The organism is Pseudomonas sp. AC239, assembly GCF_979258545.1.
Window position 1 is genome coordinate 2,510,785 of the sequence record NZ_OZ409864.1, and the last position, 206,716, is coordinate 2,717,500.

General features: G+C 61.2%; 166 protein-coding genes and 2 tRNA genes (2 of these 168 running past the window's edge). 79 read left to right on the top strand and 89 right to left on the bottom strand.

The window, feature by feature from the left end; genetic code table 11:
* Positions 1 to 183, top strand: partial view of an RHS repeat domain-containing protein gene (locus tag ACZ0AZ_RS11490; protein WP_463570876.1) — the end only. 4,593 nt of this gene lie to the left of the window's left edge; only the last 183 of its 4,776 coding nucleotides appear in the window; its start codon lies off the left edge, out of view; it ends in the stop codon at positions 181 to 183.
* Positions 184 to 208: 25 nt separating this feature from the next.
* Here ACZ0AZ_RS11490 and queG read toward each other — a convergent pair whose 3' ends face one another.
* Complete coding sequence (gene queG, locus ACZ0AZ_RS11495) at positions 209 to 1,282, bottom strand: tRNA epoxyqueuosine(34) reductase QueG (RefSeq protein WP_129998188.1); 1,074 nt, start codon at positions 1,280 to 1,282, stop codon at positions 209 to 211.
* A 63-nt stretch (positions 1,283 to 1,345) separates the two neighbouring features.
* On the opposite strand from queG, the gene ACZ0AZ_RS11500 reads away from it, so the two are divergent.
* The 12 genes from ACZ0AZ_RS11500 to ACZ0AZ_RS11555 all read left to right on the top strand — a co-directional run bounded on the left by ACZ0AZ_RS11500 (position 1,346) and on the right by ACZ0AZ_RS11555 (position 16,336).
* A complete protein-coding gene (locus tag ACZ0AZ_RS11500) occupies positions 1,346 to 2,845 on the top strand; it encodes an NAD(P)H-hydrate dehydratase (RefSeq protein WP_463537401.1) in 1,500 nt (499 codons plus the stop codon).
* Positions 2,833 to 3,303: a tRNA (adenosine(37)-N6)-threonylcarbamoyltransferase complex ATPase subunit type 1 TsaE gene (gene tsaE, locus ACZ0AZ_RS11505; protein ID WP_039756844.1), complete on the top strand. Its 471-nt coding sequence runs from the start codon at positions 2,833 to 2,835 to the stop codon at positions 3,301 to 3,303. Before ACZ0AZ_RS11500 ends, tsaE begins: the two co-directional genes overlap by 13 nt.
* 51 nt (positions 3,304 to 3,354) lie before the next feature.
* A complete protein-coding gene (locus ACZ0AZ_RS11510; RefSeq protein ID WP_394505899.1) occupies positions 3,355 to 4,734 on the top strand; it encodes an N-acetylmuramoyl-L-alanine amidase in 1,380 nt (459 codons plus the stop codon).
* Positions 4,731 to 6,638 (top strand): DNA mismatch repair endonuclease MutL, encoded by a 1,908-nt coding sequence (gene mutL, locus ACZ0AZ_RS11515; protein ID WP_090280761.1) that lies wholly within the window; start codon positions 4,731 to 4,733, stop codon positions 6,636 to 6,638. Before ACZ0AZ_RS11510 ends, mutL begins: the two co-directional genes overlap by 4 nt.
* Positions 6,638 to 7,609, top strand: a complete 972-nt coding sequence (miaA, locus tag ACZ0AZ_RS11520; RefSeq protein WP_463537402.1) for a tRNA (adenosine(37)-N6)-dimethylallyltransferase MiaA — start codon at positions 6,638 to 6,640, stop codon at positions 7,607 to 7,609. The genes mutL and miaA overlap by 1 nt, the downstream gene beginning before the upstream one ends.
* A 95-nt stretch (positions 7,610 to 7,704) precedes the next feature.
* Entirely contained in the window at positions 7,705 to 7,971 is a 267-nt protein-coding gene (gene hfq / locus ACZ0AZ_RS11525; RefSeq protein WP_016771947.1) for an RNA chaperone Hfq, read from the top strand.
* 12 nt (positions 7,972 to 7,983) lie between these two features.
* Complete coding sequence (gene hflX, locus ACZ0AZ_RS11530; RefSeq protein WP_129998184.1) at positions 7,984 to 9,285, top strand: ribosome rescue GTPase HflX; 1,302 nt, start codon at positions 7,984 to 7,986, stop codon at positions 9,283 to 9,285.
* A gap of 96 nt (positions 9,286 to 9,381) precedes the next feature.
* Positions 9,382 to 10,548, top strand: coding sequence for an FtsH protease activity modulator HflK (hflK, locus tag ACZ0AZ_RS11535; RefSeq protein WP_150741663.1), 1,167 nt, complete (start codon positions 9,382 to 9,384; stop codon positions 10,546 to 10,548).
* Complete coding sequence (hflC, locus tag ACZ0AZ_RS11540) at positions 10,548 to 11,417, top strand: protease modulator HflC (RefSeq protein WP_039756857.1); 870 nt, start codon at positions 10,548 to 10,550, stop codon at positions 11,415 to 11,417. The genes hflK and hflC overlap by 1 nt, the downstream gene beginning before the upstream one ends.
* A 313-nt stretch (positions 11,418 to 11,730) precedes the next feature.
* Positions 11,731 to 12,918 (top strand): ATP phosphoribosyltransferase regulatory subunit, encoded by a 1,188-nt coding sequence (locus tag ACZ0AZ_RS11545; protein WP_129998183.1) that lies wholly within the window; start codon positions 11,731 to 11,733, stop codon positions 12,916 to 12,918.
* Positions 12,919 to 12,972: 54 nt separating this feature from the next.
* Positions 12,973 to 14,262 carry an adenylosuccinate synthase gene (locus tag ACZ0AZ_RS11550; RefSeq protein WP_039756860.1) on the top strand — a complete coding sequence of 430 codons (1,290 nt, stop codon included), beginning with the start codon at positions 12,973 to 12,975 and terminating at the stop codon, positions 14,260 to 14,262.
* Between the two features lie 139 nt (positions 14,263 to 14,401).
* Positions 14,402 to 16,336, top strand: coding sequence for a methyl-accepting chemotaxis protein (locus ACZ0AZ_RS11555; RefSeq protein WP_129998182.1), 1,935 nt, complete (start codon positions 14,402 to 14,404; stop codon positions 16,334 to 16,336).
* 88 nt (positions 16,337 to 16,424) lie between these two features.
* On the opposite strand, the gene ACZ0AZ_RS11560 is transcribed toward ACZ0AZ_RS11555, so the two are convergent.
* The 4 genes from ACZ0AZ_RS11560 to ACZ0AZ_RS11575 all read right to left on the bottom strand — a co-directional run bounded on the left by ACZ0AZ_RS11560 (position 16,425) and on the right by ACZ0AZ_RS11575 (position 19,665).
* On the bottom strand, positions 16,425 to 17,990 hold the full coding sequence (locus ACZ0AZ_RS11560; protein WP_129998181.1) for an ABC transporter permease: 1,566 nt from the start codon (positions 17,988 to 17,990) through the stop codon (positions 16,425 to 16,427).
* Positions 17,990 to 19,000, bottom strand: a complete 1,011-nt coding sequence (locus ACZ0AZ_RS11565) for an extracellular solute-binding protein (RefSeq protein WP_016771941.1) — start codon at positions 18,998 to 19,000, stop codon at positions 17,990 to 17,992. Before ACZ0AZ_RS11565 ends, ACZ0AZ_RS11560 begins: the two co-directional genes overlap by 1 nt.
* Positions 19,001 to 19,311: 311 nt before the next feature.
* Positions 19,312 to 19,398: transfer RNA gene (locus ACZ0AZ_RS11570), tRNA-Leu, on the bottom strand.
* Positions 19,399 to 19,578: 180 nt separating this feature from the next.
* Positions 19,579 to 19,665: transfer RNA gene (locus ACZ0AZ_RS11575), tRNA-Leu, on the bottom strand.
* A gap of 225 nt (positions 19,666 to 19,890) precedes the next feature.
* Here ACZ0AZ_RS11575 and rnr point away from each other — a divergent pair.
* The 7 genes from rnr (at position 19,891) to dnaB (ending at position 27,121) form a co-directional block, all read left to right on the top strand.
* Positions 19,891 to 22,521, top strand: coding sequence for a ribonuclease R (rnr, locus tag ACZ0AZ_RS11580; RefSeq protein WP_463537403.1), 2,631 nt, complete (start codon positions 19,891 to 19,893; stop codon positions 22,519 to 22,521).
* The gene (gene rlmB, locus ACZ0AZ_RS11585) at positions 22,518 to 23,288 is read left to right on the top strand and encodes a 23S rRNA (guanosine(2251)-2'-O)-methyltransferase RlmB (protein WP_039756866.1); all 771 of its coding nucleotides are present in this window, start codon (positions 22,518 to 22,520) and stop codon (positions 23,286 to 23,288) included. Before rnr ends, rlmB begins: the two co-directional genes overlap by 4 nt.
* 238 nt (positions 23,289 to 23,526) lie before the next feature.
* The gene (rpsF, locus tag ACZ0AZ_RS11590; protein WP_016771938.1) at positions 23,527 to 23,949 is read left to right on the top strand and encodes a 30S ribosomal protein S6; all 423 of its coding nucleotides are present in this window, start codon (positions 23,527 to 23,529) and stop codon (positions 23,947 to 23,949) included.
* Between the two features lie 29 nt (positions 23,950 to 23,978).
* Positions 23,979 to 24,209 (top strand): 30S ribosomal protein S18, encoded by a 231-nt coding sequence (gene rpsR / locus ACZ0AZ_RS11595; protein ID WP_002551829.1) that lies wholly within the window; start codon positions 23,979 to 23,981, stop codon positions 24,207 to 24,209.
* A gap of 36 nt (positions 24,210 to 24,245) precedes the next feature.
* Positions 24,246 to 25,139 (top strand): hypothetical protein, encoded by an 894-nt coding sequence (locus tag ACZ0AZ_RS11600; protein WP_016771937.1) that lies wholly within the window; start codon positions 24,246 to 24,248, stop codon positions 25,137 to 25,139.
* A gap of 18 nt (positions 25,140 to 25,157) precedes the next feature.
* A complete protein-coding gene (rplI, locus tag ACZ0AZ_RS11605) occupies positions 25,158 to 25,604 on the top strand; it encodes a 50S ribosomal protein L9 (RefSeq protein WP_003221136.1) in 447 nt (148 codons plus the stop codon).
* A 119-nt stretch (positions 25,605 to 25,723) separates the two neighbouring features.
* Entirely contained in the window at positions 25,724 to 27,121 is a 1,398-nt protein-coding gene (gene dnaB, locus ACZ0AZ_RS11610) for a replicative DNA helicase (protein WP_039756905.1), read from the top strand.
* A gap of 38 nt (positions 27,122 to 27,159) precedes the next feature.
* On the opposite strand, the gene ACZ0AZ_RS11615 is transcribed toward dnaB, so the two are convergent.
* From ACZ0AZ_RS11615 to ACZ0AZ_RS11625, 3 genes are all read right to left on the bottom strand, one after another.
* The gene (locus ACZ0AZ_RS11615; protein ID WP_463570873.1) at positions 27,160 to 31,791 is read right to left on the bottom strand and encodes an NEL-type E3 ubiquitin ligase domain-containing protein; all 4,632 of its coding nucleotides are present in this window, start codon (positions 31,789 to 31,791) and stop codon (positions 27,160 to 27,162) included.
* Between the two features lie 83 nt (positions 31,792 to 31,874).
* Positions 31,875 to 34,484 (bottom strand): hypothetical protein, encoded by a 2,610-nt coding sequence (locus ACZ0AZ_RS11620; RefSeq protein ID WP_463537406.1) that lies wholly within the window; start codon positions 34,482 to 34,484, stop codon positions 31,875 to 31,877.
* A 166-nt stretch (positions 34,485 to 34,650) separates the two neighbouring features.
* Positions 34,651 to 37,290 carry a hypothetical protein gene (locus tag ACZ0AZ_RS11625; RefSeq protein ID WP_463537407.1) on the bottom strand — a complete coding sequence of 880 codons (2,640 nt, stop codon included), beginning with the start codon at positions 37,288 to 37,290 and terminating at the stop codon, positions 34,651 to 34,653.
* Between the two features lie 225 nt (positions 37,291 to 37,515).
* Between ACZ0AZ_RS11625 and ACZ0AZ_RS11630 the strand changes: the two genes are divergently transcribed.
* The 4 genes from ACZ0AZ_RS11630 (at position 37,516) to ACZ0AZ_RS11645 (ending at position 47,024) form a co-directional block, all read left to right on the top strand.
* On the top strand, positions 37,516 to 39,819 hold the full coding sequence (locus tag ACZ0AZ_RS11630; protein ID WP_463537408.1) for a YgiQ family radical SAM protein: 2,304 nt from the start codon (positions 37,516 to 37,518) through the stop codon (positions 39,817 to 39,819).
* A gap of 464 nt (positions 39,820 to 40,283) precedes the next feature.
* Complete coding sequence (locus tag ACZ0AZ_RS11635; RefSeq protein ID WP_463537409.1) at positions 40,284 to 43,559, top strand: transglutaminase family protein; 3,276 nt, start codon at positions 40,284 to 40,286, stop codon at positions 43,557 to 43,559.
* Positions 43,560 to 43,647: 88 nt separating this feature from the next.
* Positions 43,648 to 46,134: a circularly permuted type 2 ATP-grasp protein gene (locus ACZ0AZ_RS11640; RefSeq protein WP_463537410.1), complete on the top strand. Its 2,487-nt coding sequence runs from the start codon at positions 43,648 to 43,650 to the stop codon at positions 46,132 to 46,134.
* Positions 46,134 to 47,024: a transglutaminase family protein gene (locus ACZ0AZ_RS11645; protein ID WP_463537411.1), complete on the top strand. Its 891-nt coding sequence runs from the start codon at positions 46,134 to 46,136 to the stop codon at positions 47,022 to 47,024. The genes ACZ0AZ_RS11640 and ACZ0AZ_RS11645 overlap by 1 nt, the downstream gene beginning before the upstream one ends.
* 208 nt (positions 47,025 to 47,232) lie before the next feature.
* Here the strand turns inward: ACZ0AZ_RS11645 and ACZ0AZ_RS11650 are convergent, their stop codons facing one another.
* Together ACZ0AZ_RS11650 and ACZ0AZ_RS11655 are read right to left on the bottom strand one after the other, a co-directional pair.
* Positions 47,233 to 47,421 (bottom strand): hypothetical protein, encoded by a 189-nt coding sequence (locus tag ACZ0AZ_RS11650; protein WP_463537412.1) that lies wholly within the window; start codon positions 47,419 to 47,421, stop codon positions 47,233 to 47,235.
* A gap of 68 nt (positions 47,422 to 47,489) precedes the next feature.
* Positions 47,490 to 48,077: an LOG family protein gene (locus tag ACZ0AZ_RS11655; RefSeq protein ID WP_024011379.1), complete on the bottom strand. Its 588-nt coding sequence runs from the start codon at positions 48,075 to 48,077 to the stop codon at positions 47,490 to 47,492.
* Between the two features lie 342 nt (positions 48,078 to 48,419).
* On the opposite strand from ACZ0AZ_RS11655, the gene azu reads away from it, so the two are divergent.
* Positions 48,420 to 48,863, top strand: a complete 444-nt coding sequence (gene azu, locus ACZ0AZ_RS11660; protein WP_463537413.1) for an azurin — start codon at positions 48,420 to 48,422, stop codon at positions 48,861 to 48,863.
* Between the two features lie 123 nt (positions 48,864 to 48,986).
* On the opposite strand, the gene nadE is transcribed toward azu, so the two are convergent.
* The 3 genes from nadE to ACZ0AZ_RS11675 form a co-directional block, all read right to left on the bottom strand.
* Complete coding sequence (nadE, locus tag ACZ0AZ_RS11665) at positions 48,987 to 49,814, bottom strand: ammonia-dependent NAD(+) synthetase (RefSeq protein WP_039756923.1); 828 nt, start codon at positions 49,812 to 49,814, stop codon at positions 48,987 to 48,989.
* A gap of 4 nt (positions 49,815 to 49,818) precedes the next feature.
* A complete protein-coding gene (pncB, locus tag ACZ0AZ_RS11670; RefSeq protein ID WP_463537414.1) occupies positions 49,819 to 51,042 on the bottom strand; it encodes a nicotinate phosphoribosyltransferase in 1,224 nt (407 codons plus the stop codon).
* 214 nt (positions 51,043 to 51,256) lie between these two features.
* Complete coding sequence (locus ACZ0AZ_RS11675; protein ID WP_129998172.1) at positions 51,257 to 52,156, bottom strand: LysR family transcriptional regulator; 900 nt, start codon at positions 52,154 to 52,156, stop codon at positions 51,257 to 51,259.
* Between the two features lie 164 nt (positions 52,157 to 52,320).
* Between ACZ0AZ_RS11675 and amaB the strand changes: the two genes are divergently transcribed.
* The 9 genes from amaB to ACZ0AZ_RS11720 all read left to right on the top strand — a co-directional run bounded on the left by amaB (position 52,321) and on the right by ACZ0AZ_RS11720 (position 63,463).
* A complete protein-coding gene (amaB, locus tag ACZ0AZ_RS11680; RefSeq protein ID WP_039756941.1) occupies positions 52,321 to 53,811 on the top strand; it encodes an L-piperidine-6-carboxylate dehydrogenase in 1,491 nt (496 codons plus the stop codon).
* Positions 53,812 to 53,964: 153 nt separating this feature from the next.
* Positions 53,965 to 55,248 carry an L-pipecolate oxidase gene (gene amaA / locus ACZ0AZ_RS11685; RefSeq protein WP_039756943.1) on the top strand — a complete coding sequence of 428 codons (1,284 nt, stop codon included), beginning with the start codon at positions 53,965 to 53,967 and terminating at the stop codon, positions 55,246 to 55,248.
* 368 nt (positions 55,249 to 55,616) lie between these two features.
* Positions 55,617 to 56,750 (top strand): ABC transporter substrate-binding protein, encoded by a 1,134-nt coding sequence (locus ACZ0AZ_RS11690; protein ID WP_041480713.1) that lies wholly within the window; start codon positions 55,617 to 55,619, stop codon positions 56,748 to 56,750.
* 244 nt (positions 56,751 to 56,994) lie between these two features.
* A complete protein-coding gene (locus ACZ0AZ_RS11695; RefSeq protein ID WP_039756948.1) occupies positions 56,995 to 57,909 on the top strand; it encodes an ABC transporter permease subunit in 915 nt (304 codons plus the stop codon).
* A gap of 3 nt (positions 57,910 to 57,912) precedes the next feature.
* The gene (livM, locus tag ACZ0AZ_RS11700) at positions 57,913 to 59,214 is read left to right on the top strand and encodes a high-affinity branched-chain amino acid ABC transporter permease LivM (protein WP_024011385.1); all 1,302 of its coding nucleotides are present in this window, start codon (positions 57,913 to 57,915) and stop codon (positions 59,212 to 59,214) included.
* Positions 59,211 to 60,083: an ABC transporter ATP-binding protein gene (locus ACZ0AZ_RS11705; RefSeq protein WP_101157697.1), complete on the top strand. Its 873-nt coding sequence runs from the start codon at positions 59,211 to 59,213 to the stop codon at positions 60,081 to 60,083. The genes livM and ACZ0AZ_RS11705 overlap by 4 nt, the downstream gene beginning before the upstream one ends.
* Positions 60,080 to 60,796: an ABC transporter ATP-binding protein gene (locus ACZ0AZ_RS11710; protein ID WP_016771915.1), complete on the top strand. Its 717-nt coding sequence runs from the start codon at positions 60,080 to 60,082 to the stop codon at positions 60,794 to 60,796. The genes ACZ0AZ_RS11705 and ACZ0AZ_RS11710 overlap by 4 nt, the downstream gene beginning before the upstream one ends.
* 821 nt (positions 60,797 to 61,617) lie before the next feature.
* Entirely contained in the window at positions 61,618 to 62,382 is a 765-nt protein-coding gene (locus tag ACZ0AZ_RS11715; protein WP_129998170.1) for an SDR family oxidoreductase, read from the top strand.
* Between the two features lie 175 nt (positions 62,383 to 62,557).
* On the top strand, positions 62,558 to 63,463 hold the full coding sequence (locus ACZ0AZ_RS11720) for a cation diffusion facilitator family transporter (RefSeq protein WP_039756953.1): 906 nt from the start codon (positions 62,558 to 62,560) through the stop codon (positions 63,461 to 63,463).
* A 179-nt stretch (positions 63,464 to 63,642) separates the two neighbouring features.
* Here ACZ0AZ_RS11720 and ACZ0AZ_RS11725 read toward each other — a convergent pair whose 3' ends face one another.
* The 7 genes from ACZ0AZ_RS11725 to ACZ0AZ_RS11755 form a co-directional block, all read right to left on the bottom strand.
* Positions 63,643 to 64,776, bottom strand: coding sequence for an AGE family epimerase/isomerase (locus tag ACZ0AZ_RS11725; protein WP_463537415.1), 1,134 nt, complete (start codon positions 64,774 to 64,776; stop codon positions 63,643 to 63,645).
* Between the two features lie 197 nt (positions 64,777 to 64,973).
* On the bottom strand, positions 64,974 to 65,546 hold the full coding sequence (locus ACZ0AZ_RS11730; protein ID WP_463537416.1) for a HupE/UreJ family protein: 573 nt from the start codon (positions 65,544 to 65,546) through the stop codon (positions 64,974 to 64,976).
* A 27-nt stretch (positions 65,547 to 65,573) separates the two neighbouring features.
* On the bottom strand, positions 65,574 to 66,188 hold the full coding sequence (gene ureG / locus ACZ0AZ_RS11735) for an urease accessory protein UreG (protein WP_016771910.1): 615 nt from the start codon (positions 66,186 to 66,188) through the stop codon (positions 65,574 to 65,576).
* Positions 66,189 to 66,212: 24 nt separating this feature from the next.
* Positions 66,213 to 66,887, bottom strand: coding sequence for an urease accessory protein UreF (locus tag ACZ0AZ_RS11740; RefSeq protein ID WP_310403864.1), 675 nt, complete (start codon positions 66,885 to 66,887; stop codon positions 66,213 to 66,215).
* Positions 66,884 to 67,384 (bottom strand): urease accessory protein UreE, encoded by a 501-nt coding sequence (gene ureE / locus ACZ0AZ_RS11745; protein WP_129998165.1) that lies wholly within the window; start codon positions 67,382 to 67,384, stop codon positions 66,884 to 66,886. Before ureE ends, ACZ0AZ_RS11740 begins: the two co-directional genes overlap by 4 nt.
* Positions 67,385 to 67,685: 301 nt before the next feature.
* A complete protein-coding gene (locus ACZ0AZ_RS11750; protein WP_039756961.1) occupies positions 67,686 to 68,318 on the bottom strand; it encodes a TetR family transcriptional regulator in 633 nt (210 codons plus the stop codon).
* A gap of 154 nt (positions 68,319 to 68,472) precedes the next feature.
* Complete coding sequence (locus tag ACZ0AZ_RS11755; protein WP_039756963.1) at positions 68,473 to 68,979, bottom strand: hypothetical protein; 507 nt, start codon at positions 68,977 to 68,979, stop codon at positions 68,473 to 68,475.
* Positions 68,980 to 69,362: 383 nt separating this feature from the next.
* On the opposite strand from ACZ0AZ_RS11755, the gene ACZ0AZ_RS11760 reads away from it, so the two are divergent.
* Positions 69,363 to 71,438 (top strand): AsmA family protein, encoded by a 2,076-nt coding sequence (locus ACZ0AZ_RS11760; protein ID WP_129998164.1) that lies wholly within the window; start codon positions 69,363 to 69,365, stop codon positions 71,436 to 71,438.
* Between the two features lie 119 nt (positions 71,439 to 71,557).
* Here the strand turns inward: ACZ0AZ_RS11760 and ACZ0AZ_RS11765 are convergent, their stop codons facing one another.
* Entirely contained in the window at positions 71,558 to 72,088 is a 531-nt protein-coding gene (locus ACZ0AZ_RS11765; protein ID WP_039756965.1) for a ferritin-like domain-containing protein, read from the bottom strand.
* 254 nt (positions 72,089 to 72,342) lie between these two features.
* On the opposite strand from ACZ0AZ_RS11765, the gene ACZ0AZ_RS11770 reads away from it, so the two are divergent.
* Positions 72,343 to 73,221, top strand: coding sequence for an esterase/lipase family protein (locus ACZ0AZ_RS11770; RefSeq protein ID WP_463537417.1), 879 nt, complete (start codon positions 72,343 to 72,345; stop codon positions 73,219 to 73,221).
* A gap of 96 nt (positions 73,222 to 73,317) precedes the next feature.
* On the opposite strand, the gene ACZ0AZ_RS11775 is transcribed toward ACZ0AZ_RS11770, so the two are convergent.
* Positions 73,318 to 74,205, bottom strand: a complete 888-nt coding sequence (locus ACZ0AZ_RS11775; protein WP_463537418.1) for a DMT family transporter — start codon at positions 74,203 to 74,205, stop codon at positions 73,318 to 73,320.
* A gap of 96 nt (positions 74,206 to 74,301) precedes the next feature.
* Here ACZ0AZ_RS11775 and ACZ0AZ_RS11780 point away from each other — a divergent pair, with 96 nt between their 5' ends.
* The 3 genes from ACZ0AZ_RS11780 to ACZ0AZ_RS11790 all read left to right on the top strand — a co-directional run bounded on the left by ACZ0AZ_RS11780 (position 74,302) and on the right by ACZ0AZ_RS11790 (position 76,683).
* Positions 74,302 to 75,096 carry an AraC family transcriptional regulator gene (locus ACZ0AZ_RS11780; protein ID WP_463537419.1) on the top strand — a complete coding sequence of 265 codons (795 nt, stop codon included), beginning with the start codon at positions 74,302 to 74,304 and terminating at the stop codon, positions 75,094 to 75,096.
* A gap of 63 nt (positions 75,097 to 75,159) precedes the next feature.
* The gene (locus ACZ0AZ_RS11785) at positions 75,160 to 75,465 is read left to right on the top strand and encodes a PsiF family protein (RefSeq protein ID WP_039756973.1); all 306 of its coding nucleotides are present in this window, start codon (positions 75,160 to 75,162) and stop codon (positions 75,463 to 75,465) included.
* A gap of 204 nt (positions 75,466 to 75,669) precedes the next feature.
* Complete coding sequence (locus ACZ0AZ_RS11790) at positions 75,670 to 76,683, top strand: AI-2E family transporter (RefSeq protein ID WP_039756974.1); 1,014 nt, start codon at positions 75,670 to 75,672, stop codon at positions 76,681 to 76,683.
* A 109-nt stretch (positions 76,684 to 76,792) separates the two neighbouring features.
* Here the strand turns inward: ACZ0AZ_RS11790 and ACZ0AZ_RS11795 are convergent, their stop codons facing one another.
* A complete protein-coding gene (locus tag ACZ0AZ_RS11795; RefSeq protein WP_463537420.1) occupies positions 76,793 to 78,061 on the bottom strand; it encodes an Hsp70 family protein in 1,269 nt (422 codons plus the stop codon).
* A 291-nt stretch (positions 78,062 to 78,352) separates the two neighbouring features.
* On the opposite strand from ACZ0AZ_RS11795, the gene ACZ0AZ_RS11800 reads away from it, so the two are divergent.
* Both ACZ0AZ_RS11800 and ACZ0AZ_RS11805 read left to right on the top strand, forming a co-directional pair.
* On the top strand, positions 78,353 to 79,297 hold the full coding sequence (locus tag ACZ0AZ_RS11800; RefSeq protein WP_039756977.1) for a DnaJ C-terminal domain-containing protein: 945 nt from the start codon (positions 78,353 to 78,355) through the stop codon (positions 79,295 to 79,297).
* Positions 79,298 to 79,320: 23 nt separating this feature from the next.
* Complete coding sequence (locus ACZ0AZ_RS11805) at positions 79,321 to 79,626, top strand: chaperone modulator CbpM (protein ID WP_039756978.1); 306 nt, start codon at positions 79,321 to 79,323, stop codon at positions 79,624 to 79,626.
* Between the two features lie 189 nt (positions 79,627 to 79,815).
* On the opposite strand, the gene ureC is transcribed toward ACZ0AZ_RS11805, so the two are convergent.
* From ureC to urtA, 11 genes are all read right to left on the bottom strand, one after another.
* Positions 79,816 to 81,516: an urease subunit alpha gene (gene ureC, locus ACZ0AZ_RS11810; protein ID WP_463537421.1), complete on the bottom strand. Its 1,701-nt coding sequence runs from the start codon at positions 81,514 to 81,516 to the stop codon at positions 79,816 to 79,818.
* Positions 81,517 to 81,655: 139 nt separating this feature from the next.
* Positions 81,656 to 81,961 (bottom strand): urease subunit beta, encoded by a 306-nt coding sequence (locus ACZ0AZ_RS11815; protein ID WP_024011400.1) that lies wholly within the window; start codon positions 81,959 to 81,961, stop codon positions 81,656 to 81,658.
* Entirely contained in the window at positions 81,958 to 82,494 is a 537-nt protein-coding gene (locus ACZ0AZ_RS11820) for a GNAT family N-acetyltransferase (RefSeq protein WP_073471741.1), read from the bottom strand. Before ACZ0AZ_RS11820 ends, ACZ0AZ_RS11815 begins: the two co-directional genes overlap by 4 nt.
* 5 nt (positions 82,495 to 82,499) lie before the next feature.
* Positions 82,500 to 83,033, bottom strand: coding sequence for a GNAT family N-acetyltransferase (locus tag ACZ0AZ_RS11825; RefSeq protein WP_400556074.1), 534 nt, complete (start codon positions 83,031 to 83,033; stop codon positions 82,500 to 82,502).
* 9 nt (positions 83,034 to 83,042) lie between these two features.
* On the bottom strand, positions 83,043 to 83,345 hold the full coding sequence (gene ureA, locus ACZ0AZ_RS11830; protein ID WP_003221215.1) for an urease subunit gamma: 303 nt from the start codon (positions 83,343 to 83,345) through the stop codon (positions 83,043 to 83,045).
* Positions 83,346 to 83,501: 156 nt separating this feature from the next.
* A complete protein-coding gene (locus tag ACZ0AZ_RS11835; protein WP_039756987.1) occupies positions 83,502 to 84,341 on the bottom strand; it encodes an urease accessory protein UreD in 840 nt (279 codons plus the stop codon).
* A 44-nt stretch (positions 84,342 to 84,385) separates the two neighbouring features.
* On the bottom strand, positions 84,386 to 85,084 hold the full coding sequence (gene urtE / locus ACZ0AZ_RS11840) for an urea ABC transporter ATP-binding subunit UrtE (RefSeq protein WP_039756988.1): 699 nt from the start codon (positions 85,082 to 85,084) through the stop codon (positions 84,386 to 84,388).
* A gap of 109 nt (positions 85,085 to 85,193) precedes the next feature.
* Positions 85,194 to 86,063, bottom strand: a complete 870-nt coding sequence (gene urtD / locus ACZ0AZ_RS11845) for an urea ABC transporter ATP-binding protein UrtD (RefSeq protein WP_016771888.1) — start codon at positions 86,061 to 86,063, stop codon at positions 85,194 to 85,196.
* Positions 86,060 to 87,139: an urea ABC transporter permease subunit UrtC gene (urtC, locus tag ACZ0AZ_RS11850; protein WP_129998152.1), complete on the bottom strand. Its 1,080-nt coding sequence runs from the start codon at positions 87,137 to 87,139 to the stop codon at positions 86,060 to 86,062. Before urtC ends, urtD begins: the two co-directional genes overlap by 4 nt.
* Positions 87,139 to 88,641 carry an urea ABC transporter permease subunit UrtB gene (gene urtB / locus ACZ0AZ_RS11855; RefSeq protein ID WP_463570870.1) on the bottom strand — a complete coding sequence of 501 codons (1,503 nt, stop codon included), beginning with the start codon at positions 88,639 to 88,641 and terminating at the stop codon, positions 87,139 to 87,141. Before urtB ends, urtC begins: the two co-directional genes overlap by 1 nt.
* A 237-nt stretch (positions 88,642 to 88,878) precedes the next feature.
* The gene (gene urtA, locus ACZ0AZ_RS11860) at positions 88,879 to 90,144 is read right to left on the bottom strand and encodes an urea ABC transporter substrate-binding protein (RefSeq protein ID WP_039756993.1); all 1,266 of its coding nucleotides are present in this window, start codon (positions 90,142 to 90,144) and stop codon (positions 88,879 to 88,881) included.
* A 301-nt stretch (positions 90,145 to 90,445) separates the two neighbouring features.
* On the opposite strand from urtA, the gene ACZ0AZ_RS11865 reads away from it, so the two are divergent.
* On the top strand, positions 90,446 to 95,254 hold the full coding sequence (locus ACZ0AZ_RS11865; RefSeq protein ID WP_463570868.1) for a DUF4329 domain-containing protein: 4,809 nt from the start codon (positions 90,446 to 90,448) through the stop codon (positions 95,252 to 95,254).
* 46 nt (positions 95,255 to 95,300) lie between these two features.
* Here ACZ0AZ_RS11865 and ACZ0AZ_RS11870 read toward each other — a convergent pair whose 3' ends face one another.
* From ACZ0AZ_RS11870 to ACZ0AZ_RS11905, 8 genes are all read right to left on the bottom strand, one after another.
* Entirely contained in the window at positions 95,301 to 96,674 is a 1,374-nt protein-coding gene (locus tag ACZ0AZ_RS11870; protein WP_463537424.1) for a PepSY-associated TM helix domain-containing protein, read from the bottom strand.
* A gap of 145 nt (positions 96,675 to 96,819) precedes the next feature.
* The gene (locus ACZ0AZ_RS11875) at positions 96,820 to 98,940 is read right to left on the bottom strand and encodes a TonB-dependent copper receptor (protein ID WP_463537425.1); all 2,121 of its coding nucleotides are present in this window, start codon (positions 98,938 to 98,940) and stop codon (positions 96,820 to 96,822) included.
* Positions 98,941 to 99,024: 84 nt separating this feature from the next.
* A complete protein-coding gene (locus tag ACZ0AZ_RS11880) occupies positions 99,025 to 99,471 on the bottom strand; it encodes a DUF2946 domain-containing protein (protein ID WP_071174270.1) in 447 nt (148 codons plus the stop codon).
* Between the two features lie 21 nt (positions 99,472 to 99,492).
* Positions 99,493 to 99,972 carry a copper chaperone PCu(A)C gene (locus tag ACZ0AZ_RS11885; RefSeq protein ID WP_073471757.1) on the bottom strand — a complete coding sequence of 160 codons (480 nt, stop codon included), beginning with the start codon at positions 99,970 to 99,972 and terminating at the stop codon, positions 99,493 to 99,495.
* 48 nt (positions 99,973 to 100,020) lie between these two features.
* Entirely contained in the window at positions 100,021 to 100,419 is a 399-nt protein-coding gene (locus ACZ0AZ_RS11890) for a DUF2946 domain-containing protein (RefSeq protein ID WP_129998147.1), read from the bottom strand.
* 318 nt (positions 100,420 to 100,737) lie between these two features.
* Positions 100,738 to 101,454 carry a cobalt-precorrin-6A reductase gene (locus tag ACZ0AZ_RS11895; protein ID WP_463537426.1) on the bottom strand — a complete coding sequence of 239 codons (717 nt, stop codon included), beginning with the start codon at positions 101,452 to 101,454 and terminating at the stop codon, positions 100,738 to 100,740.
* On the bottom strand, positions 101,451 to 102,548 hold the full coding sequence (locus ACZ0AZ_RS11900) for a cobalt-precorrin-5B (C(1))-methyltransferase (RefSeq protein WP_463537427.1): 1,098 nt from the start codon (positions 102,546 to 102,548) through the stop codon (positions 101,451 to 101,453). The genes ACZ0AZ_RS11895 and ACZ0AZ_RS11900 overlap by 4 nt, the downstream gene beginning before the upstream one ends.
* A complete protein-coding gene (locus tag ACZ0AZ_RS11905) occupies positions 102,541 to 103,752 on the bottom strand; it encodes a bifunctional cobalt-precorrin-7 (C(5))-methyltransferase/cobalt-precorrin-6B (C(15))-methyltransferase (RefSeq protein WP_039757001.1) in 1,212 nt (403 codons plus the stop codon). Before ACZ0AZ_RS11905 ends, ACZ0AZ_RS11900 begins: the two co-directional genes overlap by 8 nt.
* Positions 103,753 to 103,976: 224 nt before the next feature.
* On the opposite strand from ACZ0AZ_RS11905, the gene ACZ0AZ_RS11910 reads away from it, so the two are divergent.
* The 8 genes from ACZ0AZ_RS11910 to ACZ0AZ_RS11945 all read left to right on the top strand — a co-directional run bounded on the left by ACZ0AZ_RS11910 (position 103,977) and on the right by ACZ0AZ_RS11945 (position 118,288).
* Entirely contained in the window at positions 103,977 to 104,648 is a 672-nt protein-coding gene (locus ACZ0AZ_RS11910) for a hypothetical protein (RefSeq protein ID WP_463537428.1), read from the top strand.
* Positions 104,572 to 105,609 (top strand): hypothetical protein, encoded by a 1,038-nt coding sequence (locus tag ACZ0AZ_RS11915; protein WP_463537429.1) that lies wholly within the window; start codon positions 104,572 to 104,574, stop codon positions 105,607 to 105,609. The genes ACZ0AZ_RS11910 and ACZ0AZ_RS11915 overlap by 77 nt, the downstream gene beginning before the upstream one ends.
* 9 nt (positions 105,610 to 105,618) lie before the next feature.
* Entirely contained in the window at positions 105,619 to 106,311 is a 693-nt protein-coding gene (locus ACZ0AZ_RS11920; RefSeq protein ID WP_039757003.1) for a hypothetical protein, read from the top strand.
* Positions 106,312 to 106,467: 156 nt separating this feature from the next.
* On the top strand, positions 106,468 to 107,766 hold the full coding sequence (cobG, locus tag ACZ0AZ_RS11925; RefSeq protein ID WP_463570866.1) for a precorrin-3B synthase: 1,299 nt from the start codon (positions 106,468 to 106,470) through the stop codon (positions 107,764 to 107,766).
* Complete coding sequence (locus ACZ0AZ_RS11930; protein ID WP_400502371.1) at positions 107,759 to 108,385, top strand: precorrin-8X methylmutase; 627 nt, start codon at positions 107,759 to 107,761, stop codon at positions 108,383 to 108,385. The genes cobG and ACZ0AZ_RS11930 overlap by 8 nt, the downstream gene beginning before the upstream one ends.
* Complete coding sequence (locus ACZ0AZ_RS11935) at positions 108,382 to 109,116, top strand: precorrin-2 C(20)-methyltransferase (protein ID WP_370695113.1); 735 nt, start codon at positions 108,382 to 108,384, stop codon at positions 109,114 to 109,116. Before ACZ0AZ_RS11930 ends, ACZ0AZ_RS11935 begins: the two co-directional genes overlap by 4 nt.
* Positions 109,116 to 110,816, top strand: coding sequence for a precorrin-3B C(17)-methyltransferase (gene cobJ / locus ACZ0AZ_RS11940; protein ID WP_463537430.1), 1,701 nt, complete (start codon positions 109,116 to 109,118; stop codon positions 110,814 to 110,816). The genes ACZ0AZ_RS11935 and cobJ overlap by 1 nt, the downstream gene beginning before the upstream one ends.
* 368 nt (positions 110,817 to 111,184) lie before the next feature.
* The gene (locus tag ACZ0AZ_RS11945; RefSeq protein WP_463537431.1) at positions 111,185 to 118,288 is read left to right on the top strand and encodes a TcdA/TcdB pore-forming domain-containing protein; all 7,104 of its coding nucleotides are present in this window, start codon (positions 111,185 to 111,187) and stop codon (positions 118,286 to 118,288) included.
* Between the two features lie 77 nt (positions 118,289 to 118,365).
* Here the strand turns inward: ACZ0AZ_RS11945 and ACZ0AZ_RS11950 are convergent, their stop codons facing one another.
* The 8 genes from ACZ0AZ_RS11950 to prmA all read right to left on the bottom strand — a co-directional run bounded on the left by ACZ0AZ_RS11950 (position 118,366) and on the right by prmA (position 128,752).
* The gene (locus ACZ0AZ_RS11950; protein ID WP_016771870.1) at positions 118,366 to 118,962 is read right to left on the bottom strand and encodes a MarC family protein; all 597 of its coding nucleotides are present in this window, start codon (positions 118,960 to 118,962) and stop codon (positions 118,366 to 118,368) included.
* A 62-nt stretch (positions 118,963 to 119,024) separates the two neighbouring features.
* Complete coding sequence (locus tag ACZ0AZ_RS11955) at positions 119,025 to 121,802, bottom strand: hybrid sensor histidine kinase/response regulator (RefSeq protein WP_463537432.1); 2,778 nt, start codon at positions 121,800 to 121,802, stop codon at positions 119,025 to 119,027.
* A 98-nt stretch (positions 121,803 to 121,900) separates the two neighbouring features.
* Positions 121,901 to 123,196, bottom strand: a complete 1,296-nt coding sequence (gene purD, locus ACZ0AZ_RS11960; RefSeq protein ID WP_463537433.1) for a phosphoribosylamine--glycine ligase — start codon at positions 123,194 to 123,196, stop codon at positions 121,901 to 121,903.
* Positions 123,197 to 123,367: 171 nt separating this feature from the next.
* Positions 123,368 to 124,975 carry a bifunctional phosphoribosylaminoimidazolecarboxamide formyltransferase/IMP cyclohydrolase gene (purH, locus tag ACZ0AZ_RS11965; protein WP_463537434.1) on the bottom strand — a complete coding sequence of 536 codons (1,608 nt, stop codon included), beginning with the start codon at positions 124,973 to 124,975 and terminating at the stop codon, positions 123,368 to 123,370.
* Between the two features lie 83 nt (positions 124,976 to 125,058).
* Positions 125,059 to 125,379 (bottom strand): DNA-binding transcriptional regulator Fis, encoded by a 321-nt coding sequence (gene fis, locus ACZ0AZ_RS11970; RefSeq protein ID WP_002555375.1) that lies wholly within the window; start codon positions 125,377 to 125,379, stop codon positions 125,059 to 125,061.
* Positions 125,376 to 126,386 (bottom strand): tRNA dihydrouridine synthase DusB, encoded by a 1,011-nt coding sequence (dusB, locus tag ACZ0AZ_RS11975; RefSeq protein ID WP_310403781.1) that lies wholly within the window; start codon positions 126,384 to 126,386, stop codon positions 125,376 to 125,378. The genes fis and dusB overlap by 4 nt, the downstream gene beginning before the upstream one ends.
* A 185-nt stretch (positions 126,387 to 126,571) precedes the next feature.
* The gene (locus tag ACZ0AZ_RS11980; protein WP_463537435.1) at positions 126,572 to 127,843 is read right to left on the bottom strand and encodes a DUF3426 domain-containing protein; all 1,272 of its coding nucleotides are present in this window, start codon (positions 127,841 to 127,843) and stop codon (positions 126,572 to 126,574) included.
* Positions 127,844 to 127,873: 30 nt separating this feature from the next.
* Entirely contained in the window at positions 127,874 to 128,752 is an 879-nt protein-coding gene (gene prmA / locus ACZ0AZ_RS11985) for a 50S ribosomal protein L11 methyltransferase (RefSeq protein ID WP_039757012.1), read from the bottom strand.
* A gap of 194 nt (positions 128,753 to 128,946) precedes the next feature.
* On the opposite strand from prmA, the gene ACZ0AZ_RS11990 reads away from it, so the two are divergent.
* A complete protein-coding gene (locus ACZ0AZ_RS11990) occupies positions 128,947 to 132,906 on the top strand; it encodes a type III effector 1 (RefSeq protein WP_463537436.1) in 3,960 nt (1,319 codons plus the stop codon).
* Positions 132,907 to 132,971: 65 nt separating this feature from the next.
* Here ACZ0AZ_RS11990 and accC read toward each other — a convergent pair whose 3' ends face one another.
* From accC to gcbA, 5 genes are all read right to left on the bottom strand, one after another.
* Positions 132,972 to 134,327, bottom strand: a complete 1,356-nt coding sequence (gene accC, locus ACZ0AZ_RS11995) for an acetyl-CoA carboxylase biotin carboxylase subunit (RefSeq protein ID WP_024011424.1) — start codon at positions 134,325 to 134,327, stop codon at positions 132,972 to 132,974.
* Positions 134,328 to 134,344: 17 nt separating this feature from the next.
* Positions 134,345 to 134,803 carry an acetyl-CoA carboxylase biotin carboxyl carrier protein gene (gene accB, locus ACZ0AZ_RS12000; RefSeq protein WP_016771862.1) on the bottom strand — a complete coding sequence of 153 codons (459 nt, stop codon included), beginning with the start codon at positions 134,801 to 134,803 and terminating at the stop codon, positions 134,345 to 134,347.
* A 24-nt stretch (positions 134,804 to 134,827) separates the two neighbouring features.
* A complete protein-coding gene (gene aroQ / locus ACZ0AZ_RS12005; RefSeq protein WP_016771861.1) occupies positions 134,828 to 135,283 on the bottom strand; it encodes a type II 3-dehydroquinate dehydratase in 456 nt (151 codons plus the stop codon).
* 241 nt (positions 135,284 to 135,524) lie between these two features.
* Positions 135,525 to 137,471, bottom strand: coding sequence for a methyl-accepting chemotaxis protein (locus tag ACZ0AZ_RS12010; protein WP_463537437.1), 1,947 nt, complete (start codon positions 137,469 to 137,471; stop codon positions 135,525 to 135,527).
* A gap of 51 nt (positions 137,472 to 137,522) precedes the next feature.
* Positions 137,523 to 139,193, bottom strand: a complete 1,671-nt coding sequence (gcbA, locus tag ACZ0AZ_RS12015; RefSeq protein WP_463537438.1) for a diguanylate cyclase GcbA — start codon at positions 139,191 to 139,193, stop codon at positions 137,523 to 137,525.
* A 414-nt stretch (positions 139,194 to 139,607) separates the two neighbouring features.
* On the opposite strand from gcbA, the gene ACZ0AZ_RS12020 reads away from it, so the two are divergent.
* The 6 genes from ACZ0AZ_RS12020 to ACZ0AZ_RS12045 all read left to right on the top strand — a co-directional run bounded on the left by ACZ0AZ_RS12020 (position 139,608) and on the right by ACZ0AZ_RS12045 (position 146,289).
* Positions 139,608 to 140,675 carry a DUF2333 family protein gene (locus ACZ0AZ_RS12020; protein ID WP_016771859.1) on the top strand — a complete coding sequence of 356 codons (1,068 nt, stop codon included), beginning with the start codon at positions 139,608 to 139,610 and terminating at the stop codon, positions 140,673 to 140,675.
* Positions 140,676 to 140,678: 3 nt separating this feature from the next.
* Positions 140,679 to 141,236, top strand: coding sequence for an NUDIX hydrolase (locus ACZ0AZ_RS12025; RefSeq protein ID WP_310403768.1), 558 nt, complete (start codon positions 140,679 to 140,681; stop codon positions 141,234 to 141,236).
* Positions 141,237 to 141,421: 185 nt separating this feature from the next.
* On the top strand, positions 141,422 to 141,793 hold the full coding sequence (locus tag ACZ0AZ_RS12030) for a translation initiation factor Sui1 (protein ID WP_007914613.1): 372 nt from the start codon (positions 141,422 to 141,424) through the stop codon (positions 141,791 to 141,793).
* A 220-nt stretch (positions 141,794 to 142,013) separates the two neighbouring features.
* Positions 142,014 to 143,927: an arginine decarboxylase gene (speA, locus tag ACZ0AZ_RS12035; RefSeq protein WP_016771856.1), complete on the top strand. Its 1,914-nt coding sequence runs from the start codon at positions 142,014 to 142,016 to the stop codon at positions 143,925 to 143,927.
* Positions 143,928 to 144,160: 233 nt separating this feature from the next.
* A complete protein-coding gene (locus ACZ0AZ_RS12040; protein WP_463537439.1) occupies positions 144,161 to 145,501 on the top strand; it encodes a type VI secretion system Vgr family protein in 1,341 nt (446 codons plus the stop codon).
* On the top strand, positions 145,498 to 146,289 hold the full coding sequence (locus ACZ0AZ_RS12045; protein WP_039757016.1) for a DUF4123 domain-containing protein: 792 nt from the start codon (positions 145,498 to 145,500) through the stop codon (positions 146,287 to 146,289). Before ACZ0AZ_RS12040 ends, ACZ0AZ_RS12045 begins: the two co-directional genes overlap by 4 nt.
* A gap of 9 nt (positions 146,290 to 146,298) precedes the next feature.
* Here ACZ0AZ_RS12045 and ACZ0AZ_RS12050 read toward each other — a convergent pair whose 3' ends face one another.
* Positions 146,299 to 147,648: an MATE family efflux transporter gene (locus ACZ0AZ_RS12050; protein WP_463537440.1), complete on the bottom strand. Its 1,350-nt coding sequence runs from the start codon at positions 147,646 to 147,648 to the stop codon at positions 146,299 to 146,301.
* Positions 147,649 to 147,796: 148 nt separating this feature from the next.
* Positions 147,797 to 148,090, bottom strand: coding sequence for a hypothetical protein (locus ACZ0AZ_RS12055; RefSeq protein WP_039757018.1), 294 nt, complete (start codon positions 148,088 to 148,090; stop codon positions 147,797 to 147,799).
* Positions 148,091 to 148,273: 183 nt separating this feature from the next.
* Here ACZ0AZ_RS12055 and ACZ0AZ_RS12060 point away from each other — a divergent pair, with 183 nt between their 5' ends.
* From ACZ0AZ_RS12060 to ACZ0AZ_RS12080, 5 genes are all read left to right on the top strand, one after another.
* On the top strand, positions 148,274 to 148,576 hold the full coding sequence (locus ACZ0AZ_RS12060; protein WP_240783183.1) for a MazG-like family protein: 303 nt from the start codon (positions 148,274 to 148,276) through the stop codon (positions 148,574 to 148,576).
* Positions 148,576 to 149,325 (top strand): methyltransferase, encoded by a 750-nt coding sequence (locus ACZ0AZ_RS12065; protein WP_463537441.1) that lies wholly within the window; start codon positions 148,576 to 148,578, stop codon positions 149,323 to 149,325. The genes ACZ0AZ_RS12060 and ACZ0AZ_RS12065 overlap by 1 nt, the downstream gene beginning before the upstream one ends.
* A gap of 12 nt (positions 149,326 to 149,337) precedes the next feature.
* Positions 149,338 to 149,949, top strand: a complete 612-nt coding sequence (locus ACZ0AZ_RS12070) for a DUF4136 domain-containing protein (protein ID WP_463537442.1) — start codon at positions 149,338 to 149,340, stop codon at positions 149,947 to 149,949.
* A gap of 41 nt (positions 149,950 to 149,990) precedes the next feature.
* The gene (locus ACZ0AZ_RS12075; protein WP_310403750.1) at positions 149,991 to 150,548 is read left to right on the top strand and encodes a DUF4136 domain-containing protein; all 558 of its coding nucleotides are present in this window, start codon (positions 149,991 to 149,993) and stop codon (positions 150,546 to 150,548) included.
* A 752-nt stretch (positions 150,549 to 151,300) separates the two neighbouring features.
* On the top strand, positions 151,301 to 153,298 hold the full coding sequence (locus tag ACZ0AZ_RS12080; RefSeq protein ID WP_463537443.1) for a pilus assembly protein TadG-related protein: 1,998 nt from the start codon (positions 151,301 to 151,303) through the stop codon (positions 153,296 to 153,298).
* Here the strand turns inward: ACZ0AZ_RS12080 and ACZ0AZ_RS12085 are convergent.
* A complete protein-coding gene (locus ACZ0AZ_RS12085) occupies positions 153,283 to 156,045 on the bottom strand; it encodes a PAS domain-containing sensor histidine kinase (protein WP_463537444.1) in 2,763 nt (920 codons plus the stop codon). The two genes, ACZ0AZ_RS12080 and ACZ0AZ_RS12085, sit on opposite strands and share 16 nt — an antisense overlap.
* The gene (locus ACZ0AZ_RS12090; RefSeq protein WP_129998122.1) at positions 156,042 to 156,488 is read right to left on the bottom strand and encodes a TadE/TadG family type IV pilus assembly protein; all 447 of its coding nucleotides are present in this window, start codon (positions 156,486 to 156,488) and stop codon (positions 156,042 to 156,044) included. The genes ACZ0AZ_RS12085 and ACZ0AZ_RS12090 overlap by 4 nt, the downstream gene beginning before the upstream one ends.
* A gap of 75 nt (positions 156,489 to 156,563) precedes the next feature.
* Here ACZ0AZ_RS12090 and ACZ0AZ_RS12095 point away from each other — a divergent pair, with 75 nt between their 5' ends.
* The 3 genes from ACZ0AZ_RS12095 to ACZ0AZ_RS12105 all read left to right on the top strand — a co-directional run bounded on the left by ACZ0AZ_RS12095 (position 156,564) and on the right by ACZ0AZ_RS12105 (position 159,072).
* Positions 156,564 to 157,034, top strand: a complete 471-nt coding sequence (locus tag ACZ0AZ_RS12095; RefSeq protein WP_310403741.1) for an A24 family peptidase — start codon at positions 156,564 to 156,566, stop codon at positions 157,032 to 157,034.
* Between the two features lie 119 nt (positions 157,035 to 157,153).
* On the top strand, positions 157,154 to 157,921 hold the full coding sequence (locus tag ACZ0AZ_RS12100) for a response regulator transcription factor (protein WP_129998120.1): 768 nt from the start codon (positions 157,154 to 157,156) through the stop codon (positions 157,919 to 157,921).
* A 788-nt stretch (positions 157,922 to 158,709) separates the two neighbouring features.
* Entirely contained in the window at positions 158,710 to 159,072 is a 363-nt protein-coding gene (locus tag ACZ0AZ_RS12105; RefSeq protein ID WP_129998119.1) for a DUF6124 family protein, read from the top strand.
* Between the two features lie 107 nt (positions 159,073 to 159,179).
* On the opposite strand, the gene ACZ0AZ_RS12110 is transcribed toward ACZ0AZ_RS12105, so the two are convergent.
* The 8 genes from ACZ0AZ_RS12110 to cpaB are packed head-to-tail and all read right to left on the bottom strand — an operon-like array spanning position 159,180 to position 166,627.
* Positions 159,180 to 159,452 (bottom strand): DUF3613 domain-containing protein, encoded by a 273-nt coding sequence (locus ACZ0AZ_RS12110; RefSeq protein WP_130927037.1) that lies wholly within the window; start codon positions 159,450 to 159,452, stop codon positions 159,180 to 159,182.
* A 9-nt stretch (positions 159,453 to 159,461) separates the two neighbouring features.
* Positions 159,462 to 160,184: a tetratricopeptide repeat protein gene (locus ACZ0AZ_RS12115; protein WP_186567268.1), complete on the bottom strand. Its 723-nt coding sequence runs from the start codon at positions 160,182 to 160,184 to the stop codon at positions 159,462 to 159,464.
* Positions 160,185 to 160,207: 23 nt separating this feature from the next.
* Positions 160,208 to 161,092 carry a type II secretion system F family protein gene (locus ACZ0AZ_RS12120; RefSeq protein ID WP_463537445.1) on the bottom strand — a complete coding sequence of 295 codons (885 nt, stop codon included), beginning with the start codon at positions 161,090 to 161,092 and terminating at the stop codon, positions 160,208 to 160,210.
* Between the two features lies 1 nt (position 161,093).
* On the bottom strand, positions 161,094 to 161,978 hold the full coding sequence (locus tag ACZ0AZ_RS12125) for a type II secretion system F family protein (protein WP_463537446.1): 885 nt from the start codon (positions 161,976 to 161,978) through the stop codon (positions 161,094 to 161,096).
* Between the two features lie 17 nt (positions 161,979 to 161,995).
* The gene (locus tag ACZ0AZ_RS12130) at positions 161,996 to 163,264 is read right to left on the bottom strand and encodes a CpaF family protein (RefSeq protein ID WP_463537447.1); all 1,269 of its coding nucleotides are present in this window, start codon (positions 163,262 to 163,264) and stop codon (positions 161,996 to 161,998) included.
* Complete coding sequence (locus tag ACZ0AZ_RS12135) at positions 163,261 to 164,451, bottom strand: pilus assembly protein (RefSeq protein ID WP_129998115.1); 1,191 nt, start codon at positions 164,449 to 164,451, stop codon at positions 163,261 to 163,263. Before ACZ0AZ_RS12135 ends, ACZ0AZ_RS12130 begins: the two co-directional genes overlap by 4 nt.
* Positions 164,448 to 165,665 carry a type II and III secretion system protein family protein gene (locus tag ACZ0AZ_RS12140; RefSeq protein WP_024011445.1) on the bottom strand — a complete coding sequence of 406 codons (1,218 nt, stop codon included), beginning with the start codon at positions 165,663 to 165,665 and terminating at the stop codon, positions 164,448 to 164,450. The genes ACZ0AZ_RS12135 and ACZ0AZ_RS12140 overlap by 4 nt, the downstream gene beginning before the upstream one ends.
* A gap of 20 nt (positions 165,666 to 165,685) precedes the next feature.
* Complete coding sequence (gene cpaB, locus ACZ0AZ_RS12145) at positions 165,686 to 166,627, bottom strand: Flp pilus assembly protein CpaB (protein WP_463537448.1); 942 nt, start codon at positions 166,625 to 166,627, stop codon at positions 165,686 to 165,688.
* 328 nt (positions 166,628 to 166,955) lie between these two features.
* Here cpaB and ACZ0AZ_RS12150 point away from each other — a divergent pair, with 328 nt between their 5' ends.
* From ACZ0AZ_RS12150 to ACZ0AZ_RS12160, 3 genes are all read left to right on the top strand, one after another.
* A complete protein-coding gene (locus ACZ0AZ_RS12150) occupies positions 166,956 to 167,171 on the top strand; it encodes a Flp family type IVb pilin (protein ID WP_372339872.1) in 216 nt (71 codons plus the stop codon).
* 71 nt (positions 167,172 to 167,242) lie between these two features.
* The gene (locus ACZ0AZ_RS12155; protein ID WP_310403722.1) at positions 167,243 to 167,650 is read left to right on the top strand and encodes a response regulator; all 408 of its coding nucleotides are present in this window, start codon (positions 167,243 to 167,245) and stop codon (positions 167,648 to 167,650) included.
* A gap of 492 nt (positions 167,651 to 168,142) precedes the next feature.
* On the top strand, positions 168,143 to 168,577 hold the full coding sequence (locus ACZ0AZ_RS12160; RefSeq protein WP_165368393.1) for a hypothetical protein: 435 nt from the start codon (positions 168,143 to 168,145) through the stop codon (positions 168,575 to 168,577).
* Between the two features lie 343 nt (positions 168,578 to 168,920).
* Here the strand turns inward: ACZ0AZ_RS12160 and ACZ0AZ_RS12165 are convergent, their stop codons facing one another.
* The 5 genes from ACZ0AZ_RS12165 to ACZ0AZ_RS12185 all read right to left on the bottom strand — a co-directional run bounded on the left by ACZ0AZ_RS12165 (position 168,921) and on the right by ACZ0AZ_RS12185 (position 175,705).
* A complete protein-coding gene (locus ACZ0AZ_RS12165) occupies positions 168,921 to 169,283 on the bottom strand; it encodes a DUF6124 family protein (protein WP_463537449.1) in 363 nt (120 codons plus the stop codon).
* Between the two features lie 520 nt (positions 169,284 to 169,803).
* Positions 169,804 to 171,474, bottom strand: a complete 1,671-nt coding sequence (locus ACZ0AZ_RS12170; RefSeq protein WP_056787743.1) for a ShlB/FhaC/HecB family hemolysin secretion/activation protein — start codon at positions 171,472 to 171,474, stop codon at positions 169,804 to 169,806.
* A 134-nt stretch (positions 171,475 to 171,608) separates the two neighbouring features.
* Positions 171,609 to 173,192 (bottom strand): collagen-like triple helix repeat-containing protein, encoded by a 1,584-nt coding sequence (locus ACZ0AZ_RS12175; protein WP_463537450.1) that lies wholly within the window; start codon positions 173,190 to 173,192, stop codon positions 171,609 to 171,611.
* A 303-nt stretch (positions 173,193 to 173,495) separates the two neighbouring features.
* Positions 173,496 to 174,350 (bottom strand): MaoC family dehydratase, encoded by an 855-nt coding sequence (locus tag ACZ0AZ_RS12180; RefSeq protein ID WP_463537451.1) that lies wholly within the window; start codon positions 174,348 to 174,350, stop codon positions 173,496 to 173,498.
* 2 nt (positions 174,351 to 174,352) lie between these two features.
* Positions 174,353 to 175,705: a 3-oxoacyl-ACP reductase gene (locus ACZ0AZ_RS12185; protein ID WP_463537452.1), complete on the bottom strand. Its 1,353-nt coding sequence runs from the start codon at positions 175,703 to 175,705 to the stop codon at positions 174,353 to 174,355.
* 257 nt (positions 175,706 to 175,962) lie between these two features.
* Between ACZ0AZ_RS12185 and ACZ0AZ_RS12190 the strand changes: the two genes are divergently transcribed.
* From ACZ0AZ_RS12190 to ACZ0AZ_RS12200, 3 genes are all read left to right on the top strand, one after another.
* Positions 175,963 to 177,240 (top strand): acetyl-CoA C-acetyltransferase, encoded by a 1,278-nt coding sequence (locus tag ACZ0AZ_RS12190; protein ID WP_463537453.1) that lies wholly within the window; start codon positions 175,963 to 175,965, stop codon positions 177,238 to 177,240.
* A 332-nt stretch (positions 177,241 to 177,572) separates the two neighbouring features.
* Positions 177,573 to 178,469: a PA4780 family RIO1-like protein kinase gene (locus ACZ0AZ_RS12195; protein WP_039764064.1), complete on the top strand. Its 897-nt coding sequence runs from the start codon at positions 177,573 to 177,575 to the stop codon at positions 178,467 to 178,469.
* Positions 178,470 to 178,693: 224 nt separating this feature from the next.
* Positions 178,694 to 179,902 carry an MFS transporter gene (locus ACZ0AZ_RS12200; protein WP_463570863.1) on the top strand — a complete coding sequence of 403 codons (1,209 nt, stop codon included), beginning with the start codon at positions 178,694 to 178,696 and terminating at the stop codon, positions 179,900 to 179,902.
* On the opposite strand, the gene cueR is transcribed toward ACZ0AZ_RS12200, so the two are convergent.
* From cueR to ACZ0AZ_RS12215, 3 genes are all read right to left on the bottom strand, one after another.
* Positions 179,856 to 180,269 (bottom strand): Cu(I)-responsive transcriptional regulator, encoded by a 414-nt coding sequence (cueR, locus tag ACZ0AZ_RS12205; RefSeq protein ID WP_016771827.1) that lies wholly within the window; start codon positions 180,267 to 180,269, stop codon positions 179,856 to 179,858. The genes ACZ0AZ_RS12200 and cueR overlap by 47 nt on opposite strands.
* Complete coding sequence (gene cueA, locus ACZ0AZ_RS12210) at positions 180,266 to 182,659, bottom strand: copper resistance metal-translocating P1-type ATPase CueA (RefSeq protein ID WP_463537454.1); 2,394 nt, start codon at positions 182,657 to 182,659, stop codon at positions 180,266 to 180,268. The genes cueR and cueA overlap by 4 nt, the downstream gene beginning before the upstream one ends.
* 90 nt (positions 182,660 to 182,749) lie before the next feature.
* A complete protein-coding gene (locus tag ACZ0AZ_RS12215) occupies positions 182,750 to 183,133 on the bottom strand; it encodes a hypothetical protein (protein ID WP_039764068.1) in 384 nt (127 codons plus the stop codon).
* Positions 183,134 to 183,281: 148 nt separating this feature from the next.
* On the opposite strand from ACZ0AZ_RS12215, the gene ACZ0AZ_RS12220 reads away from it, so the two are divergent.
* Both ACZ0AZ_RS12220 and ACZ0AZ_RS12225 read left to right on the top strand, forming a co-directional pair.
* Positions 183,282 to 183,479 carry a cation transporter gene (locus ACZ0AZ_RS12220; RefSeq protein ID WP_039764069.1) on the top strand — a complete coding sequence of 66 codons (198 nt, stop codon included), beginning with the start codon at positions 183,282 to 183,284 and terminating at the stop codon, positions 183,477 to 183,479.
* Positions 183,480 to 183,566: 87 nt separating this feature from the next.
* On the top strand, positions 183,567 to 184,763 hold the full coding sequence (locus ACZ0AZ_RS12225; RefSeq protein WP_039764071.1) for a multidrug effflux MFS transporter: 1,197 nt from the start codon (positions 183,567 to 183,569) through the stop codon (positions 184,761 to 184,763).
* Between the two features lie 17 nt (positions 184,764 to 184,780).
* On the opposite strand, the gene ACZ0AZ_RS12230 is transcribed toward ACZ0AZ_RS12225, so the two are convergent.
* Both ACZ0AZ_RS12230 and ACZ0AZ_RS12235 read right to left on the bottom strand, forming a co-directional pair.
* On the bottom strand, positions 184,781 to 184,954 hold the full coding sequence (locus ACZ0AZ_RS12230) for a hypothetical protein (protein WP_016771823.1): 174 nt from the start codon (positions 184,952 to 184,954) through the stop codon (positions 184,781 to 184,783).
* 151 nt (positions 184,955 to 185,105) lie between these two features.
* A complete protein-coding gene (locus ACZ0AZ_RS12235; protein WP_039764073.1) occupies positions 185,106 to 186,119 on the bottom strand; it encodes a zinc-binding alcohol dehydrogenase family protein in 1,014 nt (337 codons plus the stop codon).
* A gap of 136 nt (positions 186,120 to 186,255) precedes the next feature.
* On the opposite strand from ACZ0AZ_RS12235, the gene ACZ0AZ_RS12240 reads away from it, so the two are divergent.
* The 3 genes from ACZ0AZ_RS12240 (at position 186,256) to ACZ0AZ_RS12250 (ending at position 189,746) form a co-directional block, all read left to right on the top strand.
* Positions 186,256 to 187,185 (top strand): LysR family transcriptional regulator, encoded by a 930-nt coding sequence (locus tag ACZ0AZ_RS12240; RefSeq protein ID WP_039764074.1) that lies wholly within the window; start codon positions 186,256 to 186,258, stop codon positions 187,183 to 187,185.
* Between the two features lie 316 nt (positions 187,186 to 187,501).
* On the top strand, positions 187,502 to 188,236 hold the full coding sequence (locus ACZ0AZ_RS12245) for an ArsR/SmtB family transcription factor (RefSeq protein WP_039764076.1): 735 nt from the start codon (positions 187,502 to 187,504) through the stop codon (positions 188,234 to 188,236).
* 127 nt (positions 188,237 to 188,363) lie between these two features.
* Positions 188,364 to 189,746 (top strand): MFS transporter, encoded by a 1,383-nt coding sequence (locus ACZ0AZ_RS12250; RefSeq protein WP_463537455.1) that lies wholly within the window; start codon positions 188,364 to 188,366, stop codon positions 189,744 to 189,746.
* 126 nt (positions 189,747 to 189,872) lie between these two features.
* Here ACZ0AZ_RS12250 and ACZ0AZ_RS12255 read toward each other — a convergent pair whose 3' ends face one another.
* The 3 genes from ACZ0AZ_RS12255 to ACZ0AZ_RS12265 all read right to left on the bottom strand — a co-directional run bounded on the left by ACZ0AZ_RS12255 (position 189,873) and on the right by ACZ0AZ_RS12265 (position 193,091).
* A complete protein-coding gene (locus ACZ0AZ_RS12255) occupies positions 189,873 to 190,826 on the bottom strand; it encodes an adenosine deaminase (protein ID WP_024011466.1) in 954 nt (317 codons plus the stop codon).
* A gap of 80 nt (positions 190,827 to 190,906) precedes the next feature.
* Complete coding sequence (locus ACZ0AZ_RS12260; RefSeq protein ID WP_463537456.1) at positions 190,907 to 191,872, bottom strand: 2-oxoglutarate and iron-dependent oxygenase domain-containing protein; 966 nt, start codon at positions 191,870 to 191,872, stop codon at positions 190,907 to 190,909.
* Between the two features lie 145 nt (positions 191,873 to 192,017).
* A complete protein-coding gene (locus tag ACZ0AZ_RS12265) occupies positions 192,018 to 193,091 on the bottom strand; it encodes a BMP family ABC transporter substrate-binding protein (RefSeq protein ID WP_129998098.1) in 1,074 nt (357 codons plus the stop codon).
* A 288-nt stretch (positions 193,092 to 193,379) separates the two neighbouring features.
* Here ACZ0AZ_RS12265 and ACZ0AZ_RS12270 point away from each other — a divergent pair, with 288 nt between their 5' ends.
* On the top strand, positions 193,380 to 194,471 hold the full coding sequence (locus ACZ0AZ_RS12270; RefSeq protein ID WP_056787779.1) for a calcium:cation antiporter: 1,092 nt from the start codon (positions 193,380 to 193,382) through the stop codon (positions 194,469 to 194,471).
* Positions 194,472 to 194,579: 108 nt separating this feature from the next.
* On the opposite strand, the gene ACZ0AZ_RS12275 is transcribed toward ACZ0AZ_RS12270, so the two are convergent.
* The 9 genes from ACZ0AZ_RS12275 to ACZ0AZ_RS12315 form a co-directional block, all read right to left on the bottom strand.
* Complete coding sequence (locus tag ACZ0AZ_RS12275; protein WP_463570860.1) at positions 194,580 to 195,950, bottom strand: 8-oxoguanine deaminase; 1,371 nt, start codon at positions 195,948 to 195,950, stop codon at positions 194,580 to 194,582.
* 256 nt (positions 195,951 to 196,206) lie between these two features.
* The gene (locus ACZ0AZ_RS12280; protein WP_039764086.1) at positions 196,207 to 196,893 is read right to left on the bottom strand and encodes an SDR family oxidoreductase; all 687 of its coding nucleotides are present in this window, start codon (positions 196,891 to 196,893) and stop codon (positions 196,207 to 196,209) included.
* 276 nt (positions 196,894 to 197,169) lie between these two features.
* The gene (locus ACZ0AZ_RS12285; protein ID WP_039764088.1) at positions 197,170 to 198,096 is read right to left on the bottom strand and encodes an ABC transporter permease; all 927 of its coding nucleotides are present in this window, start codon (positions 198,094 to 198,096) and stop codon (positions 197,170 to 197,172) included.
* On the bottom strand, positions 198,096 to 199,202 hold the full coding sequence (locus ACZ0AZ_RS12290) for an ABC transporter permease (protein WP_463537457.1): 1,107 nt from the start codon (positions 199,200 to 199,202) through the stop codon (positions 198,096 to 198,098). The genes ACZ0AZ_RS12285 and ACZ0AZ_RS12290 overlap by 1 nt, the downstream gene beginning before the upstream one ends.
* Before the next feature lie 12 nt (positions 199,203 to 199,214).
* Complete coding sequence (locus ACZ0AZ_RS12295; protein ID WP_463537458.1) at positions 199,215 to 200,762, bottom strand: ABC transporter ATP-binding protein; 1,548 nt, start codon at positions 200,760 to 200,762, stop codon at positions 199,215 to 199,217.
* Between the two features lie 598 nt (positions 200,763 to 201,360).
* Positions 201,361 to 201,942 (bottom strand): IMPACT family protein, encoded by a 582-nt coding sequence (locus ACZ0AZ_RS12300; protein ID WP_463537459.1) that lies wholly within the window; start codon positions 201,940 to 201,942, stop codon positions 201,361 to 201,363.
* Between the two features lie 7 nt (positions 201,943 to 201,949).
* On the bottom strand, positions 201,950 to 202,600 hold the full coding sequence (locus ACZ0AZ_RS12305) for a TetR/AcrR family transcriptional regulator (protein ID WP_463537460.1): 651 nt from the start codon (positions 202,598 to 202,600) through the stop codon (positions 201,950 to 201,952).
* 88 nt (positions 202,601 to 202,688) lie between these two features.
* Positions 202,689 to 204,077 carry a uracil-xanthine permease family protein gene (locus tag ACZ0AZ_RS12310; RefSeq protein WP_463537461.1) on the bottom strand — a complete coding sequence of 463 codons (1,389 nt, stop codon included), beginning with the start codon at positions 204,075 to 204,077 and terminating at the stop codon, positions 202,689 to 202,691.
* A 115-nt stretch (positions 204,078 to 204,192) separates the two neighbouring features.
* Entirely contained in the window at positions 204,193 to 205,113 is a 921-nt protein-coding gene (locus ACZ0AZ_RS12315; protein WP_039764096.1) for a LysR family transcriptional regulator, read from the bottom strand.
* Positions 205,114 to 205,250: 137 nt separating this feature from the next.
* Here ACZ0AZ_RS12315 and aptA point away from each other — a divergent pair, with 137 nt between their 5' ends.
* Complete coding sequence (gene aptA, locus ACZ0AZ_RS12320; protein ID WP_042609779.1) at positions 205,251 to 206,600, top strand: omega-aminotransferase AptA; 1,350 nt, start codon at positions 205,251 to 205,253, stop codon at positions 206,598 to 206,600.
* A gap of 75 nt (positions 206,601 to 206,675) precedes the next feature.
* Positions 206,676 to 206,716 carry the beginning of a CoA-acylating methylmalonate-semialdehyde dehydrogenase gene (locus tag ACZ0AZ_RS12325; protein WP_039764099.1) on the top strand. It continues 1,453 nt past the right edge of the window, so 41 of the gene's 1,494 nt are visible here — the first part of the coding sequence; its start codon is at positions 206,676 to 206,678; the stop codon falls past the right edge of the window.

Sequence of the window (206,716 nt, forward strand, 5' to 3'; positions counted from 1 at the left end):
GATGGAAGAAAAGTAACGCATGTTTTTTTCGTAGCCACGAAAGGACGTGGGGAGCGTATTTATCTTCTAGAGGACAGTAAACAGAGAGTTTGCAAAGTCCTGCAGGCGGGCGGCCATTGGGACAACGGGCAGACCAACGCAATAATGAGATCGGCGAAAAATATGGTTACAACGCGCACATGAGCACTGTGAATACTTCGCCTGCCCGTTATGGGTGTGAAGGTCTGGAGTGCTGTTCAAGCGCCCACTCCACGTGTTCTTTAACCAACTCTGACGGATAGTCCCGTCGCGCCTTCAACGCTTCCAGCACGGGGATCGTTGAAGGCGCATTGCCCAGCCCCACCGCGAGATTGCGCAACCAGCGCTCATAGCCGGCGCGCCGCAACGGCGAGCCTTCAGTGCTGCTTAGAAACTTCTCTTCATCCCACATGAACAGTTCGGCCAGTTCGGCATTATCGAGATTGTGCCGAGGCTTGAAGTCACCTTCCCCGGAGGCTTTGGCGAAGCGGTTCCACGGGCAGACGATCTGGCAGTCATCGCAGCCGAACACCCGATTGCCGATCAGCGGGCGCAGTTCTTCGGGGATGGCGGTCTTCAGTTCGATGGTCAGGTAGGAAATGCAACGGCGCGCGTCCAGCACATAGGGGCCGACGAAGGCGTTGGTCGGGCAGATATCCAGACACGCAGTGCAACGGCCGCAATGTTCGCTGCTATGCGGTTCATCCACCGGCAACGGCAGGTCGACGAACAACTCACTGAGGAAGAAATAACTGCCGGCCTTGCGATTCAGTACAAGGGTGTTTTTGCCGATCCAGCCCAGCCCGGCTTGCTCGGCGATGGCTTTTTCCAGCACTGGCGCACTGTCGACAAAGGCACGAAAACCGAACGGGCCGATCTCTGCCTGGATCCTGTCGGCCAATTGTTGAACACGTTTACGGATCAATTTGTGGTAATCGCGGCCCAAGGCATAACGCGACACGTAAGCCTTTTCCGGTTCAGCCAGGCGTTTGGCCATTTCGGTATCGCCCGGCAAGTAGTCCATGCGCAGGGAAACCACGCGCAACGTGCCCGGCACCAGCTCGTCGGGGTGCGAGCGTTTGCTGCCATGGGCGCCCATGTAGTCCATATCGCCGTGATAGCCGGCGTCGAGCCAGCGTTGCAGATGCTGCTCGTGTTCGGCCAGGTTCAGACCGCTGATGCCGACTTGCTGGAAGCCCAGCTCGCGGCCCCAATCCTTGATCGATTGGGCGAGGGCGGGCAGGTCTGTGGTGATGGCGGACATGAGGCGAGAGAAACCGGAGCTGAGGTGCGTATAATTCTGCCAGACATCGGAGCCCGAAGACGCATGCCGCAGACGAAAGATGAATTACCCGACGCGCTGTACCGTGCCGCGCAGGTGCGCGAACTCGACGCGCGGCTGATCGCCGCCGGCACGCCGGGCTTCGAATTGATGCAGCGCGCCGCCCGCGCGACGTGGCGCGCACTGGTGCGCAAGTGGCCGGCAGCGAACGAACTGACGGTGCTCGCCGGGCACGGCAACAACGCTGGCGACGGTTATCTGGTGGCCGGGCTGGCGCTGCGGGCCGGTTGGACGGTGCGCGTTCTCGCCGTCGGCGATCCGCAGCGTTTGCAGGGTGATGCCGCACTGGCCCATGCCGAATCCGTAGCTGACGGTGTTGTGGTGCAAGGCTGGCAGGCGCAGAGCGAGCTGCGCGGTGTCGTCCTCGATGCCTTGCTCGGCACAGGTCTGAGCGGCGAAGTGCGCGAGCCGTATGCATCGGCGATCAAGGCGATCAACGCCTGCGGTTTGCCGGTAGCGGCGGTCGATATTCCGTCAGGGCTATGTGCCGATACCGGACGTGAACTGGGCGTCGCGGTCCACGCCGATCTAACGGTGACATTCATTGCTATGAAGATCGGGCTGTTGACTGGCGACGCGGCGGATCAAATCGGCGAACTGGTCTTCAACGACTTACAAGCCACCGACGAAATTTTCAGTGACATTCCCGTCTGCGCTCAACGCCTGAGCGCCGCTAATCTCCCAGCACTTGCGCCGCGTGCGCCGACCTCGCACAAGGGGCGCTTTGGTCATGTGTTGCTGATCGGCAGCGATCACGGGTTCGGCGGAGCGATTCTGCTCAGCACGGAAATGGCCTTGCGCGGCGGCGCGGGCATGGTTTCGCTGGCGACTCGCCCAGAGCATGTGCCGGCGGCGCTGACTCGGGTGCCGGAGGCGATGGCGCTCGGCACCTCGTCAGCCAATCAACTGATGGGGCTGCTGGAAAAGGTTTCGGTATTGGTGGTCGGGCCGGGCCTCGGTCAGGCCAGTTGGGGCCGTGCCCTGCTGTCGGCTGCCGCCAATGCACCATTGCCGCAGGTGTGGGACGCTGACGCGTTGAACCTGCTGGCCAGCGATTTTGTCCAGTTGCCCAAGGATTGCGTGATCACTCCGCATCCGGGTGAAGCGGCGCGCTTGCTTGGCGTCAGCACCACTGAGGTGCAGGCCGATCGCCCGGCCGCTGCTCTGGCGTTGAGCAAAAAGTATTCAGCTGTAGTGGTTCTGAAAGGTGCCGGCAGTCTGATCGCCCATCCAGACGGGCGTCTGGCCCTCTGTCATCAGGGCCATCCGGCGATGGCCACGGGCGGGTTGGGTGATGTGCTGGCCGGTCTCACCGGCGCATTGCTGGCCCAAGGCATGGGCGCGTTCGATGCGGCATGCCTGGCCGTCTGGCTGCACGCCAACGCGGGTATGCAGCAAGGCAAATTCGGCCGTGGGCTGGCGGCCAGTGATCTGATTCCAGCCATTCGTCAGTTGTTGGAGGAGCATGCACCGTGTCTGAAGTAACCCTGTACCTGGCCGATGAACAGGCGATGAGCGACTTTGGCGCACGAATCGCCCGCATTACCCAGGGCCGCGGCCTGATATTTCTCGAAGGCAATCTGGGCATGGGCAAAACCACCCTGTCGCGGGGCATCATTCGCGGTCTGGGGCATGTCGGTGCGGTAAAAAGTCCGACCTTCACTTTGGTCGAGCCCTACGAGATCGGTGACATCCGCGCCTTCCACTTCGATTTGTATCGCCTGGTCGATCCGGAGGAGCTGGAGTTTCTCGGCATCCGCGACTACTTCGAAGACGATGCCCTGTGCCTGATCGAATGGCCCGATAAAGGTGCAGGCTTTTTGCCAAAGCCTGACCTGACCATTACCATTAGCCCGCAAGACAGCGGGCGTTCGCTGAAAATTTTGTCCCAGGGCTCGCGTGGCGAGGCCTGGTGTGCCGCTTTGGCATTGGAATCCAATTAAATGATGGGGTTTGGTATGCGCTTTCGCGCGTTGGTGGCTGCCGCTGGACTGATGTTGATGGCAGTAACCGTCAACGCTGTGGCCGATTCAAAGGTCAACAGCGTGCGCCTGTGGCGGGCGCCGGACAACACGCGACTGGTCTTCGACTTGAGCGGCCCGGTACAGCACAGCGTATTCACGCTGACTGCGCCGGATCGGCTGGTCATCGACATCAACGGCGCCACCCTCGGTGCGCCCTTGAATGTGCAAACCGCAAATACGCCGATCACCGCGATGCGTTCGGCCCAGCGTACGCCGACCGATCTGCGGGTGGTCATCGACCTGAAGAAAGCCGTCACCCCGAAAAGCTTCTCGCTGGCGCCGAACGCGCAGTACGGCAACCGGCTGGTGGTCGACCTGTTCGACAACCCGGCCGATGCCGCGCCGCCGCCGGCCCCGACACCATCGGTGGCGACCGTGCCGGCAGTGCCGGTGACCCCGACTGAACCGGCGATCAAACTGCCGCCAGCCCCGGCCGGCAAGCGCGACATCATTGTGGTGATCGACGCCGGCCATGGTGGTGAAGACCCGGGTGCGTCCGGCTCGCGCGGCCAGCGTGAGAAAGACGTGGTGCTACAGATCGCCCGCGAGTTGCAGCGTCAGGTCAACGGCATGAAAGGCTTCCGCGCCGAACTGACCCGTACCGGCGACTACTTCATTCCATTGCGCGGGCGTACCGAAATCGCCCGCAAGAAGGGCGCCGACCTGTTCGTTTCGATCCACGCCGACGCCGCGCCCTCCGCAGCCGCTTTCGGTGCTTCGGTGTTCGCCCTATCCGATCGTGGCGCTACTTCCGAGACCGCCCGTTGGCTGGCCGACAGTGAAAACCGTTCCGACCTGATCGGCGGCGCCGGCAACGTCAGCCTCGACGACAAGGACCGCATGCTCGCCGGCGTGTTGCTCGACCTGTCGATGACCGCCTCGCTGACCTCTAGTCTCAATGTCGGCCAGAAGGTTCTGACCAACATCGGCCGCGTCACGCCGCTGCACAAACAGCGCGTGGAACAGGCCGGGTTCATGGTGTTGAAGTCGCCGGACATCCCGTCGATTCTGGTCGAAACAGGCTTTATCTCGAACGCCAACGAAGCCAACAAACTCTCTGCGTCGAGCCATCAGCAAGCGCTGGCCCGCTCAATCAGCAGCGGCGTGCGCCAGTTTTTCCAGCAGAACCCGCCCCCGGGCACTTATATCGCCTGGCTGCGTGATTCCGGCAAGATTGCCCAAGGCCCGCGCGACCACCGTGTCGGTCCGGGCGAGACGCTGGCGATGATTGGTGTGCGTTATCAAGTGTCGCCGGCCACGTTGCGCGCGGCGAACAACCTGAAGACCGATGAGCTCAAAGTCGGTCAGCACCTGACCATTCCCGGCACTGAACTGGCGTCGAAAGAATGAATCAGGTGTTGAACAGCGCCCGCATCGAACTGCTCAGTCCACGGCTGGCGAACCAGATTGCCGCCGGTGAGGTGGTTGAGCGCCCGGCCTCGGTCATCAAGGAGTTGCTGGAAAACAGCCTCGATTCCGGCGCCAAGCGTATCGACGTCGATGTCGAGCAGGGCGGCGTCAAGTTGCTGCGGGTGCGTGACGACGGTAACGGCATTTCCGCCGACGACCTGCCGCTGGCGCTGGCTCGTCACGCCACCAGCAAGATTCGCAACCTCGAAGACCTCGAGCAGGTCATGAGCCTGGGTTTTCGCGGCGAGGCGCTGGCGTCGATCAGCTCGGTGGCCCGTCTGACGCTGACCTCGCGCACCCGCGACGCCGATCAGGCCTGGCAGGTCGAAACCGAGGGTCGCGACATGGCACCTCGCGTGCAACCGGCTGCGCACCCGGTCGGTACATCGGTGGAAGTCCGTGACCTGTTTTTCAACACCCCGGCGCGGCGCAAATTCCTCAAGACCGAAAAAACCGAATTCGATCACCTGCAAGAGGTGATCAAGCGTCTGGCGCTGGCGCGTTTCGACGTGGCCTTCCATCTGCGTCATAACGGCAAAACCATCCTCAGCCTGCACGAGGCCCATGATGATGCGGCCCGCGCCCGGCGTGTGGCGGCGATCTGCGGCTCGGGGTTCCTTGAGCAGGCACTGCCGATCGAGATCGAACGCAACGGTCTGCACCTGTGGGGCTGGGTCGGTTTGCCGACGTTCAACCGCAGTCAGGCGGATTTGCAGTATTTCTTCGTCAACGGCCGCGCGGTACGCGACAAGCTGGTTGCCCACGCCGTGCGTCAGGCTTATCGCGACGTGCTGTTCAACGGTCGGCACCCGACCTTCGCACTTTTTTTCGAGGTCGACCCGGCGGCGGTCGACGTCAACGTGCACCCGACCAAACACGAAGTGCGTTTCCGTGACGGGCGCATGGTCCACGATTTCCTGTATGGCACGCTGCACCGTGCGCTGGGCGATGTGCGTCCGGAAGATCAACTGGCCGGCTCGGTCACCACGGCGATCGTTCGGCCGAGCGGCATCGAGGCGGGCGAATTCGGCCCACAGGGCGAGATGCGTCTGGCCGCCAATGCGCTGCTGGAGCAGCCGCAGGCGCAACCGGCGTTCAACACGTCATCCGGGGCCAGCGCTGGCGGCGCTTATCAGTATCAATACACGCCGCGTCCGCAATCGGCGCTGCCCGCTGCCGAGGCTCAAGCCGCTTACAAAGAGTTTTTCGCGCCGCTGCCTGAAGCCAATGCCAGCGCGCTGCCAACCGGTCAGGAAGATATCCCGCCGCTCGGCTATGCACTGGCGCAGCTCAAGGGCATCTATATTTTGTCCGAGAACGCCCATGGTCTGGTGCTGGTGGACATGCATGCCGCCCACGAGCGGATCATGTACGAGCGCCTGAAAATCGCCATGGCCAGCGAAGGTCTAAGTGGCCAGCCGTTGCTGGTGCCGGAGTCGCTGGCCGTGAGTCAGCGCGAGGCCGATTGTGCTGAAGAACACGCCGCTTGGTTTCAGCGCCTTGGTTTTGAATTGCAGCGCCTGGGGCCGGAAACCCTGGCGATCCGGCAGATTCCCGCATTGCTCAAGCAGGCCGAAGCCAATCGACTGGTCGGCGACGTGCTTTCGGATTTGATGGAGTACGGCACTAGCGACCGTATCCAGGCGCACCTCAACGAACTGCTCGGCACCATGGCCTGCCACGGCGCGATCCGCGCCAACCGGCGTCTGGCCCTGCCGGAAATGAACGGCCTGCTGCGTGATATGGAAAACACCGAACGCAGCGGTCAATGCAACCATGGCCGACCGACCTGGACCCAATTGGGTCTGGACGATCTGGACAAACTGTTCCTGCGCGGTCGTTGATGAGCCAGCTTCCTCCAGCGATTTTCCTGATGGGCCCGACCGCTGCGGGCAAGACCGATCTGGCCATCGAGCTGACCAAAGTGCTGCCGTGCGAATTGATCAGTGTCGATTCGGCGCTGGTCTACCGCGGCATGGACATCGGCACGGCCAAGCCTTCGAAAGAGTTGCTGGCGCAATACCCGCACCGGCTGATCGACATCCTCGACCCCGCTGAAGCGTATTCCGCTGCCGATTTCCGTCGCGACGCGTTGCAGTCCATGGCCGAAATCACTGCGCGGGGAAAGATCCCGCTGCTGGTCGGCGGCACCATGCTCTATTACAAGGCTTTGGTTGAAGGGCTGGCGGACATGCCGGCAGCCGATCCCGAGGTGCGCGCGCAGATCGAGGACGAAGCTGCACGTCTCGGCTGGCAAGCCCTGCACGATCAACTGGCGCAAATCGATCCGGTGTCGGCGGCGCGCATTCATCCCAATGATCCGCAACGCTTGAGTCGGGCACTGGAAGTCTATCGAGTCAGCGGGCAGAGCATGACCGCCCTGCGCGAGCAACAATCTGCGCAAAGTACTGAAGCAGCCGCTTCGGGACGTCAACAATTGCCCTATACTGTCGCGAACCTGGCCATTGCTCCGGCGAATCGTCAGGTTCTGCACCAGCGAATTGAACAAAGATTCACAAATATGTTGGAACAGGGGTTCATCGACGAGGTCGTAGCCCTGCGTAAAAGAAGTGACCTGCATTCGGGGTTGCCGTCTATACGTGCGGTAGGCTACCGCCAAGTCTGGGATTACCTGGACGGCAAGCTGACATTGGCCCAGATGCAGGAGCGGGGCATCATCGCCACGCGCCAATTGGCCAAGCGCCAGTTTACCTGGCTGCGCAGCTGGGACGATTTGCACTGGCTGGACAGTCTTGATTGCGACAATCTGCCACGCGCCTTGAAATACCTCGGGACCATCTCCATATTGAGCTGAGTCCTTGCAATTGCCGTCTATCCTTGGGGGTGTGACGGCCGAAGCCATCTGAATTTACCTGTTTTTATTATTGAATCCTTAAAGGAGTGCGGCACATGTCAAAAGGGCATTCGCTACAAGACCCTTACCTGAACACTTTACGTAAAGAGAAAGTCGGGGTTTCCATCTACCTGGTCAACGGTATCAAGCTGCAAGGGACGATCGAGTCGTTCGACCAGTTCGTGATCCTGCTGAAAAACACCGTCAGCCAGATGGTCTACAAACACGCTATCTCGACCGTCGTGCCGGTTCGTCCAATTCGTCTGCCTAGCGCAACCGAAAACGAACAGGGCGATGCCGATGCAGCGCCGGGTAACGCCTGATAGGAGTCTCCTTTGTTCTTTGAGCGCCACGGTGGTGGTGAACGAGTCATCCTCGTTCACTTGGATGGACAGGACCCTGAGGCGCGCGAAGATCCGCAGGAGTTTCAGGAGTTGGCAAATTCGGCTGGCGCCGAGACCGTCGCGTTTTTTAACGTGCCGCGTCATCGGCCAACCGCCAAATATCTGATCGGCAGCGGCAAGGTCGAGGAGCTGCGCGACCTGGTCAAGGCTGAAGAAGCCGATCTGGTGATTTTCAATCACATCCTCACGCCCAGTCAGGAACGCAACCTCGAACGTGTTTTCGAGTGTCGCGTGATCGATCGCACAGGGCTGATTCTCGATATCTTCGCTCAACGCGCACGTACCCATGAGGGCAAGCTGCAGGTCGAACTGGCCCAGCTTGACCACATGAGCACGCGGCTGGTTCGCGGTTGGACTCACCTTGAGCGTCAGGGTGGCGGTATCGGTATGCGCGGCCCGGGTGAAACCCAGCTGGAAACCGACCGCCGCCTGCTGCGGGTTCGCCTGCGCCAGATCAAGGGGCGGCTGGAGAAGGTACGCAGTCAGCGTGAGCAGTCGCGCCGTGGCCGATCCCGTGCGGACATTCCTACCGTTTCGCTGGTGGGTTACACCAACGCCGGCAAATCGACACTCTTCAACAACGTGACGAAATCCGACGTGTATGCGGCCGACCAACTGTTCGCCACACTCGACCCGACCCTGCGCCGCCTGGAGCTTGACGACCTCGGTCCGATTGTCCTGGCCGACACCGTGGGCTTCATTCGTCACCTGCCGCACAAGCTGGTCGAGGCATTTCGGTCTACGCTCGAAGAGTCGAGCAATTCCGACCTGCTGTTGCACGTGATCGATGCAGCCGAACCGGATCGCATGTTGCAGATCGAGCAGGTGATGGTGGTGCTGGGCGAGATTGGTGCCCAGGACTTGCCGATCCTCGAGGTCTATAACAAACTCGATTTGCTCGAAGGTGTCGAGCCGCAGATCCAGCGCGATGCCGATGGCAAGCCGCAACGGGTCTGGCTCTCGGCGCGTGATGGCAGCGGTCTGGAACTGCTTGAGCAGGCCATCGCCGAGTTGCTCGGCAGTGATCTGTTCGTCGGCACCTTGCGCTTGCCGCAACGATTCGCTCGACTGCGTGCGCAGTTCTTCGAGCTCGGGGCGGTGCAGAAAGAAGAATACGATGAAGAAGGTGTCAGCCTGCTGACCGTTCGTTTGCCCCGGATCGAGCTGAATCGATTGGTAAGCCGCGAAGGATTGCAGCCGATGGAATTCATCGAGCAACACACTTTGCAATAAAAGCCTGACAAAGCGGTTGTGCCGCAACGGCAGGCATTCTGTAGCATTGGTCGGCGCGCCGTGGGTGCGTCTTTGCTTTATCAGATGGAGAGCGCTATGGCTTGGAATGAGCCGGGTGGCAACTCGAATAATCAGGATCCCTGGGGTGGCAAGCGCCGCAATAACGGCGACCGCAAGGGGCCACCGGATCTCGACGAGGCCTTCCGAAAGCTGCAGGAAAGCCTGAACGGGTTGTTCGGTGGTGGTAAGAAACGCGGTGATGACGGCGGCGGGTCGGGGCGCAGCAGTGGCGGCTTCGGCGGTCTGCTCGGCATCGGCCTGGTCGTGCTGGCGGCTGTCTGGCTGTACAGCGCCGTCTACGTGGTGGACGAGCAGGAGCAAGCCGTGGTGCTGCGCTTCGGCAAGTACTACGAGACTGTCGGCCCGGGCCTGAACATCTATTTCCCGCCGATCGACAAGAAGTACATGGAGAACGTGACGCGTGAGCGTGCGTACACCAAGCAGGGCCAGATGCTGACTGAAGACGAGAACATCGTCGAAGTGCCGCTGACCGTGCAGTACAAGATCAGCAACCTGCAGGACTTCGTGCTGAACGTCGATCAGCCCGAAATCAGTCTGCAGCACGCGACCGAAAGTGCACTGCGTCACGTGGTCGGTTCCACCGCCATGGACCAGGTGCTGACCGAAGGTCGTGAATTGATGGCCAGCGAAATCAAGGAGCGTCTGCAACGTTTCCTCGATACCTATCGCACCGGTATCACCGTCACCCAGGTCAACGTACAGAGCGCAGCGGCACCGCGTGAAGTACAGGAAGCCTTCGATGACGTGATCCGCGCCCGTGAAGACGAGCAGCGTTCGCGCAACCAGGCCGAGACCTATGCCAACGGCGTGGTGCCGGAAGCCCGTGGTCAGGCCCAGCGCATCATCGAAGATGCCAATGGTTACCGCGACGAGACCATCTCGCGCGCCAAGGGTGAGGCCGATCGCTTCACCAAGCTGGTCGCCGAGTATCGCAAGGCACCTGAAGTCACCCGCGAGCGTCTGTACCTGGACACCATGCAGGAAGTCTTCAGCAATACCAGCAAGGTACTCGTGACCGGCAACAAGAACGGCCAGAGCAATCTGCTCTACCTGCCGTTGGACAAAATGATCCAGAACAGTTCGGGTAATGCACCGGTGACCGGTTCGGCCGCCAGCAACAACACGGACGTCATGCCGCATGTCACCGACGTGCCGCAGACGCGTACAAGGGAGACCCGCTGATGAGCAATAAATCGCTGATCGCCCTGATCGTTGGCGTCGTCGTGGTACTGGTGGGCTGGAATTGCTTCTACATCGTCGCTCAGACCGAGCGCGCGGTGCTGCTGCAATTCGGTCGTGTGGTTCAGGCCGATGTCCAGCCGGGCCTGCATGTGAAAGTGCCGTACGTCAACCAGGTGCGCAAATTCGACGCGCGTCTGTTGACGCTGGATGCACCGACGCAGCGCTTCCTGACCCTGGAAAAGAAAGCCGTGATGGTCGATGCCTACGCCAAGTGGCGGGTGAAAGATGCCGAGCGCTTCTACACCGCGACTTCGGGTCTGAAGCAGATCGCTGATGAACGTCTGTCCCGTCGTCTGGAATCCGGTCTGCGTGACCAGTTCGGCAAGCGCACCCTGCACGAAGTGGTGTCGGGTGAGCGTGATGCGTTGATGGCTGACATCACTGCATCGCTGAACAAGATGGCGGAAAAAGAGCTGGGTATCGAAGTGGTCGATGTCCGGGTCAAGGCGATCGATCTGCCGAAAGAAGTGAACCGCAGTGTGTTCGAGCGTATGAGCACCGAACGTGAGCGTGAAGCTCGCGAGCACCGCGCCAAGGGTAACGAGTTGGCCGAAGGCATCCGTGCCGACGCCGATCGTCAACGCCGCGTGTTGCTGGCTGAAGCCTATCGTGAATCCGAAGAGGTTCGCGGTGACGGTGACGCCCAGGCTGCTGCGATCTACTCCAAGGCCTACGGTCAGGATCAGGAGTTCTACGGTTTCTACCGTAGCCTGCGTGCCTACCGCGAAAGCTTCGCGAACAAGTCCGACGTCATGGTCCTCGACCCAAGCAGCGACTTCTTCCGTTATCTGGAAAAAGCCAAGCCTTGATACGGCGTTGACCTGAATCATTCCGCCCGGCGGCTAAAACCTCGGGCGGGGTGATCCTTTCGGAAAACGTGTGTATGATGCGGCAGCCGGGAAATTCCCGGCTTTTTTGCGTCTGCACGTTTGATTGCTGTTTTAGTTGCAGGCATCGGGTTTGAACAGCCCGAGCGTTTTTCGAGGAAAGTGATGGGCGAAGCCGGTAACAGGCCTTTCGCTGCGTCGTTCATGCGCGTGCGTTTTGAACGCCCCGGTCATTTTCTGCTTCACTCAAGGCTCGCCCTCGTGCTGGCCGCCCGGATCAAAGGGGAATGGCGTAATGGCAACGGTAGACCGCTGGCTGCTGCCAGATGGCATCGAAGAAGTACTGCCACCGGAGGCGGCGCGCATTGAAGTCGCGCGTCGTCAGGTGTTGGATCTGTTCCAGAGCTGGGGTTACGAGTTTGTCGTGACTCCCCATATCGAGTACCTGGAATCCCTGCTGACCGGCGCGGGCCAGGACCTGGATCTGCGTACCTTCAAGGTCATCGACCCGCAATCGGGCCGGCAGATGGGTTTCCGTGCCGACATCACGCCGCAGGTCGCGCGAATCGATGCGCACACCCTGCGTCGCGAAGGTCCGAGCCGTCTGTGCTATGCCGGCAGCGTCCTGCACGCCCAACCGCGTGCATTGTCATCTTCGCGCAGCCCGATCCAGCTTGGCGCCGAACTGTACGGCGACGCCAGCCCGAGCAGCGACGTCGAAGTCATCAGCCTGATGCTGGCCATGCTGCAACTGGCCGATGTGCCGGACGTGCACATGGACCTCGGCCATGTCGGCATCTACCGTGGTCTGGCGCGCGCCGCCGGTCTGTCCGGTGAAGTCGAGCAACAGTTGTTCGATGCCCTGCAGCGCAAGGCCATCGATGAAGTGATTACCCTGACCGAAGGCCTGCCGGCCGATCTGTCCGGCATGCTGCGCGCACTGGTTGATCTGTGCGGCGGCCGTGAAGTGTTGAGCGCTGCCCGCGAGCGTCTGGCCCATGCGCCGGCGCCGGTGCTGGCGGCGCTGGAAGATCTGCTGGCGATTGCCGAGCGTCTTTCCGTGCGCTTCCCGCAGCTGCCGCTGTATTTCGACCTCGGCGAGTTGCGCGGCTACCACTACCACACCGGTGTGGTGTTCGCGGTGTTCGTGCCGGGCGTTGGCCAGTCCATCGCTCAGGGCGGTCGTTACGATGACATCGGTGCCGACTTCGGTCGCGCCCGTCCGGCGACTGGTTTCTCTACCGATTTGAAAACCCTGGTGACCCTGGGGCGTGCTGAGATCGAGCTACCGTCTGGCGGTATCTGGATGCCTGACAGTACGGATGCGGCACTCTGGCAGCAGGTTTGCCAGTTGCGCAGTGAGGGTCAGCGTGTCGTTCAGGCCTTGCCTGGACAACCTTTGGCCGCCGCCCGTGATGCGGACTGCGACCGGCAATTGATTCAGCAGAACGGGCTTTGGCAAGTATCGCCACTGGCTTCTTGAGTTTTCCTGCCGGCCTTCGCCGGCACCAAGTTTGCGCGAATGAGGACAAGTGTTATGGGTAAGAATGTCGTAGTCCTGGGCACCCAGTGGGGTGATGAGGGCAAAGGCAAGATCGTTGATCTGCTGACCGAACATGCTGCCGCCGTAGTGCGCTACCAGGGTGGCCACAACGCGGGTCACACGCTGGTGATCGACGGTGAAAAAACCGTCTTGCACCTGATTCCGTCGGGCGTGCTGCGCGAAGGCGTACAGTGCCTGATCGGCAACGGCGTGGTGGTTGCACCTGACGCCCTGCTGCGCGAGATCACCAAACTAGAAGAGAAAGGCGTACCGGTGCGCGAGCGCCTGCGTATCAGCCCGTCCTGCCCGCTGATCCTGTCCTTCCACGTCGCGCTGGACCAGGCCCGTGAAAAGGCCCGTGGCGAGTTGAAGATCGGTACCACCGGTCGCGGCATCGGCCCGGCGTACGAAGACAAGGTTGCCCGTCGTGGCCTGCGTGTCGGCGACCTGCTGAACATGCCGCGCTTCGAAGACAAGCTGCGTGAACTGGTGGATTACCACAACTTCATGCTGGTCGGTTACTACAAAGAGCCAGCCATCGAGTTCGAAAAGACCCTGGCCGAGTGCAAGGAATACGCTGAGCTGCTCAAGCCGCTGATGCTCGACGTGACCGCCGAGCTGCACGACCTGCGTCGTGCCGGCAAGGACATCATGTTCGAAGGTGCGCAAGGTTCGTTGCTCGACATCGACCACGGCACCTACCCGTACGTGACCAGCTCCAACACCACCGCAGGTGGCGTGGCGACCGGTTCGGGCGTGGGTCCGATGTTCCTCGACTACATCCTGGGCATCACCAAGGCCTACACCACTCGCGTGGGTTCCGGCCCGTTCCCGACCGAGCTGTTCGATGACGTTGGTGCGCACCTGGCCAAGCAGGGTCACGAGTTCGGCGCTACCACTGGCCGCGCCCGTCGTTGCGGCTGGTTCGATGCCGTCATCCTGCGTCGCGCTATCGACGTGAACAGCATCTCGGGCATCTGCCTGACCAAGCTGGACGTACTCGATGGTCTGGAAACCATCAACATCTGCGTCGGCTACAAGGACGCGCAGGGCAATGCCGTTGCGCCGACTGATGCTGATAGCTACGTCGGTCTGCAGCCGGTGTACGAAGAAGTTCCGGGCTGGAGCGAATCGACCGTGGGTGCCAAGACCCTGGAAGAGCTGCCGGCCAATGCTCGTGCCTACATCAAACGCGTTGAAGAGTTGATCGGCGCGCCGATCGACATTATTTCGACGGGCCCGGATCGCAACGAAACCATCGTTCTGCGTCATCCGTTCGCTTGATAAGTCGTTGATGTAAAAAACAAAGGCCCCTTAATCGGGGCCTTTGTCGTTTATGCCTGTTGGACGGCATGACCTTTGCTGTGAATCTGTCTACAAGAGTGCCATCAAATTAATGGCGTCAGAAGTAGAGGGATTTAAAGTGTCAGCCGTTCTCTCACTGTTACAAAGCCGTTTGTTGCGGCCGGTGTTCGTTACCCTTGGTATCGCCCTTTTGGTGCAAGTGTTGGTGGCGGTTGCCCTGACGCGGAGCACGGTCACGGCGCTGGAGGCCGATCTGGCTGTGCGCCTGGGTGCTGACAGTCAAAAGCTTTCCGGCGAGCTGGAGCAGGCCGGGCGTGAAGTCACTTCAAGTCTCGATGCACTGTCAGCCAGTACTCGTCAGCGCCTCACGGCTGGCTTGTCCGCACGCCTCAAAGAAGAGCAGGCGCAACTGCGCGCAACGCTGGAAAAGGATCTCAAGGATTCGGCCAACGACATGGCGCAGTTGCTCGCCTCGGTAGCGCCGCGTGCCATGTGGGACAGCGACGTGCCGACGCTCTCGGAGTTCGCTCGTCGCGCTCAGCGCAATCCCAACGTGCTGTTCGTGGTGTACGACGACGCCACTGGCCAGCATCTGACCCGTTATCTCAACCGTGAAAACCCGATCAACAAGGCCTTGCTGGAAAAAGGTCAGGGCGAGCGTGCGCTGGATAAAGTACTGGATGCGGCAAAGAACGATCCTTCGGTCTACTACCTCGAAGCCTCGATCAATCCCAACGGCGTGGAAATCGGCAAAGTGCTGATGGGCGTTTCCACGGCCTCAGTGGAAACCGATCTGGCCGAGCTCGACAAGCGCTTCCTCGCGCTGATTGCCAGCAGCGATCAATTGGTCGGCGACAGCCTCAAAGGCGCAGCGGCGGACAGCGCCAAGGCAATGCAGGCGCGCCTGCAATCGGCGCAGGGCACCGCTGGCGAAATGAAAGCCAACACCGCACAAACCGTTCAAGACGCTGCCGCGACACTGCGCTGGCGTATCGGCCTCGGCCTGGCACTGGTCGGTTGCGGCGTGCTGCTGTTGCTGGCCGTGGTGCTTGGTCATCGGGTGGTCAATCGCCTGAAAATGCTCAACGCGGCAATGGATGATCTGGCGGCAGGCGAGGGCGATTTGACCAAGCGTGTGCAGATCAACAGCAAGGATGAGATCGGCGATATGGCCTCAGCGGTCAATCGCTTCGTCGACAAGTTGCAGCCGATCGTACGCGAGGCGGGCGATGTCGCTCAGCGCACTGGCGTGGAAATTGGCGCGATGACTTTGCGCAATGCCGGCGCCGATGCGGCCGCCGGGATGCAGCGTGATGAGGTCGCAGAAAGCCTGCGTGCGCTCTCGCAGATGGCTGACGAAGCGCAATCGGAAAGTCATGCCATGCAAGCGGCACTCAAACAAGTCGTGGAAATCCGCCAGGCCACCGATGAAAACACCCGAACCTCGGCGAAGGTCGGCGGCCTGATCGAAGCGCTGGCGGGGCAAGTCGATACCGGGGCGAAAGTCATCGAGCGCCTGGCGCAGCAGAGCGAACAGATTGAGGTGGTGCTGACGGTGATTCACGGTATCGCCGAGCAGACCAATCTGCTGGCGTTGAACGCAGCGATCGAGGCGGCGCGCGCTGGTGAGACCGGTCGGGGATTCGCCGTGGTCGCGGACGAAGTGCGTGCGCTGGCGAGCAAGACGCAAAGCTCCACCGGTGATATTCAGGCGCACATTGTTGCGCTGCAGCAGGGCGCGCGTGAGGCGGTCGAGGCGATCGGCCAGGCCGGACGGCAGGCCAGCGAAGGTTTGCTGGTGTTGCGCGACAGTGCGCGTTTGCAGCAGTCGGTGCAGGCTTCGGTTGAGCAGGTGCATGCGGCGATCGGTCTGGCGACGCAAGCAGCAGCGCATCAGGCGCAGGGCGCACAGGCAGTGCGTGGTCGGGTCGAGACGATTCATGCGCAGGCCGAGAAAGCAGCGCAGGCGGTGGTCGAGACCACGGCCAGTGGCAAGGTACTGGATGGTCTGGCGGCGCAATTGAAGGCTAGCCTGGGACAGTTCCGCGCTTAGTGTTATCAGGGCTGGCCTCTTCGCGAGCAGGCTCGCTCCCACAGGGAAACTCAATCCATTTGGGAGCGAGCCTGCTCGCGAAAGCGTATCAGCGGCTCAGATACATCCGCGTCGTCAGCAGATAAACCGGCAACCCGGAGACCACAATCAACAACGCCGCATAAGGCGCCGCTGCGGCAAACTCGACATTCGCCGTGTGCGCCCAGACCTCGGTCGCCAGCGTGTTCAGTCCGGTTGGGCTGAGCAGCAACGTCGCCGTCAATTCCTTCATTGCATCAAGAAACACCAGCGCAAAAGCCGCGCCCAATGCCGGGAAAATGATCGGCAAGGTCACCCGGCAAAACGCCGTGAACGACGATGCGCCCAAGGTCCGCGCCGCTTCTTCCAGCTGCGGCGCAGCCTTGTTCAGCGCGGTACGGATCGGCGCTTGCGCCAGTGGCAGAAACAGCAGCGCATAAGCGATCAGCAGCAAGCCCGACGTCTGATACAGCACCGGCACGTAATGCAGGGCGAAATAGACCAGCGTCAACGCGATCACCAGCCCCGGCAGTGCGTGCAGCAGATACGGCAAGCGTTCGGCCCAGATTGCCAACTGGCCCTTGTGGCGCACCACCAGTAGCCCGACCGGCACCGCCAAAACCAGACACAACGCCGCGCCGCCCAACGACAATGCCAGCGATGACAGCAGTGCCTCGCTGATTGCCGCTACCGGGAACGCCGCCGATGAGCCGACCGCCAGCCAGTAGGCCAACATCCCCAACGGAATGCCGCTGCCGATAATCGCCAGCAACAGGCAATACAACTGACCTGCCGCCGCCCATGGCCCAAGCTGCACTTGTTCAGCTTGCCGCGCCGCGCCCTGGCCGGTGCGCACATGCCGGCCCTTGCCACGCACGCGCAGCTCCAGCCACAACAGCAGCAGACACAGCGCCAGCAACACCGCCGAAAGCATCGCGGCGTTGGCATTGCTGAATTCCAGTTCGAATTGCTGGTAGATCGCCGTGGTGAAGGTCTGCAGGCCAATGATCGACAGCGCGCCGAATTCCACCAGCATGTGCAGGGCAATCAGCAGCGAACCGGCCAGCAGCGATGGCCACAGCAGCGGCAGGGTGACGCGGAAAAACACGCCCCAGCGATTCTGTCCCAACGTGCGGGCGGATTCTTCGAGGGAGGGATCGAGATTGCGCAGGGTGGCGGCAACCGGCAGAAAGATCAGCGGATATTTCGACAGGCTCATCACCAGAATCGCCCCGCCGAGTCCTTCGAATTGCGCGCTGAGCGAGACCCAGGTGAAGCTGCTGACAAACGCCGGCACCGCAAACGGCAGGCACAGGATCACGCCCCACAGGCGCCGCCCCGGCAGATTGCTGCGTTCCAGCAACCACGCCAGTGACAGGCCGATCACGCCACAGGTGACCGTCACGCCGACCATCAGTGCCAAAGTGTTGCGCAACAGGCCAAACACATACGGGCGCCACAACAGGTGCAGCGCCTCGGCCCAGCCGGCCTGCCAGGCTTTCGCCCCGACGTAGGCCAGTGGCAACAGGCTGAGTACCACCAGTAGCAATACCGGCAGCACCAGCCAGATCGACGGGCGTCTGCGTCTTGGTACGTAACCCCCGCGCGCGGCGGGGGCCGATAACGATGCTGTCATCAGTTCAGGCCAACTTCGCGTTCCAGCTCCAGCGCTTCTTCAGCATTGCCCAGATCCGCCGGAGTGACATTCGGCGCTTCCAGTTCGCTGAACGGCTTGAGGCCGCGATCCGATTCCATGCCTTTGTGCAGCGGGTACTCGGCGGTGGTCTGGGTGATCACGCGCTGACCTTCTTCGCTGGCCATGAAGGCGAGGAATTGCTGGGCTTCTTTTGGATGTTTGCTGGATTTCAGCACGGCAGCGCTGGACACGGTGATCAGGCCGCCAGCGTCGCCCCCGGTGAAATAATGCAGCTTGGAGTCGAGCTTGCCTTTTTCGCGTTGCAGGGCGAACCAGTAGTAATTGTTCACCAGCACGGTAGCGACTTCGCCGTTCTCCACGGCTTTGAGCGCGACCATGTTGTTGCTGTAGGTTTTGCCGAACGCGCGCAAACCGGTCAGCCACTCTTCGGCAGCGTCACGACCGTGCAGTTTGATGATCGCTACGGCCTGTTCCTGGAAGGCGCCACTGGTCGGCACGAAACCGACCTTGCCTTGCCATTGCGGCTCGGAGAATTCCATCACCGATTTCGGCAAGTCTTTTTCGTCGATCAGTTTCGGGTTGAACGCGACCACGCGTACGCGGGCGGTAACGCCGATCCAGGTGCCGTTGGCGGCGACATACTTTTCTGGCAGAACCGCCAGTGTCGCGTCATCGGCCTTGGCCAGCAGCCCCTGTTCGCCGAGGTTGTTCAGCGGCGGCGACTCTTCGGTGTAGATCACATCGGCGGGGGAGCGATCGCCTTCTTCGATAATCTGGCTGGCGAGCTGGTTGCTGCTGCCTTTGCGCACGTTGACGTGAATGCCGGTCTTGGCTTCAAAAGCCTTGGCAATCGCGTCGCCGACTTCCTTGTGCTGGCCGTTGTAGAGAGTCAGGGAAACCGCATCGGCAGCCTGGGTGAGGGGAGTGGCGAGCGCCAGGCCGAGGAGGGTGAAGGTCAGGCCTCGGCGCAGGGTATTTCGAAACGTCATTCGCAGGGTTCCTCACTGTCGCATTGCAAAAACTTGCAACAATGATAAACGATATTGTTTCTCAAGTGCGCCTTGTGGGGCGACTGGCGATTGTGTTGGAGCTGCCGAAGGCTCGGGCCGCGTTCGGACGATCTTTTGATCTTGCGTTTAGTCGAGAGGGGCAAAAGCAAGATCAAGAGATCGCAGCCTCGTTGCACTCGTCAGCTCCTACAAGCTCCTGCAAGACCTGCGGGAATTCAGGAAGCCAGAAACGCAAAAACCCGCTTTCGCGGGTTTTTGTGAAATCCAAGGCCTGAACCTTGAATTTGAATTGGTGCCCAGAAGAAGACTCGAACTTCCACGACCGTAAGGTCACCAGCACCTGAAGCTGGCGTGTCTACCAATTTCACCATCTGGGCAATCATCGCAAGCGTTGCCGCTGTTGATGTGGCGCACTATACGGAGGCCTTTTTGATCTGTAAACCCCTGATTTGGTTTTAATAAATCAGTGCGAACAAAAGCTTTCCCGCAAATGCAAAAAACCCGCTTTCGCGGGTTTTGTGTGAGTCTTGAAACTGATCTAGTCTCAAACTCGAAATTGGTGCCCAGGAGAAGACTCGAACTTCCACGACCGTAAGGTCACCAGCACCTGAAGCTGGCGTGTCTACCAATTTCACCACCTGGGCATCATCGAAAGCGCTTGTGCGTCGTCGATGGCGCGCACTATACGGAGCGCTTTTTTAACTGTAAACCCCTGCTGTAGAAAAAACTGAATTTTTTTACCAGCGGCGTTCAAAACGGTATCGGAGCGTCGATACGAGGCCTTGCAAAGCCTTATAGAAGCGGAAATTTCCCGTTTCCCGGCGCCTATGCCAAACTAACCCGCATATAGACAAGGTGAAAACTCTCTAATGGCCGATTGGCAGTCCCTCGATCCCGAGGCCGCTCGTGAAGCGGAAAAATACGAAAACCCTATTCCCAGCCGCGAACTGATCCTGGCGCACCTCGCCGATCGGGGTTCGCCTGCTGCCCGCGAGCAACTGGTCGAAGAGTTTGGTCTGACCACAGAAGACCAGATCGAAGCCCTGCGCCGCCGCTTGCGCGCCATGGAGCGCGACGCTCAATTGATCTATACCCGCCGTGGTACTTACGCGCCGGTAGACAAGCTCGACCTGATCCTCGGCCGCATCAGCGGTCACCGCGACGGCTTCGGCTTCCTGGTGCCGGACGACGGCAGCGACGACCTGTTCATGAGCCCGGCGCAAATGCGTCTGGTGTTCGATGGTGACCGTGCGCTGGCCCGGGTTTCCGGTCTCGACCGTCGTGGTCGCCGTGAAGGCGTGATCGTCGAAGTGGTGTCCCGCGCTCACGAAACCATCGTCGGCCGCTACTTCGAAGAAGGCGGCATCGGTTTCGTCGTTGCCGACAATCCGAAGATCCAGCAGGAAGTGCTGGTCACTCCGGGCCGTAACGCCAATGCGCAGATCGGTCAGTTCGTCGAGGTGAAAATCACTCACTGGCCAACGCCGCGCTTCCAGCCGCAAGGCGATGTGGTCGAAGTGGTCGGCAACTACATGGCGCCGGGCATGGAAATCGATGTTGCCCTGCGCACTTATGACATTCCGCACGTCTGGCCTGAAGCGGTTGTGAAAGAAGCTGCCAAGCTCAAGCCGGAAGTTGAAGAAAAAGACAAAGAGAAGCGCATCGACCTGCGCCATCTGCCGTTCGTCACCATCGACGGCGAAGATGCCCGCGACTTCGACGACGCGGTCTACTGCGAAGCCAAACCGGGCAAGCTGCGCCTGTTCTCCGGTGGCTGGAAGTTGTACGTGGCGATTGCCGACGTTTCCAGCTACGTGAAAATCGGCTCGGCGCTGGACAACGAAGCTCAGGTTCGCGGCAACTCGGTGTACTTCCCCGAGCGCGTGATTCCGATGCTGCCAGAGCAACTGTCCAACGGTCTGTGCTCGCTGAACCCGCAAGTCGACCGTCTGGCCATGGTTTGCGAGATGACCATCTCCAAGTCCGGCGAAATGACCGACTACTGCTTCTATGAGGCGGTGATCCATTCCCACGCCCGTCTGACCTACAACAAGGTCAGCGCGATGCTGGAAACGCCGAAGGCTACCGAAGCGCGCAAACTGCGCGGTGAGTACACCGACGTCGTGCCGCATCTCAAGCAGCTGTACGCGTTGTACAAAGTATTGCTGGCCGCACGCCACGTACGTGGCGCGATCGATTTCGAAACTCAGGAGACCCGGATCATCTTCGGCTCTGAGCGCAAGATTGCCGAAATTCGTCCGACCGTGCGCAACGATGCGCACAAGCTGATCGAGGAGTGCATGCTGGCCGCCAACGTGGCCACTGCCGAATTCCTCAAGAAGCACGAAATTCCTGCGTTGTACCGCGTTCACGCCGGTCCGCCGCCGGAACGTCTGGAAAAACTGCGCGCGTTCCTGGGTGAGCTCGGCCTGTCCCTGCACAAAGGCAAGGACGGTCCGTCGCCGAAGGATTATCAGGCTTTGCTCGCGAGCATCAAGGATCGTCCGGATTTCCACCTGATCCAGACCGTAATGCTGCGTTCGTTGAGCCAAGCGGTGTACAGCGCTGAGAACGACGGTCACTTCGGCCTGAATTACGAAGCCTATACCCACTTCACCTCGCCGATCCGTCGGTACCCGGACCTGCTCACGCACCGCGCGATCCGCAGCGTGATCCATTCCAAGCAGGACACCCCGCACGTTCGTCGTGCCGGTGCGATGACCATTCCGAAGGCACGCATCTATCCGTACGACGAAGCAGCGCTGGAGCAGCTCGGCGAGCAATGCTCGATGAGCGAACGCCGCGCCGACGAAGCGACCCGCGACGTAGTGAACTGGCTCAAGTGCGAGTTCATGAAGGATCGCGTCGGCGAGTCGTTCCCGGGCGTGATCACCGCGGTGACCGGCTTCGGTCTGTTCGTCGAGCTGACCGATATCTACGTCGAAGGCCTGGTGCACGTCACTGCGCTGCCGGGCGATTACTACCACTTCGACCCTGTGCATCACCGCCTCGCGGGCGAGCGCACCGGCCGCAGTTTCCGTCTTGGCGACACCGTTGAAGTACGCGTCATGCGCGTCGACCTCGACGAGCGCAAGATCGACTTCGAGATGGCAGAAAAAACCATCAGCGCGCCGATCGGCCGCAAGAAGCGGGGCGCCGGAACCGCTGCGCCTGCTGCCAAGGTTGCGGAAGAAAAGGCTCCGGCAAAAACCGCCAGCCGTCGTCCGGCCAAGGAAAAGGTTGCCGAAGCCTATCGCCCGAGCGATGCCGTGGCGAAAAACGCCGAGCTGCGCAAAAGCCGTGAATTGAAGAAGGCCTTGCTGGCCGATGCGAAAAACGGTGGTAAAGCGGCGTCCGGGGGAAAGACCGGGCGGTCGGCGCCTGACAGGGCGACCGACGGCAAACCAGCCAAGGCGAGCAAACACCGTAAGGGCCCGTCGAAAGCGGGTTCCGCTCCAGCCAAAAGTGGCGGGGCGCGTAAACCGAAGGCGAAGTCATGAGTCAGTTGGAAAAAATCTACGGCGTTCACGCGGTAGAAGCGTTGCTGCGTCACCATCCCAAGCGCGTCAAACAAATCTGGCTGGCGGAAAGCCGCAATGATCCGCGCGTGCAGACGCTGGTCGAACTGGCCAACGAAAACCGGGTTCAGGTCGGCCAGGCCGAGCGTCGCGAAATGGACGCCTGGGTTGAGGGCGTGCATCAGGGCGTGGTCGCGGAAGTCAGTCCGAGCCAGGTCTGGGGCGAAGCAATGCTCGACGAGTTGCTCGATCGCACCGAAGGCGCGCCGCTGCTGCTGGTGCTCGACGGCGTGACCGACCCGCACAACCTCGGCGCCTGCCTGCGCTCGGCCGATGCGGCCGGAGCGCTGGCGGTGATCGTGCCGAAAGACAAGTCGGCGACCCTGACTCCTGTGGTGCGTAAGGTTGCTTGCGGCGCGGCGGAAGTCATCCCGCTGGTGGCGGTGACCAACCTCGCCCGTACGCTGGAGAAGCTTCAGCAGCGCGGTCTTTGGGTGGTTGGCACAGCGGGGGAGGCTGAGGTCAGCATTTATGACCAGGACCTGACCGGCCCGACCATTCTGATCATGGGCGCCGAAGGTAAAGGCATGCGTCGCCTGACCCGCGAGCACTGCGACTATCTGGTAAACCTGCCAATGGCCGGTAGCGTCAGCAGCCTCAACGTCTCGGTCGCCACCGGCGTGTGCCTGTTCGAAGCCCAGCGCCAGCGCGGCGCGAAGGCCAAGGCCAGCGCTTCGCGCAAGCTATAAGCTGCAAGCTGCAAGCCTCAAGTCAGAAGCGGTCCGCTTGCAGCTTGAGGCTTGTAGCTCATAGCTGCTGTTCATTTATTCACCAATTACCTTGCACCCCCGCAGTCCCTTCTCTACAATTGCGCCCCTTGCTGTGGCGGCAGGCACGCATGTGCCCCGCGCCAGCAAGTCCATAAGTGTCATTCACTCCTTGTCTGACCGTTTTTGAGCGGCAGGCTACAACCCGTAAGGAGCATTCATGCGTCATTACGAAATCATCTTTCTGGTCCACCCGGATCAGAGCGAGCAAGTCGGCGGCATGGTTGAGCGTTACACCAAGCTGATCGAAGAAGACGGCGGCAAAATCCACCGTCTGGAAGACTGGGGCCGTCGTCAACTGGCCTACGCAATCAACAATGTTCACAAGGCTCACTACGTGATGCTGAACGTTGAGTGCACTGGCAAGGCCCTGGCCGAGCTGGAAGACAACTTCCGCTACAACGATGCAGTGATCCGTAACCTGGTCATCCGTCGCGACGAAGCCGTTACCGGCCAGTCCGAGATGCTCAAGGCTGAAGAAAACCGCAGTGAGCGCCGTGAGCGTCGCGACCGTCCTGAGCACGAAGGCGCCGAAGGCACCGACAGTGATGACAGCGACAACAGCGATAACGCTGACGAGTAATCCACGGACCTTATTAAGGAGCCTATCAAATGGCACGTTTCTTCCGTCGTCGTAAATTCTGCCGCTTCACCGCTGAAGACGTGAAAGAGATCGACTACAAAGATCTCAACACTCTGAAAGCCTACGTATCCGAGACCGGCAAAATCGTTCCAAGCCGCATCACCGGTACCAAAGCTCGTTATCAGCGTCAGCTGGCCACCGCTATCAAGCGCGCCCGCTTCCTGGCCCTGCTGGCCTACACCGACAGCCACGGCCGCTGAGACCGGGTAGTCGACAAGTAGCAAAGGATTGAATGCATGCGCGCCTTAGCTGAGTTCATCATGCGAGGCCGAATGCAGGCCACTCTCGTGGTGGCCGGATGTGCAACATTGCCGTTGTTGTATTGGTTGGGTGCTGCCGCCGGGAGCCTTGTGCTGCTGCGGCGCGGATTGACGGACGCTCTTGGCGTTCTGTCGCTGGGACTGCTGCCGGCCTTGATCTGGTGGCTGTATGCCGACGACCCACGGGCACTTCTGGTGCTGCTGGGGTCTTCGGGGCTTGCGTTGGTTTTGCGCGCAAGCGAATCCTGGGTCCGCACGCTGCTGGTCAGCGTAGTGATCGGCGTGGTGTTTTCAGTGGTGCTCGGGGTCGCGTTTGCGGCCCAGATCGAGATGCTTGCACAGGCCCTCATAAAGGTCATGCCGGCGCTCCTCGGTGAGACTTACAAGCAATTGTCGGTCGATGAGCAAGCGCGTTTCGCGTCCCTGATTGCACCGGTCCTGACCGGACTGATTGCGGCCTTGTTGCAGATCGTCAGCGTGCTGAGCCTGATTGTCGGGCGGCATTGGCAGGCGTTGTTGTACAACCCGGGTGGTTTCGGTCGCGAGTTTCGCGCCATCCGCATCCCGCTGGGGCCGGCGATGTTACTGCTGGCGTTGATGCTTCTGGGCCCGAATCTCGGTGCACAGATGGCCATGTTGACGCCGTTGTGCAGTGTACCGCTGGTGTTCGCCGGGCTGGCCTTGATTCACGGGCTGGTCGGGCAGAAGCGACTGGCCGGTTTCTGGCTGGTGGGGTTGTACGTCACGCTGCTGTTGTTCATGCAGCTGATCTATCCGTTGCTCGTGGTTCTGGCCATTGTCGACAGCCTGATTGATTTTCGCGGTCGTCACGTGTCGAAAGACACCGACAGCGCGAACGGTGAAGGTTAAAAGTTAGAGGATTTTCACATGCAACTGATCCTTCTGGAAAAAATCGCCAACCTGGGCAACCTGGGCGACAAAGTAAACGTTAAGGCCGGTTACGGCCGTAACTACCTGCTGCCTTTCGGCAAGGCTACCGCTGCGACCGCTGCCAACCTGGCTGCGTTCGAAGAGCGTCGCGCCGAGCTGGAAAAAGCCGCCGCAGACCGTAAAGCATCGGCTGAAAGCCGTGCTGCCCAACTGGCCGAGCTGGAAGTGACCATCACTGCCACCGCTGGCGACGAAGGCAAGCTGTTCGGTTCGATCGGTACTCACGACATCGCTGACGCACTGACCGCCTCCGGCGTTGAAGTGCAGAAGAGCGAAGTTCGTCTGCCGAACGGCACCATCCGCAACGTGGGTGAATTCGACGTGGCCGTGCACCTGCACGCCGAAGTTGAAGCCACCGTACGCGTTGTCGTGGTAGCAGCTTAAGCAACACGGATCGGCTGGCGGCTTGTCCGTCAGGCGGTTAACATCGGGCACGATCCTGTTTACAGGTCGTGCCCTTTGTCTTTCTGAATTCCCTGCTTTTCACTAATACTCAAGTGGCCATGAACGATATCTCCGCTCCCGAGCAATACGATCTGCAAACCGCTGCCCTGAAGGTGCCGCCGCATTCCATCGAGGCTGAACAGGCTGTACTCGGTGGTCTGATGCTGGACAACAACGCCTGGGAACGCGTGCTCGATCAAGTCTCCGACGGCGATTTCTATCGACATGACCACCGCCTGATCTTCCGCGCGATCGCCAAGCTGGCCGATCAGAACTCGCCGATCGACGTCGTGACCCTTGCCGAACAACTCGACAAGGAAGGCCAGACGTCGCAAGTCGGCGGCCTCGGCTATCTTGGCGAACTGGCAAAAAACACCCCGTCCGTCGCCAACATCAAGGCCTATGCGCAGATCGTCCGCCAGCGCGCGACGTTGCGCCAACTGATCGGTATCAGCACCGAGATCGCCGACAGCGCCTTCAACCCCGAAGGCCGTACCGCTGAAGAGATTCTCGATGAAGCCGAACGCCAGATCTTCCAGATCGCCGAGGCGCGGCCGAAGACCGGCGGCCCGGTGGGCGTCAATGAGTTGCTGACCAAGGCCATCGACCGCATCGATACGTTGTTCAACACCGCCGACGCGATCACCGGCCTGTCCACCGGCTACACCGACCTCGACGAGAAGACCAGCGGCTTGCAACCGTCCGACCTGATCATCGTCGCGGGCCGTCCGTCGATGGGTAAAACCACTTTCGCGATGAACCTGGTGGAAAACGCCGTGTTGCGCAGCGAGAAAGCCGTACTGGTGTACTCCCTCGAGATGCCAGGCGAATCGCTGATCATGCGTATGCTTTCTTCGCTCGGTCGTATTGACCAGACCAAAGTGCGTTCCGGCCAACTGGAAGACGATGACTGGCCGCGCCTGACCTCGGCGGTCAACCTGCTCAATGATCGCAAGCTGTTCATCGATGACACCGCCGGCATCAGCCCCTCGGAAATGCGCGCGCGGACCCGGCGTCTGGTGCGTGAGCACGGCGAGGTCGGCCTGATCATGATCGACTACTTGCAGTTGATGCAGATCCCCGGTTCCAGCGGTGACAACCGCACCAACGAGATTTCAGAGATATCGCGATCCCTGAAAGCCCTGGCCAAGGAGTTCAATTGCCCGGTAGTTGCCCTGTCGCAGCTCAACCGCTCTCTCGAACAACGTCCCAACAAACGCCCGGTCAACTCCGACTTGCGGGAATCCGGAGCGATCGAGCAGGACGCCGACGTGATCATGTTCGTTTACCGTGACGAGGTGTATCACCCGGAAACCGAGCACAAGGGCATCGCCGAAATCATCATCGGCAAGCAGCGTAACGGCCCGATCGGTTTCATTCGTCTGGCGTTCATCGGCAAGTACACGCGCTTCGAAAACCTCGCTCCGGGCAGTTACAACTTCGACGACGACGAGTAAAAGGCTGGTCGAAATCTGTCGACCAGCACTCGCCTCATTCAGCTTGCACTTGTGCCGGCGGCTTCCTCCTCAATGCCGCTGGCCTTGTATTGCGCCAGTTCCTGGCGGCTCAGCGTTTCGATCAGGGCCGCTTCCTCGATCATCCACGCTGCCTGCATGGCTTTCGATTGTGTGTCGTAGTCGGCGAAGGGCAATTCGTTTGCCCTGAATAACTCGTCAAGGGCCGCCTGCCGTTCCTGAAACGGCTGGCGTTGGATTTCGAAAGATTCCTGATATTTATTGGTCAGGTATTTCTGCCAGAACTCCCTCGACAGCAATGCCTGAAACTCCTCGGCGGAGTTGTCTCGCGCAATGACGGTTTGATAAGCGCTTTCCAATTGTGCTTTGGAAACACCGGCCAGATGGGCGAACCCCATTTTTTCCGGTTGCCCGGGCAATTGCAGGCGGTCCTTCAGGCGGTGACGATAGAACAGCCTGATTTCGACCTCTTCCGGCACATGCGGCGATGGCAGTCTCGCAGCCTCTTGCGGGGTTCGGTCAGCAGCCATTTTCGCCTCGCGTTGGGCGATGTCCGCCGAGGCGATTTTGTCCACCTCATGCAAGCGGAACAATGCTCTGGACAGCTTGAACAGTTCCGGCCCCTGCGTCTTGTCACCGGCACGGCCCACAGCGTTGTGCATCATTGACAGGACTTCCAGGTTGGCAAAGGTAAACGCTGCCCGGTCACAGCAGGCCGCTTCGCCTGCGCGATCGAAGATTTCCTTGCGCAAGCGTTCGGACTGCGGTGTGTTTTCGGTGATGCTGTCGATCAGCCGCCAGACTCGCCCCTGAAGGGCTTGATGGCCGGTGGTGGTATCCAGCAGGCGTTCCAGTGTATTGAACAAACCGTGCGAGCGCGGCTGGTCGCGCAGGGTTTGCCATTGCAGCGTTCGGGTAACCACCTGATTGTCGGTGAGGCCTGCTGTCCAGCGGACTATTGGGTCAGCCGTAGTCAGGCGAAAGGGCTGCGGGCGCCTGTTGCTCGCTGTGTCGATAAGGTTTCTCGCGCCGGTCAACGGTGTTCCGGCGGCGGTGAGGCGGTTGTTGTAGCGGACCAAACGGGTGATCGTTGCCTCGGACAATGGGTTGTTCGAAATATCGGTGATGTTGTTGATGCGCACTGTGTTCGCCAATTGATCATTCGGCGGCGCGATGACGGCGTCGGGAATTTCCGTGATGCGGTTGCTGCTCAGCTCGATGGTGTCCAGCAGCGGCTGATGGACGAGGCCAGAGGGGAAAGTGTCGATACCTGTATCGGCCAGACTGATAGAGCGCAAGTCGACGATCTGGCTCAGATCCGGGACGATACCCAATTGCCGGTTTCCCTGCAGCTCCAACGCTCGCAAGGTGGTTCGGCTTGCCAGAACGCTGGCAGTGTCGGCGGTCAGGACAATCTGATTACTCTCTAGAGACAGTCGCGTCAGGCCATGCATTTCGCCAATAGCCGGGGGGAGTTCGCGCAGTTGATTTCGCCCCAGATCCAGCCAGCGTATGTGGCGAAAACGCGTCAGGAAACCTTCCGGCGAAGTGCTCAGGTTCATGTTTTTCAGTTTGAGCGAACCGACGTGACTGAAGTCGACATCAAGGTCCGGCAGGCTTGGCAGGCGCAGATCGCTGAGGTCCAGTTCCAGACCGATCGGGGTACCATCATTGGCGTGTCTTTGCGCTGTCTCCTGGCGCCAGCAACTGATGATCCGGCTGCTGGCGGTCACCCGGTCGGGGCGGGTCTGTGCGTTGAGCGCCAGTTGGTCGGCGCGAATGTACCCGCCCAGATTGCCCCCGCCGGAAAAAACCCAATCGTCGAGCTGACGTTTCAGTACCTTGAGTTCCCGTTCAAGGCTGCGCACTTTGATCGGCGCGGCGTCCGCGTCAAGGCTCCACAAGTATTCTCTGCACTGCTTCATGTTCTTGTGCGGAAACAGCCGGTGATAACGCTGCGCAAGGGAGTTGTCGCTATCGAAGTGGCGGTTGTGCAGCAGCTCGGGGGCGACGTGGCTGACGCGTTTCCAGAAGTCATCGAACTTCTTGCCGTAATTGGCGGGGAAGCGGTTGCCAGTGAGTTGCGTCGCGGCGTTGACCCGCGCGATCGTCGATAACCGTTCCGCAGGCGGATCGAGGAAGGTCGGCGGCACCTCCTGCAAGCGGTTGTTGCTCAGATCCAGATCGATCAGATCGGTCTTGTTCTGCAATCCACTCGGCCACTGCTCGATGCCCGTGTTGCTGAGCAGTACTTGCCTCAGCCTGGACAGCCCGCTGAAGTCAGGCGTCGAACCGAGGGCCGGATTGTTGCTCAGGTCGATCACCTCAAGCTCGCTTCTGGCACTGAGTATTGCTGCGCTGTCCTCAGTCAATTGCAGACGATTGCTGGCCAGATCCAGGTGCACCAGGTCATGCATGGCGGCGATGGGTGCGGGCAGAGTTTCCAGCCCGCAGTGGTTGATGGCCAGACGCTCGAGGCCAGGGAACGCGGACAGGAAGGCATCGGCATCGCCCGTCCACGTGGCAGCGTTGATAAGCAGCGTTTTGACATGACTGAAGTCGGCGCTGAGCGGCGGCAGTGACGCTTTGGTCAAGGGCAGCCTCAGCGTGTCCCTCGAGTCCAGCCAACAGGCTTTGATGAGGTCGGCGACACGGCGCGGCTGGATTATGTCCGGTGTGTCTGCCGCAAAAGAACCGGGCTGGCCGCCGTCGACATAGGTCTCAAGCTGGGATTCCAGCGAGTTCAGCGCTGCGACTCGCCGTGCCAGTTGCGCTTTGCCTTCGTCATTCAAAGTGAGGAGAAAGGCCCGCAACTGCTGAGCATTCTTGTCCGGGTAAACCCGCTTCACGTCCGGGGCTTCCGGCATGTCACTGGGGAGTCTGAATGCATCGGTCAGAGCGCTGTTGCCCAGCTCCGGCTGTTCGATCGCCACCCGTTGCCAAAAGGCTTCGAGTTTCGTCCAGTAGCCAGGCGGGAACGGATTGCCTTCAAGCAGGGTGACGCTGTTGATACGGGCGAGCGCTTCAAACTGATCGGCTGGCGGATTGAGGTTCGCCTCCGGGACCGCGCTCAAACGGTTGTTGCGCAAATCCAGATGCATCAGCCGGGTCTGGCTGTGCAGGCCCGCTGGCCACTGAACCAGCTGCGCGTCGCTCAGGTTCAGCGTCTTTAGCTGAGTCATAGCGGAAAAGTCCGGCGAGTCGCCCAACGGGTTGCCGGACAGGTCCAGGTCCTTGAGTGCGCCCAATGCGCTCAGTTGCGCAGTTGACGCTTCGTTGAGAACGATACGGTTCGCACTCAGATTGAGGCTTTTCAGGTTAACCATCTGCGCAAGCGCAGCAGGCAGCTTTTCCAGTGTCGAGCCGCTCAGATGCAGACTTTCCAGGCCAGAAAAGTTGCCGAGCAAAGTACTCGCGGCGTCTGACCAGTCGACCGATTGCAGCGTCAGGTGCCGAACATGGCTGAAGTCCGCCTGCAGCGCCGGCAGTGTGCCGTTGCCGGCATCGAGCCACAGAATGGCGCCGCTCTGGTGGCGCCAGCAGCGTTTGAGGCTTTGCGCGATCTGCTGCGCATGCACCGGTGAAGTGCCCGGCGGCGCTGCGTTGGCGGATTGTCGCAGCCAGGCATCAAGCTCGGTTTTGAGGGATTTGTAAGCGTTCTCGCGCTGGGTCAGACCGCCAGAAACGTCATTGCCCAAGGACTCGATGTAACGGCCGATTTCCTCATCGGTGTGGTCCGGAAACAATTTTCGCGCCCGCGATTGCGGGTTGCGCAAGCGGTTCAGGGTCTGCGACAGCCGCTCGCGCATGCTCGAACGTGCCGGCACGTTGGCGCCGTCGCCGCGCATCATTCCACCGGCGCCAGCCACGCTGATGCCAACCCAGCCGTGGATGGCGTCGAACACAATCGGTTCCGAACGGCCGGGACGCGTCGCGACATAAAGGTTGGCGCTGTCGCTGGCGACGGGGTCACCGCTGCGTACGATGCGCATTACGCTGGCCACTGGCGTCGAGGCGTCCGGGTCGTGCAGCACTTGATAGGCATGGTTTTCGATCAGCGCATACAGTTTGCCGTCAAAGCGGTGGAGCCCATCGCTGCCGGGTTCGGCGTGATGGAACGCAAGCGTTGTGCGAAACGCTGCCAGCCGGGTATCGCTGAGCGGGAAGGTGATTGGTTCGAAATTTTCCAGCGGATGCCACAGTCCGCTGTCTGGATCGCGCAGCAGAAACGGGCCGGAGAGTCTCTGTTCACTGGCCAATCTGGCCCGGAACAGGCCAGTCTCAGCGTCCTTGCCGACCTGCACAATCCCGACATCGACCACGTCTGCGTATTGGCGTCCTTTGAATATGCGCAAGCCATCGACGTTGACTGCCGGCAAACCGGCAGCGGCCGTGACTCGGTAATGCTCCAGCGGCATACCGACAGCGCGCGGTGCTTCGTTCGGCGCTGTCGATGGATGCACGGTAATGGTGGGCGCCGGAGTGATTACATCGAGGTCTGCGTCGCCTGCGGGTTGATGGGCGCGTGACGGCAGGCCGATGCTGTCAAAGCCCGGTCGCAGTGTCGTATCAGGGCGCAGCGTAGTCACATCCGGCGTCGGTGTCGGGCGAATGTGGGTATTGTTGCCTTTAGGCGGCGGTTTTATTGGCATGGATAACTTCCCTGTGTATTTGCCGGCAACGGCCGAAGCTGGCAGTTGCTGGTCGGTTCGGCGTCATTGCCGGTTTGGTTGTATCAAAGGGGCGCCACGGCGGCGTCGCTGGCGAGCGCGAAAATCCTGTTCGCGGTCTTGCCATCGAAGGTCTGGCGCCAGATGGCAGTATGGGGCAGGCCGGCCTGCTCGTCGCGACGTTGAGACTCGATGCCGCGTCTGCTCTGTTCCAGCGTTTTCAGGTGGCTGCCTTTGATGGTGAAACTCAGCGGCTCGCTGTCCTGCCGGTCGTAATGGAAATGCGCTTCCCACAGCGGCGCATTGTCCGTCCGGTCACGGATCGAGTAGACGTCGAGAAACGACTTGCTCTTGCCTTTGCCCAGCTGTTTGCGCACCACCGTTCTGCGCACGCTGAGCTCAGCGTGATCGATCAGCCAGTTCAGGCGCAGGATGTCCAGCACCTGCTTGTTCTTGTACATGCGCACCAGCACACCTTTCCCTTGCGCGGACAACGTCTCGGCGGCGCCTTGCAGGCGCTCGATCAAGCCTTTGACCTCAGCATCCTCTTCAGCTTTTTCGAGGTTCTGCAGCTGTCTTGCCTGTTCCTTGAGCTTGTCGCTGGGTTTGCCCAGATCCTCGACAATATTCGTCGGATTGTCTTCTCGTGCTTCCCGGGCTCTGGCCTCGGCGCTGTGTGTTTCGACGTCCGCCAACAGGCGCTTGGCCTCGGCAATCAGTTGCGGTTTCGGTGTCCTGGCAAGCGGTGGACGAACCGGCAGCCACTCCCCGTGGCGCTGCTCATAGCGCTCGGCCGGGCCATCGGGCTGCAACGGGTTGGCGACCTTGATGACGATGCTGCCGTCCGCCGCGGTTTCGGTGTCGCCTATCAAAATTCTCGAGGTGCCGTGGCGACGGGTGCGAAATACTTTTCGGGTAGTGGGCGGCGGGGTTGTCTCGCTGTCGCTTGGCTGGGGCGGCAGGAAACTGAAATCGATGTTCTGGTCCAGACCTGGCAGCTCGGTATTGCGATCGAAGGTCGCATAGAGCTCGTTCAGTCGAGTCTCTATACGGGTGTCAATCGGTTCGATCAGCGCGATGATTTCCCGCGCGTATTCGGCTTTGCTGCCGTCTGTTGACAGCTGTGATGCGAAACGGCTTTTGTCGCTTCGCAGTTGGTCAAGGGTAAGCATCAACACCAAGGGCTGCGCGCGTTCCGGGACGTTCTGCAGCTCGCCTGTGATCAGGCCGATGGAAGCCAGCGAGGGCATCGTCGTGTGGGGTGGATACGTTGGCGTGTCTGCAAACAGGTGGACGTAAAGCAGCAGTTTGTTGAAGTTGATGCGCTCGGCCGAAGGCACTTCCTGGCCGAGTTCGACAAGTATCGGTGCCGCTCCGGGCGAGGCTTTCCTGACCTGTTCCATGACGCCCTGACGGTCTTCCAGCAGCTTCAGTTTCTTGTTCAAGTGCGTGATCATCTTTGTACAGTTGTCCGCACTCGGCGTCGTGAACAGCGGAGCGACGCGAAAGTCCATCACGGCCATGAGCCGGTTCAGATAACGCACGCGATCCAGGCGGAACGTGTGCAGCTCTTCCTTGTAGGCCCCGCCGGCTTTCAGATGGATCATCCAGTCCTTGTTGTCGACGATGGACTGGACGAAATCCGTCTGCTTCTTTATGTGCTTGAGCAGATGGACTTCCACGGCGACCAAGGCAGCGGTTCTCCCTGCGCTACCTTCCGCTTGCGCACGCGCTTCACTCCAGAGATCGTCGTAGCGGGTAGCGGAATCGACCAGTTCCTGGTGCGCCGCGGCGATGGGCGCATAGCGTTGCAACAAGAGCGCCCGGTTGGCTTGTGCCGTCTCACGGCGGCGCATGCCGCCGACCAGGCCTGGAGAAACCAGCACCCAGGCGTTTTGTGCATTGCGCGTGATGGCCCGGGATTCGCCGCTGCGGCTGGCGTGGTAAACGTTTTCACTGTCGCTGGCCACCGGATCCCTGGCCCTGACGATGCGCCAGACCTTTTGTGCGGGCGTCGACGCCTGCGCATCGAACAGCGCTTGATAGGCGTGGTTGTGGATGACCATGTAGCGTTTGCCATCGTGGCGAAACAAACCGTCAATGTCGGGTTCGCTGGTGCTGAAGTCCAGGTCCATACGAAACGCTCGCAGGCTGGCATCGGTAAGAGGGGCGGTAATGATTTCGTCGGCATCGTTTGGCCGCCAGAATCCGCTATCGACCTCGCGAACCAGGACCGGGCCGGAAGGTTTCGATTCGCTTGCCAGGTGAGCCCGGTACAGTCCGGTGTCAGCGTCTTTGGCGACCTGCACAATTCCGACGTCCACCACGTCGACATATTGGCGGCCTTTGTGAACTCTGAAGCCTTCGATATTGGCTGCCGGCAAGCTGGCAGCGGCCATCACCCGATAATGCTCCAGCGGTAGAACGGCTGCGGGTGGTGTTTCGTTCGGCGATGTCGAAGGGTGCACGGTAACGGTGGGAGCCTGGATGATTGCGTCGTGGTCGTTGCTGCCTGTTGTCCTGGCCGGTCGGAATTGCGGATCGATCGAGGCTGCAGTTTCGAAGCCTGGCCGTACTGATATGCCGGGTCGGAGATCAGCTGAGTCCACTGCGATATCCGGCCGCTGATGCACCTGTGCGGTAATCGTTCTTTTTGGCGGTGTTCTGATTGGCATGTCTTACGTTCCTTGTAAAGTTTGCCAGCAGCTGTCCGATGCTGCTGGTGCTCATGGCGCCATGGCCTGAGGGGGATTGCGAAGTGGTGGGTCGGATTCGTTACTGGCGAACGGCGCATCGATTATTTCTCGGTCGGGCGGTACTACGCCGGCCGAGGAACAGCCATTACATAACGCGATCGGTGGTGGTCGCTGCCAGGTCGAAAATTCTTTGTGCGGTGCGTCCGTCCAGGTAATGGCGCCAGACGGCCACGTGCTGTCGCCCCGCAAGTTCTTCCCTGCGCTGCGACATACTGCCCCTGGCGCTTTGTTCGAGGGTTTTCAGGTGGGCGCCGCGTACGTTGAAGTTCAGCGCCGGGGTGTCTGGCGCACGATAGTGAAAATGTGCCTCCCAGAGAGGCTCGCGGGTTTGCGCATCCGTTAGCGAGTAAATGTCGAGATATTCCCTGTCCTTGCCTTTGCCTCGTTTCAGTCGGGACTTGCTTTTCAGCGCACTGACATGACCTCTGTCGATCAGATAAATCAACCGGTCGGCGCTGAGAAAATCTTTGTTCTTGTAAATTCGGATGCGAATGTCTTCGCCTACGGCCTGCAGACCCTGGCTCTTCTCTCTCAGGCGTTGGATCAACGCCACGGCATCGGCATTGCTGTCTGCAAACCGCTCAATTTGCCGCGCAGTTTCATCCAGCACTTTGGCTTTCTGTTCAAGCGTCTCGACAATGTTGTCCGGGTTGATTTTTTCCCGCTCTTCCCGGAGGGCGTTTGCAACGTGCGAGTCGGCCCCCAGCAGCAGTTGATCGGCTTCTGCGCACAGGGCCGGCAAGGCTTTTTCCTGCGTCGTCAGCGTCTGCGCCGGATGCCATTCGCCGTCTCTGCGCTCATAGGTTTGTACGGGATGCGTTGGATCAAGGAGGTTGCCGACATCAATCACTTCTTCTCCGTCCGGGGTCCGGCGTGACTCGCCGACATTGACCTGGTAGAGGCCATGTCTCTTCGCCCGAAACAGTCGCCAGGTTTTGGCTGCGTTACCGCTTCGGTCTTGCGGTGGAATAAAGTCGAAGTCGATCGATTGGTCGTGCGCTGGCTGCGCTGAGCCGTCTGCATGTTCGTGGTAGATACGATTCAGGCGAGTTTCCAGAGTGTGTTCAAACGCGTTGATTTCTGCGTTGATGTCATTGCGTGAGGTGACGTGTTCGGGGCCGGCAGGCAGGTCAAGCCGGTCGTACCAGTCGCGCAGCGCTGCGCATTGTTGAGAAAGATCACTCAGTACAGCCGGGTGCAGGGTGTCCGGAATTTTGCCGAGTGCCCCGTAGACGAAGGTTACCTGGCCAAACCGGATCGCCAGCTCGGAGGCTTGAGGGGCGCTGCCGGTCGATTGGGGGTTGTCCAGCAATATGCTCTTGGTGAAGACCCACGAGGCAACGACGTCATGGGGGCCCGTCGCTGAAAGAGTGCCGGCGTTTAATTCTTCTGGCGAGACCTTCCACTTTTTCACCAGATCGTCGGCAATGAGCTGGCGCTTTTTCAGGTGTTTCAGCATGTTGGTGAGGAAATGGACGGTTCGCGGCAGTTTGTCCGGGGCGAGGTCAAGTAACGGGCCCTCCAGCGCGCGGCGGGTCAGGCCGCATTCGACGAGATACTGATAGGCGAGCATTTGTCCTTTTTGCAGCGCAATCACTGTGTTTCTGTAGTCATCTTTCTTGATGAACTCCCTTATGACGGTTTTGTTGTCCTTGTAGTACTTCAACGCGTTGCCAAGACTCTGCAGCTCTCGAAGACTGTGGAGTTCGAGCTGACCAAGTGCGATTCGTTCGTCTTTAACCATTTGAGCGTGTTCACCCTCCGCTTCCTTCGCCGTCATCCATGCGGTGATCAGGTCTTGACGAGTTTCTTCATTTTTCTTCATTCGCTGGTTTATACGCTCGACTCCGGCCGCCACCGTTATGCGCTCGATTACCACACTTGCAGGTTCTGCCACGGGTTTCGGCATGCCTGCGGCACCGTACACAACGGTACCTTGCCAACCGTGACCGGGATCGAAAACGATGGGCTGCGAAGTGCCAGGGCGCGAAGCCACGTAGCGGTTGCCCGCGTGAGTAGCGACCGGGTCCCCAGGGCGAACGATGCGCATCACCGCTCTGTTCGGCGACGAGGCATCGAGGTCATGCAGGACCTGATAGGCGTGTTGCTCTATCGAAGCGTAGACCTTGCCATTGAAGCGATGGAGTCCATCGTTGCCTGGATCGACCGTGCTGAAATCCAGATCGGTGTGATACGGCTTCAGGCGCGCGGTTGATAGCGGGTAGGTCAACGGCACCGAGCGTTCAACGGGGTGCCAGAGCAAACTCTCGGCGTCGCGCTGTAAAAATGGTCCCGAGGGATCCAGTTCGCTGTGCAATTTCGCACGATGGAGGCCGCTGGCGGGGTCCAGTCCGATCAGGACGCTACCGCCCGGTACTTCAGCGTACTGACGCCCATTGAAGTGCGTAATACCTTGGATGTCGGGCTCCGGGAGCACGACCAGCGAAGTGATGAAATAATCGCTCAATGGACGTTCGGGCAGGACACGGGGGCGCGCTGGAGTAGCCGTTGAACTGACCGATGTTCGCGCTGGCATCGAAGTAATTACGGTATGAACTGCATTGAGGTTTTTTCGCGTCGTTACCGAAGGCGTGTGATTGAGGTGGGGGTGCGTCAGCCCGCCTTCGAATGCAGGTCGGGGAAAGGGACGGAACACCGGGTCGCTGAGTCGCGGAACATGGACTGTTGCTGTTGTTGTGACTCTGATAGGCGGTTTGACGGGCATTGCATGGCATCCTTTTACGTTTCACGCCTCGCTTTCCTTGATGGAGGGCGACGGTGCTCGGCTTCCTTGCCGTTTTTTGCGTGGTGCGCTCATTTGAACGCGTAAGTCTTGCGGAGTTGGCTGTCGGGCGACGTCATGGAGAAACCGACCACCGTCGTCGGAATTGGTCAAAATTTGTGCTATATTCCGCGCCCGCGATTTTTCACTTCAACACCGGTCGTCGACATGCAAGCAGCCAAGCCGTTATTTGACTATCCAAAATATTGGGCCGAATGTTTCGGGCCAGCGCCATTCCTGCCGATGAGCAGGGAGGAGATGGATCAGCTTGGCTGGGATTCGTGCGACATCATCATTGTTACCGGTGATGCCTACGTCGATCATCCGTCGTTCGGCATGGCGATCATCGGCCGGCTGCTGGAGTCGCAAGGCTTCCGCGTCGGGATCATCGCGCAGCCGAACTGGCAGTCCAAAGACGACTTCATGAAGCTTGGCGAGCCGAACCTGTTCTTCGGCGTCGCAGCGGGCAACATGGACTCGATGATCAACCGCTACACCGCGGACAAGAAAATCCGTTCCGACGACGCCTACACGCCCGGCGGCATGGCCGGCAAGCGTCCGGACCGCGCGAGTCTCGTCTACAGCCAGCGCTGCAAGGAAGCCTACAAGCACGTGCCGATCGTACTCGGCGGCATCGAAGCTTCGCTGCGCCGCATCGCCCATTACGACTACTGGCAGGACCGGGTGCGCAACTCGATCCTGATCGACGCCAGCGCCGACATCCTCCTGTACGGCAACGCCGAGCGGGCCATCGTTGAGGTCGCCCAGCGTCTGTCCTACGGGCACAAGATCGAAGACATCACCGATGTGCGCGGCACTGCGTTCATTCGTCGTGACACCCCGCAGGGCTGGTACGAAGTCGATTCCACGCGCATCGACCGTCCGGGCAAGGTCGACAAGATCATCAACCCGTACGTCAACACCCAGGACACTCAGGCCTGCGCCATCGAGCAAGAGAAAGGCCCGGTTGAGGACCCGCAGGAAGCCAAGGTCGTGCAGATCCTGGCCAGCCCGCGCATGACTCGCGACAAGACGGTGATCCGTCTGCCGTCGATGGAAAAAGTCCGCAACGACCCGGTTCTCTATGCCCATGCCAACCGCGTGCTGCACCTGGAAACCAACCCGGGCAACGCCCGCGCGCTGGTGCAGAAGCACGGCGAGATCGACGTCTGGTTCAACCCGCCGCCGATTCCGATGACCACTGAAGAAATGGACTACGTGTTCGGCATGCCTTACGCCCGTGTGCCGCACCCGGCGTACGGCAAGGAGAAGATCCCGGCGTACGACATGATCCGTTTCTCGGTGAACATCATGCGTGGCTGCTTTGGTGGCTGCACCTTCTGCTCGATCACCGAGCACGAAGGCCGGATCATCCAGAACCGTTCCGAAGAGTCGATCATTCGCGAAATCGAAGAGATCCGTGACAAGGTCCCAGGCTTCACCGGGGTCATTTCCGACCTCGGCGGCCCGACTGCGAACATGTACCGCATCGCCTGCAAGAGCCCGGAAATCGAATCCGCGTGCCGCAAGCCGTCCTGCGTGTTCCCCGGCATCTGCCCGAACCTGAACACCGACCACTCGTCGCTGATCCAGCTGTATCGCAGCGCCCGTGCATTGCCGGGTGTGAAGAAGATTCTGATCGCCTCCGGGCTGCGTTACGACCTCGCCGTCGAGTCGCCGGAGTACGTCAAGGAGCTGGTGACCCACCACGTCGGCGGTTACCTGAAGATCGCCCCGGAGCACACCGAGGAAGGTCCGCTCAATCAGATGATGAAACCGGGCATCGGCAGCTATGACAAGTTCAAGCGCATGTTCGAGAAGTACACCAAGGAAGCGGGCAAGGAGCAGTACCTGATTCCGTACTTCATTGCCGCCCACCCGGGCACCACCGACGAAGACATGATGAACCTCGCTCTGTGGCTCAAGGGCAATGGCTTCCGCGCCGACCAGGTGCAGGCGTTCTACCCGTCGCCGATGGCCACCGCCACGGCGATGTACCACTCGGGCAAGAACCCGCTGCGCAAGGTGACGTACAAGAGCGACGGCGTGACCATCGTCAAGAGCGAAGATCAGCGTCGTCTGCACAAGGCGTTCTTGCGTTATCACGACCCGAAAGGCTGGCCGATGCTGCGTGAGGCGCTGATCCGCATGGGCCGTGGCGACTTGATCGGCCCGGGCAAGGATCAACTGATCCCGGCCCATCAGCCGGCCACCGACAGCTATCAGAGCGCCCGTCGCAAGAACTCGACGCCGGCCGGCAGCCACAAGGTCGCCAAAGAGAAGACCACCAAGATTCTCACCCAGCACACCGGTTTGCCGCCGCGTGCCAGTGATGGCGGTAATCCGTGGGACAAGCGTGAACAGGCCAAGGCTGCGGCATTCGCTCGCAACCAGCAGGCGGCCAAGGAGCGCAAGGATGCGGCCAAAGGCAAAGGCCCGAAGCCGACGCGCAAGCCGGTCGTGCCGCGCTAAACACGGCTTGAGCTGAACAGAACGCCAACCTTCGGGTTGGCGTTTTGCTGATCATTCCCACGCTCTGCGTGGGAATGCCTCTCGGGACGCTCCGCGTTCCAGCCGTTACTCGCAGTATTGTCCAACATGGTTATGATGCGGAGCGTCACGGGCTGCATTCCCACGCAGAGCGTGGGAGCCATCAATAAGGTGTGTTGAGGCAACTGGCCTCTTCGCGAGCAGGCTCGCTCCCACAGGGGAACGCATTCCACTTGTGGGAGCGAGCCTGCTCGCGAAAGCGTCCGATCAAACACCGCATGAATCAGCGTCCGCAACATTTGCGTGCAACTGAGTCCAAGCATTTCCTCGCATCGCCCGGTTTTGGTGCTGTACTGCCTTGAGCATTTCGCGAAAGCGCGCAAGCCTGTGCATGGCATAAGTCTTGCGCGCTTTCCCATACGCCCAAGGCTCGCAGGAGGCACGCCGTGTCGATTCATGTCGCATTGCATCACGTCACGCATTATCGCTACGACCGCGCTGTCGAACTCGGCCCGCAGATCGTCCGCCTGCGCCCGGCACCCCATAGCCGCACGCGAATTCTTTCCTATGCGCTGAAAGTCTCGCCCGAGCAGCATTTCATCAACTGGCAGCAGGACCCCCAGGGTAATTACCTGGCACGTCTGGTGTTCCCCGAAAAGACCGCAGAGCTGCGCATCGAAGTCGATCTGGTAGCGGAAATGGCGGTGTTCAATCCGTTCGATTTCTTTCTCGAACCGTACGCCGAGCGAATCCCGTTCAGCTACGCCGCCGATGAGCGCAAGGAGCTGGCGCCGTACCTCGAAACCCTGCCGCTGACCCCAACGTTCAAGGCTTACCTGGGCAGCATCGACCGCACGCCGCTGCCGGCGGTGGATTTTCTGGTGGCGCTCAATCAGCGCCTCAGCGAAGACATCGGCTACCTGATCCGCATGGAGCCCGGCGTGCAGACTCCGGAGCACACACTGCAACACGCCTCCGGTTCCTGCCGTGATTCGGCATGGTTGCTGGTGCAGCTGTTGCGTAATCTCGGTCTGGCGGCGCGGTTTGTTTCCGGCTACCTGATTCAACTGACCGCCGACGTGAAAAGCCTCGACGGCCCGTCGGGCACCGAAGTCGACTTCACCGATCTGCACGCCTGGTGCGAGGTGTATTTGCCGGGTGCCGGCTGGATTGGCCTTGATGCGACGTCCGGGTTGTTCGCCGGGGAAGGGCATATTCCGTTGGCGTGCAGTCCCGATCCGTCCTCGGCGGCGCCGATCAGTGGTCTGGTCGAACCTTGCGAGACACAGTTCAGCCACGAAATGTCGGTCGAGCGAATCTGGGAAGCGCCACGTGTCACCAAGCCCTACACCGATGAACAGTGGCGGGCGATCCAGGCGCTGGGGCGGCAGATCGATGCCGATCTGCTCGCAGGCGATGTGCGCCTGACCATGGGCGGCGAGCCGACCTTCGTTTCCATCGACGACCCGGACGGCGCCGAATGGAACACCGCCGCGCTGGGGCCGGACAAGCGTCGGCTGTCCGCCGAACTGTTCCAACGCATGCGCAAGCAATACGCGCCGCAGGGGCTGGTGCATTTCGGTCAGGGCAAGTGGTATCCCGGCGAGCAGTTGCCGCGCTGGTCGCTCAATTGTTACTGGCGCCGCGACGGTCAGCCGATCTGGCACAACGACGCGTTGATCGCCGACGAGCAGCAGGACTATGGCGCCGACGGCGAACTGGCCGGACGCTTTCTCGCCAGCGTCGCCGAGCGCCTGAAGTTGCCGGCACGCTTCGTCTTCCCGGCTTACGAGGATCATCTCTATTACCTCTGGCGCGAGGGCGCGTTGCCCGGCAACGTCTGCGCCGAAGATTCGCGTCTGGAAGAGCCATTGGAGCGCGCGCGATTGCGCAAGGTCTTCAGTCAGGGCCTGAACAAGGTGATCGGCCAGGTGCTGCCGCTGGCGCGCACGGCCAAGGGCGATCAATGGCAGAGCGGGCGTTGGTATCTACGCGATGAGCACTGTCGCTTGGTGCCCGGGGATTCGCCGCTGGGTTATCGCTTGCCGCTGGCGTCGCAGCCGTGGGTGAAAGCGGCGGAATATCCGTTCATCCATCCCAACGATCCGAATCAGGACTTCGCTGAACTGCCGGATCCTGCGCAGCTTGGTGTTCACGGCGAACCTGCTGCGCTGGATGAGCGCGTGCCGAAAATCGATGAGTCCGCCGACTGGCTGACCCGCACCGCATTCTGCGCCGAAGCCCGCGAAGGGCGGCTGTATCTGTTCATGCCGCCGCTGGAGCGGGTCGAGGATTATCTGGAACTGGTCGCGGCCATTGAGGCCACCGCCGAAGAACTGCACTGCCCGGTACTGCTGGAAGGCTATGAACCGCCGAGTGATCCGCGCCTGAGCAATTTCCGTGTCACTCCGGACCCGGGTGTGATCGAGGTCAACGTGCAGCCATCGGCGAGCTGGGACGAGTTGGTCGAGCGCACCGAGTTTCTCTACGAGCAGGCGCGGCAAACCCGCCTGACCACCGAGAAGTTCATGATCGACGGGCGCCACACCGGCACCGGCGGCGGCAACCATTTCGTCCTTGGCGGCGCGACACCGGCGGACTCACCGTTTCTGCGGCGGCCGGATCTGTTGCGCAGCCTGATCAGCTACTGGCATAACCATCCTTCGCTGTCGTACCTGTTTTCCGGCCTCTTCATTGGCCCGACGTCCCAGGCGCCACGGGTCGACGAGGCGCGTAACGATGCCTTGTATGAACTGGAAATCGCTTTCGCGCAGATGCCGGAACCGGGCGAGGAATGTGCACCGTGGCTGGTCGATCGCCTGCTGCGCAATCTGCTGATCGACGTCACCGGCAATACCCATCGCGCCGAATTCTGCATCGACAAACTGTATTCACCGGACGGCGCCACCGGGCGTCTCGGCTTGCTGGAACTGCGCGCTTTTGAAATGCCGCCGCATGCGCGCATGAGTCTGGCTCAGCAGTTGCTGCTGCGGGCGCTGGTCGCGCGCTTTTGGCGCGAGCCTTATGCGCCGGCGAAACTGGCACGTTGGGGCACCGAGCTGCACGATCGCTTTTTGCTGCCGCACTTTATCGAAGAGGATTTCGCCGACGTCATCGTCGAACTCAACAACGCCGGCTATCCGTTGCGTGCGGAGTGGTTCGCGGCGCATCTGGAGTTTCGTTTTCCCAAGGTCGGCGACTACGCCGTCAATGGCATCGAGCTGGAGCTGCGTCAGGCGCTCGAACCCTGGCACGTGCTGGGCGAGGAGGGCTCGGCGGGCGGCACGGTGCGCTACGTCGATTCATCGCTGGAGCGCTTGCAGGTCAAGCTCAACGGCTTGCCGCCACAGCGCTATCTGCTGACTTGCAATGGCGTCGCGGTGCCGTTGCACCCGACCGGGCGCGTGGGCGAGTTTGTCGCCGGCGTGCGCTTTCGGGCCTGGCAACCAGCCAACTGTCTGCAGCCGACCATACCGGTGCACGCGCCGTTGGTGTTCGACCTGCTCGATACCTGGATGGGGCGTTCGCTGGGTGGTTGCCAGTACCACGTCGCCCATCCCGGTGGGCGCAATTACGAGACCTTGCCGGTCAATGCCAACGAAGCGGAAAGTCGGCGGATGGCGCGGTTTTTCCGCCTCGGACACACGCCGGGGAAACTTCCCGTACCCAAAGTAGAAATCAATGACGAGCTACCGATGACCATCGACCTGCGCCGTTACTAGAGCCTACGCAACACGCGGATTTTTCGTCTATCCGCGTGTCATGTGCCTGCGTTAGTCTGACCGTTCCCTGCTGTCTGCCGAGCTTTCCATGCCTGACCTGTTAGACCGCTACCCGCTGACTGCGGGCACCTATCACGAACTGCTCGACAGCAGCGGCGCGGTGCGCTCGCATTGGCAGCGCCTGTTCGATCAGTTGCAGCGCAGCAGTCCAGCGCAACTGGTGCAGCGTCAGGCCTTGCTGGCGCGGCAGATTCAGGAAAACGGCGTCACCTACAACGTCTATGCCGATCCCAAGGGCGCTGACCGGCCGTGGGAGCTGGATCTGCTGCCCCATGTGATTGCGGCAGATGAGTGGCAGCAATTGTCCGCCGGCATCGCTCAGCGTGCGCGCTTGCTCAATGCAGTGCTGGCGGATCTGTACGGTCCGCAGCGGTTGATCAGCGAAGGCCTGCTGCCCGCCGAGCTGGTATTCGGGCACAACAATTTTCTCTGGCCCTGTCAGGGCATTGCCCCGCCCGAGTCAGCCTTTTTGCATCTGTATGCCGTGGATCTGGCGCGCACGCCGGATGGTCGCTGGTGGGTCACTGCCGATCGCACCCAGGCGCCGTCCGGGGCCGGCTATGCGCTGGAAAACCGCACCATCGTCTCCCGCGCCTTTCCCGATTTGTACCGCGATCTGAAGGTTCAGCATCTGGCCGGTTTCTTCCGCACTTTGCAGGAAACATTGGCCCGTCAGGCACCGCAGGGCGATGACGCACCGCTGGTGGTGCTGCTGACCCCAGGGCGTTTCAACGAAAGTTATTTCGAGCACCTGTATCTGGCCCGTCAGCTCGGCTATCCGCTGGTCGAGGGCGGCGATCTGACAGTGCGCAATGTCACCGTTTACCTGAAAACCCTCAGTGGCCTGCGCCGGGTGCACGCGATCATGCGCCGCCTCGACGATGATTTCTGCGACCCGCTGGAACTGCGTACCGACTCGGCGCTCGGCGTCCCCGGTCTGCTGGAGGCAGTGCGTCAGGGGCGGGTGCTGGTGGCCAATGCGCTAGGCAGCGGCGTGCTGGAATCGCCGGGCCTGCTGGGATTTCTGCCGAAGATCAATCAGTTCCTGTTCGGCGAAGAACTGATCCTGCCGTCGATCGCCACCTGGTGGTGCGGTGAAGCGCCGGTGCTGGCGCAGGCGCTGGAAAAGCTCCCGGAGTTGTTGATCAAACCGGCGTTCCCGTCGCAGAGCTTCGCCCCGGTGTTCGGCCGTGATTTGAGTGACAGTCAGCGCCTCGAGCTGGCGCAGCGTATGCAGGCACGGCCTTATGCCTACGTCGCGCAAGAGCTTGCGCAACTGTCGCAGGCGCCGGTCTGGCAAGCCGAGGACGGTCATCTGCAACCCCGCGCGATCGGCATGCGCATGTATGCGGTGGCCAGCCACGATGGCTACCGCGTGTTGCCGGGCGGTCTGACCCGAGTGGCGGCCGAGGCTGATGCCGAAGTGGTGTCGATGCAGCGCGGCGGGGCGAGCAAGGACACCTGGGTGCTCAGCGACCGTGCGCCGAGTGGTGAGCAGTGGAAGGCGCAGCGCAATGTCGGCGTGCACGATCTGGTGCGGCGCGATCCTTACCTGCCATCGCGGGTAGTAGAGAATCTGTTCTGGTTCGGCCGCTACTGCGAACGCTGCGACGACAGCGCGCGGCTGCTGCGCATCATGCTCACGCGTTACGTCGATGGCGATGATCCGCAGGCGCTGCAAGCAGCGGTCGATCTCGGCGAGCGGCTGGCGCTGTTGCCGGATGAGGGCGAACTGCCGGAGCGCCTGCTCGCGGCGTTGCTCGGCGAGGACTGGTCGTTCAGCCTGCGTTCCAATTTGCAGCGTTTGCAGTGGGCTGCATCGCAGGTGCGCGGCAAGCTGTCCCGGGAAAACTGGCAGGCGCTGGTCGAATTGCAGCGCGAGGCGCTCGAGCTGGAAGTCGATGAACCGGACTTCGGCGAACTGCTGGATTTTCTCAATCGTCTTGTGATGTCGCTGGCGGCGCTGTCGGGGTTTGCCCTGGATGACATGACCCGCGATGAAGGCTGGCGGTTTCTGATGATCGGCCGCCGCATCGAACGCCTGCAATTTCTCAGCAGCAGTCTGGCGGCGTTTCTGCGCGGTGCGGGTGCGTTCGATCAGGCGGGGCTGGAATGGTTGCTGGAACTGGGCAACAGCAGTATCACCTATCGCTCGCGCTATCTGGCGGTGGCGCAACTGATTCCGGTGCTGGATTTGCTGCTGCTGGATGAGCAGAACCCCCACGCGGTGCTGTTTCAGCTGAAACTGGTCACCCGCACGCTGAAACGCCTGAACGACGATTTCGCCGCGCCTCGGGAAACCGCGCTGCCGCAACTGGTCGAGCGCCTGTCGCGGTTTGATCTCGGTTGTCTGGAGAATCCGCTGTTCGGCAAATCCAGCGTACGTGCCGCACTCGAGGGTCTGGCCGATCTGTTGCAGGACATCGCCGAAGCCAGCGGCCAGGTTTCGGATCGTCTGGCGTTGCGCCATTTCGCTCATGTCGATGATGTCAGCCAGCGTACGGTGTCCGTGTGATGAGCGCTCACTATCAGATCTTTCACGACACCTGTTATCACTACGACAGCCCGGTCTCCCTCGCGCAGCAACTGGCGCACTTGTGGCCGCGCGAATGCAGCTGGCAGCGCTGCACCGAGCAGCAGTTGCTGATCAGTCCCGAGCCGACCATGCGCCGTGATGAGCTGGATGTATTCGGCAATCCGTTGACGCGTCTGGCATTTGAACGGCCCCATGACCAATTGCAGGTCGACGCCCGGCTGACGGTCGAGGTGCTGGCGCGGCCGGCGCTGGATTTCAACCAGTCGCCAGCGTGGGAGCAGACCCGCGATGCGCTGACTTACAGCAGTCAGCCGTTGTCCACCGACTTGCTCGAAGCCTGTCGCTACCGGTTCCAGTCGCCTTATGTGCATTTGAAGCGCAGCTTCGTCGAGTTCTCGCAAAGCTGTTTTCCGCCAGGGCGACCGTTGTTGCTCGGGGTGCAGGCGCTGATGCAGAAGATCTTCAGCGAATTCACCTTCGATGCCGAAGCCACCCAGGTGGCGACGCCGCTGGTGGAGGTGCTGGAGCGTCGGCGCGGCGTGTGTCAGGACTTCGCTCATCTGATGCTGGCCTGTGTGCGCTCGCGCGGTCTGGCGGCGCGTTATGTCAGCGGCTACCTGCTCACTCAGCCGCCGCCGGGGCAGCCACGCCTGATCGGCGCCGACGCCTCGCATGCGTGGGTATCGGTATTCTGTCCGGTATCGGGCTGGGTGGATTTCGATCCAACCAACAATGTGCGGCCGGCACTGGGACACATCACGCTGGCGTGGGGAAGGGATTTCTCCGATGTGTCGCCGTTGCGGGGGGTGATTCTCGGTGGCGGTAATCATGACCCGGAAGTGCGGGTTACGGTGATGCCGCAGAATTGATGAGTTTTCAAATGTGGGAGCGAGCCTGCTCGCGAAAGCGTCAGGTCAGCCAATAGATTTGTAACAGATACACCGCTTTCGCCAGCAGGCTCGCTCCCACAGGGATTTTGGTGTGTCAGGGAACGCAGGGCTGTGAGGGCCGGCAGCAAAACTGCCAGCCCCGTCACAAATCCGCAGGGTCTGATTCGATCATCAAACCCGGTGGGGCTCAGGCGTCGGGCGCCTGATTTTTCGGTGCATCGGATGCATCAACATCATCATCGGTCGCCACTTCACCGTCAGGGTTCAGTGCCGCTTCTTCAGCGGTTTGCTTCTTGCGCTGAAGCTTTTCCTCTTTCTTCTGTTCCTTTGCCAGGTCTCGTTGACGTTTGGCGAAGGAGTAATTGGGTTTGGCCATGGGCGATCCTCTGGGGTCGAAGGTGAGGTTGAGCGGCGCGTATTCTGCCCTGTATCGGTGTCCGGGGGTTAACCGGGTTTCTGGTCGACCCACTTGGGCGTGACGGTCGGCTGCCACTGATCGAGGGCGTCGAGCAGGGAATCTGGCGATTCGCTCACTTGCAGCATGTCACGGTGTGGCGCGCGAACGAAGCCTTCGCCGACGATATGATCGAGAAAAGCCGTGAGTTTGCTGTAGAAACCGTTCACTTCCAGCAGGCCCAAAGGCTTGCCGTGATAGCCGAGCTGGCCCCAGGTCCATACTTCGAACAGTTCTTCCAGCGTGCCGAGGCCGCCGGGCAAGGCGATGAACGCATCGCTGAGTTCGGCCATTCGGGCCTTGCGCGCATGCATGCCGTCGACCACTTCCAGGCGCGTCAGGCTTTTGTGGCCGATCTCCTTGTCCATCAGGCTTTGCGGGATGATGCCGATCACTTCGCCGCCAGCGGCCAGCGCGGCATCAGCAACAATGCCCATCAAGCCGACGGCGCCACCGCCGTAGACCAGCGTCAGATTACGCTCGGCCAGTGCCCGGCCAAGGGCGACGGCGGCTTCGGTATAGGCCGGCACGGTACCGGCGTTGGCACCGCAAAACACACAAACGGATTTCAGCGACATGCGTTACTCCTGGGTCGATCAGGCGCACAGGGTAACGGCTGGCGCGCCGTGCTCCAAGGACTAGACTTCGCGTTCGGGTGATTCAAAAGTACCGCTGGCGCCACAGGCGTAGGCGGCGAGCAAGCTGCACAACAAGCCGTTGAAGAACATGACAGGCACTCCGTTTCAGTAGGTGGGCCGATCATAGGGCTGGCCGAATGAAATGGCCGTTAGATTGTGTCGATGAGTGTCATAGCCTGAAAGTTGTATACAATTTTTGACACAAGTCATAGGAACTTGCGAAGATTTCAGGCAGTCTTTCCACCACTAGTGTTTTTGTTAACCCTGCCTTGGAGATTCACCATGTTTTCCAAAGTTGTTGCGATATCCCTGCTGGCGCTGGCCAGCAGCCAATTGATGGCTGCCGAGTGCAAAACCACCGTTGATTCCACGGATCAGATGTCCTTCAACACCAAGGAAATCGTGATCGACAAGAGCTGCAAGACGTTCACCGTCGAACTGACCCATTCCGGCAGCCTGCCAAAGAACGTCATGGGCCATAACCTGGTGATCAGCAAAGAAGCTGACATGCAGCCAATCGCTACCGACGGCCTGGCAGCCGGAATCGACAAAAACTACCTGAAGGACGGCGACGCACGCATCATCGCCCACACCAAGATCATTGGCGCCAAGGAAACCGATTCGGTGACCTTCGACGTGGCCAAGGTGGCTGACGGTGGCTACGGCTTCTTCTGCTCGTTCCCTGGCCACATTTCGATGATGAAAGGCACCATCGTCGTCAAGTAATCAGGGCCAATGTGGGAGCGAGCCTGCTCGCGAAGAGGCCATCCGCTTCACCGAAAGACTGATGGCCAAAGAAAAAGCCCGCGGAGGATCACTCCTCAGCGGGCTTTTTCATGCCTTTGAAAATCAAGGCGCAAACGGCATCACCCGCTTGTGATGAGTCTTGTTGTACGTATCGACAATGATCTTCGCCGCCTCGTCCCGGACCGTTTCACCGTGCAGGAACGCATCGATCTCGGCATAGGTCACGCCGTGCGCCGCTTCGTCCGGCTTGCCCGGTGACAAGTCTTCGAGGTCAGCCGTCGGCACTTTCTCGACCAGCGTTTCCGGCGCGCCAAAGCTGCGGGCAATGGCGCGCACTTGGTTTTTCACCAGACCGCTGAGCGGGGCGAGGTCGCAGGCGCCATCGCCAAATTTGGTGAAGAAACCCATCACCGCTTCCGCCGCGTGGTCAGTGCCAATCACCAGACCGCCCGCCACCCCGGCAATCGTGTACTGCGCGACCATGCGCATGCGCGCCTTGGTATTGCCCAGCACGAAATCCACCGATGCCGCCGGTTTGCCTTCAAACGCCGACACCTGAGCCGCCAGCGCCTTGACCGCCGGGCCGATGTTCACGGTGTGGATTTCGTCAGGCGCGATGCAATCGAGCGAGGCCTTGGCGTCGTGCTCGTCGAACTGGGTTTCATAGGGCAGGCGCACGGCGATGAATTTGTAGCGGTCGTCGCCGGTTTTCTCGCGAAGTTCACGCACTGCGCGCTGGGCCAGCAGGCCGGCGGTCAGTGAGTCGACGCCGCCGCTGATGCCCAGCACCAGGGTCTTGAGCCCGGAATTGACCAGACAATCCTGGATGAACGACAGGCGTCGGGCGATTTCCGCCTGCAGGGCCTGATCGTCGGCGAACGGTGGTTGCACCTTGAGCTGCTCAGCAATCTCACGCTGTACGGCTTGCATGAATTCACTCCTTGCTAGATAGACTGGATTCGGCAGGAACCTGAAACACATGTCGCAAATAGGCGACGAAATTCGGATCTTTGCAGTGGGTCTTGCCAGGCTCGTCGGAGATCTTCGCCACCGGCTGGCCGTTGCAGGCAGTCATTTTAAGCACGATGCTCATCGGTTCGACACCCGGGATATCACAGGTGAGGTTGGTACCGATGCCGAAGCTCACATTGATGCGACCGTGCAGCGCGCGGAAAATCTCCAACGATTTGGGCAGGGTCAGACTGTCGGAGAACACCAGGGTCTTGCTCATCGGGTCGATGCCAAGCTTGTGGTAGTGCACGATGCACTTCTCACCCCACGCCACCGGGTCCCCGGAATCATGGCGCAGACCGTCGAAGAGCTTAGCGAAAAACAGATCGAAATCGCCAAGAAACGCATCGGTGGTGATGCAATCGGTGAGGGCGATGCCGAGCAGGCCACGGTACTCGCGAACCCAGCAGTCGAGCGCGGCGATCTGGCTGTCGATCAGGCGCGGGCCGAGTTGCTGATGGGCCATGATCCACTCGTGGGCCATGGTGCCCAGCGGTTTCATGTCCAGCTCGCGGGACAGATGCACGTTGCTGGTACCGACGAAACGCCCGGGGAAGTCATGCTTGAGCACGTTGACCACTTCAGCCTGCACGCCAAAGGAAAAGCGCCGGCGCGTGCCGAAATCGGCGACCTGCAGTTGCGACAGCTCATCGGCCGAGGCATTGGCGGTCAGCCAGTCGAACTTGCGATACAGCTGTTCGCGTGCCTGCTCCAGCGAAGTCTCCCGGTAGCGATAGCGGTTGCGCACTTCGCTGACGATCGCCAGCAGCGGCACTTCGTAGAGGATCACATGCAGCCATGGCCCGCGCAGACGGATGAACAGTTCTCCGTTCTCGATGCCGGTGTGCAGGTAGCGCAGGTTAAAGCGGAACAGGCCAAGGAAGCGCAGAAAATCCGGTTTCAGAAAGCTGATGCGCTCGAGAAAACTCAACTGATCGGCACTCAGGCTCAGCTCGGCCAGACGCTCGACCTGATGGCGGATCTCTGCCAGATACGGACGCAGATCCTCGGCGTTGCGGCAGCGGAACTCCCATTCGACTTCGACGTTGGGGTAGTTGTGCAGCACCGCCTGCATCATCGTCAGCTTGTAGAAGTCGGTGTCGAGCAGGTTCTGCACGATGCGATCGGCAAACACACTCTCGCTCATAAACGGGTCTCCAGTTGCGCCGCGCCTGGCGCGGTCTATATCGATGGCGCTAGTGGCGCATATCGGCGGTGGGGATTGCCAGCATTTTTTCAGAGCGCCGCAGATCCACTGTGGGAGCGAGCCTGCTCGCGAATGCGGTGTGTCAGTTAAAGATGATGTGGCTGACCCGACGCTTTGGCGAGCAGGCTCGCTCCCACAGGGATCCCGGTCGACCTCACACCGGGCTATCGATTTGTTCAAGCATCCACTTCACAAAATCCCGCACCTTCGGCACTTCCGCCGCGTGCTCCGGGTAGGCCAGGTAGTAGGCATCGCTGCTGGGCATCGCATGCTGCCAGGGTATGACCAGTTTGCCTTCGGCCAATTCCTCTTCCACCAAAAACCGCGGCAGCAGCGCCACGCCACAACCGACCTGGGCGGCGCGGATGCACATGTAAAAGGTTTCGAAACGCGGCCCGTGGTAGCTGTGTTCGGTGTGGTAGCCCTGGCTGTCGAACCAGTCGTGCCAGGCCTGCGGTCGCGAGGCATTTTGCAGCAGCACCAGATCAGTGAGTTGCGTCGGGTCAGTGAATGGCGCGTCCGGCAGGCTGCCCGGGGCGCAGACCGGTACCAGTTCTTCGCCGAACAATTTCAGGCATTCGGTGCCCGGTCGCGAAGCCTGGCCGAAATAGAAGGCCAGATCGCTGCGCCCCTGCAACAGATCGTCGGCCTCCTGCTCGTTGCATAGATCCAGATGAATCGACGGATGGCGCAGGCGCCAGCCTTTCAGGCGCGGCACCAGCCAACGCGCGCCGAAGGTCGACGGGGTGGAGACGCGCAGGACTTCGGTTTCGCCGCCGTAGGAACGCAGGTAATGCGTCGACATCTCCACTTGGCTGAGGATTTTTCTGACCTCGACCAGATACAAATCCCCGGCCGGTGTCATCTGCAAACGCCGACGCACGCGGCGGAACAGCAAGTGCTGCAACAGCTCTTCAAGCTGTGCGACCTGTTTGCTCACCGCACTCTGGGTCAGGTTCAGCTCTTCAGCGGCGCGGGTAAAACTCAGGTGCCGGGTCACGGCCTCGAAGCATTGCAACGCGGTGATCGAGGGCAAGTGGCGTTTGTTCAGCATGGCCAGTCCTTTTTCTTGTCTTTCTATACGTAGCATGAATAAACGGAATGATATCTGGCGTAAAGGTCGTTTGTTGCATCGCCTTGGTGAGGCTACAACTAAAGGCCTGCCCGGCCATGCGAAGGATGGCCGCACACATTCTGTTTTTGCTTGAGGAGAGACCGATGGTTGCCGCATTGCTTGATCGTCTGGGAGTCAACCCGGCCCTGTACCAGAACGGCAAAGTGCCGGTGCATTCGCCCATCGATGGCAGCCAGATTGCTTCGGTGAACTGGGAAGGCGCTGCCGAAGTCGAGCAGCACATCAGTCGCGCAGATCATGCATTCGAGCACTGGCGCAAGGTGCCGGCGCCGCGTCGCGGTGAGCTGGTGCGCCAGTTCGGTGAAGTGTTGCGCGAGTACAAGGCCGACCTCGGCGAGTTGGTGTCGTGGGAGGCTGGCAAGATCACTCAGGAAGGTTTGGGTGAAGTGCAGGAGATGATCGACATCTGCGATTTCGCCGTCGGCCTGTCGCGCCAGTTGTACGGTCTGACCATCGCCTCCGAGCGCCCGGGTCACCACATGCGCGAAACCTGGCATCCGCTTGGCGTGGTCGGCGTCATCAGCGCGTTCAACTTCCCGGTCGCGGTGTGGGCGTGGAACACTACCCTGGCGCTGGTCTGCGGCAACCCGGTGGTGTGGAAACCTTCGGAGAAAACCCCGCTGACTGCGCTGGCCTGTCAGGCGCTGTTTGATCGCGTGGTGAAGAACTTCAGTGATGCCCCCGCGAGCCTGTGCCAGGTTGTGATCGGCGGTCGTGATGCCGGCGAAGCACTGGTCGATGATCCGCGTGTTGCGCTGATCAGCGCCACCGGCAGCACGCGCATGGGCCGCGAAGTGGCGCCGAAAGTCGCCGCACGTTTCGCTCGCAGCATTCTTGAACTGGGTGGCAACAACGCGATGATCCTCGGCCCGAGCGCCGATCTGGACATGGCGGTGCGCGCGATTCTGTTCAGCGCCGTCGGCACCGCCGGGCAACGCTGCACGACTTTGCGCCGTCTGATCGCCCATGAATCGGTCAAGGAAGAAATCGTCACCCGCCTCAAGGCGGCCTATTCGAAAGTGCGCATCGGCCATCCGCTTGAAGGCAATCTGGTCGGCCCGCTGATCGACAGGCACAGCTTCGAAAACATGCAGGATGCGCTGGAACAGGCACTGAGCGAAGGCGGCCGGGTGTTCGGCGGCAAGCGCCAATTGGAAGAGCAATTCCCCAACGCCTACTACGTATCACCGGCCATCGTGGAAATGCCCGAGCAGAGCGATGTGGTCTGCAGCGAAACCTTCGCGCCGATTCTCTATGTGGTTGGCTACAGCGATTTCGAGGAAGCGCTGCGCCTGAACAACGCCGTGCCGCAAGGCCTGTCGTCGTGCATCTTCACCACCGACGTGCGCGAGGCCGAGCGGTTCATGTCGGCAGTCGGCAGCGACTGCGGCATCGCCAACGTCAACATCGGCCCGAGCGGCGCGGAAATCGGCGGCGCCTTTGGTGGTGAGAAAGAGACCGGCGGCGGCCGTGAGTCCGGCTCCGATGCCTGGCGCGCGTACATGCGCCGGCAGACCAACACCGTCAATTACTCGCTGGAATTGCCGTTGGCGCAGGGCATTACATTCGACTGATGGAGCTTGATGCGATTGTCCTGTGGGAGCGAGCCTGCTCGCGAATGCGTCAGGTCAGTCGACACTGATGTTGGCTGATTTACCGCTTTCGCGAGCAGGCTCGCTCCCACAGGATCTGCACTGTGTTTGTTGGGTTTCTGTTGGAGTCTGGCAATGCCGTTACGCGAAGAATGTCTGTGGGAAACGCTCACGCCACAACGGCCGGATAACACCGCGCTCAAGGGCGAGGTCAAGGTCGATGTCTGCGTGATCGGCGCCGGGTTCACCGGGTTGTCGGCGGCGCTGCATCTGTTGGAAAAAGGCAAAAGCGTTTGCGTGCTGGAAGCGAATCGCGCAGGGCACGGTGGTTCCGGGCGCAACGTCGGGCTGGTCAACGCCGGCCTGTGGATTCCTCCGGACGAGATCGAGGCCGGTTTCGGCGAGGCGGTCGGCAGTCAGCTCAACCGCATGCTCGGTGCGGCGCCGGCGCTGGTGTTCAACCTTGTGGATAAGTACAACATCGATTGCCAGTTGCGCCGCGAAGGCACTTTGCACATGGCTCACAACGCCAAGGGCGAGGCGGATCTGCGCAGTCGCGAGCAGCAGTGGAAGCGCCGTGGCGCGCCGGTCGAATTGCTGACCGGCAAAGCCTGCGAGCAAGCCACCGGTACGCAGAAAATCGCCGCCGCGTTGCTTGATCGCCGTGCCGGCACGCTCAATCCGATGGCCTATGTCACCGGGCTGGCGAATGCCGTGCGCGGGCTCGGCGGGCAGATGTTCGATCATTCGCCGGTGACTCGCCTCGAGCGCGTTGGGCAGAAGTGGTCGGTACAGACCGCCCAGGGTTCGGTGCTCGCCGAGCAAGTGGTCATCGCCTCCAACGCCTACACCGAAGGCGACTGGACCGAACTCAAGCGCAATTTCTTTCCCGGTTATTACTATCAGGTCGCCTCGGTGCCCCTCAGCGAAGACGCCGCTCAAGAAATTCTTCCCGGCGGGCAGGGCTCGTGGGATACCCGTCAGGTATTGAGCAGCATCCGTCGCGACAAGGACGGGCGCCTGTTGCTCGGCAGCCTCGGCAATGGCAATCAGAAACCGACCTGGTTTCTCAAGGCCTGGGCTGATCGGGTGCAGCAGCATTACTTCCCCAATCTGAAGCCGGTCGAGTGGGAATGCACCTGGACCGGGCGCATTGCGTTTACCCCTGATCACCTGATGCGCCTGTTCGAACCGGCGCCGGGCCTGGTGGCCGTCACCGGTTATAACGGTCGCGGCGTCACCACCGGCACGGTGGTCGGCAAAGCTTTCGCCGATTACCTGTGCAACGGCAATCCGCAGGCACTGCCGATTCCCTTCGCACCGATGCAGCCCCTGGCTGGTGTGGGTTTGCGCAGTTGCCTGTACGAGGCCGGATTTTCCCTGTATCACGCGGGCCAGTGCCTGCGCATCGTCATTTGAGTGTTGAAATTTGTTGCCGCAAGCGGCGCTTTTGCATCCAGCGACTAGCCTGTAATGGTGCGGGTTGTAGCAGTCCCGCACCAGCAGTGTGCAGTTCGGTGACGCGGGCTGTTACAGGCTGGTTGCACGTCGTTTGCCGCTGCGGTTGCAATGATGGCGCGCGAGGGTTGCGCCTGTAAAAACAAATGGTTTCACCTTCCGCGGTTTAGACGGTTGCACGCCCAATGAAAATGGGACCGAAACAGTCGAAATAACAACAACGCAGCGACTTTTTGAAGAATAAAAAACCGATGGCACGGGCCTTGCTCTGAGCTTTGAGTGAAGTGAAGTCGCAGTGCCAACTAAAAAAAACCTTGGAGCACCACCTCATGTCCCAGACGTTTTACAAGAAAGGCTTTCTGGCCCTCGCAGTCGCTACTGCGCTGGGTGTTTCTGCGTTTGCTCAAGCCGATATCAAGATCGGTGTAGCGGGTCCGATGACCGGTGCCAACGCGGCATTCGGCGAGCAGTACATGAAGGGTGCACAGGCAGCGGCCGATGCGGTCAACGCGGCGGGCGGCGTCAATGGGGAAAAAATCGTCCTGGTCAAAGGCGATGACGCCTGCGAACCGAAGCAGGCAGTGACGGTCGCCAAGGACCTCACCAACCAGAAAGTCGCCGGCGTGGTCGGGCACTTCTGCTCCTCGTCGACCATTCCAGCATCGGAAATCTACGACGAAGCCGGGATCATCGCGATCACCCCGGGCTCGACCAACCCGCAAGTTACCGAACGCGGTCTCAGCGCCATGTTCCGTATGTGCGGACGTGACGACCAGCAAGGCATCGTCGCCGGCGACTACATCGTCGACATGCTCAAGGGCAAGAAAGTTGTCGTGCTGCATGACAAGGACACCTACGGCCAAGGCCTGGCGGACGCTACCAAGGCTCAGTTGGAAAAACGCGGCGTCAAGCCTGTGCTGTACGAAGGCCTGACCCGTGGCGAGAAAGACTTCAGCACCATCGTCACCAAGATCCGTGGCGCCGGCGCCGATGTCGTCTACTTCGGCGGCCTGCATCCGGAAGCCGGTCCACTGGTTCGCCAGCTGCGTGAGCAAGGCCTGAAAGACGTCAAGTTCATGTCCGACGACGGCATCGTGACCGACGAACTGGTGACCACTGCTGGCGGCCCGCAATTCACCGATGGCGTGCTGATGACCTTCGGCGCCGACCCGCGTCTGCTGCCAGAGAGCAAGACCGTAGTGGACGCGTTCCGCAAGGCCGGCACCGAGCCTGAGGGCTACACCCTGTACGCCTATGCTTCGGTTCAGACCCTGGCGGCAGCGTTCAACGGCGCGAAGAAAAACGACGGCGAAGCCGCTGCCAAGTGGCTGAAGGCCAACCCGGTGAAAACCGTGATGGGCGAGAAGACCTGGGATGCCAAAGGCGACCTGAAAGTCTCCGACTACGTGGTTTACCAGTGGGACAAGGACGGCAAATACCACCAGCTGGAAAAGCAGAAGTAAGGGCTGAAGCGATCATCTGATCACTACCGATCCCCTGTGGGAGCGAGCCTGCTCGCGAAGACGCACTGACAAACAACCTCTGCGTTGAATGTTCAACCGCTTTCGCGAGCAGGCTCGCTCCCACAGAGGGATCAGTGGTGATCGGGCTGATCACGCTCCGACATTGCTCCGACGTACATCTGTATTTTTCCTAGAAGAACCGCGCGCCGATGGCGCGCAGGTTCTCACTGCGTGAGATTGCGTTATGGATGGTATTTTCCTGCAGCAACTGGTCAATGGCCTGACCCTCGGGTCGGTCTATGGCCTGATCGCCATCGGCTACACAATGGTCTACGGCATCATCGGCATGATCAACTTCGCCCACGGCGAGGTTTACATGATTTCCGCTTACCTGGCGGCAATCAGTCTGGCTCTGCTGGCTTACTTCGGTATCGAATCCTTCCCGCTGCTGATGCTCGGCACGCTGATCTTCACCATCGTCGTCACGGCGGTGTATGGCTGGGTCATCGAGCGTGTTGCCTACAAACCCCTGCGTAACTCGACCCGCCTGGCGCCGCTGATCAGCGCCATCGGTATCTCGCTGATTCTGCAGAACTACGCACAGATCGCTCAGGGCGCCAAACAACAGGGTGTGCCTACGCTGCTGACCGGTGCCTGGCGTGTTGAAGTCGGCAGCGGCTTCGTGCAACTGACCTACACCAAAGTCTTCATCCTGATCGCCGCGTTTGTCGGCATGGGGCTGCTGACCTACGTCATCAAATACACCAAGCTCGGCCGCATGTGCCGTGCAACCCAGCAAGACCGCAAGATGGCCTCGATTTTGGGGATCAACACCGATCGGGTGATTTCCTACGTGTTCATCATCGGTGCAGCCATGGCGGCACTGGCCGGTGTGCTGATCACCATGAACTACGGCACGTTCGACTTCTATGCCGGCTTCATCATCGGCATCAAGGCGTTCACCGCAGCGGTGCTTGGCGGCATCGGTTCACTGCCCGGCGCGATGCTCGGCGGGATCATTCTCGGCATCTCCGAGTCGCTGTTCTCCGGTCTGGTCAACTCCGACTACAAAGACGTGTTCAGTTTCTCGCTGCTCGTCCTCGTACTGGTCTTCCGGCCGCAGGGCCTGTTGGGCCGTCCTCTTGTGTCGAAGGTGTAAGCGATGTCTGCAACCACTGAAAAGTCCATCGATATCAAAAAAAGTCTGGTCGAGGCGATTCTTGCCGGCCTGATTGCGCTGATCGTGTTCGGCCCGATTGTCGGGGTGGTCCTCGACGGCTACAGCTTCAACCTCGAAGCGACACGCGTGGCGTGGATCATAGCCATCGTCATGGCCGGTCGCTTTGCGCTCAGCCTGTTCCTGCAAACACCCAAGGGCCTGAAGATCCTCGACGGTTTCGAGAGCACCGGTTCCGGTGTGCACGTGCTGCCGGCGGACTACAAATCGCGGCTGCGCTGGATCATCCCGCTGATTATCGTGCTGGCGATCATCGTGCCGTTCGTATCCAACTCCTACCTGCTCGGCGTGGTCATCCTCGGCTTGATCTACGTGCTGCTGGGGCTGGGGCTGAACATTGTGGTCGGTCTGGCCGGGCTGCTCGATCTGGGTTACGTGGCGTTCTACGCCATAGGCGCCTACGGTCTGGCATTGGGTTATCAATATCTGGGTCTGGGTTTCTGGACCGTGCTGCCGCTGGCGGCGATCACCGCAGGTCTGGCTGGCTGCATTCTCGGTTTTCCTGTGTTGCGTCTGCACGGTGACTACCTGGCGATCGTGACCCTGGGTTTTGGTGAAATCATTCGTCTGGTGCTGAACAACTGGCTGTCGCTGACTGGCGGGCCGAACGGCATGCCGGCGCCACTGCCGACGTTCTTCGGCCTGGAGTTCGGCAAGCGGGCGAAGGATGGCGGAGTACCGTTCCATGAGTTCTTCGGTCTTACCTACAACCCGGACGTGAAGTATTACTTCATTTACGCGGTGCTGTTCCTGGTGGTGCTGGCGGTGCTGTACGTCAAGCATCGGCTGGTGAAAATGCCGGTGGGTCGCGCCTGGGAAGCCCTGCGTGAAGATGAAATCGCCTGCCGCTCGATGGGCCTCAACCATGTGCTGGTCAAGCTCTCGGCGTTCACCATCGGGGCGTCGACGGCGGGTCTGGCCGGGGTGTTCTTCGCCACTTATCAAGGCTTCGTCAACCCGACCTCGTTCACCTTCTTCGAGTCGGCGCTGATCCTCGCCATCGTCGTGCTCGGCGGCATGGGCTCGACCATTGGCGTGGTCATCGCCGCGTTCGTGCTCACCGTCGCTCCGGAACTGCTGCGCGGCTTCGCTGAATACCGCGTGCTGCTGTTCGGCATCCTCATGGTGTTGATGATGATCTGGCGACCACGCGGGCTGATCCGCATCAGCCGCACCGGGGTCAAACCACGCAAAGGTGCCATTCACTACGAGAGGACTGCGCCATGAGTGAAGTCGTACTCTCTGTTGAAAAACTGATGATGCATTTCGGCGGCATCAAGGCCTTGAGCGATGTCAGCCTGAAGGTCAAACGCAATTCGATTTTCGCCCTGATCGGTCCCAATGGCGCCGGCAAGACCACGGTGTTCAACTGCCTGACCGGTTTCTACAAGGCCACGGGCGGCAAGATCGAACTCAATGTGCGCGGCCAGCAGACCAACGTCATCCAGTTGCTGGGCGAGTCGTTCAAACCGACCGATTTCGTTTCGCCGAAATCCTTCCTCAGCCGCCTGTACTACAAGATGTTCGGCGGTACTCACCTGGTGAACCGTGCCGGTCTTGCCCGTACGTTCCAGAACATTCGCCTGTTCAAGGAAATGTCGGTGCTGGAAAACCTGCTGGTCGCGCAGCACATGTGGGTCAACCGCAACATGCTCGCCGGTATTCTCAACACCAAGGGCTATCGCAAGGCCGAGAGCGATGCGCTGGATGTCGCGTTCTACTGGCTGGAAGTGGTCGATCTGGTCGACTGCGCCAACCGTCTCGCCGGTGAACTCTCGTACGGCCAACAACGCCGTCTGGAGATCGCTCGGGCCATGTGCACTCGCCCGCAGATCATCTGCCTCGACGAACCGGCCGCCGGCCTCAATCCTCAGGAAACCGAAGCGCTCAGCGCGATGATCCGACTGCTGCGCGACGAGCACGATCTGACCGTGGTGCTGATCGAACACGACATGGGCATGGTCATGAGCATTTCCGATCACATCGTGGTTCTCGACCACGGCATCGTCATCGCCGAGGGCGGGCCGGAAGCGATCCGCAACGATCCGAAAGTGATCGCAGCCTACCTGGGCGCCGACGAAGAGGAGCTGGTATGAGCCAACCGATCCTCGAACTACGCAATCTGGACGTGTTCTACGGCCCGATCCAAGCGCTCAAAGGCGTTTCACTGCAGATCAACGAAGGCGAGACCGTCAGCCTGATCGGCTCCAACGGTGCCGGCAAGTCGACCTTGCTGATGTCGATCTTCGGCCAGCCACGAGCGGCGGGCGGGCAGATTCTCTATCAGGGCGTCGACATCACACAGAAGTCTTCGCACTACATCGCCTCCAACGGCATTGCGCAGTCGCCGGAAGGGCGGCGGGTGTTCCCCGACATGACCGTTGAGGAAAACCTGCTGATGGGCACTATCCCGATTGGCGACAAGTACGCCAAAGAGGACATGCAGCGCATGTTCGAGCTGTTTCCCCGGCTAGAGGAGCGGCGCAATCAGCGGGCGATGACCATGTCAGGCGGTGAACAGCAGATGCTCGCCATCGCTCGTGCGCTGATGAGCCGGCCTAAGCTGTTGCTGCTCGATGAGCCGAGCCTGGGCCTGGCGCCGATCGTGGTGAAGCAGATTTTTGCGACGCTGCGTGAACTGGCGAAAACCGGGATGACCATTTTCCTCGTCGAGCAGAACGCCAACCACGCGTTGAAGCTGTCGGACCGGGCCTATGTGATGGTCAACGGCGAGATTCGCCTGACCGGCACGGGTAAAGAGTTGCTGGTGAACGAGGAGGTGCGCAACGCCTATCTGGGCGGGCACTGATTTTTCTCGCGGTTGTACACAGCCCCGGCGACGAGCGTCCCGGGGCTTTTTCATTTTTGGAATCCACCACAGTGCCCTGTGGGAGCGAGCCTGCTCGCGAATGCGATGTATCAGTCAACTCATTCTATGGATGCGCCATTCGCGAGCAGGTAAATTATGTAATTCGCACAATTGTGGAAAACAAATTCCCCAAGCTGCCAAAGCGCGACATATAGACGCTGCAAATGGCTGTTTTTCCACAGTTTTGACTTGTCCCCGGTTACTGTGGAGCTGGCTGTGAATAACATGGGTGTATATGGTTGAAGGCCTTGTAATACGTGGCCTCCAGGCTTGTGATTGTTTTTTGATCAGGCATTTTTCCGGGAGTGAGCGCTGTGGTTGTCAACCTTTTTCTGGGGAACAAAGACGTAGTCATTCCATGTCGGCAATCCTGTGGATAAGTCTGTGACTAAACTCTGGAAAGACCTCGCTGAGGGCCGTATTTGCTGGCCTCGCGCAATCACCCGGTTGCACCGCCCGTCGTGCAAAATGCCCTGTCCCGCACATCCCCCGCCTCACCGTCAAGCAAAAAACTTTCCATTTCGGGCGCAAAGCCTTGTGTGGCGCGGCTTTGCACGGTTGCACTTGCCCCCGGAAACTGTGGAGCAGACTGTGGATAACATGCGTGCACATGGCCGCAGGCCACGCTGGCTATGGCCTTGGCAGGTCTGGTTGATTTTTGTACAGCTGGCAGGTGTTGCCCGTATCCGCGAGGGCGGGCATGCTGCCTGCTGATTTTCTATTTCAAGGGCTGCCGTGGTGGCCGAAGCAAGGAGAACACGATGTCCGACACCCTGTTTATCACCGGCGCGACGTCCGGTTTTGGTGAAGCCTGTGCCCGTCGTTTTGCCGAGGCTGGCTGGAAGCTGGTCCTGACCGGCCGTCGTGATGTACGCCTCAATGCCCTGTGCGCCGAACTGTCGAAGCAGACCGAAGTGCACGGTCTGGTCCTCGATGTCCGCGATCGCAAGGCGATGGAAGAGGCGATCGCCAACCTGCCGCCGTCGTTCGCCAGACTCCGGGGCCTGATTAACAACGCCGGCCTGGCGCTGGGTGTCGACCCAGCGCCGAAATGCGATCTGGATGACTGGGACACCATGGTCGACACCAACGTCAAAGGCCTGATGTACGCCACCCGCCTGCTATTGCCACGGCTGATCGCCTACGGCCGCGGCGCCGGTATCGTCAACCTCGGCTCCATCGCCGGTAATTACCCGTACCCGGGCAGCCACGTGTACGGCGCGACCAAAGCCTTCGTCAAACAGTTCTCGCTGAACCTGCGTTGCGATTTGCAGGGCACTGGTGTGCGGGTCAGCAACATCGAACCCGGCCTGTGCGAAAGCGAGTTCTCGCTGGTGCGTTTTGCTGGTGATCAGGAACGCTACAACGCCACTTACGCCGGCGCCGAGCCGATCCAGCCGCAGGACATCGCCGAGACGATTTTCTGGGTGATGAACACCCCGGCGCACATCAACATCAACAGCCTGGAACTGATGCCCGTAAGCCAGACCTGGGCCGGGTTTGCCATCGAGCGTAACAAGGCTTGATACCGCGCTGAGGCCATTCGCGAGCCGGCTCGCTCCCACATTTTCAAGTGCGGTGCCTGTGGGAGCGAGCCTGCTCGCGAAGAGGCCGGCACAGGCAAACCAGTCGATAAGCTAAACTCCGCACTCAACCAGCCCACTGCATTCGGCGGTGTGCAAGGTTTCACGAGGCGTTCAAGTGAGTAACCGAGGTGAGCAGGCACTGCTCAAACAATCGACGCTGCTGATGCTGGCGGTGTCGATTGCCGGAATCGTCACCGGTTTTGTTTCAGGTTCGCAATCCATCCTGTTCGATGGTTTTTTCTCGCTGATCGCGACATTTATCAAAATCCTGATGCTGATCACCGCCCGGTTGATCGCCAAGCAAAGCAATCAGCGTTTCCAGTTCGGCTTCTGGCATCTGGAGCCGATGGTGCTGCTGATCGAAGGCAGCTTCCTGCTGTTGATCGCCATCTACGCCTTTCTCAACGGCGTGTTTGGCCTCATCAATGGTGGCCGTGATATCGAGTTGGGTCTGGTGATCGTCTATGCGGCGGTGTTTACCGTCGTCGAGTTTGCCTACTTCTTCTACGTGCGCCGGCGTAATCGCAAGCTTAAATCCAGCCTGATCCAGTTCGACAACATCAGTTGGCTGGTCGACGCGATGCTCTCAGTGGGCCTGCTGATCAGTTTCCTTGCCGCGCTGCTGCTCAAGTCCCAGGGCTATGGCGAGTGGGCGGTGTATGTCGACCCACTGATCCTCATCGTGCTGGCCCTGACCATGCTGCCCCCGGCGTTGAAGATCCTCGGCCCGGCCTTGCATGATGTGCTGGGTATTGCCCCGGACACGCTGGATGAGCAGGTACGGCAGGTGATGGAGCTGGCAAAGGTCGAGCATGGTTTCGACGATTACGTGTCCTACGTGCAAAAGCACGGTCGGGCGCGGTTCATCGAAATTCATGTGGTGTTGCCGGCGGATTATCCGCTGCGCGATGTCGCGCAGCTGGACGCGCTACGTGAGCAGATATCGGCGCAGTTGGGCGAGCCGGATGCGGCGCGCTGGTTGACGATCAGCTTCACCGGGGACAAGAAGTGGATTGCTTGATCTGATCCGGATATCTGCTGAGAACACAGTTGTGGCGAGGGGATTTATTGTGGCGAGGGGATTTATCCCCGTTGGGGCACGCAGCGGCCCCGCTCTTTTCAGGGCCGCTATGCGCCCCACCGGGGATAAATCCCCTCGCCACAGTAATCCTCTAGCCCCAAAATCCTGCTTTGCACAGGTCAGCGAAGATATTCAGCCAAACCGTGGTAGCAGGTCGCCAAATGATAAGGCGTGGTCGATGGCATGTCCTTGCGGCTGACTTCACCATTTTCATCCCGGCACTCATGCCAGCCGCCGGCATGCAGAAACCGCTGCTGCAGCGCTTGCAACTGGCGCAGCACCACCGCTTCGCTATCGGCGCGCAAGGTCAGCGCACGCAGGTATTCGGCCTGAGCCCAGATGCGCTGGGTCGAATCCCTTGGACGGCCATTGCTTTCCAGATCAAGCATCGCCCGCACCGCGCCGCAGGACACCAATACGCCGTACTGCTCGGTAAAGGCAAATGCCCGATCCAGCGCCCGATGCAGTTTCGAACCGCGTAACAGCGGCGACGATTCGAGCAGGAAATACCATTCGAACTGATGCCCTGGCTCGTACCAGTTATCCACAGCACCCAGCGGCTTCTCCATCAACACGCCGTATTGCGGATCGACGAATTGCTTGTGCATGGCTGTGCCTAACTCAAGCAGGGCTTTGTGCGTCTGCGGGTCCTCGCGCACCGCAAGGGTCGCCAGAAAGGCTTCGGCCAGATGCATCAGCGGGTTCTGCAGCGGGCCGGTTTGCAGGGTGAGCCAGTCACGCTCCAGGCAGGCTTCGTACAAACCGTCGCCGGTGGCAAAACGGCGGCCGATGATTTCCAGCGCGGCGTTGAGTGTCGATTCGGCCAGCGAATCCCGGGACTTGCCCCAGTAATGCGCGCAGGCAAACAGAATGAAGGCGTGAGTGTAGAGATCCTTGCGCTGATCCAGCGGCTTGCCCTGTGCGTCGATGCTGTAGAACCAGCCGCCGTGTTCGGCATCATGGAAATGCCGTTGCAGGGAACGGAACAGCGCGGCGGCGCGGACTTCGGCGTTATCCACAACCCCGATCAGGCTGGAGAACAGATACAGCTGCCGTGCGCAGGCCATCGCCCGATAGCGCTGCACTGGCAACGGCTGGTGTGTAGCGTCCAGCGCCTCATAGGGCAACGCCATGTCGGCATTCCAGCCCGGGCCTTGCCACAGCGGCACGATCACGTCGAGGAAGTGCTGCTGCACTTGGCCAAACAGGGCGGTCAATTCGGGCAGGGCGGTGGAGCGGGAAGCGTGGGGCATGGGCGGGCGTCACGGGCTGGGGCGATTGCGCGACATGGTAGCAGAGAGGCAGCCTTTAAAGGTTTGGTGTCTGATCGGCCGTCATCGCTGGCAAGCCAGCTCCCACATGGAAATTGGGTGTCCACACAATTGTGGACTTATCCAATAACCTGTGGGAGCTGGCTTGCCAGCGATGAGGCCGGCTCAGGCGATAGAGATTAGCCTGCCAGCAACCACACCCCAGTCGCCGCCGAAGCCGCACCCGCCAACCGCACCAGCGGCGCCGCTGCCTGCGGAAGAACTCGCACCACGCCATAACCGAGCGCATGCAAAACCGCTGTCGCCGCGACGAACCCGGTCGCATACGCCCACGGGCTGCTCATTTCCGGCAACTCCAGCCCATGCGCCACGCCATGGAACAGCGCAAACAGCGCCGTTGCTGCCACCGCCATCATCAGCGGCGGACGCACCGCCAGTGCCACGGCCAGGCCCAGCGCCAATACCGAGGCGGCAATCCCGCTTTCCAGCGCCGGCAACTCCAGCCCTTCAAAACCGAGCAGACCGCCCAGCAGCATGGTGCCGACAAAGGTGCACGGCAGCGCCCAACGCGCCGCGCCTTGTTGCTGCGCCGCCCATAAACCGACGGCGAGCATTGCCAGCAAATGGTCGAGCCCACCGATCGGGTGGCTGATGCCCGCGACGAGGCCGCTGTCGCCATGCCCCGGATGAGCGAACGCCAGTGCCGGTGTCAGCAGCAACGCCAGAGCGCCAAGAATGCGTTTGAGTGTCATGGATAAGCTTCCTTGTTGATAAGTGGATCAGGCGGCGGTCAGCAGGCCCTGACGTTCGATGAAGGCGATGATTTCCTCGAGGCCCTGACCAGTTTTCTGGTTGCTGAACACGAACGGCTTGCCGTTGCGCATGCGTTTGGTGTCGCTGTCCATCATTTCCAGCGAAGCGCCCACCAGAGGCGCCAGGTCGATCTTGTTGATCACCAGCAGGTCGGACTTGCAGATTCCCGGCCCGCCCTTGCGCGGCAGCTTGTCGCCGGCGGAAACGTCGATCACGTAGATCGTCAGGTCGGAAAGCTCAGGACTGAACGTTGCCGAAAGGTTGTCGCCGCCGGACTCGACCAGAATCAGATCCAGGCCCGGAAAGCGCCGGTTCAGTTGATCGACCGCTTCGAGGTTGATCGAGGCGTCTTCGCGGATCGCCGTGTGCGGGCAGCCGCCGGTTTCCACGCCGATGATCCGCTCCGGCGCGAGGGCTTCGTTGCGCACCAGAAAGTCGGCGTCTTCGCGGGTGTAGATATCGTTGGTGACCACGGCGAGGTTGTAGCGCTCGCGCAGGGCCAGGCACAGGGCCAAAGTCAGCGCGGTCTTGCCGGAACCGACCGGGCCGCCGATGCCGACGCGCAGAGGTTGGGTATCCATATCATTCTCCAAAAATAAACAGGCCTAAGAGCGGAAGAGACGGCTGTACTGGCGCTCGTGGGCCATGCACGCCAGGGACAGGCCGAATGCGGCACTGCCGATGTGTTCGGGATTTATGCGGGTCGCGTCGTGCTGCGCCTGTTGCAACAGCGGCAGCAGTTCGCTGGTCAGGCGCTGGGCGGCTTGCTGGCCCAGCGGCAGGGTTTTCATCAACACGGCGAGCTGGTTTTCCAGCCAGCTCCACAGCCACGCAGCAAGAGCATCCTGCGGGCTGATGCCCCAGGCCCGTGCTGCCAGTGCCCAGCACAAGGCCAGATGCGGTTCGCTGATCTGTCCGAGAAAGTCGCGAGACGGCGTGTCGAGTTCCGGTAAACCGTTGAGCAGTTGCTGCAACGAGTAGCCCATCTGCCGGCTCTCCAGATGCAGCTCATGGGTTTCGCGGCTGGCACGGTGGCTCTCGCAGAGTTGCCGTAGTTCGGTCCAGTTTTCTTTTGCTGCGGCTTGGCAATGCGCCAACAGTAGTGGCGCTTCGAAACGGGCGAGATTGAGCAGCAGTTGATCGCTGATCCACCGGCGGGCGCTGTCCGGATTGTTTACCCGGCCGTTATCCACCGCCATTTCCAGGCCTTGGGAATAGCTGTAGCCGCCAATCGGCAGTTGCGGACTGGCCAGACGCAGCAGCGCCCAGGCCGGATTCACAGGCGCACGCCGAACTGGTGGAGTTTCGGTGCGTAGTTGAAGTCTTCGTCACCGTGGCGGGAATGATGATGGCCGCCGCCATAAGCGCCGTGTTCCGGCTGGAACGGCGCTTCGATGGCTTCGACTTGTGCGCCGAGCTGCTCGAGCATGGCCTTGAGCACGTAATCGTCGAGCAGGCGCAACCAGCCATCGCCGACTTGCAGGGCGACATGGCGGTTGCCGAGGTGGTAGGCCGCGCGGGTCAGTTCGAACGCATTGGCGCACGTGACATGGAGCAGTTGTTCGGGACGGGCGCAGACGCGCACCACACGGCCGTCTTCGGCCTGCAGGCATTCGCCGTCATACAGCGGTTGCTGGCCGCGCTCCAAAAACAACCCGACGTCTTCGCCTACGGCACTGAAACAGCGCAAACGGCTTTTGCTGCGCGCTTCGAAGGTCAGGTGCAACTCAGCGGCCCAGACGGGTTGAGGGTCGATTCTGCGATGAATCACCAGCATCGGAAAGCTTCCAGCAATGAACGTTGATTGGGCTAGAGCAAGCGCCGCGCCAATCGGGCGATGTGTAGGAAATAGCTGTCGGCGCGTGCCTGATCTTTCAACAGGCGCGGTGATTCTGGAAGGTTTTGGTGCATGAAGGATTTGTCATGCACCAAATCGATGCCGTGACGGATGTTCAATGTGGGAGCGAGCCTGCTCGCGAATGCGCAGTGTCAGCCAAGATGTACGCAGCTGACCCAGCGCTTTCGCGAGCAGGCTCACTCCCAGAGGGGGCTTTGCGCTGTGCCAGATAAAGAGGGGATTACTCGGTACTGCCCAGCCCTTGCCAGTGCTTGAGGCCGATGAAGATGAAGCGCAGTTGCTGGGTGATCTTCGCCTGCGGGGTCAGATGCTCGGGCAAGGCTTCGGCGGGCGGGTCGATAATGTCGGGGAGGGTGGCGAACACCGATTTGACGATCAGGTCGGCCATCACGCTGAGCCCGGCGATGTCCAGATGTTGCAGCTTGGGCATCAGCGCCAGGTCCGCCGCCAGGTCGGCGCTGATGTTCTCGCGCAATCGGCCAATCGCCTGGCGCACCGGCAGCGAGCCGCCGTATTGTTCGCGGGCAAGAAACAGGAATTGCGAGCGATTGGCGTTGACCACATCGAGGAAGATGCGCACCGAGGCATCGATGATGCCGCCCATGACGAACTCGTTGTGACGCACCAGGCGGATGGTCTCGCGGAAGGTCTGACCGACTTCACTGACCAGCACCAGCCCCAACTCGTCCATATCGGCAAAATGACGGTAGAAACCGGTGGGCACGATGCCGGCGGTCTTGCTCACTTCGCGCAGGCTCAGGCTGCCGAATCCTCGGCCGCTTTCCATCAGGTGGCGGGCAGCGTCCATCAAGGCGTTGCGGGTCTGTTGTTTCTGTTCGGCGCGGGGCAGCATCGCAGGGTGTGTTCTTCGGCAGGACAAGCGCCGCACTCTAGCAAATCGGCTTTGTCGGCGTCGAACGGGGAGTCGTGCAGCGAGGGTTTTACAGAAGCTGAAAAGTCAAAAGCCCAATCCGCTGATTGGGCTTTTTTGCCGGGCCGTCATGGGCTCAGCTCAATTTGCTGTTGCGTTCGATCACACGGTCACCACCACCTTCAGCGAGGGCTTGACCCAGTGGGGTTTTATCGAAGCCGTCATCAGCCAGGGTCTGGCCCTGTGGAGTGCGCTCGGTACCGTCGGATGCGAGAGTCTGGCCTTGTGGGGTGCGCTCGGTACCGTCGGAGGCGAGGATCTGACCTTGTGGTGTGCGATCCGAACCGTCCTGAACCAGGCCTTTCTCTTCGAGGCGATTGCGACCGTTTTCAGCCAGGGCCTGGCCTTGTGGGGTGCGATCCGAGCCGTCTTGAACCAGACCTTTTTCTTCGAGGCGGTTGCGGCCGTTTTCAGCCAGGGTCTGACCTTGTGGAGTGCGCTCGGAACCGTCAGAAGCTACGGTCTGACTGAACACCGAGTGGCTCGATTTGATTTGCGGAGTAGCCTGATCGGCAGCGGGCAGGGCGAAAGCAGTGCTGGCTAGCATCGACAGGGTAAGGCTGAGCAGTAATTGGCGTTTCATGATAGTGGCTCCTTGGGAGGGCGATAAAGTGGGTACGAGGGCAATGCTACTCTCGATAAGTCGATATAAAAGTTCATAAACGCAATGGTAATAATCAACAGAATTGATTGTTCGACGCGAAGGCTCTAGAACGGGCGTTTGCGGTCGACGGTTTTGCACCGTCGTGGGTATTTTCGACTCACTCGCGCCTCGCAAGAGTGCGGGTCGCGGTAACACTGCTCGACCGATCGGTCAGTTTTGCCGGGCCTTTTATGGCTTAAACTGCCTTTCAATTAAACCTGCGAGCCTTTCGCCAGTCACAGACTGCATAGGGGCCGCTTCGGTCTGCCGTTTCAGCTGTGCGTCGGGTAGCCGGCGTGCGGTCGTGATCAGGAGCTTTGTGCATGACGCGCACTGGAAAAATCTTCAGCTGGACCTTCGCCATCCTCGCGCTGCTGCTGGCAGCCTTGATTCTGATCATCGTGTTTTTCGACTGGAACCGGATCAAACCCACCATCAACGCCAAAGTCTCGGAAGAACTGCATCGGGCGTTTGCCATCAATGGCAACCTCGCGGTGATCTGGCAGCGCGAGCCGGAAGAAGGCGGCTGGCGCGCCTGGGTGCCGTGGCCACATGTGGTCGCCGAGGACTTGAGCCTGGGCAACCCGGACTGGTCGAAGCAGCCACAGATGGTCACGCTCAAACGCGTCGAGCTGCGCATTTCGCCGCTGGCCCTGCTGGCGCAGCGCGTGGTGATTCCGCGCATCGACCTGACCGAGCCGAATGCCGAGCTGCAACGGCTGGCCGATGGCCGCGCCAACTGGACGTTCAAATTCGACCCCAAGGACCCGAATGCCGAGCCATCCAACTGGGTGGTCGACATCGGTGCCATCGGCTTCGACAAGGGCCACGTGACCCTCGACGACCAGACCCTGAAAACCAACCTCGATGTGCTGATCGACCCGCTCGGCAAGCCGATTCCATTCAACGAGATTGTCGGCGACAAAGCGGCGAAAACTGCTCAGGACAAGGGCGGTGCACCGCAGGACTATGCCTTTGCACTCAAGGTCAAAGGCCAGTATCACGGGCAGAACCTCACTGGGCAGGGCAAGATCGGCGGGCTGCTGGCGTTGCAGGACGCAAGCAAACCGTTTCCGTTGCAGGCCCAGGCGAAAATCGGCGACACCCGTATCGAACTGGCCGGCACCCTGACTGACCCGCTGAATCTCGGCGCCCTCGACCTGCGCCTGAAGCTGGCGGGCGACAGCCTCGGCAATCTCTATCCACTGACCGGCGTGACCCTGCCGGATACGCCACCGTATTCCACCGACGGCCACCTGATCGCCAAGCTGCATGACGAAGCCGGGGCAAAGTTCACTTATGAGAAATTCAACGGCAAGATCGGCGACAGCGACATCCATGGCGACCTGACCTACGTGGCCAGCCAGCCACGGCCGAAACTCACGGGTGCGTTGCTCTCCAATCAACTGCTGTTCGCTGACCTTGCGCCGCTGATCGGCGCCGATTCCAACACCGAGCAAAAGGCCCGTGGCGGCGCGAGCAAGCAGCCAGCAGACAAAGTCCTGCCGGTGGAAGAATTCAAGACCGACCGCTGGCGCGCCATGGATGCCGATGTCGAGTTCACCGGCAAACGTATCGTCCACAGCGAGAAGCTGCCGTTCAAGGATCTGTATACCCATCTGAAACTCAACGATGGCGAGCTCAGCCTGGAGCCGCTGCGCTTTGGTGTCGCCGGCGGCACGCTGGATGCGCAGATTCGTCTCAATGGCCGCACCGAGCCGCTGGAAGGCCGGGCGCGGTTGACCGCACGCAAGTTCAAGCTCAAGGAACTGTTCCCGACCTTCGAGCCGATGAAAACCAGTTTCGGTGAGCTCAATGGCGATGCCGACATCAGTGGCCGTGGCAACTCGGTGGCGAAGCTGCTCGGCGGCGCCAATGGCAATCTGAAGATGTTGATCAATGACGGTGCGATCAGTCGCGAGCTGATGGAACTGGCCGGGCTCAACGTCGGCAACTACGTGGTCGGCAAGATCTTTGGCGACAAGGAAGTGAAGATCAACTGCGCGGCGGCGGACTTCGATATCAAGACCGGCCTGGCGACCACGCGGCTGTTTGTCTTCGATACCGAGAACGCAATCATCTACATCGATGGCACGGCGAACATGGCCACCGAGCAACTCGATCTGACTGTGACCCCTGAGTCGAAAGGCTGGCGTCTGATCTCCCTGCGCTCGCCGCTGTATGTGCGAGGCAAGTTCATCAAACCGGATGCCGGCGTCAAAGCCGTACCGTTGATGCTGCGCGGGGCGGGGATGGTTGCGCTGGGCGTCATAGCCGCACCGGCGGCGGGATTGCTGGCGCTGGTGGCGCCGAGCGGTGGCGAGCCGAATCAGTGCGCGCCGTTGCTGGAGCAGATGAAGCAGGGCAAGGCACCGGTGACCGTTAAACCCAGCAAGTAATGCGGCGTCTCTGAGGGCGCCTTCGCGAGCAGGCTCGCTCCCACATTCGAACGCATTCCTTCAATTGAAATACGTTCCAGTGTGGGAGCGAGCCTGCTCGCGAAAGCGGTGTGACGGGATTACAGATCGTTAAGGATGTCCGCCATGTCGTCGGCGTGTTCTTCTTCCTGGGCGAGGATGTCTTCGAAGATGCGGCGGGTGGTCGGGTCCTTGTCGCCGATGTACTGAATGATCTCGCGGTAGCTGTCGATGGCGATGCGCTCGGCAACTAGATCTTCGTAAACCATTTCCTTGAGCGAGTTGCCCGCCACGTATTGCGCGTGGGACAGCTTGCTCAGCAGGTCGGGGTTGAACTCCGGCTCACCGCCCAGTTGCACGATGCGTTCGGCGAGGCGATCGGCGTGCTCGGCTTCCTGGTTGGCGTGCTCGAGAAATTCGTCAGCGGCGACGTTGGCTTTCAGGCCGTTGGCCATGAAGTAGTGGCGCTTGTAGCGCAAGGTGCACACCAGTTCGGTGGCCAGCGACTCGTTGAGCAAACGCAGTATTTCTTCACGGTTCGCGTTGTAACCCTCGGTGACCGCGCCGTTTTCCACGTGTTGCCGCGCGCGTTCGCGCAGGGTTTGAACATCAGACAAATGCAGGTCACTCATTTCATTCTCCTGGAGGCTAATCCGATAGGCGCCACGTTCTGAAGACGCGGTCGCTACTCAGGGTGTGAGTCTTGAGCGAAGCGAAAAGTTTTATACGATTTGCGCTGGGCTCGGCGCAGGAACTGCTGAAGACTGCGATGTCGGGAGGGTCAGAGCTGGAATAGGGTTATCGTTGAGTTGTCATCGTCGAGGTGGATGCTTGGCGGGCGTCTTGCACGTCTGGCCTCCACACACAGCGCACAAGGATGTATCCCATGTCGACACGTTATCCACTGGTGCTGGTGCCGGGCATGCTCGGGTTTGTCCGGCTGGTGTTCTACCCGTATTGGTACGGCATCATCAAGGCGTTGCGCCGCAAGGGCGCGACGGTGATTGCGCTGCAGGTGTCGCCACTCAATTCCACCGAGGTGCGCGGCGAGCAGTTGCTGGCGCGGATCGAGGAAATCCTCCGCGAAACAGGGGCGCAAAAGGTCAATCTGTTCGGCCACAGTCAGGGCGCGCTGACCGCGCGGTATGCGGCGGCGAAGCGCCCGGATCTGGTGGCCTCGGTAACATCGGTCGCCGGGCCGAATCACGGCTCCGAACTGGCCGATTATCTGGAACAGCACTATCCCGCCGAAAGTGCAAAAGGGCGCGTACTCGAAGCGTTGCTGCGCTTGATCGGCTGGATCATGGCGTTGCTCGACACCGGTTATCACGGGCCGAAACTGCCGGTGGATATCCACGCCTCTCACCAATCGCTGACGACGTCGGGCGTCGCCTTGTTCAATCAGCGCTTTCCACAAGGGCTGCCGGAAAGCTGGGGTGGGCAGGGGCCGGAAGAGGTCAACGGTGTGCGTTACTACTCCTGGTCAGGGACACTGCAACCGGGCAAGACCGATCGTGGCGGCAATCTTTTCGACGGCACCAACCGCAGTTGCCGCTTGTTCGCCAAGACCTTCGTTCGCGAGCCGGAGCAGTGCGATGGCATGGTCGGGCGTTACAGCTCGCATCTGGGCACGGTGATCGGTGATGACTATCCGCTGGATCATTTCGACATCGTCAATCAGTCGCTGGGCCTGGTGGGCAAAGGCGCAGATCCGGTAAGGCTGTTTGTCGAGCATGCGGCGCGGCTGGAGGCTGCAGGGTTATAGCCAAACAGACCGCGTCATCGTTCTTCGCGAGCAGGCTCGCTCCCACAGGTGTCTGCATTTCAACGTGGGAGCGAGCCTGCTCGCGAAGGGGCCTTATCAGGCAACGCCGACCCGCCGGCCCAGCACCGTGGTCCAGCGCTCCGACAAAACCACCCCACCCAGGGTCAGCAATCCACCCACCAGGTGATACATCGCCAATTGTTCCTTCAACACCACTGCCGCAATCAGCGCGGTAATCAGCGGCAGCAGATTGAAGAACAGCGTCGTCCGGCTCGGCCCCAGTCGCTGCACCGCCTGCATCCACGCCAGCGGCGCGACCATCGAAGCCAGCAGACACGCATACAGCACCAGCGGCACGTTCTGCAGATTGAGCCCGGTCTTCGGCGATATCGCGAACAGCGGAAACAGCACCACTATCGCCACCAGCACCTGCAAGTACAGCAACACCAGCGGCGGCAGGCGCAGCTGCCATTTTTTCAACAGCGTGCTGTAAACCGCGTAGGCCAGCGTGGCGATCAGCATCATTGTGTCACCCATGTTGACCCCGTGTTGCAGCAGCGCACCGAGGCTGCCAGACGACACCACCACCAGCACGCCAGCAAACGACAGCACTGCACCTACCAGGGCGCCAGCGGTCAGGCGCTGGCCGAGGCTGATGATCGCCATGGCCAGCGACATCAATGGCATCAACGACAGGATGATGCCCATGTTGGTTGCGGTGGTCAGTGTTGCGGCGAAATAGGCAAGGCTCTGATACACCGCCATGCCGAGCACGCCGAGGACGAAAATCCGTCCGAGATTCGGCCGAATCTGCGGCCAGTGGGCAATGACTTTTCTCAGCATGAACGGCGTGAACAGCAAGCCGGCGAGCAGCCAGCGATAAAAACCGATTTCGGCCGGGAAAATCGCACCGACCGCCAGTTTGTTGATTACGGTGTTGCCGGCCCAGATGAAAATCGCCAGCAGTGGAAACGCGTATTGCATGGGACAAAACCAGAACGTTGATGAAGCGCGATTATCGCCTGTCTGGATGCAGGCCTATACTGCGAACCGGACAACCTGCCTCTGCATCCGGACAGCATGAACAGCAAACACATCGATCTGCTCGATTTCAGCGAATTGCCGTCGGCGGTGTACTTCCGCTACGCCGATTTCAATGCCCACGAATATGCCGCGCCGCACCGGCACCCATGGGGCACGCTGGAGTACGCAGCCCATGGCGTGCTGCACATGGATGTCGACGGCAGCCGCTTCATGTCGCCGCCGCAGTACGCAGTGTGGGTGCCGCCCGAGGTCGAGCACAGTTTCTACAGCCATCAGCCGGTCAACTACCGCGCTGTGTGTCTTGATCGCGGGGTCTGCGCGCGATTGCCGGGGCGCGCCTGCACACTGGCGATCAGCGACATTCTCAAAGCGATCCTCAAGGACTTCGCCGCCCGCGATGTGAAGATTCCCGAGCACGAGGCCGATCAGCGTCTGGCTCAGGTGCTGGTCGATCAGTTGCAACAGGCGCCAGTGCAGGAATGTTACCTGCCGTATGCGAGCAGTCCCGGCTTGCTGGCGATGCTCGAAGCCTTGCAGGCCGAGCCGGGCAACAACCAACCGTTGGCGTATTGGGCCGCGCAGGTGCATGTCAGCGAGCGCACGCTGGCGCGGCAGTTCGTTCGTGAACTGGGCATGAGTTTTGGCGAGTGGCGCCAGCGCTTGCGCTATCTGGCGGCGATCGAGGCGCTGGAAACCTCGCGCTCGGTGCAGGAAATCGCTTTCGACCTCGGCTACAGCAGCGGCTCGGCCTTCATCGCCATGTTTGCCCGCCAGGCTGGCTGTACGCCGGAACAATATCGGCGCAGCCACCTCGAGGGCAGGAAGGTGTAACAAGCTTTGACTACACTGCGACAGAGGCCGCATCCATCGGTGCGGCAACAAGGAGAAAACTCCATGAAGATGTTGCGTGTGCCGTTGTTGATGATCGGTCTGCTCCTGTGTTCCCAGGGTTTCGCCGCCACGGCGCAACAGAACAAGATGACCACTTGCAATGCCGATGCGACCGCCAAGAGCCTCAAGGGCGACGAGCGCAAGGCATTCATGAGCACCTGCCTGAAAGCGGCGCCTGCGGCCAACGATGGCAAGGTGCTGACGCCGCAACAGCAGAAGATGACTACCTGCAATGCCGATGCGAAAACCAAGGCGCTGACCGGTGATGCGCGCAAGGCGTTCATGAGTGATTGCCTGAAGAAAAAGTGAAACGGTAAATAATGTGGTGAGCGTGCCGGCCTCTTCGCGAGCAGGCTCGCTCCCAGATTTGAAACACGCACTTCTGTGGGAGCGAGCCTGCTCGCGAAAGCGTCGGTGAATGCACCGCCATTCCCACGCCCCGCATATCCCTAGTGCTAACCCCGGATCGCTGGCAGACTGCCCATCCTTTCACGCCGTTCGTTTTGAGGCTGTATGCCAACGTTTTCTCAGCGTCATGTTGTGTTCTGGGTCAGTTGCATCATCATTTTTGGCGGACTGTTGCTGGTGCTGCCGCTGCGCCTGTTGCCGAGCTTGCTGGCCGGGTTGCTGGTGTTCGAGCTGGTCAACATGCTCACCCCGCAATTGCAACGGCTGATCGAAGGGCGGCGTGCGCGCTGGTTGGCGGTGGCGCTGCTCGGCACGCTGGTGGTGAGTGTGCTGGCGCTGATCTTCGCCGGCGCCATCAGTTTCCTCCTGCATGAAGCGGAAAACCCCGGCGCCTCCCTCGACAAGTTCATGGGCGTGGTCGATCGCGCACGCGGGCAATTGCCGCCCTTCATCGACGCCTATCTGCCGGCCAGCGCGGCGGAATTTCGTGTAGCGATCGGCGAGTGGGCGAGCAAGCATCTGGCCGACCTGCAACTGGTCGGCAAGGACGCTGCGCACATGTTCGTCACCCTGCTGATCGGCATGGTCCTCGGCGCGATCATCGCCCTGCAGCGCATCCCCGACGTGACCAAGCGCAAGCCGCTGGCCGCCGCTTTGTTCGACCGTTTGCATCTGCTGGTGCAGGCGTTTCGCAATATCGTCTTCGCGCAGATCAAGATTTCCCTGCTCAACACCGTATTCACCGGGATCTTCCTCGCGGTGATTCTGCCGATGTTCGGCATCAAGCTGCCGCTGACCAAGACCCTGATCGTGCTGACCTTCCTGCTCGGCCTGTTGCCGGTGATCGGCAACCTGATGTCGAACACGCTGATCACCATCGTCGGCCTGTCGCTGTCGATCTGGGTAGCGCTCGCCGCGCTGGGCTACCTGATCGTTATCCACAAGCTCGAATACTTCCTCAACGCGCGCATCGTCGGCGGGCAGATCAGTGCCAAGTCGTGGGAATTGCTGCTGGCAATGCTGGTGTTCGAAGCCGCGTTCGGTTTGCCGGGGGTGGTGGCGGGGCCGATTTATTACGCGTACCTGAAGAGTGAGTTGAAGCTCGGAGGAATGGTCTAGAAGAGCAGCTTCGAGTTGCAAGCTTCAAGCTGCAAGTTAAAGCAGAAGCGAGAGCCGCAGTGGCTTTTGCTCTAGCTTGCAGCTTGCAGCTTAAAACTTGCAGCTGCCCCTAAACGCCATAGCGTTTGCGGGCTTCAATCGCCAAACCGCTGCCAATGCTGCCAAAGATGTTGCCTTCGACGTGCCGCGCGTTCGGCAGCATTGCCGAGACGCTGTTGCGCAGGGCCGGGATGCCGCTGGAACCGCCGGTGAAGAACACCGTGTCGACTTGATCGACTGCTACGCCAGCGTCATTCAACAGCTGCGTAACGCTGCCGCGCACGCGCTCCAGCAAGGCTTCGATTGCCGATTCGAACAGTGCGCGGCTCAGCTCGACGCTCAGCCCGGGTTCGATGCGGTCCAGCGGCACATGGCGGCTGTCGGCGTGGGTCAGCTGGATCTTGGTTTCTTCGACTTCCATCGCCAGCCAGTGCCCGGCGCGCTGTTCGATCAGCTTGAACAGGCGATCGATGCCGCCGGTGTCTTCGATGTCGTAGCGCATGCTGCCCAGCGCCAGCGTGGACTTCTGCGAGTACACCGAGTTGATCGTGTGCCAGGTTGCCAGGTTCATGTGGTGGCTGGTCGGCATGTATGCGCCGCTTTTCATGCGGCTGCCGTAGCCGAACAGCGGCATCAGGCCTTGCAGGCTCAGTTGCTTGTCGAAGTCGGTGCCGCCGATGTGCACACCGCCAGTGGCGAGGATGTCGTCGTGACGGTTATCGACACCGCGGCGCTCGGGCGACAGGCGCACCAGCGAGAAGTCGGAGGTACCACCGCCGATGTCGACGATCAGCACCAGCTCTTCTTTTTCGATGGTCGACTCGTAGTCGAACGCTGCCGCGATCGGCTCATACTGGAACGACACGTCCTTGAAACCGATTTTGCGCGCCACTTCGACCAGCGTGTCTTCGGCCTCCTGGTCGGCCAGTGGATCGTCATCGACGAAGAACACCGGACGGCCCAGCACCACTTGCTCGAATTCCCGACCGGCGGCGGCTTCGGCGCGGCTCTTGAGCTGGCCGATGAACAGCCCGAGCAGGTCCTTGAACGGCATCGCCGTGCCGAGGACGCTGGTGTCGTGCTTGATCAGCTTGGAACCGAGCAGGCTTTTCAGCGAGCGCATCAGCCGGCCTTCGTAGCCTTCCAGATACTCGTGCAGGGCCAGGCGTCCGTAAACCGGGCGACGCTCCTCGATGTTGAAGAAGACCACCGACGGCAGGGTGATCTTGTCGTCTTCCAGCGCAATCATGGTGTCCATGCCGGGGCGCAGCCAGCCGACGGTGGAGTTGGACGTGCCGAAGTCGATGCCGCAGGCACGGGCTGGAGAGGCGTCTTTCATGTCTTTCGGATTCCGGTCAAAAAAACGGCCGCGCAGTGTATGTCAGTGCGCGGCAGATTCGAAGGCCGGTCATCCGCTATTTCGCGCCAACCCAGTTGAAAACCGCCGCTTCGCCCCAAACTTGCTGGCATGGGCCGGCAGACACACCGGCGGTCGCAAGAACCGTCGTCCACTGCCGATAAACTTCTGCGGCGCCACCCGGTCACAACCTTGAGATCGGTCAACCCGGCACGCGCCAATCGGGCGCACGCTGGTCTCGGCGCGAAATCGATAACGGATGGTGATCCTTCAATGGACTTCAAAGACTATTACAAGATACTCGGTGTGGAGCCGACAGCCGACGACAAGGCCATCAAGGCGGCCTATCGCAAGCTGGCGCGCAAATACCACCCCGATGTCAGCAAGGAAAAAGACGCCGAGGCCAAGTTCAAGGACGCCTCGGAAGCCTATGAAGCGCTGAAAAGTGCCGACAAGCGTGCCGAATACGACGAACTGCGCCGTTATGGCCAGCACGGTCAGCCATTCCAGGGGCCACCGGGTTGGCAGAGCCGTGGCGGTTTCGGTGGCGGCGGTGCCGATACCGGCGACTTCTCGGACTTCTTCAGTTCGATCTTCGGTAATCGCGGCCCCGGTTTCGGTGGCGCCGAGAGCCGCCAATCACGCGGACGCCGAGGGCAAGACGTGGAAATGGAATTGCCGGTGTTCCTCGAAGAAACCCTGTCGAACGAATCGAAGAAAGTCACCTTCCAGGTGCCGCAATACAACGCGCACGGCCAGCACGTCAGCAACACCAGCAAGAGCCTGAACGTGAAGATTCCGGCCGGCGTCACCGACGGCGAGCGGATTCGCCTGAAAGGTCAGGGCGCACCGGGCATCGGTGGCGGGGCGAATGGCGACCTGTACCTGACCATTCGGTTTGCGCCGCATCCGAAATTCGATGTCGAAGGCGAAAACCTGATCATCACCTTGCCGCTGGCACCGTGGGAGCTGGCGCTGGGCACCGAAGTGGCCGTGCCGACCCTGACCGGCAAGATCAACCTCAAGGTCCCGGCCGGCAGCCAGAACGGCCAGCGCATGCGCGCCAAGGGCCATGGCTTGCTGAACAAGGCCGGCGAGCGCGGTTATCTGTTCGTGCAGCTCAAGGCCGTGATGCCGAAAGCGTCCGACGATGAGGTCAAGGCGCTGTGGCAGGAACTGGCGAAGAAAGCCGCGTTCAACCCGCGAGAGAACTTCTGAACCCGACGACGGAGTAGCCCATCATGAGCAGCCCCCTGATCGTTCAACTGGACCTGGCAGAATTCTGTGAGGCGGCCGATTTGTCGGACGTCTACGTGATCGAAATCGTCGAGCACGGCATCCTCGAACCTCAGGGCGCGCAGCCCCGGGAATGGCGTTTCACCGATTACGAATTGGCCTTGGCCAAGCGTGCGGCGAAGCTGCGCCGTGATCTCGAGCTGGAATGGGAAGGCGTGGCGCTGGCGCTGGATCTGCTGGATGAGGTGCGCGAGTTGCGTGCTGAAAACCGCATGTTGCGCCAGCGGTTGGGGCGGTTGGTGGTTGAGTAGCTCAGGCTGATGTTTTCCGCTTGGCTGATCTGGCCTCATCGCTGGCAAGCCAGCTCCCACAGGTTTTTGAGTTGGAACATGGATGTCAGTTCTACGCAGAAACTGTGGGAGCTGGCTTGCCAGCGATGAACGATGACGCGGAGTTTCTGACTCATTATTGAAAAGGCCCTGAAGGGCCTTTTTTTGTGATCAGAACAGAAAGTACCGCTGCGCCATCGGCAACGTTTCCGCCGGCTCGCACCACAACAACACGCCGTCAGCCTTGACCTGATAGGTCTGCGGATCGACATCGATGTCCGGCAGATAGTCGTTGTGGATCAGGTCGGTTTTCTGCACCTCTCGACATCCCCTCACCACGCCGATTTTCTTCTTCAACCCCAACGCTTGCGGCAATCCCGCTTCGTGCGCCGCCTGGCTGATAAAGGTCAGGCTGGTGGCGTGAAGCGAGCCGCCGTAGCTGGCGAACATCGGGCGATAGTGCACCGGTTGCGGCGTCGGAATCGAGGCGTTGGCGTCGCCCATCAGGCTGGCGGCAATCGCGCCGCCCTTGAGAATCAGCGTCGGCTTGACGCCAAAGAACGCCGGACGCCAGAGAACCAGGTCCGCCCATTTGCCAACTTCGATCGAACCGACTTCATGGCTGATGCCGTGGGTGATTGCCGGGTTGATCGTGTATTTGGCGATGTAGCGTTTGGCGCGGAAGTTGTCGTTGCCCTCGCCATCCTGGGGCAGCGGACCGCGCTGCTTTTTCATCTTGTCGGCGGTCTGCCAGGTGCGCGTGATGACTTCGCCGACGCGGCCCATGGCCTGACTGTCGGAGCTGATCATCGAGAACGCGCCGAGGTCGTGGAGGATGTCTTCGGCGGCGATCGTTTCGCGGCGGATACGGCTTTCGGCGAAGGCGACGTCTTCGGCAATGCTCGGGTCGAGGTGGTGGCAGACCATCAGCATGTCGAGGTGTTCGTCGATGGTGTTACGAGTGAACGGCCGCGTCGGGTTGGTCGAACTCGGCAGCACGTTGGGGAAGCCGCAGGCCTTGATGATGTCCGGCGCGTGGCCGCCACCGGCACCTTCGGTGTGATAAGTGTGGATGGTGCGCCCCTTGAATGCGCCGAGGGTGGTTTCGACGAAACCGGATTCGTTGAGGGTGTCGGTGTGGATCGCCACCTGCACGTCGTACTGGTCGGCGACGTTGAGGCAGTTGTCGATGCTCGCCGGGGTGGTGCCCCAGTCCTCGTGCAGTTTGAGGCCGATGGCGCCGGCCTTGACCTGTTCGATCAACGGTTCCGGCAGGCTGGCATTGCCTTTGCCGGTCAGGCCGATGTTCATCGGGAACGCATCGGCGGCCTGGAGCATGCGCGCCAGATGCCACGGGCCGGAGGTGCAGGTGGTGGCGTTGGTGCCGGTAGCGGGACCGGTGCCGCCGCCGATCATGGTGGTGACGCCGCTCATCAACGCTTCTTCGATCTGCTGCGGGCAGATGAAGTGGATGTGCGTGTCGATGCCGCCAGCGGTGAGGATCATGCCTTCGCCGGCAATCACTTCGGTACCGGCGCCGATGGCGATGGTCACGTCGGGCTGCACGTCGGGGTTGCCGGCCTTGCCGATCGCGGCGATGCGCCCGTCCTTGAGGCCGACGTCGGCCTTGACGATGCCCCAGTGGTCGATGATCAGCGCGTTGGTGATCAGCGTGTCGACCACTTCGGCGGCGAGCAACTGACTCTGGCCCTGGCCGTCGCGGATCACTTTGCCGCCACCGAACTTCACTTCCTCGCCGTAGGTGGTGAAGTCCTTCTCGACTTCGATCCACAGCTCGGTATCGGCCAGGCGCACCTTATCGCCGACGGTGGGGCCGAACATGTCGGCGTAGGCGCTTCTAGAAATCTTCATGTGCTTGCCTTGGGATTCAATTGGGTCTGAAATCGCTCGCATTACTCGCTTTCGCGAGCAGGCTCGCTCCCACATTTGATCGCGTTCTCATGTGGGAGCGAGCCTGCTCGCGAAGGGGCCAGAGCGGGCACCGTGTTGTTTAGAGATCGCCCATGATGCGGCCGGCAAAGCCGAACACCCGGCGATGCCCGGCGTAATCGACCAGCTCGACTTCACGGCTTTGCCCCGGCTCGAAGCGCACGGCGGTGCCGGCGGGGATGTTCAGGCGCATGCCGCGACTGGCGGCACGGTCGAAGGTCAGCGCGTCGTTGGTTTCGAAAAAGTGAAAGTGCGAACCGACCTGGATCGGCCGGTCGCCGCTGTTGGCGACTTTCAGGCTCACGGTGCGGCGGCCGACGTTGAGTTCGATGTCGCCGGGCTGAATCTGGTATTGGCCAGGAATCATCGCTGGGCTCCTTGCAGGACTTTGTAATAGAGGGCGGTGGGGCGATAGGTGCCGTTGGGGTCGCAGGCGTAATCAGGAATTTCGCCGGCGCGCACGTAGCCCAGCGCCTTGTAGAAATCTTCTGCCGGCGAGCCGGCCTCGGTGTCGAGATAGAGCATGCCGCGCTTGTGCTTGGGCGCTTCGAGTTCCAGCGCCTGCATCAGTTGCTGGCCGAGGCCACGGCGCCGCGCGTGTTCGCGCACCAGCAGTTTCTGCACTTCGGCGCGGTTCAGACCATTGGCCTTCTGGCACAGGCCCAGTTGCACGCTGGCCAGCACCTGCTCGTCCTTCACCACCACCCAGAGCAGCGTGCTGCCCTTGTTGATGTTGTCCTGCACCTCATCGAAATACGCGCGCGCCTGGGCGGCATCGAGGTCGGCCATGAAACCGACGCTGGCGCCGTAACCGACGGCGTCGAGCAGCAGATCGATCAGGCCCTGGCGATAGTGGGCAAAGCTTTCAGCGTTGACGCGGCGCAACTGGGCGGCGTTCATCGACATCACTCCTTGTGGGCATCCGGTGGCTGTGCGCCGGGATTGAGGGTCAACTGCATGAAGGTCAGATCGAGCCAGCGGCCGAACTTGGTGCCCACTTGCGGCATCTGCCCGGTGATGCTGAAACCGGCGCGCTCGTGCAAGCGGATCGAGGCAGCGTTGCCGCTTTCGATGGCGGCGACCATGACGTGTTTGCCGCAGGCTCTGGCGCGTTCGATCAGCGCGGTCATCAGTTGCGGACCGAGGCCGTTGCCGCGTTGATCGCTGCGCACGTACACCGAGTGCTCGACGGTGTGACGGAAACCGTCGAACGGCCGCCAGTCGCCGAACGAGGCGTAACCCAGCACTGCGTTTTCATGGTCGACGATCACCAGAATCGGATACGCCTGCAACTGCCGCGCGTCGAACCATGCCTGGCGATTGCCGAGGTCGACCGCTTGTTCGTTCCAGATCGCCGTGGTGTTGAGCACGGCGTCGTTGTAGATGTCGCGGATCGCCGGCAGGTCGGCCCGGCTCGCATCGCGAATGCTGTAAGTCATGGCGCGGCCTCAGACGATCGGCTGGTGAACGGTGACCAGTTTGGTGCCGTCGGGGAACGTCGCCTCGACCTGGATTTCCGGGATCATTTCCGGGATGCCTTCCATCACTTGTTCGCGGCTGAGCAGGGTGGTGCCGTAATGCATCAGCTCGGCCACGGTCTGGCCGTCGCGGGCACCTTCGAGCAGCGCGGCGGAGATGTAGGCCATGGCTTCCGGGTAATTGAGTTTCACGCCACGGGCCAGCCGCCGCTCGGCGACGAGGCCGGCGGTGAAGATCAGCAGCTTGTCTTTTTCGCGTGGGGTCAGGTCCATGGTTCGGGTTCCATCAGGGCAGATTGAAAAATTGTCTGATTGCGCACATCCCCTGTGGGAGCGAGCCTGCTCGCGAATACGGTTTCATATTCAGCGTATGGGGTGGCTGACATGACGCTTTCGCGAGCAGGCTCGCTCCCACAGTTGGATTGCATTTCAGGTGTTCCAGATTCGCGGTGGCTGGGCTTCGCGGCCCAGCAGCACAGGTCTTAGCAGTCGCCATAACTCAATCAGCCACGCACGCGCGAGCAACGCTTCACCGGCCAGACACCGCGCCACCAGCAAACCCGGCAACTGGGTCAAATCACCACGCACTTCGTGCCCCAGCGAGCGGCAACGCTCCAGCAACCCGGCCTCAATCTCACCGGTCACCAGCAGCGTCGCAAACACCGGATTGCCATCCAGGCCGATTGGCGAGTCGAGCAACCCGTCGTTGCCGACAATGCGCTGCCGTTCATGCCAGAGCAACCGACCATCGCGGCGGATGTCCAGGTGCGCCTGAAAATGCCCGAGGTCGAAACGCTCGCCGCTGGCCGGACGACCGAGCGCGACCACGTCCCAATAAAACAGCCGTGCGTCACCTTCAAGGTCGATGGTCGTGGTCAACTCAGCCTGCGCGGCGCTGTAGACGATGGTTTCCTGCGGCAGCCATTCCAGTGTCGCGCCGGCGGCCACGCGCAGATCGAGTTGTTGATAAGCCGGCCCACCGGCGCGATACCACTTCGCCGCGCCAGGGCTGGTGATTTGCGCCCAGGCGTTGGTTTCGACGCGAGCGCTGATATCCAGACGATCACCACCGGCAATTCCGCCCGGTGGGTGGACGATGATGTGCTGGCAGACCTCGGGGCCTTCGGCGTACAGATGCTTTTGCACGCGCAGCGGGCCGAGGTGGCGGCGCATGACCGGGCGCGTGCAATCGCCGAAACGCGCGTAGGCCAGTTCCAGCTTGGCGTGCCAGCTCGGGGTAAACAGGGCAGGTGCAACAATCGAATTCATGGTTTTGTGATTGTCGTTAGGAAGCTACAGATTAGACCGGCGCGTTAGATCGTGACCAGCCCGCGTACACCTTCGGCCTCCATATGTTCACCGCGACCCTGCTGGACGATCTCGCCCCGCGACATCACCAGGTATTGATCGGCGAGTTCGGCGGCAAAGTCGTAGAACTGCTCGACCAGCAGAATCGCCATGTCACCGCGCGCCGCGAGCTGCTTGATCACCGCGCCGATTTCCTTGATTACCGAGGGTTGAATGCCTTCGGTCGGCTCATCGAGAATCAGCAGGCGTGGTCGGCTGGCCAATGCACGACCGATCGCCAACTGCTGTTGCTGACCGCCGGACAGATCGCCGCCACGGCGCTGCTTCATTTGTAGCAGCACCGGGAACAGTTCGTAGATGAAACCTGGAACTTCCTTGGCTTCTGAGCCTGGAAACCGCGACAGGCCCATCAACAGATTTTCTTCCACGGTCAGCCGGCCGAAGATTTCACGGCCCTGCGGCACGTAGGCGATACCGGCCTGCACACGCTGATGCGGTTTGAACGTGGTGATCGGTTTGCCTTCCCAATTCACCGCGCCTTCCTTGGCCGGCAACAGGCCCATCAGGCATTTGAGCAGGGTGGTCTTGCCCACGCCGTTACGGCCGAGCAGGCAGGTGACTTCGCCAACCTTCACGTCAAACGAAAGGCCGCGCAGGATGTGGCTACCGCCGTAGTACTGATGAAGTTGTTGGACTTGTAGCATCGGAACTCCGTTAGTTGGGCTTCAAGCCGCAAGCTGCAAGCAAGAGCAGTGCTGTTTATGACTTTGCTTTTACTTGCTGCTTGAAGCTTGTCGCTTGCAGCTGGCCGATTCATCGGCCCAGGTAGACCTCGATCACTCGCTCGTTTTCCTGCACCTGCTCCAGCGAGCCCTCGGCCAGCACGCTGCCCTGATGCAGCACCGTGACGTGGTCGGCAATCGAGCCGACAAAACCCATGTCGTGCTCGACCACCATCAGCGAATGCTTGCCGGCCAGCGACTTGAACAGCTCGGCGGTGAACTCGGTTTCGGCGTCGGTCATGCCCGCCACCGGTTCGTCGAGCAGGAGCAATTGCGGGTCCTGCATGAGCAGCATGCCAATCTCGAGGAACTGCTTCTGGCCGTGGGACAACAGCCCGGCCTGGCGATTGACCGAGGTGGTCAGGCGAATCGTCTCGAGCACTTCGCTGATGCGATCCTTCTGCTCGCCACTCAGGCGCGCACGTAAACTGGCCCACACCGACTTGTCGGTCTTCTGCGCCAGCTCCAGGTTTTCGAACACGCTCAAGGCTTCGAATACCGTCGGTTTCTGAAACTTGCGGCCGATGCCGGACTGGGCAATCTGCACTTCGCTCATCTGCGTCAGGTCCAGGGTTTCGCCGAACCAGGCCTTGCCGTGGCTGGGCCGGGTCTTGCCGGTAATCACGTCCATCAGCGTGGTCTTGCCGGCGCCGTTGGGGCCGATGATGCAGCGCAGTTCGCCGACGCCGATGTACAGGTTGAGATTGTTCAGCGCACGGAAGCCGTCGAAGCTGACGCTGATGTCTTCCAGGGTCAGGATCGTGCCGTGGCGCGTATCGAGGCCGGGGCCGACGCGCTGGCCGAGGCCGATCGAGTCGCGACTGGTGCCTTCGTCCTTGTTCGGTTCCACAGGGAAAAACGCCGGTTCGAGCATGAATTCCGCACTCGCTGTGACTCTCATTGTTCACCTCGTTTCTTCAGCAGGCCGATCACGCCCTTGGGCAAGTACAACGTCACGACGATGAACAGCGCGCCGAGGAAGAACAGCCAGTATTCAGGGAAGGCCACGGTGAACCAGCTCTTCATGCCGTTGACCACGCCGGCGCCGAGCAACGGCCCGATCAGCGTGCCGCGCCCGCCAAGGGCCACCCATACCGCCGCTTCGATCGAGTTGGTCGGCGACATTTCGCTGGGGTTGATGATGCCGACTTGCGGCACGTACAACGCGCCGGCCAGTCCACACAACACCGCACTCAGCACCCAGACGAACAGCTTGAAACCGCGCGGGTCGTAGCCGCAGAACATCAAACGGTTTTCCGCATCGCGCAACGCGGTCAGCACGCGACCGAACTTGCTCTGCGCCAGGCGCCAGCCGATGAACAGGCTCACCACCAGCAGCAACACCGTGGCCAGAAACAGCGCCGCGCGGGTGCCCGGTTCGGTGATGCCGAAACCGAGAATCGTGCGGAAATTGGTGAAACCGTTGTTGCCGCCAAACCCGGTCTCGTTGCGGAAAAACAGGAGCATGCCGGCGAAGGTCAGCGCCTGGGTCATGATCGAGAAATACACGCCCTTGATTCGCGAACGGAAGGCGAAAAAGCCGAACACCAGCGCCAGCAGACCCGGCGCCAGCACCACCAGACACATGGCCCAGAGGAAGCTGCTGGTACCGCTCCAGTACCACGGCAATTCGCTCCACGACAGGAAGGTCATAAACGCCGGCAGACCATCGCCGGCTGCCTGACGCATCAGGTACATGCCCATCGCATAACCGCCGAGGGCGAAGAACAGACCGTGGCCCAGCGACAGCAGGCCGGCGTAACCCCAGACCAGATCCAGCGCCAGGGCGACGATGGCGTAGCAGAGGATTTTGCCGACCAGGGTCAGCGTGTAGGCCGAGACGTGCAGGGCATTGTCTGGCGACAACAACGAGAGCAGCGGCAGAACGATCAGCAGCGCGAGGATCACCCCGCCGACCGCGAGCGTGGCTTTCGGCCCGGCCTTTTGTGTGGCCGTGACTAATAGAGGCTGGTTCATCAGTCGATCACCCGTCCTTTCAGTGCGAAGAGGCCTTGCGGACGTTTCTGAATGAACAGAATGATCAGCGCGAGGATGAGGATCTTGCCGAGCACCGCACCGATCTGCGGTTCGAGAATCTTGTTGGCGATGCCCAGGCCGAACGCGGCTAGCACGCTACCGGCCAGTTGGCCGACGCCGCCGAGCACCACCACCAGGAACGAGTCGATGATGTAGCTCTGGCCAAGGTCGGGGCCGACGTTGCCGATCTGGCTCAGCGCCACGCCGCCCAAGCCGGCGATGCCCGAGCCGAGGCCGAAGGCGAGCATGTCGACGCGCCCGGTGGGCACGCCGCAGCAGGCGGCCATGTTGCGGTTCTGGGTGACGGCGCGCACGTTGAGGCCGAGGCGGGTCTTGTTCAGCAGCAGCCAGGTCAGCACCACCACGAACAATGCGAAAGCGATGATGACGATGCGGTTGTACGGCAGCACCAGATTGGGCAGCACTTGGATGCCGCCGGACAGCCACGCCGGGTTGGCGACTTCAACGTTCTGGGCGCCGAACACCAGCCGCACCAGTTGAATCAGCATCAGGCTGATGCCCCAGGTCGCGAGCAGGGTTTCCAGCGGCCGGCCATAGAGATGGCGGATGACCGTGCGCTCCAGCGCCATGCCGATGGCGGCCGTGACGAAAAACGCCACCGGCAGCGCGATCAGCGGATAGAACTCGATGGCCTGCGGCGCGTAGCGCTGGAACATCAGCTGCACCACGTAGGTCGAGTAGGCGCCGAGCATCAGCATCTCGCCGTGGGCCATGTTGATCACCCCGAGCAAACCGAAGGTGATCGCCAGGCCGAGGGCGGCAAGCAGCAGAATCGAGCCCAGCGACATGCCGCTGAAGGCCTGGCCGAGCACTTCGCCGATCAGCAATTTGCGCTTGACCTGAGCGAGGCTGGTTTCAGCGGCGGTGCGCACGCCGGCATCGCTTTCCACGCCCGGTTCAAGCAGGCCTTCAAGACGTGTGCGTGCCAGCGGATCGCCGGTTTCACCGAGCAACCGCACCGCTGCAAGGCGCACCGCCGGGTCGCTGTCGACCAGTTGCAGATTGGCCAGCGCCAGGCTCAGGGCGGCATGCACGCTTTCATCTTTTTCCCCGGCGAGTTGCCGGTCGAGAAATTTCAGCTGCGCGGGTTTCGCGCTTTTTTGCAATTGCTGCGCGGCGCTCAGGCGGATTTTCGCGTCGGCGGCGAGCAATTGATGGCTGGCCATCGCGGTGTCGATCAGACCCCGCAGGCGATTGTTCAGGCGCAGGGTTTTTGGCTGGCCGTCGATACTCAGCTCGCCTAGTTGCAGGGCGTTGAGCAATTCGATACGCGCCGGATCGGGCTGCGCGGCCCAGGCTTCCAGCAGTTTGGCCTGTTGCATCGGATTGGCCGCGACGAAGTCGTCGGCGTCGTCAGCGTGGGCCAGGATTGGCAGCAATAGTGCGATGGCACAGATGAATCGGAAAAGGGCAGTGGGCATAGTCAGTCGCCTTGACGCGGACATTGTGGGAGCGAGCCTTTGTGGCGAGGGGATTTATCCCCGTTCGGCTGCGAAGCAGTCGTGATATCGGTCGACGCGATCAATCTGATACACCGCGACCGATGGCTTTGGGGCTGCTTCGCAACCCACCGGGGATAAATCCCCTCACCACAAAGGCCCGCTCCCACAGGGAGTTGCATCAGCCTCACGCCAGGCGCGAGACTGACATCCGGTGACTCAGTTGCTCTTCACCGCATAATCCGGCTTCTTGTCGTTGCCCTGAATGAACGGGCTCCACGGTTGCGCACGGATCGGGCCTTCGGTCTGCCATACGACGTTGAACTGACCGTCGCTCTGGATCTCGCCGATCATCACTGGCTTGTGCAGATGGTGGTTGGTCTTGTCCATGGTCAGGGTGTAGCCCGATGGCGCAGCAAAGGTCTGCCCGGCCAGTGCTTCACGCACCTTGGCGACGTCAGTGGATTTGGCTTTCTCGACCGCCTGCGCCCACATATGGATGCCGACGTAGGTGGCTTCCATCGGGTCATTGGTCACTGCCTTGTCGGCGCCCGGCAGGTTGTGTTTCTTCGCGTAGGCTTTCCAGTCCGCGACGAATTTCTTGTTCGCAGGATTCTCCACCGACTCGAAGTAGTTCCACGCCGCGAGGTTGCCCACCAGCGGTTTGGTGTCGATGCCGCGCAACTCTTCCTCACCGACCGAGAACGCCACCACCGGTACATCGGTGGCTTTCAAGCCCTGGTTGGCCAGCTCTTTGTAGAACGGCACGTTGGAGTCGCCATTGACGGTCGAGATGACGGCAGTCTTGCCGCCGGCCGAGAATTTTTTGATGTTGGCAACGATGGTCTGGTAATCGCTGTGACCGAACGGCGTGTAGACCTCTTCGATGTCCTTGTCGGCCACGCCTTTGGAGTGCAGGAACGCGCGCAGGATCTTGTTGGTGGTGCGCGGGTAGACGTAGTCGGTGCCGAGCAGGAAGTAGCGCTTGGCGCTGCCGCCTTCTTCGCTCATCAGGTATTCAACGGCGGGGATCGCTTGCTGATTCGGCGCGGCGCCGGTGTAGAAGACGTTCGGCGACATCTCTTCGCCTTCGTACTGCACCGGGTAGAACAGCAGGCCATTGAGCTCTTCGAACACCGGCAGTACCGATTTACGCGATACCGAGGTCCAGCAGCCGAACACCACCGCGACCTTGTCCTGGGTCAGCAGCTGTCGGCCCTTTTCGGCGAACAGCGGCCAGTTGGAAGCGGGATCGACCACCACCGGCTCGAGCATCTTGCCGTTCACGCCGCCCTTGGCGTTGATCTCGTCGATGGTCATCAGCGCCATGTCCTTGAGCGACGTTTCGGAGATCGCCATGGTCCCGGACAACGAATGCAGAATCCCGACCTTGATGGTCTCGGCGGCCTGGACAGTCCAGGTCATGCCCATCGCGGCAATGGATGCCGTGAGTGTGAAAGCCTTGATCAAACTGCGACGCTTCATTGTGCGATCTCCATGAACATTCGATTTTTTCTGGTTGGCAGATGCGAACGACTGAAAGTGTGTTTTGCAAAGGCTGTGCCCGGTCGCGTTCAGGCAAGAAAATGTCGTGCCAGAGCGCTTGCGCGCTGAGGGCGTGCACCAGGAGGGGACGGTAGTCGGGCGGTGGTGCGTCCAGTTGCGCCAGATTGGGGCGCGAACTGTCGCGCAGATGCGGATACAGAAACGATAAACATGTACCACAGCAGGTGAAAACCGACGGCCCACACTCACGCGCTCATCCCGATTCTCAGCGCAGGTTTTTATGAGTCATGTCTCAGGCCGATCCGGTCGTACCGCAAGTTCTTCAGCAACGTTCAAGCTGCCGCCACTGAGCCCGGCCTTTCTGACTGAAGAGGACGCCGCCTATTGGGTGCACACGCGGATTCCACTGAACCCGGACAAAGAGTACGGCAGCGTGATCCTGCTGCGTCCGGACGGGAAATTGCTCGCCACTTCACCCATCGCCGGGCAAGCCACGGGTTTTGACTTCGGCACAATTGTGCAGACCGATGTCCTTGGCGGCATGCTTCATCCGCTGGGCTACCGGTGCGTCGCCAGCGTTCACAGCCATCCGCCGATCCATGCCGAGTTCCGCAATGGCAATCGGCGTCAGGATGAAACGCTGCTTCGGCTGTTCATGAGTTTCTATTCAGGCGGCGATTTCATTGGCGATGTGTCGGCGCGGGATTTTTTCCGCAGCGCTTACCTTTCAGGCCCGGATGGCAGCTTGCTCAAATACGTCTCGAGCGGCTCGCCCGAGGAGCGCGACTACTTTCTCTGGCAGCAGTCAGGCGGGCCGTCGGGCCATCCGGCGGGGGCCTATGACGTGATGGCGGTGATCAACAAACTGGCTACCGTGGGTGAACTCAAAGTCATTGTTTCGAATGCCGACTGGGGCTACTCGGTGGGGCGCGTACCTGCGGACTGGAAGGCCGGCGCGTCGTTTTCAAAAGGTGTGGTCACCGAACTGCCGCTGATGACCCGTGTCTGCGTCAATGCCGAACGCGCCGTGCTGGCCGCGTTGAAATCCAGAGGCGCGCACGCAGCGGGTCTGCTGTTGAAGAAGTTGACTGGCGAGGAGTATGTCGCCACCCATGCGCGCCCAGCCGGACTGGCTGCATGGGATCCTGAGCGAATATTTCCGGTTGATGCCCAAGGGCAATTGCAGCTGCCCAAGGGGTATTTGCTGGAGGGCTTTTACTTCGCCTCGCGACCCGACCCGGCACAGTTTCCACCTGGCCAGCCGTGGCTCTACGAGAACTTCTTCACGCCCCGGGAGATCGCCTGGGCTATCGAAGCGAATGCCCGCAGCCAACATCTGGCGCAAGCAGGGCGTGCGTTGTCGCTGTACATGCGGGCGCAGGATCATGCGATGTTGAAGTACCGCTTCAGCGGCGATTCGATCGAAGCGGCACTGAGCGTTACGCAGTCGGACGGCACGGTCAGTGACAATGGTGTGCAGGCAAGGCTGTTGGCCGGCACACTGGATACCCGCGCATTTGTTTCGATGCTGGTACTGGCCGGGACCCTGGAGGTCGTGCGCGGCAGTGCGTTGTGGGCGCATCTGGGGCCGGTGGATCTGCAATGGCAGCCCTTCGCCAATTTCCCCTGGCCGCGATTGAGCCGGGCTTTTCTGGCGGCCGATGATGCGGTTCGCCATGCCCATGAGCTCGTGGGCATTCGCCGTGATCAGCAGTACGCGGGGTATGTTTTTCAGCGTAGCGACAAGTGTTTCGTGGTGACCGAACCCTTGCCCGGGGATATCGATACGCTCAGCCAGGGGCGGCTTTATCCTCTGGACAATCACGGTCGGCCGGTGTTTCCAGACGACCACACCATGCATGCGCGTTATGTCGCTCACGTTGCGCTTTCGCAACTTGACCCGGTGCATATCCGGTATCTGCGCTGGACCCGTGCCGAGGCTCTGCTGGATGTGCAGATGCTCAACGTTGACGAGCTGCGGCAGACCCTGCTCGACGGGATCGCTCTGTATTGCTCTGGTGCCGGCGACAGCCTGATCAGGTTCCAGCCCTACACCACCATCGTCGCCAGGGAGCTGGCCAGACGCCTCGGCACTGGCAAGCACCCGGGCGAGCTTGTCAGTGCGCTGCGCAACGGCACTGAACGGCCACAGGCCTTTGTGCGTGAACAGGCGCAGGCCGGCGTCTTGTTCAACCTGATCGATCACGCACTGTGGGGCTATCGCGGGCAAATCGGCGCTGACTGGAGCCTGCCAATAGCGTCAGTGGCTGAACCAGGCGAGTCTGAGCCGCCGCTGCCGACGTTACCGAAACCGTCATTGCCAGATCTTTCTTTGCAGCCATATCCGCCAACGCAAGTGCCTGCGCCTGGCGCTACAACAATGCCGTGGAAGCGTCCTGCGAGGATTTTCTTTGGTGCGGTGTTTTCCTCGGCGGACGAGGCAGCACTGAGTCAATCCAGTACTGACGTGCATTTGCACGACGAGAAGAAAACCTGGTTCGGCTTCATTCTCAAGCACGTGGGGCGGGAGGAATACATCGCCAGCGAGCTGATACCCGTCAGCGATAGCGGCACTAATCTGTTTCGTCAGGAGTCGGTGTTCAGTTCCAGCAGGACAGCTCCCTGGTATCAGTACCCGGATGGCTTCGACCTGCATGCCGTGTATTACATGCACCAGCGAATCGGGGAAACCTTGCGCCATCCCCAGGACTGGCTCGCGCATTACTTCGTCACGCCAGAGACGCTGACCGTTGCCATGTATCTCTCCGAGCGGCGCCCGGTCGTCGCCACTGGCCGGCACAGAACTTTGTATATCGCCACTGGTGATGGTGCTCTGCTCAGGTATGTGTTCAACAGCTCCAGCAAGTTGTTCTACGACGACAGCTCGCAGACGACGCTGCAAACGCTCAAGGACGATCTCGCTGCGCAAAGGCTGTTGCCATCCGACTTCGTGCACACCGTGGTCGACAGTGGTCAACTTGACGTGCTGCGTACGAGTCTGTGCTGGGACCGGCCGGGTTTGGTCAAGAAAACCTGGCAGCCTTACGCAAATCTGCAGCGACGCGCCCTGGGGCCGGTTTTTCACAGTGCCGACGATGCGGCGGTGCATGCCCGATCGCTGTTGCCGCAGAGCACCGACAAGCTCTATGGCGGTGTCATTCTGAAACGCTCCGACGGCCTCTACGTCGCTACCTTGCCGATTGAAGTGACACGCGAAAATTTCGACAGTAGCGAGATCATCGCCGACGAGGCTCGCGCTGCCGGACTGTTTCCAGAAAATTGCCGGATCGTTGCGCGTTACCGCTCCAGAGTCCCGAGGGAGCTGTCGGTAGCGTTTTCGGCCATCGACAAACAGATCTACTTGAACATGCTGTCGGTCGATACCTTGTACTCGGCATTCACGCGCAAGCCTGTGGTCTGGGATGAATACCTGTTTGCGCCGGACGGTGCGACGATTCGCTATCAGCCTGGGTTGTGGGAGCGTCTGCGCGCCGATCTGTCGATTGCCCTGACGGCAAGCAATAGCCTGCCCGCATCACTGGATGGCGAGACCATCAAGCAGCGCCTTTACAGCGGTGAATTGAAACCGATCGACTGGATCGACTCGCTCGCCAGAACCGGTTATTTGCAGGTCGTCACCGGCAGTGACCTGTGGGGCCTGCCCAGGCAAGTATCGCGCTGGGTGCCGTTCTCAGCCGATCTGCAGATCGTGACGGATTACAGCAAAGCCGCTACTGCGGCGGTGTGCGGCCCGTTATACCTTCAGGCAGATGCGGCCGCTCGATATGTCCATGAGCTGGCGGTGAGCCGCGATACGCAGACTTTCGGTGTCATCCTGCGCTCGGCCGGCGGTGTGTTTCTTGCCAGTCTGCCGCTGACTGCACAACGGTCTGCGCTGGCGCTGGACCGGATCTTCGAGCACGGGCGACTGCCATCAGGCTTTCTGCTGGATTCGATTTATCTGCGCGCCGTCCTGCCGCCGCTTGGCGCACGATCCACGGATATCCGGCATGTGCTGATCATGCCCAGCGAAGTCCAGCAGGCGTGTCGACGGGCCAGTACGCCACAGGGTTACAAGCCGATCTACTTCTCCTGCGCCGACGGAGCGCTGCTGAGGCTGCAACTGCACGCGTTCGAGCCCGGCACATTCTTCGACCGGTTCGGGCAAGTGGAATTGCGCCCCAACGCTTTTGTGTCAATGGAGCAGGCGGCGATTGATCAACGCAACAACAGCAAGGGCACTTTCAGCCTTGTCGAATACGTAAACCGGATGGCGCGAGCCGGTGACCTGCATGTCCTTGAAACCAGCGCCTGCTGGTCTCGCCGTGGTCGGGTCGGGGAGGGCTGGCAACCGGGCCTTGCCGAGATATCTCGTGAGCGCCACTGGCAAAATCATCCGGTTCCGGCGCTGGGACCGATCTTCCAGCATCCCGACGATGCTGCCCGCTATGCCCAGCAACGGACCGACAATGAAATACTCGCTCGGACCGGTTATGAGGGCGCGGTTCTCGGGGAAAACTCCGGCCAGCGCTTTGTCCCGCTGGAGCCTGTTGCGTGGTTCGCCAACGAGGAAAATCTTCGTCTGCGTCTTTTCCGTACTGCCGAGGACCCTGCGACCGACTGGCGCCGACCGGCACCGCGCTTCCCTGACGGTTATGCCGTCGTGGCCAGTCATCAATTCAGCCTGTCGGGCAATACCTTGCTGGTCGCTGACAACGAACAGATCCGCAGTAATTTCGCCGAACCCGCGCTGGTGTATGCACACACCCACGAGTTGAAAAACCAAGGTTTCGATATTCGTGGGTATTACTACTCCACGCCCGGCCATGAGTTGCTCAAATACACGCCAGTGTACTCAGACGCCGAACGGGATCTGCTGCTGACCCGTTCGGTCGTTTATGAAAACGGGCAATGGGTCAGCCGCCTCACGCCTGGGCAATTTGTCTCCCGACTCCTGCAATTGGGCGAATTTCAGGTGTTGGTGGCAGGCGCGTATTGGCGCCATACCGGGCACCTGGGCAGTGGTTGGCGAATCCGTCGGCAACAGCCGGCGGCCGAAGGTGCCGTGCGAATCAGAGATGAGTTGTAATTCGAATGCCGAGTCGGGCGCGGGCCACTGAGCCCGCGCCACACTATCAGCGCGGTAGATCGACGGTGCGGCGGGCGACTCGTGGCAAGACAAACCGGTCAAGCAACCACACGAACAGCAGCGAAGCCCCCACCAGCGGAAACACCACCGCCAGCACCAGCATGATCGCCACGCCGGTTTTCCACTTCGGCAGATCATGGCGCAGCGGCGGCACGCCGAATTTGCCTTCGGGGCGGCGTTTCCACCAGATCACTACACCACTGACGGCGCTGAGCAGAATCATCAGGCAGATCAGCAGCACGACGATCTGGTTGAAGGTGCCGAACATCTTGCCTTCGTGGAGCATCACGCCGATTTCGGTAGCGCGAGCAACGGTGCCGTAGTGCTCGAAACGCACATCGGCGAGAACCTTGCCGGTGTACTGATCGATATGCAGGGTGGCGTCGTTGCGCGGGTCATCGGCGAATACAGCAATGGTGAACACGCCGGTGGCGGTGGTCGGCAGGGTGATGCTGTAGCCGGGCTCGACCTTGCGCTCACTGGCGATGTTCTGCACATCCTGCAGGCTGACTTCGGGTGCAGCGGGGCCGGCATGGGCGTTGCCGTGATTCATGTGTTCGGCGTGGTCGCCGGACATCGGCATCGGTGTGTTTTCCATCGCCCACGGCACGGTCTGGCGGGTCGCGCTGTTGAGACTGCGCGCCTCGATGTCGGAGGTCGGCACGTTGTCCCACATTGCGGCTGGAAACACGTTCCACACCTGCGCGTATTGCTTGCCCCAGAAACCGGTCCAGGTCATGCCGCTGAGCAACATCACCAGCAGCAATGTCGCGCCCCAGAAACCGGTAACCGCATGCAGATCGCGCCACAACAGCCGACCGCGACTGCTCAGGCGCGGCCACAGGATGCCCGCCGCCTGACCGCGCGGCCACCACAGAAACAGCCCCGAGACCACCAGCACCACGCCCCAGCCAGCGGCCATTTCGATCAGCCGATCGCCGACCGTACCGATCATCAATTCTCCGTGGATCGCACGGGCGATGGCTTGCAGATTCTGCTTGGCATCCTGCTCGCCGAGGATGTCACCGTGATACGGATCGACGAATACATTGAGTTCGTGACCAGCGTTTTTCACCACGAATTGCGCGCTGCGCTCGGCATTCACCGGCGGCAGGTACTGAGTGACCTGGCCTTGCGGATAGGCAGCTTTCACCCGTTGCAGCAAGTCATCGGCCGGCACCGTGTGGTGCCCGGCCGGTACTTCGAGCAGGCTGCTGTACATCAGCGAATCGAGTTGCGGTTTGAACAGATAAATGATCCCGGTCAGGGCCAGCATCACCATGAACGGCGCGACGAACAGTCCGGCATAGAAATGCCAGCGCCAGGCCAGGTTGTAGAACTTCGGTTGAGGCTTTTGCATCACGTGTGCTCCGCTGGGCTTGGTTCTTTTAGTTGTCTGTTTACCTGTGGGAGCGAGCCTGCTCGCGAAGGCGTCATGCCAGACGACATTAATATTGAATGCGTCGGCCTCTTCGCGAGCAGGCTCGCTCCCACATGGGTAGGTGTCAGAAACTCATATCCACTTTGGTCCAGAGCGTGCGCCCCGGTTCATTAATTGCCTGTGGGTCATTGGCCGGGTAACCGAACCCGGCGTTGCCAGCCAGGTTCAGGTGCTCGGCGTAGGCTTTGCCGAACAGGTTGTCGACGCCGCTGCTGACCTTCCAGTGCTGGTTGATGCGGTACGCGCCGTTGAGCGAGAACACGCCGAAGCCGGAGCTCTGGGCGTAATCCTTGCCGACCACGTTGCCTTTGTTCGCGTCGATGCGGTGCTGCGCGGCGACCACTCGCCAGAGTGCGCCGGCGCTCCAGTTGTCTTGGCTGTAGGTCAGGCCGAAACGCGCATCCAGCGGTGGCAGCTGCGGCAGGGCCGAGCCGTCGCTGCTGTTCTTGCCCCAGGCATAGGCCAGGGTCGCATCGGCTTTCCAGTTGTCGGTGAGGTTGTAGGCAGCACCGAGTTCGCCGCCCATGATCCGCGCGTCGATGTTCTCGGCGCGCGAGGTGCTCATGCCCATCATTACCGGCGTGTAGTCGAACAGGATGTAATCGCGTACCACACCGATGTAACCCGAGGCCCAGGCTTCGAGGTCGGCGCTCCTGTAGTTCACGCCAAAGTCGAACTGCGTGGTCTTTTCCGGTTTGATCGAGTCGAACGCATTGACCGATCCTGCCGGGCCGGACTTGGGTGAAAACAACTCCCAGTAATCCGGGAAGCGTTGCGCGTGGCCGAGGCCTGCATAGAGCGTGGTCGGGCTGTCGGCGAGGTCATGCTCGTAACGGATGAAGCCGCTGGGCAGGGTGTCGGCGCGGGTGTCGTCGGCGGTCGGGTTGGGGCGGGACATCATCCCCGACCCGGTGGTCAGCCGGTAATCCTTGGCCGAGGCGCGATCCACCCGTGCGCCAGTGATCAAGCGATCACGCTCGGCGGCGTACCAGGTCATTTCGCTGAACACGCCGTAGTTGTGGAAATCGGCGTCCTTGCTGTACGGCAGCTGCTTGTAGGTATCGACGCCCATTGCACTGCGCTGGCGGTGCTCGTTGGTCTGTGCGTCGAGGCCGGTGATCAGCTGAACATCAGCCCAGCGCCAGGTTGCTTTGATCCGTGCACCGAGGGTCCGACGGTCGACGTTGGACGCCATGGGCCCTGCCATGATCCCGGTGGCGGACGGGGTGCGCAGGGTGTAATTGTCCATCACATGGTCGGCGTAGTTGTAGTAGACCTGCGCCTCGAGTTTTTCCAGCACCTCGCTGATGTTGGATTTTTCCAGGCGCAGGCCAAGGCTTTCGCGCAGGAATTGCGAACCGTCCATGCCGCGCCCGGCATACCGCGCCTCGCCGTCGCCCTTGCCGGCCGTGAGTTCGATCAAGGTGTCGGCATCCGGCGTCCAGCCCAGTGCGACATCGCCGTTCCACTTGTCGTAACGCGAGGCGACGATGTCTTTGTTGCCATCGCGGTAATCGTCGGAATGCGCGGTGTTGCCGATGACGCGCACGTAGCCCAACGGACCGCCGGCAGCCGCGTCGACAACCTTGTCGAAACGCCCATGCGAGCCAGCCAGGATGCTGGCGTTGACGCGAGTGCCGAGTTCGCCGAAGTTCTCCGGCTCACGGTCGAACAGCACCGTACCGGCCGATGCGCCCGGCCCCCAGAGGACAGTCTGCGGACCTTTGATCACCGTGAGTTTGTCGTAGGTTTCCGGTGAAATATACGAAGTCGGCGCGTCCATCCGGCCAGGGCAAGCGCCGAGCATCATGCTGCCGTTGGTGAGGATATTCAGGCGCGAACCAAACATCCCGCGCAGCACCGGATCGCCGTTGGTGCCGCCATTGCGCACCAGAGCGAAGCCGGGAATGGTTTTCAGGTAATCGCCACCGTCACTGGCCGGCACCGGTTGGCGCGGATCCTTGGGGTTGGTGACGATCGTCAGTGGTGAGCTTGGGGCGATGGCAGTGATCACCGTTGGGCTCAATTCACTTTCGTGGCTCGCGTGATCATCAGCCAACGCCAGCGGTGTCAGCAGCAGGCCGCAAAGGACGGCAATAGCGTGCCTGCAACGAATCCGCGATTCATTCAGGGCAAAGTGCGCGCGGGCAGATTCCGCGCAGAGGACAGCAGTAAACCTGGACATGACAATTTCCATCGAACAGTCGTAAACACCACGGCCGGCAGCCTGGAGCTGTCTTCTCAACCGTGTGCAATCAGAGGTGCGTGTCTACGTGGCGATGGGCGGGGCGCGGGTGCGGGCGCCGGGGAAGAAGGGTTGGCGGGCATGGCCCAGACGCGGGGAGGGTGGGGTGAAGGTGTTCGGTGGCGGGATGTTGAAAGCGACGAAATCGCCGCCGCCGGTCAGTGCCGGGCAATTGAACAGCAGGCTGCAATAGCCGCATTTTTCCCACAGCACGTGATGCGAAGATTGCGGCGGGCAATGCTCGGCCGCAGGCTGGGCTGCATGGCCGCTGTGATCCATGCCGGGCATGTCCATCGACATGTCCATGCTCATTGGCATCGACGTCGAGGCGTGTTGATCCATCGGCATCGACTGAGAAATCAGTGGACCGATGAAAATCATCAGCATGGCGAACAGGGCGATCCAGCTGCCACGCGTCAGCGCTTGAGTCTGACGGTGATGCGGGACGGGCCTGGCGCGCAACGGACGCATGGGCGAAGTCAGCCGAAACGGTTACTGAGCGTGCACGTGGCCCTGAGCGGATTCCGGCGCTTTCTTCTGCACGGCAACTTCAACGCTGACGTCACCGGCCTTTTCGAAATGCAGGGTCATCGGGAAACGCTTGCCGTCGCTGAGCAGGCTGCGATCGCTCGGGTTGAGCAGCATCACGTGGTAAGCCATCGGCGCGAAGGTCACGGTACCGCCGGCGGGGATTTCCACGCTTGGCACTTGCTGCATCTTCATCAGATCGCCCTGCATCACGTGCTCGTGCAACTGCGCTTGTGCAGCGATGGGCGAGTCGACGCTGAGCAGGCGATCGGCGCTTTTACCGGTGTTGTGAATGATGAAATAGGCGGCGACGGTCGGCGCATTCGGCGGCAGTTCCTGCGACCACGGATGGGCGATTTCCAGCGCACCCGCCTTGTATTCATGGGCATGGGCGAAGCACGCCGGCAACAACAGCGCAGCGAGGACGAAGAGTTTCTTCAACATGGCAGTTCTCCAGAACGAGTTGAAACGCGGATTTGTGGCGCGAACAAATCAGACCAGAGGGGAAGCACGGGGATTGAGACTCGGCCATTGCTGGCGCAGCGTCGGGGCTTGCAGGGAGGCGGGCGCAACGCTGCGGTTGCTTTCAAATTGCGCGAAATACAGCTGCGGCGAATGCCCCGGCAGCGCCAGCAATGGCGCCCCACCTGAGCAACACCAGCAGTGCTGCATGTTCGAATGGCTGTCGTTTTGCGGGGCCTTCTGATCCGTGGCACCGATGTCGATCGCCACCATCTTCATCCCACTGCCGGTGCAGAAACTGCTCCACAGTATCTGCTCGGCCGGTGAACTGGCCGCCTGCGCCATCGCCCCGCTCAGCGGCATGGCGAGCATGTTGAACAGCACTGCAAAGCAGGCGATCCAGGCAAATGCTAACCGGCGTCGGTTCATGGGACAGGTCCGTTGGGTGGGCGATCAGGCGCGGCCCATTTAGCCTGATCAGGGCCGATAAGTAAAAAAGCGTCGTGCGGTTTGGTGTCGCAGTGCGCTGTTGAAAAGAGTGTAGCCACTTGGATTGGCAGTGCCAGACCGGACGCCTTCGCGGGCAAGCCTGCTCCCACATGTTTTGTGAGTATGCACAGATATCAGCAACATTCACGGTTCCTGTGGGAGCGAGCCTGCTCGCGAAAGCGATTTGTCAGGCATTGATGGGCTGCCGGTGCTGACGTCTTCGCGAGCAGGCTCGCTCCCACAAAGGGCCGTGCCGATTCAGCGGGGGAGGGCAGCGAGGACTTGGTCGACTGATTCAAACTCCCGATCAACCCCCGGCAACCCCGGGCGCTTCAACACCAGCACCGGCACGCCACGCTCGCGCGCCACTTCGAGCTTCGGCTCGGTGGCGCTGCTGCCGCTGTTCTTGCTGATCAGCACATCGATCTGCCTGCGCTCGAACAGCGCTCGCTCGTCTTCCAGCAGAAACGGCCCACGGGCGCCGATCACTTCGCAGCGCGTGTTGCCGGGATAAATGTCGAGGGCGCGCAGGGTCCAGAACTGGTGGGCGGGAATTTCGTCGAGGTGTTGCAGCGGTTCACGGCCGAGGGTGAACAGCGGGCGGTGGAACGGTTCCAGCGCTGCGATCAGCTCGGCCCAGTCAGCCACCTCACGCCAGTCATCGCCCGCTTGCGGTTGCCATGCCGGGCGGCGCAAGGCCCAGCAGGGGATGCCGGACAGCTGTGCCGCGCGGGCGGCGTTGGCGCTGATTTTTGCGGCGTACGGGTGCGTGGCGTCGAGCAGCAGATCGACACCTTCATCGGCGATGAACTGCGCCAGACCCTCCGCGCCGCCATAGCCGCCGACCCGAACCTGGCAGCGCAAATCGCTCGGCACCCGGCCAACGCCGGCGAGGCTGTAGATATGTTGTGGGCCGAGCGTGCGGGCAATCGCCAGCGCTTCAGTCACACCGCCGAGCAGCAGGATCCGTTTCATGCAAAACCCCCGGCGTGGCCGACAATCCCGCCCTGACGATCAATGGCAAACACCTCGACCTGGACCTGCGCCGGCACTACGCTGCGAGCGAAATTCAGCGCATGGCGACAAACCTCATCCCCCAAAGCAATGCCCGCCGCACTCGCCATGGCCAAGGCTTGTTGGCTGGTATTGGCTTCGCGAATGCCTTGCTGCAACGCCGGGTCCGCGCCAATCGCCGCCGCCCATTCGGCCAGCTGCGGCAAATCGATGCTCGAATGCCGCGAATGCAGATCCATATGCCCGGCGGCGAGTTTGCTGATCTTGCCGAAGCCGCCGCACAGGCTGAGTTTATCCACAGGTACTTTACGCAGGTGCTTGAGCACCGCACCGACGAAATCACCCATCTCGATCAGGGCGATTTCCGGCAGGTCGTAGACCCGGCGCATGGTGTCTTCGCTGGCGTTGCCGGTGCAGGCGGCGATGTGCAGATAGCCGTTGGTTTTCGCTACGTCGATGCCCTGATGAATCGAGGCGATGTAAGCGGCGCAGGAAAACGGCCGGACGATGCCGCTGGTGCCGAGGATCGACAGGCCGCCAAGAATGCCCAGCCGCGGATTCATGGTTTTCAGCGCCAGTTCTGCGCCGCCCTCGACATTGACCGTGACCTCGAAGCCGCCGCCATAGCCGGTTTCGGCGGCGAGCAAGGCCAGGTGATCGCTGATCATCTTGCGCGGCACCGGATTAATCGCCGGTTCGCCGACGGCCAATACCAGACCCGGCCGGGTCACCGTGCCGACGCCGACACCGGCGTTGAAGCGGAGCCCCGGCTCGGCACACAGTCGCACCTGTGAGTAAAGCAGTGCGCCGTGGGTGACGTCAGGGTCGTCGCCGGCATCCTTGATCGTCCCGGCTTCGGCGCCGCCCTCGCTCAGGCGGCAGAACTCCAGGCGCATCTGCACCTGTTTGCCCTTGGGCAGCGTGATCTGCACCGCGTCGGCAGCGATGTCGGTGAGCAACAGGCGCGCGGCGGCGAGGCTGGTGGCGGTGGCGCAGCTGCCGGTGGTCAGGCCGCTGCGCAGGGGCGCGGGTTGTTCGGCGGTTTCGTCACGCATCGAGGGATTTGACCAATTCCAGCAGGGTGATCGGCAAGGCCTGACGCCAAGTGTCGAACTCGCCGAGCGGTTGCGCCTGGGCGACATGAATGCGCGTCAGTTCGCCGCCGTATTGTTCGCGCCAATGCATCAGGGTGACTTCGCTTTGCAGGGTCACGGCGTTGGCAACCAATCGGCCGCCGGGCTTGAGCTGGTCCCAGCAGGTCTCGAATACACCCTCACGGGTGACGCCGCCGCCGATAAACACAGCGTCCGGCCGTTCGAGGCGATCCAGCGCTTGCGGCGCCTTGCCACGGATCAGTTGCAGGCCGGGCACGCCCAGCGCATCGCGGTTGTGTTCGATCAGTTGCTGACGGCCCTCATCGGCCTCTATCGCGATGGCGCGGCAACTCGGATGGGTGCGCATCCACTCGATGCCGATCGAGCCGCTGCCGGCGCCGACATCCCAGAGCAGTTCACCGGGCGTCGGCGCCAAGCGGGCGAGGGTGATGGCGCGCACGTCGCGCTTGGTCAGTTGGCCGTCGTGGCGGAATGCCGAATCGGGCAAGCCGGCGAGGCGTGACAGACCGGTGATGCCGGGCTCGGCCAGGCATTCGATCGCGATGACATTGAGATCGGCAACGGACGCGTCGTTCCATTCGCTGGCGCTGCGTTCGATACGCCGCTCGGCATCGCCGCCCAGATGCTCCAGAACTGTCATGCGACTTGGGCCGAAACCACGCTCGCGCAGCAATTGCGCAACCGCGGCCGGGCTGCTGCCATCATTGCTCAGCAGCAACAGACGCACGCCGCTGAACAGATGCGCATTGAGCGCCGCCAACGGACGCGCCACCAGCGACACAATCGTCACCTCCTGCAACGGCCAGCCCAAGCGCGCCGCGGCCAGTGCGCAGGACGAAGGGGCGGGAATGATCGCCATCTCGGCGCTCGGTACCTGCCGCGCCAGACTGGCACCGACGCCGTAGAACATCGGATCACCGCTGGCCAGCACGCAGACCGGCTCGCCACGCGACTCGAGCACTGGCGCGAGGGAAAACGGACTCGGCCATAATTGCCGCTCGCCGCCAATGCACGGCGGCAGCAGATCCAGCTGACGCTGGCCGCCGACGATCCGCGAAGCGCCCATCAGAGCACGCCGGGCGTTCTTGCCCAGGCCCTTGAAGCCGTCTTCACCAATACCCACAACGGTCAGCCAATCGCCCATTTCATACTCCTGATCCTGCGTCCAGCGAAGCGGGCGACATGATAACGCGACAATCGATAACTGGCTGCTGTCCTTTTTCAGGAGCGCCGACATTGAATGTTTACATTGTCTTTTGTGATTTTTCGAGTTCTTCGCAAGTATTGAATTGGCATTCCGCTGGAAATGCTTGTGACTATCTGGAATGTACTTTTTTAGTAAATTGAATAATCGGATGGATAATTGAAATGAGCGATGTTTTGAACAATGTTTCAGCACTTCCCGACCAAGGCAGTGCGACGGTGATGGGGAATAATCTGGTGTCCTTCTTTTCCGGATTGACTGCGGAAGACAAACGATTCGTCAAAGACAGTATGCGCTGGGCAGAATACAGAGCCGATTTGCGTCATAACAGAAACAGTGAGCCAGCTGCTTGGTTTGAATATTATTCTGGGGTGCTTTGGTCTGTCGGCTGGAGCCTGGAGCAAGCTCCGGTAATCCATGTTGACAAGAGTTTTACCGGTAATGCGCTGGAAGTCTGGACGCGATCCTTGGCGCAACAATTAAGTCGGGAAAAAGTCGGGCTAATGAAGGAAGCGTTTCACATGCTTGAAACACATTCGGACGCAATAGACATATTTAGAGCCAGCGCTCGTGAATGGAGCGATTTTCGTTTTTCCCCTGCTCAGTACAATTTCAATAGGGAGTTGGAGATTGTCATCAGTAATGTTCGCTTGCTTGATGCGAAGTGGTCCTCTACCTATTTGTTCTGGACTATTCAGCATACGGGTTCGGAGCTTGATATCCGCTCCAGACGCTTTTTGATCAGGTCTGCCGCGATAAATGAAAATCGGATTAAGTTGGCTGCTGCAGTGCTTGATATGCGCACGCGTGAAATTGAGTTGGCTCAGGGCGTTTGATATTAGTTGGAAAGCTGTGTTTGCTGGTTTGTATGATGGTCTGAAATTAAATGCATGGATTTTCGATTTGATTAACTCCGATGCTGTGGTTAGTTTGTTTTTCACACCAGGTCGGTGTTTTAATCATGAAAGGAATCCATTTATGACTGAGCTGAATAAAGATGTAATCTCCGCTGTTGAGCGGTTTAGTTTGATTGCGCAAACCAATGAGTTTATCGCAGCGCAGCCAGTGTTGCGCTCGCGTTCGGCACGTGTTGGCAGTAGCTTGCCAATTGATAAAGATGAACTGAATGCAGCAATCATGGGCTCGGGTATTGCAGGCTTTGATGCAAGCATGTCCAAGCGCAGCAAGCGAATCGTTAAAAACACCTACATGTATGCTGATCTGGTTGCCTTGCTCAAATATCCGGCACCCAAGCAAAAGGAACAGCGCTATAACGAGTTTATGCGATTAATGAAACTGGCTGGCTGGTTTGCTTTCAGCCAGCCCTATAATCGATATACCGCTACTTCGCAAAAACTGACCATGGATAATGTTGCCCTGTCTGTTCTGCATACCGCTGTTGGTGCAGCAGTAGGACAGGGCCAGGCAGCCCTTAAAGTATTGTCCACTGTGGCAGATGCGACCATGGATGCGCTGAAAAATGAACCACAGGCCCTGACGCTGTTCGAGAACAACTCGAAGAAAGCCGAAGGTGGCAACTTTTGCATGAGTGCGGCTTCGCAGGATGATGAAGGTGGTATCACCCTGGCAATCGCTGCTGTGCAATATCTGGCTTCGGCTCAACCTACCAAAGTACTGTTTGTAGAGTGGGCTACATCTGCTGTGGAGATTTATAACGCCGGCGCCACGATGTATATGGATGAGGAAGACTATGCAATGGTAGAGCCGTTGATTGTCAAGGCTCTGACGGAGCAGCGTGAGAAAGCGCTCAGCTACGAATTTGGCCAATCGGTCTGAAAGTGATTAATGCCAGAGGCGCAAGCCTCTGGTTTTTTGTGGGAGATGCAAATGTTCGCGATTTCGAAGGTTTTCGTATGCGCAGGGGCATTAGTGCTGGTGAGTAAAGAGCTGTCGACATCTGGCATTGACGACAGTCTCGATGCGCTGCTTTATTCACAAACGGTCGCTTCGCATAAAGTTCCCGATGCTGTCGAGCACGAGGCATGGAATGATGCCAATAAAACCGCTTTGAAAGTCACCGGTGCTTTGTTTTTCGACGATCCGGTTATCAGCTTGCCAGTCACTACGCCCGATACGTTTACGTTGCTGGAGTTGACTCAAGAACTCTTGCAAGGTTGGGCACCGGCAGTTTTGAACCAACAGGTAATTGCCAATCTGACCTCGCAACTGGAGAGCGACGGTGCTGCCCTTGAGTTGCTTCAGCGAAATATTCTGCAAGAGGGCAAGTCGATTCGCTTCATGCTTGGCAGCGTATCTGCGGAATCAACGATTACGATGGTCGTCATTTCGTTTGCCGTCAAAGAGCCTGTTCAGGGCAATGTGCTTGAGCGACGCTTCAATGCTGAGCAGATAGTGGGCAACCTTGCTGTTGATTGCTACAAGGCTCTTATAGATGCCGATGATTACTGTTTCTCGAGAGCCAGGATTATTGCGTTATTGGGTGAGCGGCGCGAAAAGCAGATTATCGCCCTGACCTGAGAGCGCGGCTGAGGCAACAACTGAAGCCTGCCTGCCCCACCTGTCGAGACAGAGGGCAGACTTTTCATACCGGTGGGCAAAGCAGGCATAATACTGCGCCTTCGCCCGCGAAGCGCTTCTGCCACGCAACCGGTCAGCCCCTTGAACGAACGCCCGATGTCCACCGCCATACGCCCCTCGGCCTGTCCGGGGTTACTGCGTATCGTCCAGGCACTGGACGGCGGTATCTGTCGGATCAAGCTCGATGGCGGTTCGATCAGCGCTGATCAGGCCGATGCGGTGGCCGCTGCCGCCGGAGCGTTTGCGAGCGGTGCGATCGAAGCGACCAATCGCGGCAACCTGCAGATTCGCGGCATCGGTGCGCAAGCGGCGGCGCTGATCGAGCGCTTGCTGGCCGCTGGCCTCGGGCCAAAGAACGCTGCCGGTGACGATGTGCGCAATCTGATGCTCAGCCCGGCCGCCGGCATTGATCGGCAGATGCTGATCGACACGCGCCCGCTCGCAGGGCAAATCCTCGACACCTTGCAAAGCCATCCGCGCTTCCATGAGTTGAGCGCCAAGTTCGCCGTGCAGCTCGATGGCGGCGAAGCGCTGGCGATGCTCGAACATCCGCACGATCTGTGGCTGTCGGCATTCGAGCGTGACGGCGAAGTCCTCTGGGCATTCGGTCTGGCCGGCTGCCCGACCGATCGCCCTCTCGGCGCTGTGACCCAGGACAACGCTCACGCTCTGGTGGTCGCCGCGCTGGAACTGTTCCTCGACCTGGCCCGGCCAGAGCAAACACGGATGCGCCATCTGCTCGATGAGTTGCCCAGGCTCGCGTTTCTGGAATCGTTGCGCGAGCGCGTATCGCTCAAGGCAATCAGCAATTGGCAGCGCCCGCCGTCGGCAGACGCGCTGCACATCGGCGCTCACCAGCAGAACACGCAGGGTCTCTGCTACGTCGGCGCGGTGCCGCCACTGGGCCGACTTGATCCGGCGATGCTGCGTGGCGCGGCGCAACTGGCCCGACAGTTTGGCGATGGCAGTCTGCGCTTCACGCCGTGGCAGAGCCTGCTGCTGCCGAACGTGAACGCCACTGCTACCGACAACGTGCTTGAGCAGTTGCGGGCGTTGGGCCTGTTGTCGAGCGACGCCGAACCACTGGCGCGCCTGATCGCCTGCACCGGCGCCGATGGCTGCGGCAAAGGCCTTGCCGACACCAAGCAGGACGCCCGGCAACTGGCACCTTTGCTGCCCGCAGGGCTCAGCGTGCACCTGTCGGGCTGCTCGCGCTCCTGCGCCGCCGCTCACTGCGCGCCCGCCACACTGCTGGCCGTTAGCCCCGGCCATTACGACCTTTATTTTCGCGATGCAGCACAACCCGGTTTCGGCTCGCTGCACGCCTGCAACCTTACTATTGAAGCGGCCGCGACTTTGCTCGACGCCCGCTCCCGGAGCCCCCTTGATGCTTGATTACATCCGCGACGGTCAGGAGATCTATCGCAACTCCTTCGCGATCATTCGCCGCGAGGCCAATCTGGCGCGCATTCCCGCCGATCTGGAAAAACTCGCAGTGCGGGTGATCCACGCCTGCGGCATGGTCGAGGCCGTCGACGGTCTGCAATTTTCCGACGGCGCGGGCAAGGCCGGGCGCGATGCTCTGGCGGCCGGTGCGCCGATTCTCTGCGACGCGCGGATGGTCTCCGAAGGCGTGACCCGCGCGCGCCTGCCGGCCAACAATCAAGTGATCTGCACCTTGCGCGACGACAGCGTGCCGGAGCTGGCTCGCGAGTTGGGTAACACCCGCTCGGCCGCCGCGCTGGAACTGTGGCGCCCGCACCTTGAAGGCAGCGTGGTGGTGATCGGCAACGCGCCGACCGCACTGTTCTACTTGCTGGAAATGCTCGACGCCGGCGCGCCAAAACCGGCACTGATCCTCGGCTTCCCGGTGGGTTTTGTCGGCGCTGCCGAATCGAAAGCGGCGCTGGCTGCCGACAGTCGCGGCGTGCCGTTCGTGATCATGCAGGGTCGCCTGGGCGGCAGCGCCATGGCCGCCGCCGCCGTCAATGCCCTCGCCACGGAGATCGAATGATGCAGGCCAAAGGACGTCTGATCGGCCTCGGTGTCGGCCCCGGTGATCCGGAGCTGATCACTGTCAAAGCCTTGCGCCTGCTGCGCGAATCGCCGGTGGTCGCGTATTTTGTGGCCAAGGGCAAGAAGGGCAATGCGTTCGGGATCATCGAGGCGCATCTGGTCGAGGCGCAGAATCTGCTGCCGCTGGTCTACCCGGTGACCACCGAGGCGTTGCCGGCGCCGCTGTCGTATGAGCAGGTCATCAGCGATTTCTACGACGAAGCCGCTGTGGCGGTCGCCGAACATCTGGATGCCGGCCGCGATGTGGCGGTGATCTGCGAGGGCGACCCGTTCTTCTACGGCTCCTACATGTATTTGCATGACCGCCTCGCCAGCCGTTACGAGGCCGAAGTCGTGCCGGGCGTGTGCTCGATGCTTGGCGGCGCTTCGGTGCTCGGCGCGCCGCTGGTGTATCGCAATCAGAGCCTGTCGGTGCTTTCCGGCGTGCTGCCCCATGAAGAATTGAAGCGGCGTCTGGCCGATGCCGATGCGGCGGTGATCATGAAACTGGGGCGCAACTTTCCCAAGGTGCGTCAGGTGCTGGAAGAACTCGGTCTCGCCGAGCGCGCTCTGTATGTCGAGCGCGCGACCATGGCCAATCAGAAGATCGTGCCGATGGATCAGGTCGAGCCAATGTCTTCGCCGTACTTCTCGCTGATCATCGTCCCGGGCGAACGGTGGCAAGGTTGATGAGCCAAGCGACTCCCGCCATCGTCATTCTCGGCCAGGGCAGCCTCGCCACGGCGCGGCGCATTCAACAGGTCTATCCGGCGGCGCAGGTCCATGGCCTTGCCGGACGGGTTGAAGGCGCCGACAGCCGCTATGAGGAATTCGGCGCGACCCTGCGCGCGTTGTACCAACAGGACACGCCGATCATTGCCCTTTGCGCGGCCGGCATTGTCATTCGCACACTGGCGCCGCTGTTGCTGGAGAAAGGCGCCGAACCCGCTGTGCTGGCGGTGGCCGAAGACGGCAGCGCGGTGGTGCCGTTGCTCGGTGGCCTCGGCGGCGTCAACGTCATGGCCCGTGAGATCGCGGCGGCGCTGCAAGTGGCACCGGCAATTACCACCAGCGGCGAATTGCGCTTTGGCACCTGCCTGCTCAATCCGCCGAGCGGCTATGCACTGGCGGATCTGGAATCGGGCAAACGCTTCGTCTCCGATCTGCTTGCCGGGCACAGCGTGCGCATCGAAGGTGCGGCGCCGTGGCTGGATCAGACGCAGTTGCCGCAGGACCCGCAGGCGCAGCGGTCGATTCATGTGAGCAGTGCGCAGCGGGTGGCCAGCGCCGATGAATTGCTGATTTACCCGCGCAGTGTGGCAGTGGCGGTGAGTGCTGAACTGACGGACCTGCCAAACGTCGTTCGCGCTGCGTTGCAACAGGCCAGTGTCGCCGTGCCGGCACTGGCCTGTCTCGTGGCAGCAGACGCTGAAATGGCCGCATCGGATTTGCGTGAGGCAGCGCTCGAGTTGGGCGTGCCGCTGCGCTTTGTGGCGGCGCAAAGCGATCTTCAGACCTTGGCCCGCGTTGCGGTGCCCGCGGCGAACGTGATCAGCGCAGAACATCTGGCGATCGCGATTGCCGAGCAACCGCTGGACGTCGCGCAGATCGGCCGCCCGCGCGGTCGTCTTGCGGTCATCGGCCTCGGCCCCGGCGCCGCCGAACTGATGGTGCCAGCGGTGAAAGCCGAACTGGCCCGCGCGACCGATGTGCTTGGTTACGAAACCTACGTACGCATGGCCGGCCCCTTCCGCGACGATCAGGTGCAGCACTGCACCGACAATCGCGAAGAAATGCAGCGTGCCCGCCACGCCTTCCGGCTTGCCGCCGAAGGACGCTCGGTGATCGTGGTGTCTTCTGGCGATCCGGGCGTGTTCGCCATGGCCGCTGCGGTGCTCGAAGCCCTGCACGAATCGGACGATCCGGCGTGGCACAGCGTTGATCTGGAAGTCCTCCCCGGCGTTTCCGCCTCGCTGGCCACTGCGGCTCAGGCCGGTGCGCCGCTGGGCCACGACTTCTGCGTGATGTCGCTGTCGGACAACCTCAAGCCGTGGTCGATCATCGAAAAGCGTCTGGATCTGGCCGCCGAAGCGGATCTGGCCCTGGCGTTCTACAACCCGATTTCCCGGGCGCGCCCGTGGCAGTTGGGCCGGGCGCTGGAGATCGTTGCGCAGCACCGCTTGCCTGAAACACCGGTGGTCCTTGGTCGGGACATCGGCCGGCCGGGGCAGACACTGCGCACCACGACCCTGGGCGCATTGACACCGGAACAGGTGGACATGCGCACCATGGTGCTGATCGGTTCTTCGACCACCTGCACCTTCGCCCGTGCCGGGGGCGGTGAATGGGTGTACACGCCGCGTTGGTATGGTGAAAAACCGCTTTCCTGAAAAACCCTCCGCTCATGCAATTCTCAGCGACGGGAAAGTTTGAGCGGTTGTAAGTCCGATTGAAGTTTCAATTGTTTTCCACCAGCAATAAACAATGGTCATGTCCCACAGGGCAGGGCCATTTTTTATGCCCGACGGTCGCGCCGGTCCGCTAATTATTTCGCTGCCGTTACAGCGTACTGCTCCGGTGTTATCAGATATTGCCGGGGACAAGCTTTGTATTCCTTGTTGTTTGTGTGGCGCGTATTCGCCCACTAGGGTGCTGTGTTCACAGCACTTGTCGAGTGTCGTTCAAATCAATCTACCGCTCTGCAGCGGCGCGAAAGTGTGCGCGGTCAATGAGCCATTTAATAAACAAGGAGTGTGTAATGGCTTTGAAAAACGATTATTCGTTCGGGCGAGCGTTCGTATCTGCGCAAGAGTATTCGGTGATCTCCAGGGCGTTACGGGAGTTCTCTGCCTCGGCGCAGTACCAAGCGCTGAACGACTGTTACCAGCAAGCCAGTCAAACGACCGATCCGGTGTCGTTGTTGACCCTGGCGAGCCTGTTTCAAGAGCAACTTGCAGCGCTGCTCAAACGCAAGAAAACCCCTGTCCCGGTGGCTGTCGATGACATTGCGCGCGGGCTGCAACGTTATCTGTCACGGCTTTCGACGACCGTGGAAATGTTGTCGGGGCTGACCCGGCCGGTTCCGAAGGTTATCCATTTCGTTTGGGTTGGCGGCAGCGAAGTGGGTGTCAATCAGCGCGATTACATGAATATCTGGCGCCAGGTGATGGCGGCGGAGGGTTACCGCTTCAACCTTTGGTACGACAGCGATGCGTTGCTGGCTTTCGAGATGAACCGGGTCATTCTCGACAGTGCCAGGGCTGATGCGATGGCGTCCGGTGGCGCTGCACTCAAGCATGCCGGGCAACTGGCGACGATGATTGAAGACCGCGCACGGGTGTTGAAACAGCAGATGTTCGACTACCTCAGCCAGCCGAAGTGGAAGGGGCGAGCCGATCAAGCGCGCATCGATCTGATGGTGCGTGCTTATGGCAAGGACCGCGCGACGCTGCAGGCTTTTCGTCAGCGCTGCCTGGACAGCCATCTGGCGATGGTTGGCGCGGATCTGCAATTACGCGATGTATCTCACGCCTTTGCCGATGACTTGCTGGCGGACGTTTACCGCCGCGAAGTGTCGATGCGCGGCAACTTCGCCGCAGCGAGCGATGTGGTGCGCTTGCAGGCCGAACTTCGTGAGGGCGGGCGTTATACCGACATGGATTATCTGCCGCCACTGCTCGATAAGTTGGGCGGTGTCGATATCAGCGATTACAGTCAGACGCAAAAGATCGGTGTTCTGCAACTTCTGTTGAACAACAACCCGCAGTTGATGCCTGGACGCGATCCGCAGCATTACCCCGACAGAACCGGCAGTCTCCCAGAACAACATAAACAACTTCTCGAGGATTTTGCTCGCAGCGAACCTGACGTGCTTGAACTGTTCGTGCCGCCACAGACCGTGGAGGCCGGTGAGAACGGCTTTCGCATGGGGCTGCAAATCGGCGAAGAAATGAATGCACATTTCATCGCCCAGCCGGGCAGCGGCATGACGATGTCGATCATGCAAGTGATTCGGCTTAATTACGACGTGCTTACTGAAGTTGAAAGACGCATGGCCAACTCGGGATCCGGGTGGGCCGACAGTGAAACCCTGACCACGGTCGCTGCGGCAGTCATCGAAGAGATGTTGGTCAGGTCGAACTTCACCAACTGGAATGAAGCTTATGCCTACCAATTGCTGAAAGCGGTTGTCACCTATTACCAGGACGGCATTCGTAATGACGCGGGAGGCACGGTAACGCTCACCGGCCCGGGCGCGGCCCTCGCCGGATTGCATGAATACATTGAAGCCAATTGCGATCCGTTTTTCACTCGTCAGGTGCTGGCGCAACAGCGTCTGCGCGAGGGCTACAACGTCAATACCGAAGAGGAAACCATTTCCGGCTGGATCGTCAGGGGCACGGAAAAAGACTGGCTGGAGATGGAACACGCCCGGTGGGCCGAGGGCAAGCTGAAATCCCGTTATGCCGGACGCTTGTCCGACCTGCTCAGTGATCGAAGCCTGAACTTCGAGCGCGGCTGGCCCGTTGTCGAAGGCAAACCGGTGCTGTTGACCGCGGTGCTGCAACGTTTGATGGATGATCTGGGCGAGCCGTTCATTCGAGCGATGCGAGACAAGCTGAGCGGGGAGGTTACCTTCGATCAAGCCGTGGTCATCGACTTCGGCACCCGCCAACAGGTGCTGGCGCAAGGACCTGTCGCTGTGCCGACTTCCCGTGGTGCGGATTCCATCAGCCATCTCAACGAACTGTTCAGCCGCATCGCCCACGGTACGTTGCCGCTGGAGCATCTGAGCCCGTCGATGCGAGTCGTGCTCGGCGGCATTTTCGGCGCAACGAGCGTGGACGATGTCGGGTTCGCCGATACCTGGCAACAGGTGCGCGACCTGGCCATCGCCACCGACCGCGACGGCACTTTCGCGCGCTACGATGCGATTGAAAAAGCCGTGCGCCAGCGCCGCTCGGCGGCGTTCGAGAACGGGCTGGAACGCGACTTGGCGACGGCCACATCGACGACCCGCGAACTCAAGGTGCAAGCCATGTCCGAGCCGCTGACGCTGCGCCAGTGGGGCGAGCGTATCGGCCAGATCAAGCGCAGCGCCCGGCAGGAGTTCCGCACGCAGATCTTGCAGCGCAGCGGCCAGGTGCGTGACGTCTTTTTCAAGGCTGGCGCGGTGTCGGTCAAGCAGTTGCCGCAGGATCTGTTGCAGCACAACGCAGGCGACCCGGGGCGTCGCTGTTATCCGCTGGTGCTGCTGATGGGCGCCGCCGTTGCAGCTGGCGAGCCGGCGGAGCGGGCGTTGGTCGGGCATGTCGCCAGCGCCAGCGCGAGTCCCGACGAACTTGGCTCGCGGGCGTTGCGCAGTGCGCTGGACGAACTGCGCGCCTTGCCCACCGGCGAGGTCGGCAGCGCTCGCGGCGTGCAGCGCATGGACAGCATCATCGCCGCGCTTGACGCCAGTGCGGCACCTGCGGTGCTGCTGCTCGATACCGGCGACCACGCCCTGCTGCTGGCCAAAGTGCGAACCGGTGAGCACGCGGCCTATCGCTTCTACGACCCCAACTTTGCTATCTATGGGTTTGCCGATGGTGCGCAGTTGCAGCGTGGCGTAGAGCATTATCTGAGCGCAGACGATAACGCGCTGGCGAAGCTTTATGGCCTTGGTGACATGGCCACGGCGCAGTTCACCGTAACTGAGCTGGACACTGCGGCGATCGCCGAACGCAGGCTGTCATCGGATCTGCGCGTGGACAGTTTTCTGCACAACGTTGCACTGGCCGATCCGCAGGGAGCGTCGATCTGGCACAAACAAGCGCTGGCCCGTACCCGGTCTCTTGGCGAAAACGCTCGGCTGGGCGCCAGTCTCGCGCAACTGGATGCACGCTACTGGGCCAGCGAGTTCGAGCAGGCGACCGAGCGCTTGCGCCTTGAGCACAAGGTGGCGCGTGATTACGTGCCGTTGCTCGATACCCTCGGCAACAAAGCCGACGGCGGCCACAGCATTACCCTGATCGATCCGCGCAATGCGCAAAACACCCTGACGGTGATCACCCGCGATTCGCGCTTTCAGAAAATCAGGCAATACGTCGAACGACTCGTGCAGGGCGGTGCGGCCAGGCCCGGGCAGACGGCTGACCACGACGGTGGCAGCCGGCTGAGTTTTGCCTTTGCGATCCAGACGCTGATCAGTGAAATGCGCCAGCGCGATTACCGCGCTGGCGATACCGTGCCGGCGTTGACCGTTGCTCTGCAGATCCAGGTGTACGTCAGTTATGCACAGCTGGGCTTTGGTGTCGCCAGCGATGCTGTGCAGATCGTCCAGCTGGTGCGTCAGGCAGCAGCGGCCGAGCGGGCGTTGCAGCAGGGCTCATTCGCCGCACGCCTGGCAGGACAGGCCGCCACGGGTGTTGGTGTGGCATTTTCCGTGGCCAATATCGGCTTCGACATCTACAACCTGACGCAGGCAGAGAATCATGAGCAGCGAGCGCGGTTCTCCACGTCCCTGGCGTTCAACACGGCGGCGCTGGGTCTGGATCTTGTCGCCCTGGCAGCGGGCGGAACGGTGGGGGCGTTCGCCGCAGCGCTGGCTGTGCCGCTACTGGGCGTGGGTATCGGGGTGACCGCCATTGCCAGCAATCTCGGGCAGATCATGGACAAGGCTGCGGCCATCGGCGAGCACCTCTCGCAGATTCACGACGCTTATCAGCAATCTTACGAACGCGCTGGCGCGGTCTTGCAGTTCCCCGCTCTGGCCGTGATTACCGAGGTGGATCTGCACAGCAAAAGGGTGGCGTTCGAGGGGCAGAAGTTTTACCCCTGCAAGGGCAGTGCGCTGGAGCTGCCGCAGTACGACGATGATCCAGCCAGGCGACATGCCGCGATCAACATCCCCAGAGCCTTTCAACGGCCTGCTGTCGGCAGCGTCTGGGGGACCTTGCCCGAGGCGCTGGTGCTGCCCTGTTCACCCGTCTGTTACTACGGCTACGAATATCAGCTCGGCAGCGCTGGGGCCGTGCCTTTTTCCACGACCCGCTATCCGCGGTTGCATGACCGTCTGGCACATCAGCTGGAATATGACGCGCTCGGTAACCGGGTGTTTTACCTGTTCAGCACGCCGTTTGCGCCACACATCCTTTACAAGCTGCATCCGGTCTTCATGGCCACGACGATCAAGGTGCAGTTGAGCGCTGAGGTCAGCCAACTGGTGGTTCCGGACCTGCCACCAGAGTGGCGCGAGAAGATTGCCTACCGGATCACCGCGCCGCAGGGGCAATACCGGATTCGATTGGTGCCAGGCCTGCTGGCGGTGAATTTCGAACAAGCGCAGGGCTGGGAACGGGTGACATGGACGGTGCAAGCGTCCTGGGCCCGGGTGGAACAGGTCAGCTTTCGGGAAAAGCCACGGGACAGCATCGACAGCGCACCTGACATGCTGGTCGATGGCGTGGTGTTGAATCGTTTCGACGGTGTCATCGAGCTCGCCGAGGGACTGTTCCGGATCGACTGGACAGGCCTCAGCCTGCATCTGATCGGTGTTGTTCTCGACTACGAAAACGAAGCTGCGGATCAGCTTCGCAGCGCCGACATGACAGCCAGCGGCATCCCGGCGCCGGTTCTGCGCTATCTGCGCGCTCAGGTCACCAGCGGGCAATTGACCGCAGCGTATTTGCCGTTACGTAACTTCAGAGTGCCGTTCAATTCGCCGGGCCAACCAGTGGTGACCACCGGCTATTACGACACTGCGCGGGACCGGGTGCTGTTCGCACGTAACCTGCCGCAGGAGGTCAACGAGGGCGTGGTTCTGGCAGGCGTCAGCGCCCGCCATGCGTGGTTCTACCATCCCGATCATCCATCGCTGTGGCGGGTCGATGTGCTGACCGGTACTGTCCAGCATCGCTACCGACTGAAAAATCCGCGTATGGGATCGACGATCATTGGCTGCCAACAACAAGCCGATGGTGCGCTGCGGATTGTGCAGAAGCTGACGGCAGAAACGTTGCATGGCACCACCACCATCGAGTATCGGATTACCGCTCAGAAGGTCGAGCTGACGGCTTGCAAGATCACTTTTGCGGCAGAGGATTATCGGTTCGAACCGCGCGAAGCGCTTCGACAAATCGATGCCCCGTTCAGGCGCGAATCGCCAGACACGCCCGCCAGCAGCGGCTGGTCTTATGCTCCGTTCATTGTCGTGGAAGGCTATGCCGGGTTGCGTCGGCGCGACCGGGCCTGGCTGAACAAGGCGACGGACAAGTGCATTCAGGCCGGGCAGGACCGGTCCTGGCCCGAGGACTTGTTGATGCTGGTGCCGTCCAGCGCGGAAAACAACGCGGTGCTGTTCTATAGCCCGCAGGAGCGGACGATCAGTCGCGGCATCGAACCCCGGGTCGGGCATTGGCAGAATGTGGTGATCGAACACGATGTGGTGGAGGTCACTCAGACCAATCAGCGTTTCATCGCCACCAAGGACGACGGCCGACTGTTCGAAATCGATATCGTCGACGTGCCGGCAGCGGCAGCGATCGACGACGCGATTGTGTTTCAGTACGGGGTACCTTCCCTTGCCCACAGAAGCGATGAGGCGTGGCTCGATGAGGCCGATAAGCCCTCGATTCTCCGGTTCGCCGGTGTCGGGCCGCGTTGGCTGCAGCGACATCCCGATTGGTTGAGCGCATTGCCCGCGCTGGCCACGAAAGCGCCGTTGCTGCCGTTGCCGATCTTCGGTTTACGTGATGTGGCAGGTCAGGCGTTCCTGGCGGCATGGTGTGTCGATGGCAAAATCGCTGTGGCTGATATCCGTCAGGGCAAGGAGCTGGCGCTGCTCGGTCTGACCCCGGATAACAGCGCGGTCTGGTTGCTTGAAATCAGCACCGGACAACTTTATCGCCAGCCGCTGATGGCGATCGCAGCACTGCGGGGAGTGTTTGCCGAGGACCATCGTTTGCTGAAATCGGAGGCGCTCCGCAGGCCTGAAAAGGTCTGGACGTCATGGATTTTTGCTGAGGTGCGACGCCAGGGTGAAGGGCTGGTCGCGCAGACCCTCGACGGGGTGCATCTGCAATTGCTGGATAACCAGCCGGCAATGATCGTTGGCGTGGAAAATCGCTGGTCTCATGTGCCGGGGCAGAGCGATGAACAGTTACGTGCACGCCTGCGAGCATTGTTGCACGGGCATGCCCACGCGCCTGTCATACAAGTGGCAAGTGCAACCGGACGCTATCTGTATTACCTGCCGCAACTTGATCGGCTGTTCGATCTGGCCGGACGCAGTGACGGGCAGTGGTCTGCATTTCTCGGTACCCGTGGCTCCAGGCAGCCGCTGTTGTTCGACCCGGTCGACCGGTTGATTTTCAGCGCCGGCCCGAACGACGGCGTCTGGCTGCCCGGCAGTTATGCCCAGCGCGACGCCGAAGTCCTGGCGCTTGAGGTGGGTGATGACATGACAGAGATCGAGCCATTGCTGCCCGAAGGCGTCGCCAGGCTGCTGCTGGCTTACGGTGCGCAGACCTCGGGTTATCGGCTGTCGCAAGCGTCCTTCCGGCGCCTGGACTGCATCGTGGTCGATGGGCGACAGGCTTCGGATGCTGAAACGGCAGAACCTTGCCTGCTGGATCTGGATCTGGACGAGTGCGGGCATTGGTGGATGTCACGGGTCGATGACGATGTGGTGCTGACCGATCCGGACTCCGGACACAGTCTGATCGTGCGCAATTTCGACGGACAACGCCCACTGCTACTGATGCTGCCCATCGCCGGGCGGCCACATACCTTGACGCTGGCTCAAGGGCTGCAAGCCTTTGCCAATGCGCGCGGTGTCGAGGCAACGGTCAGCCTGACAGCGGTGATCGCAGCGCTGCGCTGAGGTCGCCATGCACAACAAAACGCCGCGAACGGTGACCGTACGCGGCGTTTGTTGTCGCGGTTGCACTGCGACAATGCTCAAGGCACCAGATAACCCTTCACACCGGTAAAGATGATTTGCGCTGCCAGCGCGCAAACGAACAATCCCATCAAGCGGCTGACAATCTGCAAGCCCTGATCGCCGAGAATCCGCTCGATGCGATTGGACAGGTACAGCACCACACCGACAGTGAAACTGGCGAGCGCAATACTCATGATTGCGGTGAGCTTGTCGTCCCAGTGCGGCTGGCTGACGCCCATTACCAGCAAGGCGCCGATCGTGCCGGGGCCGACCGTCAGTGGAATGGTCAGCGGCACGATGGTCACGTCCTGCTGCACATTGTCGGCCTGCACCGCCGGTTTGCCCTGCGCCATGCCCAGTGCAGAAATGAACAGCACGCTGCCGGCGCCAATGCGGAAAGCATCCACGGTGATGCCGAAGACATCGAAAATCACTCGCCCGAACAAATACAGCAGAACGCTGGAAATCAGCGTCGCAAGCGCCACCTTCCAGGCCAGGCGCCGCTGCTCCTTGCGCGAATAGCCGCGGGTCAGGCTGATAAAACAGGACAACACGAAGAACGGGCTGTAGAGCACCAGCATCTTCAGATAAACGCTGAACAACACATGGAGCATGATGCAAGCTCACTGGCGATGGAGTCGGGGGGAGTCTATCAGGCACCGGACAATCTGTCGGTTTACGACGGCTGGGTCGTGGCCCGGTTCTGCTGATCGCGTTCGGCGACCCAATGCTCGATCAGTTCACGCAGTTGCGACAGCTCCACCGGTTTGGACATGTGCCCGTCCATGCCGGCCTGGCGGGCGCGTTCTTTATGTTCGGCGAGAATGTGCGCGGTGAGGGCGACGATCGGTGTGCGGATGCGCTGATTGCTGACTTCCCAGGCGCGCAGTTGCTGCGTCGCGGAGAAGCCATCGAGGATCGGCATTTCGCAGTCCATCAGCACCAGGTCGTAACGTTGGGCCTTCATCGCTTGCAGCGCTTCTTCGCCATTGCTCGCGGTGTCCGGTTGCAGATTGAGCTTGCCGAGCATGCCGCGAATCACTTTGGTCGAAATGGTGTTGTCCTCGGCGACGAGGATGCGGAAGTCGCTCGGCACCTTGGCCGCTGTGGCCGCCGTAACGACTTGCGGCTGGAACACCACCTGGCCCTTGTTACGCTGATTGAGTTCGTCCGCCAGCGTGGTCTTGAGCGTATAACCGGCCACCGGTTTGGCCAGAATCCGTTTGATCCCGGAATTGCGCGCAATGATCTTGCTCGGCGCGTTGCTGATGCCGGTGAGCATGATCAGCAGAATGTCGTGGTTCAAGCTCGGGTCTTCCTTGATCTTCGCGGCCAGTTGCATGCCGGTCATGCCGGGCATGTTCTGGTCGAGCAGGACCACGTCGAAATAATCGCGCAGGTGCGCCTTGGTGCGCAGCAGTGCCAACGCTTCCTTGCCCGACGGCACGGCGCTGACATTCAGGCCCCAGGCGCTGCACTGCTGCACCAGCACTTTGCGGCAGGTGTCATTGTCATCGACCACCAGCACCCGTGCGCCTTGCAGCGGGCTGTCCAGATCGGACGTCGGATGCTCGAGGCGATCCGGGTCCAGCGGCAAAGTCAGCCACAGCGTGCTGCCCTGAGTGGCGCCGCTCTTGATGCCGAACTCGCCTTCCATCAGACGAATCAGTTGTCGCGCAATCACCAGGCCGAGATTGCCGCCGAGGCGATTGGCCGAAAGGAAATGTTTGCTGTGCAGTTCAGCGTGCAGCAATGCTTCACGCTCTTCCTGCTCCATCGGCGCGCCGCTGTCCTGCACGGCGATACGCAGGCGCGGTTTGCTGCTGCGCTCATCGAGGGCAACGACGATCAACACTTCGCCTTCCTCGGTTTTCTTCAGGGCGTTTTCCAACAGGCTCAGCAAGGTCTGGCGCAGGCGTGTCGGATCGCCGCTGATCACCCGCGGCACTTGCGGCTGGATGAAACTGATCAGCTCGACGTTCTGTTGCTCGGCCTTGGCCCGGTAGATGCTCAGGCAGTCGTCGATCAGCGCATTGAGGTCAAACTGCACGTCATCGAGTTCGATCTGCCCGGATTCGAGCTTGGAGATGTCGAGGATCTCGTTGATCAGCGTCAGCAGTTCGTTGCCGGCGCTGTGGATGGTCTGCACGTAATCGCGCTGCTTGACCGACAGCGGCGTGCCCAGCAGCAGCTCGGTCATGCCCAGAACACCGTTCATCGGCGTGCGGATTTCGTGGCTGATCTTGGCGAGGAATTCGGCTTTGGCGTTGATTTCGGCGTTGCTGGCCGCCAGGTCGCGGCTGATGCTGAAGCGGCTTTCGGTGATGCTGCGCTGTCGCTCACCCAAGGCAATGCTCATCAACAGGCCGCTGATACAGATGAACACCATCAGCGTCATGATCAGGCCTTGCGGCGTGACCAGCGTCAACCCCAGCAGCGCCGGGAGGATGACCAGCGTGCCGATGTTGAACACGACCATGGCGGCGACGAACAGACGCGCCGGGCGATAACCTTTTTGCCAGTGATAGAAGCCCACCAGCAACATGCTCAGGCCGGCCAGTGCGACCAGTGCGTAGGTGATGATGTTCAGCGGCAACGTGTTGACGAACAGCAGCAACAGGCTGCACGTGACGATCAACAGAATGTCGCCCCACAGCAGTTTGTTCAGCGGGTGCTGGCCCAGAGGCGCGAAGAAGCGCAGGGCATACATCAACCCGGCGGGAGCCGTCAGCAACAGGGCCAGATAAGCCCCTGGCGTCTGGAACGCATGCCAGTTCGGCAGCCACGGACCGGCAAGGTTGAGCAACAGGAACAGACTCAGCCCGAGCAGGCCTTCACAGATTGCCAGCCACAGACTGCTGCGCGAGCGCGAGTAGGCGTAGCGCACCAGATTATGCAGCAGGAGCATGGCGAGGCAGCCGAACAGCAGGCCGAAAATCAGCGTCTGCTTCTGATCGGCCGCGCCTTCGAGCGCTGCCTGCAGGGTGATGTGCGGGCGCAACTGATGGTCGGAGACCATGCGCACGTAGACATCGAGGGGCTTGTCGGCCTGGGGCAGGGGCAGCATGAAATCGCTGCTCGGCAACGGTCGCTCGGCCTGGGGCCGCTCGTTGCCGGTATTGCGTTGCTCGATCAGCCGGTCGCCGTCGAGCACGTAGAGATTGAGCTGTGACAGGTCAGGGGCAAAGATGCGCAGCACTTGCTCGTGCTTGCCCGGCGCCAGTTTGAAGCGCAGCCACAGGGCGCCCTCGGGGCCGGCCGCAGTCAGACGGTCAAGCTCGGTGGGGCTGAATTGATTGGTGTAGCGAGCGGAGCGGATGTCGCTCAGTTGCAGGATGCCCTGATCGTCAAGCAATACCGACCAGCCACTGCCTTGCGCGGCCTGGGCCGGGAGCATGCAGAGCAAGGTCATCAGCGTGACGGTGAAGCTTATGGCAATCCTGAGCCAGCGCACGGCGAAATCCCTTCGTAGGTTGATGCCAGAATATAACGATGCGCGACGACCGAACAGCCCGGCGAGGAATGGCATCCCGCGCCGGGCCTGATGATCGCTTACTCCTGGGTTTCGCCGCGTTCACGGGCAATGGCGCGGTAGCCAATGTCCTTGCGGTAGAAGCAGCCTTCCCAATCGATGGCAGCGGCCAGTTTGTAGGCTTGCTGCTGAGCTTCACCGACAGTGGCGCCCATGGCCGTGGCACAGAGTACGCGGCCGCCCGCAGTAACGACCTGACCGTCCTTCAATGCGGTACCGGCGTGGAAGACTTTGCCTTCCAGACCCGCCGCTGCATCGAGACCATTGATCGCCGCGCCTTTAGCGTAGTCGCCCGGGTAGCCGCCAGCGGCCAGCACAATGCCGACGCTCGGACGCGGATCCCACTGCGCTTCAATCTTGTCCAGCGCTTGCGCCAATGCGGCTTCAACCAGCAGCACCAGGCTCGATTGCAGACGCAGCATGACCGGTTGGGTTTCCGGATCGCCGAAGCGGCAGTTGAACTCGATGACTTTCGGGTTGCCGGCCTTGTCGATCATCAGACCGGCATAGAGGAAACCAGTGTAGACGTTGCCTTCCTCGGCCATGCCGCGCACGGTTGGCCAGATCACCTGGTCCATCACGCGCTGATGCACGTCGGCGGTGACTACCGGGGCAGGGGAGTAGGCACCCATACCGCCGGTGTTCGGGCCGCTGTCGCCGTCACCGACGCGTTTGTGATCCTGGCTGGTGGCCATCGGCAACACGTTCTTGCCGTCGACCATGACGATGAACGAAGCTTCTTCGCCGTCGAGGAACTCCTCGATCACCACGCGCGAACCGGCGTCGCCAAACGAGTTGCCGGCGAGCATGTCGCGCACGGCGTCTTCGGCTTCGGCCAGGGTCATGGCGACGATAACGCCTTTGCCGGCAGCGAGGCCATCGGCCTTGATCACAATCGGCGCGCCTGTTTCACGCAGATAAGCCAGGGCCGGCTCGATCTCGGTGAAGTTCTGGTAATCGGCGGTCGGGATCTTGTGGCGGGCGAGGAAATCCTTGGTGAAGGCTTTCGAGCCTTCCAGCTGCGCAGCACCGGCAGTCGGACCGAAGCAGTCCAGACCACGAGAGCGGAACAGATCAACGACGCCAGCCACCAGCGGCACTTCCGGTCCGACGATGGTCAGAGACACGTTCTTTTCAGCGAAATCGGCCAGTTGCTCCAGCGCCAACACATCGATGGCGACGTTTTCGCACTTGGCTTCAATGGCGGTGCCAGCGTTGCCCGGTGCAACGAAAACCTTCTGCACACGCGGATCCTGAGCCACTTTCCAGGCCAGAGCGTGTTCACGGCCACCGCTGCCAATGATCAAAATGTTCAAAGAAAGACTCCTTCGGAGAAGCTGCAAGCTACAAGCTGCAAGTGAAGGCACACGTGGGCTTCTCAGATGCAGCTTGTGGCTTTGAATTAGTTTGAGCTGCAGTTGCAAGAAGAGCGACGCGTATCTGCTTTTTCTTGCAGCTTGCAGCTTGAGGCTTGTAGCTGCCGCAACTCAGTGCCGGAAATGACGCATTCCTGTAAACACCATCGCAATCCCTGCCTCATCGGCAGCGGCAATCACTTCAGCATCACGCATCGAACCGCCCGGCTGGATCACCGCCGTGATGCCGACCTTGGCCGCATTGTCCAGACCGTCGCGGAACGGGAAAAAGGCATCGGAAGCCATGACCGAACCGGCCACCTGCAAACCGGCGTGCTCAGCCTTGATCGCGGCGATTCGTGCCGAGTTGACGCGGCTCATCTGGCCGGCGCCGACACCGATGGTCTGGCGGTTCTTGGCGTAGACGATGGCGTTGGATTTGACGTACTTGGCGACTTTCCAGGCGAAGATCAGGTCGTGGATTTCCTGTTCGGTCGGTGCGCGTTTGGTCACTACTTTCAGGTCGTCGGCGCTGATCATGCCGATATCGCGGCTCTGCACCAGCAGGCCACCGTTGACGCGCTTGTAGTCCCAGGCAGCCGCGCGGTCAGCCGACCACTCGCCGCAGGCCAGCAGGCGTACGTTGGCTTTGGCGGCAACGATGGCGCGGGCTTCTGCGCTGACGCTTGGGGCGATGATTACTTCAACGAACTGACGCTCGACGATCGCCTTGGCGGTTTCGGCGTCCAGTTCACGGTTGAAAGCGATGATGCCGCCGAACGCCGACTCAGTGTCGGTGGCGTAGGCCAGTTCGTAGGCCTGACGGATGCCGCCCTCAGCGTCCGGGCTGACCGCTACGCCGCAAGGGTTGGCGTGCTTGACGATCACGCAGGCTGGCTTGACGAAGCTCTTCACGCATTCCAGCGCAGCGTCGGTGTCGGCGACGTTGTTGTACGACAGCTCTTTGCCTTGCAACTGGGTTGCGGTGGCAATGCCGACTTCGGCAGGCTTGGCTTCCACGTAGAACGCCGCGCTCTGGTGCGGGTTCTCGCCGTAGCGCATTTCCTGAGCCTTGATGAACTGGCTGTTGAAAGTGCGCGGGAATTCGCTGCGACCTTCAGTGCTCAGGGTTTCAGCGGCCTGGTTCACGGTGCCCATGTAGTTGGCGATCATGCCGTCGTAGGCGGCGGTGTGTTCGAAGGCCTTGAGCATCAGGTCGAAACGCTGAGCGTAGGTCAGACCGCCGGCCTTGAGATTTTCCAGAACGTTGGCGTAATCGCTGGCATTCACCACGATGGCCACGTCTTTGTGATTTTTCGCTGCCGAACGGACCATGGTCGGCCCGCCGATGTCGATGTTCTCGATAGCGGTCGGCAGGTCGCAGCCTGGCTTGTTGATGGTCGCTTCGAAGGGATACAGGTTGACCGCTACCAGATCGATCGGCTTGATGCCGTGCTCGTTCATGATCGCATCGTCAGTACCGCGACGACCGAGGATGCCACCGTGGATTTTCGGGTGCAGGGTTTTTACCCGACCGTCCATCATCTCGGCGAAACCGGTGTAATCCGCGACTTCCACTGCGGCAACGCCGTTATCGCGCAGCAGCTTGAACGTTCCGCCGGTGGAGAGGATCTCGACGCCCAGAGCTTCGAGCTCCTTGGCGAATTCGAGGATCCCGGTCTTGTCGGAAACGCTGATCAAGGCGCGGCGGATCGGCAGGCGGGTAGTCTGGTCGGTCATCTCAATTTCCATCAAAAGCAAAGGAAGTCAGCAAAAAAGGCGACCGTTTTTTACGCGGGCGCCTTTCTGGTTTGATTGAATGCTTACAGCAGATCGTACTGCTTGAGTTTCTTGCGCAGCGTGCCGCGGTTCAGTCCGAGCAGCTCACTGGCCTTGGTCTGGTTGCCCTTAACGTAATTCATCACGCTTTCGAGCAGGGGCGCCTCGACTTCGGACAGCACCAGGTTGTACACATCCGTGACGGACGCGCCCTCAAGGTGGGCGAAATAATTGTGCAGCGCCTTCTCGACACTCCCGCGAAGGGTCTGGCCTTCTTCGCTCGGCGTGTTGAGGTGCTGTTTCAAATTCACGTTGTCGCTCACGGGTGTTGTTCCACTCACTAAAGTCTCGGTCATCATCGTCATGCGGCCACCCCTTCTTCGTCCCCTGTCAGGCTCTTGTAACGCTCGGCGAAGAACTCCCGAACGTCGGCGCATTGTGTTTCCGTACCATCCAAACGATTGAAACGGGCGCGAAACTCCCTGGCGCCCGGCAAGGTTGCGAGATACCAGCCCACATGCTTGCGGGCAATGCGCACGCCCATCACGTCACCATAGAAGGCGTGAAGGGCAGCCAGATGCTCCAGCAGGATGCGTTCCACTTCGCTCAGTTCCGGCGCCGGCAATTTCTCGCCGGTGCGCAGGAAGTGTTCGATCTCGCGAAAAATCCATGGCCGCCCTTGAGCGGCACGGCCTATCAGCAGGCCATCGGCACCGGTCGCGTCAAGCACGTATCGGGCCTTTTCCGGCGAATCGATATCGCCATTGGCAAACACCGGGATCGACACCGCCTGCTTGATCGCGGCAATCGTGTCGTACTCGGCTTCGCCTGTGTACAGATCGGCGCGCGTACGGCCATGCACGGCCAGCGCTGCGATCCCGGCCTGTTCGGCGATCTTCGCCACGGTCAGGCCGTTCTTGTTCTCGCGATCCCAGCCGGTGCGGATCTTCAGGGTGACCGGCACATCAACCGCGGCCACCACGGCCTGCAGGATCTCGGTCACCAGTGCTTCGTCTTTCAGCAACGCGGAGCCGGCGGCCTTGTTGCAGACCTTCTTCGCCGGACAGCCCATGTTGATGTCGATAATCTGCGCGCCCAGTTCGACGTTGGCCCGTGCCGCATCGGCCAGCATCTGCGCATCGCCACCGGCAATCTGCACCGAGCGGGGCTCGGGATCGCCTTCGTGGATCATGCGCATGCGCGACTTGCGGGTATTCCACAGGCTCATGTCGCTGGTGACCATTTCCGAGACTACAAGCCCTGCGCCCAGACGCTTGCACAGCTGACGAAAGGGCTGGTCGGTGACGCCCGCCATCGGGGCGAGAATCAAACCGTTCTGCAATGTATATGGGCCGATGCGTACCGCCGACATAGGACTTCCCTGAAGTGGGGCCGGATCATGAGAGTTCGAAAAAGGGTGGGCATGATACCCGCTCTCGATGACTGGTTAAAGGCTGAATTGAACAAAATCTGAACAGTTATTCTGTTATCGCCAACGGTTTGGTTGGCTCCGATCCAGTCAGAAAAATGCCGTCAATCGGGAAACGCTGAAGCGGTTCATTCCGGCGAATGGAAGTTCAGGCTGTAGTTCACGGCTTTCGGCCCCGGATCGAGAATATCCAGGGCGATGTGGATCGGCGTCTGCGGCGGCATTTCCGCCAGGCCTTCAAGATCGCCGCTCAGGTACTCGCCGGGTTTGAAGCGACGACTGGCGATCAGGTGACCGTTGAGGTCGGCAAAGCGCAGTTCGAGCAAGGGGAACGGCTGGGAAAACGTCGCGCGGTTGTAAATGATCGCATCGACCACCAGCGCCCCGCTGAATTCCGGATGGCTGCGCACCACCAGGTTGCTGCTCTTGATCTTGCCGATGTCGACTTTGGACGGCACGGTGCAGCCGATCTGCGGGCAGACCTGCTGGAACCATGGGCGGTATTGATCCTGCCGCGCCAGTTCCTCGAAGTGATAGGCAACGTACTGAGCGGCAAGAGCGCCGGCGGCCAACACCACCAGCACCAGCCAGAGCAGGCGCCGGCCCCAAGGGGAACGGCGTTGCTGCCAGTCCAGTTGCAGCGGATCGTCGGTCAGATCCTGCAGCACCTCGGCGCGCACGCCGGGCTCGGCCCGTTCACGCTTTTTGCGCGGCGAGGTGATCAACGGCAGATCGTCGTCATCGCTGTCGTCGCTGGCCGACAGGCGCTCACGGCGGGCGTTGGGATCGATCGGATCGTGCAGGCGCAGTTGCGGGATCGGCGGCTCGTCGTCCAGATCCACCGGCTCCAGCGACAGCGAAGGTTCGGTGCGCTCGGGTTCGAGGGTTTCGATGTGCTCGATATCTGGCTCGATATCTGGCTCGACATCAGGCGCTACGCTGCGCTCATCGGCAGGCTCGCTGAACAGGCTGTCGGGCCAAGTGCCTTCGTCGGGTTCCGGGCTATCGCGCCGGGCGCTCAAGGAATCTTCGCGGGCACGCCCGAACTCGGCGACCGGCTGGATTTCGCGTTGTTCGAGGCGGGCGAGTTCTTCGTCCAGATCGAGGCTGTCCAGATCCAGTTCCGACGCGCTCCATTGCTTCTGGCTGATGGCGCGCGGTGCAGGAATTTGTTCGACGACCGCAGAATCGCTGACAGGCGCGGGCGCTTCAGGCAGCGGCGGCGCGAGTGGCGTCACCGCGTCCTTGCCGGCATGTTGCTCGAGCAGCTGCTTGGCAGCATTGAACACTTGCAGGCAGGAGCCGCAACGAACCACCCCGCGCGCCACGCTCAACTGGGCATGGTTGACGCGGAAACTGGTCTGGCAATGCGGGCACTGGGTGACGAAACTGTCGGTCATGCGGCGATCCGGTTCAGGCAAGCGGTCATTTTAGCGCCGACGCCCGGTGATGCGCACCCAGCCATCGCGATTGGCGATCGGGTCGAGCTCGAAGTCCTGCGCATAAGCCGCAGCGACTTCTTCGCCCTGCTCGGCGAGAATGCCCGACAGCGCCAGGCGCCCGCCGCTCTTGACCAGACTGGACAGCTGCGGCGCCAGAGACACCAGCGGACCGGCGAGAATGTTGGCGACCAGCACGTCGGCCGGAACCTGCGGCAGATCTTCCGGCAGATACAGCGGGAACAGCTCATCGGCAATGTTGTTGCGCCCGGCGTTGTCGCGCGAGGCTTCAAGTGCTTGCACGTCGATGTCGGTGCCCACGGCTTCCTTGGCGCCGAGCAGCAGCGCGGCAATCGCCAGAATCCCCGAGCCGCAGCCGAAATCCAGCACGTGGCAGTCTTTCAGATCCTGGCCGTCGAGCCATTCCAGGCACAGCGCGGTGGTCGGGTGCGTGCCGGTGCCGAAGGCCAGGCCCGGATCCAGCAGCAGATTGACCGCGTCAGGCTCAGGCGCTGCATGCCAGCTCGGTACGATCCACAGGCGCTGGCCAAAACGCATCGGCTCGAAACCGTCCATCCAGCTGCGTTCCCAGTCCTGGTCCTCGATGACTTCGCTGTGGTGCTCGGGCAGCGGGCCGCCGGTCAGCAGTTCCAGATGGGCCAGGACCGGCTCCGGTTCAGTGCCGCCTTCGAACAGGGCCAGCAAGTGGGTGTGCGACCACAGTGGCGTGGTGTTGAGTTCTGGCTCGAAGATCGGCTGGTCTTCAGCGTCCATGAAAGTCACCGACACGGCACCGACTTCGAGGAATGCGTCCTCGTAGGTTTCGGCTTGTTCCGGGGTGATGGCGAGACGGACTTGCAGCCAAGGCATGGCGGGCACCTTTGAAAATCTGTGGGGCAGCCCGAAGCTGCAAAAGCGCGCAGTTTACGCCAGGTCGCCGGCAAAGTGGACACGCCGCTTTGCTGTTACACAATCACCGGGGCGATATACATATGTATTGCCTGAGTGCGGTTGCCGGCAAATAGAGTGAAAGCTCATTTATACGCAATAACGGGCTGGACGACATGGCGGGTGAACAAGGGATTGTAGAAGAAAAACGAGCGCAAGCCGCTGCGTCCACAGGAACGGCCCAGGAGATTCTGCTGCGGATCACGCGTTGGCAGGTGCTGATCGACAAGCGTCTGAGCAGCCAGATGACCTTACTGGCGGCCATGGAAAACTTTGCGTTGACCGAGCTGCGCGATCACTACCCGCACGGCAATATCGATCCGGGGTTCGTGCTGGCTTTGCTTGATGCGATCCTGCAGAAAATCATCGACGGCAAATCGCTGATGTACCTGGCGATCCGTAACGCTCCGTACCGCTGGCCGGGCGCTGCTGATCGGGCTTTGCCGGCCGGCCGCCGTCAAGCGGTCATCCAGGCCGTAGATAGCGTTTCGGAACATTTCCTTGATCATTACAAAAATTATCTGCGAACACACTGGCAAACCAAGGGACAGGAGACTGCGTTCGATCAGTTGGTCTTGCGCAAGTTGCGGCGCTACATCAACGACATCGACGCGCTGTTCCACCCAGACCGTCTCGCGGGGCTGACGCCGGATCGATTACGCAGGCAGATCGAAAAGGTTCAGGAACGAGGCGCTCGCCGCTATCGGTTGACCGCGCTGGCAACGGGCGCGGAAAAGAAAAGGCTGGAAGCGCAGTCATACGCGCAATTGCCACATTGGTTGCGGGTGCTGAATGAACCCGGGTTAGCCAGGTTGCGCAGTTATCAAGAGCAGACGTCGCAGGCCCAGGCAGCGCTCGATGATCTGCTGGAAGGCTACGGCTCGTTGCGCGCCTATGCCCGGCTACAGGCGATTGACTACATCCGGCTCAAGCTCGACATGGAGGTCGAACCGGACCGGATCGACGTTCGCCTGAAATGGCGTTCAGCGGTTGGCGAGCCGACGCAGAACCGCAGTCTGAGCGAATTGCTCGCGGCGGGACCGATCGGCGCGGATTTCGCCGTCGTGCTGGAAGTGACCAGCGGCCCTTCGCGACGCAATCAGCCGCTGGAGCCGGCATTCATCGCCGACATGCTGGCCGGCCAGGATTACCCGGTCGGATACCTCAGAGCCCTCGTCGGGCGATATGCGCGCGAAGAAGTGCAAAAAGCCTCGATCGACTGGTTTATCGCACGGCTCAAGCAAAGCGCGTTCATAGCGCGTTGCGCAGGGCATATGGCAGTGGAAGAGCATGACCGTCTCGAACCGATGTGGGCGGGGAAGGCCATGGACGCGTCCTTGCGCGTCGCCGCGCTGGCGCTACCCAACGGCATGCAGTGTGCCGACTTTCTGGTGTTTTATCGGGAAGACACTCCATCAACGGTGAGCGACCTGCTGCTGTACGCACCAAACAAGCCGGACGGTCAAGAGTGGATCCGCCTGCCTTCGCTGGCGGCACTGACTGGAGAGGTCTGGGGCTGGACGCAGAGCGAGTCCGGTCGCGAATACCTTGTGCAGCAGCTTTCCCCGACTGCCCATCGTCAAGCCCGTGAGTATCTTGTTGCCGTGGCGGCCGATCCTGGCCTTTGGGGAATGAAAAGTGATATCCGGCGTGCGTCCATGCCGTTCGCCGCATGCGTCGAAGCGGCGGTGCAGATGGGTCTGGCGAAAAATTTGCAACAGGTCGAAGAGGACAACTCACTGCGCTGGTACTCAACGCTGCCCCTGGATGCGCGCCGACGTCTCAGCAGCCTGAATCAGGAGCTGGTTGTCCATCAGCAGGTCTTCAACGAGTGGCTCGGCGGTTTCGAAGTCTTTATCGACTTCGCCAGACGCACGGTTGCCGCCGAGATCGCGCCTTATATGCGCAGCAAACAGGTACTGGAACCGGTCGACCCGGCCACCGTATTGATCGATTACAACGCCGGCCTCGCTGATCGCAGGCAGCAGTCGGTGGCCAGCCTGCTCGATCTGGCGATCTACGGCTATGACGACAACGCCGGCATCGATCATCCGAAAAAAGGTGTGCGCTCCTCCGTTGGCCAGGATTTGAGCCGGGTGCGCAGCGCCGATCTGGCCTTGTATCTGCGCCGGGCCTGGTTGGGTGAAAAGTACGCCAGCGAGATCCGCAGCAAATATCTCGACGCCCGCGATGACGCTTACGAGCCGCGTCGGTTCGCCTGGCGCAACGTGCTGCTGTCGAAGATGGATCGTGATTTGCGCGTCGCCGGAAGTCAGGCGCGGTTAAGCGACGCGGTCTATTTTGCGCTGGTCCGTCAGGTCTCGTTGTTGAGTCAGCCGCCAGCGCCGGGTACGCATTTGCCGGGCGCCAGCGTGGTCAGCAGTGACGGTGTTTTCAGCTTTACGGTACGCAGCCACGTGGTGCTCGGGGTTTACGTTTTCACCTGTTTCTATCCCGAACCGTCCTGGTGGCTGTACACCCCAGATGCTCCCGATGATCTTGTGTTGCGTGCGTATCAGTCACTGTATGGCGACATTGCCGGATCGTTGCATGACTATTTGCTGGCACGCACGCCGGTTGCTGCGCGCGCCACGGTGTCGCGTTCGCTGTATGCGATAGCGGCAAAAAAACAACGCGTCGATACGCTGTTCGAAGCGCAACGAGTGAGCGATGCTCGCAGCGAATTCAATGCTTATATCGAGCGCACCGTCACCGATGTGGAAGACATCACCACCAGTCGCGCAGAAATGATCGAGCGACAAGTGGTCAAAGGCCTGATGTTCGGTGCCGCGCCGTTCTGCATGGTGTTTCCGCCCTTCGCCTTGCTGCTGGACGTCGTGTTCGTTGCCGTCAGTGCCGGTCAAGCCGTCGCGGCGCATCTGGAAGGCGATGTCGAGGGCGCGCTCGGGCATTGGCTTGAGGCGTCGTGGGGCGCGCTGTTTGCCTCGGTTGGCGCTGGCAGTACGGCCAAATTGCTTGGGCGTACGGTCAGAAACCTGAAGTACACGACACGGCCGGCCTCATTGCTCAGCGAGCGCTTGAACACCGTGGCTCCGCTTCGCAAGGAAGCGTTGCCGGCGGTTCGCGAGGTGCGTTTTCATGCCAGGCAGGCCGTCAGCAACAAGCCGGGTAATTTGCAGCGGGTCACTGAAGAAGGTGTTTTTTATGGCACATGGCGCAGTCCGCCGAGTGCTGTCCAGCCGCAGCCGAGCTATTACATTCGCCATAGAGGCAGGTACTTCCAGGTCAGGGAAAACCCGCATTTCGGTGGCCTGAGCCTGGTCGATGCCCGGCGTCCCGCCGCCATTTATCAGCGCCCCATACGCCTGGCTGCGAGCGGCAAATGGACCCATGATCGAGTCGGGCTGCGCGGCGGCCATGATCAGGTGGGCAACCTTGGTCATGTAAGCAATCTGCGCGATGCATTTCCCGGTCGCGTCGAGCCAGCGCTGAGCCGTGGGGCGTTGCAGGGCGAAGCCGTGGTAGCGAAGTTCGTCGCCGGGTCTGTGGACAATTATCTGTTTTCGCTGAACGCGCAAACCTGCGTGATTGCCTCGATGTACAACCCGGCGACCAAGGTCGGCGCGGTCATCCATTTCGATCACAACATTCACTCTCTGATTGAGCGAGCCGTCCAGGACGTGATGGCGCGCCTGGGAGGCTCGGCCAAGGATATTCGTGCCACCCTGGTGGGCGGTGACTGGCTGACGGGGGCGGATATCGGCGGGGCGGTCAGAAGTGTATTGCGCCAGCAGGGGCTGCGGCCAAGCTGGGATTACTGGTCCTACTCTTCATGTCTGGGTAATAACTATGCGGTTTCGCTGAATCTGAACAGCGGTGTTTCGACAGTGTTCAAGACGTCCTCCAATCAGGTTGAGCGCCTGTATACGCCGGTTTTGCAGCGAGCGGGATATGCCACCGATCCGGTAGCGAAACGCGCGAAGCTGTTCATGCAGCGGTTTCGTCAAAAGCCGTTGCAACAAGATGCCTCTGGCGCTGTGGTCGATCAGGGCGGGCGCCTGGCCACTGCTGAATTGGTTCAAGGGCAGGCTTTTTCGTTGGTGTCGCTGAGCTGATGGCGTTGTTCCAGGCATAAAAAAACCCGATCCGCAGGGATCGGGTTTTTTACACCGCTTCAGCCTTACGACTGTTTGGCCAGCTTGTGCTCGAGGTAGTGAATGTTCACACCGCCCTTGCAGAAGCCTTCATCACGAACCAGGTCGCGGTGCAGCGGGATGTTGGTTTTGATCCCGTCGACCACGATTTCGTCCAAGGCATTGCGCATGCGGGCCATGGCTTCGTCGCGGGTTGCGCCGTAAGTGATCAGCTTGCCGATCAGCGAGTCGTAGTTCGGTGGCACGGCATAACCGCTGTACAGGTGCGAATCGACGCGAACGCCGTTGCCGCCTGGAGCGTGGAAATGCTTGACCGTGCCCGGGCTCGGCATGAAGGTCTTCGGATCTTCAGCGTTGATCCGGCACTCCAGCGAGTGACCGCGGATGACCACGTCATCCTGAGTGAACGACAGCTTGTTGCCAGCGGCGATGCTGAGCATCTCCTTGACGATGTCGATACCGGTGACCATCTCCGAAACCGGGTGCTCCACCTGAACACGGGTGTTCATTTCGATGAAGTAGAAACGACCGTTCTCGTAGAGGAACTCGAAAGTCCCGGCGCCACGGTAGCCGATGTCGATGCATGCCTTGACGCAGCGAGCCAATACTTCCTGGCGCGCCTTCTCGTCGATGCCCGGTGCCGGCGCTTCTTCGAGAACCTTCTGGTGACGACGCTGCAGCGAGCAGTCGCGGTCGCCCAGGTGGATGGCGTGGCCCTGGCCGTCGGACAGTACCTGCACTTCGACGTGGCGCGGGTTGGTGAGGAATTTTTCCAGATAGACCATCGGGTTGCCGAACGCCGCGCCTGCTTCGGAGCGGGTCAGTTTCGCCGAGGCGATCAGGTCTTCTTCCTTGTGCACCACACGCATGCCGCGACCACCACCACCACCGGCGGCCTTGATGATCACCGGGTAGCCGACTTCACGACCGATGCGCAGCGCCGTTTCTTCGTCTTCCGGCAGCGGGCCGTCGGAACCTGGAACGGTCGGTACGCCTGCTTCGATCATCGCGTGCTTGGCCGATACCTTGTCGCCCATCAGGCGGATGGTGTCGGCTTTCGGGCCGATGAAGGCGAAGCCGGAGTTCTCGACCTGCTCGGCAAAATCGGCGTTTTCCGCGAGGAAACCGTAGCCTGGGTGAATGGCGGTAGCGCCGGTCACTTCAGCGGCAGCGATGATGGCCGGGATGTGCAGGTAAGACTGAGCGGCGGACGCCGGGCCGATGCAGACGGATTCGTCTGCCAGACCCAGGTGCATCAGCTCTTTGTCGGCCTTGGAGTAAACGGCGACGGTCTTGATGCCCATCTCTTTGCAGGCACGCAGAATCCGCAGGGCGATCTCACCGCGGTTAGCGATCAGAACTTTTTCCAACTTCGCAGTCATCAAAGGCTCTCCGCGGTTCAAACGATGGTGAACAGCGGTTGGTCGTACTCAACCGGCTGGCCGTCTTCGACGAGGATGGATTCGATCACACCGCTGGTTTCAGCTTCGATGTGGTTCATCATCTTCATGGCTTCGACGATGCACAGGGTGTCGCCTTTCTTCACGGTCTGGCCGACTTCAACGAAGGCTGGCGAGGTTGGCGAAGACTTACGGTAGAAGGTGCCGACCATCGGCGAACGGGCCACAGTGCCGTTCAGCGCGGGTGCAGCAGCGGCAGCCGGAGCAGCGGCAGCGACTGGCGCGGCAGCAGGGGCAGCGGCCGGAGCCTGCATCGGGGCTGGCGCGTAGTACTGCTGCGCCGGGGTCTTGCTGTGGCGGCTGATACGTACGGACTCTTCGCCTTCCTTGATCTCGAGCTCGTCGATGCCGGACTCTTCCAGCAATTCGATCAGTTTCTTAACTTTACGGATATCCATGAATCATCAACTCCCAAGGGTCGGTCAGGGGCGTATAGCTTGGTGTTCAAGCTGCTCTAGTGCGGCCTCCAGGGCCAGTCGGTAACCGCTGGCGCCAAGGCCGCAGATCACTCCTACCGCTACATCGGAGAAGTAGGAGTGATGGCGGAAAGGTTCGCGCTTGTGCACGTTGGACAAATGCACTTCGATGAATGGGATGCTCACTCCCAGCAGCGCGTCACGTAATGCGACACTTGTGTGCGTAAAAGCCGCCGGATTGATCAGAATGAAATCCACCCCTTCACCGCGCGCAGCGTGGATGCGATCGATCAATTCGTACTCGGCGTTGCTTTGCAGATGCAGCAGATGATGGCCGGCTTCGCGGGCGCGCCGCTCCAGATCCTGATTGATCTGCGCCAGGGTCGTCGACCCGTAGGTCCCCGGTTCCCGGGTGCCGAGCAGGTTCAGGTTGGGGCCGTGCAGCACCAGTAGCGTTGCCATCTGCGTTGTCCTTGTTATCAATGAGCAGTCGTCAGAACCCGGCGACTATGCCGCAAAGCCTTTGTGACTGTCCAGTTCCATGCAATAGGCGGCACGATGGGCGATGTTTGCGCGAAATTTGTGACCGAGTGAGCTGATCCGGTCATTAGTGGTGGTGCCATGGGCCTCTTCGCGAGCAGGCTCGCTCCCACAGGGAGATGCATTCCAAAGTAGGAGTGAGCCTGCTCGCGATAGCGGTTTGTCAGACGCGGAAAGCCTGAACGGCCGTATGCAATTGGCCGCCCAGAACCAACAGATTCTCACCCTGTTCGCGGCCCTGGCCGATGCGCAGCAAGTTATCCCCACCCAATTGATGAATGCGCTCGCTGTGATCGCGGATCTCGCTGACCGCGCCACTTTGCTGCGCGGTGACATCGGCGATGCGCACGGCGGTGTCGGCGATGGTCTGGATCGCACCGACGATTTTGTCCAATGCGCCGTCGGCCGCCTGCGCCTGATTGGCCGTGGCTTCGGCGTGTTCGACCTGCGCGCGCATGCCTTCGACCGATTGCCGGGCGGCGGTCTGCAGGCCTGCGATCAGTGTCTGGATTTCTGCCGTGGCCCCGGCGGTGCGTTGTGCCAGCGAGCGCACTTCTTCAGCGACCACGGCAAAACCACGGCCCATTTCCCCGGCGCGGGCCGCTTCGATCGCCGCGTTCAGGGCGAGCAGATTGGTCTGATCCGCAATCGAACGAATTACCGTCAGCACGCCGCCAATGGTTGCCGACTCTTCCGCCAGATGTTCGATCATCTGTGCGTTGCCTTGAACTTCACCAACCAGCGCATGCAACCCGGTGAGGCTCTGGCCGATCACCGTCTGGCCATGCTCGACGGCCAGTCCGGCATGACGGCTGGCGTCCGCAGCCTGGCGGGCATCGCCGGCCACTTGCTGAATGGTCGCCTCGAGTTCACCCAGCGAGTCGCGAATCAGCGCAGTGTCACCTGCCTGATGCTCGGCGCCGCTGTGCAAGTCATTGCTCAGTTCGGCGAGGGTGCGGCTGCTGCCTGCGACTTGCTCGGCGTTGCCGCGAATGGTGCCGACCAGATCCACCAGATAGGCGCGCAAGCGATTGAGCGAGGCTTCGATGTCGTGCAATTCGCGATTGGTCTTGCCCAGTTGAATATCCTGGCTGAAATCGCCCTCGGCCCAGGTCGACAGCGCCGGGGCGAGGTTGGTCAGGGTGCGGGCGAGGCGCCGCTGCAAGGTGTCGATGAGCAGGGCGATCAGTAGAATCAGGCCGATCATCACGCCTTGCATCAGGCGCACTTCGCCCTGGATCTGCCCGTGCTGTGCGCGCACCACCGGTTCAAGGCCTGCGATGGCGTGTTGCACGCTGGCGATTTTCTCATGGGTGGCGGCGCTGAGGTCGGCGCGTTTCTGGATCTGCTCGCGGGTGCGCGCCAGTTCTGCCGGATAGCGGCCAAGCAAGCTGTTCAGTTCGCGCTTGAGGGCGATACCGGCATCTTCGGCGGCGGCTTTGTCGGTGTTTTCGATGCCCATCAACGCGGCGAAATCGTCACTGCTCGATTCGTTGCTGGCGACCACACCGAGCAAGGGCAGGGCATCGATGGACTCGGCCTGGGCGCGCATGTTGCCCACTTCGCGCTCGACATCGGCAGCCAGTTCACTGCGCCCGCTGCTGACCAGTTTGTCTCGCGCCAGCGATAGTTTGCCCAAGTGCTGCGACGCGGCGAGCAGTGGCGCGAGGTAGGCCGCATTGCCATTGGCATAGGTATTGAGCTGGTCGAGGCTGGCGCTGAGTTCACGTTCGGCCTGCAACAGTAGCGCCTGCGGATCGCCGGCCAGTTTGCCGGCGGCGAGCAGGTCGGTTTTACTGAATTCATCGAGGCTCGTCAGACTTGGCCGCACGGTGTCGGCCAGCGGCGGAGGCAATTCATCCAGTTGTTTCTGCACGCTGTCGATGGCCTGAGCGGCGCTGCTCAGGCGCAGCGCGTCACCGCTGGCGAGGTAATCCTCGACGTTGCGCGCCACTTCATTCTGAAATTGTTGCGACAGCCCCAGATAACGCTCCATCAAGAGATAGGGGCGTTCTAGGGCTTTTTGCGACCACCACAGCGTGGCGCCAAGGGCCACGCAGACGGCGACCAGCAGCAGAGTGTTGAGATTGGTGAGCAACTTCAGGCGCATGACGGCTACCAACGGCAGGAATGGTAAGCGCCTGAATTTATTGCGGTTCCATTACAAGGTTATGACCGAATCAGTGGATTCCGATGAAAAAGTGGCACTTTGCTTTGATTGTCGCGCGGTCTGCACCCGATTGCGTCCGGCACCTTTGGCGCGGTACAGCGCCTCGTCGGCCTGGCTGGCCATTATCAGGCTGTCGGAGTCATCGCACATTTCCACCACGCCGGCACTGAACGTGCACCACAGATCCTGCGGCTGCGCCGGGTAGTGAATCTCGGCAAAGCGCTGGCGAATTTCGTCGAGCACTTTGTGCGCTGCGTCGATATCGGTGTCGGGCATGACAATGGCGAACTCTTCGCCGCCGTAACGGCCGATGAAGTCGGTCTTGCGCAAACGCTGCTTGAGAAACAGCGCCAGGCTCTTGATCACACGGTCGCCCATCGGGTGGCCGTGACTGTCGTTGACCCGTTTGAAGTGATCGATGTCGAGCATGGCAAAGCTCAGCGGCTTGTTCTCGCGGCGCGCACGGAACGAGCAGTCTTCGAGCAATTGCAGAATGTGCGTGTGGTTGTACAGGCCGGTGAGGCTGTCGCGAACCATCCGCGCCTTGAGATTGCGCGCCCGCGCGGCGCGGTTGCGCACGGTGGTGATCAGGTGGCGTGGCTTGATCGGCTTGGTCAGGAAGTCATCGCCGCCCTCGCTCATAGCGTCGAGCTGCTTGTCCAGATCATCCTCGGCCGACAGGTAAATGATCGGCACGCTGACGTAGCGGTCGTTGTGACGGATGACCTTGGCCAGCTCGGTGCCGGTGCAGGCCGGCATGTACATGTCGAGGATGATCAGGTCCGGCTGGAAATCCGCCAGTTCGGCCATTGCCTGAATCGGTTCGATCAAGGTGCGGGTGACAATCCCGGCGCTGTTGAGCAGGCGCTCGGTGTGCAGGGCCTGGGCGCGCGAGTCGTCGATGATCAGCACTTTATAGGGCTCGTACTGGGCGACGCAGGTCAGCACTTCGATTTTTTCCAGCAGGCTCGACGCTTCGAGCGTGCCGGTGAGGAATTCCTGGCCACCGGCGCGCACAGCGGCGAGGCGGGTCGGGGTGTCGGTTTCGTGCAGGCTGAAGAACAGCAGCGGCAGGGGTTCTTCGAGGCCGACCTGAGCTTCGGCGGCGAGTTTCAGGCCGATGCCGGGGCCACTGAAATCCACGTCCATGACGATAGCCGCGGGCAAACGCTCGACCATCGACGAGCGAAACGCCGCCACACTGTCCAGCGCCTGTGCGCTCAGGCCAAAGAATTCGAGCTGCTTGGCCAGCCGCTCGGCGCGGTCGTGATCCTGCAACATTACGTAGATCGGCTTGCGCAGCGGCGGCAGGAACGTCTGGTCGAGCTGATCGCCATGGCGCAGGCCAGTGCGCGACAGGCGCTGCATCAAACGATTGAGATCAGTGATCAGGCCGCTGCTGAGGCGCCCACGGTTGGCATCCACCGCTTGCAGCGACTGGCTGATGTGATGCGCCAGCTGGGTGTGTTCCGGCTGTTCGAAACGCTCGGCAAAACGCAGCAGACGCAGATTCGCCTCGCTCAGTTCGGCGAGATCGACGGTGGACCACTCACTGCGTTGCAGGCGCTGCCATATCTCAAGAATCTGACGTGCCTGATGAATTACCCGCTGGGCAAAGTGGTGCTTGAGACGCTCACGGCTGGGGTCTTCTGGCTCGGTCATATCCTGACTACTAGTTAGGGTGCATGCTGAGATCGACTGGTGGCTCTATGCTAGCACCTCTTTTCCCTTAGACGAGTGTCGTACGTCAATAATCTGCTGGACGACACGATTCAGTTTCTGACCGGGCGGTTTTCTCATGCACTTGCAGGTCAGTTCGATGCCCGAAATCCGGGCGCCCGACTTGAAGGTGGGGGCAGGGGCGTCGGGAATTCTCCATCGCTGCTCGGGCCGAATCCAGATCGGAGTGCACTGCGTTGCTGGCGTTGCCGTATCAGGGAATCCCTTAGTGTGTGGCGAAGCGTCATCCGGCCGCACCATTTGCGGCTTATCGTTAGCGACGGGTGCCCGGCCTTGGCACGTTGTTGTATGGTTGTGGTCGAACCGTTGAACCCAAGTGATTGAAAGGATATCGCCATGCTGGACTGGAAAAACCGCGCGGGCAGCGCGCCTGAACGTGCCGCCGAGCCCAAGTCGGCCACCCGCAGCTATGTCGGCGGGCTGCTGTTCAGCCGGGCGCTGGCCACAGTGGTCGGTCTGTATTTGCTGGTCACCATCGCGCTGGGCTGGTACTGGAGCCAGGAACCGGAGCTGTTTCCGGTGGCGCAGAACGCCCAGGTCGCTGCCGAGAAAGAGGGCAAGCAAATGGTGGTCGGCTACACCACGGTCGAAACCCTGAAGACCGTTGCCGGCACCTTGCTCAACAAGCCGGGCGGTTACATTTCCAATGATCGTTTCCCGCCGGGCCTGTGGATGGACAACACGCCGAGCTGGGAATACGGCGTGCTGGTGCAGGTGCGTGACCTGACCCGTGCCCTGCGCAAGGATTTTGCTCGTTCGCAATCGCAGTCCGCCGAAGACGCCGATCTGGCCAAGGCCGAACCGCGTTTCAACTTCGACAACAAAAGCTGGGTGCTGCCGTCCAGCGAGTCGGAATACCAGGAAGGTATCAACTCCCTGAGCCGCTATCAGTCGCGCTTGTCGGATCCGAATCAGAAAAACGCGCTGTTTTACGCCCGCGCGGACAACCTCAACAACTGGCTGGGCGACGTAGGCACCCGTCTCGGTTCGTTGTCGCAACGCCTGTCGGCCAGTGTCGGTCGGGTCAAGCTCAATACCGCGCTGAAGACCGAAGTTCCGGCAGTTGGCGAAGTGCCGCAGGTTGACGAAGAAGTCGTGGAAACCCCGTGGATGCAAATCGACAACGTGTTCTACGAAGCACGCGGTCAGGCCTGGGCGCTGTCGCATCTGCTGCGCGCCATCGAAGTCGATTTCGCCGATGTGCTGGCGAAGAAGAACGCCACCGTCAGCGTGCGCCAGATCATTCGTGAACTGGAGGCTTCGCAAGAGCCGGTGTGGAGCCCGATGATCCTCAATGGCAGCGGTTTTGGCGTCTTGGCCAACCACTCGCTGGTCATGGCCAATTACATTTCCCGGGCCAACGCGGCGGTGATCGATTTGCGTCAACTGCTCAATCAGGGCTGATTCGTGAGTCAAACAACCAGAGAGGCGGCCCATCGCGCCGCCTCGGACGCCGAACAGATCGCTTGGGTCGACGAGCAGGACAACCTGCTCGGCGCGCTGGTGCGCTCCGATTTGCGCGAGCGCGGTCTGATTGGCCGGGGCACCTACATCATGCTGTTCAATTCCGCCGGTGAGCTGTGCGTGCACCGGCGCACGTTGAGCAAGGCGATTTACCCCGGGTACTGGGATGTTGCCGCAGGCGGCATGGTCCAGGCTGACGAAAGCTACGCCGAGTCGGCGGCGCGCGAGCTGGAGGAAGAGCTGGGCGTCAGCGGCGTCGAACTCACCGCTCACGATCACTTCTACTTCGAAGACACTGGCAACCGTCTATGGTGTTCGGCGTTTTCCGCCGTGTGGGACGGGCCGCTGAAACTGCAGCCGGAAGAGGTCCTTGAAGCGCGCTTCATTCCCGTCGAGCAGGTCATGCGCGAAATCAGCGAAAAGCCGTATTGCCCGGACTCTCTGGCCGCGCTGAAGCGCTATCTCAAGGCGCAGCAAAGCAACGTCGCAAAGAACACATGAATTGGCGCCGATTGGCACTTAGCAATCGCGATTTTTGCCGTTACACTGCGCGACCTTTTCAAACTGCACCGAACGCTTCCCATAAGCGCCGATGCAGTAGCGCTGCCCCTGCCTGAGTGGGGCTTCGCGGTCGCTGACCTTGCCCAAGGTTGCGATCAGTCTTTGTCCTCCCGAGAGGATTGCCGGTGGCCAAGAAAGCCGCATCCTTCGCCGCCCTGGGCGGCCTGGTATTTTCCACCGACGCAGGTCGTCATTGCCCGGAATGCAGCAAACCGGTGGACGCCTGTATCTGCAAACAAACCGTGATCCCGGCCGGTGACGGCATTGCCCGCGTGCGTCGCGAAAGCAAAGGGCGTGGCGGCAAGACGGTGACCACCATCACCGGCGTGCCCCTGGCCGAAGACGCGCTCAAGGAGCTGGCGACGACGTTGAAAAAACGTTGTGGCACTGGCGGGGCGCTGAAGGACGGCATCATCGAAATCCAGGGCGATCACGTCGAGCTACTCTTGGCAGAGCTGATCAAGCACGGTTTCAAAGCGAAGAAGTCCGGCGGCTAGCAGCCTCTGTGAAACCCTCCGGCGGCTTGATCCGGCTTCGAGTGTTCTCGGATCCGGCGTCGTTGCCATGGTTTTCACAGAGCCTGTTCATGACCGGTTTCTAAACTCCACGCAGTCAGTGCGGTCTACCGCCGCACTGACGAACCGTCATTTTCATTCTTTAGACTGCGCCGGCCTGCACTTCAGGCGACGCACTCTGACTTCTTTATAGGGGACTTCGATGTCCGTACGACGCACACGTAAAGACGATGGCAGCCAATGGACAGTTGCGGACAGCCGCAGCGTTTACGGGATTCGCCATTGGGGGGCCGGGTATTTCGCGATCAATGAAGCCGGTCGCGTCGAAGTACGTCCGAACGGCCCGAGCAGCTCGCCCATCGACCTGTTCGAGCAAGTCGACCAATTGCGCAAGAGCGGTTTGTCCTTGCCGTTGCTGGTGCGTTTCCCTGACATCCTGCAAGACCGTGTCCGTCAGTTGACCGGCGCTTTCGATTCCAACATCGAGCGCCTGGAATACCAGAGCAAATACACCGCGCTGTACCCGATCAAGGTCAACCAGCAGGAAGCGGTGATCGAGAACATCATCGCCACCCAGAACGTCTCCATCGGTCTGGAAGCCGGCTCCAAGCCTGAGCTGCTGGCGGTGCTGGCGCTGGCGCCGAAGGGCGGCACCATCGTCTGCAACGGTTACAAGGACCGCGAGTTCATCCGCCTCGCGCTGATGGGCCAGAAGCTCGGCCACAACGTGTTCATCGTCATCGAGAAAGAATCCGAAGTCGGCCTGGTGATCGAAGAAGCCGCCTCGCTGAAGGTCAAGCCGCAGGTGGGTCTGCGCGTGCGGCTGTCGTCGCTGGCCTCCTCGAAGTGGGCGGACACCGGTGGTGAGAAATCCAAATTCGGTCTGTCGGCGGCGCAACTGCTGTCGGTGGTCGAGCGCTTCCGTGGCGCCGGCCTCGATCAAGGCATCCGCCTGCTGCACTTCCACATGGGTTCGCAGATCGCCAACCTCGCTGACTACCAGCACGGCTTCAAGGAAGCGATCCGTTACTACGGCGAATTGCGCAACCTCGGTCTGCCGGTCGATCACATCGACGTTGGCGGTGGCCTCGGTGTCGACTACGACGGCACCCACTCGCGCAACGCCAGTTCGATCAACTACGACATGGACGATTACGCCGGTGTCGTGGTCGGCATGCTCAAGGAATTCTGCGACGCGCAGAGCCTGCCGCATCCGCACATCTTCTCGGAAAGCGGCCGTTCGCTGACTGCGCACCACGCGATGCTGGTGGTGCAGGTCACCGACGTCGAGAAACACAACGACGAGATCCCGCTGATCGAGAACAAGGAAAGCCTGCCGGAAACCGTGCAATGGCTGGTCGATCTGCTTGGCCCGACCGACATCGAAATGGTCACCGAAACCTACTGGCGCGCCACCCACTACATGAGCGACGTCGCCGCGCAGTATGCCGATGGCAAGCTGACCCTGGCGGAAAAAGCCCTGGCCGAGCAATGCTACTTCGCCGTGTGCCGTCGCCTGCACAACTCGCTGAAGGCGCGTCAGCGTTCGCACCGCCAGGTGCTCGACGAACTCAACGACAAGCTGGCCGACAAGTACATCTGCAACTTCTCGGTGTTCCAGAGCCTGCCGGACACCTGGGCGATCGATCAGGTGTTGCCGATCATCCCGCTGCATCGCCTCGACGAAGAGCCGCTGCGCCGTGCGGTGCTGCAGGATCTGACCTGCGACTCCGACGGCAAGATCAACCAGTACGTCGACGAGCAGAGCATCGAAACCAGCCTGCCGGTGCACGCGTTGAATGAAGGCGAAGATTACCTGCTGGGCGTGTTCCTGGTCGGCGCCTACCAGGAAATCCTCGGTGACATGCACAACCTGTTCGGTGACACCGACTCGGTGAACATCTACCAGAACGCCGACGGCAGCGTGTACCACGCCGGTATCGAGACCCACGACACCATCGAAGACATGCTGCGTTACGTGCACTTGTCGCCGGAAGAACTGATGACCCACTACCGCGACAAGTGCGCCAGTGCCCGGATCAGTGCCAGCGAGCGCACGCAGTTCCTCGATGCCTTGCGTCTGGGCCTGACCCGCTCCTCCTATCTGTCTTCCTGAGACCCGATAGCGTTCCGCCCGGGTTGTCCGATTTTTTTCCGCAAGCTGTGGAAAATTCGGACAACCCGGTGGGATATCTCCTGATTTTTTCACGAAAACCTGTGCGATCACGGTCAGCAAACTCATCTGGTCTGCTTTTCGCGTAGGTCATTTCCTAAGTTGTACTTCGCCTCTCTACTCGGCCATGCCTCTCGGCGAGAATCCCCGGCCGCCCCTCCTGTAGAGATCCGCCCATGTTCGATCCAGTCAACGAGTCGTCGTTTCGTCTCGATGTAGCGGGCCTGTCCGACCCCTTCGAAGTTCTCGCCTTTACCGGAAGGGAAGCGCTCAGCGAACCCTTTGTCTTCGAGATCGATGTGGTGATCGACGATCCGCATCTGGATCTTGCCGGCCTGCTGCATCGTTCTGCGTTCCTGTGCTTCGGCCCGCCCGGCCAGGGTGTGCACGGGCAACTGCACAGCCTTGTCCAGCATGAGCACAGTCATGGCCTGCGCTTGAGTCGCGTGCGTCTGGGGCCCAGGCTCGACTGCCTCGACCTGCGTTTGAGCCAGCGCATATTCAGCGGCCGCTCCGTGCCGCAGATCATCGACCAGGTCCTGCGTGAGCACGGCATCGTCGGGCTGCAACGACGTTTCGACCTGCACAGCGACTACCCGGCCCGCACCTTCTGCACGCAATACCGGGAATCCGATCTGCAACTGCTCCAGCGCGTGTGCGCAGAGGCGCGTATTCACTATTACTTCGAGCATCACCGCGACAGGCATTGTCTGGTATTGGGCGATGATCCGACGCGGATGCCGCAGGCAGACGTCGCGCGCTATCAGGGCGAGCATGACCACCTTTGCGTCACTCCAGCCGTACGCCAATGGCAGCTGCAAGAAGATTCACAGGCCGGCCAGCGCGGACCGAATGCCGAAGGCCACAGCGATTTGTCCGCCCTGCGCAGCGGTCAGTGGTTGCCGTTGGACGGCCATCCCTTCATCGAATGCAACCGCCCATGGTTGCTGACCCGCATCGAGCACCGTGCCGATCAGTCTCTCGAACCGCCCTACGGTAATCGCCTGTTCGCGGCCGCGCGGGTGCCCGTCTTTGCGCCCGCCGCGACGCCAGCCAAGCAACGCATGCACAGCCTGCAGCGTGCCTGGGTGGTTTCGGTCGATGAAGCGCAACCCGATCGCTCGCGGCCGGTCGCGGTGCAATTTGACTGGCTGTATCAGGGCGAAGGCGCAGCGCCGAGCCATTGCTGGCTACCGCTCGCACCAACCCTGAGCGAGTTGCCATCAGCGGCGCTGGCCGATGGTGTGGAGGTCGTGGTGAGTTTCCTCGAAGGCGACCCCGATCAGCCGATGGTCAGCGGCGTTCTCCAGCCTCCGGCGCTGGTGGAGGATACGGTTGAGGACGATCTCCCGTTGCCGGAGTTGCTGGTGAGCGATGGGTTGCAGCAGCTGTTGCAGTCCGGCGAGCCGTTGCTGCTGCTGTGCCTGATGCCGGGAGGTGGGAGCTTCAACCACTGTGCCGAGTCCGTGTGCAGTTGCCGGCTGTTGACCGCGCTTGATCAGAGCAGCGCAAGATGAGCGGCGCGGCGCTTGAGCCTATGGCGCAATGGCTGTTACTCGATACCCCTGACGCGTCACGCGCCCTGCTGACGTTGCGGCAGGGCTTTGCCGATGTGCAGCGGCACCGGTTGTTCGACGGTACCGAATTTCAACCGGTCAGCGAGCACGGCCCGGTTCTTGTCGACTTGCGTGAGAATCCGGCATTGACCGCCTTGTGCCTGCGCGATCCGGACACTTGGCGCGGGCTGCTGCTGAGCTGCGAAATACCGGCGCAGCAGCTGATCAGCCACTTGCAACGCATGCTCACCGTCTCATTCGGCTTGAATCACCGGGCCTTGCTCAGCTATTACAACCGGCAGACCGCCAGCTATTTCTTCGATGCCTGCGATGCCGCGCAACTGAGTCGCTGGCTCGGGCCAATCCGCCAGTTGCGCTGGTTTGGGGGTACCTGGGCTGACCGCGCCATCGGCAGTCAGGGCTGGCAACAGCTGCGCAATCCCGGCCTGCTCGTCGAACCGCTGGGCATCGAAGAAAGCCTGACCCGGCGCCAGCGTGAGCGCCTGCAAACCTGTCTGCTGGAACAACACATCTGGCGCTGGTGCCAATCCCTGTGCGCCGATTACCAGACGATCGCTGTGCATGTGCAACAGGGTCTGGCGCTGGGTTTCAGTGATCGCGCGGTGCTCGACGGCTGGCTGTGGCTGCGCCTGCTGCATCCGCGCGCGGTGCTGGTTGCTCCACCGGCGGGTCTGACCCAGCAGGAGCGCCTCGATCATCTGCGTCGGCAGTGGGGTGCGGCGGACTGACTGATGCCGTCAGTGAGCCTTGCCGCTGAACCAGCCATCGCTGCGTTTCAGCCACAGGGCTTGCGCGCCGAGGGTCAGGCTGCGCAAGACCATGAACAGCAGGAAAGATATCCACAGGCCGTGATTGCCCAGTGCTTGCAAGAACCAGGCGAACGGCAGGAGCAACAACACCGTCAGCAGCATGCCATTGCGCATTTCCCGCGCGCGTGTAGCGCCGATGAACAGGCCGTCGAGCAGGTAACTCCACACCGCAATCAGTGGTAACACGGCGAGGTAGGGCAGGTAGACGAACGCCGTGTCGCGCACGCTCTGGATGTCGGTCTGCATCTCGATGAACAGGTGCCCGGCGAGCAGAAACAGCACGGCGAATCCGAGGCTGGCAATCAACGACCAGCCGCCGGCCACCACCAGCGATCGACGCAAGGCCAGGCGATCCCGGGCGCCGATGGCATGCCCGCACAAGGCTTCAACGGCGTGCGCCAGTCCGTCGAGTGCGTGGGCCGTCAGCAGCAGGCCGTTGAGCAGCAGCGCGTTGGCCGCTACGGTCGCATCGCCGAGCCGCGCGCCTTGAACGGTGATCAGGAAAAACACCGATTGCAGGGCGAGGCTGCGGATAAAGATGTCGCGGTTGACCGCCAGCAGCGGGCGCCAGCTCTGCCAGACTCTCAGTGCTGACCAGATGATCTGCCCCGGATAGGCGCGCAACGCCGTGCGCGTCAGCCACAGGCCGAGCAGGGCACCGCTCCATTCGGCGATTACCGAAGCGCGCGCCGAGCCGACCACGCCCCAGTCCAGGCCGATGACGAACCATAGATTGAGCACAATGTTGATCAGGTTGGTGCTCAGCAGAATCGCCAGCGGCGCCCGCGCGTTCTGCGTGCCGAGGAACCAGCCGACCAGTGCATAGGTCGCCAGCGCGGCGGGCAGGCCGAACAGGCGCGTGTGGAAAAACGCCCGGGTCAGCTGATCCAGTTCAGCCGATGGCTGCATGAAGTGCAGCGCAACGCCGCTGAGCGGCACGCCGAGGCCGCCGAGCACGACGGCCAAGCCCAGTGCCAGCAACAGGCCCTGCAAGAGAATCTGCCGCAACCCCGCGCCATCGCTGCGCCCGGCAGCCTGCGCGGCAAAACCGGTGGTGCCCATGCGCAGAAAACCCATCGCCCAAGCGAGAAAGGTGTACAGACTGGCGCCGACCGCCACCGCGCCGAGTTGATGGGCATGCGGCAGGTGGCCGATGACAGTGCTGTCGACCAGCGCCACCAGCGGCACGGAGATATTGGAAAGAATCATCGGCGCGGCGAGCGCCCAGACCTTGCGGTGAGTCGGGCGGTCGCGCCAGTCGGTAATCAGAGAGGACATGCAGGCTCCTTGGGGGAGCGGGGATTGTAGCGATTAACGCAATTCACTGTAGGAGTGAGCCTGCTCGCGATAGCGCCCGTTCAGTCACACAAGCTTCGAATGACATACCGCGATCGCGAGCAGGCGAGGGCCTACAGGGGGCGGTGGGTTAATGGATGATCCAGCTCAGCAACCACAACCCCAGCAGCAACCAGATGATCCCGGCAATGATCGACGCGTTCATGAACGCCCGGATCGCCGACCAGAGCAGCATCAAACCGACAATCAGCGCGATGATGCTGATGATCGAGGTGTCCATCCCCAGCGTCTGCGCGAGGCCGTCGACAAAGTTGCCGCCGGCATTGCTGAGCATGTTGAACAGGCCACTGAGGCCATCGACGATAAAGCGGATGACCGAACCGAGTGCCTGGCCGAGCCATTCGAAAAAGCTTTCTACACGCATGTGTGCATCCCTGATGAAAGAGCTGAGCCTTGGGCCACGCCGAGGGCGGCCGAGTTCCCTGCATGATAGAAGGTTTGCCCGGATCATGTGTGGGAGCGAGCAGGCTCGCTCCCACATTAGTTCACCTGCACCCTTGCCTTCGGTGGGTATCCACCCGAAGCTATGCGTCTTCAGGAGAGCCCGATGAACCTTGTTGAACTGACCGAACGCCTGCACGCCATTCGCGACCGCAATGACTGGCGGCAATTTCACAGCCCGAAAAACCTCGCCATGGCCGCCAGCGTGGAAATGGCCGAGCTGGTGGAAATCTTCCAGTGGCTGACAGAAGACCAGTCGCGCCAGTTGCCGACGGAAAAACTCGCGCATGCCGGGCAGGAAGTCGGCGATATCGTCCTGTATCTGTTGCTGCTGTGCAGCGAGCTGGGTCTGGACATGAATGAAGTGGTGCGGGCCAAGCTCGCCGACAGCGAACGGCGGTTCAGCTGATGAGCGACCGTCATTTCGATCAGTTGGCCACGCGCTTCGCCGAAAAAATCTACGGCGGCGCCAAAGGCGCGATTCGCCTCGCCGTGTTGCAGGCCGACCTGACCGAGGCCTTGCCGGATCGCCCGCTGCGCGTGCTGGATATCGGCGGTGGCCTTGGGCACATGTCGCTGTGGCTGGCCGAGCGCGGCCATGACGTCACCTTTACCGAACCGGCCGAACCGATGCTGGAAGGCGCACGCCAGCGTTTTGCCGAAGCCGGGCAAACCGCGACATTCATTCAGGCGCCATGGCAGGAACTGCTCGGCCAGCTCGCCGAGCCCTACGATCTGGTGATTTGCCACGCCGTGCTGGAATGGCTCGCCGAGCCCCATGCGATCCTGCCGGTGCTGCATCAACTGACCAAGCCCGGCGGCTGGCTGTCGCTTGCGTTCTACAACCGTGATGCGTTGATTTATCGCAATCTGCTCAAGGGCCATTTCAAGAAAATGCGCAAGAACGTCATGGCCGGCGAGAAGCAGAGCCTGACCCCGCAGCAGCCTCTCGACCCGCGGGAATTGGCAACGCAACTCGCCGGAATGTGGCAGGTCGAAAGTCAGAGCGGCGTACGGGTATTTCACGACTACATGCCGGTGGAATTCCAGGCCCGCGCCGAACTGGCGGACTTGCTGGAAATGGAACTTGCGCACCGTCGTCACCCAGGCTTCGCCGGGCTTGGGCGTTACTTGCACTGGATCTGCCGGCCGATCTGAGCGGAGCGCGACATGAAAGCTCAATGCGGGTTATTGCTGATGAGTCTGGGGTTGGCCGCCTGCCAAGGCAGCAACCCCTACGTGGCCCAGTCACGGCCGTTGCCACCGGCACCGCCGCAGGCCGCCACCATCTTCGACCGCAGCGCCTACCCGGCGCCGCCGCGTGATTACGGGCGCTACCGCAATTGGGCCTGGCGCGACGGGCAGTTACCACCGGGCACGGCGTGGGCCGACTCGGCGCAGGTGGCCGAGGCGGTCAGCAACGCTCTCGACCAGCGCGGCTTGCGGCCGATGCGCGACAACCGCCCGGCGGACCTGCTGGTCAGCGCCGACCTGCGTCTGGAAACCCGATTGCGTCAGGTTCGCGACGACTACGGCTACTACGGTGGATACGGCGGCTATGATCGTTATGGTCGCGGTTACGGCATGTACAACAGCGTGCCGGTCATGCGCACCTATCAAGAGCAGGTCGTGGTGGTGCGGGTCGATCTGTTCGATGCCGGCAATGGTCAGCCAGTGTGGAGCGCCAGCGCCGAGACCGGCACCCAGGGCAATCAGATCGAACGCGCCGATGCGATCCGCGAGGCTGTGGAAAAAGCCATGGCGGCGTATCCTCCCAGCTGACGTCGTGTCAGCAGGTTCATGTCTTCACCCGGAGAAAAATCATGTTCCGCCGTCTCGCTCTACTCGCTGTTGCCGCGCTGCTCAGTGCCTGCGCCGCCAATCAGGTCAATCACGACTTCGACGCCAGCCGCGACTTCGCCGCTTATCGCAGCTGGAGCTGGAAAGACCCGGCCCTGCAATACCGCCCCGATGATCCGCGCATCAAGAGTGACCTGACCGAACAGCGCATTCGCCAGGCGGTGTCCGATCAACTCGATCAGCGCGGTTTGCGCCCGGCTGCTGGTGGCGGCAAGGGTGATCTGAGCGTGCAGACCTACCTGATCGTCGAGGACCGGCAGCAACAGGTGACGACCAATTACGGCGGCGGTTGGGGCGGCCCGTGGAACGGCTACTGGGGCGCGCCGATGTACAACGAAACGCGCAACATCACCTACAAGGTCGCGACCATTCAGATCGACCTGCTCGACGGCAAGGACGGCAAACTGGTGTGGCGTGGCAGCGATGAACAAATGCTCAGCAGCCGCCCGAATCCGGCCGATCGCAGCAATGCCATTCGCGAGACCGTGGCACGGATCCTGGCCAACTATCCACCGCGTTGAACCGCTCTGAACCGTCCCTGTGTGAGCGAGCCTGCTCGCGAAGGCGGCGGTACATTCAGCATCGTGATTGCCTGATCTGGCGCTTTCGCGAGCAGGCTCGCTCCCACAGGTTTCGGTGTTGAACGAATGATCTTCAACCCGGCATAAATCCCTGTGGGAGTGGGCTTGCCCACGAAGGCGGCGGTACATTCAGCATCGTGATTACCTGATCTGGCGCTTTCGCGAGCAGGCTCGCTCCCACAGGTTTCGGTGTTGAACCGATGGCCTCGGCCCAGCGCAAATCCCTGTGGGAGTGGGCTTGCCCACGAAGGCGGCGGTGCATCCAACATCTTGATTGCCTGATCTGGCGCTTTCGCGAGCAATCTCGCTCCCACAGGTTTCGGTGTTGAACCGACGGTCTCGGCCCAGCGCAGATTCCTGTGGGAGTGGGCTTGCCCACGAAGGCGGCGGTACATTCAACATTTTGATTGTCTGATCTGGCGTTTTCGCGAGCAGGCTCGCTCCCACAGGTTTCGGTGTTGAACCGATGGCCTCGGCCCAGCGCAAATCCCTGTGGGAGTGGGCTTGCCCACGAAGGCGGCGGTGCATTCAACATCTTGATTGCCTGAGCTGACGCTTTCGCGAGCAAGCTCGCTCCCACAGTGGGCGGTAGCCCTCTAAATGACGCGGCGCCAGCGCGCTTGCTCCACCGTGTCTACACTCCTTTTTACCAACGCAGGTAGCTCGGCACTGCGCCGGCAAAGGAGTGCGCCATGTCGCCAGGATCGCAAGGCAACGGCCCGGCCCGGCAACGCGGGGCGATCGGCTTGATGGCGGCTGCCACTCTGAGTCTGGCGCTGGTGATGATGTTGCTGGTGGTCGACAGCGGTCGCCTGTACATGGAACAGCGCAAATTGCAGCGGGTGGTGGATACCGCCGCCCTCGAAGCGGTCAGTCGCGGCGGCAATTGCATGCCCGGGCTGACCGCCGCCAGTTATGCCGGGCAGAGTGCACTGCGCAACGGTTACGTGGTGGACGCCGCCAATACACTCGCCACCACCTGCGGCACACTGGCCACCGCTGCCAGCGGTATGCGCAGTTTCACTGTCGATGCCACGCAATCAAGCGCAGTCAAAGTCGCCGCCAGTCGTACGGTCACCAGCAGTTTTGCTGGTGGTGTGCGGGCGTTGTTCAGCGCTACACCGGTCAGCCTCAACACCACACTCAATGCTTCGGCAGTTGCCGCGAAACCGCAGCCGACCGTCGCCCAACTGAATATCCGCAGCACCCTCGCCAGCATCGACACGGCGCAGTCGAACATCCTCAATCCGCTGTTTTCCGGGCTGCTCGGCGGCAACGTCAACCTCACGGCGGTGGGCTGGGACGGCTTGCTGCACACCGATATCAACCTGCTCAAATACCTCGATCAACTGGCAATCAACCTCAATGTCGGCGCCGGCAATTACACCCAGTTGCTCAACACCCAGGCAACGGTGACGCAGCTGATCCAGGCCGCCGCAACGGTGGTGCAACTCAACGGCGCGACTGCGCAAGTGGTCACCGCGCTGGGCCAGTTGCAGGTCGCCGCCATCAATGCAGCACCGGTCAGACTCGGCGAGATCCTGCAACTGCAAACCGGCACTACGGCGGCGGGGCTGGATGCCAATGTGCAATTGCTGCAACTGGTGCAGGGCATGGTGCAACTGGCCAACAGCAAGAGCGCGGTGGCGGCGACCTTGCCGGTCAACGTGCTGGGGCTGGCCGGTGTCACGGTGCGGGTGAAGGTGATCGAGCCGCCGCAATTCTCGGCGATTGGCGACCCGGCGCGGGCCAAGGCCGATCCGTTGGGACCGGACCGGATTTATGTGCGCACCGCGCAGGTGCGCACGCTGCTGTCGGTGAATTTGCCGGTGCTGTCAGGAGTCACGGGGCTGACGAATGCGGTACTGGGCCTGGTCGGTACGCTGACGCCGACGCTCAATGCACTGTTGAGCCTGAATCTGGTGGACACCCTCAATTCCGTGTTCTGCCTGTTGGGCGCCGGTTGCCAACAGCTCGATCCGAAGCTGCTGCCCTCACCGCGGATCGATATCGCGCTGGATGCCGGCGGGGCGAAAAGCTATGTCACCGATTACCGCTGCCCGACCGGCGACAGCGGCAGCAAAAGCCTGACTGCCGCCACCACGACTTCTCTGGCTGATCTCAAACTCGGCAAGATCGATCCCATCGCAGCGTTCTCTTCAGTCGCTGAACCAACGGTGGCACCGCTGCCGCTGGTCGATCTCGGCATCATCACCTGCCACAAGATTCTCGGCATCGGCAGTTGCGATGCCGCCTCCCACGTCCAGTACGGCGCCGGCGGCATCGCCCTGAAACTCGACACCAGCGTCGCGCAGACCACGCAGAATCTGCTGTTCTCCAGCACCACACCCTTCGCCACCCCGGCCAATCTGAAACGGCCGCCGAGCCTGCTGTCCGCCGCGCCGACCAGCAACATCGTCGGCAGCCTGGCGAACACCCTGTCGGGCATCAACCTGATCGTCTACAAACCTGTGGGCAGCAATCCGCTGGGCGCCATCGTCACCGGTGTGGCCTCGTTGATCAGCGACGTCAGCAACCGCTTGTTGCCGGTGGTCACCGGTTTGATCAGCCCCCTGCTCGACCCGTTGTTGAACAACCTGCTCAAAGGCCTGGGCATCAATCTGATGAACACCGAGGTGGGCGCCAACATGACCTGCGGGCAGACCGGCAAGGCCTATCTGGTGATCTGATCATCCGTGGCAATCGGCAATTCGATGCAGAACCGTGCGCCCTCCGTGGAGTTGCGCACGCTCAATTGCCCGCCCATGTTGGCGATGATGCCGTAGCTCACCGACAGGCCCAGACCGGTGCCGACGCCAATCGGCTTGGTGGTGAAGAACGGCTCGAAGATCCGCTCCAGCAAACGCGGATCGATACCGCCGCCATTGTCCTCGACCCACAGCCGCACGCTTTCCTCGTCGCGCTCGGCGTAGATCGAAATCCACGGCTTGAACGTTGAGTCGCCCTCGCGTTTGCCGAGCAGGGCGTCGCGGGCGTTGACCATCAGATTGATCAGCACCTGCTCCAACTGATCGACGTAGCCGCGCACCTGCGCTTCGAAACCGGTCTCGCTGATGCGCAGGTCGACACCTTTACCGCGCATGCCCTCGGCCAGCAGCGACAGGGTGCCTTCGATGGCCTGGGCCGGGTTGAACAACTGTTGTTCGATTTCCGAGCGCCGACCGAATACGCGCATGTGGTCGACCACTTTCGCCGCGCGTTGCACCTGAGCGTCGATGCGGTTGAGTTTTTCGGTCAGGTAATCGACCTGCACATCACCGTTGCCGAGGCGCTTGAGCACGTTGACGATGGCCATGCGCATGACGTTCAGCGGTTGATTGATCTCGTGGGCGAGGCCGGTGGCCATTTCGCCGAGGGTGGCCATTTTCGCGCTTTGCGTGAGTTGCTGTTGCGAGCGGCGCACCTCGGTGTTGTCGCGGCCCACCGCCTGCACTTCGATCAACTGTCCCTGCTCATCGAACACGCCGCGATCCGACCAGACCCACCAGGCGTGTTCGCGTCCGGGCAATTGCAGGCTGATTTCCGCTGTACTCACTGGCTGTTCCGGCGTCAGTTGGCTCAGCCGCTGCACAAAAGCGCCGCGCTGTTCCTCGGACATCCAGCCACCCAGATCAACCCCGGGCAGTTGTTCCGGGGTGCATTCCAGATAAGTCGCCAACGGTCGGTTGCCAAAGATCAGCATCAGGTCGGGGCGATACCGGCAGATCATTGCCGGCGAATCCTCCACCAGAATCCGGTAGCGCTCTTCGCTCTGGCGGACCTGCTCGGCAGCAAGCGTTGCGTCGGTGACGTCCAGCCACAAGCCCACCGCCTCGACCGGCAGGCCGAGATCGTTGCGCAGCAGTTTTGCCTCATCGAGCAGCCAATGGTACTCGCCACGGCGGTCACGCAAGCGATAACGCGCACGCACCGAGCCTTCGCGCAGCAACTGGCGGTTGCGCTGGAAATACAGTTCACGGTCGTCGGGATGGACGTGCTCGACCAGTGTTGCTGCATCGCAATCTTCCAGCGTCCAGCCCAGCAAGGGTTGCAGGCTGGCGCTGAAAAATTCGGGAACCAGCGCGCCTTCTGCATAGCGCTGCACGTAGATCACTGCCGGCGAACTGGCGATCAGATTATCCAGCCGCGCATGGGCTGCGGCGGCGCGCTGTTGTTGATTCTGGATGTCGCTGATGTCGAGCATGAACCCGACCAGACGCCGGTGTTCACCCGTGCCACTGACCTGGCCCTGAATCCGATACCACGTCGCGGTTGCGCCGACCTCCGCCTGATGCAGGCGCACGCTCAGGGTCAGCGCTTCGCCCTGCAACTGCAGGGCGCGCAAACGGCTGCGCAACTCGTCGCGGTCGGCGGGATGGAACAGCCGCAGCCAGTCTTCCACCGCCAGCGTGCGGTCGCTGAGGCCCAGTGCCGAGGCCAGTGACGGCGCCAGTGCAATCTGCCCGTCGGCACTGATTTCCCACCAGCCGGTACCGAGCAGGTGTTGCAGGGAATCGAGACGCTCCATCGATTGCACATGGCGCTGCTCGCGCAAGCGGCTGAGCAACGGCCCGGCCAGTGCGCCGGCCAGGGACAGCCAGTCGCGATCGGTCAGCCATGGTGCCAAGTTGTCGACCGTGTAAAACCCGCAAAGCAGCCACGCGACCACGCCTTGATCATTGCTGTAGGGCACGGCGAAACCGTTGGCGTTGCCGAAGGTGGCCCGCAATCGCGAGTGCTCATAACGGCCCTGCTGGCCCGCGAGGCGTTGCGGCGCGCTGCCGTTGAGGCTGTCCAGCGGCGTGCCCAATGACTGGCCGTCCTCCCACAAATCCGGGGCATCGTGGCCACGAAACTGTTGATGAATCTGCCAGCCCTGAGCTTGCTCATCGAGCAGCGCCACGGCCAGGCAGGGGATATGCCAGCGCTGGGCGATGGCCTGCAATTGTTCGCCGAGCACCGCCGGCAAACGCGTGAGGCTGCAGGTGCGCAGATGATCGCTGACCTGCGCGGCGAGGGTCTGACAGGCGTCGCGGTCGCGCGATTGCTGACGTTCGAGCAGCAGGTCGGCGATGTCGAGCAGTTGCAGCAGCCAGCCGTCACCCAATGGTTGCACCCACCCGCGCAAGTGCAGCGGCTGATCATTCAGGCCGGGAAAGTCGAGATCGAGCAATTGCCCGTGCCAGTCCCGCGGCTGACCTTCGATGGTCAGCAGGCTATGCGGCAGCAGATAGGCGCTGAGCGGCAACGGTTGGTCGTTGAGTTTGTGCTGGGCGAGCAAATGCCGCAGCGGGCCGGCGATCTGCAACACCTCGCCGTCGCCATTCAAATACAGATGCAGCCCGGTGGGCGGTGCGCCGAGGCGGTCCGGCAGCTCAAGGACAGCGCTGGGCGCACGCTTGAGCAAACGCCCGAAGAGCTTATCGCCGGCGGTCAAAATTGCAGGCTCGAGCGGGCGGTCAGGTGCGTGGGCAGATTGGGCACCGTGCCAATACCCGGCAGCACCAGAAACGGCATGATCTGGTTGAGCTTGCTCACCGGGTAATTGACGCTGACGGTCAGGGTGCCAGTCCCCGCGTCGTACGCCGCACTGGTGTCGATCCCGACCACCAGATTCAAGGCCGAGGGCAGCCATTGCAGTTGCTGGGTCAGCGCGGCATTGGCGGTGTTGACTACCATCGTCGAATAGTTCGGCGTGGTCGGGTCGACCGCAACGCTGCGGCGCACCGCTTCGGCGGTGGCCTGGTTGAACGATTGCATCATCACGAAGGGCAGGCCGTAGCTGACCAGCCCGTAAAACACTGCGAAAAAGATGATGAACACCAAGGCGAATTCGATCGCCACCGCACCTTTTTGCGACCTGCGAAAGCCGTTTTTCATGCGTGCGTCTACCCTGACAGTCACTGCGTAGTATCAGCATAGAATCAATCAGCCAAAACGGACGGCTTTCAGCGGATGCAGATTTCACTTGTTCTGATCTGGCTGGCGATCTGCGCCGCGCAAGATGCCCGGCAGCGGCGTATTTCCAACGCATTGACGTTGGGCGTCGGCGCGCTGGCGCTGGTCTGGTTGCTGGCGACCGGCACCACCTGGTTGGGCGCCGAGGCAGGGCAGGGTGGATGGGCCTGCCTGATTGCTTTGCTGCTGACGCTGCCCGGTTACGCCTTGGGACGCATGGGCGCCGGCGATGTGAAATTAATGACAGCCCTGGCTCTTGCGACGAACGGCATATTCGTTCTTGGCGCGTTTATCGGTGCTGGAGTAACCAGCGTGATTTGGCTGCTGCTTGCGCCAAAAGTCTGGCCCCATATCGGTCAAGGGCTTAGAGAGCACGTACGCCATCTCGCTCCGGACAAGTCAAAAAAGCTGCCATTTGCGCCGTTCGTGTGGGTAGGTGTAGTGCTCTCGCTGTACTGGATCACCTGATCGCGGGGTGCCACTAGTCCTATGTACATAGTCGGAAAGTGGGTCTACTTTCAATTCAGGCGAATACGCCACCAAAGTGCAGGAATCGTCAGCGTTGACCCGAGCAAATGGAGTGGTTCGTGAACAAGCCTAGTGCGGTAAAAATCCTCGTGGTCGACGATCAGCCGCTGATCGTCGAAGAACTCTGTGAGTTTCTTGAGAGCAGTGGTTACCGTTGCGTGCCGTGCGAGTCGAGTCTCGAAGCCATCGAGCTGTTCAGGGCTGACCCGGACATTGGTCTGGTGCTGAGTGATTTGCACATGCCGGACATGGACGGCATCGAGTTGATCCAGGCGTTGCAGCGGCTGGCCGGCAAACAGCGGGTGTTCGAGGCGATCATGCTCACCGGGCGCGCGGACAAGCAGGATGTGATCAAGGCGTTGCGTGCGGGGATCGCCGATTACTATCAGAAGCCGATTGAGCTGGCAGAGTTGCTCGAGGGTGTGCAGCGCCAGGAGTTGGCTTTGCAGGAACGACAGAAGAATCTGCATCTGGGGCATTTGAATCAGAAGTTGCAGTTTTTGTCCGAGTCGATTGATGACCTTTATCAGGATCTGGACAAGGTGCGGCGCTCGCCTGCGCCAGTGGTGAGTGAGGGCGAGTCTGAGTCTGGCGAGGTGCCAGCGGTGTTCAGTCAGTTATCGCCCAGGCAGTTGGATGTGGCGCGGTTGGTGGGCAAGGGGCAGACCAATTATCAGATTGCCTGTGAGTTGGGGATTACCGAGAACACGGTGAAGCTGTATGTGTCGCAGGTGTTGCGGTTGACGCATATGCATAATCGGACGCAGTTGGCTTTGGCGCTTTCTCCTGGTAGTTCGGCGGGGCGGCAGCGGGTTACGGCGCATTGACTTGGCGGCCTTTGGGCCGACCATGCTTTGGGTGGTTGGGGTGAATATCCGTTTTTTTTGGTGTCGCTGATTACGGTTCCGCCCTTACGGCGGGTCACTTTTGGCAAACGCCGGAATGCCGGCCCAGCCCAAAGTAACCAAAAGGTCTTCGCCCTGACGTTCGGCCCGCTCGCTGGGGCTCGGGGTTCCTTCGCTCCGGGATCGATCCTGGCGCAGCGGCTCCGGTTTGCTTCGCTGCACCTTCTTCCGCTGTGTCTGGCTGCGCCAGACGGTCGCTGCGCTCCCACGCCCGGATCAATCACTCCACTCAGCCTGCCGACGGGCTCCAAGATCAAAATCTACTCGAGCTTGCGCTCATTGTTGAGTGGTGCGGCTTCGCCGCGGGCAGCTGCGCAGCTTTTGCTTTCTGTGGGAGCGAGCCTGCTCGCGATGAGGCCAGTCGGTCCGCCGATAACTCGAAGTCGTTTAAATCTGTTTCAAAATAACCAGAACCTTCCCACAAGGTTTTCAGGTTGTCCGTCGGACGTCGGGTCACTAGTCTCTGGCTGTCGTCGAACCTTCGGCGATCGGGTGTGAGAACCCTGCTACTTATGGTCATCCAGTATCTGTGCACGCATAATCGCCGCCAGCTTGTCCGCTGTCTGCAATGTGTCATGGCGGCTGTGTGCGGGCAGACTTCGGTCTGGCCGGGTGTCCATAACCGGTATTCTCACCCCGCATACAGTTGCCACCTTTTGCCCCGTGAGAATGGCCTTGGGTAGCACCGCAGATTTTGGAGAGCCGTTTCAATGGACAAACTGATCCCAGACCCACCCCCATCCCCCGCCACCCCGCTCGAAGACGCCATGCGCGCCGACGATCTTGTGAAAAACCGCGAAGCGATAAAACGCGCGCTCGATTTCTATCTCTGCCCCGAACCTGCAAAACCGCATCCGCCCAGTACGCTGTTCATGGTGGTGCCCAATGTCGATACCGAAAGCCTGTTGGCGCATGCCTGTGAGTCGCTGGCGTCAGCGAGTGCGATGGCGAGTAATTTCGCTGGTGAGTTGAGCGGGTTTCAGCGCAGCACGGCGTTGGCGATTCAGCAGATTGTCATGCTGGCGGAGTTGGCGGTGAATCGGGCGCTGGATCGGGTTGATGCGCAGCGTTGAAACCGCGTTATCGTTCTTCGCGAGCAGGCTCGCTCCCACAGGGGAAATGCATTGCAAACTGTGGGAGCGAGCCTGCTCGCGAAGGGGCCTTCAAGGACACCACTTCACTAATTCTTGCTCTCGATCTTCCCGCCCGCATCCGGATCGTAAAAATCCGGAATCTCGTACTGGTATTTCTTCAGCCAGCGCTGCATCGCCAGTTCGCGTTCGGTGGCTGTTGCACTCTGAGGTTTCGGCGAGGCGGCTTTGTTGCGGCTTTGCAGGACCAGCCAGCCTTCGGTTTCCTGTTGTTGCGCCGAGGCCGGGCCGGTGTCGATGGCGTGGGCGCCGAGGGGCAGGGTGAGCAGGGTCAGGTAGCACAGGCCTTTGCGGATGGTCATGGCTGTCTCCTATTCGAGCGTCGGCGGTAGCGGGTCGATGAAGGCGGCGACGCGGTCGCCGGGTGTAGCTTTGGCGTGGGTCGGGGCTTTGAGTTTTTCCGCGCGTTGCTGCGCTTCGGTGAATTGTTCCGGGGTCAGTTTCGAGCGGCTGACGATTTCCGCGGCTTGCGGCCAGTCGTTCTGGTAGAGCAGCAGGGTGACCATGTTCAGCGTCGCCAGTTGATTGTTCTGGCTCAGCTCGATGGCGGTGAGGAATTCGAATTTCGCTTCGTTGAGGCGCAGTTGGTTGAGGTAGACCACGCCGAGGTCGTTGCGGATTTTTTCGTCGGTGGGTGCCAGGCGCGCGGCGCGTTGCAGGTGGGCCTGGGCCTGGCCGTTGTCGCCACGGGCGGCGTAGACCTGGCCCAGGCCATGTTCGGCCTGGGCCGTGAGGCAGCCGCCGAGCAGGCTGCGGTAGAGCGGCTCGGCTTCGCTGCGACCAAGCAGGCGATAGACCTTGGCTTTGCGCAGGCGCACTTCGCTGAGGTTGTCCGGCAGGCTTTGCAGATTGGCGAGGCTGGCGTGGAGCTTGCCGTCGCTGGCCAGATCATCGGCGAGGTTCAGCGACAGTTCCTGCTCCGACGTGAGTTTGCTGCAGCTGGACGGCGACAGCAGCGAGGTCCACGGCGCCTGGCCGTCCGTAGCGCAGCCGCTGAGCAGCAACAGACTTGCCATGACTATCAGTACTTTCATCTAGCGCTCTCCATGAGCCAAGGTCAGTTTGCGAAGGCGCGGGCGATGGCGGTGAAGCCCGGGCCGGCCAGTACGATCAGCAGGGCGGGAAACAGAAACAGCATCATCACCACCGACATCTTCGCCGACATTTTCGAGATGTATTCCTGCAGCCGGGTCAGGCGTCGGTCATCCAGTAATTGCTTGAGCGCCAGCAGTGATTTCATCGCACCGCCGCCCTGGTGGATCAGTTGCTGGAGGATCACGCAGGTGTCGGTGAATTCCTCCACCGCGAGCATCACCGCGGTCTTGTTCAGCTCCTGACCCAGCTCCAGACCGGAGTCGACGCGGCTGAGGATCAGGCGCAGTTCGCTGGTCAGCTCCGGCAGCAGTTTCTGCGCTTCGACGCTGAGCACACGCAGCGCTTGTTCCACCGCCATGCCGGATTCAAAAAGGATGCGCAGCAGCGGAATGAATGTGGAAATTTCCACGGCGATGGTTTTCTGCCGGCGGGCGGCGGCGTAGGCGAGCAGGCGTTTGGGCAGTAGATAGCCGCCGCCTGCGGCGAACATCGGCGCCATCCAGCGGTGGCTGGTCTGCGGGAAAAACACTTCCTGCAAAAAGATCGCCAGCCCCAGAGCGAGCAGCGGCGTGCCGATCTGGCAGGCGGCGAAGAGCGCGCGTTCGTTGGCGCGGCGCCAGCCGAGGCGGCCGAGCAGGGTCTGGGTTTCGCTGTCGATGCTCACCGAACCCCGGCCGAAACGGCTGTTGCCCAGCGCGCGCAGCCAGTGGCCGAAACGGTTCTCCCGGACCAATTGGCCGTGCAAGCGCTGATGCACCTGTCGCACGCGGCGGCGCTCGGTGAGCAGGTGATTGCCCAGCAATAACAGCGAACCGAGGAGCAACAGCAACGCCGCGAGCCAGACCATCTCAAACGCTCCGCAACATGCGCCACAGCGCCAGACTGCCGAGCACCTGCAACGCGGCGGCGCTGAGCAGCATGGTCTGGCCGCTTTCGTCGTGCCACATACCGAGCATGTAGCCGGGGTTGGTCAGCATGAAGTAGCTCACCAGAATCAGCGGCAGCAAACCCAAAACCCAAGCGGTCATACGTGTTTCCCCGGTCAACGCGCGCAACTGCCGCGCGCCCTGATCGCGCTCGCGGATCAGTTTGATCAGGTTCTCCAGCAGTTCACTGGCATTGCCGCCGTAGCGGTGATTGACCTTCAGGCCGAGGGCGAACATGCGCAGTTCGTCCTGCTCGTAGAGTTCGGCGAGATCGCTGACCGCATCGGGCAGGTTCACCCCCAGTTGCACGTTGCGCTGCACCCGGCCCATGGCTGCTTTCAAGGGATCTTCACTGGCCTCGATGCCGCCCAGCACCGCATCGCTGAGCGTGCGCCCGGACTTGAGACTGCGCACGGTGTGGTCGAGCAATTGCGGCAGTTGCTCGATCATGCGGCGGATCCTCCGTCGGTAGCGAATGGCGATGTACAGCCGCAACGTCACGGGCGGGACGAGCAACATGATCAGCAAACCAACCCAGCTCCCGAGCAGAAATCCCAGGCCCATGGCCGCCGCCCACAGGCTCAGCCACAGGCCGAAACGCTCACTCGGCCGACCCAGTCCTGCACGCAGAAACATGCGCTCCAGTCCCACCCACCTGGTCTGCTCGACGGCCAGTTGCGGTTGCCCGGCGGCGAGTCGATTGAGGACTCTCTCCGTCGCGGTCTTGCGCAGGCCTTGCAGGAACAGATAGATCGACAGCCCGAGCAGCATCAGGCAAATGGCGATGAGAATGATCGGTCCCAGCATCTGCGTGCTCCTCGCCTTCAGCCCAGGTGAGCGTCGTGGCGCAGCTTGTCGCCGGCCGGGTTGAGCGCTTCGCGGGCGAAGCCGAAACCTGTGCGGCGGTCGAGGCGGAACAGAGTGTTGGTGACGTAGACGTCCTCGCGCATGCCGACCACTTCCACCACTTCACTGACGCAGCGCCGGCCATCGGGCATGCGTGTCAGTTGAATGATCACGTCGAGGGCGGCGCAGATCATCTGGCGCAAGGTGCGTTCGGCAATCGAGCGCCCGGTCAGCCCGACCAAAGTCTCAAGACGCAGCAACGCGTCCTGCGCATTGTTGGCATGCACGGTGCTCATCGAACCGTCGTGACCGGTGTTCATCGCGGTGAGCACGTCGACCACTTCGACGCCACGGATCTCGCCAAGAATGATCCGGTCGGGACGCATGCGCAGGGCGTTGCGAATCAGGTCGCTGGCCTTGACCTCGCCATGACCCTCGGCATTCGGCGGACGGGTTTCCAGACGCACCACATGCGGATGGCCGAGCTGCAGTTCGGCGACGTCTTCGATGGTCACCAGCCGTTCGTGCGGGTTGATCAATTGGCTGAGGATGTTCAACAGCGTGGTCTTGCCGGTGCCGGTGCCGCCACTGATCAGGATGTTGCAGCGCCTGCCCACGGCGTTCTGCAGGAATTCGAAAATCGCCAGATCGATGGTCTGCATCGCCATCAGGTCGGTGCTCTTGAGCATGTCCTTGCGGAACTTGCGGATCGACAGGCACGGGCCGTCGAGGGCGATCGGCGGGATGATCGCGTTGACCCGGCTGCCATCGGGCAGGCGCGCATCGACCATCGGCGAGGACTCATCGAGGCGTCGCCCGAGCGGTGCAAGAATGCGTTGCATGACCCGCTCGACGTGATGCGCATCGATAAAACGCAGATCGCTCTGATGCAGTACGCCGTCGCGCTCGATGAACACCCGGTGCGGACCGTTGACCAGAATTTCCGTCACCGACGGGTCGCGCAGCAGAACTTCCAGTGGGCCGAAACCGGTGAGTTCGTCGACGATTTCTTCGCCGAGGCGCTCCATCTCGTAGCGCGAAATCGCCAGGTGCAAACGCGCGATGTATTCGGCGACCTTGTCGGTGACGAACTGCGCCAGTTGCTGGCGTGAACCTTCCAGCAGGTTTTTTCCTGACTCCTCGATGGCGTCGATGATGTAGCGGTGCAGGACCAGTTTCAGGCCTTCGTGATCGCTGTTGCCGATCGCTCCGCGTGGCGTCGCGCCAAAGAGTTTTTCTGCGCTCATGAGTTACCTCGCAGACGGTCGAACCAGGTGACTTTCGGTTTGCTCAGGCCCTCGGAACGCTTGGCCAGACGCTCGCCGAGGGCGCGCAGGCTCTGGGTAAGTTTCTCCCGGGGCGCCAGTTCGAACAGACTCACGCCCTGGTTTTTCGCGTTCAGGCGCACGTCGGGACTGAAGGCCAGCACGGCGATGACTTCCAGATTGAAGGTCTTGCCCAGGGTCTCGGCATCCGGCGCGACATTGCTCAGGTAGCGATCAATCAGCAAGCGCCCGTGCTCGAGTTTCATGCCTTTCTCGCGCCACTGGTTGAGCACGGCGAGGTTGCGTCGGCAATTGAGCACGTTCTGGTCGGTGTACCAGAGCAGTTTGTCGCAATGGCTGACGAAGGTGCGCAACGCCTCACTGTCGGCCTGCCCGGTGAGGTTCACGACAATGTGCTGGAAGTGCTGGCGCAAGGCGCTGAGCAGCATGTACAGCTCGGCGGCACTGGTGGTTTCCAGCGGTTCGTCAGTGTTGGCGTAGGCAAGAATGCGCAGGCCGTGGTCGGCACTGGTGAAAGCACTGTCGATCAGCGTCGCGTCGAGCCGGCGCAAATGACGCAGGGCATCGCCGAAGTGAAACGAACTCTCCAGCCCCAACAACGCGAGGCTGTCGCCACGGGGCAGGCCAAGGTCGAGCAGCAAGGTTTGCTGGCCGCTCTTCTGCACCACCATGGCCATGTGATTGGCGAGCAAGGCACCGTCGGAACTGCTCTGCACGCCGTACATCACGGTAAGCCCGCCGAGCTGTGTGTTGGGAGTGACGGCAGGCAGGCGTTTGCCCAAGCGCCGCACCAGTCCGGCAACTTCGCTTGAGCGCGAGCCATAGGCAACGAAATCCCGCGCACCGGCGCGCATCGCATTCAGCACAAGCTGATTGTCCATGCCGTCGCCGAGAGCAACGATCGCCAGCATCGGCTTGGCTTCCAGCGCACCTTCGATCAGTGCGCTCTGCGCGACGACGTGCTCGCGGTCGAGACCGACGAACACCAGATTGGCGAACGTTACATCGACCAGCGCGAGCAGTTCGTCGAGGCTGCCGGCACCGGCGCTGATGACCTGGCCGAGTGGCGCGAGGGCGCTTTGCAGCCATTCCAGATCGGTGCTGTTGCGGGTGATGGCGAGGAAGGTCTGACTGAGATTCTGGTTCATTGCGACAACCCGCTGCGCTTGTCGAAGTTACCGTTCTCGAGGAAGAACATGCGATAGAAATTCGGGTCGTAATTGCGCAGTTTCTCCCCCGGCAACGACGGCAGTCGCGCGTCCGCCGCCAATGGCTGGACCAGATGCGGGGTGACGATCATCAGCAGTTCGCGCTCTTCGCGTTTGATCTGCGAACCCTTGAAGAACGCCCCGAGGATGGGAATGTCACCCAGGCCGGGAAACTTGTTCACTTGCGAGCTGTTGGTGGTGCTGATCAAACCGCTGATGACGAAACTCTCGCCATCACCCAGCGACACGCTGGTGTCGGTGCGGCGGATGGTCAGCGCCGGAACGGTGGTGCCGGCGATGTTCACCGCGTTGGCAAAATCCAGTTCGCTGACCTCCGGGGCGACCTTCAGCGCGATGCGGTCGCGGCCGATGATGGTTGGCGTCAGGGTCAGGCGGATGCCGAATTCCTTGTATTCGATCGACACGCTGTCGCTGCCGGAACTGGGCACCGGAATCGGGATTTCCCCGCCGGCCAGGAAGCTCGCACTCTGCCCGTTCAACGCCACCAGACTCGGCCGCGCCAAGGTGTAGGCGAAGCCGCTGGTTTCCAGGGCGTTGATGATCGCCATGGTCTTGCCGCCGACCCAGGAGAAATTGAACAGTGAGTTATCCACCGGCAGGCGCGGCTGCGGCACGCCGTCGATCGGTGGCAGCGTGCCGGGCGAACCGAACAGGAAATTGCCGCGCGTGCCGATCAGCGACGCCGTGGCTTCCTTGAGTTTGGTGCGGCTGACTTCGACGAAGCGGATGTCGGTCTGCACTTGCGACGGCAGCGTCGGATCGTCCGACGGCACGCTGCTGGTCAGCGCCGTGGTTGCCGCGCCCTGGACGAAGACCATGGCTTGCTGCGGCTGCGCCGAGCAGGCGGTCCAGACCATCAGGCTGGTCGCGCCGGGGCCGACGCCCGTGAGCAAGAAGGACGAGCCGCCATTGGCATGCACGTCGGCAATTTTCGGGTCGCCGACCGCCAGCCGAGTGATTGCCACCGGTGACTGCATGTCCTGCTGGAAGCCTTCACCGATCTCGATCACCGAGGGCAGGCGCGGCAGTGCCGAGCAATTACCCACCGCCGCGAAGGCGCTGTCCATCGTCAATCCCAACAACAGCAAGGCCCGGAGCGCCGGTTTCAATGTCGGTCTGAGTCGACTCTGCATGCACGTGAATCCTTGCGCAGTCATGGGGTTTGTTGGCTGATCTGGTTGCCGCGAATGATTTCCACCGCACGCCTGGACACCGCGCCGGCACTGGCGCTGGCAGGTGCTTTTTGCGCGCTGCCCAGGGCGAGTTGAGTGAACTGGAAGAGCTGGCTGTTGGCGCGATCCAGGTGCGCGGGCGATTGCGCTTCGCCGGCCCAGTATTTGGCCAGCCGTTGTTCTTCGCTGCTGCGCACCGCGAGACGCAAGGTGCCGACTTGAGTGGCGAGCATCAGGCGGCTGAGCAGTTGTTCCGGCACCGCCAGCACCACGGTGCGGGCGGCGATGCGGCGCTGGTCCTGTTTGAGTTTTTCTTCGGCGCTGAGGTTGGGGGATGCCGGTTGGCCGTCGTTGGTCAGGCCGTACTGATCACCGATGCCGAGCACGCGCAAAGCCGGAACGGCGATCTGCGCCGACTGCTGCAGATTGCTCGCGTCCTCGCGCAGATACAGCAGCACATCAACGTAATCGCCCGGCAGCAACTGTCCGGCGGCACCGATCACTTCATCGACGGCCACGGTCAGCGCGCGCTCGTCGCGGCGAATCATCCGTGCCAGCGCACCGCCGGCCCGGAAGCTTTCGTCATTCAGCCAGGTGCCGGCGCTGAGGTGGCGCCAAGGCGTGCGGCCGACTGCTTGTTCGATGCTGGTCAGGCTGCCGGCCGGTGCGCTGCGCAGTTTTTCCACGGTTACATCGGCGGCGGTCAACGGCGTGAACGGCGGGACATCGTGGAGCAGCACTACTACCGGTTGGCGGGTCTGGTCTTCGGCAATCGCGACAGTCTGTTCAATGCTGACCGCTGGGGCGACGGGCGCCTCAGCGACCGGGGCCTGCTGACGACTGAGCACCAGCCCCCAGTAACCGACAAAAACCGCGCCGAGCAACAGCAACGCGGCAAGGCCCATGGTGACGCGACTGTTCATGACGGCTCTCCCTTTCCTGCTGCACAACCGACTGCATTTGCTTGCGAAAGGCGGACTGCTTCGGCAGCTATGAACATGCAACTATTTCGCTATTTCCAAGCTAGCTGATCCAAGCAAAAGCGCCATTAATGACAGGCAAATAACCCACCAAAGTGTGAGTCGCGGCCAATTAACAGCAGGAAATGGCCGGGACACATTGGGATTAATGCTTTGTGATTAATGCGTTCTTACAGTTGTTGGGCGGGGGTTTGTTGACAATGCTCAAGTGGCACGGTGGAACCATGCCGCGGTGGTGATGTCGGCGCCAGAGGCGCGAAGGAGTGGACCTATGTTTCGTATGACTTTTGATTATGTGATCGCCAAGGCTCGCGCGTTTGCCCGCAGTGAAGAGGGTGCTTCGGCGATCGAGTATGCGATTGTCGTGGCGATGGTGGCGGTGGTGGTTGTGGCATTCGTTAGCCCGCTTGGCGACAGGGTGTTGGCGATTTTCAACAATGTTCTGACGTCGCTCGATGGTACGGCTGTTACTCGGCCAACACCCTGAGGCTTGTGAACACTGCACCTGACTGATATCGCACTACACTGGATTTATCTTTCAGTATTCAGGTATTGCCTATGAACGCGCCTTCGTCGTCCCGCCAACAACTGCTTCTGGTTGATGATGAAGAAGACGCGTTGCTGGAGTTGGCGGAGTTGCTGGAGGGGGAGGGGTTTGTCTGTCACACCGCGACGTCGGTGAAGCTGGCGTTGCATCTGTTGACCCGGCATCCAGATATTGCTTTGGTGATTACTGATTTGCGCATGCCCGAGGAGTCGGGCATGTCGTTGATCAGGCGGCTGCGTGAGCATACGTCGCGCGAGCATTTGCCGGTGATTGTGATGTCGGGGCATGCGGATATGGAGGATGTCAGCGATATGTTGCGGTTGCAGGTGCTGGATCTGTTTCGCAAGCCGATTTATCACGTTCGGTTGTTGGAGACTCTCGATAATCTGTTTCCCAAGCCTCGGGTTGAGGCTGGGTGAACTCGGCGGCCTTTGGGCCGACCGTGTTGGTGGGGGTTTGGTGAATATCCGTTGCTGCGGGGGTTGCTGATTACGGTTCCGCCCTTACGGCGGGTCACCTTTTTCAAACGCCAAAAAGGTAACCCAAAAGGCTTGCTCCTACGTTCGGCCCTCGCAGGCTCGGGTTCCTTCGCTCCGGGACTGATCCGGGCGCAGCGGCTCCGGTTTGCTTCGCTGCACCTCCTTCCGCTGTGTCTGGCTGCGCCAGACGGTCGCTGCGCTCCCACGCCCGGATCAATCCCTCCACTCAGCCTTCCGACGTCGCCGGTGGATCAAGATCAAGAGCACTCGAGCTTGCGCTCATTGTTGAGTGGGGCGGCTTCGCCGCGGGCAGCTGCGCTGCTTTGCTTTTGTGGGAGCGAGCCTGCTCGCGAAGGCGGCCTGCCAGCCAACCTGTTTCTCGCTGAACGCACCCGATCAAACTGTGGGAGCTGGCTTGCCAGCGAAGGCGGCATGCCAGCCGACCTGTTTCTCGCTGATGTACTCGATTCAAACTGTGGGAGCGAGCCTGCTCGCGAAGGCGGCCTGCCAGCCGACCTGTTTCTCACTGAACGCACCCGATCAAACTGTGGGAGCTGGCTTGCCAGCGAAGGCGGCCTGATAGCCGACCTGTTTCTCACTGAACGCACCCGATCAAACTGTGGGAGCTGGCTTGCCAGCGAAGGCGGCCTGCCAGCCGACCTGTTTCTCGCTGATGTACTCGATTCAAACTGTGGGAGCGAGCCTGCTCGCGAAGGCGGCATGCCAGCCGACCTGTTTCTCACTGAACGCACCCGATCAAACTGTGGGAGCTGGCTTGCCAGCGAAGGCGGCCTGGCAGCCGACCTGTTTCTCGCTGATGTACTCGATTCAAACTGTGGGAGCGAGCCTGCTCGCGAAGGGGCCTGACAGCCGACCTGTTTCTCACTGAACGCACCCGATCAAACTGTGGGAGCTGGCTTGCCAGCGAAGGCGGCATGCCAGCCGACCTGTTTCTCACTGAACGCACCCGATCAAACTGTGGGAGCTGGCTTGCCAGCGAAGGCGGCCTGCCAGCCGACCTGTTTCTCACTGAACGCACCCGATCAAACTGTGGGAGCTGGCTTGCCAGCGAAGGCGGCCTGCCAGCCGACCTGTTTCTCACTGAACGCATCCGATCAAACTGTGGGAGCTGGCTTGCCAGCGAAGGCGGCCAGTCAGTCAACAACGCTCTGCCTGACTCACCACCTGCGCAACCAACCTCTTGCTCTTGTCACTCCGGCACAAGCCTGTCCAGTACGCGGTTGACCGCCAGTTCGCCCAGCATGATCACTTGGTGTATTCCCAACAGGGAGCTGCGCTGCGGTCCATCGATAAATCCGGCCAGGTCGCTGGCCATGATGCTCGCCGAGGCCAGTGATTCGCAGGCATGCACCAACAGGGTTTCGTTGTCCGCAGCCGGGTCGACGAGGAACAGGGTGCTGGGTTTGCGCGGTGCGGCGGGGTCTTTGATGAGGCGGGGGTTGAGGTAGTAATCGATGGCGCGGTCGGCGGCTTCCTTGAGCTTTTGCGCTTCGACGAGCGGGTCGGCGAAGGTTGGGTCGGCAAGGGGTGGATCGGGCGTTATCTTTTTCACGGGCTCAGTCTCCTGATGGAGTAGGACCGCAACCCGTTCGCGACTAAACGAAAGGGAGGCAGCTGCACGCAGGTTAGTCGACCGATGAGCCACGAAATCGGCGCGCCCGAAGGCGCCCTGCGCACAGCCACCATCAAGTGCAGGTATGCAATACCTGGCTGACAGGAACCTGTGCGTCGTGGACAAGCGGGCGACTAAACCCGACCACTGATGAACAGTGGCAGGCAAACGATAGAGCCCGCGCCCCAGGCGCACAAGCCGGCGGATTCTGGCGTAGCTGTAGGCAATGGCGCAAGGATTTGTGGGCCGTTGCGAGGTAACGGGGCGTGTGTTTAAACGGCTGGTTTAAGCGCTGCGATAAATCGGTTGAATAGCCGAACACTTTCGCGAGCAGGCTCGCTCCCACAGGGACGGCGGTTGTACTCAGGAACCGTGAACGCCGCCGAATCTGTGGGAGCGAGCCTGCTCGCGAAGGCGGTGCGTCAGTCAAAAAAATCCTGACTGACACACCGCTCGGCCATCACAGCTGATAACTGAAACTGATGCTGTACCGAGGCTTGCGATTGAACGTATCCAGTGCTTCATCCGACATCGCCTTCGCCACTTCCAGCGCCACGTTGTAATACTTGGCATCACCAAAGCGCAGCCCGACGGCGGTCGATGACAGGTTGTTGGCCTGCACCGGCAGTTGGTTGAACCAGCTGCGCGAGCGGTCGACAACTACGTAGGGTTGCAGGATGCGCACCCAGTTGCCGTCGCGGTTGAAGCTGTAGTTGACCTCGTAGGCCACGCCCCAACCCTTGTCGCCCGAGGCCTGGTCGTCGGGGTAGCCACGGCCGAAGTTCTGCCCGCCGAACACGGCGCGTTCGCTGTCGGGCAAGGTGTCGTCGCTCCAGTACAGCGCCGCCGAGAGCACGCCTTGCCAGTTGTCGAGGAACTTGTCGCTCTGCACGCCGGACAAGCGCACGCGGAAAAAATCCAGGTCGATGTCGTCGTAGTTGGTGTGTGCGCCGAGGCTGTCGAAGCCCTGGTAGACGCCGGCACTGAGGATGCGCAGTTGGCGGGCGTCGGCCTTGCGCCAGTCGCCTTCGAAAGCCAGGGCGCGGACATCGGTGCGCAGTTCGGTGCTGAAGGGAAAGTTGATGCCGTCGTAGCGCGTCTTGTCATCGACCGCATACAGACGTGAGCCGGCCGTCAGCAGCTCGTTGGCGGAGGCGATCAGGGGCGTGCTGAAGCCGATCGAGTAGCGATCGTTCTCGCGGTGGGTACTCAGGCGTCCGCCACCGCCGACCAGCACTTCGGTGTCCGGGTCGGCGCGGTAACGCGAGGCCGAGACGTTGAGTTGCGTGCCCTCGGTATCGAGGAACTGGCTGTAGTCGAGACGGTAGTAATGCTCTTTGTCGTCACCCGGCGGGAACAGGCCGCTGAGGCTCAACTGTTCGCCCATCGAAGTCTGCGAATTGCTGCTGACACCGAGCAACGCCTGCGGGCCGTTACGGTTGTCTTCTGTGGTGCTCAGGGTGCTGGTGAACGGTTTGCGACTGGCCTGGGCAACCAGGGTGGTCGCGCCATCGGTGGTGCCCGGTGGCGGCACTTGCGCTTGGATGGTCACGCCAGGAATACGGCTCATCAGCGTGGTGTAGCGCTCGAAGGTCTTGCGCGTCAGCGGGCGTTCGGCCTGGATTTTCGCGGCGAGTTTATCGAGCAGGCCTTTGACCCGACCGATGTCGCCCTGCATCTGGATATCGCGCACATAGCCCTCGACCAGCACCACGCGGGCCACGCCGTCATCGAAGTTCTGTTGCGGCAGGAACGCGTAGGACAACAGATAGCCGTCCTGCTGATAGCGACGGGTGATGTTGCGCGTGGCTTCGATCAGTTCGGCAAGGCTGGCCTGACGGCCGATCAGGGGCTTGTAGATTTCCGCGAGTTCGTTGAGCGGGTAGATCGTGCCGCCTTCGATCTGCACGGTCTTCAGGTTGACCTTGGTTTCCATCAGCAGTGGCTGCGCGGCGGTCGCACCCGGGTCCGGCACTTGCAGCGGCGCCGCGCTCGGGCGATAGGCGTCGGCGGGCAGGTTGGGAACGGGCAGGTTGCGGATGGTTTCGTTGCTGTTGAGAAAACTGGGCAAGGTGTCGGCGAGGGCAGCGGAACTGAGGCTAAGGCACAGCAGGGATGCCAGTACGCGCATAGGACACTCCATGGTCAGAACACAGCACAGGGCAAGTTTTTCCTTAGAAAAAAGGCGGAAGACTCGTGGGAATCTTCCGCCCTCAACCAAGCGTAGGCGCTGTAGGTAAGGCCGTCGAATCGGCCAGGTGCAATTCAGCGTTTGTTGCCGCCCAGCGCGCCGGTCAGGCCGCCGAGTACCCCGCCCAGACCGCCAGTTGTGCCGCCAGTGGCAGTGCCGCTGTTGACCAGACCACCGACCGCTGCCACGGTGCCGCCAACGTTGGTGACCAGACCGCCGACGGCAGTGGTGACCGGATTGTTGGTGGCGGCAATCGCCCCGCCGAGGTTGCCGACTGCGGCGCCCACCTGACTTGTGATACCCGCGACCGGCGTGCCGAGACCGGTAGCGGCGCCGACCTGTTGAGTCACAGTGGTGACTGCGCTGGTGACCGGATTGAGACCCGCACCGACGGCGGCGCCGACGCTGGCCAGCGGCGAGGTGGTTGCAGTGATCGGAGTGCCCGAGCCACCGAGTACGGTGTTGATCGACGCAATCGTGTTGCCCAGCCCGCCAGCAGTGACGCCGCCGGCACTGACTACACCGCTGGTGCTGCCGGCATTCAGACCGCTGCCGACGTTGACCACCGCACCCCCGACGGTTTGCAGCAGGCCGGTACCGCCGAGGCCACCACCGATGCCGCCGATGCCGCCAGTACCCGAGCCAGTACCATTGGATACCAGACCGCCCGCTTTGCCGGCTGCCGTGCCGGTATTGCTCAGCGCGCCGCCGAGGGTGTTGGTCAGGGCATTGCCGCTGCCTGCGTCGGTAACTTCGCCGCCGAGGCTGTTTACCGTTGCGCCGACTTTCGCAATCGTCCCTTTGAGCGGATCACCCAGGCCGGTGGCATCACCGAGTTTGTCGGTGGTGCTTTCGACCATGGCGATCACCGGCACCAGACCGCTGCCGAGCTTGTTGGTCAACTGGCTGGTCGGGCCACTGGTCAGTGAGGTGTTGAGGGTGTCGCCAAGCATGGTGACTTTTTCACCGATGCCATCGACCAGCGGCACTACTTTGGTCACGACGCCACCAACCACGGGAACGCTACGGGTCGCAGTGTTCAGTTTGACGCTGAGGTCCGACACGCCGTCGCCAACATCGGAAACCACGCCGCCAACCGAGGCGACGGTGGTGGTCAGGCCATTGGGGTCAGTGGCCAGTTTGCCGATGCCATTGCTGACACCATCGCCCAAGGTACTGACGACGTTGCCGGTGGTGTTGGCCAGGCTTTGCACGATACCGCCAGCGACTGGAACCGTGCTCAGCGAATCGCCGATCTGGCCGACGCCATCGCCGACACCGCTGACGGTTTTGCCGACATCCTGAACAAGTGTTGTGGTCACCAGCGAAGGTGCAGCGGGATTGGTCGGGTTGGTGGGATCGGTCGGGTCTGTCGGATTGGTTGGGTTGGTTGGGTTGGTCGGATCGGTGCCGCCGCCGGTACCGCCAGTGCCTGCGGTATCGCCGCCGGTGCCACCTGTACCGCCGGTGCCGGCAGTATCGCCGCCGGTTCCGCCGCCCGCGCCACCGCTGCCATCGGTGCCCGCCGTGCCGTCCGCCGTCGAGCTGCCCGAACTGCTGCGATGACCGCCACCGCCGCTGCTGCAGCCGACGAGGCCGACCGAAAGAATCAGTGCCAGCGCGATTGCCGATTTGGACCACATCACTTGAGTTTTCATGATTGAGATTCCTGCACCTGTCACAACGTTACGTTGCCTTCGATGGCCCGCCGATCTGTCGTCGGCGATGCCTCGTCCGTGGCTGTAATCTCAGTCGATGGCAGGTTTTTCACCATTCTCAAGTTGGTATTAACCCCTTTTTATAGAGGGCCCGGCGCAATGCCGAAGGACTAATACCCAGGTAATAAACGGGCAAAAAAAAGCCTTGATATTCAAGGCTCGGTTTTTTGCAAAGCGGCGGGCAGGGCGCGGAAAAACTTAAGTGATATATACACAATTAACGGGTTTTTCCGCCCCGCCAGATCAGGCGATCGGTTGCCACTGACCGACCATATGTTCCAGGTCGCCGGCGCCGACCAGGCGCAACTCACCGCTGGAACCCGCGGCACTGGCCAGCAATGTCACTTCACTGGGCAGGCGCACCGGTTTGCGAAAGTGCACGGCGATTTCCAGGTTGGCCTTGGGCAGGTGATCGGAGAGTGCCGCCAGTGTGCGTGCCTTGTTCCACAGTCCATGTGCGATCGCGGTGGGGAAACCGAACAGTTTGGCGCTCGCCGCACTGAGGTGAATCGGGTTGTAGTCGCCGGAGACTTTTGCATACTGGCGACCGATATCCGCCGGCGCCGTCCAGCGCGTTACTTCGAGCAAATCCTGCGACGGCTGCCAGTCTTGAGCCACGGCCTCGCCCTCGAGTTTCACCCCGCGACAGAGCATCTGGCTTTCGGCTTCCCACAGCGGCCCGAGCTGATCGTCGAGGGTGGTCAACAGATCGAAGGTCGCGCCTTTGGCATGTGGCTGCAGATTGCACACGCGCACGCTGACTTGCGCGCGACTGACCGCGCCCATCGGCCGCAACACGCGGATGCGGTTGCTCAGGTGAATCAGCCCCAGCAGCGGGAACGGAAAATCCCTGGCCGTGAGCAATTGCATCTGCAAGGCGAAGGCAAGGATGTGTGGATAGGTCGGCGGCAGCAGGCCGTCATCGACGAAACCGCAGACTTTGCGATAGGCCGCCAGCCGTTTGCCGTCGATATCGACCCAGCAGCGCAGGCCGCTGTCTGGCAGTTGCGTACCGGTGATTTTGCGTCGCGTCGCTGCCCGCGAGTACAGTGCGGGCAGACTCGGTTCGCGATCCAGCGTGTGCCATTCGATGCTCATGCTCAAGCCCCCAGAACGCTTTGCCCACAGACCCGCAACGCCTGCCCGGTGAACGCGCCCGTGCCCGGTTGCGCCAGCCACGCCACGGCTTCGGCGACGTCTTGCGGCAAGCCGCCCTGGCCCAGCGAACTCATGCGGCGCCCGGCCTCGCGCAGGCCGAACGGTATGTGCGCAGTCATTTGCGTCTCGATGAAACCCGGTGCGACGGCGTTGATGCTGATGCCGCGCTCCAGCAGCGTTGGCGCCCATGCCTGGGCCAGACCGATCAGGCCAGCCTTGCTCGCCGCGTAGTTGGTTTGCCCGCGATTGCCGGCGATGCCGCTGATCGAGGCGAGCAGGACCAACCGTGCGTTGTCGCGCAGGGTGCCGCTGTCGAGCAGCGCCTTGGTCAGCACTTGCGGCGCATTGAGGTTGACGGCCAGCACCGCGTCCCAGAATTCCGGGGTCATGTTGGCCAGGGTTTTGTCACGGGTGATGCCGGCGTTGTGCACGAGGATGTCGAGGCCGTCGGGCAGCTGTTCGATCAATTGCGCGGCGGCGTCATCGGCGCAGATATCGAGGGTGATAGCCCGGCCGCCGAGGCGCGCGGCGAGGGCCTCGAGGTCGGTCTTGGCCGGCGGTACGTCGAGGAGGATCACCTCGGCGCCATCACGGGCGAGGGTTTCGGCAATCGATGCGCCGATGCCGCGCGCGGCACCGGTGACCAGCGCTTTACGTCCGGCCAGTGGGCGCGTCCAGTCAGTCACTGGCGTGGCGCACGCGGTCAGGCGAATAACCTGACCTGACACGAAAGCGCTTTTCGGCGAAAGGAAAAATCGCAGCGGGCCTTCCAGTTGATCTTCGGCACCTTTGCCGACGTAGATCAACTGCAAGGTGCCACCGCCGCGCAGTTCCTTGGCCAATGAGCGCGAGAAGCCTTCAAGTGCTCGCTGCGCGCTTGAAGCGAACGGGTCGCCCAGGCTTTCCGGCGCGCGGCCGAGAATCACCAGATGCGCGCTATGGTCGAGATTTTTCATCAATGGCTGGAAGAATTCGCGCAGTTGCTTGAGCTGGTCGGTGTGTTGCAGAGCGCTGGCGTCGAACACCACCGCTTTGATTTTCGGCCCGTGGCCGGGGATCCACGCGGTGGCCAGCGAGGGCTCGGTGCCGTAGCTGTAGATCGCATCGGTCAAGCGGTTGGCAAACCCGCTGATCCGTTCGGCCAGCGGCCCGCCACCGATCAACAGGGCGCCCTCGATCGGCCGCAGACGCCCCGCCTGCCAGCGTTCCAGCCGCACCGGCGACGGCAGGCCCAAGGCCCCGACCAGACGATGGCCGAAGGATGAGTTGGCGAAGTCGATATAGCGGTCAGACATGGAACGCTCTCCAGAAGTTGGGGTTCAAAGTGTGGACTGTCCACGGCAATCAATCGTTCGATCGGCGCAATAAGGCCTACGCTTGAACACTCAGGTTTAGCAGGTCTTGCAGATAAATGCGGTTCATGTGGGAGCGAGCCTGCTCGCGAAGGCGCTGTATCAGGCGCTGAAGAGGCTGAATGTGCCGGCCTCTTCGCGAGCAGGCTCGCTCCCACAGGGATTGGGTAAATTTCGACCATTTGGAACAGGAGCTTTTCATGACCCAGCTGCGCCGCGTCGCGATCATCGGCGGTAACCGCATCCCTTTCGCCCGCTCCAACGGGCCGTACGCCACCGCAAGCAATCAGGCGATGCTCACCGCCGCGCTGGAAGGCCTGATCGAACGCTACAATCTGCACGGCCAGCGCATCGGCGAAGTGGTGGCGGGCGCGGTGCTTAAATTGTCACGGGATATGAACCTGACCCGCGAATGCGTGTTTGGCTCGCGCTTGTCTCCGATGACACCGGCCTATGACATCCAGCAAGCCTGCGGCACCGGTCTGGAAGCGGCGCTGCTGGTGGCCAACAAGATCGCCCTTGGCCAGATCGACTGCGGCATCGCTGGCGGCGTCGACACCACTTCCGATGCGCCGATCAGCGTCAGCGAAGGCCTGCGCAGGATTCTTCTGCAGGCCAACCGCGCCAAGAGCACCGGCGACAAACTGAAAACCCTTTTGCAGTTGCGGCCCCGGCATCTGATTCCCGAATTCCCGCGCAACGGCGAGCCACGCACTGGCCTGTCCATGGGCGAGCACTGTGAGCTGATGGCGCAGACCTGGAATATCCCCCGCGAAGAACAGGATCAACTGGCCCTCGAAAGCCACCACAAACTCGCCGCTTCCTACAGCGAAGGCTGGCACAACGATCTGATGACGCCGTTCCTCGGCCTGACCCGCGACAACAATCTGCGCCCCGATCTGACCCTGGAAAAACTCGCCACGCTGAAACCGGCGTTCGAGAAAAGCGCCAAGGGCACGCTGACGGCGGGCAATTCTACGCCGCTCACCGATGGCGCTTCGGTGGTGTTGCTGGGAAGTGAGGAATGGGCCAAAGAGCGCGGCTTGCCGATCCTCGCTTATCTGCGCGACGGCGAGGCGGCGGCGGTGGATTTCGTCAACGGTGCCGAGGGCCTGCTGATGGCGCCGGTGTACGCCGTGCCACGCTTGCTGGCGCGCAACGGCCTGACCTTGCAGGATTTTGATTACTACGAAATTCACGAAGCCTTCGCCGCGCAGGTCTTGTGCACGCTCAAGGCCTGGGAAGATCCCGAATATTGCGAAACCCGCTTGGGGCTCGACGCGCCGCTGGGTTCGATTGATCGCACTCGGCTCAACGTCAAAGGGAGTTCACTGGCGGCGGGGCATCCGTTTGCCGCGACCGGTGGGCGGATTGTCGCGAATCTGGCAAAACTGCTGGATGCGGCGGGCAAGGGCCGAGGGTTGATCTCGATCTGTGCAGCGGGCGGGCAGGGTGTCACCGCGATCATTGAACGCTAAGCAGTATTCCAATGTGGGAGCGAGCCTGCTCGCGAAGGGGGCGTGTCAGTCGCCATCATTTTCTGCTGACAGACCGCATTCGCGAGCAGGCTCGCTCCCACAGGGGGTTCGGTGCATGTGCATGTCAGATTCTGTCGCAAATGCCCTTGCCGGCCGATACCAATCAATGCCACGGTCTCGGCTATGATTCGCCCGGGTCGCTGCGATTGATCCGGCACAGTGTGTGCATCCTCAAGGTTCACAGGTCGGCAACCCCTCCCCGTCGGGCGAGGATTGCCGTATAACGAGTGACATTCGCGTGTTTGGTAATAAAGGACCCACAATAAAAGCTGATGAAGACTCCAAAACGCATTGAACCCCTGATCGAGGACGGTCTGGTCGACGAAGTGCTGCGCCCACTCATGAGTGGCAAAGAGGCAGCTGTTTATGTAGTGCGCTGCGGCAATCAGTTACGTTGCGCCAAGGTCTACAAGGAGGCGAATAAACGCAGTTTCCGCCAGGCGGCCGAGTATCAGGAAGGCCGCAAGGTACGTAACAGCCGGCAGGCGCGGGCCATGGCGAAAGGGTCCAAGTTCGGTCGCAAAGAGACCGAAGACGCCTGGCAGAACGCCGAAGTGGCGGCGCTGTTCCGTCTGGCCGGCGCCGGTGTGCGAGTGCCCAAACCCTATGACTTCCTCGACGGCGTGCTGTTGATGGAACTGGTGGCCGACGAATTCGGCGACGCCGCGCCGCGTCTGAACGATGTGGTGCTGGAGGCGGATCAGGCGCGCGAGTATCACGCGTTCCTGATTTCGCAGATCGTGCTGATGTTGTGTACCGGTCTGGTGCACGGTGACCTCTCCGAGTTCAACGTGCTGCTGACCCCGACCGGCCCGGTCATCATCGACTTGCCCCAGGCAGTCGACGCTGCGGGCAACAACCACGCGTTCAGCATGCTTGAGCGTGACGTTGGCAACATGGCTTCGTACTTCGGCCGTTTCGCGCCGGAATTGAAGAAGACCAAGTACGCCAAGGAGATGTGGGCGTTATACGAAGCCGGCACCTTGCACCCGAACAGTGTGCTGACCGGCGAGTTCGACGATCCGGAAGACCTGGCCGATGTCGGCGGGGTGTTGCGCGAAATCGAAGCGGCGCGCCTCGACGAGGAACGCAAGCAAGCCATTCGCGCGGCGGACGACGCGCCGAAAGGCAAACCCGAAGAACCGCCTCCACCGCCGTGGATGCAATGATCGCGTGATGAGAAACCCGGCTTCGGCCGGGTTTTTTGTGCCTGCGCATTCCAGAACCAGCGAAACACCTGTGGGAGCGAGCCTGCTCGCGAAGGCGGTATGTCAGTCACCGATAACGGTGGTTCACATGCCTTTCGCGAGCAGGCTCGCTCCCACAAGAGATATTGGTGTTGCTGAAAGTTGTATGGGAATCTGGCCTGCCTTTGCACACTCAAGGACTGAATGTGACCACCCCACGCAACACCCACCTGATCGTAACCGCCCGGCTGATCTCGGATTTCGGCGCCTTCCTCAATATGGTCGCGCTCGCCACCTACGTCTACCTGCTGAGCAACAGCGCCATGAGCGTCGGCATCTTCCTTGCCAGCCGCGTCGGTGGCGGGATTTTCGCCAGCATGATCGGCACGCGCTTCTACCGGCGCTGGCAGGGCCGCGCGCCGCTGATTGCTTTCGATCTGTTGCGCGCCGCGCTGCTGGGGCTACTGTTGGTCACACCGGCGAATCAGCAGACATGGCTGTTGCCGTTCATTGCCTTCGGCCTTGGCCTGGGCAATTCGATGTTCGCCATTGGTCTCAACAGCCAGTTGCCGCACTTGATCGAGCCGGCGCAGTTGCTCAAGGCCAATGCCTGGATCACTTCAGCTTCTTCAGCCGCTATGGTCGGCGGCAGTCTGGTGTCGGGGTTGCTGGTGGCTGCTTTTGGTTTCGAAACGGTCTTCGCCCTCAACGCGCTGACCTATTTGCTCGCGGCGCTGCTGATCGTGCCGCTGCGTTTCAAAAAAGCGGACATCAGCGAACAGCCGGAACGCGGTGAATGGTTTGCGCTGCGGCAAGGCCTGCGTTCGGTGCCAGTGGTCGCGGCCATGCTCGCGGTGACCATGGCCGACACCTTGGGCAGCGCCGCGCACAACGTGGGCTTCCCGATCATTTCGAAACTGCTCACGCCCGAGGCGGCGAGTACGACCTTGGGCCTGGCGCTTGCGGTATGGGCCAGCGGCAAACTGCTCGGCGCGCGCATCGCCAGTCACCTCAAAGGCTCGGAGAACAGCCACCTCGAAAAAAGATTTTTCTGCGGCGTGGCGCTGATGTCTTGCGGTTTCATTCTGATGTTCCAGCAGCACAGCCTCCTGGGCCTGCTGCTGTTTGCATTGCCGGCGGGGCTCGGCGATGGCGTGTCCGAAGTCAGCCTGATGTCTCGGCTGCAACGGGAACCTGCGGCGTTGCGCCTGCCGATTTTCAGCGTGCTGACCTTGCTGCAGATGAGCGGTTTCGGCATCGGCATGCTGGTCGCCGCGCCGTTCTATGCGTGGTGGACGCCGGGGGCCGTGGTCATGCTGTTCCACGGCATCCCGCTCGGCACCTTGGGCGTGGTGACGCTGTTGCGGATCAGGCGCGGGCGGGTTGCGCGCAGCAGCCCGACGCCAGTTCCTTGAGGATCGGGCAGTCCGGGCGATGGTCGCCGCTGCAATGCTCGACCAGATCCTGCAGGGTGTCGCGCAACTCGCCGAGCTCGCGGATCTTCTGGTTCAGCTCGTCGATGTGCTGGCGCGCCAGTGCTTTCACATCGGCGCTGGCGCGCTGGCGATCCTGCCAGAGGGTCAGCAGCTTGCCGACTTCCTCCAGGGAGAAGCCCAGATCCCGCGAGCGCTTGATGAACGCCAGTGTGTGCAGGTCATCGCTGCCGTACACGCGGTAGCCGCTGTCGGTGCGATTAGCCGCTTTGAGCAAACCGATCGATTCGTAATAACGGATCATTTTTGCACTCAGGCCACTCTGTCGGGCCGCTTGGCCGATGTTCATCGATGTTCCTCCAGGTCCTTGGGTTTCCAGGTTTTCAACAGTAGCGCATTGCTCACCACGCTGACGCTCGACAGCGCCATCGCCGCACCGGCCAGCACCGGATTGAGGAAGCCGAACACCGCCAGGGGAATGCCGATCAGGTTGTAGACAAAGGCCCAGAACAGGTTCTGGCGAATCTTTGCGTAGGTCTTGCGGCTGATCTCCAGCGCCGCCGGCACCAGGCGCGGATCGCCGCGCATCAAGGTGATGCCGGCGGCGTGCATGGCGACGTCGGTGCCGCCGCCCATGGCGATGCCGATGTCGGCGGCGGCGAGGGCCGGGGCGTCGTTGATGCCGTCGCCGACCATGGCGACCACCCCGGTTTTCTTCAGCTCGGCGACGGTCGCGGCTTTGTCGGCGGGCAGCACTTCGGCGTGAACATTGCGGATGCCCAGAGCCTCGGCCACCGCCCGTGCGCTGCCGCGATTGTCGCCGGTCAGCAGGTGGCTGTGGATATCCCGCGCGGCGAGTTGTTGCACCGCTTGCAGAGCGCCGGGTTTCAACGTGTCACCGAAGGCGAACAGACCCAGCACGTGCGGCTGAGGACTTTGTTCAATCAGCCACGACAGAGTGCGACCTTCGCGTTCCCAAGCTTCGGCGGATGCGCTCAATTCACCGGCATTCAAAGCGCTTTCGTCGAGCATCCGCCGATTGCCCAGCGCCAGGCGCCGGCCATCCAGCGTGCCGGCGATACCGCGTCCGGTCAGCGCCTGGCTGTCGCTGACATCGGGCACGTTCAAGCCGCGTTCGGCGGCTGCATCCAGCACGGCTTTGGCCAAAGGATGCTCGCTGCCGCGCTGCAAGGCACCGGCCAGTGTCAGCAGATTATTTTCGTCGCCATCGACCGCGCTGAAGTGCGCGATGCGCGGCGTACCCGAGGTCAGCGTGCCGGTCTTGTCGAACACCACACTGCTGACTTCGTGGGCGCGCTCCAGCGCTTCGGCGTCCTTGATCAGAATCCCATGACGCGCGGCGACGCCGGTGCCGGCCATGATTGCCGTCGGGGTGGCGAGGCCGAGGGCGCACGGGCAGGCGATCACCAGCACGGCGACGGCATTGATCACCGCAGTTTCCAGCGGCGCGCCATACAGCCACCAGCCGATCAGCGTGGCCAGGGCGATCAGCAACACGGTCGGCACGAAGATCTGGCTGACCTTGTCCACCAGTTTCTGAATCGGCGCTTTCGCCGCTTGCGCGTCTTCGACCAGACGAATGATCCGCGCCAGCACGGTTTCCGCGCCGAGCGCCTGGGTGCGCACCAGCAAACGACCTTCGCCGTTGATCGCGCCGCCGGTGACCTTGTCGCCCGGTTGTTTCGGCACTGGCAGGCTTTCGCCGCTGATCAGCGCTTCGTCGGCGTGGCTCTGGCCTTCGACGACTTCGCCATCCACCGGGAAGCGTTCGCCGGGTTTCACCAGCACCAGATCGTCGAGGCGCAGGGCGCTGATCGCAACATCCTGCTCACGCCCGTCGATGACTTGAATCGCCCGCTCCGGCCGCAACGCTTCGAGAGCGCGAATGGCGCTGGCGGTCTGGCGTTTGGCGCGGCTTTCGAGATATTTGCCGAGCAATACCAAAGCGATGACCACCGCCGAGGCCTCGAAATACAGATGCGGCATGCGTCCGGCAGCGCTGGCCCATTCATAAACGCTCAGGCCATAACCGGCGCTGGTGCCGAGGGCGACGAGCAGGTCCATGTTGCCGGCGCCGGCGCGCACGGCTTTCCATGCCGCGACATAAAAGCGTGCGCCGAAGATGAATTGCACGGGGGTGGCGAGGGCGAATTGCGCCCAGGCCGGGAGCATCCAGTGAATGCCGAACGGTTGCAGCAACATCGGCAACACCAGCGGCAGGGTGAGGGCGATCGCACAGATCAATGCCCAACGCTCGCGCTGCAGGCGTTGTTGCTGGTCATCGGATTGTGGCCGTTCGGCTTGCCAGACGCTGGCCGCGTAACCGGCCTTGCTCACCGCGTCGAGCAGGGTTTGCGTATCGACCTGGCCGAGCAATTCGATGTGCGCACGTTCGTTGGCCACATTGACACTGACGCTGTTCACGCCGGGGACTTTGTTCAGGGCGCGCTCGACGCGACCGACGCAGGAGGCGCAGGTCATGCCGTCGATGCTCAATTCGACGGTTTGCCGGGGCACGCTGTAACCGGCGTGCTCCACGGCTTGCATCAGCGCCGGCAGGCTGTCGCCGGGCGCGTGCACCCGGGCCTGTTCGGTGGCGAGGTTGACGCTGACGGCACTGGTGCCGCTGACCTTGCGCAAGGCCCGTTCGACACGCCCGGCGCAACTGGCGCAGGTCATGCCGACAATCGGCAGATCGAAAGTAGTGGATTCGGACATCGGTCGCGCTCCCTGTAGTGGATGTCTACAGGATCAACCTTGCCATGCGGGCAAGGTCAAGCACCATTCTTGTGGGAGCGAGGCGGTCGCTCAATAACCCAGGCCGGCCGGCTTCAGGTACACGCCTTCGGCATTCATCGCCAGGCGGAACTTCAGCACATCCCCGGCGTGCAGCACGACTTCCTGCGAACCCGGTGCGAGCATGCCGGGATTGCAACCCGGCGCCTGTCCCGGCAGCAGTTTCAAGCGCAGCGAAACCTTGCCCGGTGGCAGGTTGAACGAAGTGCTCTGCTCCTGGAACAGGCGCGCCGAGAGCTGGTCCTGGATGTACACGCCGATCTCGCACGAGGTCGCCACTTCGAGGCGCTCGCGGGAAATGATCAGTACCGCGTAGTCCTCACCGGCGGCTTGCACCTGCGGGACGGCGGCGAAGAGGCTGAGCAAGCCAAGCAGGCTCAAAGCTGACCAGCGCATGGCTGAATCTCCTGAATTCCAGTCATTGATACACGCAGCTTGGCCGAGCGCGACGCCGATTGCCAGCCCGGCAGTTTTGCGCAGAACTTGACCTTGCCATCGTGGCAAGCTCGAGACTGCCGGCAACCTCACTCAAAGGAGTCTTCCCATGCAAGTGTTCAACGTTCAAGGCATGTCCTGCGGTCATTGCGTCAAAGCCATTACCACTGCGGTGCAGGCGCTGGATCCGGCGGCCAGTGTGCGAGTCGATCTGGCGGCCAAGGAAGTCGGCGTCGAAAGTGTGCTTAGTGCCGACCAGGTGATCGAAGCGATTCGCGAAGAGGGTTATGAGGTGAAACTCGTCTGAAATTGATCGTTAGCGAGCTATCGGAATGTTCAAGGCGTCCGGGCGCGGCTAGACTGTCGGGCTGCGACTTGCCCACCTGGATGCCTGATGAACTTCCGCACGATTTTGATACTCGGCGCCTTGAGCGCCTTCGGTCCTTTGGCGATCGACTTCTATTTACCTGCCTTCCCGGCCATGGCGTCGGCGTTCGGCACCGATGAGCAGCATGTCCAGCTGACGCTGGCGGCGTACTTCCTCGGTTTGTCGCTGGGCCAACTGGCGTACGGGCCGATTTCCGATCGTTTCGGTCGACGGCTGCCGCTGCTCAGCGGCGTTGCCCTGTTCACCCTGGCGTCCTTGGCCTGCGCCTACGCGCCGAGCCTGGAATGGCTGATCGGCGCGCGTTTCGTCCAGGCATTGGGCGGTTGCGCGGGGATGGTGATTTCCCGTGCGGTGGTTGCCGACAAGTGCGACGCGGTCGGCTCGGCGAAGGTGTTTTCGCAACTGATGCTGGTGATGGGCCTGGCGCCGATTCTGGCGCCGATGCTCGGCGGTCTGCTGGTCAACACCACGGGTTGGCAGTCGATCTTTCTGGTGCTCACCGGGTTCAGTGCGGCGGCAGGTCTGGCGGTGGCATTGGGGCTGCCGGAAAGCATGCCGGCCCACGTCCCGCGCCAGCCGTTGTCCGGTGCATTGCGCCAGTACGCGCGACTGGTAAAGGACTCGGTCTATCTCGGCCATGCCCTGACCGGCGGCATCGCCATCGCCGGGATGTTTGCCTACATCGCCGGTTCACCGTTTGTGTTCATCAAGCTCTACGGCGTACCGGCCGAGCATTTCGGCTGGCTGTTCGGCACCAACGCGGCGGGCTTCATTCTGGTGGCGCAGGTCAATGCTCGCCTGCTCGCCAAGCGCGGCCCGGCGTTTTTGCTGGTGCGCGCGGTGTGGGTGTATTTCCTCGCCGGACTGACATTGCTGGCGGTCAGCTCAATGCGTCCGGATGCGCTGTGGCCGTTGTTGATTCCGCTGTTCATTTGCATCGCCAGCCTCGGCTGCATCATTCCTAACGCCTCGGCTTGCGCGATGAACGGTCAGGGCGCACGCGCCGGCAGTGCGTCGGCGATGCTCGGTTGTCTGCAATTCAGCATCGCCGCCGGTGCCGCCGCCTTGGTGGGGGTGTTGCACGATGGCAGCGCCGTGCCGATGGCCATGGTCATCAGCCTGTGCGGTCTGCTGGTGGTGAGCGTCGCGCTGCTCACCCGGCGCTTGCAGAATGCCCGGGCGCTGGCGCTGGCCCAGGTCTGAGCGCTCGACTTTGGAGCTCAGCCAGCGGCGCGCTGCTGGCTGGGTTCGGGGATCCGGTGGGGCGCGCAGAGTCGCGCTTCGAGGGTGCGAGTGAAAGCCAGGGCCTCGGCTTCACTGCGAAAGGTCACGACATGCTGGTCCAGGCGCACCTGCCATTGGGACTTTGCCACTTCTTTTATCAGGATCTTCATTGCTGACCTCCCTTGCGTAAAAGATGTATCGCAGAGGCTTCGATTGTAGACCTCGATACCCTCGTAATTGTGACAAGGGTCAGGCAACCGACTGACGGCAAAAAGCCCCGCAACCGCTCTGGCATCACCAGCGATTGCGAGGCTTTATTTTTTAGAAACCTTCTAAAACAATTTTCCCCTTGGCCTTGCCGCTTTCCAGCAGTTCATGGGCGCGGCGCAGATTGGCGGCATTGATCACGCCGAAGTGCTCGCCCAGGGTGGTCTTCAAGGTGCCGGCGTCGATCAGCTCGGCGACGCGGTTGAGCAGCTTGTGCTGTTCGATCATGTCCGGCGTTTCGAACAGCGAGCGGGTGTACATGAACTCCCAGTGCAGCGACAGGCTCTTGCGCTTGAGCAGGCTGATGTCGAGGGACTTCGGATCGTCGATCAGCGCCAGTTTGCCTTGCGGCGCGAGGGCTTCGACCAGTTGCGCAAGATGCTGATCGGTCTGGGTCAGGCTGGCGACGTGGGTCACGCTGGTGATGCCTGCGCGTTTCAATTCTTCGCTCAGCGGCTGGCTGTGATCGATGACCAGATCGGCACCCAGGTCGCTGACCCAGTCACGGGTTTGCGCACGGGACGCGGTGCCGATGACTTTCAGGCCGGTCAATTGATTGGCCAATTGAGTGAGGATCGAACCCACTCCGCCCGCCGCGCCGACGATCAGCAGGCTCTGACCCTGATCGGTGCTGCCTTCGCTGATCTGCAGGCGCTCGAAGAGCAATTCCCAAGCGGTGATCGCGGTCAGCGGCAGTGCGGCGGCTTCGGCAAAACCGAGGGACTTGGGCATGTGGCCGACAATGCGCTCATCAACCACGTGCAACTCGCTGTTGCCACCGGCCCGGGCGATCGAACCGGCGTAGAACACTTTGTCGCCCGCCTTGAACAGGGTGACGTCGCTGCCGACCGCCTTGACCACACCGGCAACATCCCAGCCCAGCACTTTTGCCGCGCCGTTTTCCGGTGCCGCGTTCTGCCGCACTTTGGTATCGACCGGATTGACCGAGATGGCTTTGACTTCCACCAACAGGTCGCGCGGGCCGGCGACCGGCTCCGGCAGTTCGATGTCCTGCAGAGACTTGGCGTCGCTGATCGGCAGAGAGGCGTAATAGGCGATGGCTTTCATGGATGGCTCCGTGCGGTTGATAGAAGAAGAAATCAGGATGAATTCGATGGAGGTCATCATTGGCTATTTCTCTGCGCGATAAAACCGGCTAAAAGAGCAGTCTCTTTCAATATTTTTTTGATAATCGAGGCTGCGCATGCTGCGTTTTGATGACCTGCAGTTGTTCGTCCGCGCTGCCGATCTGGGCAGCCTGTCGGCGGCCGCACGGGTGATGGACATGTCCGCCGCCGTGGCCAGCGCGGCACTCAAGCGCATCGAGCAGCAGCTCGGTGCGCGGCTGCTGGCGCGTTCGACCCGCAGCCTGCGCCTGACCGCCGAGGGCGAAGGCTTCCTTGAGTATGCCCGCGCCGCCCTGAGCAATCTCGACGAAGGGCGTCGTCTGCTCGCCAGCGGTCAGGACCAGGTCAGCGGGATTCTGCAGCTGTCGGCGCCTTCGGATTTCGGGCGCAATCTGCTGCTGCCGTGGCTTGATGCGTTCCAGCGTGAACATCCGAAACTGACCGTGCGGCTGTTGCTCGGCGATCGCATCGCCGACCTCTTCCGGCAACCGGTGGACATCGCCCTGCGCTATGGCGAGCCGGAAGATTCCAGCCTGATCGCCTTGCCCATTGCCCCGCACAATCGCCGCGTTTTGTGCGCCTCTCCAGATTATCTGGCCCGGCATGGCGAGCCGCGCCAGCTCGAGCAACTGGCCCAGCACAACTGTCTTTTATACATGCTTGGCAGCCGCGTTCACGATCACTGGAGTTTTCACGATGGCAAGCGCGAAGTCGGCCTGACCGTCAGCGGCGATCGTTTCAGCGATGACGCCGACGTGGTGCGGCTATGGGCGCTGGCCGGTGCCGGGATCGCTTACAAGTCATGGCTCGACGTGGGTACCGATGTGCTCGCCGGGCGCCTCAAAGTGCTGATGCCGGAACTGCTGTGTGAGCGCGCACCGCTGAATCTCTTGTGCGCCCATCGCGCACAATTGAGTAAGCCGGTGAACCTGCTGAGGGAGATGCTCGCCAGCCGTTGCGCCGAATTGGGTAGTCAATTTCCCGCTTTTCTCAAAGTTGATCACTAGTCGCAGGCAAATAGAGAAATTTCTCTCAGGAACAATCGCCACCTACGCAGGCCCGGGCGCAGGACGTCTGGCTTAACCCGCTTATACTAGCGCCCGCCTCATGCTTGCACTGACACCTGGCGCGCAGATCCCGTAACGCGTTGCCGGCTTTTGGTGGCGGTTGCAACTTCTGCTGCAAGGTTGTGTGCCGGAGCAGCTGGTGTCGGTGGCAGGCCTTGCCCCGATCCAGGGCGGTTTTCGCGTGTTGGCCGATCACCCATTAGCGGCCAAGATGTCTCCGAGCGGTAGACGATACGATTCGACAGGGAGTGAACAAATGGAAAATGCACCGTGCATCAGCCAGATCGCGACATTGCTGGCCGACCCCAAGCGCAGCGCGATGATGTGGGCGTTGATGGATGGCTCGGCGCGGCAAGCCGAAGAGCTGGCGTTACTGGCCGGGCTCTCGCCGTCGTCGGCCAGTGCGCATCTGGGGCGACTGTCCGCAGGTGGACTGTTGAACATCGAAATGCGTGGGCGCAAACGCTTCTTCCGCTTGGCAGCCCCGGAGGTGGGTGCGGCGATCGAGGCACTGGCCAGCGCCACCATTGCCAGCGCGCCACGGCAAATTCCCGCTGCGCTGAAACGCACCACGCCGATGGTCAGGCCACAGGCGGCGCCGTCTTCGCTGTTGCGCGCGCGGTTTTGCGACGATCATCTGGGCGGCACCCTGGCAGCTGATCTGTATCAGCGCCTGCTCGATGCCGGCTGGATCGAACAAATCGAGCAGCGTGTGGTGGTCACTCACAAGGGCTCCACCCGACTGGCCCAGCGCGGCGTGTTCATCCAGGCCCTGGCGCACCGCAACGTGCAGGTCGCTTGCGCCTGCCCGGACTGGAGCGAGCGCCGTCCGCACATGGGCGGCTCACTGGGCGCGGCGCTGTTGCAGTTGTTCATGCAGTCCGGCTGGCTGAATTTGCCCAACGATTCCCGCGCCTTGCAGTTGACCGCCACCGGTCAGCGGGAAATCCATCGCTTCGCCGCCGAGACCGAGCTGGAAACAGCGTTCTAGAGCGTCAGCCTGCGGTGAGCTGACAATCAACGTCGTCTACGGCTGTGAACAGGTCGCATCCAGTACGACCTCTGAGTGACCATCGCGCACACTCGATCCGGGGATTTTTCCGGATGGGGAGCGCAACATGAATACACAACGCTTTAGCGCGGCTGAGCGCCTGGAACGGCTGCCGCTCAGTGGTTATCACCGCGTCATTTTCATCATCATTGCCTTGGCGTTTTTCTTCGACTCCATGGATCTGGCGATGATGACTTTCCTGCTCGGCTCGATCAAAGCCGAGTTCGGCCTGAGCAGTGCGCAAGCAGGGCTGCTGGCCAGCTCGAGCTTCTTCGGCATGGTGCTCGGGGCGTCGCTGTCGGGGATGCTTGCCGACCGCTTTGGGCGCAAACCGGTGTTTCAGTGGAGCATCGTGCTGTGGGGCTTGGCCAGTTACCTGTGTTCGACGGCGCAGACGGTGGAGACGCTGACGCTGTTTCGCATCCTGCTCGGAATCGGCATGGGCATGGAATTTCCCATCGCGCAATCGATGCTGTCGGAGCTGATTCCGGCGCAACGACGCGGACGCTACATCGCCCTGATGGACGGCTTCTGGCCGCTGGGTTTTGTCGCGGCGGGCGTGCTCTCGTACTTCCTGCTGCCGCTGATTGGCTGGCGCGATATCTTTCTGGTGCTGGCGGTGCCGGCGGTATTTGTCCTGGCGATCCGCTTTTTCATCCCTGAGTCACCGCGATGGCTGGAACAGGCCGGGCGCGACGCCGACGCGGACAAAGTGTTGAACGGCATTGAAGCGCGGGTGCGTGCTTCGCTGGGCGGTGCGGCGTTACCGGAACCGGTTCGTTTGCCACGCACGGTGACGCCACCGGGCAATTTCTTCTCGGCGCTCAAGCAGATCTGGTCGCCGCAATATCGCCAGCGCACGACGATGATCTGGAGTCTGTGGTTCTTCGCATTGTTGGGTTTTTACGGGCTGACTTCCTGGCTCAGCGCATTGCTGCAGCAGTCGGGTTTCGCCGTGACGCAATCGGTGTATTACACCGTGCTGATCTCGCTCGGCGGGATTCCCGGCTTCCTCATGGCGGCATGGTTGGTCGAGCGTTGGGGGCGCAAACCGGTGTGCATCGTCACCCTGCTCGGCGGCGGGGTGATGGCATTTCTGTATGGGCAGAGCGCGGTGTTCGGCGGCAACGTGGCGCTGCTGATCGGCACCGGGCTGTTGATGCAATTTTTTCTGTTCGGCATGTGGGCGGTGCTCTACACCTACACGCCAGAGCTGTACCCGACTTCGGCACGGGCAACCGGATCGGGATTCGCCTCGGCGATCGGCCGCGTCGGCTCGCTGCTCGGGCCATTGGTGACCGGGCTGGTGTTCCCGATAACCGGGCAGGGCGGCGTGTTCGCGCTGGGCGCGGCGTGCTTCGCGATTGCGGCGGGCGTGGTGTGGCTGTTCGGGATGGAGACGCGGGGCAAGACCCTGGAAGAGCTGACCGAAGCGCAGCTATTCAAATAAACGCAGTACCCTGTGGGAGCGGGCTTGCCCGCGATGGGGCCAGCAAATTCAACATCTATGTTGACTGACAATCCGCTATCGCGGGCAAGCCCGCTCCCACAGGTATTGATGTGATTTTGCAGTTGCTTACGGTTTCACCAACCGCGCATCCAGGCTGTTCTGCGCCAGGCGCTTGGCCTGATCCTGGGTCATGCCCAGATGTTCATGCAGCGCATGGAAGTTCTCGGTCACGTACCCGCCGAAATACGCCGGGTCATCGGAGTTCACCGTGACCTTCACGCCGCGCTCGAGCATGTCGAGGATGTTGTGCTGCGACATGTGATCGAACACGCAGAGCTTGGTGTTCGACAGCGGGCATACGGTCAGCGGAATCTGCTCGTCGATGATCCGCTGCATCAGGCGCTCGTCTTCGATGGCGCGCACGCCATGGTCGATGCGCTGGATTTTCAGCAGGTCGATGGCTTCCCAGATGTACTCCGGCGGGCCTTCTTCACCGGCGTGGGCGACGGTGAGGAAGCCTTCGTCGCGGGCGCGATCGAAGACGCGTTTGAACTTGCTCGGCGGATGGCCCATCTCGGAACTGTCGAGCCCGACCGCGACAAACGCATCACGGAACGGCAGTGCCTGATCGAGGGTTTTCTGTGCTTCGTCTTCGCTGAGGTGGCGCAGGAAGCTGAGGATCAAACCGCTGCTGATGCCCAGTTGCGTCTCGCCATCCTTGAGCGCGGCGGCGATGCCGTTGAGCACCACTTCGAACGGGATGCCCCGGTCGGTGTGGGTCTGCGGATCGAAGAACGGTTCGGTGTGAATCACGTTCTGTGCTTTGCAGCGCAACAGGTAAGCCCAGGTCAGGTCGTAGAAGTCCTGCGAGGTGCGCAGCACGTCGGCGCCCTGGTAATACAGGTCGAGAAATTCCTGCAGATTGTTGAAGGCGTACGCCTTGCGCAGGGTTTCGACGTCGCTCCACGGCAGGGCGATCTTGTTGCGTTCGGCCAGGGCGAACAGCAGTTCAGGCTCCAGCGAACCTTCCAGATGCAGGTGCAGTTCGGCTTTGGGCAGGGCGTTGAGCCAGTCGTACATAGTCTTTTCTCATCAGGTGCAATGCCGGCATTCTACAGAGGCTGGCTGCAACAATTGGCAAAACCTGACCAGGTGATCGATCAAACCGCCTCTTGCTCGCGGCGATAGGCGTAGGTATCGGCGAAGCGCGACAGCAGGAATTGTGCGCAGGTGGTGGTCGGATATTTCGCCGGATGCTGTGCGTCTTGGCAACCGGGCAGGCATTCGATGCGCGTGTCCGGGTGCGGTTCGGCGAAGAACGGCATCGAATAGCGATCCACACCCAGCGGGCTGATCACCCGGTGCGGCGTCGAGCGATAACGGTCGTTGCTCCAGCGCGCCATCATGTCGCCGAGGTTGACCACGAACGTGCCGTCAATCGGTGGCGCGTCGATCCACTCACCATTGACGTTCTTCACCTGCAAACCTCCGGCGCTGTCCTGATAGAGCAGGGTGATGCAGCCGTAATCGGTATGGGCGCCGGCACCTTGTTGCTCGGCGGAGCTGGCGGTGTGACGCGGCGGATAATGGATCATGCGCAACACGCTGACCGGCTCGACAAAGCGCGAATCGAAGAAGTCGCGCTCGATGCCCAGCGCAATGGTCATCGCCCGCAACAGGATTTGCGCCAGCGCCTGCATGTCGAGGTAATGCTGTTCCATCAGCGCTTCCCAGCCGGGTTGCGCCGGATGGCGATTGGGGCCGCGCAAGGGTTTTTCCGCGAGCACCTCGGGATGTTCGTTCGGCAGGTGCAGGCCCATGTCGAAGGTTTCTTTGAGGTCACTGGGTTTGTCCGGGTCCAGTTGCTCGGTGGCAATCGCACCGTAGCCGCGATGATGGCGGGTCTGGGTAATGTCGATCTTCAGTTTTTCTGCGGCGGGCAAGGCGAAGAAGCGCTGGACGTGATCGAGCAGATCGTCGATGCGCTGCGCCGAGATTGGATGGCCCTTGATGTAGAAAAAGCCCCACTCGCGACAGGCTTGGTCGATTTGTTCGGCCACCGCAGGCCAGGCGTTTTCGTCGTCGCCATAGAGCGGGCTGATATCAATGATCGGAAGCTGATCCATACACAATCCTTGAATACGCTGTGTTTCCAATGTGGGAGCGAGCCCGCTCGCGAAGAGGGAGTGTCCGACAACATTTTTGTTTAATGACACACCGCTTTCGCGAGCAGGCTCGCTGCCACAGGGTTCTGTGTGGTGAATCGGGGGACTACTTCGGCATCTCGGCCTTCATGCCTTCAACGTAATAATTCATCGAAGCCAGTTCCGCGTTGGTCGCGCTCACGCCCGCGGGGATTTTTTCCACACCGGCCTGATCCTTGATCGGCCCGGTAAATGGCTGCAACGCGCCGCTCTTGATGTCGGCAATCAACTGCTCGGCTTCGGCTTTCACCGGCGCCGGCACCAGATCGCTGATCGGCAGTTCCACTGTGCCTTCCTTCAGCCCGCCCCAGTAATCCTGGGATTTCCAGGTGTGGTCGATCACGCTCTGCGTCGCCTGAATATAATGCGGCGCCCAGTCGTTGACGATCGAGGTCAGCACCGCTTTCGGTCCGAAGTGGGCCATGTCCGAGGCGTAACCCACGGCATACACGCCGCGTCGTTCAGCGGCCTGGATCGGCGCCGGGCTGTCGGTGTGCTGGAACACCACGTCGACGCCTTGATCGATCAGCGCGTTGGCGGCATCGGCCTCCTTGCCCGGATCGAACCACGAGTTGACCCACACCACTTTGATTTCGGTGCCAGGGTTGTACTTGTTCAAGGCGAGCTGGATAGCGTTGATGTCGCGGATCACTTCCGGAATCGGGAACGAGGCGACGTAGCCGATCTTCTTGGTCTTGGTCATCTTCGCCGCGAGGAAACCGCTGACGTAACGGCCCTCATAAGTGCGCGCCAGATAAGTGCCGAGGTTCTTGTCCTGCTTGTAGCCGGTGGCGTGTTCGAACGTTACTTTGGGAAATTGCTTGGCGACTTTCACTGTCGGGTTCATGTAGCCGAAAGAGGTGGTGAAGATCAGGTCGTATTTGTCCTTGGCCATGTTGCGGATCACCCGCTCGGCGTCGGCGCCCTCGGCGACGTTTTCCACGTAGTTGGTGGTGATCTGCGTGCCGAGTTTTTCCGCCAGGGCCTTGCGCCCCTGTTCGTGCTGATACGTCCAGCCGTGGTCACCGATCGGGCCGATGTAGACGAAACCGACCTTCAGCGGATCGGCAGCGCTGGCGCTCAGGCTGATTCCCAGACCGATGGCGGCGTACAGCAGTGTGTGCAGCAGACGTATTGGCATGAACCCGAACTCCATTTTGTTGTGTGTGCTCAGGGCCAATGCAAATTGCTGACCAACAGGACAATAAAAAATCCACAACCGCAGTGCGGCCTTCGCGAGCAGGCTCGCTCCCACAGGGGGATCGCAATTCAATGTGGGAGCGAGCCTGCTCGCGAAGAGGCCGGTATGGCTAATAAATGTGCATGCCTGAAATCAGCCGCCATGGTTTGGTGCGCAAAGATGTAACGAAACGTTAGCGGCGCGCGGCAGTCAGTAGCTTCATCAGCTCTTTTCGGCAAAAGGCCCGTCATGCTCTCGATCCTCAAACAAGAAAGCTTCCTGCTGCTGGCAGTCCTTGCCGCGTGCGTCGCTTATCCACTGGAACATTGGCTGCTGCACAGCGGCCAGATCGTCGCGCTGGGCGGCGGTCTGCTGCTGATCGCCTTTATTGTCGCCGCCTCGATGCGCGTCGCTCATCACGCCGAACTGCTGGCGGAAAAGGTCGGCGATCCCTACGGCACGATGATCCTCACGCTCTCGGCGGTGCTGGTCGAAGTGGTGATTCTGGCGATCATGATGAGCAACGAAGCCTCGGCAACGCTGGTGCGCGACACGATTTATTCAGCGGTGATGCTCGACATCAACGGCATCCTCGGCCTCGCCGCTTTGATGGGCGGGATCAAACACGGCGAGCAGTCCTACAACGACGATTCGGCGCGCAGCTACAGCGTGATGATTCTCACCGCGATGGGCGTGTCGATGGTGGTCCCGGAGTTCATTCCCGAGGCCAACTGGAAGATGTATTCGGCGTTCACCATTGGCGCGATGATGGTGCTTTACGCGCTGTTCCTGCGCATGCAGGTCGGCCCGCACAGTTACTTTTTCAGCTACAGCTACCCGGACAAACGTCGCAAGAAAGAGCCGGTCGAGCAGGAGCCGAAGCCGGTCAGCCTGGCGCTGTCGATCGGCATTCTGGTGTCGGGGGTGGTGATCATCGGCGCACTGGCCGAGGTGATGTCCAAGACCCTCGATCTGGGCCTGGAAGGCACGGGTGCACCGCCGGTGATCACGGCGATTCTGGTGGCAGCGATTTCTGCAGCGCCGGAGATTCTGACTGCGTTGCGTGCGGCACTGGCCAATCGCATGCAGTCGGTGGTCAACATTGCGATGGGCGCGTCACTGTCGACGGTGATTCTGACCGTGCCGGTGATGGAAGCGATGGCGCTGTACACCGGCCAGCCGTTTCAAATGGCGATGACCCCGGTGCAAACGGTGATGATCTTCATCACCCTGATCGTCAGCGCGATCAACCTCAATGACGGCGAGACGAACGCCATTGAGGGCATGACGCACTTTGTGCTGTTTGCCACATTCATCATGCTGTCCCTACTGGGCCTATAGGGACGCTGAAAAACCTGTGGGAGCGGGCTTGCCCGCGATTGCGGTGTGTCAGAAACCATATATGTACCTGACACACCCCCATCGCGGGCAAGCCCGCTCCCACAGGGATTAATGATCGGATAAGGTGCCGGTGATCAACTGCCGAGCCGCCTTACTGTGATCGGCGATCAAACCTTTCAGATCCAGCCCTTCAACCTGACCATCAACCACACGCCACTTGCCACCGATCATCACCCGATCCGCGCGATCAGCGCCGCACAGCAGCAATGCCGAAATCGGATCGTGGCTGCCGGAGAAGCGCAGTTCATCAAGCTTGAACAACGCCAGATCCGCCTGCTTGCCCACGGCGATTTCGCCGATGTCGCTGCGACCGAGCAGGCTCGCCGAACCCTTGGTCGCCCAGCCCAGCACGCGCTCCGGGGTGATCTTTTCGGCGCCGTAACGCAGGCGCTGGATGTACAGGGCCTGACGCGCTTCGAGGATCATGTTCGAGGCATCGTTGGACGCCGAACCGTCGACGCCAAGACCGAACAGCGCGCCGGCGTCGGTCAGCTCGATGCTCGGGCAGATCCCGGAAGCCAGGCGCATGTTCGAGCTTGGGCAGTGGCAGATGCCGGTGCCGGCCTGGCCGAGGCGGGCGATTTCGTCGGGGTTGAAATGGATGCCGTGGGCCAGCCAGGTACGCGGGCCGAGCCAGCCGACGCTGTCCAGATAATCGACGGTGCGCAGACCGAAGCGTTGCAGGCAGAAGTCTTCTTCATCGAGGGTTTCCGCCAAGTGGGTGTGCAGACGCACATCGAGCTTGTTCGCCAGATCAGCGCTGGCGGACATTATTTCCGGAGTCACCGAAAACGGCGAACATGGCGCCAGAGCGATCTGGATCTGCGCGCCGTCGCCACGCTCGTGGTACTCGTGAATCAGCCGCTGGCTGTCATCGAGAATCACCTGACCTTCCTGCACCGTTTGTTGCGGAGGCAGGCCGCCGTCCTTCTCGCCGAGGCTCATCGAGCCGCGCGTAAGCATGGCGCGCATACCCAGTTCACGCACCGTTTCGACCTGCACGTCGATGGCGTTTTCCAGACCATCCGGGAACAGATAGTGATGGTCGGCAGCCGTGGTGCAACCCGAGAGCAGCAATTCGGCCAGCGCCACTTTGGTCGCGAGGGCGAGTTTTTCCGGGGTCAGCCGCGCCCATACCGGGTACAGGGTTTTCAGCCACGGGAACAGCGGCTGATTGACCACCGGCGCCCAGGCGCGGGTCAGGGTTTGATAGAAGTGATGGTGAGTGTTGATCAGGCCCGGCAGGATCACATGCTCGCGGGCATCGAACACTGCATTGCACGGCGCCGACGGCTGCTGACCGGCAGCGAGCACTTCGACGATCACACCGTCTTGCACGACAAGGCCGCCACGGGCATCAAGCTCGTTGGAGGTGAAAATGGCGAGGGGGTTTTTTAACCAGGTACGGGTCGCAGGCATTGTGGCCGGCTCCTCTGAAAGTTGGGTTCAGGGTTGCCAGCTCAGTGTTGCCCTGTCTGCTGATCCAGGGTCGCCGCGAAGGACGAGGCGCGCAGTTTCAAACAAATCGCAGCGCCGGGCAAGCGCCACCCGACCATTCACCATCACTCTCTGTGGGCGCGAGCCTGCTCGCGAAGGCGTCATGTCAGTCGATACAGATTTACCTGACAGATCGTATTCGCGAGCAGGCTCGCTCCCACATCGGGATTTTCAGTGCTTACCAGGCAATCGTTTCCCCTTTGTAATTGACGAAGTGATGCCCGCCCTTGCCGGTGAACGCATTGACCTGATCAATCAGCCCGCGAGTGCTGGTTTCTACATCCAGGTCAGCACCTTCGCCGCCCATGTCGGTCTTCACCCAGCCCGGGTGCAGCGACAGTACGGTGAGTTTCTGCTCGCCCAGTTGCGTGACAAAACTGTTGGTCATCGAGTTCAGCGCCGCTTTGCTCGCCTTGTACAGCGCCAGCTCCGGCGCGTCGGGCATGGTCACGCTGCCGAGCACCGAACTCATGAACGCCAGCACGCCGCTGCCGTCGCGGATCTGCCCGACGAAACGCTGGGCCAGATTGATCGGCGCCACCGCGTTGGTGAAAAACAGCTGCCCGACCTCGGCCAGAGTTGCGCCGCCCGGGGTCTGCACGTCCGGGCCTTTGACCCCGGCGTTGACGAACAACAGATCGAAGGTTTCGCCCTTGAGCTTCTGGCTCAGGGCGATCACTGCTTGCTGATCGTCCATATCGAGCTTCTCGATGCGCACGTCACCCAGCGCTTGCAGCGCCTCGGCCTTCTGCGGATTGCGCACCGTCGCGGTCACTTGCCAGCCATCGCCCAGCAGGGTCTTCACCAGACCGAGGCCCAAGCCGCGGGAGGCGCCGATGATCAGTGCGTTTTTTGCCTGAGACATGATGGGTTTCCTTGAAAGTCAGCATTCAGGATTCAATGGACACGCCTGACCGCGCCACAGTTGCAGCGCTTGGCGAAAACAGGCTTTGACCCCGGAGCATACTCCAGGCTTCTTGAGTTTCTCGAGGGTGTTTGATCAGAAACAGTTGTGGGGCGTGATTCAAGTGTTGCCTGTGCGGACGCTTTCGCGAGCAGGCTCGCTCCCACATTTGCCCACGTTCACTCAGATCCCCTGTGGGAGCGAGCCTGCTCGCGAAGAGGCCCGCTCTGGTATCAATTAATGTCCCGATTGCCACGGTTGCCCCAACGAAACCGGCGCATACAATCGAGTGCGCACGGCATCGCGGGACAGCATCACCAGCACCAAAATCGTCGCCACATACGGCAGCATCGCCAGCAGGCTCGAAGGAATCGCCAGTCCCAATCCCTGTGCCACCAAGTGCAGGATGCTGGCGAGGCCAAACAGATACGCCCCGAGCAGCAAGCGCCACACCCGCCAACTGGCAAACACCACCAGCGCCAAAGCGATCCAGCCGCGCCCGGCGGTCATGTTTTCCGCCCACATCGGCGTGTACGCCAACGACAGATAAGCCCCGGCCAGCCCGGCCATTGCTCCGCCGAACAACACCGCCAAGGTGCGTACGGTCAGCACCGGCAAGCCCATCGCGCTGGCCGCATCCGGGTTTTCACCGACTGCTTGAATGATCAGGCCGACACGACTTTTGATGATCACCCACGCCACCAGCGCAAACAGCGCGAACGACAGATACACCAGCAGATCCTGGGCAAACAGCATCCGCCCGATCAGCGGGATCTCACTCAGATACGGAATCGCCAGAGGCTCGAAACCCGCCAGCGGCTTACCCACCCAGGCCGCGCCGACAAATGTCGACAGGCCCACGCCGAAGATCGTCAGGGCCAAACCGGTGGCGACCTGATTGGCGTTGAACACCAGTGCGACCAGGGCAAACAGTGACGACAACAACATCCCGGCCAACATCGCCAGCAGCACACCCAGCCACAGGTTGCCGCTGTTCAGCGCGACGATAAAACCGATCACCGCGCCGAACAGCATCATGCCTTCCTGGCCGAGATTGAGGACGCCGCTCTTCTCGCAGATCAACTCACCCAATGCCACCAGCAACAGCGGCGTGCCGCAGCGAACCATGGCATAGAAAATATTGCTCAACAGATCGATATCCATCACAGCGCTCCGGCGGTTACGGCAGGGGTCGAGGCGCGCCGGGTCCAGCGCAGTTTCAGACGTGGCCGATAGAGAATCAGCACGTCACAGGCGAGCAGGAAAAACAGCATCATGCCCTGGAACAATTGGGTGATCGCTTGCGGCAGATTGAGCGACATCTGCGCGCTCTCGCCGCCGATGTACAGCAGCGCCATGAGCAGACTGGAGAACAAAATGCCAAGCGGATTCAGCCGTCCGAGAAACGCCACGGTAATCGCCGCATAGCCATAGCCCGGCGACACCTGCGGCACCAGTTGGCCGATCGGCCCGGTCACTTCGCAGACCCCGGCCAGCCCGGCCAAACCGCCGCTGATCAACAGCGCCAGCCAGATCAGACGCTTCTCGCGAAAGCCGACAAAACCTGCCGCACGCTTGTCCAGACCGAGCACTTTGATCTGGAAACCGATAAAGCTTTTCTGCAAAAACACCCACACCGCGACCAGGGCGAGCAGGGCGAAATACACCCCGGCATGCACGCGGCCATCCTCCAGCAGCAGCGGCAGACGACTGGCGTCGCCGAACATTGCCGACTCGGGGAAGTTGAATCCCGCCGGATCCTTCAATGGCCCATGCACGCAGAACAGCAGCAGGTTCAACGCGATGTAATTGAGCATGATGCTGGTGAGGATTTCGTTGGCATTGAAGCGCGTGCGCAGCCAAGCGGTGAGCCCGGCCCATGCGGCGCCCGCCAGCGTCCCGGTCAGCAGAATCAGCACCAGCGCCCAGCGACTTTGCATGTCGATAACGTTCACTGCCAGAGCACTGCCGGCCAGTGCGCCGAGGAGCAACTGGCCTTCGGCGCCGATGTTCCAGATCCGCGCCTGATAAGCCACGGCCAGGCCCAGTGCGCAGAGCAGAATTGGCAGCGCCTTGACCAGCAATTCGGACACGCCATACAAATCGCTGACCGGTGCGATCAGCAGGGTGTGCAAGGTTTGCAGCGGATCGTGGCCGAGCGCGATGAACAACAGCGAGCCGCAGCCGAGAGTCAGCGCCGCCGCCAATAACGGCGAGCACCACAGCATCAGGCGCGATTGCTGGCCACGGGGTTCGAGGGAAAGCAGCATGTTGAAACTCCGTTAAACCGAGGCGGCGCGAGGTGAGTGATCGAACTGGCCGGCCATCCATGCGCCGACATCGCTCAGTTGTGTAAGGCCGGTGTCTTGCAGTGCCGACAGACGTCCGCCGCACAGCGCGCCGAGGCGATCGCTGATCTGGAACAATTCATCGAGGTCTTCGGAAATCACCAGAATCGCTGCGCCGGCATCGCGCAGGGCAATCAAGGCGCGATGGATGGTCGCGGCGGCGCCGACGTCGACGCCCCAGGTCGGGTGCGCGGCGATCAGCAGTTTCGGTTGCTGAAGAATTTCCCGGCCGAGGATGAATTTCTGCAGGTTGCCGCCGGACAGGCTGCGCGCGGCGGTCTGCGTGTCCGGGGTTTTCACGCCGAAGCGCTGGATGATCTGCTGCGCGAGGGTTTCGACTTTGCCGCGTTGGATCAACCCGTGGCTGACCAGCCCTTGCTGGAAAGCGCTGAGCAGGGCGTTATCGGCCAGACTCAACTCCGGCACTGCGCCGTGGCCAAGGCGTTCGGCCGGCACGAACGCCAGACCGAGTTTGCGCCGCGCGTCCGGGCGCAGGTCAGCGACGTTTCTATCTGCGAAGCGCAGGGTCGCCGCTTGCGCCCGGGGCAAGATTTGTTCGCCGCTGAGCAGGGCGAGCAACTCGTCCTGACCATTGCCCGCAACTCCGGCGACGCCGACGATTTCACCGCTGCGCACTTGCAAGTCGATGTCTGTCAGTGAGCAGCCAAACGGGTCCGGGTTGTGCCAGCTCAAACCCTGCACCTGCAAAAACGCCGCGCCACCGCTGACCTTCGGATACTCGCCAATTAATGCCGCCGCTTCGCCAACCATCAGTTGTGCCAGTTGCTGATCCGTACATTGCGCGGGCAGGCAATGCCCGGCTACCCGGCCGCCGCGCAGCACCGTGGCGCTGTGGCACAAGGCGCGCACTTCACCGAGCTTGTGGCTGATAAACAGAATGCTGCAGCCCTCAGCGGCGAGGCGACGCAGGGTGATGAACAATTCGTCCGCCTCTTGCGGCGTCAGTACTGAGGTCGGCTCATCGAGAATCAGCAGGCGGATGTCCTGCATCAGGCAACGGATGATTTCCACCCGCTGGCGCTCGCCGATCGACAGGCTGTGGACAAGTCGCTCCGGTTCCAGCGCCATGCCATAACGCCGCGATACTTCGCGAATCTTCGGCTCCAATTGTTTCGGCGTGCCGGCCGCCACGCCCATCGCCAAAGCAATGTTCTGCGCCACACTGAGGGTTTCGAACAGCGAGAAATGCTGGAACACCATGCCGATACCCAACTGCCGCGCCTGCGCCGGATTGCGGATCTGCACGCGCTGACCCTCCCAGAGCATTTCACCGCTGTCGCAGTGGGTGACCCCGTAAATGATCTTCATCAACGTACTTTTGCCCGCGCCGTTTTCACCGAGCAGGGCATGGATTTCACCCGGCGCGATGCTCAGGTCGATGGCATCGTTGGCCAGACATCCGGGGTAGCGTTTGCTGATCTGCCGCAGTTGCAGGCGCGGCGGGGAAGGGGCGATGGACATGACAGGCTCGACTGGCTTGGAGTTGTGCCTGTGGATAAAGCAATTTCCTGGCCATTGAGTCAGGAACGCTTGCGCAACCCGTTGGCAAACGCCGATTGCAACGCATTGGCGCTCGATCTGGTTCGTGGTCGAGCACCATTTCAGCGCAAAGCCGTTGATCAGGCTCCAGTTTTGCCCGCGAGTAGTTGGTTAAAAAGTGAGCAAACGCTTGCGGCCTAGACAGATCCAGCGACAGCGGTGGTCATGAACGGCTTATCCACAGGTTGCTCCACAGTAATTGTGCGCAAGCCTGGGACCCGGGCATAAGCACTGCATTGCTTTGTTCTAATGGTGATAAACGCAGTTAACTGTTTGTTTTTAAGCTGAATTTCCTTTTCGTCGGATCAATTGAACGAAAAGTGAACAAATCGCGCAAAGCCGCATGACAGAAGGGTTACAGCGGTGTGTGCTCAGGTTATCCACAAGCGGGTGCACAACAGGTGTGGGCAACTTGCCAACTCGGGGATGCCCTAAAAGATCGCAGCCTTCGGCAGCTACTACAGGGGAACGCATTTCAACTGTAGGAGCTGCCGAAGGCTGCGATCTTTTGATCTTGAATTTATCGCTGCAACAAAATCCGCCCACGGCTCAAGTCAGCAAGTTGCGTTTGCAAGATATCGATCTGCGCTTGCCCCACCGCTAACTTCAACTCCACCCCATTGGCCGTGAAGTTTTCCTCCACCACCAATCCACCGAGATCGGCCACGCGCAACTTCACCAGCGCCAACTCGGCAAATCCACAGGCGCAACTCAGCGACACACGGCTGATCAGCTCGATTTTTTCCGCCGCTTGCAGGCACTTGTTGGCGCCACCGCCGTAGGCCCGGGCCAAACCGCCGGTGCCCAGTTGAATGCCGCCGTACCAGCGGATCACCAGCACCGCGACCTGATCGCAGTTCTGCGCCTCGATCGCCGCCAGAATAGGGCGTCCGGCGGTGCCGCCGGGTTCGCCATCGTCAGTGCTGCGGTATTGCGCGCCGAGTTTCCACGCCCAACAGTTGTGCGTGGCATTCAAGTCGCTGTGCTGCTCGAAAAACGCCTGCGCGTCGGTAGGGCTGCTGATCGGTGTCGCCAGAGTGATAAAGCGGCTTTTGCGAATCTCTTCGCGGTACTCGCAAAAACCGCTGAGGGTGAAAGGCATAAACGTCTTATTGAGAAGGAGTGAGGCCGCAGCCTTTGAGAATGATGCGGATCAGGTTGTTGCCGGCGTCTTCCATGTCCTGCTTGGTCAACTTGCTGCGCCCGGTGACGCGGCAGATCTGCGTGGCGAAGTCGGCATAATGCTGGGTGCTGCCCCACAGCAGGAAGATCAGATGCACCGGATCGACCGGGTCCATTTTGCCTGCATCGATCCACGCCTGAAACACCGCCGCGCGCCCGTTGAACCAGGCGCGGTAATCCTGATTGAAATATTCGCTCAGGCATTCGCCGCCGCTGATCACTTCCATGGCGAAGATCCGCGAGGCCTGTGGCTGGCGCCGGGAGAATTCCATCTTCGCGCGGATGTAGCGGGTCAGCGCTTCGGCCGGGTCATCCTCGGCAGTGAGGGTGTTGAAGGTGCTGTCCCACAACTCGATGATGTTGCTCAGCACCGCCACATACAAACCGAGCTTGTTGGTGAAGTAGTAATGCAGATTGGCCTTGGGCAGCCCGGCATTCTGCGCGATGGTGTTCATGCTGGTGCCTTTGAACCCGTGACGGGCGAACTCGTCTTCGGCGGCTTTGAGAATGGTCTCTTCGTTCTTCTGACGAATGCGGCTGGCGGGTTTGCCGCCGTGGGCTGGGACTTCAAAGGTCATAGGCACTTCCGGGATTGTCTGTGGGTGCAACCAGTTGCGTTGATAGCGCACCCACAGGCATCCGACAAGTCCTTGCGCGGAAAAACAGTTACGCCTGTTCGATCTTGTTCAATGACGCGGGGCTATTTGCCGCTGTGGTTTTGCCTTCAGGCAACAACAGACAGAGGAAGATTGCCGTCAGCCCGCCGCTGGTGATCGCCGAGTCGAACAGGTTCTGCACCAGTTTCGGCAGTAGGTGCAGCAGGTTCGGTTGCGCGGCGATGCCGAGGCCGACGCCGAACGAAGTGGCGATGATCAACATACTGCGCCGGTCCAGCGGCGACTGCGCGAGAATGTGCACGCCCGCCGCCGCCACCGCGCCGAACATCACCAGCGTTGCACCGCCGAGCACTGGTTTGGGGATCTGTTGCAGCACCGCGCCGATCATCGGGAACAGGCCGAGGCAGAACAGGATCGCGCCGATGTACAGGCCGACGTAGCGGCTGGCCACACCGGTCAGTTGAATCACGCCATTGTTTTGCGCGAACGTCGTATTGGGGAACGCGCTGAAGGTCGCCGCGATCATGCAGCTCACGCCATCTCCAAGCACGCCACCGCGCAAGCGGCTTATATAAGAGGGGCCGCTGATCGGTTGGCGGGCAAGCATGCAATTGGCGGTGAGGTCGCCGACGGTTTCGATGGTGCTGATGAGATAAATCAGCGCGACCGGCAGGAAAGCGGTCCAGTCGAAGTTGAATCCGAACTTGAACGGCGTAGGAAAACTCACCAGCGGCAAGTCAGGCAACGGCTGTGGCAGCAATTTTCCGCTGAACCACGCGGCGATACTGCCGAGCACCAGCCCGATGATGATCGCCGACAGTCGCACCCACGGCGTATTCGAGCGGTTGAGCAGAATGATTGTCAGCAGCACGAACACGCCCAAGGCCAGATTGCCCGGCGCGCCGAAGTCCGGCGCGTTGAAGCCGCCACCCAGATCGGTGATGCCGACCTTGATCAGGCTGATGCCGATCAGCGTGATGACGATGCCGGTCACCAGCGGTGTCACCACTCGGCGCAACTGACCGATGAAACGGCTGAGCACGATCTGCACGATTGCGCCGAAAAAGCACACGCCGAAAATCATTGCCAGGATATCTTCCGGGCTGCCGCCGCGCTGCTTGACCAGAAACCCGGCTGACAGCACCGCACCGAGAAACGCGAAACTGGTGCCCTGCAGACAGATCATCCCCGCGCCAATGCCGAACGGTCGCCGCGCCTGGATAAAAGTGCCGACGCCCGAGACCATCAGCGCCATGCTGATCAGGTACGGTAGATGCGCGGTCAGCCCGAGCGCGGAACCGATCACCAGTGGCGGGGTGATGATGCCGACGAAACTGGCGAGCACGTGTTGCAGTGCGGCGAGAATGGCGGCGAGTGGTTTGGGGCGGTCGTTGAGGCCGTAGATCAGTTCACTGGACGAGTCGGAATCTGGCTGCATGGCTTTGGCTTCTTGAAGGAGAGTTATCCCTTCTCTGCAAAAACCTGTCCACTTGCTCAGGTTATTCCTGGATTCTGTCGATGAGGCCCTGCCGGGCTGGGCTCTGCGCGCTTATCTATCGCGTCGCGGCCAGACTCTCGAGGAAACTTTCCAGCACCAAATGAGGGCGCCGCCCCTTGCGCGTGACCGATGCCAGACTCAAATCGTAATACCGCGTGCCGGCCTTGAGCGCGCGCAACCGCCCTTGCTGCACCCAAAGGCTGGCGTAGTGATCCGGCAAATAACCGATGTAGCGCCCGGTCAGAATCAGAAACGCCATGCCCTCACGGTCAGAGGCACTGGCGGTGCAGTTGAGCGCCTGATAGTGCGCCTGAATTTCCGCCGGCAAACGGAAGGTCGGCGCAATTGCGTCCTGACTGTCGAGGCGCTGATCGTCGAGTTGTTTGTCATCGACATAAAACAACGGATGACCCACCGCGCAGTACAGCAGCGAACGCTCGCTGTACAACGGCTGATATTCCAGCCCGGATAAGGCACTGGCCTGCGGCACCACGCCTACGTGCAGGCGTCCGTCGAGCACACCTTGTTCGACTTCGTTCGGCGCAATCATGCGAATCTGGATCTGCACATCCGGCCCGCGCTCCTTCAACTGCGCGAGGGCATGGGTGATGCGCATGTGCGGCAGGGTGACGAGGTTGTCGGTCAGGCCGATGATCAATTCACCTCGCAAGTGTTGGTGCAGACCGTTGACCTCAGTGCGGAAACTTTCCAGCGCACTCAACAGTTGCAGCGCTGACTGGTACACCTCGCGACCTTCCTCGGTCAGCGAAAACCCGGCCCGCCCACGCTGGCACAAGCGCAGGCCGAGGCGCTGCTCCAGATCGCTCATCTGCTGGCTGATCGCCGAGCGCCCGATGCCAAGCACGGTTTCCGCTGCGGAGAAGCCGCCACACTCCACGACACTGCGAAAAATCCGCAGCAGGCGAATATCAAAATCACTGACCTGAGCCAATGGATCGGCGCGGCGGCTGCTCATTTTTTGTTCTCTTTGTTTAGCATGGGTCTAACTGAAGGTTAGAAGAGTTGAATTTCACCGACTTTATCCGCGTGGCAACTTAGCTGCAACAACGCTTTCCATCTCACTGACGCTTATGCCCTGCGAGGTTTTGCCCGATGAACATGCCTGAAAACGCGCCATCGCCACTGGCCAGCCAACTGAAGCTGGATGCGCACTGGATGCCGTACACCGCCAACCGCAACTTTCAGCGCGATCCGCGTCTGATCGTCGGCGCCGAAGGCAGTTGGCTGTTCGACGACAAGGGCCGCAAGATCTACGACTCGCTGTCCGGTCTGTGGACCTGCGGCGCCGGGCACACCCGCAAGGAAATCCAGGAAGCCGTTTCGAAACAGTTGGGCACTCTCGATTACTCGCCGGGCTTCCAGTACGGCCACCCGCTGTCGTTCCAGCTGGCTGAGAAAATCACCGAGCTGACGCCGGGTAATCTCAACCACGTGTTCTTCACCGACTCCGGCTCCGAGTGCGCCGATACCGCAGTGAAAATGGTCCGTGCCTATTGGCGTCTGAAAGGTCAGGCGACCAAGACCAAGATGATCGGCCGTGCCCGTGGCTATCACGGCGTGAACATTGCCGGCACCAGCCTCGGCGGCGTCAATGGCAACCGCAAGCTGTTCGGTCAGGCGATGATGGATGTCGATCACCTGCCGCACACGCTGCTGGCGAGCAATGCCTTTTCCCGTGGCATGCCGGAGCAGGGCGGTATCGCTTTGGCTGACGAGCTGCTCAAGTTGATCGAGCTGCACGACGCTTCCAACATCGCTGCGGTGTTCGTTGAGCCGATGGCCGGCTCTGCCGGGGTATTGGTTCCACCCCAGGGTTACCTCAAGCGTCTGCGCGAGATCTGCGATCAGCACAACATCCTGCTGGTGTTCGATGAAGTGATCACCGGTTTCGGCCGTACCGGTTCGATGTTCGGCGCCGACAGCTTCGGCGTGACCCCGGACTTGATGTGCATCGCCAAGCAGGTCACCAACGGCGCGATTCCGATGGGCGCGGTGATCGCCAGCTCCGAGATATACCAGACCTTCATGAACCAGCCGACGCCGGAATACGCCGTGGAATTCCCTCACGGCTACACCTATTCGGCGCACCCGGTGGCCTGTGCCGCTGGCCTGGCGGCACTCGACCTGCTGCAAAAGGAAAACCTGGTGCAGAGCGTCGCCGAAGTCGCGCCGCATTTCGAAAATGCGCTGCACGGCCTGAAAGGCTCGAAGAACGTCATCGACATCCGTAACTACGGCCTTGCCGGCGCGATCCAGATTGCCGGGCGTGACGGCGACGCCATCGTGCGTCCTTTCGAAGCGGGCATGGCCTTGTGGAAAGCCGGTTTCTACGTGCGCTTCGGCGGCGACACCCTGCAGTTCGGCCCAACCTTCAACAGCAAGCCGCAAGACCTCGATCGTCTGTTCGACGCGGTCGGCGAAGTGCTGAACAAGCTCGACTGATTTTCCTTCTATATATACCTACAAAAACGGGCACGCCTTAACGGGTGCCCGTGGACAAAAATTCAGGAGTGTTCGATGAGCGTTATCCCGCATTTGATCAATGGCGAACTGGTGAC

Coding starts and splice junctions, on each gene's coding strand:
- ACZ0AZ_RS11760 (WP_129998164.1), top strand. CDS start 69,363: ATGACGCGCACTGGAAAAATCTTCAGCTGGACCTTCGCCATCCTCGCG.
- urtA (WP_039756993.1), bottom strand. CDS start 90,144: ATGAAGCGTCGCAGTTTGATCAAGGCTTTCACACTCACGGCATCCATT.
- ACZ0AZ_RS12135 (WP_129998115.1), bottom strand. CDS start 164,451: ATGAACCAGAATCTCAGTCAGACCTTCCTCGCCATCACCCGCAACAGC.
- ACZ0AZ_RS12090 (WP_129998122.1), bottom strand. CDS start 156,488: ATGAAAAACGGCTTTCGCAGGTCGCAAAAAGGTGCGGTGGCGATCGAA.
- ACZ0AZ_RS11930 (WP_400502371.1), top strand. CDS start 107,759: ATGCTTGATTACATCCGCGACGGTCAGGAGATCTATCGCAACTCCTTC.
- aroQ (WP_016771861.1), bottom strand. CDS start 135,283: ATGGCAACGCTACTGGTGCTGCACGGCCCCAACCTGAACCTGCTCGGC.
- ACZ0AZ_RS12125 (WP_463537446.1), bottom strand. CDS start 161,978: ATGCTGGGACCGATCATTCTCATCGCCATTTGCCTGATGCTGCTCGGG.
- ACZ0AZ_RS11945 (WP_463537431.1), top strand. CDS start 111,185: ATGGCTTTGAAAAACGATTATTCGTTCGGGCGAGCGTTCGTATCTGCG.
- pncB (WP_463537414.1), bottom strand. CDS start 51,042: ATGAGCGAGAGTGTGTTTGCCGATCGCATCGTGCAGAACCTGCTCGAC.
- ureE (WP_129998165.1), bottom strand. CDS start 67,384: ATGCTGGTGATTCATCGCAGAATCGACCCTCAACCCGTCTGGGCCGCT.
- ACZ0AZ_RS11795 (WP_463537420.1), bottom strand. CDS start 78,061: ATGAAAGACGCCTCTCCAGCCCGTGCCTGCGGCATCGACTTCGGCACG.
- ACZ0AZ_RS11675 (WP_129998172.1), bottom strand. CDS start 52,156: ATGCTGAACAAACGCCACTTGCCCTCGATCACCGCGTTGCAATGCTTC.
- ACZ0AZ_RS12215 (WP_039764068.1), bottom strand. CDS start 183,133: ATGCGCTGGTCAGCTTTGAGCCTGCTTGGCTTGCTCAGCCTCTTCGCC.
- ACZ0AZ_RS11885 (WP_073471757.1), bottom strand. CDS start 99,972: ATGTTGAAGAAACTCTTCGTCCTCGCTGCGCTGTTGTTGCCGGCGTGC.
- ACZ0AZ_RS11695 (WP_039756948.1), top strand. CDS start 56,995: ATGGATGGTATTTTCCTGCAGCAACTGGTCAATGGCCTGACCCTCGGG.
- nadE (WP_039756923.1), bottom strand. CDS start 49,814: ATGCAAGCCGTACAGCGTGAGATTGCTGAGCAGCTCAAGGTGCAACCA.
- ACZ0AZ_RS12115 (WP_186567268.1), bottom strand. CDS start 160,184: ATGAAAGTACTGATAGTCATGGCAAGTCTGTTGCTGCTCAGCGGCTGC.
- dnaB (WP_039756905.1), top strand. CDS start 25,724: ATGAACGATATCTCCGCTCCCGAGCAATACGATCTGCAAACCGCTGCC.
- ACZ0AZ_RS11615 (WP_463570873.1), bottom strand. CDS start 31,791: ATGCCAATAAAACCGCCGCCTAAAGGCAACAATACCCACATTCGCCCG.
- ACZ0AZ_RS11630 (WP_463537408.1), top strand. CDS start 37,516: ATGCAAGCAGCCAAGCCGTTATTTGACTATCCAAAATATTGGGCCGAA.
- ACZ0AZ_RS12080 (WP_463537443.1), top strand. CDS start 151,301: ATGTCGCCAGGATCGCAAGGCAACGGCCCGGCCCGGCAACGCGGGGCG.
- ACZ0AZ_RS11915 (WP_463537429.1), top strand. CDS start 104,572: ATGAAAATCGGATTAAGTTGGCTGCTGCAGTGCTTGATATGCGCACGC.
- ACZ0AZ_RS12235 (WP_039764073.1), bottom strand. CDS start 186,119: ATGAAAGCCATCGCCTATTACGCCTCTCTGCCGATCAGCGACGCCAAG.
- ureA (WP_003221215.1), bottom strand. CDS start 83,345: ATGGACCTGACCCCACGCGAAAAAGACAAGCTGCTGATCTTCACCGCC.
- rplI (WP_003221136.1), top strand. CDS start 25,158: ATGCAACTGATCCTTCTGGAAAAAATCGCCAACCTGGGCAACCTGGGC.
- dusB (WP_310403781.1), bottom strand. CDS start 126,386: ATGTCGGCGGTACGCATCGGCCCATATACATTGCAGAACGGTTTGATT.
- ACZ0AZ_RS12160 (WP_165368393.1), top strand. CDS start 168,143: ATGCCAGCCGACCTGTTTCTCGCTGATGTACTCGATTCAAACTGTGGG.
- ACZ0AZ_RS11715 (WP_129998170.1), top strand. CDS start 61,618: ATGTCCGACACCCTGTTTATCACCGGCGCGACGTCCGGTTTTGGTGAA.
- ACZ0AZ_RS11650 (WP_463537412.1), bottom strand. CDS start 47,421: ATGGCCAAACCCAATTACTCCTTCGCCAAACGTCAACGAGACCTGGCA.
- ACZ0AZ_RS12255 (WP_024011466.1), bottom strand. CDS start 190,826: ATGTACGACTGGCTCAACGCCCTGCCCAAAGCCGAACTGCACCTGCAT.
- gcbA (WP_463537438.1), bottom strand. CDS start 139,193: ATGACCGAGCCAGAAGACCCCAGCCGTGAGCGTCTCAAGCACCACTTT.
- prmA (WP_039757012.1), bottom strand. CDS start 128,752: ATGCCTTGGCTGCAAGTCCGTCTCGCCATCACCCCGGAACAAGCCGAA.
- ACZ0AZ_RS11620 (WP_463537406.1), bottom strand. CDS start 34,484: ATGCCAATCAGAACACCGCCAAAAAGAACGATTACCGCACAGGTGCAT.
- purH (WP_463537434.1), bottom strand. CDS start 124,975: ATGACCGACCAGACTACCCGCCTGCCGATCCGCCGCGCCTTGATCAGC.
- ACZ0AZ_RS11625 (WP_463537407.1), bottom strand. CDS start 37,290: ATGCCCGTCAAACCGCCTATCAGAGTCACAACAACAGCAACAGTCCAT.
- ACZ0AZ_RS11950 (WP_016771870.1), bottom strand. CDS start 118,962: ATGCTCCATGTGTTGTTCAGCGTTTATCTGAAGATGCTGGTGCTCTAC.
- ACZ0AZ_RS12240 (WP_039764074.1), top strand. CDS start 186,256: ATGCTGCGTTTTGATGACCTGCAGTTGTTCGTCCGCGCTGCCGATCTG.
- ACZ0AZ_RS12180 (WP_463537451.1), bottom strand. CDS start 174,350: ATGAGCATCGAATGGCACACGCTGGATCGCGAACCGAGTCTGCCCGCA.
- ACZ0AZ_RS11990 (WP_463537436.1), top strand. CDS start 128,947: ATGGCGGGTGAACAAGGGATTGTAGAAGAAAAACGAGCGCAAGCCGCT.
- azu (WP_463537413.1), top strand. CDS start 48,420: ATGTTTTCCAAAGTTGTTGCGATATCCCTGCTGGCGCTGGCCAGCAGC.
- ACZ0AZ_RS11565 (WP_016771941.1), bottom strand. CDS start 19,000: ATGACGTTTCGAAATACCCTGCGCCGAGGCCTGACCTTCACCCTCCTC.
- ACZ0AZ_RS12120 (WP_463537445.1), bottom strand. CDS start 161,092: ATGGTCTGGCTCGCGGCGTTGCTGTTGCTCCTCGGTTCGCTGTTATTG.
- ACZ0AZ_RS11980 (WP_463537435.1), bottom strand. CDS start 127,843: ATGACCGACAGTTTCGTCACCCAGTGCCCGCATTGCCAGACCAGTTTC.
- ACZ0AZ_RS12045 (WP_039757016.1), top strand. CDS start 145,498: ATGAGCGGCGCGGCGCTTGAGCCTATGGCGCAATGGCTGTTACTCGAT.
- ACZ0AZ_RS11730 (WP_463537416.1), bottom strand. CDS start 65,546: ATGACACTCAAACGCATTCTTGGCGCTCTGGCGTTGCTGCTGACACCG.
- ACZ0AZ_RS11820 (WP_073471741.1), bottom strand. CDS start 82,494: ATGAACGCCGCCCAGTTGCGCCGCGTCAACGCTGAAAGCTTTGCCCAC.
- ACZ0AZ_RS12315 (WP_039764096.1), bottom strand. CDS start 205,113: ATGAGCAGCCGCCGCGCCGATCCATTGGCTCAGGTCAGTGATTTTGAT.
- cobG (WP_463570866.1), top strand. CDS start 106,468: ATGTCCACCGCCATACGCCCCTCGGCCTGTCCGGGGTTACTGCGTATC.
- ACZ0AZ_RS12275 (WP_463570860.1), bottom strand. CDS start 195,950: ATGCCTGCGACCCGTACCTGGTTAAAAAACCCCCTCGCCATTTTCACC.
- mutL (WP_090280761.1), top strand. CDS start 4,731: ATGAATCAGGTGTTGAACAGCGCCCGCATCGAACTGCTCAGTCCACGG.
- ACZ0AZ_RS11870 (WP_463537424.1), bottom strand. CDS start 96,674: ATGCAAAAGCCTCAACCGAAGTTCTACAACCTGGCCTGGCGCTGGCAT.
- cobJ (WP_463537430.1), top strand. CDS start 109,116: ATGAGCCAAGCGACTCCCGCCATCGTCATTCTCGGCCAGGGCAGCCTC.
- rpsR (WP_002551829.1), top strand. CDS start 23,979: ATGGCACGTTTCTTCCGTCGTCGTAAATTCTGCCGCTTCACCGCTGAA.
- ACZ0AZ_RS12040 (WP_463537439.1), top strand. CDS start 144,161: ATGTTCGATCCAGTCAACGAGTCGTCGTTTCGTCTCGATGTAGCGGGC.
- ACZ0AZ_RS12175 (WP_463537450.1), bottom strand. CDS start 173,192: ATGAAAACTCAAGTGATGTGGTCCAAATCGGCAATCGCGCTGGCACTG.
- ACZ0AZ_RS12020 (WP_016771859.1), top strand. CDS start 139,608: ATGCTGGACTGGAAAAACCGCGCGGGCAGCGCGCCTGAACGTGCCGCC.
- miaA (WP_463537402.1), top strand. CDS start 6,638: ATGAGCCAGCTTCCTCCAGCGATTTTCCTGATGGGCCCGACCGCTGCG.
- ACZ0AZ_RS11790 (WP_039756974.1), top strand. CDS start 75,670: ATGCCAACGTTTTCTCAGCGTCATGTTGTGTTCTGGGTCAGTTGCATC.
- ureG (WP_016771910.1), bottom strand. CDS start 66,188: ATGGATACCCAACCTCTGCGCGTCGGCATCGGCGGCCCGGTCGGTTCC.
- ACZ0AZ_RS11705 (WP_101157697.1), top strand. CDS start 59,211: ATGAGTGAAGTCGTACTCTCTGTTGAAAAACTGATGATGCATTTCGGC.
- ACZ0AZ_RS12285 (WP_039764088.1), bottom strand. CDS start 198,096: ATGGATATCGATCTGTTGAGCAATATTTTCTATGCCATGGTTCGCTGC.
- ACZ0AZ_RS11690 (WP_041480713.1), top strand. CDS start 55,617: ATGTCCCAGACGTTTTACAAGAAAGGCTTTCTGGCCCTCGCAGTCGCT.
- ACZ0AZ_RS12190 (WP_463537453.1), top strand. CDS start 175,963: ATGACCCAGCTGCGCCGCGTCGCGATCATCGGCGGTAACCGCATCCCT.
- ACZ0AZ_RS12185 (WP_463537452.1), bottom strand. CDS start 175,705: ATGTCTGACCGCTATATCGACTTCGCCAACTCATCCTTCGGCCATCGT.
- ACZ0AZ_RS11835 (WP_039756987.1), bottom strand. CDS start 84,341: ATGAATTCGATTGTTGCACCTGCCCTGTTTACCCCGAGCTGGCACGCC.
- ACZ0AZ_RS12140 (WP_024011445.1), bottom strand. CDS start 165,665: ATGCAGAGTCGACTCAGACCGACATTGAAACCGGCGCTCCGGGCCTTG.
- rpsF (WP_016771938.1), top strand. CDS start 23,527: ATGCGTCATTACGAAATCATCTTTCTGGTCCACCCGGATCAGAGCGAG.
- ACZ0AZ_RS12150 (WP_372339872.1), top strand. CDS start 166,956: ATGTTTCGTATGACTTTTGATTATGTGATCGCCAAGGCTCGCGCGTTT.
- ACZ0AZ_RS11900 (WP_463537427.1), bottom strand. CDS start 102,548: ATGCGTGACGAAACCGCCGAACAACCCGCGCCCCTGCGCAGCGGCCTG.
- ACZ0AZ_RS11710 (WP_016771915.1), top strand. CDS start 60,080: ATGAGCCAACCGATCCTCGAACTACGCAATCTGGACGTGTTCTACGGC.
- ACZ0AZ_RS12130 (WP_463537447.1), bottom strand. CDS start 163,264: ATGAGCGCAGAAAAACTCTTTGGCGCGACGCCACGCGGAGCGATCGGC.
- ACZ0AZ_RS11780 (WP_463537419.1), top strand. CDS start 74,302: ATGAACAGCAAACACATCGATCTGCTCGATTTCAGCGAATTGCCGTCG.
- ACZ0AZ_RS11560 (WP_129998181.1), bottom strand. CDS start 17,990: ATGACAGCATCGTTATCGGCCCCCGCCGCGCGCGGGGGTTACGTACCA.
- ACZ0AZ_RS12230 (WP_016771823.1), bottom strand. CDS start 184,954: ATGAAGATCCTGATAAAAGAAGTGGCAAAGTCCCAATGGCAGGTGCGC.
- ACZ0AZ_RS11805 (WP_039756978.1), top strand. CDS start 79,321: ATGAGCAGCCCCCTGATCGTTCAACTGGACCTGGCAGAATTCTGTGAG.
- ACZ0AZ_RS11770 (WP_463537417.1), top strand. CDS start 72,343: ATGTCGACACGTTATCCACTGGTGCTGGTGCCGGGCATGCTCGGGTTT.
- ACZ0AZ_RS12310 (WP_463537461.1), bottom strand. CDS start 204,077: ATGCAGCCAGATTCCGACTCGTCCAGTGAACTGATCTACGGCCTCAAC.
- rnr (WP_463537403.1), top strand. CDS start 19,891: ATGGCCGATTGGCAGTCCCTCGATCCCGAGGCCGCTCGTGAAGCGGAA.
- ACZ0AZ_RS11775 (WP_463537418.1), bottom strand. CDS start 74,205: ATGCAATACGCGTTTCCACTGCTGGCGATTTTCATCTGGGCCGGCAAC.
- ACZ0AZ_RS11880 (WP_071174270.1), bottom strand. CDS start 99,471: ATGCGTCCGTTGCGCGCCAGGCCCGTCCCGCATCACCGTCAGACTCAA.
- ACZ0AZ_RS11725 (WP_463537415.1), bottom strand. CDS start 64,776: ATGCCCCACGCTTCCCGCTCCACCGCCCTGCCCGAATTGACCGCCCTG.
- ACZ0AZ_RS11645 (WP_463537411.1), top strand. CDS start 46,134: ATGAGCGCTCACTATCAGATCTTTCACGACACCTGTTATCACTACGAC.
- accB (WP_016771862.1), bottom strand. CDS start 134,803: ATGGATATCCGTAAAGTTAAGAAACTGATCGAATTGCTGGAAGAGTCC.
- ACZ0AZ_RS11600 (WP_016771937.1), top strand. CDS start 24,246: ATGCGCGCCTTAGCTGAGTTCATCATGCGAGGCCGAATGCAGGCCACT.
- ACZ0AZ_RS11640 (WP_463537410.1), top strand. CDS start 43,648: ATGCCTGACCTGTTAGACCGCTACCCGCTGACTGCGGGCACCTATCAC.
- ACZ0AZ_RS12195 (WP_039764064.1), top strand. CDS start 177,573: ATGAAGACTCCAAAACGCATTGAACCCCTGATCGAGGACGGTCTGGTC.
- ACZ0AZ_RS11875 (WP_463537425.1), bottom strand. CDS start 98,940: ATGTCCAGGTTTACTGCTGTCCTCTGCGCGGAATCTGCCCGCGCGCAC.
- ACZ0AZ_RS11910 (WP_463537428.1), top strand. CDS start 103,977: ATGAGCGATGTTTTGAACAATGTTTCAGCACTTCCCGACCAAGGCAGT.
- ACZ0AZ_RS11785 (WP_039756973.1), top strand. CDS start 75,160: ATGAAGATGTTGCGTGTGCCGTTGTTGATGATCGGTCTGCTCCTGTGT.
- ACZ0AZ_RS12265 (WP_129998098.1), bottom strand. CDS start 193,091: ATGCCAATACGTCTGCTGCACACACTGCTGTACGCCGCCATCGGTCTG.
- speA (WP_016771856.1), top strand. CDS start 142,014: ATGTCCGTACGACGCACACGTAAAGACGATGGCAGCCAATGGACAGTT.
- ACZ0AZ_RS11755 (WP_039756963.1), bottom strand. CDS start 68,979: ATGAAACGCCAATTACTGCTCAGCCTTACCCTGTCGATGCTAGCCAGC.
- amaA (WP_039756943.1), top strand. CDS start 53,965: ATGCCGTTACGCGAAGAATGTCTGTGGGAAACGCTCACGCCACAACGG.
- ACZ0AZ_RS12050 (WP_463537440.1), bottom strand. CDS start 147,648: ATGTCCTCTCTGATTACCGACTGGCGCGACCGCCCGACTCACCGCAAG.
- ACZ0AZ_RS11890 (WP_129998147.1), bottom strand. CDS start 100,419: ATGAACCGACGCCGGTTAGCATTTGCCTGGATCGCCTGCTTTGCAGTG.
- ureC (WP_463537421.1), bottom strand. CDS start 81,516: ATGAAGATTTCTAGAAGCGCCTACGCCGACATGTTCGGCCCCACCGTC.
- ACZ0AZ_RS12220 (WP_039764069.1), top strand. CDS start 183,282: ATGCAAGTGTTCAACGTTCAAGGCATGTCCTGCGGTCATTGCGTCAAA.
- ACZ0AZ_RS11825 (WP_400556074.1), bottom strand. CDS start 83,033: ATGACTTACAGCATTCGCGATGCGAGCCGGGCCGACCTGCCGGCGATC.
- ACZ0AZ_RS12095 (WP_310403741.1), top strand. CDS start 156,564: ATGCAGATTTCACTTGTTCTGATCTGGCTGGCGATCTGCGCCGCGCAA.
- ACZ0AZ_RS11500 (WP_463537401.1), top strand. CDS start 1,346: ATGCCGCAGACGAAAGATGAATTACCCGACGCGCTGTACCGTGCCGCG.
- cpaB (WP_463537448.1), bottom strand. CDS start 166,627: ATGAACAGTCGCGTCACCATGGGCCTTGCCGCGTTGCTGTTGCTCGGC.
- ACZ0AZ_RS11935 (WP_370695113.1), top strand. CDS start 108,382: ATGATGCAGGCCAAAGGACGTCTGATCGGCCTCGGTGTCGGCCCCGGT.
- ACZ0AZ_RS12260 (WP_463537456.1), bottom strand. CDS start 191,872: ATGGATCAGCTTCCGATCATTGATATCAGCCCGCTCTATGGCGACGAC.
- ACZ0AZ_RS12065 (WP_463537441.1), top strand. CDS start 148,576: ATGAGCGACCGTCATTTCGATCAGTTGGCCACGCGCTTCGCCGAAAAA.
- hflC (WP_039756857.1), top strand. CDS start 10,548: ATGAGCAATAAATCGCTGATCGCCCTGATCGTTGGCGTCGTCGTGGTA.
- urtC (WP_129998152.1), bottom strand. CDS start 87,139: ATGAACCAGCCTCTATTAGTCACGGCCACACAAAAGGCCGGGCCGAAA.
- livM (WP_024011385.1), top strand. CDS start 57,913: ATGTCTGCAACCACTGAAAAGTCCATCGATATCAAAAAAAGTCTGGTC.
- ACZ0AZ_RS12300 (WP_463537459.1), bottom strand. CDS start 201,942: ATGCCTTTCACCCTCAGCGGTTTTTGCGAGTACCGCGAAGAGATTCGC.
- ACZ0AZ_RS12290 (WP_463537457.1), bottom strand. CDS start 199,202: ATGCTGCTTTCCCTCGAACCCCGTGGCCAGCAATCGCGCCTGATGCTG.
- ACZ0AZ_RS12070 (WP_463537442.1), top strand. CDS start 149,338: ATGAAAGCTCAATGCGGGTTATTGCTGATGAGTCTGGGGTTGGCCGCC.
- ACZ0AZ_RS11765 (WP_039756965.1), bottom strand. CDS start 72,088: ATGAGTGACCTGCATTTGTCTGATGTTCAAACCCTGCGCGAACGCGCG.
- ACZ0AZ_RS11800 (WP_039756977.1), top strand. CDS start 78,353: ATGGACTTCAAAGACTATTACAAGATACTCGGTGTGGAGCCGACAGCC.
- urtE (WP_039756988.1), bottom strand. CDS start 85,084: ATGCTACAAGTCCAACAACTTCATCAGTACTACGGCGGTAGCCACATC.
- ACZ0AZ_RS11920 (WP_039757003.1), top strand. CDS start 105,619: ATGCCAGAGGCGCAAGCCTCTGGTTTTTTGTGGGAGATGCAAATGTTC.
- ACZ0AZ_RS11550 (WP_039756860.1), top strand. CDS start 12,973: ATGGGTAAGAATGTCGTAGTCCTGGGCACCCAGTGGGGTGATGAGGGC.
- ACZ0AZ_RS12105 (WP_129998119.1), top strand. CDS start 158,710: ATGGACAAACTGATCCCAGACCCACCCCCATCCCCCGCCACCCCGCTC.
- ACZ0AZ_RS12060 (WP_240783183.1), top strand. CDS start 148,274: ATGAACCTTGTTGAACTGACCGAACGCCTGCACGCCATTCGCGACCGC.
- ACZ0AZ_RS12170 (WP_056787743.1), bottom strand. CDS start 171,474: ATGCGCGTACTGGCATCCCTGCTGTGCCTTAGCCTCAGTTCCGCTGCC.
- ACZ0AZ_RS12110 (WP_130927037.1), bottom strand. CDS start 159,452: ATGACCATCCGCAAAGGCCTGTGCTACCTGACCCTGCTCACCCTGCCC.
- urtB (WP_463570870.1), bottom strand. CDS start 88,641: ATGCCCACTGCCCTTTTCCGATTCATCTGTGCCATCGCACTATTGCTG.
- ACZ0AZ_RS12305 (WP_463537460.1), bottom strand. CDS start 202,600: ATGACCTTTGAAGTCCCAGCCCACGGCGGCAAACCCGCCAGCCGCATT.
- ACZ0AZ_RS11865 (WP_463570868.1), top strand. CDS start 90,446: ATGAGTCATGTCTCAGGCCGATCCGGTCGTACCGCAAGTTCTTCAGCA.
- queG (WP_129998188.1), bottom strand. CDS start 1,282: ATGTCCGCCATCACCACAGACCTGCCCGCCCTCGCCCAATCGATCAAG.
- ACZ0AZ_RS12280 (WP_039764086.1), bottom strand. CDS start 196,893: ATGTCTCAGGCAAAAAACGCACTGATCATCGGCGCCTCCCGCGGCTTG.
- accC (WP_024011424.1), bottom strand. CDS start 134,327: ATGACTGCGAAGTTGGAAAAAGTTCTGATCGCTAACCGCGGTGAGATC.
- ACZ0AZ_RS12295 (WP_463537458.1), bottom strand. CDS start 200,762: ATGTCCATCGCCCCTTCCCCGCCGCGCCTGCAACTGCGGCAGATCAGC.
- cueR (WP_016771827.1), bottom strand. CDS start 180,269: ATGAACATCGGCCAAGCGGCCCGACAGAGTGGCCTGAGTGCAAAAATG.
- ACZ0AZ_RS12075 (WP_310403750.1), top strand. CDS start 149,991: ATGTTCCGCCGTCTCGCTCTACTCGCTGTTGCCGCGCTGCTCAGTGCC.
- ACZ0AZ_RS12270 (WP_056787779.1), top strand. CDS start 193,380: ATGCTCTCGATCCTCAAACAAGAAAGCTTCCTGCTGCTGGCAGTCCTT.
- urtD (WP_016771888.1), bottom strand. CDS start 86,063: ATGAGAGTCACAGCGAGTGCGGAATTCATGCTCGAACCGGCGTTTTTC.
- hfq (WP_016771947.1), top strand. CDS start 7,705: ATGTCAAAAGGGCATTCGCTACAAGACCCTTACCTGAACACTTTACGT.
- aptA (WP_042609779.1), top strand. CDS start 205,251: ATGAACATGCCTGAAAACGCGCCATCGCCACTGGCCAGCCAACTGAAG.
- hflK (WP_150741663.1), top strand. CDS start 9,382: ATGGCTTGGAATGAGCCGGGTGGCAACTCGAATAATCAGGATCCCTGG.
- ACZ0AZ_RS11815 (WP_024011400.1), bottom strand. CDS start 81,961: ATGATTCCTGGCCAATACCAGATTCAGCCCGGCGACATCGAACTCAAC.
- ACZ0AZ_RS11905 (WP_039757001.1), bottom strand. CDS start 103,752: ATGGGCGATTGGCTGACCGTTGTGGGTATTGGTGAAGACGGCTTCAAG.
- fis (WP_002555375.1), bottom strand. CDS start 125,379: ATGACGATGATGACCGAGACTTTAGTGAGTGGAACAACACCCGTGAGC.
- ACZ0AZ_RS11655 (WP_024011379.1), bottom strand. CDS start 48,077: ATGTCGCTGAAATCCGTTTGTGTGTTTTGCGGTGCCAACGCCGGTACC.
- ACZ0AZ_RS12250 (WP_463537455.1), top strand. CDS start 188,364: ATGAATACACAACGCTTTAGCGCGGCTGAGCGCCTGGAACGGCTGCCG.
- ACZ0AZ_RS11750 (WP_039756961.1), bottom strand. CDS start 68,318: ATGCTGCCCCGCGCCGAACAGAAACAACAGACCCGCAACGCCTTGATG.
- ACZ0AZ_RS12010 (WP_463537437.1), bottom strand. CDS start 137,471: ATGCGCCTGAAGTTGCTCACCAATCTCAACACTCTGCTGCTGGTCGCC.
- ACZ0AZ_RS11895 (WP_463537426.1), bottom strand. CDS start 101,454: ATGAAACGGATCCTGCTGCTCGGCGGTGTGACTGAAGCGCTGGCGATT.
- ACZ0AZ_RS12245 (WP_039764076.1), top strand. CDS start 187,502: ATGGAAAATGCACCGTGCATCAGCCAGATCGCGACATTGCTGGCCGAC.
- rlmB (WP_039756866.1), top strand. CDS start 22,518: ATGAGTCAGTTGGAAAAAATCTACGGCGTTCACGCGGTAGAAGCGTTG.
- ACZ0AZ_RS12155 (WP_310403722.1), top strand. CDS start 167,243: ATGAACGCGCCTTCGTCGTCCCGCCAACAACTGCTTCTGGTTGATGAT.
- ACZ0AZ_RS12225 (WP_039764071.1), top strand. CDS start 183,567: ATGAACTTCCGCACGATTTTGATACTCGGCGCCTTGAGCGCCTTCGGT.
- amaB (WP_039756941.1), top strand. CDS start 52,321: ATGGTTGCCGCATTGCTTGATCGTCTGGGAGTCAACCCGGCCCTGTAC.
- ACZ0AZ_RS11510 (WP_394505899.1), top strand. CDS start 3,355: ATGTTGATGGCAGTAACCGTCAACGCTGTGGCCGATTCAAAGGTCAAC.
- ACZ0AZ_RS12055 (WP_039757018.1), bottom strand. CDS start 148,090: ATGCGTGTAGAAAGCTTTTTCGAATGGCTCGGCCAGGCACTCGGTTCG.
- ACZ0AZ_RS11545 (WP_129998183.1), top strand. CDS start 11,731: ATGGCAACGGTAGACCGCTGGCTGCTGCCAGATGGCATCGAAGAAGTA.
- cueA (WP_463537454.1), bottom strand. CDS start 182,659: ATGTCCGAATCCACTACTTTCGATCTGCCGATTGTCGGCATGACCTGC.